Below are 221,470 nucleotides of genomic sequence, written 5' to 3'. Positions count from 1 at the left end.
ACTAACCTGGGTGGTGTTCTGAGCGTATTCAGCCTGTAAGACCAAGACCCAATTCGATTAAGCAATTAATCGAACCAGTCTGATAAAAGGCCCGGCATCGCAAGATGTCGGGTCTTTTTTTATGCAAAAAAAAGCCGGGCAAAAAACCCGGCTAAAAAGCTTTGGCATCGGGAATGCGAGTGCCAAACGAGAGAGATATAAGCTGATGTCTATATCAGTGTCATAGTGTATTGATCTGGTGGCAAAAAAACTTGAGTAAAACAGCCTGATAATCTGGGTGTTTTTTCCCTTTCAGGGCAGAGAAATTTTTCCCGGCAGTCACTGATGAGCGAAACAACGGGGGGCTGCTTTATTTCTGAAAACCCGCGTTGCAACTTGTTTTCCGGCTGAACGACAAATCAGGAAAATCCTGAACTGCAAGGCGGGGAATCCTGACGTCGCTAATCCAAGAGCTGTGTAGCATTTAATCGTCACCCGAATAGGTCGGGTGACCAACGTTTCTAAAAATTTTAGAGAGGATATAACTATGTGGACTAAACCTGAATACTCAGATATGCGTTTTGGTTTTGAAGTAACCATGTACATCTGCAACCGTTAATATCGGTTATTGATGTATGCTCGGGGTCCCAGTGGCCCCGGGCAACGTTAAACCCAATCCCATTCGTTCGAGTGGCATTCGGTTTAGCAGAAGGGTAGAGGATTTTATGTTCGTACATGTACTAGGGTCAGGCGCAGGTGGCGGTTTCCCACAGTGGAACTGTAATTGCGCCAACTGTAAAGGCGTCAGAGAGGGCACCATCAAGGCCAGCCCCCGCACCCAGTCATCGATTGCTGTGAGCGCCAATGGCACTGACTGGATACTGTTCAACACCTCGCCCGATATTAAAAAGCAGCTGGATGATTTCCCAGCACTGCAACCGGCCCGTGAAGTCCGTGATACCGCGATAACAGCGATTGTCATTACCGATGCCCAGATTGATCACAGTACCGGTATGCTGACACTGCGTGAGCACAACAAGCCCTGGGAAGTATATACCACCAAGGCAGTTTACGAAGATCTGACCACCGGATTCCCGGTTTTCAATATTCTGGGACACTTCCGTGGTATCAACCACCATGAAATCGCAACCGATCAGTCTTCATTCACCATTCCCAGCGCAGAAGGGCTGATTTTTACTGCTGTGCCATTGAAAAGTGAGGCGCCGCCGTATTCGCCCCACCGTCATAACACGGTACCCGGTGATAATATCGGGATGAAAATCGAAGATACCCGTACCGGCAAAAACCTGTTTTATGCCCCGGGACTGGGGGTTGCCGAGCCGCATGTACTTGAGTACATGAGCAATGCCGATGCCGTGCTGGTTGATGGCACTGTGTGGACCGATGATGAAATGTCTCACGAAGGTATCAGTGATAAACGTGCGCAGGAGATGGGCCATCTGGATCAGTCCAGCGAAGGCGGTATTATGAGCCTGCTTAATGCGATGCAGAAGCCGCGCAAGATCCTGATTCATATTAATAACACCAATCCGATTCTCAACGAAGAGTCGGAGCAACGGCAGATCCTGAATAAAGCCGGTATCGAAGTCGCTTATGACGGCATGGATATCGAACTATAAAACTTGCCATTAGATTTGAGAGGAAGAGAGCATGTCAGAAAAACCCGCCCTATGGTCCCGTGAAGAGTTCGAACAGAAACTGCGCGATAAAGAAGCGCTGTATCACATCAACCATCCTTTCCATAAGTTGATGCACACGGGCAAGCTGAACCAGAAACAGGTTCAGGGCTGGGTTGCCAATCGTTTCTACTACCAGACTGCGATTCCGATCAAGGATGCAGCGATCATGGCCAACTGTGAAGATGCCGAAGTGCGTAAACACTGGGTACAGCGGATTCTGGACCATGACGGCTATGAAGGTCAGGAAGGGGGGATCGAGGCCTGGCTGCAACTGGGCGAAGCTGTGGGGCTGAGCCGTGAAGAACTCTGGTCCTATGAGCATGTCTTACCAGGTGTAAGATTCGCGATTGATGCTTACGTCAATTTTGCCCGCCGGGCACCCTGGCAGGAAGCGGCCGGTTCATCATTAACCGAACTGTTCGCGCCGAAAATTCACCAGGCACGTCTAGACAACTGGCCGGATTTATATCCCTGGATCGATGAACGGGGCTACCGTTATTTCCGCAAGCGTCTGAGTGAAGCCAGACGTGATGTGGAACATGGCCTGCAGATTACGCTGGACTACTGTGATACACGTGAGAAACAGCAACGTGCCGTCGATCTGCTGCAATTCAAACTGGATATCCTCTGGACCATGCTGGATGCCATGTGGATGGCCTATATCGAAAACCGTCCGCCTTACTGTATGGACCTGGAAGTGGAGAAATGACAGAACCAAAGTTTAACGCTGACAGCGTGCCGGTACTGGCACTTGGCTACCGTTTCCAGTGGGAACCCGCCCAGGACTGTTATGTCCTGCTTTACCCGGAAGGCATGGTCAAACTGAACCCGGCCGCCGGTGAAATTTTGAAGCGTATCAGCGAGAAAAAACAAACCGTAGGCGAACTCATCGCTGAATTGAAAGCCGCCTTTAACGGCGCCGATTTAGACGATGACGTCTATCAGTTTTTGGAGGAAGCTCATGACAACGACTGGATCAGAGCAGAATAAAGCCCCCGGTAGCACCGGCGGTGAAATGGGGATGAATTCCCAAAACCATATCCGTCAGCCATTATGGCTGTTGGCTGAGCTCACCTATGCCTGTCCGTTGCAGTGCCCGTATTGCTCCAACCCGATGGATTTCGCCAATATCAAAAGCGAACTCACCACCGAAGAATGGATTAATGTGTTCAAGCAGGCACGGGCGATGGGGGCTACCCAGCTGGGTCTGTCAGGTGGTGAACCGCTGGCACGTCCTGATATCATCGAATTGATTCGGGAAGCCCGCAATCTGGGTTTCTACACCAACCTGATTACCTCCGGTATCGGGCTTGATGCCTCGAAAGCGCAGGCATTCAAGGATGCCGGACTGGATCATATTCAGGTCAGCTTCCAGGCGAGTTCAGAAGATTTGAATAATCTTATCGCCGGTACTGACGCTTTCCAGCACAAAATTGAGATGGCCAAAGCAGTGAAAGCGGCGGGATATCCGATGGTGCTGTGTTTTGTGACGCATCGCCAGAATATCGACCAGATTGAAGAGATTCTCGATCTGGCGATCAATCTTGATGCCGACTATGTTGAACTGGCGACAACCCAGTATTACGGGTGGGCCATGCACAACCGTGATCAACTGTTACCCCTGAAAGAACAGCTGGAGCGGGCAGAAGCCATCGCCCACCGTTATCAGGAAGAGCAGAAGGGCAACATGAAAATCTACTATGTTGTACCCGATTACTATGAAGAACGCCCCAAAGCCTGCATGAATGGCTGGGGTAATGTTTTCCTGACCGTAACACCGGATGGTACGGCGCTGCCCTGCCACGCGGCTCGGGATCTGCCGGGTATGGAGTTGCCTAATGTACGCGACTTGAGCATCCGGGAAATCTGGGAAGACTCCAACGACTTCAACCGCTTCCGTGGCTTTGACTGGATGAAGGAGCCGTGTCGCAGCTGTGATGAACGCTTCAAAGACTTCGGTGGTTGTCGCTGCCAGGCTTATATGCTGACGGGTGATCCGGCGATGGCCGATCCGGTCTGCGGCAAGTCCCCCGATCATCATCTGATCCTGGAAGCGATTGAGCGCGGCCGGGAAGAAGCAGCCAAACCGGCTCAGGAAGCCAAACCTTTAGTCTTCAGAAACCCGAAAAACTCAAAAGAAATCTGTGGCTCATAAATTTGCGATTCGCGCCAACGGCCTGACCAAACGTTATGGTCAGGCCGTTGCCGTTAATAACCTTGATTTAAATATCCAGTCAGGCCAGTTTTATGGCTTGCTCGGTCCAAACGGTGCTGGCAAAAGCACCACTATCCATATGCTCACCACAATGACTTCACCGACTAGCGGTGAGGCTTTTATCGCTGAGAAATCAGTCTTGAAAGAGCCGGTCGCTATCCGCGCCAGCGTGGGCCTGGTGTTTCAGGATTCTGCGCTGGATCGGATGATGACAGTGGATGAGAATCTGCAGTTTGCAGCAGCGCTGTACAATCTTAAACCGGCTCAGGCCAATGACCGTATCGAAGAATTACTGGCGATATTCGGCCTGCAGAAAAAGCGGCATATGAAACTGGCGGCTTTATCCGGCGGCCAGCGGCGTGCGGTCGATATTGCCCGTGGCGTATTACATAAACCCAAAGTTCTGTTTCTGGACGAACCGACTATCGGTCTGGATTTGCCCAACCGTCGGGCTATCTGGCGCTTTGTCGAACAGCTGCGTAAGGAAGAGGGTATGACCGTCTTTCTGACCACTCACTACCTGGAAGAAGCGGTCGCCTGTGATCGGGTGGACTTTATCCAAAATGGCAAGTTGCAGTATGGTGGCGCGCCGAATGCGCTGATCCGGGATTTGGCTGTTTATATCCTCGAGATTGATTGCGCCGATACGGAAGCCGTAAACCGGGCGTTGAGTCCGCAGTTCGGTCAGCCGATTTGGGAAGACGAGCATCTGAGCTATCGGGTCAAGGATAAAAATGTCGATTTCAGCCAATTACAGCAATCGTTGGGTGAAGCGGTGATTTCCCTGCAATGGCGCAAACCCAATCTGAATGATGTGTATTTATGGACCGTGTGTCCGCCGGAAACCGGAGTCGTAACATGAAGAACTGGCTGGCCGTGAAAGCCGTGGCCGGACGCGAGCTGAGTAAAGTTTTCCGTCAGCGCGGACGCCTGATAAGCAGCATGGTCAGACCGCTGATCTGGTTGCTTGTTATAGGCAGTGGTGTCGGCAGTATGTTGCAGGGGAGCCAGCAGGAAGGCTATCTGGGCTTTCTGGTGCCGGGTATTGTAGCGATGACACTGTTGTTCGCGGCTTTACTATCCGCATTAACCCTCGTCTATGACAAAGAATTCGGTGTGATGCGGATGATGATGATCGCCCCCATCGAACATTACTGGATCGTCATTGCCAAGCTGATCGCCGCGACCATTACCGCCATGGTACAGGCACTGATGCTGCTGGTGATCCTGGTCCTGATAGGGCTGATCGACTGGGATATTGCTTTGTTACTGTTAATCCCGTCTTTTGCTACCGCCATCTGCTGTGCTGCCATTGGCGGGCTGATCGCCGCCTGGTCCAGGACTTTAGACAATTTTGCCGTGATCATGAACTTTTTTATTTTTCCACTGTTTTTTCTCAGCGGCGCCTTATATCCGGTTTCACAACTGCCGGAACTGCTCAAATATGTGGTGTTGATAAATCCCTTTAGCTACGGTGTTGACCTGATGAAGCATGCGGTACCGGCAGCAGAAAGTGATTTTTCTGTTCTGACCGATATTTCGGTGCTGGCGGTTTTTTCGGTGCTGGCGATTGTGATTGCCTGCTGGCGCTTTTCACGTGAGTCAGTCCATGAGCCGTTGTTTCACCGGGCCACGGGTAAAAAGTCCTAGTACTTTTGAGGGATTTTCTTCAGGCCGGGGAATACTGAAAGAAAGGCACTGAACGGGTGTATTAAAGCTGTTTGAAAATAGGCTTATAATCCGGTTACGCCACGGCTTGCACCTATATAAGAAAGCCCTTATCCTAGCCACTCAAACCCGCTTTAGCGAAAGCAACAGGAGTAAGCAGTGGCCGAGCCAGACACCGCCCATGCCAATATGGTCAATCAACAGCTTCGCCCCAATCAAGTTGCCGATGCCAGGGTACTGGCTGCCATCTCGGATATTCCCCGGGAAAACTTTCTGGAGCCTGCGCTCAAAGGCTTGGCTTATGCCGATGTGCAACTGCCAATAGGCTGCGGCCAGACCATGCTGTCACCGATGGTTGAAGGACGCATGCTCCAGGCACTTGCCTTGCAGCCCGATGACACTGTGCTGGAAATCGGCACCGGTTCCGGCTACTTCACTGCGCTGCTGGCCAGACTGGCGGCAAAGGTTATCAGTGTTGAATATTTCGAAACCTTATCCCGTCAGGCACAGGACCGCCTGCTAGCCCTCGGCTTGCATAATATCGAGCTAGCGGTCGGAGATGCTGCCAAGTCCTGGCCCTTGCCGGAGAGAGTGGATGCGATTGTGATAACGGCCGCCTTTGTCACTTTACCTGAAGATTTTCTGAATCAGCTGAAAGTTGGCGGTCGACTGTTGGCCGTGGTCGGCAAGGCACCGGCGATGTCGGTACAATTAATACAACGAATCAGTGAACGGGAATGGCAGACACGTACCCTGTTTGAGACCGTTATCCCTGCCATGATCCATGCTGAACCCAAAGCTGAATTTGAATTCTGAAACACCGAGAATAGTCATGAAACAAATGAATGCAACTGAGCTGCAGGCATTACTGCAAAGTGGTGTTAAACCGCTGTTGATCGATGTGCGTGAACCCCATGAACTGGTCAACGGGGTCATTGAGGGGGCAGTGCCTATCCCGATGAATGATATTCCAGGACGCTTGGAAGAATTTGCGGCTTATCAGGATCAGACCGTGGTTTTGATTTGCCGTAGCGGCAAACGCAGTGCACAGGTCGGCCAGTTTATGGAACATGTGGGCTTCAAAGACGTCATTAACCTGGATGGCGGCATGAACGACTGGGCCAGTCAGGTCGACAGCAGCATGACGGTCTATTAGACAAAAGCTATGTGCTGCTGATACCAGCACCGTCATTGCCAGTAAAAATCTGTTTTTGGGTTTGGCTCTGACGCATTTTCACGCTAACATACCGACTGGTCGGTTTGTTGAAGTGCTGTGATTTGCAACGCTTTTTCTAAAACAGACGCGCTGAAAACATCGCAATGCCTAAGGAAGGAAGATGAAAAAACTCGCTTTAAGTGCCATGCTGGCCACAGCTATCATGTCACCCCAGGTCTGGGCGGAAGATCTGATGGATGTATTTACCCTGTCACTGAAAAGTGATCCGCAATTACTGGCAGAGGCGGCGTCCCGTCTCGCTGTCGGTGAGCTGGATGATCAGGCCGTAGCGAACTTTTTGCCCCAGGTAGATTTAAGCGCGGACACCAATAAAACCTGGGTTGATGCCTCGGCACAGAATTTTGGTGGCCAGACTGATTACAACAATCACGGTTACACGCTGAGTTTAGTTCAGCCGATTTACCGGCGTGAGAACTTTGTGCAGAAAACGCAGGCTGAAATTGCGATTGATGGCGCATCATACAGTTACGCCGTGGCTGAGCAATCACTGATCCTGAGAGTGGCCGAACGTTATTTCGCTGTGCTTGGTGCAGGGGATGATCTGACCTTTGCGCTGGCCGAAAAAGAGGCGATTGCCAAACAGCTGGAACAGATACAGCAACGCTTTGATGTCGGCATGGCCACGATTACGGATGTCACTGAAGCGCAGGCGGCTTTCGATCTGGCCAGTGCCGCCGTGATTGAAGCTGAAAACGCGCTGGCCAACGCCAATGAACAGCTGCGGGAGACCACTGGCAAATATGTGGATGATCTCGCCGAGCTGGAAGCGGAATCACCGCTGGTCAGTCCAGAACCCGCCAATATTAACGAGTGGAGCGAAACGGCGCTGACACAGAATCCCTCGATAATGGTGGCCAGAGCCAACGTCAACACTGCTGAGCAGAACATTGAATTGCAGAAAAGTGGTCATTACCCCAGCCTAGATCTGGTGGCCCAGAAAAATTACGACTCGCAGAGTGACGGTAACTTCAGTGGCAGCAGTAAAACCCACACCGATGTTATCGGTATCCAATTAAATGTCCCACTCTATGCAGGCGGGGCCGTGGTATCACGCACCCGCGAAGCCAGCTATCGTCTGGATGAAGCGATGCAGAATGAAGAACAGCAACGTCGTTTTGTGACCCGCCAGACACGGGAATCATATAACGGTGTGATCTCCGGTATCAGTCGGGTGCAGGCATTGAAACAAGCCGTGGTGTCTAATGAAAAAGCCCTGGAATCGACTCAGGCCGGTTATGAAGTGGGTACCCGGACCACGGTGGATGTGCTCAATGCCCGCCGTAATCTGTTCAGTGCCCGTCGCGATTATGCACGTTCGCGATACGACTACATTCTCGATACCTTGCGTCTGAAACAGGCGGCCGGTATCGTCACGGTGGAAGATTTGCAACAGATCAACACCTGGCTGGGAGCGTAGTAATGGAAATTAATATGTCGATGGCAGACAGCGGGAACAGCATGCTGATGGTGATCGATATACAGGAAAGACTATCCACCGCAATGCCTAAAGGGGTCCGTGACCGTGTTGTCGAACAGGTGGAAGTCCTGCTGACCGCGGCGGAAGCGCTGTCGGTGCCGGTGGTGGCGACTGAGCAATATCCGAAAGGCCTGGGGCCGCTGGAAGCACCGATCCTGGCAAAATTGCCGGCGGGTTCACCCGTGATTGAAAAGACCAACTTTTCTTCAGCCAAAGTCGAGGCGGTCAGGGCGGCACTGGAACAAAGCGGTCGCAAACAGATTTTTCTGGCCGGCATGGAAACCCATATCTGTGTCCTGCAAACCACGCTGGATTTGCTGAAACAGGGTTATGAAGTCTTTGTCATTGAGGATGCGGTCAGTTCACGCGCCAAAGGCAATCAGTTCAACGCACTGCAACGGATGCGACTGGCCGGTGCAGTGATCACGAATGTCGAGTCGGTATTGTTTGAATGGCTGGGGGATGCCACTCATCCCGAGTTCAAAAAGCTCGCCAAGCTGATTGTTTAAAGCTTAACGCCGCGCCCGTTTTTCACGGCGTTGCCGGCAGTTATCCAGCGTCTGCTGACGTTCATCGCTGTTCATCGACTCCCAGCCAATTATCTCATCAATCGAACGAAAGCAGCCGCGGCAGATTTCTCGTTCATCAAGACCGCATTTGCGAATGCAGGGGCTGGGGATAAAGCTTGGCTGATTCATGACCGCTATTTTACCTTCTTACAATGATAGAAATAATTCTTCATCGTTTGTCGGTTTGGCTGAGGCACGAAGTCTAACAATCCGGTTGGCAGATATGCACCTCATGCATGTTGCCTCTGTCGCTTATTGGCAACACCGGCTTTGGCTTTTTTAGTCAGGCTGGGCAGTTTCTCATAATCGGGGACGCCTTTGATCTTGGCCCGCGCATAATCCAGCTTCAACTGCGCTTTCACCCGATTCTCATCAAGCCCCAGTTGTTCGGTCATCACCACATAAACCATTTCAAACAGCCTTCTCAGCGCGATTTTGTAGCTCTGGCCTGCCAGATCATAGAGTTTGTCTGAAAGTTGCATAAACCGGGCAAATGGCTTGTCATCCAGAATCAGCGGCAAGCTGTTGATAAAGCGGCCGGAATTGGCAATCATGTCCCAGAAGCGGGCAAAGCGGTTGACCCGCTGCATGGTCATAAAATCGACGGAGTTGGTCGACAATATGTTATACGGCGGCAGTGGGTTGAAGCGCAGATCATAAGGGTCGTTATGCCGGTTCAGTGGTGCACCGCGCAAACGTTTGAGAATGCCTAGCTGGATTTCATGCGGCTTCAGTGCTACCAGTTGGTCAAAGCTGTCGGCGAAATTCTCCAGCGTATCGCCGGGCAGGCCGAAAATCAGATCGGTGTGCAGATGCGCGCCGGTATGTTCACGTAACCAGCGGATATTGTCGCGGGTCTTGTCGTTGTTCTGTTTACGGCTGATGCGGGTCTGAATGTCAGGATCAAAAGTCTGGATACCAATTTCAAATTGCAGGCTCTGTGGTGGAAACTGTTTCAGTACTGCTTTCAGTTTTTCAGGCAGGTTATCCGGTACCAGTTCGAAATGCAGGTAGAGATCATCGCTCATCCGCTCCAGAAAAAACGCCAGAATGCGGGTACTGGTGCTGACTTTGAGATTAAAAGTGCGGTCGATAAACTTGAAGTTACGCACACCGCGCTGCCAGAGCTGGTCAATTTCCTCTAAAAACGGTTCCAGCGGGAACGGGTTTGCGGTTTTATCCAGTGCTGACAGACAGAATTCGCATTTGAAAGGACAGCCTCTGGACGCTTCCACATAAATCAAACGGTTACGGATATCTTCATCGTCATAGAAGCGATAGGGCAAGGTCAGCTCATCCAGCCTGGCGGGCTGGCCCTCGATAAATTTGTCTGTCGGTAATGCCTGCTCAAACACCTGCTGGCACAGGCCGCGGAAGCTGATTTCACCCTGACCGCTAATTACATAATCAGCCAGTTCACACACTGCAGGCAGATCAGGATGGTGACTGACCTCGGGACCGCCGAGCACAATAGTGATCTCCGGGGCTATCTGTTTGATCAAAGCCACCGTGTCATGGATTTCCGCAACGTTCCAGATATAGACGCTGAACCCGATAATTTTGGGCCGGTAACTGAGTAATGTCTCCGCAATATTCAGTGGCCTTTCCTGAATCGTAAACTCAACAATCTCTGCTTTGGTCTGTAATTCGTCCAAATTGGCATAAAGATAGCGCAGGCCAAATGCACTGTGCATGTAGCGGGCGTTAAGGGTGGTCAGCAGAATATCGCGCTGTGATGACATAAATACCATTCAGGAAAGATGAAGCTTTGAAAACAAAGACTTAATTATACCCCGCTGACAGCGGCAGACCTATCACAAAGATAATTGCTGGCGCAGCGTGTCTGCATACTGTTGCAACTGGCTCAGAACCTCGGCCTGCTCCTGACTCAGTTCCTGCTGGCGACATTCCGCAAGGGCCGCTTCAAAGCGGGACAGGTTGAGGATGCTGTCCGGGGCATTGTCTCCCAGACGCTGCTGGCGGTAGTTGAGCCAGACCTCCTGTTCAGCCGGATCCAGGGTGTCAGGCCAGTTACGGGCACGATAGCGAAACAGCAGTTCATGCAGTCGACTGTCTTCAAACGGTATCGACAGTGTTTTCAACATCTCCGGCTCGGCGCTGCGGATCACTTCCATTTTGCGTTTGTCGTTATCGCTGAAAAAACCACCGCTGTAGAGGCTGGCATCCGGATCATCAACCGGCTCAAATTCGGGTCTGGTGAAAATCGCATTGATCTTGGCCGTCAAATCGCCGGCCGCGTTGAGCATAGCAAGATGTTTATCATGTTCGGCACGATCAATTTGCAGACGCGCTGCGGCATCCTCATCCAGCGTGCTGGCAGGCACCACCACCGGGCACTTGTTGATATGCAGCGTTTTCAGTGCCGGCCTGCTGGCACCATCCTCCAGGTCTGTCGTTGCAGTGAAAAGCCGCTCACGCAGGGTGTCGGCATCGAGCTCAACCAGATCACTGGGGTCATGACGCAAATCGTACACAATGATGCCGTTGTTGTTAGTCGGGTCCTTGGCCACTGGCACGACCAGCGCGGTACCGCAATACTCGCCCGGATACATCCGCGAGACGTGAATGACCGGCTTGCGTTCATTCAGATTCAGCAGTGGCGCGATATCATGCTTACGGCGATGGTTGAAAACAAATTCGTAGAGCTTGGGCTGGGCATTTTTAATCAGCTTTGCCATTTCAATAGTGGCGTAGACATCGGCCAGCGCATCATGGGCGCCGCTGTGTTCAATGCCATTGGCGGCGGTTAAATCCTCCAGCCGGAAGCTGGGCTTGCCATCTTCCCGATCCGGCCATTGGATTCCCTCGGGGCGTAAAGCCCGCGTCAGCCGCACCATATCGATAATATCCCAGCGGGAATTACCGTTTTGCCATTCGCGGGCGTAGGCATCATAAAAATTACGAAACAGGGTGTAACGGGTGAATTCATCATCAAAGCGCAGACTGTTATAGCCCACCCCGCACGTGCCCGGTTCGGCCAACTCAGCATGAATGCGGGCAATAAACTCAGCTTCGGGCAGGCCTTCTTTTTCCGCCTGCTGGGGTGTCAGACCGGTGACCAGTGCCGCCTGCGGATGGGGCAGAAAATCACCGCCGGGTTTGCAATAAATCATCAATGGCTCATCGATGAGATTCAGATCTTCGTCAGTGCGGACACCGGCGAACTGCATCGGCCGGTCAAAGCGGGGATCAGTGCCCGAAGTTTCGTAGTCATGCCAATAGAGCGTAGTCATAGGATTCAGTGAATGTAGGCCGGAAGGTGTAACTTAACTGAGCACCGCTAAGAGAACAAGCCGGCGTAAAAAAGCCATACACCGCAGGGCGATGTATGGCGCAGAAGTGTCGGGCTAATTACAGTGTTGCGAAAGCTTCCTTGGCGGCACTGATAGTAGCGGCGATTTCGCTGTCGCCGTGGGCCGCAGATAAAAAGCCTGCTTCGAAGGCGGAAGGTGCCAGATAAACACCCCGGTCCAGCATTGCATGGAAGAATTTCCTGAAACGCTCCTGATCGCTGGCCGCAACCTGCTCGTAATAGCTGACTTTTTTATCTTCGGTGAAGAACAGACCGAACATGCCACCGACATGGTTTGTGGTCATCGGCACACCGGCTTCATCGGCCGCCTGTTGCAGGCCGTGGACCAGTTTACTGGTTGCCGCACTGAGATCGTCATGGAAGCCCGGCTGCTTGATAAGATTCAGCGTGGCAAGACCTGCGGCCATCGCAATCGGATTACCGGACAATGTCCCTGCCTGATAAACCGGACCCAGGGGGGCAATATGCTCCATCACCTCACGTTTACCGCCGAAGGCGCCGACCGGCAAGCCGCCACCGATGACTTTACCAAAGGTAGTCAGGTCCGGAGTGACGCCATAGTGGGCCTGTGCACCACCTAATGCGACACGGAAACCGGTCATCACCTCATCAAAAATCAGCACAGTGCTGTACTGATCGCAGACTTCACGCAGGCCTTCCAGAAACCCGGGTTCCGGCGGGATACAGTTCATATTGCCAGCGACCGGTTCGACGATAATGCAGGCAATCTCGTCACCAATCTGCTCAAAACATTCCCGCACTGAATCCATATCATTAAAACGCAGTGTCAGAGTATGCTCAGCCAGCGCTGCTGGCACACCGGCAGAAGAGGGCACGCCCAGTGTCAGCGCACCGGAACCGGCCTTGACCAGCAGCGAGTCAGCATGACCGTGGTAACAACCTTCAAATTTGACGATCTTATCGCGGCCGGTAAAACCGCGCGCCAGACGAATCGCACTCATGGTGGCTTCCGTGCCGGAGCTGACCATGCGCACCAGATCCATCGAAGGCACCAGATCACAGACCAGATCGGCCATGGTGGTTTCAACCTCGGTCGGAGCACCGAAGCCCAGACCATGCTGTACGGCCTCAGTGACCGCATTCAACACTTCAGGATGCGCATGCCCGACAATCATCGGTCCCCAGGAGCCGATGTAATCCACGTATTGTTTGCCTTCGGCATCGGTGAGCCAGGCGCCTTTTCCTTCGCGGAAAAAAACCGGGTCGCCGCCGACACCTTTGAATGCCCGCACCGGTGAATTGACGCCGCCGGGAATATGCTTTTGTGCTTGTTGAAACAATTCGTGATTGGTTTGCATGCTGTTTCCTAAATCTCTCCGATAATCTGTAGAAGCAAGATATGCGATAATTCTAACTTATCTATGCAATAAGCAAATGATCATGAGTTTAAAATTACGATTGTTGATCATCGTGACCATCATTCTGTTGATTAACTTCGCTGCCGCGGGTTATCTGATGGTACAGAATGCCAGACAGGCGCTGGCGGAGGAAATGGCTTCCAGTACCCAGCTGGCCAAAGGGCTGCTGGTCAACGCGCTGCCGACGCTGCGTTTTTCCAATGATCTGAGTGAGCGATTGACACTGATTGTCGACAGCGTGCGCCATACCCGCCATATCCGTGCCTGGTTTGAAGACATGAACGGTCAACCTTTGATTGGTCAGGAAGATCAGGTTGGTTTTTTTAATAAACCCGATGCACCTGACTGGTTTATCCGGATGATGGAACCCGAGGCGGTGGCTTTCCGGCGACTTATCACCAAGGGCAGTAAGTCCTATGGTTACCTGGTGGTCGAGGCGGATCCCAGTGATGAGGTGACTGAAGTCTGGCAGGACATCAACACCCTGTTCTGGTTGGGATTGATTTTTCTGTTGCTGATTCTGGCGCTGATTTACCTGGCGCTCAGGCAGGGTCTCAAACCGCTGTCGCAATTATCGGACGCACTGGGGCACCTGGAACAGGGTGATTTTGCTGCACGAGTCGATACGACCGCGGTCAAAGAGCTGAACCCGATTCAGATTCGCTTTAACCACATGGCCAGTGTGCTGGAAAAAACCATGGCGGAAAACCATGCGCTGGCGGGAAACATGCTCAGCTTGCAGGAATCCGAGCGGCGGGATCTGGCGAGGGAGCTCCACGATGAACTGGCACCCTGCCTGTTTGGCATCCGTGTCGATCTGGGCGAAATCGAGCGACTCGCTGAAGAGAATCATATCCCGCAAATTGAGGAAAAGGTCGGCTCGGTCAAAACGATCACCAATCATATTCAGTCACTGGTACGCAAAATGCTCAGTCGCCTGCGGCCAATGACACTGGATGATCTGGGTCTGGCCGAGGCATTGCGCGATATGCTGCATAACTGGCGTGATCGACAGCCGGAGATCGACTGGGAGTGGGACTTTGTGGGGGATTTCCATGATCTGCCGGATACCTTGCAGGTCACGGTTTATCGGGTGGTGCAGGAATGTACCACCAACTGTGTACGTCACGCCAACGCCAGTCATGTGAAGGTGGAAGTGCGCCGGGATGGTGATGCGATGAAAGTCGCAGTCACCGATGACGGTAAAGGCCTAGACTCCAGTATGGTTCGCGGTTTCGGCCTGATTGGGATGCGTGAACGTGTCACCGCTCTGGGTGGCCGTATCGCATTTGATACAGAAGAAGGACACGGCCTGCAGGTGCGGGTATTAATTCCATTGAAAGGTGAAACAAACAATGAAACAGGCAGTAACGATATTGGTGGTGGACGATCATCCGATAGTTCGGGCCGGCTGTCGTCAGCTAATCCAGCAAATTCCCTCGGCTAAGGTTTTCGAAGCCGAAACCGGCGAGGAAGGCTACCGGCTGTTCCAGGAACAGTATCCGGATATGGTGTTACTGGATATCACCTTGCCGGGCATGGGCGGATTGGAAGTGTTGCGTCGTATCCGCGCCAACCGTGAAGATGCCAAGGTGCTGATGTTCAGCATGCACGAGGATCCGGTATTTGCCTCACGGGCGATGCAGGCCGGTGCCCGTGGGTATATCACCAAGAATAATGCGGCCGATCACCTGGTCGAAGCGGTGGAAAAAGTACTGGATGGCAAGATTTACCTGAGCCCGGATATGGCCCAGCAACTGGCGATGTTGAATATCGACGCCGGTACCAGCGCACTCAGCGATTTGTCACGGCGCGAGCTGGAAATTCTGCGTTTGCTGGGTGATGGCAAAAGCATGAATGAGATTTCCGACGTACTGTGCATCAGTTATAAAACGGTGGCCAACAATCTGACCCAGATTAAGAGCAAGCTCGATATCAACAAAACCGCTGAATTGATGCGCTTTGCCATCAGTCATGGCCTGTCTTCTTAAGCATTTAAGCAAGGCGAGAGAAACAAAGGAATAAATTCCCGTTTTATTGGGACAAGTCGCTCATCCCAGAAAGACTGGCGAACAGTAAAATTTGCAGCAAGTTATAGAAATTTTCAGCTTCTATAGTCTTATATTTCTCTCTCCTTCTATGAAGGTTTCGCCGGGTACCCTGTTACCCGGCTTTTTTTTGCCTGATATTCGCTTTTTGATAACGGTTCTTAATTGCGAATATATATTGTTTCCTATAAAATGCCTTCTCTTGTTACGATGTTGCTTTTACAATGCCGAACTACCGGTAAATATGGGATCTGATATCTATGCAATTGAAGCAGACGATAAGACGAGGCTGGCCTCTGGCGCTGATAATAGCGCTGCCGCTTACAGCGGGAGCCGGTGCTCTGGATGAGGCCATCGACACCCAGGTCGAGACGGATATCGCCGCACAGGAATCACAGGAAAAGATTGATAACCTGGCCGATGAAACTACGGATATGCTCGCCGAATACCGTGATATTTTGCGACAGACCCAGAGTCTCAAGGCCTATAATGACCAGCTGGAACAACTGGTCAGTTCTCAGCGTGATGAGCTGGATTCAATCAGTTCACAACTGGCGAACATAGAAACTACCCAACGCGACATCGTGCCGCTGATGACCAAGATGATTGAAGTCCTGGAGCAGTTCGTGGCACTGGATATTCCATTTCTGCAACAGGAACGTAATGACCGGATTGTCGCCCTCAAAACCATGATGGGCCGGGCTGATGTGTCAATATCAGAAAAATATCGCCGCATTATGGAAGCCTATCAGGTGGAAACCGAATACGGCCGCACTATCGAAGCCTACCAGGCCGATCTGGATAGCGAAACGGATAATCGTACCGTCGACTTTCTCAGAATCGGTCGTGTCAGTCTCTATTATCTGACTCTTGACGGTCGTGAGGCCGGTGTCTGGGATGCCGAGTCCGGTCAGTGGCAGACCTTACCTGATAATTATCTGCAACCGATTGCTGACGGTCTCAAAGTCGCCCGCAAACAATTACCGCCGGATCTGATGGTCCTGCCGCTGAAAGCCTCGGGAGGTGAACAGTGAAATCGTTAATCTCCCTGATTTTGATGCTGGGCCTGAGTCTGTCGCTGGCAGCACAGGACAAGCCGGCCAATCTTGATGAGCTGCTGGATCAGGTCAAACGCGACCGGGTGCTGGAACAACAGCAGAATAAGTTACGCGAAGCAGAGTTTGTTGAAGCCCATGACGAGCAGGCACGCCTGCTGGAGGAAGCCCGTCAGCAGCTGGCCGCTGAAGAACAGCGTACTCAGCGGCTGAATCAGGCTTTTAATGAACTTGAGCAGACCCTTGCCGAGCAACAGGCCCAACTGGATGAAAAATCCGGATCGCTGGGCGAACTGTTCGGCACCGTCCGCCAGATTGCCAGTGACAGTAACAGCGTGCTGCAAAGTTCAATGACCTCGGTGACCCGGAAAGACCGCCTGGCATTTCTGCAAAAACTCAGTGAAAGCAAGCAGCAACCGAGCATTGATGAATTGCGTCAGCTGTGGCTCACGCTGCAGGAAGAAATGACCGCCTCCGGCAAGGTCAAACAATTTGAAGCACCGGTCATCACGGTCTCGGGTGAGGTTGAGCAGCAGAATGTCACCCGTATCGGCGTTTTCACTGCCTTCAGTGATGGCAAGTTTCTGCGTTACCTGTCCGAAACCGGCAACCTGGTGGAACTGGCCAGACAACCGGTCGACCGCCTCAGAGAGCATATGATTGAGTTTGCCGATGCTGATGCCGGTGAGTTTATGCCGGCGGTGATCGACCCGACCCGTGGTGCAATCATGGCCCTGCTGGTTCAGACCCCAACGCTGAAAGAGCGCATTGAACAGGGCGGCTGGATTGGCTACATCATTCTGATTCTGGGGGCTGTCGGTCTGCTGGTGGCCTTGCTGCAGTTCCTGTCATTACAACGTGCTGGCAGTGGCGTCGCCAAGCAGCAGAAACAGAAAGAAATCAGCCAGAAAAACCCGCTGGGTCGAATTCTGTCGGTCTACAACCATAAACTCGCCCAGGATGTAGAAACCCTGCAGCTCAAGCTGGATGAAGCCATCCTGCGAGAAATGCCCAAGCTGGAAAGAGGCCTGATTACGCTGGCCATTCTGGCGGCGATTGCGCCCATGTTGGGCCTGCTGGGCACCGTCTCTGGCATGATCGAAACCTTCCAGTCGATCACGCTGTTCGGTACCGGTGATCCGAAACTGATGTCCGGCGGTATTTCGCAGGCATTGGTCACTACCGAACTGGGGCTGGCTGTCGCGATCCCCTTACTGTTGATTCACAGTGGTCTGTCGAGCAAATCCAATCGCCTGATCCAGATCCTGGATGAGGAAAGTGCCTCGATTGTGGCCCGCAACGCGGAAAGCCAGCATGGACAGTCTGACTAACGGCTTGTTTCAGATTCAGCTGCTGATGGAAAGCGGCGGCTTTGTGCTGTGGATTATTCTGCTGGCATCGATTTTGATGTGGTCGCTGATCATAGAGCGTTATATCTATGTCTTTTTTCAGCATCCGAAACAGGTCAAACAGCTGATTGACGAGTGGCACGCGCGCAACGACCGCACCAGCTGGTATGCGCATCAGATCCGCCAGGGCATGATCGCCGAAAGCCGGATTGAACTGTCACGTTATCTGATGTCGATCAAAACGCTGACGGTGGCGTTGCCCATGCTGGGGCTGCTGGGTACGGTCAACGGCATGATTCAGACTTTTGATGTCATGACTGTCTTCGGTACCGGTAATACGCGTGGTATGGCCGGCGGTATTTCGGTGGCCCTGATTACTACCATGGGCGGGTTGCTGACCGCTTTGTCCGGCCTGTATTTCAGTACACAGCTGAGTCAGCGGGTATCGCGTGAAGTCGATAACGTGGCCGATGCCTTGCGAAGAGATTAGGAACTAGAGATGAGAAACCGACACTCCCGCAGACAAAGCGGTGGCATTGCAGATATCAATATGACGCCATTGATTGATATGGTGTTTATTCTGCTGATTTTCTTCATCGTAACGACCTCCTTCGTCAAGGAGACCGGTGTCGATGTCAATCGGCCCACAGCCGAAACCGCGGTCAAGAAGGAACGCGCCAATATTCTGATTTCAATTAAATCGAATGGTGAAATCTGGATGGACAAACGTCAGATTGATCGCCGTGCAGTGCGGGCCAACGTCGAGCGTATGCATGCTGAGAATCCGGAAGGTTCGGTGATCATCCTTGCCGACGAGGAGGCCAAAACCGGCCTGCTCATCGAAGTCATGGATCAGGCGCGTCTGGCCGGTGTGGCCAACGTTTCCATTGCAGCCGAACGGGAATAAAAGCACGCGATGAGATTGGCGATAGGCATCATTCTGGCGCTGTTGGTGAACTTCGGCCTGTTTGTGCTGATGCAGAATATGATCAGCAACAAGGAAGTCGACAGACAGGTGACGGAAGACATTCGACTGCTGGATTTCGTGCGTCTGAAGCGCGAGGAAACGCCGCCGGAGACCAAACAACGCGAGTTGCCGAAAAAGCCGCCACCGCCGGAGGAACCTCCACCGCCACCGGAAACGCCAGCGCCGCAGACGGATAAACCGGAACCGCCCAAACCGCAGCTGGATGTGCCGCAAATCGATGTGCCGATGAACATCACCGGCGGCCCTTATCTGGGGGACTTTGCTAAAGCGCCCAAAGCCGCACCGGCACCGGCACCGCAACCGGTACAGGGGCCTATTATTGATAACGAAGTGGTACCACTGGTTCGGATTCCGCCGCAGTATCCGCGGGTGGCAGCAAGACGCGGTATAGAAGGCGTGGTGACAGTGCAGTTCATTATCACTAAAGACGGTACCGTCAGGGACGCCAAAGTGATCAAGGCGGAACCGTCCAATGTGTTCAATGACGAGGCGATTGAAGCCGTGCTGAAATGGAAGTTCAAGCCGAAACTGGTGGAGGGACAGCCGGTGGAAAGACAAGCCACCCAGGAAATCGAGTTTAAACTGTCACGATGAGAAGAAAGTTTATTATCTCACTGTTGCTGAGCCTGATGCTGTTGTCTCCTGTACAGGCACAGGAAGACGAATACCTGCTGAGCGAGAAAACCTACAAGCTGCTCAGCAAGGCTCAGGAGCAGATGGAAGCAGGGCAGTACGCCCAGGCAGGCAGACAGCTCAATGATCTGCTGACGCAGACGGAAGCCGGCAGTTATGACCGTGCTGTAGTCCAGCAGACTATTGGTTACCTGCATTCAGAGCAGGATCAGTATGACAAGGCCGCCGCAGCTTTCCAGCAAGCGCTGGATGCCGATGCGCTGCCTGAAGATGTTACCCACAACCTGCGCTACAACCTGGCCCAGCTGCTGATTGCCGATGGCCAGTACAGTAAGGGTATTTCGCTGATGGAAGACTGGCTGACCAGTGAGCGTCAGCCTGAAAATAGTGTCTATGTATTGCTGGCGACTGCCTATTATCGGGTAGAGAACTACAGCAAAGTTATTGAGCATATCAGCACCGCCATTAAAAACGATCGGGACCCGAAGGAAGACTGGTATCGCCTGCAATTGTCAGCGCATATGTCGCTGAAACAATACAAGTCGGCGATAAACGTACTGGAAACACTGATTACCCGCTATCCGCATCGTAAGATCTACTGGGATCAACTGGCTGCGCTGTATCAGCAGCAGGAAAAAGAGTTCAGCGCTCTGGCTGTTCGCATGCTGGCTGATCGCCTGGACCTGGGGGATGCCGAAACCCTGGTCAATCTGGCCGATATGTACCGTTATCTGCGGGTACCTTATAAATCCGGCAAGCTGCTGGAGCGGGCCATGAATGAGGGGGTAATTCCGTCTGATTTCAAACATCTGCAGAAACTGGCCGACAGCTGGCTGGCGGCACGGGAAGATGAACTGGCTGCGCAGACACTGAAGCGGATGCTGGCCAAAGACAACAGTGGTAAGACCCATCTTAAACTGGCCCAGGTTTATATCAGCACTGAAGACTGGCAGCAGGTGATTGATGTCCTGAGCCCGGTTATCGACAAACTGCAAGGCAATGAAAAAGGCCGCGCGCAGCTGCTGATCGGCACCAGTTACTTCCATCTGAATCAACTGGATCAGGCTAAATCAGCGTTCAGCCGGGCAATGGCGTTTGACAGTCAGTCTCGCCAGGCCGGCCAGTGGCTCCGCCACATCGATGATCTGCTGAAGAGAGAGAACGATGCCGAGACAAGCTGATCTGAACCAGCTCAAACAGGATCTGGTGCAGCATTACCGGTGGTTACGACATTACGGCTGTAATGACTCCCATAGCGGTAATGCTTCTTTTCGCTGGCATGACGAGGTCTGGGTGACCCCCACCGGCTGCTGTGCCGATACCCTAGCGCCGGAGGATCTTGTTCGCTGCCATATTGACGGCAGTTGCGAACAGGGTGCCTCGCTCGATGCGCCGCTGCATATTGAGGTTTATCGGAAAAATCCCTCTGCCCGTGCCTTGTTTCACAGCCATGGGCCCCATACCGTCGCTTTGACCCTGAGCGGGGAAGACTTTGTACCGGTCGATTTCGAGGGTCAGTACTATTTTCCGCTAGTGCCGGTGGTGCGAATTCCCTATCAGGATTATGTCGCCGAATCGCCGGCCATGGTAGCGAATAAGCTCAGCAATCATAAAATCACAGTGGTCCGCGGTCACGGCGTCTATGCCTGTGCAGAAACCATCAATCTCGCGTATAAATGGACTTGTTCGCTGGAGTTGTCGGCCAAAACAGCCTGGCTGGCGAAGCAGATTGACCACTGAGCTTTTGCTTAAGCCATCTTTTCGCAACAATTTCACGCTTCACTAGTCATAACGACTCATCAAGAAACACGCTGGAGTAAGATGATGACGGCTGAAAGCACGCTCAAAAAAAGTGCCATAACAGAGCAGCATTTTTTACGTACCCCCCTGTTGAACGGTGATGATCCGGCAGCCAAGCGCCGCGAAATCGCAAATTACTTCAACTTCACATTCGAGCGCTATGAATCCCTGTTCGACACATTGAGGTCCGATGAGGCTTTTTACCGCAAGTCGATTCCATTGCGCCATCCGTTGATTTTCTATTACGGTCACACCGCCACCTTTTTTGTTAACAAAATGTTGCTTGCCGGGCTGATTGATAAGCGCATCAATCCCAGGTTCGAATCGATGTTTGCTGTCGGTGTCGATGAAATGAGCTGGGATGATCTGAACGACGAGCACTATCAATGGCCTGCCGTGGAGGAAGTTACCGCCTACCGTCAGCAGGTAAAGGCGATGATCAACAGGGTGATTCTGAAAGCGCCATTGAAACTGCCGATTGACTGGGAAAATCCGTGGTGGGCAATTGTGATGGGTATCGAGCACGAGCAGATCCATCTGGAAACCTCTTCCGTGCTGATTCGCCAGCAGCAACTGGATCTGGTTCAGCCCCGATCCCAATGGCGTCCTTTCAAAGATAAAGGTAAAGCACCCAAAAACAGTCTGGTAGATATCCCAGCCGGTACGGTCCGCATCGGTAAAGATGACAGTGATAGCATTTATGGCTGGGATAATGAATATGGCCAGCATCAAGCTAAGATAGAGGCTTTTCAGGCCTCTCGTTTTCTGGTCAGTAACCAGGAGTTTCTGGAGTTTGTTGACGCGGGCGGTTATCAGGAATACGCCTGGTGGGAAGAAGAGGGCCTGGCTTGGCGCCAGTTTACGCAAGCCCAATATCCTACTTTCTGGATTCAGAACCAAAATGGCTGGCAGCTGCGTTTAATGACTGAAGTAGTCGACATGCCCTGGAACTGGCCGGTCGATGTCAATTACCATGAAGCCAAGGCATTTTGTAACTGGAAAGCTAAACAGACCGGTCAGCCGGTGCGTTTACCTACCGAGGATGAGTGGTACCGGATTTATGACCATTCTGGCCTGAGTGAACTGGATGACAAACCGGCTGTGGCTAACATTCACCTGGATTATGCAGCTTCCTCCTGTCCGGTGGATCAATTCGCCCATGGTGAGCTTTATGATGTGATCGGTAATGTCTGGCAATGGACCGAAACGCCGACTTATCCGTTTGATGGTTTCAAAGTCCACCCGATATACGATGATTTCACGACCCCGACTTTTGACGGGCAGCATAATCTGATCAAGGGCGGGTCCTGGATTTCCTGTGGTAATGAAAGCCGGCTGGCTTCGCGTTATGCTTTCCGCAGGCATTTCTTCCAGCATGCCGGTTTCCGCTACGTGGTTTCGGACAATGAAGTCGAACAGCACAGCTCGAATTATGAAACCGATCAGATGCTGTCGCAGTATGCTGAGTTTCATTACGGTGAAAGCTATTTCAATGTCCCTAATTTTCCCAAAACCCTGGCAGAAATTGCTGTCAGTGTGATGGGCGAACAGCCCAAAGGCCATGCGCTGGATATTGGTTGTGCGGTGGGCCGCGCCAGTTTTGAACTGGCAAGGCATTTCGATAAAGTGACCGGTATCGATTTTTCGGCGCGGCTGATTAATCTCGGTGTACAGATGGCGCAAAAGGGCGTTGTGCGTTACACCATCACCGATGAGGGTGATCTGGTTCATTATGAAGAGCGCCGTCTGGAGCAACTCGGTCTTGCCGATGTGGCAGATAAAGTCGAGTTTATGCAGGGCGATGCCTGCAACCTCAAATCGCTTTACCGCGGCTATGACCTGATTCTGGCAGCAAATCTGATTGACCGCCTGTATCGTCCTGCCCAGTTCCTGCGTAGTGTTCATGAGCGACTCAATGAGGGCGGTATTCTGATGCTCGCTTCCCCTTACACCTGGCTGGAAGCGCATACCGAGAAAGACGAATGGCTGGGCGGTTTCAAAAAAGATGGTGAGAGTTTTACTACGCTGGACGGTCTCAAAGCGATACTTGAACCGCATTTTGAATTGATTCGTGGCCCGGAATCAGTGCCGTTTGTTATCCGTGAGACCAGTCGTAAATTTCAGCACACCCTGTCTGAAGTGACGGTGTGGAAATTACGCCAGGACGCTCACAAGCCTGACACCAGTTAACAGAAAGTGTCTGAATTAATGGATTGCCCTTAAGCTGATGATGACGAGATACTGTCGTGTGACTCCAATCTTCCAGGGAAATGCGGATCCTAGACATGATGTTTGATTTTGATGCGCCGTTAGATCGCAGCGGCTCCAACAGCCTCAAATTCGATGCCCGCCAGGCTTATTTCGGCCGCGCCGATGTGATGCCGATGTGGGTGGCGGATATGGACTTTGCCGCGCCGCCAGCTGTAACTGAAGCACTGGTGTCACGGGCACAGCATCCGATTTATGGCTATACCTTATACCCGGACTCCCTGTATCAGTCTTTGATTGACTGGTGCCAGCGGCGTTACCAGTGGTCAATCAAGCGCAGCCATATTCTGATGTGTCCCGGCGTTGTGCCATCGCTGCATGCGGCGATTGAAGCACTGACTGAGCCCGGCGATAAAGTCATTGCGCAACCGCCGGTTTATTTTCCATTTTTTACAGCGGTCACTCAGACTGGTCGTGAACTGGTGACCAACCCGCTGAAACTTGAGCACGGCCATTACACAATGGATCTTGAGCATCTTGAGCAATGCGCCAGGCAGGGCGCAAGACTGCTGTTGTTATGCTCGCCGCATAATCCGGTCGGACGGGTCTGGCAGCGCCAGGAATTAATGGATTTGCTGGCTGTGGCGGCACGTTATGAGATGACCATCATTTCGGATGAAATTCATGCGGATTTAATCTTTCCGGGCCAGACCCACCTGCCGCTCGCTGATTTGTCCGACTCGGTGAATGTGCTGACAGCTATCGCACCGAGCAAAACCTTCAATATCCCCGGCCTCGGTCTATCGTCGCTGGTGGTGCCTCAAAAGGCTGACAGGAAAGCAATTAACCAGGTCTTTGACAGCTGGCATGTCAGTGCTGCTAATCCTTTCAGTATCACTGCCTATGAGGCGGCCTATCGGCACGGTGATGCTTGGCTCGATGCCTTGATGGCCTACCTGCAACAGTCACTGGATTCAGCCCGTCGTTTTATCGATGCAGAGTTGGATTTGATTGATTTAATCGTGCCGGAGGGCACCTATTTGCTATGGCTGGACTGCCGGCAAATGAACCTGGATAACCAGGCGCTGCGGGCATTTTTTATCGATAAAGCCGGCGTGGGCATGAATCCCGGCAATGTGTTCGGTGACGTCGGTAGTGGCTTTATGCGTCTCAATATGGGCTGCCCCCGAGCGCAGCTTGATATCGCGCTGGGCAAAATGGCTGACGCCCTCAATGACTTCACACGCTGATTTTCAGTGCATCTTTTCTTTTCCCTGCGCCGAAAAAGTGCATGAAAGTGTCATTTTGCTGAAAAAATGATGGGTTATCATAGCCTGCTGGTTGGCATAGAAGTTGCCATTTATTCAATGGTTTAGCTAAGTAAGCGACTTGTCGGAGGAGAAAATATGAGTGATGTTATCGGTTCGGCCGCGGGGGTGGTTTGGCAGTATCTGGCAGACAATGGCGTTGTCTCAGCCAGCAAACTGGCCAAAGACACCAAACTGGAAACCAAAATCCTGCAACGGGCACTGGGCTGGTTGGCCAAGGAAGATAAACTGTGTTTCGAACTTAAAGGCCGTAGCGAAATGATCAGCCTCAAGTAAACAGTTCTATTCGATAATCTCCCTTTTGACGCTAAACGCTCCGCGGATCTCGCCGAGTTTGAAGCCGGTAGCCATGTCATCAGGGTAATGCGTATCGATCCTTGCCTGGACCGGTTCGGCAATTTTGCTACCGTGGCAGGATAGACAGACTTTATCGGTCGGAATCGCTTTCATCATCCGCCACTGGGGCGTCGGGCCGGTCTCGACTTTTTCGCTGAAAGTCAGCTTCTGAATCGCTTCACCGCCTGCCAGACGGGTTTCGAATCGCTGCAGCACATCGGTTTCCCAGGCATCGGCCTCATTCGCCGGATTACGCACTTTAAGACTGGTGCGGTCGATCTCCAGGCCATATTTCTTGGAAATCTCAGCTGCGAGGCTCGGGGCAATGAGATTACAGACTGAAACCGCTTCGGCGGGACCGCCATCATTCATGGCAGCCAGCAGAGAGGATTTGAGACTGGTCGCCAGTTCCTTGATGGCCGCTTTGGCATCATCTTCAAAGGCCTGTTTACTGGTGTCCGCTTGAGCACCGACCATACCGGTAAGCAGCAGGGCCAGCATTAACGCAAAAGAACGCATGATAGGCATATCCTCACTCAGTCCGCAGAATCAATAATCCAACAAGCACCGGCGGACAGTCATCACAGGGGCGGAACATCCTCGCCACAACCAGGGCCTTGGTTAAAAAACAACCTGTGGATAAAGCCGGTGCAGACAGCTTTAACACTATCATCAGCGCAGCGTGCTGAGAAGTCCTGTCCTGACAAGCCGGTGTTTGTATGTCTAAAAATTATCCTTGGCTGTCTGCGAATAATGCTCATCTAGTCAAAGGCCGGCCCGGCTGAAACGCCGAATTTTTTTAACAAGCGGGCCATCGGACAGAAGCCACTGAAGGCGGCCTGCAGCATATTGGCGCCGACAAAAGCACTGAGCCAGAGCCAGTAAGTGTGGTGAAACTGTGATAGCAGCAGGCTCAATAAAATCATAGAACCGGCAAAGGCCATAACATAACGGTCAATATTCATCTGAAACCCCATGTTAGATAATAATTGAATACTAATATTGTATGCGCCGGCGATTCTGTCAAGCATCGATAATCAAATAAGCGCAAATGTTGTGTGTTAGGCTTTGATGCTGATAATCTTCGGTGGGAATAAATTCAACTTGATTTCTGAACGATGACAAATATCTACGATGCTTCGGCGATTGAAGTCCTGACAGGACTTGAGCCGGTCCGCAAGAGACCGGGCATGTACACCGATACAACCCGACCCAACCATCTTGCTCAGGAAGTCATCGATAACAGCGTGGATGAGGCTATAGCCGGTCATGCCCGCCAGGTTCAGGTTACCCTGCACAAGGATAATTCACTGGAGGTCAGCGATGACGGTCGCGGTATGCCGGTGGATATACATCCGGAAGAGGGGGTACCGGGTGTTGAGGTTATCCTCACCCGTCTTCATGCCGGTGGCAAATTCTCCAACAAGAACTACAAATATTCCGGTGGTCTGCATGGTGTGGGCGTATCTGTGGTCAATGCACTCTCCTCCAGGCTGGAAGTCAAAATCAAGCGAAACGGTATTGAGTACGCTACCGCCTTTGAAAGTGGTGTTTTAAAGGAGCCACTGGCAGAAATCGGCACGGTCGGTAAACGTAATACTGGCACCACACTGCGTTTCTGGGCAGATGAATCCTTCTTTGACAGCCCCAAATACTCTGTCGCCAGATTACGCCATGTGCTCAGAGCCAAGGCGGTATTGTGTCCGGGGCTGGTAGTCACATTCACCGATCTGAGCGGCAAGGAAAAAGTCGAAGATCGCTGGTGTTATGAAGACGGGCTTAAATCCTATCTGGCCTCGGCAATGACCGATGAACCCTGTGTGCCGGTCGCCCCTTTTGTTGGTCATATCAGCGAAGAAAACGAAGAAGTAGACTGGGCCATCATGTGGCAACTGGAACCCGGTGAGGTCTTGGCGGAAAGTTATGTCAACCTGATTCCGACTGCCCAGGGCGGCACCCATGTCAATGGTTTGCGTAGTGGTGTGCTGGATGCGTTGAGAGAATTCTGCGAGTTTCGCAACCTGCTGCCACGCGGCGTCAAGCTGACCCCGGAAGATGTCTGGGAGCGCTGCTGCTACGTGCTGTCGGTCAAGCTGGAAGATCCGCAGTTCTCTGGTCAGACCAAGGAGCGATTATCATCCAGACAATGTGCCGGCTTTGTTTCCGGTGCCGTCAAAGATGCTTTCAGTCTCTGGCTGAACCATCATGTTGAAGATGGTGAAAAGATTGCTGACCTGGCCATCAGCAATGCCCAATCCAGGCTTAAACAGGCCAAGAAAGTGGTGCGTAAACGGGTACAGTCGGGGCCGGCACTGCCGGGTAAACTCGCGGATTGTACTTCCCAGGACCCGGCCCGCACTGAACTGTTTCTGGTGGAAGGTGACTCTGCCGGGGGCTCAGCCAAACAGGGCCGTGACCGCGAGTTTCAGGCCATCATGCCGCTGCGCGGTAAGATTCTGAATACCTGGGAGGTTGAGCCCACCCAGGTATTGGCTTCGCAGGAAGTGCACGATATTGCGGTGGCAATTGGTGTCGACCCGGGTTCGGATGATCTGGCCGGGCTCCGCTATGGCAAAATCTGCATTCTTGCCGACGCTGATTCGGATGGCGCACATATCGCGACCTTGCTGTGCGCATTGTTTGTCCGCCATTTCCGGCCGCTGGTGGAAGCCGGCCATATCTGCGTGGCGATGCCGCCGCTGTATCGGATTGATGTCGGTAAACAGGTGTTTTACGCACTGGATAATGAAGAACGGCAGATTATTCTGGACCGTATCGAAAGAGAGAACATCAAGGGCAAGGTCAGCATTCAGCGTTTCAAAGGGCTGGGGGAAATGAACCCGCCGCAATTACGTGAAACCACCATGGCACCCGATACCCGTCGCCTGGTCAGGCTGACGATTGAGGCCGAAGACGACACCATGATGACGCTGGATAAACTGCTCGCTAAAAAACGTGCCTCGGATCGAAAAGCCTGGCTGGAACAGCACGGCGACCTCGCCGATCTGGCCGCCCTGTAAGCAACAAGAGAAAAGACCATGACTGCCATTGTCGATGATTTGGAACAGCTGTCACTGCGTGACTTCACGGAAAAAGCCTATCTGGATTATTCAATGTACGTCATTCTGGACCGGGCGCTGCCACATATAGGTGACGGCCTGAAACCGGTTCAGAGACGCATTATCTATGCGATGTCTGAACTGGGCCTGAGCGCCCTGTCCAAACACAAGAAATCGGCACGTACCGTCGGTGACGTGCTGGGTAAATACCATCCACATGGTGACTCGGCCTGTTATGAAGCCATGGTGTTGATGGCGCAGCCGTTTTCCTACCGCTATCCACTGATTGACGGACAGGGTAACTGGGGCTCTATTGATGATCCCAAATCCTTTGCCGCGATGCGTTACACCGAGGCCCGGCTGGCACCTTATGCCCAGGTGCTGCTGAGCGAACTGGGGCAGGGCACGGCGGACTGGGTGCCCAATTTCGACGGTACCATGGATGAACCGTCACTGTTACCGGCGCGCTTGCCCAATCTGCTGCTGAACGGCACCACCGGTATTGCTGTGGGCATGGCCACCGATGTGCCGCCGCACAATCTGCGGGAAGTGGTGGAAGCCTGTCTGAAACTGCTCAAGTCCTCCCGAACGACACTGGATGAGATTCTGGAAGATATCCAGGGTCCGGATTTCCCCACCGGGGCTGAAATTGTCTCCAGTCGTGAGGAAATCCGCCGCATTTATGAGACCGGCCATGGTTCGGTCAAGCAGCGCGCCTCCTACGAGAAAGAGGACGGTGAAATCATTATTGATGCTTTACCCTACCAGGTCTCCGGTGCCAGAATTCTGGAACAGATCGCGGCCCAGATGCAGGCCAAAAAACTGCCTATGGTCGCCGACCTGCGTGATGAATCGGATCACGAACACCTGGTCCGGTTGGTGATTGTGCCGCGTTCCAACCGGGTCGATGTCGACGGACTGATGTCTCATCTGTTTGCCACCACCGATCTGGAGCGCAGTCACCGCATTAATATGAACATGATCGGCATGGATGGCCGGCCGCAGGTCAAAAACCTGCGGGATATGCTGCTGGAATGGCTGGAGTATCGTGTCACCACAGTACGCCGGCGCTTGCAGTACCGGCTCGACAAAGTGCTGGATCGGATGCATGTGCTGGAAGGCTTGCTGATTGCCTATCTCAACATCGATGAAGTCATTGCCATCATCCGTCACAAGGATGAGCCCAAGCAGGTGATGATGGAACGCTTCGGCATCAGCGACCGCCAGGCGGAAGCCATTCTCGAGTTGCGTTTACGTCACTTGGCCAAACTGGAAGAAATGAAAATCCGCGGCGAGCAGGACGAATTGTCCAAGGAGCGCAAACAACTGGAACTGCTGCTGAGTTCTGATAATCGTCTGAAAACCCTGATTCGCAAGGAACTGACTGCGGATGCAGAAAAATACGGTGATGAACGCCGCTCACCCATTGTGGAACGCAAGGCTGCCAAGGCCCTGGATGCCACCGAACTGCTGCCGACCGAACCGCTGACCATCGTGCTGTCTGAAAGCGGCTGGGTGCGTGCAGCCAAGGGCCATGATGTTGATCCTGTATCGCTCAATTACCGTACGGGTGACCGCTATCTGACCTCAGTCAAAGCACGCAGTAACCAGCAGATTGTTTTTCTTGATGAGAGTGGCCGCAGCTATTCGCTGTCAGCACATTCGCTGCCTTCCGCGCGGGGGCAGGGCGAACCCTTGAGTGGTCGCCTGCAGTCGCCGCCGGAAGTCCGTTTTGCTGCGGTACTCGCCGTCGATGAAGGGGACAAACCGGTATTGCTCACTAACACCGCGGGTTATGGTTTTGTGACGACGCTGGATAATCTGCTGGCTAAGAACAAGGCGGGTAAAGCGGTATTTAATGTGCCGGATGGCGCCCAGATTCTACCCCCGCTGTTGCTGGATAACCCGGAACAGGATCAGATTGCTGTCGCTTCCGGTGATGGCCGTCTGCTGGTCTTCCCTGCCAGTGAAATTCCGACGCTCAACAAGGGTAAGGGGGTCAGGCTGATCAACATCCCGCAGGCACGCTTCAGTGCCGGTCAGGAATGGATGCAATCCGTGATTATCGTGCCACAGGAAAGCAGCCTGACACTGCATGCGGGGCGTCGACATCTGACCCTGAAACCGGGCGATCTGGCGCATTACGCCGGTGAGCGAGGTAAACGCGGACATAAACTGCCGCGCGGCTTACAGAAAGTGAGTGGGGTCGAAGTCGCTGATTAACGGCGCTAAACTTTAGATCGATTTATCAGTCATAGAGTTATGCAGGATTCAGCTTCCGCCCATTTTCCGGTCACTGCCGTATTGCTGAGAAAACCCAGTCAGCATCGCTGGTTGAAAGTGTCGTGGAAATTGCTGGGTTTTCTGCCCGGACTGGATGAAACCACCCTGCAGCAGGCAGCCAGCGAGGGCGAACTGGTTTATCTCACTGAATTGCAATTTCAACTCTATAAGCAACACTGCGATGCTTATTATCACAACCTGATGTCCGGTACACCCAAGGGCTATCTCATCTGCAGCGAAGAGGGCGATTCGCTGGCGCCGATGCTGGCCACCGTTGATTTTGATGAAGCGGCTTCTTTTATGGAAACCGATGAAGTCGTGCTTGATGCGCCACTGGCCGATGCCCTGTGTGTCTGGCTGGAGCATTTTGTGGTGGCACATTATCAACCGAGCGCGCCCAAAAAACGCCGTCGTCGCAAATGGCATGAGGCTGAAAAAGGGGAGTCACAATGAGCCGGGAACAGGAAGACAAGGGGTTTCTGAGCCGCTGGTCCAAACGCAAACTGGAAAAAGACACTGAAAATGCCCCGGACAGTTTGCCGGCAGAGACCACGACAAGCGCCAATGAAACAGACGGTAACAGCAGTGAGTCTGCTGTTGAGGCGCAGTCTGAAACGATACCGGTCTGGCAGCGCGAGGATGTCGACGCCGAGACCAAAAAAGCCGCGCTGCGTAGCTTGTTTCGTAAGCCTGAATTTAATGTCCGTGATGGTTTGAACGAATATGATGATGATTTCACCCGTTTTGCCGGGCTGGGTGATATCGTCACGCAGGACATGAAACGCATGCTGAAGCTGGCCGAGGAGAAAACCCGGCCGCCGCAAATGCCTGAAAACAAGGCTGCAGTGGAAACAGATCGCCAGCAAGATAACAACAAAGGCGATTACAGAGAGGATGAAGACTTTGCATAGAGCCGTGCTAGAAGCCGGGCAGATAACGATTGAGCCCCAGGAACAAGTCAGCTTCGAATCCAGCGGCCGTTGCCTGCTGATCGGCCCGGCCGACATCCTGAACCGGATCATGCCAAGGCTGTCTGCGCTCTCCCTGTATGGCTATGCCAGCGATGAGCGGGCGCTTGAGGCTGACGAATCTGTGACCGTTATTCGCCAGCCTTTGACAGAGTTGACTGGCTGGCTGGGTGCATTTCAGGCTCGTTTCGGTGAGCATGAGCTGACAGTCGATCTGGTGCTGGATCTGGGTGACACCCCGATGATTACGAGCAAAGTTCCGCCACTGGGCTATTTTGCTCCCGGTGAAGACCCGCAGGCGCTGGCTGAAGCCCTTCAGCAATTACCGGAACTGGTCGGTGAGTTCGATAAGCCGCGTTTTTTTGATTACAACCCGGATATCTGTGCCCACAGTCGTCGTGGTGTCAAAGGCTGTACCAATTGTATTGATGCCTGTCCTGCCGAGGCGGTCAGCAGCGGCGGAGATTTAATTAATGTCAATCCGAATCTGTGTCAGGGCTGCGGCAGCTGTACCGTGGTGTGTCCTTCCGGAGCTATCAGTTATGCCCTGCCGACGCTGGATATCAGTGTTAACCGGCTGCGGCAGATGATGCAGGAGTACGGCCATATTGAATCACAGCCGCCGCAGTTACTGATTCATGATGAAAATCTGGGGCTACAGCAGCTTGAGGCCTATGAGTATCCGTTAGCCGATGATGTGTTGCCGTTCTCAATAGAAGAAATCGGCGCACTGGGACAGCCTTTCTGGTTGACCGCCTTTGCTTATGGAGTGTCGCGGATACTCATCTGGGATGCGGGCAGCCATGAGGACCATGACTGGCAGGAATTGCAGCGCAGCATGCAGGAAAGCAATGCCATGCTGGCTGAGTTGGGTCTGTCAGATCGTCGTATTGATTATTTTCACAGCCGTGAGATAGAGGTCTTGCAGTCTTCCTTGGCTCAGTCCCCCCAGATTGTTGAGATTGAGCCCGCACGCTTTGCCGGTGTCAATGATAAACGGCGGATGACAACCATGGCACTGAGCCACTTGCATCACCAGGCACCGCAGCAGCCAGCATTGATGTCGCTGTCTGCAGACGCCGCTTTTGGTGAAATTACCGTCGACAAACAAGCCTGTACCTTGTGTATGTCCTGTGTGTCTGTGTGTCCGGTCGGTGCTGTCGTTGATGGGGTCGACCAACCGCAGCTGCACTTTATCGAAGACCTCTGCGTGCAATGCGGCCTGTGTGAGACGGCCTGCCCGGAAGACGCGATAGCGCTTGTGCCACGCTATGTTTTCGACAGAAACCAAGCCAGGCAGAAGCGCTTGTTACATGAAGAGCCGGTTTTCAACTGTATCCGATGTAACAAGGCGTTTGCGACCCAGAAAATGATCGACACCATGATAGGCAAACTCTCGGATCATCCGATGTTCCAGGGGCAGGCGCTGGACCGGCTGAAAATGTGTGAAGATTGCCGGGTCAAATCGATGTTTAATCAATAAATCAAGCATGACAAAAGAGAAGGTCTGAGACATGGAGCAGGATGCGTGGCGGGCACAACATTATGCACTGCTGGCAACATTACTGGCGGCGCCACCGGCACAGAGTCTGCTGGAAAATATAGCCGGAGTGGAGATAAGTGATCCGGATTCCGAAATGGGCCGGGCATGGCAGGGACTGAAACAGGCCGCCGGGGCTGCGCAGGCAGCGGAAACGGAACAGGAGTTTAATGATCTTTTCATCGGTCTGAGCCAGGGCGAGGTCATTCCCTATGGTTCTTTCTACCAGACAGGCTTTCTGCATGAAAAACCGCTCGCCAAATTGCGTCAGGACCTGGCTTTGCTGGGCCTGGAGCGGCAACAGGACAGGAAAGAGCCGGAAGATCATATTGCTGCGGAATGTGATGTGATGCGGATGATCCTCACTGCGCAGGGTACGCCGGTTATAGATGCCGCGACATTCTTCAGCAGACATATTTCTCCCTGGGCGAATCAATTTTTTGCGGATTTGGCTACCGCTGACAGCGCGGTTTTCTACCGCCATTTAGCCAATTTTGGCAGGATTTTCATGCAGGCTGAGGCGCAGGCGATGAAATAGGTAATGATTGACATATTTCATCAATAAACCCTTGATACGCCACATTAGCTGCGCGATACTCATAGTTAAAACTAATAAAGAGCAGGCATACCCTGTCTGCGTTGATTCACTGTTGAGGAACAACCTCGGCAATCGGTTTTCGGAGGCGTTATGAGCACGCAAGACAGTCGCTCACGCAGGGACTTTCTGTTCAAGCTGACATCAGCAGTCGGTGGTGGGGTCGCTTTGACGGCTTCATCAGGTGTCGTTCGGGCTACACCTACTGCCCGGCCATCAGATTCAGAAGCCAAACCGGCGCCCGCTCAAAAGGGCTATCAGCATACTGAGCATGTTGAAACATACTACCGCCTTGCCGATTTCTAAGCCTTGAGTGCCTGCTATGAAACTGACTAAACGAGAATCCGTTTCTTCCCCTCAATCGAACGGGGTTAATCGCCGTGCTTTTCTGAAGGGCTCGGGGATTGCTGCCGGCGGTGCGGCTTTTATGTCGATGTTGCCGCCAGCCATGATGCAAAAAGCCGAGGCGTCGGAAGAACAACGTATCAGCTACGCGGATGGTGAAATTTCCAAGAAACGCAGTGTCTGTACCCACTGCAGTGTCGGCTGTGGTGTTATTGCTGAAGTGCAGAACGGGGTCTGGACCGGGCAGGAGCCCAGCTTTGAACATCCTTTCAATCTGGGGGCTCACTGTGCCAAGGGCGCTTCGGTCCGTGAACATGGTCACGGTGACAAACGCCTCAAATATCCACTGAAAAAAGTGAATGGCAAATGGCAGCGGATAAGCTGGGAACAGGCGATTGAAGAAGTCGGTGACCGCATGCTGGCTATCCGCGAGCAGTCAGGCCCTGATTCAGTCTACTGGCTGGGCAGTGCCAAATACTCCAATGAACAGTCCTATCTGTTCCGTAAATTTGCCGCGCTGTGGGGTACCAATAATGTTGATCACCAGGCACGGATCTGTCATTCCACGACGGTAGCCGGCGTAGCCAACACCTGGGGCTACGGGGCAATGACCAACTCCTACAATGATATTCACAATGCCAAGGCCATTTTCATCATTGGTGCCAACCCGGCTGAAGCACATCCGGTCTCTCTGCAGCATATTTTCCGCGGTAAGGAACGCGGCGCGCCCCTGATTGTTGTGGATCCCCGGATGACGCGTACCGCAGCGCATGCGGACCAGTTTGTGCGCATTCGTCCCGGCACCGATGTGCCGTTTGTCTGGGGTATGCTCTGGCATATTTTCGGCAACGGCTGGGAAGACAAGGAATTTATCCGCCAGCGGGTTTACGGCATGGACGAGATCCGCAAAGAGGTGGCCAAATGGACACCGGCTGAAGTTGAGCGGGTCACCGGCGCCAAGGAAGCAGAAGTCTACAAGGCTGCCAAAACCATGGCCGACCATCGTCCGGGTACTTTTGTCTGGTGCATGGGCGGAACCCAGCACACAATTGGTAACAACAACACCCGTGCTTACTGTATCTTCCAGCTGGCGCTGGGAAATATGGGCGTCTCCGGGGGCGGCACCAACATCTTCCGCGGCCATGACAATGTGCAGGGCGCGACTGATTTCGGGGTGTTGTCACACAGTCTTCCCGGCTATTACGGGCTGACTGAGGGGGCCTGGAAACACTGGGCCCGGGTATGGGATATCGATTACGAATGGCTCAAAAACCGCTTTGACCAGCATGTTTATGAGCCGGAAGCCGGTATGGGTGAAGAGGGCCCTACCACCGCTGGTCAGTCGCCGATGTATACCAACGGTATTCCGGTCTCCCGCTGGATAGACGGGGTGCTGGAAGATAAGGAAAACATCGCCCAGAACGAAATCATCCGTGCCATGGTGCTTTGGGGTCATGCGCCCAATAGCCAGACTCGCGGTCCGGAAATGAAAGCGGCGATGGAAAAACTGGATATGCTGGTCATTATTGATCCCTATCCTACCGTCTCTGCTGTTATGAATGACCGTACTGATGGTGTTTACCTGCTGCCAGCCTGTACCCAGTTTGAAACCTATGGTTCGGTTACTTCTTCCAACCGGTCGGTACAGTGGCGACATCAGATCATCGACCCGTTATTTGAGTCATTGCCTGATCACACCATCATGTACAAGTTTGCCAAGAAGTTCGGTTTTGCCGATAAGCTTTGCAAACACATTCAGGTCAACGGTGAAGAACCGCTGATTGAAGACATTACCCGTGAATATAACCGTGGCATGTGGACAGTGGGTTATACCGGTCAGACACCGGAGCGCATGAAACTGCAGTCAGAGAATCTGCATACCTTTGACAAAACCACTCTGCGGGCACAGGGCGGTCCCTGTGATGGTGAATATTATGGTCTGCCGTGGCCTTGCTGGGGGACCGGTGAGATGAAACATCCAGGCAGCCCGATTCTTTATGACACCTCGGTACCGGTCAAAGACGGTGGTCTGCCGTTCCGCGCCCGTTTCGGGGTGGAACGGGATGGCGTCAACCTGCTGGCCGAGGATTCTTACACCGAAGGCTCGGAGATTAAAGACGGCTATCCCGAGTTCACTGCCGATATGCTTAAAGAATTGGGCTGGTGGAATGAGTTGACGCCGGAAGAACAAAAAGAAGCTGAGGGCAGGAACTGGAAAACCGACCTGTCAGGCGGGATACAGCGTGTCGTTATCAATCATGGTTGCGCACCCTATGGTAACGCCAAGGCCAGAGCCATTGTCTGGCAGTTTCCGGATCCGGTCCCGATTCACCGTGAACCGCTGTACACCAACCGTCGGGATCTGGTTGAGAAGTATCCGACCTATGAAGATCGACGCAGTTTTTATCGTCTGCCCACCCGCTATGGTTCAATACAGGCCAAGGACTTCAGCCAGGAATTTCCGCTGATTATGACCAGTGGACGACTGGTGGAATATGAAGGTGGCGGCGATGAAACCCGTTCCAACCCCTGGCTGGCTGAACTGCAGCAGGACATGTTTATCGAACTCCATCCGGCCGATGCCAATAATGCCGATGTCAAACACGGCGATATGGTCTGGGTCGATGGGCCTGAGGGCGGCTCGATTAAAGTGATGGCCTTCGTCACTGAACGGGTGGAACGCGGTACGGTGTTCATGCCGTTCCATTTCGGTGGCCACTACCAGGGTGAGGTGTTGCGGGACAAGTATCCGGAAGGCACCGATCCGCATATTCTGGGTGAATCCTGCAATGTCGTTTTCACCTATGGCTACGATTCCGTGACCATGATGCAGGAGACTAAGGTCTCGCTGTGTCGGGTCAGAGCAGCTTAAGTAAAGAGGTCAAATCATGGCTCGAATGAAGTTTCTCTGTGATGCCGAACGTTGTATCGAATGCAACGCCTGTGTCACTGCCTGTAAAAACGAGCATGAGGTGCCCTGGGGCATTAACCGTCGCCGGGTCGTGACCATTGATGATGGTCATCACGGCGATGAAAAATCGATATCGGTGGCCTGCATGCATTGCAGTGATGCGCCTTGTCAGGCGGTCTGTCCGGTAGATTGTTTCTACACCACACCTGAAGGGGTGGTGTTACATGACAAGGATATCTGCATTGGCTGTGGCTACTGTTTCTATGCCTGCCCGTTCGGCGCTCCGCAATATCCACAGGAAGGCGCCTTCGGTGCCCGCGGCAAGATGGATAAATGCACTTTCTGTGCCGGCGGTCCGGAAGAAGACAACTCGCAGGCCGAACTCGACAAATATGGTCGTAACCGCCTTGCCGAGGGAAAATTGCCACTCTGCGCCGAGATGTGCTCGACCAAAGCCTTGCTGGCCGGTGATGGCGATATTGTTGCCGACCTGTTCCGTAACCGGGTGGTGCGCCGCGGTGGTCGCCCGGATAACTGGGGCTGGGATACTGCTTACAAAGAACAGCTATGAAATATATCGTTCCATTTATCGTTTTGTTCGGACTCAGTGCCTGCTATGAAGATACTGATGTGACCATTCATGAGCCTGGTGTCTATAAGGGCAAGCCGGACAGTCATGTTGAATCCTATGAGGCGCGTGAGGATATTCTGGCAAAACGGTTCCAACAAGTTCAGACCGACCGCTAGCGGAGGCGATATGGCAGTGGCAGACTCGCTGAACAAACGCAAGAAAATGATGCTCTGGAGCGGTATTTTTATTTTGCTCGTCATCGTTTTGTTGCCAATGAGCGGCTATATCGTTACCGGATTGAATGAGTCTCAGCAACAATCAGCGGAACCGACCAATCCGCGCGCTGATACCTGGCGACAGGTGCGACAAGGCAACGAAGGTTACACCGCAGTCACCGGTCAGGAGGCCAATGAACTGATTCAGGGCTCGGGAGAAACCTGGCGGCAGGTTCGCAACGGCCCGATGGCCACTTATGGCAGTTGGTTTCTGGGCTTTGTGCTGCTGGTGATTATGGCGTTTTACATCATGCGTGGCCGGGTGGAACTGACCCATCCACGCACCGGCGAAACCGTCGAACGCTGGACGCTCAATGAACGCCGGCTGCACTGGACGACGGCGATTCTGTTTATCCTGCTGACCATAACTGGTCTCAGTATTCTCTATGGTCGTGCGGTTCTCATTCCGCTGCTCGGCTATCCCGGCTTTTCACTATATGCCGTAGGCGCCAAGTTTGTGCACAACACACTGGGCCCGGTTTTTATGATTGCGCTGTTTGCGATCCTGGTGAAATTTTTCAGGCATAACTTTTTCAATAAGGTCGACCTGGAGTGGTTTAAAGCCTATGGCGGCATGGTTGGGGATAAACATCCGTCTGCCGGCCGTATGAATGGTGGCGAAAAAGTCTGGTATTGGGCTTTGGCAACCGCCGGTTTAGCACTCTGTTTCTCCGGCCTGGTGCTGGATTTTCCCAATTTCGGCCAGGAGCGTCAGGTGATTCAACTGGCGCATGTGATTCACCTCACTACCGCATTGTTGCTGATTGCCTTCTCCTTTGGCCACATCTACATTGGTACTATCGGCACGGAAGGAGCGTTGGAAGGCATGACTACCGGCCAGGTTGATGTCGCCTGGGCTGAACAGCACCACGATCTCTGGTTGCAGGAGATGCGCGAAAAAAATACCGATTCCCCCCGTTCGTCAGAATAAATTTGCGCAAAAGTGCATAATTTTTGGTTGTCAACAACCATTTATGCACTTTTGAGCAAATTATTTCTCTAAAGAAATCAATTTTTTGTCCGCTTTCTGAGCGGACTACTACTTTTTAGTCATTTCAATGACTTATAAAAACCCCTAGGTTGAAGTTGGCGCATTGCGAAGCATTTAGCCGGAAAAATGTATGATTTTGGTACTTAAATCAGTGCCTGTCTGCACCAAAAAAAGACAAATGACTGTTTTACGGACAGTTATGCCGCCAATGCAGCTTCACAGCAAAACTTAGCCATGCTAATTTTTGTCTGTTTAACTACAACTAAAGCCAACGATGGCATAAAAGATTCAGAGAGAGGCCTTTTTACATGAGTGGGCAGCAAATCAGTGCTCAAAAGCTGGGCAAAGAGCTTAAATTGCCGCGGGCTGTCAATAAAGGCAGGCAAGTCGATCCCAAAGCCTTGGCTGAAGTCCAGGCATTACTGGGGGATGAACCCCGCCGCAAAGATCTGCTCATTGAGCATCTGCACAAAATTCAGGACAGCTATAAATACATTTCAGCCCCCCATCTGGTGGCGCTGGCTTATGAAATGAAACTGTCCCGGGCCGAAGTCTATGAAGTCGCTACCTTCTATCATCATTTCGATGTGATTAAAGAAGACCAGACACCGCCACCGGCTTTAACCGTTCGTGTCTGCGACTCAATGACCTGCGAAATGCTGGGCGCTAATGAATTGATTGATTCTCTGGAACAGGGCCTGGGCAGTGATGTTCGCGTCCAGCGTGTGCCTTGTATTGGCCGCTGCGATAAAGCGCCGGTTGCCGTGGTAGGTATGCATCCTGTTGAAAACGCCGATACGGCCCGTGTAACCGAACGGGTTGAACAGAACCAGACCCGTCCCGAAGCCATCGATCCGATTCGCTTTGAACAATATGTTGAACAGGGTGGTTACAATACCTACCGACTGTGCGTGGAAGGTCATTATGATGTCGAGAAAGTGCTCGATACCATGGATGATTCCGGCCTGCGTGGTCTTGGCGGTGCCGGTTTCCCGGTCGGCCGCAAATGGCGCATCGTGCGGGATCAGCCAGCGCCCAAGTTGATGGCAGTCAATATTGACGAAGGTGAACCCGGTACGTTCAAAGACAAATATTTCCTTGATCGTGATCCACACTGCTTCCTGGAAGGCAGCCTGATAGCCGCCTGGGCGGTGGGTATTGATGAAATCTACATCTATCTGCGCGATGAATATGCCGCCATCCGCGAGATGATGGAAGTCGAGATAGCCAAGCTGGTGGCCAATCCGCCGGTCGCCAATATGCCCAAGCTTTATCTGCGTCGCGGAGCGGGTGCCTATATCTGCGGTGAAGAATCGGCGATGATCGAATCGATTGAAGGCAAGCGCGGCATGCCGCGTCTGCGGCCGCCTTATGTAGCCCAGGTCGGACTGTTCGGCAGACCGACACTGGAACACAATATGGAATCGCTGTACTGGGTCCGTGATATTCTGGAAAAAGGCCCGCAGTGTCTGACTGACCATGGCCGCCATGGTCGTAAAGGCCTGCGTTCTTTCTCGGTCAGTGGCCGCGTCAACAAACCTGGTGTGCATCTGGCACCGGCTGGTATCACTATGCGTGAACTGATTGATGAATACTGCGGCGGCATGCAGGAAGGCCATGAATTTTATGGTTATTTCCCGGGTGGTGCTTCGGGCGGCATGCTGCCCGCCTCAATGGGCGATATTCCGCTCGATTTCGACACACTGAACGAATATGGCTGTTTCATCGGTTCTGCCGCGGTCGTGGTCTTCTCTGACCAGGATAAGGCGCGCGATCTGGCGGTGAATGCGATGAAGTTTTTTGAAGATGAATCCTGCGGTCAGTGCACACCTTGCCGCGTGGGTACAGCGAAAGCTGTGACCTTAATGAAAGAAAAACAGTGGGATCAGAACTTACTGGAAGAGTTATCACAAGTGATGGTGGATGCCTCCATTTGTGGTCTCGGCCAGGCAGCCCCCAATCCATTGCGCTGCGTGATTAAGTACTTCCCTGAGGAGTTGAAATAATGGCTATCAACCCGGAAATTGAAAGCGAACTGATTGCCTTCGATCTTAATGGCAAGAAGATCTTCGCCGAAGAGGGCGAAACTATTCTGCTGGCAGCGCAGCGCCATGGTGTTGAAATTCCACACCTATGCTATTCAGAAGGTCAGGGGCAGGACGGCAACTGTCGTGCCTGTATGGTCGAGATTGATGGCGAGCGTGTGCTGGCGCCGTCATGCTGCCGTTATCCGTCGGAAGGCATGAAGGTTGAGTCACAGAGCGAGCGGGCACTGAAATCACAGAAAATGGTGCTGGAACTACTCAAATCAGATGTCTCTGAGCAACCGCATACGTTGCATTCTGAACTCGATTACTGGGCCGGCAAGCTGGAAATCAGTACACCGCGCTTCAAACCACGGGAACAGCCAACATCCGATCTCTCGCATCCGGCGATTGCCGTCAATATGGATGCCTGTATTCAATGCACACGTTGTGTCCGCGCCTGCCGCGATGAACAGAATAATGATGTTATCGGTCTTGCAATGCGCGGTCATCATACCGAAATCGTATTTGATCTTGATGATCCGATGGGAGAAAGCTCCTGTGTTGCCTGTGGTGAGTGTGTACAGGCCTGCCCGACCGGGGCCCTGATGCCAGCGAATGATGTGGCGATGGTAGAGCCGGATCGGAAAGTAGATTCGGTCTGTCCCTATTGTGGTGTTGGTTGTCAGCTCACATACAACATCAAGAACAACAAGATCCTCCATGTCGAGGGCCGGGATGGCCCCGCCAACCATGGTCGTCTCTGTGTCAAAGGCCGATATGGTTTTGACTATGTGCACCATCCGCACCGGATCACCAAGCCGCTGATTCGCCGTGACGATGCGCCCAAGTCTCCCGATTTTGAAATGGACCCGAACGATATCAATAAGGTCTTCCGCGAAGCGACTTGGGAAGAAGCGCTGGAACGCGCGGCCCAGGGTCTGGTAGATATTCGCGAAAATGACGGCCCGCAGGCGCTGGCCGGTTTCGGCAGTGCCAAGGGTAGTAACGAAGAAGCCTACCTGTTCCAGAAACTGATCCGGGTCGGTTTCAAAACCAATAATGTCGATCACTGTACCCGTCTGTGTCATGCCTCTTCAGTTGTGGCGCTGTTGGAGACGCTCGGCTCCGGTGCGGTGTCGAATCCGGTCGCCGATGTTGAAAAAGCGGAATTGATTGTATTGATTGGCGCCAATCCAACCGTCAACCACCCGGTCGGTGCGACCTGGATGAAAAACGCCGTACGGGAGGGTACCAAGCTTGTGCTGTTGGATCCGCGGGGCACCGAGCTCAGCCGTGAGGCCGCCTATCACCTCCAGTTCAAGCCAGGCTCGGATGTGCCGATGCTGAATGCGATGATGCATACCATCGTTGAGGAAGGGCTGGTAGATGAGAAATTTATCGCTGAAAGAACCGATGGTTTTGAAGCGATGAAGAAACATCTGGAAAAATACACACCGGAACTGATGGAGTCGATCTGTGGTATTCCTGCAGAAACCCTTCGTGAAGTGGCAAGGCTTTACGCCAAATCCAGAGCCTCGATGATCCTGTGGGGTATGGGCGTTTCCCAGCACGTACATGGTACGGATAATGCCCGCTGCCTGATTTCCCTGGCGCTGATGACCGGTCAGATCGGTCGACCCGGTACAGGTCTGCATCCGCTGCGTGGTCAGAATAACGTGCAGGGGGCCTCGGATATGGGCCTGATCCCGATGTGCCTGCCGGATTATTTCCGTGTTGAAGACAAGGCTGCGCGTGAGAACATGCAGCAGCTCTGGAACGGTGAAATCAGCGACAAAGCCGGTTTGACTGTCGTGGAAATCATGGATGCGATTCATGCCGGTAAATTGCATGGTATGTATATCATGGGGGAAAACCCGGCGATGTCGGACCCTGATGTAAATCATGCCCGTCAGGCGCTGTCAGAGCTCAAACATCTTGTGGTTCAGGATCTGTTCCTGACTGAAACGGCTTACCTCGCCGACGTGGTTCTGCCGGCTTCCGCCTTCCCGGAAAAAACCGGTACCTTCACCAATACAGACCGTTGGGTACAGCTTGGCCGTCAAGCTATTGATCCGCCGGGTGATGCACGTCAGGATCTGTGGATTATCCAGGAAATTGCCAACCGTATGGGGCTTGACTGGCATTATAACGGGCCGGCAGATGTGTTCGCTGAAATTCGCAAAGCGGTACCGTCTATGGCGGGTATTACCTGGGAGCGTCTGGAACGTGACAGTGGTGTCGTTTACCCCTGCCTGGAAGAGGGCGACCCAGGCGATCCGGTGATTTTCACCCGCGCTTTCCCGACTCAGACAGGTCGTGGCAAATTCGTGCCGGCGGATATCATACCGCCGGATGAAAGACCGGATGACGAGTATCCTTTTGTGCTGATTACCGGCCGGATGCTGGAACACTGGCATACCGGTTCTATGACCCGTCGCTCCAATGTGCTGGATGCCCTGGAGCCTGAAGCTGTGGCGACAGTAAACCCGATTACACTGGACGAAATGGGGGTAAAACCGGGGGAACTGATTACCCTTTCCACTCGCCGTGGCAGTGTTTCGGTGATTGCACGTGCCGATATGGGCGTACCGACCGGGGCAGTGTTTATGGCTTTCTGCTATTACGAAGCCGCGGTTAATAAACTGTCTAATCCGGCATTGGATCCCGCTGCCAAGATCCCCGAATTCAAGTATTGCGCGGTCAAAATCACACCGGGTGGTGAACCGATGCAGTTCTACAGTTACGGTGGCGGCCAGTCAAAAAATGTACTGCTCTAGGCGGTATTTTCATCAAAAAAAGGCATCCTGAGATGCCTTTTTTTTAACTAGCAGTTCACATTCTTGCTAAGATATGGAGCGTATTTTTAAAGCTCCCAACAGGCTATAATGATAATGAAAATCCTGATCAGCAATGATGACGGTTACATGTCTCAGGGCATTCGCACTCTGGCCGATGCACTAGGCAGTTTTGGCGAGATTACCGTCGTGGCACCCGACAGAAATCGCAGCGGTGCCAGTAACTCTCTGACGCTGGAAAACCCGCTCCGACTTGAGAAGCAGGAAGACGGCGTCTACCGCGTTGAAGGCACACCGACCGATTGTGTCCATCTGGCGATTACCGGTTTACTGGAAGATGATCCCGACATGGTGGTTTCCGGCATCAATGCCGGCGCCAATCTCGGTGATGATGTGCTTTATTCCGGTACGGTTGCCGCTGCCATGGAAGGTCGATTTCTGGGATTGCCGGCCATCGCTATTTCGCTGACCTCACACACCGGCACGCATTATGAGACCGCGGCCTGGGTTGCGCAGAAGCTGGTTTCCCGGCTCAAAGAATCCTCGCTGCCCGCTGACACTATCCTCAATGTGAATGTCCCTGATTTACCGATTGATCAAATCACCGGTATTGAGAGCACCCGGCTGGGTCATCGTCATAAAGCAGAACCCGTGATCAAGGAGTTCGACCCGCGCGGACGCCCGATGTACTGGATTGGTCCTGCCGGCAGTGAGGAAGACGCCGGTCCCGGTACTGATTTTGATGCGATACGACGTGGGGCGGTTTCTGTGACGCCGCTGCAAATTGATCTGACTCGCTATGATGCCATTGACGGTGTTGCCCGGTGGCTCAAAGATTGCTGATATGAACACGGATTACCGCGGTATAGGCATGACATCACAACGTACCCGCGACCGGCTGGTAGCCCGGTTGCAGGAACGTGGCATTGCCAATCCGGAAGTACTGGCTGTGATCCGCGAAATGCCACGACATCTTTTCGTTGATGAAGCCCTTGCTAGTCGCGCTTATGAAGACACGGCACTGCCCATCGGTCATGGTCAGACAATTTCTCAGCCTTATATTGTCGCCAAAATGACGGAAATCCTGCTGTCGGGGGCCGGTCAACGCGAAAAAGTGCTGGAAGTTGGCACAGGTTCAGGTTATCAAACAGCCGTGCTGTCTAAACTAGTAGACCGTGTGTTCAGTGTTGAACGCATTTCGCCGCTGCAGAATCAGGCTCGAGAACGGTTCTACCAGCTTAAACTGAATAATATCAAGCTTAAACACAGTGATGGCAATTGGGGCTGGGAGTGGTATGCCCCTTATGACGGCATCATCGTCACCTGCGCCCCTGAGCAGGTACCACACGAACTGCTTAAGCAACTGGCACCGGGTGGCCGACTGGTGATCCCGGTTGGAGGCAGTATGGGACAATCACTGCGAGTCATCGATCGTGTCGGAGATCGTTATGAGGAAACCGAACTGGATCCGGTGAGCTTTGTGCCGCTGTTGAGCGGTCAGATCTGATGCGCCTTTTTTCCGGCCTTTATGCCCGGGTCATGGTCTGGGCCCGTCACAAATACGCGACCTACTGGCTGGCCCTGGTCAGTTTTAGCGAATCGTCCTTTTTTCTGATTCCGCCAGATGTCATGCTGGCGCCGATGAGCCTGGCCCGACCGGATCGCGCCTGGTTTTATGCTGGGCTGACCACGGCCGCTTCTGTGCTTGGTGGCCTGTTCGGTTACGCAATAGGCTTGTTTGCTTTTCAACTGGCTGAGCCCTGGCTGATTTCACTGGACTATATGCATGCTTACCAGCAAGCTTCGGCATGGTTTGATCAGTGGGGATTCTGGGCGATTTTTCTTGCCGGTTTTACCCCTATCCCCTATAAAATTTTTACTATCGCTGCCGGGGCTGCCAACATGTTGTTGTTGCCTTTTGTTATTGGTTCGCTGATAGGTCGTGGCATGCGGTTTTTTCTGGTCGCGGGTCTGATGCGCTGGGGCGGACCGGAATTGGAGGCCAGTCTGCATCTGTGGGTAGATAGACTGGGCTGGCTGACGGTATTGATTTTGGTGATCGCTTACCTGATATTTGCATAGAGATGAAATGGATTCTGCCGCTACTGCTGATGTTCATTGTGACCGCCTGTGGCGGCGGTGGTCGCGCTGTCGCCCCGGTGGGTTCCTACAGCGACGATCGCAGTCAGCGCAAAATCTCAACGCCTCCTGCTTATTACACGGTCCAGAAGGGCGATACCTTATATTCCATCAGCTGGCGCTACGGGATGGATTACAAGGATGTCGCCCGAATCAATAATATCGGTCCGCCTTATACTATTTATGTCGGCCAGAAAATCCGTTTCAAATCGACCAACCGCACAACGACGGCGCAACGCCCGGGTAACACGCAGCCGACCCAAACCCAGCCGGTCAAACCCAGTCCGCCGCCGCAGTCAAAACCGGTGCCTGCCCCTCCGCCGAAAACCACGACAGCCAGCAAGCCACAAGCTAAACCATCACAAGAACCCTTTGTCGGCAGCCAGAATCTGCAATGGCGCTGGCCCACGGAGGGCAGGGTAGTCTCGACTTATTCCAACAGCAGCCCGGGCCGCAAGGGTATCGATATTGCCGGCAAGTCGGGTCAGCCAGTGTATGCAGCGGCTTCAGGCAAGGTGGTCTATAGTGGCAACAGTCTGCCCCGCTATGGCAATTTGCTGATCATCAAACATAATGACGTATATCTCAGTGCCTATGCACACAGTGACCGCTTGCTGGTGAAAGAGGGGGAAGTCGTCAAAAGCGGTCAGAAAATCGCCATGATGGGCAGAACCGGCACCCAGCGCGATCAGTTGCATTTTGAAATTCGCCGTAATGGCAAGCCGGTCGACCCGATGCGTTTCCTGCCCAAGCGCTGAACCACAAAAAACGCGATTAATCCGTTACAATATAGCGTTTTGCCGGTTTTTATCCGGCGTTTCATTTTTTATTCAATATCAGAGGTTAACCTTGGAACTAGGCGCGCCATTACAACGTATTAAAGACCTTCGTGATCGCAGTGACGATCTTAGGGGGTATCTTTGACTTCGATGAAAAGTCTGAACGCTTAATCGAAGTCAGTCGCGAGCTGGAATCTCCCGGCGTCTGGGATGATCCCGAACGGGCTCAGAAACTGGGTCAGGAAAGGGCCAGCCTGGAAAAAATCGTCACCACGCTGTCAAAGCACCGCGATATTCTCAATGATGCCCAGGACTTGCTGGAGCTGGCCGCTGAGGAAAAGGATCAGGATACCTTTGATGCGGTGATTGCCGATCTGGATGAACTGGAAAAAGGCCTGGAAAAACTCGAGTTCCAGCGCATGTTCTCCGGTGAGTTGGATAAAAACAGTGCCTATCTGGATATCCAGTCCGGCTCTGGTGGTACCGAAGCACAGGACTGGGCCAATATCCTGCTGCGCATGTACCTGCGCTGGGGTGAGGACCATGACTACAAAGTCGAGTTGATGGAAGTCTCAGCCGGTGAGGTTGCCGGAATCAAAAGTGCCACCGTGCGGTTTGAGGGCGAATATGCTTTCGGTATGCTGCGTACCGAGACCGGTGTGCACCGTCTGGTGCGTAAATCTCCGTTCGATTCCGGTGCCCGTCGCCATACCTCATTTGCTTCCGTGTTTGTCTATCCCGAAGTCGATGACACCATTGAAATCGAGATCAACCCGGCGGATCTGCGTGTCGATACCTACCGCTCCAGCGGTGCCGGCGGTCAGCACGTTAACACCACCGACTCGGCAGTGCGTATCACCCACGTACCGACCAATACCGTGGTGCAGTGCCAGACCGAGCGCAGTCAGCATCAGAACCGTGACCGCGCCATGAATCAGCTGCGTGCCAAGCTCTACGAGCTGGAGTTGATGAAGCAGAATGAAGTCAAACAGGCCGCGGAAGAATCTAAGTCGGATATTGGCTGGGGTAATCAAATCCGATCCTATGTCCTCGATCAATCGCGGATTAAAGATCTGCGTACCCATGTTGAGACCGGCAACACCCAGGCCGTGCTCGATGGCGATTTGGACCAATTTATAGAAGCGTCGCTGAAATCAGGATTATAAGCATGAGCAACGAAACCGAAACCGGAACAGAACTGGACGAAAACCGCCTGATCGCGCAGCGTCGCGAAAAACTGGCCGAACTGCGGCAACAGGGCAATCCCTTCCCTAACGACTTCCGTCGTAATGTCATGAATGCTGAACTCAGCACAGAGTATGCTGACTGGAGCGCCGAACAACTGGCTGAAAACCCGCGTCGTGTCAGTATCGCCGGCCGCATGATGACCAAGCGTGTGATGGGTAAAGCCAGCTTTGCCAATATCCGTGATATGTCGGGCGATATGCAGCTTTACGTTAAACGTGACGACTTGCCTGAAGGCGTTTATGCACAGTTTAAACGCTGGGATCTGGGCGACATTATCGCGGCGGAAGGGGTGATGTTCCGTACCCAGAAAGGCGAACTGTCCGTACTGGTCGATAATATCCGCCTGCTGACCAAATCCCTGCGTCCGTTGCCGGAAAAATTCCACGGCCTGTCAGATCAGGAAACCCGTTACCGTCAGCGTTACGTTGATCTCATCATGAATGAAGCCAGCCGGGATGTATTCCGTCTGCGCACACGCATTATTGATGGCGTTCGCCGCTATCTGATGAGCAAGGATTATCTGGAAGTCGAAACGCCGATGATGCAGGCGATTCCGGGCGGCGCTACCGCGCGTCCTTTCACGACTTATCACAATGCGCTCGATATGGACCTGTTCCTGCGTATTGCGCCTGAACTCTATCTCAAACGTCTGATTGTCGGTGGCTTTGAACGGGTGTTTGAAATCAACCGTAATTTCCGTAATGAGGGGCTGTCTACCCGTCACAACCCGGAATTTACCATGGTCGAGTTCTACCAGGCCTATGCCAACCACAACGATCTGATGGATCTGACCGAGGACATGCTTCGCAGCGTCACCCAGGATGTACTGGGCACCTCGGAAGTGCACTACCAGGGTCTTGATATCGACTTTGGCAAGCCGTTTACGCGGATGACCGTCAAGGAATCGATCCTGCATTTCAATCCGGGCATCAAACCGGAACAGCTGGAAACGATTGAAGCGGCCCGTGAAATCGCCGCCGGTCTCGATATCCCGATCAAGGAAAACTACGGCCTCGGTAAAGTACAAATCGAGATCTTTGAGAAAACCGTAGAACATCGCCTGATGGACCCGACCTTCATCACCGCTTACCCGACCGAAGTCTCTCCGCTGGCACGCCGCAGCGATGACGACCCGTTTGTTACCGAGCGCTTTGAATTCTTTGTCGGTGGTCGAGAAATTGCCAACGGCTTCTCCGAGCTCAATGACGCCGAAGATCAGGCAGAGCGCTTCCAGGCCCAGGTCGCCGAGAAAGATGCCGGTGATGATGAGGCAATGCATTTTGATGCGGATTATATCCGCGCTCTGGAATATGGCATGCCGCCGACCGCGGGTGAGGGGATCGGGATTGATCGTCTGGTTATGCTGTTGACGGATTCGCCGTCAATTCGGGATGTTCTGCTTTTCCCGCATATGCGGCCGGAATAAAACTTTTATAGTTGGTGGGTGAGTAACTCACCCACCAAGCTTGCCGTTTTATGATGTTGCTAGATATTTTAATCCATGGCCTAAAATCTAACGGACGTACTCGGCATGCCAGGAAAAATAGATTCAAATTGCTTGACCATATTCGAATGGACGCCTATTGATATACAAGATTTACTTTTGTTATCAGCTGTCCTCGTTGCTTTGTTTGGCGGGCGTTTATGGAAATATTGGGACGATAAGGCAAAAAGGAAGCAAATAAAGAAAGCCCTGAAGCAGTTTTTAGAGAGTCTGAAAAGAGATTTGGTTCGTATTGCTGATGAGCGCAATGAAAATACTCTTAACCCTAAACAAAAGATAGTTTTTGAACAAACATCAATTGCTGAAGTAGGTCATTATTTCGAGTTAATGTGCGAGTTAGTATTTCCCAACCTAGTTTTATTAGCTCTGCCCAAGGCTGATAATTCAGCCGTTATTGAATTGCTCGACCACTACAAAAAGAACATTGATACCGCATCATCAAAAGGCCATTTAACTAGAGCCACCGTTACAGGTTTACTTGAAATGATAGATTCTGCTATTTCAGAGCTGTCGGTTTAACATGTCTACTGTTAAAGCTTGATACTTTCGGACTAAAGCCCGAGTTCATTTATTTTGCTTGCCCAAAATAAACGAACCAAACAAAAGGGCAGCCTCTTGCTTGCCCTGCGGGTTCCCTGCGCTTCTCGCCGTGACTGGGCACTCGCGAACTCGCTACGCTCAGACATGCGCTCGCGCTGATCCAGCCACGGCTGCGATGCTCGGCTACGCAAAAGGGCGGGACACCCTCACCCCAGCCCTCTCCCTTCGAGGGCGAGGGCGAGGGGGGCAAACATGCTTTGAGCTAATCCCTTTATTCCCCGTTTGTGCTGGCGAGGAATAGTATTTATTCAGGTCTGAGGGCGGCTAGTGTTTGAGCGTAGCGAGTTTTAGCCGACCGCCTGAATCAATGCTATGACGAGTGGAGCCGCAGGCCAGCACATTGGGGTGCCCTAGGGTTGTTAGGGAAATGGGCACGCATTTCCCTGACTCGCCCTCAAGGCGAAATCAATACTTTGAATTGAAACCGATCATTAGTCGTTTCTATAGAGTATTAAATTGGCATAAAAAAGGCCAACAATGACAACCCCCAACCCCAACCGCTAGGATAGAAAGCAAAACCCCAACCCAAACCGGAGTCACATGTTTGTCGACCTCAGTTTAGGAATCAACATTGCCCTCTTTCTCGTGGCCGGCGCAGTGGTCGGTGTATGCGGTGTCTGGCTGACAGAACGGGCTGAGCAGTTAGCGCATCTCACCGGCCTGGGACAGGCCATTTTAGGCGCTGTATTTCTCGGCATTATCACCTCGCTGGCAGGGACTATCACCTCGATCACCTCCGCCTGGGAAGGCGCGGCAGAACTGGCCTTTGGTAATGCGATTGGCGGTATCGCGGCACAGACCACATTTCTGGTGATTGCCGATATGCTCTACCGCAAAGCCAATCTGGAGCATGCGGCGGCATCGGAGGAAAACCTGATGCAGGGCGTGTTGCTGGTGGTCATGCTGTCGCTGCCAATGCTGGCGATGGCCGGGCCAGGGGTAACCATCTGGTCGGTTGATGTGTTGTCATTCGTCATTCTGGCTGCTTATCTGTTTGGTCTCCGTTTACTGCGTCAGTCTCACAAGATGCCGATGTGGTCGCCGCGTAAAACCAGTGATACCCGGGCAGAGAGACCGCCACCACCTTCAGCGGGGCTCAGATCGGCGGGGCTCTCTCTGTGGATACCGTTCTTATTACTGGCACTTGCTGTCGCGCTGAGCGGCTGGATGATTGCCGAAACCGGTATTGCCATCACGCGCCGGACAGGCTTGAGTCAGACATTGTTCGGGACTATCTTCACGGCAGTAGTGACTTCAATACCGGAACTGGTGATTGCTATTGCTGCAGTGCGACGTGGTGCGCTGGCGCTGGCTGTGGGAGATATTATTGGTGGTAATACCTTCGATGTGCTGTTTCTGGTCCTTTCTGATATGGCTTACCGGCCCGGCTCCATTTACCAGGCGGTGTCGGCAACGCTGGGTTTCTGGATGGCACTCACTATTCTGCTGACCGGTATTTTGCTGCTGGGACTGCTGCGTCGGGAACGGCATGGACTGGGTAATATCGGTTTTGAAGGGACGCTGGTACTGGTAAGTTACGCTGCCGGGGTGACCGTGATTTTCTTTCACTGAGTCACACTAAAAACCATTGTGGCCGTCAGTACTAACAATGATAATAACAGCGAGTCATTGTGCTGCCGCCAGGCGGCTTTTAGTTGAGGAATTTCAATGAAAACGATTGCTGTATCCGCCACTTTGCTGGCGATGTTGGCTGTCAGTGCCTGTGGTGTGAAAACCTCCGGTGTTCGCACGCTGGGTGGGGATACCTATACCATTACGGTCGATGATCTGGATGACACTACGGCCAAAGGTACGGCTCTGGGGCTTGCCGAGCATCATTGCAAAGAAATGAACAAATCTTTGCTGGTGACCAAAATTTTCAAACAACACCAGGTACGTTATCGCTATGACATTACATTCCAGTGCGTTGATGCCGGTGATCCGCGATTGGAAAATCCAGAGTATGAAACGATTTACAGGTCGGAGTAATGTACCGCCCACAGCTGATACAACTGCTGTTTTTGTGCGCTTTGCTTTCACCACTCCGGCTGCTGGCTCAGGAGCCGGACTACCATTTGTCGCTCAGCGTCATTGACGCTGAACTGAATCAGCCAGCCGAGGGCATGCAGGTGGTGTTGTTTCAGTTCAGTGAAACCCGATCGACCTGGCGCTTGGTGGATAGTCAGGTCACTGACAAACAGGGTGAGATAACCGGTTTCCTGCCAGGCAGGGAACATCGCGGGGTTTACCGGCTGGTGCTGAGAAATCAGAAGTTCTTCCGACAAAAGCATGAAACCACACTTTATCCGTTGATTCCTGTTGTGGTCACTATCGATACGCCTGAGCCTGTTGCTTTGTCATTGAGCGTATCGAAAACGACCTACAGCCTGTCCCAGGAACAGCCCTGAAACAACGTTTATTGGGGACGAACGCGAATTGAGCGCCAGTATTTCCGGGACCAGTAGATGTTATTCATACTGGAAATGGTGACACCGAGGCGGGTGGAGGCGTGCAGGAAACGGTCATCCTCCAGGTAGATGCCGACATGATTGCCATTACGGAAAAACACCAGATCACCAGGCTGCAAATCGGTTTTGTTGATTGCCTGCCCCGCCCGGATCTGCTGAGAGGTGGTTCTTGGCAGCCTGAGACCGAACAGGTCCTGATAAGTCTGTTGCACAAAGGCGGAGCAGTCGATGCCGTGACGACTCTGCCCGCCAAGACGGTAGGGCGTTCCGCGCCAGTCCGCATGCTGCTGATAAAGTCGTGACAGCGTAACGTCAGTGTCCGGCGAGGCCGGTAGCACTTCAGGCTCGAAAACCGGTGAGGTAATTTTGGGACTACTGCCACAGCCTGACAGCAAAGCCAGCAGCAACAGCAGTGGCAGAAAGCGACAAGGTGACATAAAAACGAAAAAACTCGGCATCTTAATCAGTGACAGCCCTGGTGGGTGAATCTTCAACATAAATTACAGGCTGCAGGCTGAAAAAACCAGCTGGCTTGCCACCGTGTCTGGCTCTGCCATTTAATCGGTCAGATGATAAAAGGTCGGAATGCTGATGTTATATTCATCACAGAGTTCGGATACCTCCTCACCGCAAGCTATCCGGTACTGCATTTCCGCAATCTGTTCTTTAGACAGTTGAACGCCGGTGTGGGTGTCCAGCGCCTTGCCTCGCTGGATAGGGGTGACTGTAGCTGTGTGCTGCTCTGTGTCTGACTGTTTGATATCAGCGATTGCTGCCATCACTTTCAGTGCCGCGTCGTTGCTGTCTTTACTGGTATCGATGTCCTGATCCCTCACCACTAAATCGATGCCTTGTCTACGCAGTCTTTCTGCTATCCGAGCCAGGCTGAGTGTGTTGTCGGCCAGACGATCGAGCCGGGTCACAACCAGAATGTCGCCGTGATGAAGGGCATCAAGGCAGGCGTCGAGTGTTTTCTGCTGATCGCCGTTGCCCGCTTTTTCCTTGAACACGGTGTCACAGTCTTTTAGTTTGTCGATTTGCACCTGTAGCGGCTGACCATGCCGGCTCTCTCTCGCATAGCCTATTCTCATTGATCACTCCTCGATTTTTCAGCTTTCACTGTCATAGGCAACAAAAACGGGCATTTTGTTCATGGCGGGTCTGTTTCACAGCATAGAAAAGCGCCGCCGGCATCTCCTTGCCCCGGGCGATATAAAAAACCCGGCAAGGCCGGGTTTCTCAGGTTGACGGTATGCTAGTTCGCGAATCAGGCCATATTAAACAGCGCCAGCGCCTCACGGTATTCCTCACTGTCCTCGTCGAGTTCTTCCACACTGAAACCGGTATCGGCACCGACCTGTTTGAATGAGATGACTTCATTCAGGGTCAGCGGGTCAATCGCTTTGTCAGTGCCGTTATAACTCTGCAGCAGCGCGACCTGCACCACATCGACCAGATCCGGACCGTTATCGCCGCTGTTGCGGTTGAGGTTCGTATGTTCGCGGGCCACGGCCACGAGGTTGTCCGGAAATTCCCATTTCTGCAGAATGGCAGCGCCCAGGCGCGGATAAATATTATCAATCAATTGATCCAGTTTTTTACTGTCTCTGATAAGATCGCCATCTTCATCGGCCTTCATCAGGATGGGCAGCACACCGATAGCGTGAATCAGTCCGGCCAGCATGGCTTCATCGGTTCTGATACCGGACAGCTTGCCAGCCATAACCTGTGAAGCCGCAGCGACTTTGGTACTTTGTTCCCACAGCGCTCGCAGACGTTTATCCAGACGGTTATTGGTGGCCTGGAACATTTGTTCCATCACCAGACTGGTCACCAGATTACGGACCATGGACAAGCCCAGGCGGGAAACCGCCATCTGTACACTGTCGATAGAGACCCGGCCACGGTATAGCGGGCTGTTGGCGACTTTCAGCAAGCGGGCTGACAATGCAGCATCAGTGGTGATGATATCGGCCAGTTGTTTGGCGGTTGCTTCGGGGTCATCGACCACTTCCCGAACTTGCAGGGCGACTTCGGGAAGGGTTGGCAGCACAAGCTTGCCGCTGTCCATTTCCTCCAGGATAGTGTTGTAAAATACGTCTTGTTCGCTCATAGGTTTCGCTTCTGATAAATGAATTTGAAGTGTTGATGAATTTCAGTTATTTTGCTTAGTTTGCCGACAGTTTTAGCTAATCGCAGGTATTCAGTTGAACGACGAGTTTCCTAGAATCAAACGCCTTCCGCCCTATGTTTTCAACATTGTAAATGATTTGAAAGCAAAAGCACGTGCGCGAGGTGAGGATATTATCGACTTTGGTATGGGTAACCCGGACAAACCGGCGCCGGCTCATATCGTTGAAAAGCTGGTTGAGGCGGCACAGCGACCGGATACCCACCGTTATTCGGTTTCCAGGGGAATTCCCCGTCTGCGTAAAGCCTGTTGCGATTGGTATAAACGCAAGTTCGACGTCGACCTCGACCCGGACAGTGAATGTATTGTCACTATCGGCTCCAAGGAAGGCCTGGCGCATCTGGCGCTGGCGACAATGGGGCCCGGCGATGCGGTGATGGTGCCCAACCCGGCTTACCCGATCCATCCTTATGGCTTTGTGATTGCCGGCGCGGATATCCGGCATGTGCCATTAACGCCGGATGTCGATTTCTTTGCCGAACTGGAAAAGTCGGTCAAGGATTCCTGGCCCAAACCCAAGATGCTGGTATTGAACTTCCCGGGCAATCCGACCACGCAATGCGTTGATCTGGAATTCTTCGAGCGTATCGTTGCTTTTGCCAAGGAGCATCAAATCTGGGTCGTGCATGATCTGGCCTATGGCGAAATCTGCTTTGACGGGTACAAGGCGCCGTCGATCCTGCAGGTGCCGGGCGCCAAGGAAGTGGCAGTGGAGTTTTATACCTTGTCGAAGACTTATAATATGCCCGGCTGGCGGGTGGGCTTTATGTCCGGTAACCCGACATTGGTAGCGGCGCTGGCCAGAATGAAGTCCTATCTCGATTACGGCATGTTTACACCGATACAGGTAGCTGCGATTACCGCGCTGGAAGGACCGCAGGACTGTGTAGATGAAATCGTGGCCACTTATAAGAGCCGCCGGGATGTGCTGTGTGAAGGGCTTAATGCCATTGGTTGGCAGGTAGAAAAACCCAAAGCCACCATGTTTGTCTGGGCCCGGATTCCGGAACGCTATCGCGAGATGGGCTCACTGGAATTCAGTAAAAAATTGCTCAAGGAAGCGAAAGTCGCTGTATCACCCGGTATCGGTTTCGGCGAATACGGCGATGAATATGTTCGCTTCGGCTTGATTGAAAATGAACATCGTACACGTCAGGCGATCCGTGGGATCCGTGACATGATGAGAAAAGCTTAAGGGGGCTGTGTGCAATCAGTAAAAATCGGAATCCTGGGGTTGGGCACCGTCGGTGGTGGTACCGTCAATGTGCTGACCCGCAACTCAAGAGAAATCAGCCGTCGCGCCGGCCGTGATATTGAAATTTATCGCGTTGCTGATCGTGACCTGGATAAACCCAAGAGTTGTGATACCTCAAACATCAACCTGACGGATGATGCCTTTGAGGTCATCAATGATCCCGATATTCAGATCGTTGTAGAACTTATCGGCGGTACCGGCATTGCCAAGGATCTGGTGGTCAAAGCCATTGAGAACGGCAAGCATGTTGTCACGGCCAATAAGGCACTGATCGCGATGCATGGTAACGAGCTGTTTGAACTGGCACAGAAAAAAGGCGTGACAATTGCCTTTGAAGCCGCCGTTGCCGGTGGAATTCCTATTATCAAGGCCATGCGTGAAGGCCTGGCGGGTAATCGTATCGAGTGGCTGGCCGGAATTATCAACGGCACCGGTAACTTCATACTCACCGAGATGCGCGAAAAAGGCCGCGACTTTGCCGACGTGCTGGCAGAAGCTCAGGCGCTGGGTTATGCCGAAGCCGATCCGACCTTTGATATTGAAGGTATCGATGCCGCCCACAAACTGACCATCATGGCTTCCATCGCATTCGGTATCCCGCTGCAGTATTACAAGTGCTATACCGAAGGCATCAGCAAGATTTCGCAGGAAGATGTGCAGTATGCTGCCGAACTCGGCTACCGCATCAAGCATCTGGGCATTGCCAAGAAAACTGCTTCGGGTGTTGAATTGCGTGTGCATCCCACCCTGATTCCGCAGCGTCGTCTGATCGCCAATGTGAACGGGGTAATGAATGCCGTTGTCGTAAAAGGTGACGCGGTCGGACCTACGCTGTATTACGGGGCCGGTGCCGGCGCTGATGCCACCGCATCTGCCGTGGTGGCAGATATTGTCGATATTGTCCGCGCCCTGACTACCGATCCGGAGAACCGGGTACCGCATCTGGCGTTCCAACCCGATGCACTGAAAGATACCCCGATTCTGCCGATGAGCGAAGTGGTCACATCTTACTATCTGCGAATCCACACCCTGGATAAACCGGGCGTGCTGGCCGATATCACCCGTATTCTGAGTGAAGAGGGTATTAATATCGAAGCCATTCTGCAGAAACAACCGGAAGAACATGAAGGCATGGTGCCCATCATCATGTTGACCCAGGCTGTGGTCGAGAAAAACATGGACCGCGCTATCAGTCAGATTGAAGCGCTGGATACCGTGCCTGATTCCATCATGCGCATCCGCATGGAATCTCTGGGCGGCTGATCAAGGCCTGCCCACCGAATTTAGTTTAGAGGAAAACACTATGTCATTTCGCCCCCGTTACACTGGACTGATTGAACGCTATCGCGATCGGCTGCCGGTCAATGACGACACTCGCCTGATTAGCCTGGGCGAAGGGAATACACCGCTTATCAAGCTCAACCATATTGCCAAGGAGCTGGGTAAGGATGTCGATATCTATGTCAAATACGAGGGCCTGAACCCGACCGGCTCATTCAAGGACCGTGGCATGACCATGGCGGTGACCAAAGCCGTCGAAGAAGGCAGCAAAGCAATCATCTGCGCTTCGACCGGTAATACCTCAGCAGCGGCAGCAGCCTACGCGGCGCGTGCCGGTATCGCGGCATTCGTCCTGATTCCTGACGGCAAAATCGCCCAGGGCAAACTGGCCCAGGCAATGATGCACGGCGCTACCGTGATTCAGATCAAAGGTAATTTTGACGAAGGCATGCGTCTGGTTAAGGAAGTCGCCAATCATGCACCTGTGACTATTGTTAATTCGATTAACCCTTACCGGCTGCAGGGGCAGAAAACGGCCGCATTTGAAATTGTTGAAGAACTGGGCCGTGCCCCTGATTACCACTGCCTGCCGGTGGGTAATGCCGGTAATATCACCGCACATTGGATTGGTTACTGTGAGTATTCCTGCGATTCCGGTGATCATGTGACTGATGCCTGCGCCTATTGCGATGGTAAGTGTAAATACGCGGGGGGTGCCATTGTCGGTAACCGTCCGAAGATGATTGGCTACCAGGCATCCGGTAGTGCGCCGTTTATGCGCGGTCATATGGTCGATGATCCGGAAACTGTCGCGACCGCGATCCGTATCGGTCATCCGCAGAGCTGGGATAAAGCCTGGCAGGTCAAAGAGGAATCCGGCGGCTGGTTCGACGAGTGCAGTGATGAGGAAATCCTGGCAGCGCAGAAACTGCTGGCAGAAAAAGAAGGTGTGTTCTGTGAACCGGCTTCAGCAACCTCACTGGCTGGTGCCTTACGCGATGTGAAATCCGGCAAGATTCCGGAGGGCAGTACCATCGTCTGTACCCTGACCGGTCATGGTCTGAAGGATCCAGACACTGCTATCAAGCAGAGCACCTCGGCGGTCGTGACCGTTGATGCAAATCTTGAATCAGTGCGTGACGCGATTATCCAGAATATGGCACAGTAAGCCTATGAGTAATTTGCCGGATCCAAATGAGAGAGAGAGACTGCTGGCCAAGCGGCCACATGATATTTTCCTGAGTAATCTGATCGGTAATCATATTCTGATCTTTACTGCGATCTCGACTTTCGGTCCGGCTTATATTAAATATCTGATTCTGGTGCCGCTCTTGTCCTTTGCGGCATTGGGTTATACCTATTACCGCTCCGGCCATATCCGTCGTGAAGACAGTGAGTTTGTCTGGGCGCACTGGCAAGTGGCGCGGCGCTGGAGCAAGATATTTTTCATGGTACTGCTGGTGGTTACCAGCGTAGCCGTACTGGGCTGGCTGGGTAAAACCTACCTGGGCATGATGAAGGAAGCCGTCTACGGCATGGTCGGTGGACTGAGTCTTCTGCCTACGCTGGTGTCGGTGCTGGTGCTTATTGTCATCGAATCCGACTCTTTGCATCATGCCCGTGTGGGCACATTGCCCCGATGGGCGTTACGACGCTTTCTTGGCATTGAGTCGGAACCGTCTCAGGACTGAGCCAGTCGTTTATCCAGTTTTTCACGCCATTCTGCTGAGAGCGCATCGATTTCCAACGCCTGTTCTAATACAGGCGTTTTTTCGTTGTCAGGCAGCGATTTGTCGAAATAAGCACGAAACAAACGCTGTACGCTGAGTTGAGCAGGATGAGGCTCAGCAACGCTGACCTTATCACCTGCAGCCACTGAACCTGTCTGAATAACCCGGAAATAAATGCCGGTCGCGGCATGGGCGACAAACAGCCTTGGCATGTCATCGCGCTTGAAAGTCATGCCCAGTTTAAAGCAGGGGACCCTGGGCTGAGAGATTTCCAGCACGCAGTCACCTACTTTCAGGCGATCACCAATACACAGACTTGCCTCGTCCAGTCCCTCGATCGTCAGGTTCTCGCCAAACTTGCCAAAGGGCAGTGCTGCCAGCCCCAGTTTTTGTTGCCAGAATGAATAGTGCTCGGCAGCAAAGCCGTATACAGCTTTGTGTTCACCGCCATGATTGATCCGGTCAACCTGCTGGTCCCCATCAAGATTAAACGGATTGACAGAAATACGTCCGGATACCGGTTGCTTGAAGATACCGGTCGCGACGGTTTTGTTTTTGTACTGAACCTGTTTCGGCTGGGAAACGTTAACCGATCGGACTAGCACAAGGGGTTAGGGTTGCTCTGAACGTCTGACGACCGAGTGAATTACTTTGTCGTATTCGAAAAAGACTTCAAATTCACCGTAAATCCAGCGGCTGATAGGTGGCTCACCGACCGCAGGCACTTTGGTTTCAGGCGCACCGAATGCCTGTTCAACCTGAGTCATATTCATACCCTGTGTCGGACGCGGGATACCGGTACTGCTGTTGGGCACATCATAGCGTGGGTCGGCTATGGAAATGACTTCTGCCTGCACCGCCGTCAGGCTCAGAATAAAAACTGCAAGCACTAGGCTGATGTTCCGCATCGATACGCTCCTTGAGTGAGTAACAACAGAATACTACGCACTCAGAAATTGCTCAATCAGCGTGTTCAGGTAACGCTGCCCTTTTTCGGTAGGCCGCAGGCGGTGAATATTATGTTCAATGAGCCCCAGCGACTCTACCTGTGACAAAGGTTTTTTGATTTGCGATATCGGCACGCCGGTATGCTGCTGAAATAAAGGGGTGGGGACACCATCGAGCAGACGCATCGCATTAAGCATAAACTCAAACCCCACCTCGTTTGCATCGACCAGCGTGCGTTCAAGCAGGCACTCATCTGTGCCGGCGGTATCGAGATAAGCCTGAGGCTGTTTCTGCTTGACCCGGCGTTCTATCTGCTGGGGCATCGCACTGCTGATTTTGCCGTGGGCACCTGCACCAATACCGATATAGTCACCGAACTGCCAGTAATTGAGATTATGCCGACACTGCCGCCCCTGACGCGCATAAGCCGAGGTTTCATACTGTTGGTAACCGGCCTCGGCCAGTCTTGCCTGGTTAGCCAGTTGCCAGTCGTAAATCGGATCATCCTCGGGCAGCGTCGGCGGCTGACTGTAAAACAGCGTGTTGGGTTCTATTGTCAGTTGATAATAAGAAATATGGGCGGGCGCCAGGGCGATGGCGGTGTCGATATCATGCCGGGCTTTGGCTTCATCCTGCCCGGGCAGGCCGAACATCAGATCCAGATTGAAATTATCAAAGCCTGCTTTGCAGGCAGTTTCCACCGCGCTGATGGCCTGCTGACTATCGTGAATCCGGCCCAGTGATTTCAGTGCCTCATCATCAAAGCTTTGAATACCGATAGAAAGACGATTAATACCAACGGCGCGAAAATCCTCAAAACGGCCGGCTTCCACCGTGCCCGGATTGGCCTCGAGTGTGATTTCTGCATTATGTTGCAGGGGCAGCAGGGCACGGATGGCTGAAAACAGCCGGTCATAGGCTGATGCTGACAGCAGGCTGGGCGTGCCGCCGCCGATAAAGATACTTTGCACCGAGCGACCCCAGATAAGCGGTATTTCCTGCTCCAGATCGCGGATCAGCGCATCGATATAGGCCTGTTCAGGCAGGTCCTGTGGGCTTTTGTGCGAGTTGAAGTCGCAGTAGGGACACTTGCGCACACACCAGGGCACATGAATATAGAGGCTCAGTGGCGGCAGGGCGGTAAAATTAAACATCACTTCTCAGCAGACTCCGGCTGCCAGCCTTGTTTCCAGCTTTGCAGCGGTACGATGGCGGGTAGCTCGCCATTATCAAAATACCAGGCATCGACAGCATAGCGGTTCCCGGTGTCCAGTTCGACGATCGTCGCCGTGTTATGCGGTGCACGACCAATAAAAATACCACGCGATGTGCGTGGGCCGACGCGATGCCAGCGCAGTAATGCTTGGTTTTCGAGCATGCGCAGATATACCGAGGTGTTGGTTGCTTCATCGATACAGTCAAGCTGACCGATGCGACTGCCACGCAGCTTATTCTGCGCCAGATCGTGACTGGTACCGACTTTAGCGCCGACAATCGATTCCAGCAGGGCAACAGCCTGCTGAATCTGCTTACGCTCAGTCAGCGCATCGTCGATGTTTTGATCAAATAAGGTGCTGACTTGATGCCATTCCCTGTCTGACAACTGAGTATCAGTCACACTGCGACAACTTAAATCATGACAGACGGAAAAAGCTGTGGGAACAGGAAATCCGATAAAATTCCGGTGCGACAGTTGCCAGCTTTCATGAACATTCTGTTGCAGCCAGATAGGTCGGATTGGCCGTTCACTGTATGGCTTCAGGGTGCAGGCTGAAAGTGCCAGACTGAAAATAATGAAAACAGCTAGTGAGCGCGAACAAAGCTTCAAATCCGGCTTGCCTCAGGGCTGGTGCCTCGTATACTGAAACTCCTCGATGAAACGGCGCATAGCCTGGCCTCGATGACTGATAGCATGTTTCTGCTGGGCACTCAGTTCGGCGGCACTGCAATCGGTTTCAGCAACAAAAAACACCGGGTCGTAACCGAATCCTCCATCGCCAGCCGGTGCTGTGAGGATCTGACCATGCCAGGTACCCTGGCAGATAAGCGGTGTCGGATCATCGGCATGCCGCATAAAGACCAACACACACTGGAACCTGGCCTGGCGCTCTGTGTCAGGGATATCCTGCATCGCCGTCAGTAGCGCCTCGATATTGTCAGCATCACTGGCATTTTCACCGGCATAGCGGGAAGAGTAGATGCCGGGAGCGCCCAGCAGTGCATCGACTTCCAGGCCGGAATCATCGGCAATGGCCGGCAGACCTGTCTGGGCGCAGGCATTGCGCGCCTTGAGAATCGCATTCTCGACAAAACTGAGGCCGGTTTCAGCCACCTCAGTCACGCCCAGGTCCGACTGGGTGACGACCTCAATGCTGAGCGGCGCCAGCAGCTGCGCAAATTCGCGCAGCTTACCCTGGTTTCCTGTGGCCAGTACGATTTGGCTCATGATGCCGCCAAAGCTGCCTGTTGTTTTTCCATCAGTTCCTCAATCCCTTTTTTGGCGAGTTCCAGCATGGATTGCAGTTCATCCGCACGGAAGGCATGGCCTTCAGCCGTCCCCTGCAGTTCAATATACGCCCCGGCTTCGTTCATGACCACATTCATGTCGGTTTCGGCGGAGGAGTCTTCAGCATAATCCAGATCAAGCACCGGGGTGCCCTGAAAAATACCCACCGAAATCGAGGCCACCTGACCGTAAAGCGGACTGGTTTTGATTTTGCGGGTTTTGAGCAGGTAATTAATGGCATCCTGCAGTGCCACATAAGCACCGGTGATAGAGGCGGTGCGGGTTCCACCATCAGCCTGGATGACGTCGCAGTCGATTGTAATGGTCCGTTCGCCCAGGGTTTTCAGATCAATCGCGGCACGCAGGGAGCGGCCGATAAGACGTTGGATTTCCATGGTGCGACCGCCCTGTTTACCCCGGGCCGCTTCACGTTGCATGCGTGAACCGGTGGAACGCGGCAGCATGCCGTATTCAGCAGTGACCCAGCCTTCGCCGGTACCGCGAAGGAAGGGGGGGATACGCTCTTCCACTGAGGCAGTACACAAAACCTTGGTATCACCGAACTCCACCAGGACCGAGCCTTCAGCATGTTTGGTGTAGTTGCGGGTGATGGTGATTTGTCTTAACTCATTCGCTTGACGACCACTTGGACGCATAACCGGTATTTCTCCCAATCAAATTTGACTCATTATACTGATCGTGACTGTCAGCCGCAGGGGGATTTGGGTAAGATCAGGGTTTTCTCTGACGCTGGAATTTATTTGTGACACGAAGCATGACCGCGTTTGCCCGCTATGAGGAGCAAACAGACCTGGGTACATTGAGCTGGGAACTGCGCTCGGTGAATCATCGCTATCTTGAGATCGGTTTTCGTCTGGATGAGAGTTTCAGGCCACTGGAAATGGCGATGCGCAAATTTATCAGCGATACGCTGGGCCGGGGGAAAATCGAAGTCGCGCTGCGTTACAAAGCGCCGGAACAACAACAGGAAAGCCTGGAAGTGAACCAGGCGCTGGCCGAGCGCGTTATCAGCCGTTATCAGCAACTGGCTACACTCAGTGATAATGCAGCGCCGCTGGATTTGATGGAAGTCATGCAATGGCCTGGCGTGATTGAAACACCGAGCCTGGATCAGGAAGCGCTCAGCGAGCAGGTCATGGCCTCGCTGCAAAAAGCCCTGATTGATCTGGTCGACACCCGCGAACGGGAAGGCGCTGCACTGCAGAAAATGATCGAACAGCGTTGCCAGCAGATTCATCAGATTGCCGAGCAGGTCCGCGAACGAATGCCGGAGATTTTGCAGAATCATCGGCAGAAACTGCAGGAAAGAGTGCAGGAACTGGCTGTGAATCTGGAGCCGGAAAGACTGGAACAGGAAATGGTCCTGCTGGCGCAAAAGAGCGATGTTGCCGAGGAGCTGGATCGACTGCAGAATCATGTGAGGGAAGTTGAACTGGTTTTACAGCGCGAGGAACCTATTGGCCGCCGGCTCGACTTTCTGATGCAGGAGTTGAACCGGGAAGCCAATACGCTGGGTTCCAAGTCGATAGATACCGAGACAACCCGGTTTTCGGTTGACTTAAAAGTGTTGATTGAGCAGATGCGGGAACAGATCCAGAATATCGAGTAAATCAGGATCGGTTTTGCTTGAGTGCCCGCTTGCGGGCATACATTTGACGGTCGGCTTTTTCCAACAGACTTTCCAGATCTCTGCCGTCATGGGGATACACTGCACCACCAATGCTGGCACTGAGAGGCAGCACGTCATTATTATGATGAAACTCCTGCTGTAGCTGGCGCTCCAGCCGTCTGGCCTTGAGGTCGATATCTTCTTTCAGGGTGATGGGGGTCAGAATCATGCCGAACTCATCGCCACCGAAGCGGGCAACGGTGTCACTGGCCCGGCTTTTCTGTCTGAGTCTTCTGGCAAACTCGCAAATCGCGGCATCACCACTGAGGTGGCCAAAATTATCATTGATTTGCTTAAGATCATTCATATCGATCATCAAGATGCCAGTCAGAGACTGATGTCGTCTCGCCTGAGCCAGTGCGCTGTGCATATGATCCAGAAACAGCGCCCGGTTGGCGAGGCCGGTCATCTGATCATGCGTCGCGCGGTAGAAGAGTTCTTCAAAATTGTACTCTGTCGCGTAGAACATCGCTGATGCGACCATATCCGAGAGCATGGTCAACATGACCTCGTCCGCCTCGCTGAAAGCTTTTTTTTGTTTAGACAACACTTTCAAAACACCGATGGTGTGATCGCCATGTCGCAACGGTACGACCAGCAGTGCGTTTAGACCAATGCGCTCGCAGGAAGCACGATCGACACGCGGGTCGGTACTGGCATCGTCGCAGCGCAGCGTATTGCCGGTTTCGCTACACAGTCCCGAGAGACTGCCCTGAACAGGGATTCTGAGGCCAAGCTGGCTCCTGGCGATACCGGCCGTGGCACGGTAAACCATATGCAGTTTGTCAGTCAGCTCGATGACACTGCCGTCCGCACCTGTCAGAGCCATACTGCGCTCTGTGACCAGATCCAGAATATTGCTGATATTCAGGCCCAGCCTGGCGATATCAGTTTGTAGCCTGAACATAGCGAGCAATTGATCACGGCTAAGCTGTGACGTATCAGGGGACATTGACTTCTCCACTGTCATGGAACGCTAAGTTAGCAAACAGTCAGGGATAAGTATTCCAAGTCAGTCAAGCTTTAGTGCAATCTGTGTCCATGCAGATCTTGTGACTAATTCGCCGCATAATGATTTCTCATCGGTATAATGTCGGTTTGGATTTTACCGGCATGCTGTCGGCTCTAAAGTTAAGACCAAGGTTTGCTCGCATGATAGGAAGTTTATTTATCGTCGCCGCCCCTTCAGGCGCAGGGAAAACCAGTCTGGTAAATGCACTGGTCGAACGCCATGACGATATCCGGCTGTCTGTTTCCCACACAACCAGGCCCCCCCGTGAGGGTGAGGTCGATGGCCGTGATTATCATTTTGTCAGCCAGCAAACCTTCGCTGACATGCGCGACAAGGGTGATTTTCTGGAATTCGCCACGGTATTTGATAACAGTTACGGCACCTCATCCGTTGCCGTACAGGAAATGCTGGCCCAGGGCCTGGATGTGATTCTGGAAATCGACTGGCAGGGAGCGCAGCAGGTTCGAAATAACCTGAGCGACGCCACCGGAATTTTTATTCTGCCCCCTTCCAAAAAGACGCTGGAACAACGTCTGCGCAACCGCGGTCAAGACAATGAAGAGATCATTGCCCGCCGTATGCGGGACGCGGAGAATGAAATTTCTCACTACGTTGAATTTGATTATCTCATCGTCAATGATGATTTTAGCGAGGCGCTGGACAGCCTGACTGCCATCATCCTGGCTAAACGACATACCCTGGCAATGCAGAAACAGAAGCAGGCCGGGCTTATCAGTGAACTGCTGGGTTGAGTCAGGATTTTTGCAAAACCCGCTGCGGGGCCACTTCACCTAGCTTAAAACGCTGATATTACGTAGAATTACTTCTTTTAACTCACGGGGAAAATCAGATGGCTCGCACCACTGTAGAAGATTGTTTAGAAAACGTTGAAAACCGGTTCCAGCTGGTGCTGGTGGCTGCCAAACGCGCCCGCGAAATCGCGCTCGGCGATGAACCAATGGTCGAATTGGATAATGACAAGCCGACTGTGCTGGCTTTACGTGAAATTGCAGAAGGTCTGGTTGGTCCGGAAATCCTGACCAAAACCACGGCCCGTGAACACGCAGAAGAAAGCATCGTGGCTGACGAAGAGCTGCAAAGCCAAGAATAAAGCTCGTGAGCGCCAAACCTTCAGTCGCCTCTGAACTGGATTTCATCCAGGAGTCTGAGCCGAAACTCACGATCGATGATCTGTGTTTTGCGACTTCCAATTACCTGGAACCCAGGCAAGTGGATGACATTCGCCGCGCCTATCATTTTGCGGATCAGGCTCATGAAGGGCAGACCCGCCGCAGTGGCGAACGCTACATTACCCACCCGCTGGCGGTAGCGCACGTGCTGGCGATGATGCATATGGACTATGAGTGCATCATGGCCGGACTGTTGCACGATGTGATTGAAGATACGGCGTTGAGTAGCGACGACCTCGCGGCTGAATTCGGTGAGGAAGTGGCTGATCTGGTGGAAGGGGTTACCAAGCTCGCCAAAGCCGCGTTTGAAACGACGAAACATGCGCAGGCAGAAAACCTGCGCAAAATGCTGCTAGCGATGTCCCGCGACATCCGCGTCATTATCGTCAAGCTGGCAGACCGTCTGCACAATATGCGCACACTGGGTCATCTGCGGCCGGAAAAACGCCGCCGCATTGCTCACGAAACGCTGGATATTTATGCGCCGATTGCCCAGCGTCTGGGTATGAACCTGATGCGCTGCGAGCTGGAAGACCTGGGTTTCCATGTGCTTTACCCGATCCGCTATCGCGTCCTGCAGGATGCGGTGCGCAAGGCCCGCGGCAACCGTAAGGAAATCGTCAGCCAGATCACGGCCTCGATTCTTAACCGGATGGAGCAGGAAGGTCTCAGCGCCGATATCCAGGGCCGGGAAAAGAATCTGTACAGCCTGTACAAGAAAATGGTCAGCAAACAGCTGTCTTTTTCCGAAGTCATGGACGTTTATGCTTTTCGCATCATTGTCGATGATGTGGATGCCTGTTACCGGATGCTTGGCGTTGTACACAACCTCTATAAACCGGTGCAGGGCAAGTTCAAGGACTATATCGCGATTCCCAAGGCCAATGGCTATCAGTCATTGCATACGGTCTTGTTCGGTCCCTATGGGGTACCGATAGAAGTACAGATTCGCTCCCGCGATATGGATCACATGGCCGAAGCCGGCGTCGCTGCGCATTGGTTATATAAAACGGGTGAGTCGTCGGGTGGCGATAACCTTGCTCACCGTAAAGCCCGCCAGTGGCTGCAGGGCATTCTGGAAATGCAGAAAGGCTCCGGTGACTCGATGGAGTTCCTGGAAAACCTGCGCATCGATCTGTTCCCTGACGAAATTTATGTCTCCACACCCAAAGGGGAAATCCTGACCCTGCCGCGGGGCGGCACCGCAGTCGATTTCGCTTATGCCGTACACACTGATGTCGGTAATAACTGTGTGGCTGCGCGTGTTGGCCGTCATCTGGTGCCGCTCAGCACACAGCTGGAAACCGGGGAATCGGTGGAAATCATCACCTCGCCCAATTCCCATCCGAACCCGGCCTGGCTCAACTTTGTCGTGACCGCCAAGGCCCGCACCAGCATTCGCCATTATCTGCGGCATCTGCAGACAGAAGAAGCGATTCTGCTGGGCCGTCGCTTGCTTAACAAACACCTGACCGCCTTCTCAACCCATCTTGATGATATTCCGGTCGAGCGTTTCAACGAACTGGTCAAAGAATTCGAACTCAAGCAGTTTGATGATTTATTGGAAGATATTGGTCTCGGAAATCAGTCCGCACTGTTGATTGCCCAGAAACTGGTCAACGAATCGACACCGAACAAAGAACCCCAGGCGCTGATGATCGCTGGTACAGAGGGCATGGTGGTGAGTTTTGCCCGTTGCTGCCATCCGATTCCGGGCGATCCGATTCACGGCTATGTCAGTACCGGACGTGGCATTATTATTCACCAGCGCAGCTGTAAAAACACTTCGCATCTGCGGGTGCAGAATGAGAAATGGCTGGACGTGACCTGGTCACCGGATGTCGATCGTGAATTCCCGGTGGATATTATGGTGCACGTCAAGAATCAGCGCGGCGTGCTGGCGACGGTGGCAGCCGTGGTGTCTGAGGCGGATTCCAATATCGACAATGTGGTTGTGGATGAACGTGACGGTGGATATTCCGATCTCAGACTCACCATCGAAGTGCAGAGCCGTCAGCACCTTGCGCGCGTGATTCGCCGCCTGCGCCTGCTCGATATGGTGGAAAGAATTTCCCGTATTAATCAATGACGCCACGCTGAGTGGCCTTCAATGGAGAACATAATGACACGCGAAATTATTCATACCGCCGATGCCCCTGAAGCCATCGGTCCGTACTCTCAGGCAGTCAAAGTCGGTGATATCGTCTATCTGTCCGGCCAGATCCCGCTGGTGCCGGAAACCATGACGGTACTGGACGGGGACTTTTCTGCCCAAGTGCGTCGCGTGTTCGATAATCTGTCCGCTGTCGCCAAAGCCGCCGGTGGCAGCCTGCAGGATGTGGTTAAACTCAATATCTTTCTGACGGATCTCAGCCATTTCGGTACCGTTAATGACATCATGACCGAATATTTCGAACAGCCGTATCCGGCGCGTGCCGCGATTGGTGTTGCCTCACTGCCCAAGGATGTGCCGGTTGAGATGGACGCGGTGCTGCACCTGGGCGCCTGAACCAAGCATTAAAGGAGTCAGCGGCTGTGGTGGCGGGTGAGTTGTTATCACAGCCGGTAACTTCGCTCAAAGGCGTCGGCGGCAAAGTCGCTGAAAGGCTGAGCAAAATTGGTATTGAGCAGGTTCAGGATCTGCTGTTTCATTTACCACTGCGTTATCAGGATCGTACCCGCCTGATGCCGCTGGGAGCACTCAGACCCGGGCAGGAAGTGCTCATCGAGGGCACGATCCAGCTTTCTCAGATCAAGTTCGGCCGGCGTCGTTCCCTGTTATGCCATATCTCTGATGGCACCGGTGCCATCGTGCTCCGCTTTTTTCATTTTTCCAAGGCCCAGCAGGAACAACTGGCCAAAGGCCGACGCATCCGTTGTTTTGCCGAGGTTCGCAACGGCCCCGCTTCGCTGGAAATGGTGCACCCCGAATATCAGCTGATTGCTGCTGAAGGTATCGTCCCGGTCGATAATGAGCTGACCCCGATTTACCCGACCACCGAAGGTTTGCATCAACTGTCTTTACGCAAGCTGATGCAGCAGGCGCTGGCGATTCTGGATCAGGACTCGATGCCGGAACTACTGACAGCCTCGTCCAGGTTACACCAGGCCGCAGAATATTCTCTGGTCGATGCGCTCAAGTATGTGCATCAGCCGCCGCCTGATGCCGCGGTTGAACAACTGCTGGAACGTAAACACCCGGCGCAGAAACGGCTGGCCTATGAGGAATTACTGGCACAGCAGTTAACCATGAAGAAACTACGTGCCCAGACCCGGCATCATACGGCGCCCATACTCAAAGGTGACAGCCATCACCGGAAACAGCTGCTGGCAGCCCTGCCGTTCCCATTAACCGGCGCCCAGCAACGGGTCATGGACGACATCCTGCGGGATATTGCCGAGCCGTGTCCTATGCAGCGGCTGGTTCAGGGCGATGTCGGTTCAGGTAAGACAGTGGTGGCTGCACTGGCTGCGGTCGAAGCAGTTTCCGCCGGCTGTCAGGCGGTGATGATGGCGCCGACTGAATTGCTGGCTGAGCAACATTACCGTACCTTTTGCAACTGGCTGACTCCGCTGGGGATTCAGGTTGGCTGGTGTGCCGGTAAACAAACTGCTTCACAGCGTAAACAGGTGCTGGCTGATTTACAGTCAGGCGAGATCAAGGTCGCGGTTGGCACCCATGCTTTGTTTCAGGACGAGGTTGTGTTCAATAATCTGGGCCTGGTCATTATCGATGAGCAGCACCGTTTCGGGGTGCATCAGCGGCTGGCGCTCAGAGACAAAGGCCGCGATGTCAACGCTATCCCGCATCAGCTGGTGATGACCGCGACGCCGATCCCCCGGACGCTGGCAATGACTGCCTATGCCGATCTGAATGTGTCAGTGATTGACGAAATGCCGCCTGGCCGCACCCCGGTCACCACCGTGGTGGTGTCTGATACACGACGTCAGGATGTCATTGACCGGGTGCATGCCGCCTGTCAGCAACAACGACAGGTTTACTGGGTCTGCACGCTGATCGAAGAATCGGAACACCTGCAGTGTCAGGCTGCCGAAGATACCGCCACCCTACTGCAGGACAGCCTGCCCGATCTGAAAATTGGCCTGGTTCACGGCCGTATGAAGACTGCTGACAAAGAGCTGGTAATGAGTGCTTTTAAGGCCGGTGATTTGGATATGCTGGTCGCCACCACGGTAATTGAAGTCGGCGTCGATGTGCCCAATGCTAGTCTGATGGTGATTGAAAATGCCGAGCGCCTCGGGCTGGCGCAGTTACATCAGTTGCGTGGCAGGGTGGGGCGAGGCCAGATCGAGAGTCATTGTGTATTGATGTATCATCCGCCTTTATCCGAAAATGGTCAGGCCAGACTCAAGTGTCTGCGTGAGACCAATGACGGCTTTGTGATTGCACAGCGCGATCTTGAAATTCGCGGACCCGGTGAAGTACTGGGTACCCGCCAGACCGGCCTGCCGCAATTCCGCGTCGCCGATCTGATTGAAGATCAGGACCTGCTGGCGGTAATGGACCGGGCTGCCAGCGCCATCCTCAGGGAAGCGCCACAACAGGCGGATTCCCTGGTTAACCGCTGGTTTGCCCACAAACTCGATTTCGGCAATGTTTGATGAATGGACCGTTGATGAATTTCCGAACCCACTGGCAGCCGCCGCTTGTTCAATCTCTGCCGCCCGCACTGCGGGGCTGGCTGACAGACAACGGCTCGCTGACCCGACAGTTAACCCGGGCCTGTGAACAGGGGTTTTCAGTCAAACTGCTGCAAAGCGGTTGGCAGCGGCCATTGGCAGATGAATCGTTGTTGCTGGGACAGCCGCTGGGACAACGGATGTTCTGCCGCGAAGTTTATCTGCTGGATGGCGACAAAGCCGAGGTTTATGCCCGTACCATGGTGCCAAAGCGTACCTATCAGGCAATGCAGGCCCGTTTTGAAACCCTGGGTAACCGCTCGCTGGGACAGATGCTGTTTAATGATCCGTCGCTACAGCGCGGAGAGATCGAAGTCGCTTGTCTGCAACCACAGGATAGTCTGTTTAAAATGGCGACCCGGCATTTGACGCAGTTGCCTGACGCATTGTGGGCACGCCGTTCCTGTTTTTATCTGGATGATAAGGGCATGCTAGTCAATGAAATCTTTCTGCCGTCAGCTAAGTGGAGTGATTGAGTGAACTCTGAATATAACGGTTTGCAGCCTTATCTGCGATTGATGCGCCTGGACCGGCCGATTGGCATTTTGCTGCTGATGTGGCCGACGCTGAGCGCCCTGTGGATTGCAGCCGAAGGCATGCCGGATTTATTGGTGCTGACGGTATTTATCCTGGGCGTGATTATCATGCGCAGTGCCGGCTGTGCGATTAATGATTTTGCTGATCGCAAGGTGGATGGCGAAGTCTGGCGGACTGAGGGCAGACCCCTGGCCACCGGCGAGTTACAGGCCCGTGATGCGGTGATAGTCTTCACTTTACTGGCACTCGCCGCGTTTGGGCTGGTGTTATTGCTCAATACCATGACTATTTTCATGTCGCTGGTCGCGGTGTTGCTGGCAGCGACTTATCCCTTTATGAAGCGTTATACCTACCTGCCGCAGATTTATCTGGGTATGGCTTTTGGCTGGGCGATACCGATGGCTTTTACCGCCCAGACCGGGACTGTGCCGGTGATTGCCTGGCTGCTGTTTATGGCCAATATTATCTGGACTACGGTCTATGACACGTTTTACGCGATGGCCGATCGTGAGGACGATCTGAAAGTCGGCATCAAGTCGACGGCGATTCTGTTCGGCGATGATGATTTGGTGATTCAGGGCATTCTGCAGTTTGCTTACTTGATAGTGATGGTTTTGATCGGGCAGCAGCTGCAGCTAAGCCTTATTTATTATCTTGGAATTGCAGTAGCCGCCGGCCTGTTTATCTACCAGCAGTATCTGAGCCACCATCGTGAACCCAAAGCCTGTCTGCGGGCTTTTCTCAATAATAACTGGGTGGGGATGGTGATTTTTCTGAGTCTGGTACTGCATTACCTGTTCTGGGCGGACTGATGACTGGTCAGCTTGATCAAAACCGGCTGATAAAACTCAAACCCGAGTTGGCGTCGCTGGAACAGCAATTGTCAGCGATGCAGCCCTTATTGCGGCAGATGCATTTATTGTCGTCCAATGCGGTCAGTGCCGCGGCCAGAGCCGGTAGTGAGGGCGATGCCTTTAGGGTGCTGACCCAGGGCATTCAGGAACTGGGCCAAAACATTAATCAGGATCTGCAACAGGCCCATCGTCTGCTGACAGTTATGCTGGAGGCAGAAAACTGGACTCAGGTACAGCGTCTGATAAAAAAACTGACAATGACTTTGTCAGAGATGCCGCAATCAGTGAAAAAAGGAGAATACCTGGCGATTTGCTGTGCAGTGGAAGCGGCCCATGCCAGCCAGCACAGTGACAGTTTTGATGCTGTCGCCACCATGCTTAAGCAGTTAGTCGCCGATTGTCGCAGGCAGGTTGCGTCGCAGCAGGAAATGCTCGACAGGCTGTTAACCGCCTGCGAATAAACTAATCAGGGAGAGAGGATGCACACAGGGAGTGCCATTGTCTTGTTGCTGCTTGCCGGCAGTTTACAGGCAGATATTTATCGCAGTGAAGATCGTTTCGGCAATACCCGCTTCAGCGACAAAACGTCGATCGGCGCAGAGCCTGTCGAGCTCAACACCGCCCCTTATCGCTATAAAGTCAGAATCAGGCATGTGATTGACGGCGATACGCTGGTATTGGAAAGCGGTGACAGAATCAGACTGATTGGGATCAATACGCCGGAAGTGGAGAGCCGCTATACACGGGCGGAAGCCGGTGGTGAGGCGGCGCGAGACTGGCTGCGGAAAACACTGCGAACCCCCGATGTCTGTCTGGAATATGATGCAGAGCAGCTGGATAAATATCAGCGACAGTTGGCCCATGTCTTTCTGGATTCCGGTGAATACCTGAATGCCAGGCTGCTCAGAGAAGGCCTGGCAATGCTCACTCTGACACCGCCTAATCTTCGATACAGCTCGAAGCTGATTCAGGCTCAGCAGCAGGCAGAAAAAGCCAATCGCGGAATCTGGCAAAGGCCGGCATTTCAGCCTAAGACGCTGGCTGATTTAGTGCCCGGTCGCAGTTATCATGGCTGGCAGCGCTGGCAGGTCACGCCGAAACATATTGGCGAAAGTCGCAAATATATCAATCTGATTGTCTCTGAACATTTTGTTATCAAGATCGCCAAGTCCCTGCAGGCCGGCTTTCCGCCGCTGTCAGCCTATCTGGATCAGCCGGTCGAAGTGCGGGGCTGGTTGCGCAGACAGGGCGATCAGCACTTCATGATTGTGCAGCATCCTTCAGCGATGGTTACGCGCTGAGTCCTTTATTCTCCTCTGGCGAGTTTATCCCGGTACTGCTGCAGTTGCCGATGATAATGCTCAGCATCGGCATATTCCATAAAATACTGATAGCGTTCATGAGTGCCAAGCACTTTGCGGGCATGTTTGATCGGACAGAAATACTGTTCAGTGCGGGCCAGAATTTCGCGGATATAGGCCACCACGCCGTTAGCATATGAACAGTACAGACAGTGCCAGCGCTCGAAGATATTCAGGTAACCGAGCTGATGGCGGTCAAACACAATATAGTCCCGGCGTTTAACCAGCCTGATGCGGTAAATGGGAAAGCAACTGTACTGGTAGCAACTTACCAGGAAATCTATCGCGATGAGAGGGATGATCATCGCGTAAATAATCGGCATCGTGACGAGATTAACGGGGCGAATACCCAGCCAGCGCCAGACGCTGAGCTTGAGGCGCTTATGGGCCTGCTTGATGGAGCGCTCGAACTCGACCCTGCGGCCACGGATAGTAAAGCCGATGACCTGACTACGCTGGTTCAGTTCGGCTTTCAGCTCTTCTTCCAGTTGGCGGATTTGCTGCAGGAGTTGGTCGATTCTGCCGTTCATGACAGTCACCTCTCGGAGTTAGGGCTTGTTTGACGCTTTTTCAGTCACAACAGATGCGGGGATGAAGGAGCAACAAGCCCTAGCGTTTCGGCCAGTACTTCTGCATCTCCAGGAAGACAAATGAGGCTGACCAGGTAATCATTACCAGCCCGGTCAGTGATTCCAGGCCGGTAAGAAAGCGCAGATAACCACTGGGCTCAATATCACCATACCCCAGTGTGGTGAACGTGGTGAAAGAAAAATAGCTGCAATCTAGCAGGCTTAAATCGATATTACCGCTGAGCGTGCCGAAGTCACCGGTATGAATCATGATGTAATAGCCGATAGCAAACAGCCAGATCTCCACCACATGGGCCAGCATGATGGCCATGACTGCCAGTAAAACCCGGTAGCGGTGAATGACTTTCACCGAGGGCAGCTTTTTAGCCAGCATATACAGGGTTTCATAATGGATCAGCACTGTCGCGACAACGATAACGGTGTTGATGATAAATGTGGCCAGTAGCATCAGCGGGCCTGCTTGACGCGGTTACGGCCAGACAATTTAGCGGCATAGACGGCCTGATCCGCCATCGCGATCAACTGTCTGCTGTCTTTAATTGAGCCCGGCACCTGCATCGTGGCGACGCCAATCGACAGGGTAACGCTGAGCGCCTTGCCCGAGGGAATCGCAAACTGAGCCTTGGCGACACGGTCGCGGATCTGCTCGGCGATCAGTGCAGCATCTTCCTGTGCGGTATCGGCCAGCAGAATAATAAACTCTTCACCACCATAACGTGCCAGCACGTCGGTCTGCCGTAACCGGTCAGACAATAGTTTTGAGACCTGCTTGAGCACCGCATCACCGGCCTGGTGTCCATGCTGATCATTGACCCGTTTGAAATGGTCCAGGTCAATAAACAGACAGGATAAGGGCGAACCGGAACGCTGCGCCCGGCTGACTTCCTCGCTGAGGCGCTGATCAAAAAAACGGCGGTTATTAATGCCGGTCAGGGCATCACGCAAACCGACCAGCTTGATATGCTCATGCAGACGTGCGTTTTCGATACAGGCTGAGACGACGGCAGCGAGATGTTCCAGAAACAGGGTACCGATCTGGCCCTGAAAGCGGGACGAATTACGGCTCCCCAGGTTAAGACAGCCGAACAGGTGATTCTGACGCACCAGGGGCAGCAGGGCGACTGAGCCCAAATCATCCTGCGCCGGAAACAGGTAGGCATGCTGATGCGGTGAATATTTGAGCAGGCGTGGCTTTCGCTGCGGACTGAAGTGTTGATTAACCAGATGCGCCGAGTCACTGAATATGAGTCGTCCGGTCCAGGCATTGGGCGAAATTTTGGACTCCACCAGCCGCTGGATTTCATATTCGGGGTCATACAGCATCAGTGTGACTTCAGTGAGCTGAAAGCGATCTTTGTGTTGATCCAGGATAATGCTCAACAGCTCATGCAGACTGGTGCTGTTGAGTAAAGCCAGTTCATATTGCTGGAAGTTCTCCTGTTTCCGCTCATTACTTTTGGCGATACGAAGCAATTCATCCAATCGAGCTTGTAAGGTGGCGATATCGTGCATCCAGACGCCTTATGAGCGGTATTTTGTCTAGCGTTAATAATGGCTTATTGCGCGTGCAATTGTCCACACTTCGATAGTGTCTGCGCCGTTTTTCTGTAGGACTTTGGCGGCTTCTGCAGTGGTATGACCTGAGGTCATGACATCATCAATAATAGCGATATGGGCCGGTATGGCTTTATCGGGACATTGAAAAGCCTGTCGAACATTATGGTGCCGCTGTTTGAAAGACAGCTGACTCTGGGAACGGGTGTATCTGATCCGTTGCAGCAACTCGGGCTGGCAGCTGAGATCCAGGCTGTTTGCCAGTCTGCGGGCGATCTCTTGCGCCTGATTAAAGCCACGCTGACGCAGACGCAAAGGATGTAAAGGGATCGGAATCAGGCAGTCTGGAAGTTGCTTGCGCGGCGCCAGCAGGTGAGACATCTGCGCTGCAAAAAAGTCAGCAAACTGCAGTTGCTGATGAAACTTGAAACTGGTAATGCAGCGTTTGATGCCGGCCTGGTAACGATAGAGACTGAGACAATGTTCAGCGACCGGCGGATGTTGCAGACAGCGACCGCAGATTTGCGCAGATTCCAGTGGCATGGCACAGCGCTGGCATGCCGGACCCAGCAGCGGCAATTCGGCTGTGCACGCCCGACAAAGCGGACCTTGCAGACCCGGCAGGCCACAGAGCAAACAAGGTATTGGAAACAGTTTCCTGTATAATTTCCCGGATTGATGTGTCAAAGCGCTGAATAAAGCCATGACCGTCACCCAATTTAATCCTTTAAATCAGTGAAGAGTCATCATGCCTGAGAATGTAGCAGAAACCCAAGCGACGATTCGTCAAGACTGGGAGCAGGAAGAGGTCGAAGCCCTGTTCGCTTTGCCTTTCAACGATCTGCTCTATCAAGCTCAAACCGTTCACCGTGAGCATTTTGATGCCAATGCGATACAAATCAGCACGCTGCTCAGCATCAAAACCGGTGGCTGTGCCGAAGACTGCGGCTACTGCCCGCAAAGTGCCCACCATCCTTCTGCGGTCAAGGCCGAGCCTTTGATGCCGCTGGAAGAAGTGATGAAATCGGCGAATGAAGCCAAAGACGCCGGTGCCAGCCGTTTCTGTATGGGCGCCGCCTGGCGTAACCTGAAAGACCGCGACCTGGAACGTGTTGCAGATATGGTTGAAGGGGTGAAAAGTCTGGGCCTGGAAACCTGTGTGACCCTGGGCATGCTGGAAGAGCACCAGGCCAAACGCCTGAAAGATGCCGGTCTCGATTACTACAACCACAACCTTGATACTTCGCCCGAGTTTTATGGCGAAATTATTTCCACCCGTACCTATGAAGACCGTCTCAACACCCTCAGCCATGTCCGCGATGCCGGCATTAATGTCTGTAGTGGTGGTATTGTCGGCATGGGCGAAACCCGCACCGATCGTGCCGGTCTGTTGATTAGCCTGGCGAATCTGCCGACCCAGCCGCAAAGTGTGCCGATTAATCTGCTGGTTCAGGTCGAAGGCACGCCGTTGAACGGCACGGATAATTTGGACGCGCTGGAATTCGTGCGCACGATTGCTGTGGCCCGTATCATGATGCCGAAATCTTTCGTCCGTCTGTCAGCCGGTCGTGAAAATATGAGCGATGAAATGCAGGCCATGTGCTTCCTGGCTGGTGCCAATTCGATTTTCTACGGCGAGAAACTGCTGACCACCGATAACCCGGATACCCACCACGATCAGCAACTGTTCAAACGTCTGGGCATTACTCCGTGGGTTGGTGACGATAAAGCCGAAAACAAACAGTGTTCGGCGGCCTGATAACCAAGAGTGTCGCAGCTCCCCTGGCATCATGAATTAACCGCCGCTTTAGCCGACCGCAAAGCGGCAGGTCGTTACCGCCAACCCCGACTGCGTCTGGGCGATCAAGGCGTCAATGTCCGTGTTGATGGCAAAGCCATGCTGTCTTTCTGCAGTAACGATTATCTTGGTCTCGCTGCCCATCCTGATCTGAAACTGGCCTTCAAACAGGCCGTGGATAAGGAAGGTGTCGGTAGCGGTGCTGCACACCTGCTGACCGGTCACAGCTATTATCATCAGGCCCTTGAAGAGGCACTGGCTGACTTTACCGGCCAGCCCCGTGTGCTGCTGTTCTCTACCGGTTACATGGCCAATCTCGGCGTGATTGATGGTTTGCTGGGGCGCGGTGATGCCGTGATTCAGGACAAACTCAACCATGCTTCTCTGCTTGATGGCGGCCGCCTGTCCGAGGCCGATCAACTGCGCTATCCCCATGCTGATATGGCATTGTTGCATAAGCGTCTGCACAACGCGGCCACGGCCAGACACCGGCTGATTGTGTCAGACGGTGTGTTCAGCATGGATGGCGATCTTGCACCATTGCCGGAGATTATGGCGCAGGCCAGTCAGCACCGCGCCGCCGTATTGATTGACGATGCGCACGGATTTGGCGTGATTGGGAAAGGCGGTCGCGGTACGGTCTCGCATTTTGATATTGCACCGGATGCCGCACCGATTCAGGTCGGCACCCTCGGCAAAGCTTTCGGTACCGGTGGGTCTTTTGTTGCGGCGGATGAAACCGTGATCGAGACATTGATCCAGGAGGCCCGCAGCTATGTCTATACCACTGCACAGCCGCCCGCGGTGGCTGCGGCGACGCTGGCCAGCCTGAAGCTGGTGGAGCAGGAAGACTGGCGCCGTTCGCATCTACAGGCATTGATTCAGCAATTCAGGCGCGGTGCCGAGCAGTTGGGACTCAATTTGATGCCTTCAGCGACCCCGATCCAGCCGGTCGTTATCGGTGATGATAAAAAAGCGCTGGCCGTGGGTAAAAATCTGGAACAGGCCGGCATTCTGGTCGGCGTGATTCGTCCGCCCACCGTGCCGAAAAAGACGGCCAGGCTGCGTATTACTTTTTCTGCCGCGCACAGCGAGCAGGATGTGAACCAGCTACTGAGCGCACTGGAGCAGAGCGGTGCATATTGAACAGTGCGGCGGTGGTCCGGATCTCGTTCTGCTGCACGGCTGGAGCATGCACAGCGGTGTCTGGCACGAACTTGCTGCCCGCCTGTCTGAGCGATTTACCCTGCATCTGGTCGATCTGCCGGGGCATGGCCAGAGCGACTGGCACAAACAGGCTTTTGAATTGGATAATCTGCTACCGGCATTGGCGGACAAGCTGCCGCAAAAAGCGGTCTGGCTGGGCTGGTCACTGGGTGGTTTACTGAGTCTCGCTTTTGCCCAGCATTATCCCGCCCGGGTCAGCAAACTGAGCCTGATGGCGGCAACGCCGCGCTTTGTTCGGGACAAAGACTGGCCCTGTGCAATGCAGAGCGAGGTGTTTGAGAATTTTGCAGTCAGTCTGGATGTCGATCAAAAGCAGACCCTGCAGCGTTTTCTGATGCTGCAGGCCAAGGGGGCGGACAAAAGCCGCGCCACGATTCGTGAGTTGAGCGAGCGTCTGGCATGGCAGCACTCGCCTGATTCAGAGGCACTGCATGCGGGCCTGGATTGTCTGCTTCAACTGGATATGCGTGAAGCACTGGCGGCATTGAATTGCCCGGTTCAAATGCTGCTGGGAACGCGCGATACCCTAATTCCGGCAGAGATGCCCGACTACGCCCGACAATTGAATCCGGCGCTGCAGGTTGTGCTGCTCGATGGCCTCGGTCACGCTCCGTTTATAGCCCAGGCTGCGCAATGTCAGCAACAGATAGAACAGTTTATTGATGGTTGAATATCGTCCCGACAAATCCAAAGTGGCCCGTTCCTTTGCGGCCGCCGCCACGAAATATGATGATGTGGCGATCCTGCAACGGCAGACCGCAGATGAATTACTGGATCGCCTCAGTCTGATGAAGATTCAGCCGCAGTCGATTCTGGATCTCGGCGTCGGCACCGGCCGGAATCTGTCCCTGCTGCAAAAGCGTTACCCGGAGGCCAGCTTGCTGGCAATGGATATTGCCACCGATATGCTGCAACAGGCCCGCAAACGCTATCGGCAGGATCTGGGCCTCAAGCGCTGGCTGCCAGGCAGCGGCCAGAAACTGCAACTGCTGGCCGGTGACGCCGAGTCGATCCCGCTTGCCGATAACAGCGTCGATCTGGTCTTCGCCAATCTGGCTCTGCAATGGTGTGAACCGTCGGTGAGTTTTCATGAAATTCAGCGGGTGCTGCGTCCCGACGGGCTACTGCTGTACAGCTCGCTGGGACCGGATACGCTGACCGAACTGAGGCAGGCCTGGGCGGCGGTGGATACTTACCCGCATGTGAACGTATTTTACGATATCCATGATGTCGGCGATGCGATGACGGCCAGCGGTTTGGCTGATTGCGTCCTGGATATCGAACCCTATGTGCTGACGTACCCAACACCGATGGCAATGATGCGTGATCTCAAAATTCTGGGGGCGCGTAATGTCAATCAAGGCCGTCGCCGTGGTCTGACCGGTAAAAACCTGATGCGACAGGTTATAGCCGAGTATGAAAACTTCCGCATTGAAGGACTGATCCCGGCCAGTTATGAAGTGGTCTATGGCCATGGCTGGAAGCTGCAGCAGGCGGGTCAGCGGCCCGCCGCTGATGGCAGTGTGCATATTCCCCTGAGTGAGATTCAACGTCGATGATTCCCAAGCATGTGTTTGTCACCGGCACTGATACCGAAGTCGGCAAAACCCGTATTTCCACCGGCCTGATGGGTTTATTGCGGCATCAGGGGGTCAGTGTTGCCGGCATGAAACCGGTCGCCAGTGGCTGTCACTGGATAGAGGGACAATGGCAGAATGAAGATGCGCTGGCAATGATTGCGCAGAGCAATGTGTCACTGCCTTATTCCCTTATCAACCCTTATGCCTTTGAACCTGCCATCGCGCCACATATCGCCGCCGGGCGGGTCAACACGGAAGTCTCGATTAGCGATATTAAACAACAGTTTGAACGTATTAAGGCGGTGAGTGATGCCGTGGTGGTGGAAGGCGCCGGCGGCTGGCTGGTGCCCCTCAACCAGACCGAAACCATGGCTGATCTGGCTGTGGCGCTGGATTTACCGGTGGTGCTGGTGGTCGCAATCAAGCTCGGCTGTATCAACCATGCCCTGCTCAGTGTTGAATCGATTCAGCAACGTGGTCTTAAAATAGCCGGCTGGGTGGCCAATCATCTTGACGAGCAGGGTGAATCAGCAGAAATTATAGAGACATTGAAACAGCATATTGCCGCTCCCTGCCTGGGAGTGGTGCCAAGACTTGCTGAGGGCCAATCCGCCGCTGAGTACCTCTGTCAGGAGGGTTGAACACAATGAAATGGCTGGTCGTTTTGATACTGGCTTTACTGGCCGGTTGCTCTTCATCTCCCAGGATAGACACTGGCATCAGCCCAGAGATTGAGGCCCGCGTCGCAAGCTGGAATCAGTTGATCGCCAATGGCCAGCACTGGTCCGATCAGCGTCGTCTGGAGGCGGCCAACGATTTCGTGAATCAGCTGGTGTTTGTTGATGATATCAAGCACTGGAAACAGCAGGACTACTGGGCCACGCCACTGCAGACAATCGTCAGTGGCGGCGGTGACTGTGAGGATTTTTCACTGGCCAAGTATTTCACTCTGACCGGTATGGGCATGGATGAAGACAAGTTGCGTCTGACCTATGTCAAAGCCCTGCAACTCAATCAGGCACATATGGTGGTGAGCTACTACGAATCACCGAAAGCCGTGCCACTGGTACTGGATAATCTCAATACCCATATCCAGCCGGCGAGCCAGCGTGATGATCTCTATCCCGTCTACAGCTTTAACGCTGCCGGTCTCTGGCTGAATAAACGCAATCACGACAGTCATTTTGTCGACAATGCCGAGCGCATCAGTCTTTGGCAGAGCCTGCTCAAAAGCATGGATGTGGAAGCCGCTGATACTGAGACCATGATCTGCCGTTACCAGTATTACGACCTGCCGGCATCAGAGGCCAGAACACGCTGCCCCTAGGGAAATAACACCGGCTCGTCACCTTCATGCCACTGTGGATATTTGGGCATCACCGTACGGAATAAATCACTCTCAAGAAAGTCTGCCAGCCAGGCTTGAACGCGGGGGTAAGCTGACGTATCAAACCAGGCTTTATCGACAAAAGCGAACTGGCGGATAAACGGCAACAGCGCGATATCAGCCAAAGTCCAGTATTCCCGCAATAAACAGCCATTTTCTGTCAGAAGCTGCTCCAGCCGGGTCAGGGTTTTCTCGCCCTGCTCGCGGTAATAACGTTGACTGTGTTCGGGATAGCGATCAGCGTATTTATAGCGGTCCAGAAAATATTTGAATTCGCCGTCGTTGTTTTCAATCAGGGCCAGCATCGTTTCATGCTGTTCGCTGCTGAGTGACTGATACCAGTTATCCGGATCGTGCTGTGTCAGCGCCCAGAAAGCGATGTCGATACTTTCATCAATCACCTGTCCCTCAGCTGTCACAAGAACCGGCACCGTCCCCTTGGGCGAGAGTGTAAGCAGTTGCTCAGGCTTATCCTTCAGCACCACTTCACGCAGCTCGCATTTCACGCCACTCTCGGCAAGCGCGAGTCGGGCACGCATGGCGTAAGGACAACGGCGGAAGCTGTATAGCGTGGGTAAGGCCTTATCTGTCATTTAACTCATTACTATTGCTTAAAGCTGGCCAGTATAGACAAAGCAGCGGAATAACTATAAATTAGTAAACACTAATATATGGTGTTAAACACAGGGACTGATAATGAAACTCAGCCAACACTCCAGGCTTATTGCGCTCTGCTTATTTTTGACAGCACAGCTAAGCATCGCTGAGCCTTTGCCTACGGCCAGAGTGGCTCAGAAAACGCTGCCCGCACAGTATGAGTTTGACGGTGTTGTGGAAGCGGTGAACCAGGCGACGGTCTCATCGCGTATTGCGGCAGAAGTGGTTGAACTCAATGTAGATGTTAATGACCGTGTAGCCAAAGATGAGGTCATTCTGCGTTTCCGGGATGATGAAATTAAAACCCGGCTGATGCGTGCCGAAGCCAACTTGCTGGCTGAAAAGGCACAGTATCAGGAAGCGCTTGCCAGGCAAAAGGAGGCCCTGTCTGAAGCCGGCAGGATTGCGGATTTATTCGCCCGCAAACAGGTGACACGCGCTGCACTGGATAAAGCCGAGGCCGATAAAGCGGCGGCTAATGCCCGTGTTAACGTACTGGCGGCACAAATCAAAGCAAGAGAGGCCGAGGTGGCCGAAGCGCAAGTCGCTTTATCCTACACCGTGGTACGCGCCCCTTATGCCGGAATAGTGACTCAGCGATGGATTGAAGTCGGGGAAATGGCCAGTCCCGGTCAGTTGTTAATGTCCGGCCTGTCGCTTGAGTCTCTTCGTGTCGTGATTCAGATTCCACAGCGTTTGCTGAATCGCTTGCTACCGGCCAGGATCAGTGAGATCAAAACAACAGACGGCAACAAGCTGACAGCGGGTGAAACCACACTGGTGCCGCAGGCGGATAGTGCCAGCCATAGTTTCACTTTACGCATCCAGCTGGATGAACAAGTCAATAATCTGTATCCGGGCAGTAGTGTCAAAGTGACGCTGCAGGGTGCGGACGAGACATTATTGCTGGTGCCTGCCAGCGCCGTTGTTCAGCGCGGCGAGACTGCAGGTGTTTATCTGTTGAAAGAGGCTACTGTTCACTTTCGTCAGGTCCGGCCAGGCCGAAGCCTGGCTTCAGGTGATATGGAGATTCTGGCTGGTCTCACAGCGGGAGAGAGGGTGATCACTGATCCTGTGCTGGCACTTAAGGTAATGAAACAGAGCGAAGGACAATAAAAGATGGGCCTGTCGGGACGGATCGCCGCTTTTTTTCAGGATAATGCACTCACACCTCTGATCGCACTGCTTGCGGTTTTGCTCGGCTTATTCGCCATTCTGGTGACGCCGCGTGAGGAAGAACCTCAGATTGACGTGACCTTTGCCAATATCTTCATCGCCTATCCGGGGGCCAGTGCTGAAGAAGTTGAGCGACTGATTGCCACGCCGGCGGAACAGGTTATCAGTGAAATTGCGGGCTTGGACCATGTCTATTCGGTATCCAGACCGGGCATGGCCGTGTTGACGGCACAGTTTGAAGTGGGTGAACCACGCACCGAAGCGATCGTCCGCCTGTATAACAAAATCTACTCCAACAGTGACTGGCTGCCGGCGCAGCTGGGCGTCTCGCAGCCGATTATCAAACCCAAGGGCATCGACGATGTGCCGATCCTGACTTTAACTTTATGGCGTGAAGACAAACAGGATGCCTATCAGCTCAAACAGGTCGCACATGCGCTGGAAGCAGAGCTGAAGCGAATCGCCGGAACACGGGACATTTATACAATCGGCGGACCGGACAGTGTGGTCCGTATTGAACTGGATCCGGTCAAGCTGGCAGCCTATCAGATTGATCCGGCCGGTCTTGCCGAAGCACTGGCAGCAAGCAACCAGTCTGCCGAGGCTGGCACAGTGGTTCAGCAGAACCAGGCTACTTCCGTCCAGGCTGGCCAGTTTATTTTCAGTGCGGCCAGTTTAAACGAATTGATCATCGGCCTGCATGGCGGTAAACCGGTTTATTTAAGTGATGTCGCGACCCTGATTCAGGGACCGGAACAACCGGAACGTTATGTCTGGCTGGGTGTCGGGCCCGCGGGCGTTGATAAAGGCATCGAGACAAGCGGGGAATATGACGCGGTGACGATCGCCATAGCCAAACAGCCTGGCCACAACGCTGCTGATATTGCACAGGATGTGCTGATGCAGGTCGAGGCGCTGCGCGGTGTCATCGTACCCGGTGCGCTGAATGTGACGGTGACCCGCAACTACGGTGAAACCGCCAATGACAAGGCAGACACGCTGATTCACAAACTCATCTTTGTCACCATTGCCGTGGTGGCACTGGTTTTGATGGCGCTGGGTTGGCGTGAAGCAATCATTGTCGGTGTCGCCGTGATTATCACGCTGCTGTTAATGCTGTTTGCTTCCTGGGCCTGGGGTTTTACCCTGAACCGCGTGTCATTGTTTGCCCTGATTTTCTCGATTGGCATTCTGGTCGATGATGCGATTGTCGTGGTCGAGAATATCCACCGTCACCTACAACAGGGCGCGCAGTCTTTGCGTGAAGCCATCCCGCTGGCCGTCGATGAGGTAGGGCAGCCGACGATACTGGCGACTTTTGCCGTCATCGCAGCTTTGCTGCCGATGGCCTTTGTTTCGGGACTGATGGGGCCCTATATGAGCCCGATACCGATTAATGCCAGTATCGGTATGCTGTTGTCACTGCTGGTGGCCTATATCATCACCCCGTGGATGGTGCTCAGGTTGCTTGCTCACAGTCGCCAGCAGCCGGAGGTACACCAGCGCGGCGACAATGGATTTTTTCATCGGTTGCTATCACCCTTCGTGACCTCACCACGTGCTAAGACATACCGGCGTCTGCTCTGGCTGGGCCTGGTCGTGTTGATTGTGCTTTCAGTAGGGCTGGCGGCTGCTAGGCTGGTTGTGCTGAAAATGCTGCCATTTGACAACAAATCAGAACTGCAACTGGTGGTGGATATGCCCGAGGGGACGCCGCTGGAAACCACGGCAGCTGCGGTCAGGGAACTGACTGCCTATCTGCAGCAAGTGCCGGAAGTGACCGACTATCAGGCTTATATCGGCAGTGCTTCACCGATTAATTTCAATGGGTTGGTTCGTCAGTACTATCTGCGGAAAGACTGGCATATGGCGGATGTGCAGGTGAATTTCCGTCATAAATCCCTGCGCGAACGCAGCAGCCATGAGATTGCCCTGAGCCTGCGAGCGCCGTTGCAGGCGATCGCCGCAACATGGCAGGCCAATCTGAAGCTGGTTGAAGTGCCACCGGGGCCCCCTGTGCAGTCGCCTATTGTGGCCGAAATCTATGGACTTGATTATCAGTCTCAGTTAAAGCGGGCCAAAACCATTGAACAGGAATTCAGCGCAGTGGAGGGCGTGGTTGATATCGATACCAGTGTTGAAGCGGCAGCGCCACGCAAGCTGATTGATATCGATAGAAATAAGGCTGCGCATTATGGCCTGTCACAGCAACAAATCGTGCAGGCTATCAAACTGGCGCTGGAGGGTGAGGATGTCGGCTATCTGCATAACTCGGCAGTGAAATACGCGGTACCTTTACGACTGACGCTGCCGGTCGCAGAAAAACGCAACCTGGAGGCCTTGCTGAATTTTAAGCTCAGCAACCGTGATGGTGAGCTGATTAGCCTGGGCGAGGTGGTTAAGGTCATCGACACAGACCATCAGCAGACGATTTATCATAAAGATCTGCAACCCGTGGTATTTGTAACTGCCGATATGGCAGGCAGCGTGGATAGTCCCCTGTACGGCATGTTCGGAATTTATCAACGTCTGCAGCCGCAGGGCATTGAACAACATTTATTGTCAGCGCCGTCGCTGGCCATCAATGACAGCATCAAGTGGGATGGTGAATGGCAGATTACCTATGAAACCTTCCGTGATATGGGGCTGGCCTATGGTGTCGGCATCATTCTGATCTATATTCTGATTGTGGCCCAGTTCCGGTCCTATTTACTGCCATTAATCATTATGGTGCCGATTCCGCTCACCCTTATCGGTGTGATGCCGGGGCATGCCATGATGGGAGCGGAATTCACGGCGACATCGATGATTGGCATGATCGCGATGGCGGGCATTATTGTGCGTAATTCAATTCTGCTGGTGGATTTTATTCGTGAAGCGATGGCTGCGGGGATGCCGGCAGAAAAGGCCGTAATTCAGGCGGCATCAGTGCGGGCTAAACCCATCGCCCTGACGGCACTGGCTGCCATGCTGGGCGCTTTGTTTATTCTGGATGATCCGATATTTAACGGTCTGGCTGTGGCGCTGCTATTCGGTATTCTGGTGTCTACAGCTTTAACACTAGTCGTGATTCCACTGCTGTATTACAGCTATATCAAAGGCCAGAGCATAAAGAACTGATAACCCGCTGCAAAGCCGGATTAAAACTCGCGCAGGCTCATCCCTTCACTGGGTAAACCGCCGCGCAGCATTTCGGCCTGGCGGTTCAGGGTATGTTTGACCAGTTGGTTGCGGTCCTGCTCATCCATATGAGTGAAAGCCATACGCAGATGATAGGGCTTTTCAGGTGGTGCCGATAAAATCTTCTCACAGGAAACGACAGTGGCCAGAGCATGCACGGTATTGGCGGTCGGTAATAACTGAAGATGCAGCTCAACATGGCCGCGAATTTCGACCGGCTCCGCCACCATAAAGGCAATGCCCCCACCACTGAGGTTAGCTTCGGTCAAGTCGTCCGGGCTCACAGGGTTGTGGTAGCGCTGGATACTCTGGGAAACCAGATTGATTTTATCGTCGAGCATGCGCAAAGCCCGGGCGATTTCACGGTCATGATGATTGATTTGATCAACCAGATGACTGAAAGCGTTTTGAATTGCGCGTAACTGTGCTTTTTCATTGCCTTCGTCATCGTCTGTAGACTGCGCGATACGACGAGCCACATTGGCAACATTCTCTCTTTGTATGACTTTGTAATCAACAACGACCGTGTCATTGATGCGGAAGAATTCCCGTCTATCGGAACCAGCGTATTGCATCATATTCATCCAAATCCAACCCGTCTTGCACGGTTTTATAATAATTATCTTTTTTTAACTCATAATGGAGTCAATATACCCTTTATATCATTTTCAGCCGGCTTTGCCAGCTTTGTTACAATAAGGCCGGACATGGAAGGGGGTTGACATATTCCCTGAATAATCTGGTGCTTAACAGACTCTTCCCGCGTTTAAAGATGTTCCGAAGCAAAGTCTGCCAGCCGAGAGCGCTCGCCGCGCATCAGTGTGATATGACCACTGTGCTCCCAGTATTTGAAGTGATCGACAACATAAGTCAGACCGGACGTGGTTTCACTCAAGTAGGGCGTATCGATCTGCGCGATATTACCGAGACAGACAATTTTGGTGCCGGGGCCGGCACGGGTGATCAGGGTTTTCATCTGTTTCGAGGTCAGATTCTGCGCTTCATCAATAATGATGAAACGATTGAGGAAGGTCCTGCCGCGCATAAAGTTGAGTGAGCGGATTTTGATCCAGCGCTGCAATAAGTCATTGGTCGCCTGACGACCCCATTCACCGCCTTCGGTTTTATTGAGCACTTCCAGATTGTCCATCAGGGCGCCCATCCAGGGCGTCATTTTTTCTTCCTCGGTACCCGGTAAAAAGCCGATATCCTCGCCGACCGGCACCGTGACCCGCGTCATGATGATTTCGCTGTAGCGTTTATGCTCAATAGTCTGGGTCAGTGCTGCAGCCAGGGTCAGCAGCGTTTTACCGGTACCTGCCTGACCCAGCAGGGTGACAAAATCAATATCGGTATCCATCAACAGGTTGAGGGCAAAATTCTGTTCCCGGTTGCGGGCAGTAATGCCCCACACGGCATGATTTTCCTTACGGTAGTCATGAACCAGTTGAATATCGGCATTGTTTTCACTCACCGAGCGAACCACGGCTTCGATACTATTGGAATCACCGGGTGAAAAAATCAGCTGGTTGGGATGCCAGTCTTTGACGATCTCGCCTTCGACCTGATAAAAAGTCTGGCCCTCGGCGGTCCAGGATTCCAGCCGGTTTAAATCGTCCCAGAAATCGGCAGGTAATTCTGCGGCGCCGCGATAGAGCAGATCCACATCATCGAGTACTTTATCGTTGTAATAATCCTCGGCGCAGATGCCAAGTACGGTGGCTTTAATCCGAAGGTTAATATCCTTGGAAACCAGGATCACCGTGGCATCGGTCACGGTTTGCTGCAAAGCGACGGCGACACTGAGGATGGCATTATCACCCTGATGGCTGGGCAGTTCTTTGGGGATCTCGCGCTGCATCTGGGTGGTCTGGAAAAACAGCCGGCCGCTGGCCTGATGGTTATCACTGTTATCTACGCTGGGCAGAGGAATGCCCTGGCTTATCGCATCACTGTCTTCCGCCTGCAACAGGAGTTCATCAAGAAAGCGGCTGACCTGACGGACGTTACGCGAAACTTCGGATAAGCCCTTCTTGCCACGGTCCAGCTCTTCCAGCACAACCATCGGCAGGTAAATATCATGTTCGTCAAAGCGGTAGATGGCAGTCGGATCGTGCATCAGCACATTGGTGTCCAGAATGAACAGGCGTCTGCCGGCGGCGGGTCTTTTAATCATCTGCAAGAAGTCCTCTTGTTGATCAGGTGGAGCCTGTCTTGATTATGATCAAAGAAATGAGGCTTGCAAAGGGCAATTATCGTTGCCTGGTTAATGGTGTGTTGTGAGTGGCTGGAACTCAGTTCACAAGTCTGTAAATAGTGTTAATATAAAAAATCCCTCCCGCCGCTTTGTAAAAGCGGCATACTTGATGTGGCAGCAAAGCCCATGATCCAGGCCGTTACATCCAACTATCAATCCTCAAAAGTTTTTTCTGACAGGGTGGTCTGAGTGCGGCTTCAGTCCAGCGTGTTCTGAAATCAAAATACCTGACCGCTGAATACTGATATGACGCGAGTTGAAGACTGGTTTGACGGCCCTCTGAAAAATTTCTGTTGTCTTTTCTCATCAGCCCCTGGCAGATATAGACTGCGGAAAATCAAGGAGCCGGGAAGCTTTCCTGACTATCACTGTGAACGCTTGTGAGCCCCTGTAAATCCTCATAGTCTGAGCTGCACAGTTTTATATTCAAGCTGAAACACGTGATGACATCTGACCCTGAGACTGCAACTCGAAAAAATGAGGTAATCCATGATCCTGTCCCGAACTTTGCTGCCGGCATTGCTTGCTGTCCTCTCTTTTTCTTTTACTGTTCAGGCTGAACCGGCCAGTGATGTCTTGATCGGTACCTGGTACAGCGAGAAGCAGCAGGAGGGAGAAACCATAAAATGGCTTACCAGGAGAATGCAGGATCAGCGCTACGCAGCACTGTTTCTGGTCTGCGATGGAGAAAATTTCTCCTGGGTGCAGAAGGAAACCGGTGTCTGGCGAGTCGAAGACGGCAAGCTGGTGCAAACCGCCAGTACCATTGAAAATATGCATGGTAAAAAGCCCGCCGAGAAAATCACTACTTACACAAATCTGTCGCTGAAAGAGGGGACCCTCACTTATCACAAAATGAACAGTGACAAATCATCCAGTTTCCAGCATGTCGCTGACGGCTTCCAGATTAGCTGCGAAAACCACTAAAATATGACGAACAGTTAGTGATTATCTGCAATAACGACTTTATTCCGGCAGCATCGCTTTACCAACAGTGTTGGCATCGGTGGCAAACCAGATCGCGTTGGAATTTTCATCAAATACCATATGGCGAATTGTTATGCCGCCGGACGGCACTTCATCAATCGAAATAAATTTTTCAGCTTTGGTATCGAAACCGACAAAGCGATTAGGCTGCAGAGCGGTTTCAACATACCAGACCCGCTCCTTGTTATCGACGGCCAACGCATAAATACCGGCAGCTTCCCCGCCGGGTGTGGCCCACTGCTGCATCGATTGGGTTTCAGGATCATAGACACCAATATGGCCCATGGCATTATCACCCCACCAGATCCGGCCATCCGAGGTCATAGCAATGCGGCGGATCAAACTGTCTCCTGACGGGGTTTTGATAACGTCAAGCGCCATGGTGCTGGGATTGATGGTGCCAATCGCGTTCTCGCCCATAAATGCAATCCAGGGCCGGTTATCAGGAGTCACGGTCAGGCCATAGGGGCGCATATTGTCACGGGGTAAGGCTATTTTCTCGACCTTGCCGGTTTGGGTATCCAGTTTGCCGATGTAATTTGCCCACTGGGCGGTAAACCAGAGATTGCCATGGGAAGTCCAGCCCATGGTATGCGGGTCTTTAATGCCATCCGGCATCGGGAATAAGGTCACTTCTCCGGTTTTCGGGTTCATTTTACCGATATGTTTGTCCTTGTTGCCGGCATACCAGGGAGTCCCATCATCACTGACGACCACGGTATGCGGACCGGCGCCGGGGATATCAAACTTTTTCATCTCACCGGTTTGCGGATTCAGTTTGGCGACGTAGTCACCTACCTGGCCTACGAACCAGACCGTGCCATCAGGGGCAACATAGGGATCCCGGGGACGTGATTTTTCCCAGGGCACAGTCCATTCCTTGAATTCCAGCAGGCCGGGCAGGTTTTCAACTTGCTTTTCTGCCTGCACAGTCGTTGCCTGAAGCAGCAGTGATGATGCAAGAGTAATAAAAATCAAAGCTAATTTGCGGGCAAAAGGCTGAATCAACATAATCTGGCTCCATGACGTATTGATATAAAAAAGACAGGAATCAGGCCGGACTTACTGCAAAGAAATAAAAGTGTGATGTATGACTGAACCAGATCGGCTTTAAACGGGCAGGTTCTGATACAGCAGGGTGAGCAGTAAACCCAGTGACACACATTGCCAGAACAGCACCGGCTTACGTTCTATTAACGGTGGCCGGGCTTTATTCAAAAACGCTTTATTAGGGTAGTTGAGGTCATAAACAAACTCCGCCACTTCCTGATAACGTTTATGCGGCTGGATATGGACCGCTTTTCGAATAGTGTCATCGATCCAGAATGGAATGCTGCGCTCCCCCTGGATCAGTGACTGGTAGCTGAGTTTTCTCTGCGCGGCGGTACTGAAGGCTTTAGAGACACCGGTGCCGTATGGCAAGTCTGCCGACAACAGGTGGTAGGTCAGCACGCCCAGAGAAAAAATATCGGACTGCGGTGTGCCGGTCTGACCCAGAAAATATTCCGGTGCCGTGAACTGGGCCGTCCCCAGTATCAGCTCTGATTCAGCTCCCAGTTCCGCCAGCCCGGCAATGCGGGTAGCCCCAAAATCGATGATTTTCACTGTGCCGGACTTATCGATAAGAATGTTATCTGGCCTTATGTCCTGATGAATCATTTCCCTGCGGTGCATGGCCTGTAAGCCTTTGCCGATCTGTTCGACAATCCGCCGCACCTCATCCAGTGCCGGCGCCGGGTTGTCATGCATCCATTGAGTCAGCGTCTGTCCCTCAATATATTCGGTGACGCTGTAGAGTGACTGCCGTGGCCGCTGACTGTCGAAGGCTTTCAGACAATGCACATTATTCAGCCGCCGTGCGACCCAGTCCTCCATCAGGAAACGTTCGATGGCGTCCGCATCCTCTTCCAGATCGGTCGACAGGGCTTTCAGGGCGACCGGGGCGCCCGAGGCGGTATCTTTGGCTAAAAACACATGGCTGCGGCTGCTGACGTACAATTCGCGTAGCAGATCGTAGCCCTCAAAGTGCATACCCGACGACAGTGTGGGTGGCAGTGGCAGTTGAGTCGCTTCAGTTTGCAATCTGTGGTCAGATTCGGTCGGGACCTGATCAAGACGGATAATCTGAATGCTCAGGTTGTCGTGGCTGCCGGTTATCAGTGCCTGATCGACCAGGCTTTCCGCAGCCTGCTGTAAATCATCCTGAGACTCTCTGACGGTCTCTGAGATTTGCTGTTCAGTGACAAAATCATAGACGCCATCGGTTGCCAGAATAAAAATATCACCTGATTTGACAGGCAAAGCGCGCTGTTCACATTGCAGTTGGTGTTCCAGCCCCATGGCACGGCTCAGAAACGGGCCGGTTTCAGCATCAGCTTGCAGATGATCGGTGGTCAGTTGTTGTAAAGCCGTGCTGACCAGCTTATAGATACGGCAGTCGCCGACATGGAAGAGATGCGCTTTCCTGCCTTTGAAGATAATCGCACTGAGGGTGCAGATATAACCGCTATCATTGTCATATCGATATTCACTGTTGCGACTGCAGCCATAGAGCCAGGCATTTATCGACTGTAAGACCCGCTCACCGGCGGTGCTTACCGACCAGGATTCGGGGGTTGCATAATAGTCTTCAATGAAACTCGCAATCACCGTGCTACTGGCTACCTGGCTGACTTCACTGGTGCTGATACCATCAGCAACCGCAGCAATGATGCCACGGGTCATCTGTTCATCGCCTTCAGGCACAGATACGCCGCAGCGATCCTGGTTGATGGCCTTAATTCCGGCTGAACTATGCTGACCGACAGAGATGGATAGGACGTTTGTCATCGAATTACTGGCTGAGACGGTTGACTATTATCATGCAACATATATCGGGCTTTGAACATGCAGAGGCATTGTTAACAGGATGGCATTAGAGACCGTAGTGAGCTTTTTTACTGCCTCGCTGCTGCTGGCACTGGCACCGGGACCGGATAATATTTTTGTGCTGACTCACTCAGTCATGCGTGGCCGTGAAGCCGGTCTGGCTGTTGTCATGGGGCTATGCACCGGGCTGCTGGTTCATACCACACTGGTGGCGTTGGGGATTGCCGTGATATTCCAATCCTCGAGCTGGGCTTTTATGACGCTCAAAGTAGCCGGGGCAATTTATTTGCTCTATCTTGCCTGGCAGGTATTAGCTGCAGAGCCCCTTTCGTTGGCCGATAACGCTGCACATCGCCCGGATATCGCTTGGTCCTACCGGCGCGGGATTATAATGAATATTACCAATCCTAAGGTGTCCCTGTTTTTTCTGGCTTTCCTGCCCCAGTTTGTAACGCCTGAAGCAAATGCTGTGGCACTCCAGATTTTTGCGCTGGGCGGTTTGTTTATTCTGGCGACTATCTTCGTTTTCGGCACGATCGCCATCATGGCCGCTGTTATCTCGGCAAGTTTAATCAGCTCAGCGCGCTGGCAGAAAAACCTTAACCGTCTGGCTGCACTCGTGTTTGTTCTGCTGGCGACGCATCTCATTTTTACTGCCTGAGTTGCGACCTATCAAAAAAATGAAATAGTTCGCACCATCAGCAGACTTCACGGAATGAAGTGTCTACAAGCCTCATGGACGCAATCCCTGATCTCTCAGTGTCAATTCATCATTCCTGAAAACCGCCTGCCCGGATGTCCGTCGGCTGGCTGCTGATTGATATTAATTATTTTCAGGAGAAAAAAGTGAAAATTGTCAGACTGCTTTTACTGATCGGATTGTCAGGACTGCTATTCGGCTGTGCTTCAGGTGCCAAAGTCGAGAACATGGCTTACACGGAAGTCAGACATCAATTTGATACCGCACTTGAGGCGAATATTGGTGTTAAGGATGTGTCCGGTCGCACAGAAACCAATCCCTTATGGACCTCAGAAATCAGCAACGATGCTTTCCGGCAGGCGGTTAGGGATAGTCTGTCTTCACAAGGGTTGCTGGCGGAGCAGGGTAACTACGATCTGATGATTCAGCTGATTGAGGTCAATCAACCCATCATGGGCTTTGATCTGACAGTGACGACCCACATCCGTTATGTGTTGACAGATAAAACCAGGAATACAGTGGTCATGGATGAAATGATTATCACGCCGCATACTGCGACGATGGAAGATGCCTTTGCCGCAATCAAGCGTCTCAGACTGGCGAATGAGGGCGCCGCCAGAAAAAATATCGAATCGCTACTGGATAAGCTGTCTCAGCTGCAAATCGCCCCCAGTACTGTTTCACTGGTCGAGTGACTGGATAAAAATAAACGGACTGGGCATGATGAGTTCAGTCCGTGTTGTTTGACTTGGAATCATGATGGAACAACAGTTCAGAGAAACAGTTTGGCAAACCATCGCTGCGATTCCACCTGGAAAAGTCGCCACCTATGGCCAGATTGCCAGTCTTTGCGGTTATCCGGGCCATGCCCGGGGTGTCGGCCATATTCTGAAAAACCTGCCGCCAGAGACTTTATTACCCTGGCATCGGGTGATTAATGCCAAAGGGGAGATTGCCTTGCCCACAGGCAGTGAAAGTCAGCAACTGCAACGACAAAGACTGGAACACGAAGGTATTCATTTTCAGGGCAACAAAATCCGGCTGCGGCTTTACCAATGGGATGGGAGTGTCAGCGATCACACGCCGGAAACTTGATAACATATGCCTTTAAATCTCTGGGCATCGTATGCAAGGTCTTGTGCTGGCCGTTATGGCCTATTCCATCTGGGGTATTTTCCCGCTATTTTTCAGCTATCTGAATCATGTTTCACCGGTGGAAGTGCTGTCGCACCGCATCATCTGGTCACTGGTGGCGACCTTGACACTGGGTCTGATATTGCAACGTGGACGCTTGCTGGTCAGAGCGCTGCAGGATAGAAAGACCCTGGTCTGGCTGGGTGTTTCGTCATTGTTAATCGCTGTTAACTGGCTGGTGTATATCTGGGCGGTCGGTCAGCACCGGGTTCTGGAAGCGAGCCTGGGCTATTTCATTATGCCGGTGGTCAGTTTGCTGATGGGACGATTGATTCTGAAAGAGTCTTTGCATCCTTTGCAGGGCTGGGCCGGTGTGCTGGCAGCGATGGCAGTGTTATGGGAATTATGGAGCTTTGGCGCTCTGCCCTGGGTTGGCGTGGTGCTGGCCTTTGCTTTTGCCTTTTATGGCCTGGTCAGAAAAGTCCATCCGATTGATGGGCTCAATGGTCTCACGATTGAAACCCTCTGGTTGTTGCCGTTTGCTTTGGGCTTTGTTGCCTGGCAGACGCTCACAGCGGATAGTCAGATGGGTTTTGGCCTGAATAACTCGACCACCTTGTTACTGGTTTTCTCAGGCTTTCTGACCGCCTTGCCCCTGGTATTGTTTGCGATGGCCACCAGCCGCATCAATCTGTCGATTGTCGGTTTTATTATGTATATCAACCCGACCATCCAGTTTCTGATCGGCGTTTTTGTCCTCAATGAACATTTCCCGCCTGAGCGGATGTTGACCTTTATCCTGGTATGGATAGCCCTGTTTTTGTTTGTGGCCGGGCTGTGGCAGCAAATCAGACGCAGTCAGCCACAAAACCCATCCTGAGTCCCTAACTCACCGGTAAAGCGGTTGAGTTGATCGGTGATTTCATCACAAATGAGGTATGTACGCCGCTGACGCCCTCAATACGGGTCAGTTTGTTAAGCAGAAACTGCTGATAGGCATCCATATCACGGACAATGACTTTCAGCAGGTAATCAGCATCCTGGCCGGTGATCAGATGGCATTCCAGTACTTCCGGATACCCGGCCAGGGTCGATTCCAGTTTTTCAAAACGCTCGGGTGTGTGCCGGTCCATACTGATGCCGATAAAGGCCATCAGGCTGAGTCCCAGCTTTTTGGCATTGAGCAGGGCTACATAGCCGTCAATCAGTCCGTCCTCCTCCAACTGACGGACTCGGCGCAGACAGGGGGAGGGGGAGAGCTTGATCGCTTCCGCCAGTTCCTGATTGGAGATGCGCCCGTGCTTTTGCAGAATATCGAGGATCATCTGATCATAACGATCCAGCTTTTCTGACATCTTATATCCTTGGTTTTATTTTTAAAGGTTAATTATTTCATAAAAGTTTATTTTTAAGCAATAAAGTGCTTATAAAAACGGATTTAATGAAATATTGGCAATTTAATTCTACTGCAATCTCTCTATACTATTCTCCATAGCTGAAACCGGTAGCGAATGGGCCACAAGCTCTCGCTGGCACGAGTGCTCCCACATCATCACAAGTGATGGTCGACGCTCGCAAGCTTCCAGTTAACCCGACTGGCAAGGTCAGACGAACGCGAAGGTTTTTCAGCTAATCGAATTAAATTGTTTTCAGGAGTCAGAGATGATTACCCAACCAGCTCAGAAGTATCGCCGCTTTGAGCCTATCAAATTGACAGATCGCCAGTGGCCCGATGTGGTGCTGGAGAAACCGCCTGTGTGGATGAGCACTGATCTGCGCGATGGTAATCAGGCCCTGATTGATCCGATGTCGGTTGAAACCAAGCTGCGCTATTTTGATGAGCTGGTCCGGATTGGCTTTAAGGAAATCGAGGTGGGGTTTCCCTCAGCTTCTGAAACTGACTTCAATGTCGTTCGCCGGTTGATCGAGGAAAACCGTATCCCCGATGACGTCACCATTGAAGTCCTGACCCAGGCAAGGGAAGACTTGATTGCCCGCACCGTTGAATCGCTCAAAGACGCGAAGCGGGCGATTCTGCATATGTATAACCCGATTTCACCGACTTTCCGTGAGGTTGTCTACCGCACCGATAAAGCCGGGGTCAAAGCCATTGCCGAGCAGGGTACCCGCTGGGTCAAGGAAATGACTGCCAGACAACCGGAAACCGAGTGGGTCTATCAGTACTCGCCGGAGGTGTTTTCCAGCACCGAAATTGAATTTGCCAAAGAAGTCTGTGATGCCGTCTCTGCGATCTGGCAGCCGACTCCGGAGCAGAAAATGATCCTGAATCTGCCGGCCACGGTAGAGATGTCGACACCCAATACCTATGCTGATCAGATTGAGTGGATGCACCGTCATCTTAATCAACGCGACAGCATTATTTTAAGCGTACACCCTCATAATGACCGCGGCACCGCGGTGGCAGCGGCGGAGCTGGCAGTCATGGCTGGGGCAGACCGGGTTGAAGGCTGTTTGTTCGGTAACGGTGAACGCACCGGTAATGTCGATCTGGTCACCCTGGCTTTGAATCTCTATTCGCAGGGCATTGATCCGGGTTTGGATTTCAGTGGCATCGATCAGATTCGCCAGATGTATGAGGAAACTACCCAGTTGCCGGTTCATCCGCGCCATCCCTATGCCGGTGAACTGGTGTTTACTGCGTTTTCCGGATCCCATCAGGATGCGATTAAGAAAGGTTTTGCTGCCCAGATTGAGGACAATTACTGGCAGGTCCCTTATCTGCCGATTGATCCCGCCGATTTGAACCGTAGTTATGATGCCGTGGTGCGGGTCAACAGTCAGTCCGGTAAGGGGGGCGTCAGCTTTCTGTTACAGAACGCGGCCGGCTTTGAATTACCGCGACGTTTGCAGATTGAGTTCAGTCGCATTGTGCAGAAAGTCAGCGATGAAACCAGCAAGGAAGTGGATACCGCCAGTATTGTCAGTCTGTTTGAGGCTTCCTATTTACAGGTAGTATCTCCCTATCGCTATATGAGCAGCCATGTCATCGACGAAGAAACCAGTGACGTGGTCACCCGAATCGTGCTCAATCATAAAGAGGAACGCATTGAGCTCGGGGGGCATGGGAATGGCCCGCTGGATGCGGCTGCCAAAGCGATCAGTGCACATCTGGGACAGACAGTGACAGTGGCGGATTACCATGAACATGGTATGAGTGCCGGCTCTGATGCTGCGGCAGTGAGTTATGTCGAAGTCAAAGTTGGCGACAGACCTACGATTTTTGGGGTGGGTCAGGATAAAAACATTACCACGGCGGCAATAAAAGCCTTGATCAACGGGGTAAACCGGGCAGTGGCAGATGAAGAGCAGCATGGTGCGGTGCTTAGAAAGGCCCTGCAATAAGACCTGGTGTCAGCTGAGGGAAGATCCTCGTGATAGGGTTAAGGATAATGCTGAATAATGACTAAGAATTGGTTTAAGATGCTGAATAATAAGGATTTATTTTATTTTTCCGTGGTTTGATCTGCTGCCCTTTATTGGTTAAGGTGTAAACACAGCTGGTTAAAAAGACGTTTAATCAGTTTCTTACTCAGTGTTTGAGTAATCAAACAAAGGAGGTCATTATGTTTAAGCAAGGTTTGCTTACAACACTCGTAACATTACTCTTCGCCATTTCACCTGCTATGGCCGATCATCACAAAAAAGATACTGATGACCATAAGGGCGTAGAGCACCCCGCCCATGAGATGGGTGAAGAGGTGACATCCAAAGACTATAAGAAAGATAAAGATGTCAGTGAAGAATATAAAGAAAACGTCGAGGAAGCCAAAGAGTCTAAAGGTACCAAGCACCCCGCTCATGATATGGGCGAAGGCGAAGAAATGCTCGACAAACGCGGTGTAGAATAAAGCCGCTTGCTGATAGCTTTTATCTAAGCTAGGCACAGCGCCGTACTCTCATCCGAGGGTGCGGCGTTTTTTTATGTCAGAGTGTGAGACAGTATTGAAGCCGGAAGCCGATCAATGAATCGTCGGTCTAATTCACTATGATAGTCAAACTGATATGACAAACAGGAGAGGAAGAATGATATCTGTGTTGAAGTCTGCAGCAGCACTGCTTTTGCTTGTCTTGCTGGGTGCTTGTGCCAGTTGGTTTCCTTCCTATGAAAAACCGCAGGTCAATATCACTTCCTTTGCGCTTGCACCTGAGTCAACCGGTGGGGCGCCGACCTTTATTATCGGTCTGCAAGTGGTCAACCCCAACCGCAGCGCACTACCGCTCAAGGGCATGAGCTACTCCGTGGAAGTTGAAGACCAGCGGATTCTAACCGGCGCCGAGCCGAATCTGCCGGAGGTGCCGGGCTACGGTACAGCCGAGTTCACCATTAAAGCCGCTCCTGACTTGCTGGGCAGTGCCCGCCTGATAAACCAGTTATTGTCGGGACAACGTGACAAGCTGCATTATCTGTTCCGCGCCCGTTTTGATGTGGGGCGTTTGCTGCCCTATATCACACTGGAAGAAGAGGGCGAGTTTGGCTTTGGCGCCGCAGCCAGTAAAAACGGCAACTGAACGCCGGAGCCCCGGCTGGCCCTGTGCTAATCTGAGCCCAAACGGCATAGAAAAGAAATATGGATTCCATCAACAGTTTATTCCTGCTCAGTGGCTTACTGATTGCGCTCAGTATTCTGGCAAGCCGTCTCTCTTCGTTATTCGGGTTGCCCTTACTGATTATCTTTCTGGCGCTGGGCATGCTGGCCGGTGAAGATGGTTTGCTGGGTATTCGTTTTGATGATTACTCCCAGGCTTTTGTGATCGGCCATCTTGCGCTGGCCATGATCCTGCTGGATGGCGGTTTACGCACCCGCTTGAAAACCTTCCGGGTCGGTTTTAAACCGGCGCTGACCATGGCAACCCTTGGGGTGTTTGTCACCAGTGGCGTTGTTGGTTTGATCGCGACCTGGGTGTTTGAGTTATCGCTGCTGGAAGGCTTGCTGATCGGCGCTATCGTCGGTTCCACCGACGCGGCAGCGGTGTTTTCGATGCTGCGTGGTCAGGGCATTAATATCAACGAGAGGGTGGCGGCGACACTGGAAATCGAATCCGGCACCAATGATCCGATGGCGATTTTCCTGACGCTGCTGCTGATTGAGATGCTGGTGGGGGATTTTCAGACGCCGCTTGATTCGGTGATTTTTTTCCTTCAGCAATTCGGACTGGGGATCGCCGTCGGGCTGGCCGGAGGCTGGCTGACCAGTCGAATGCTGAAACGAGTGGAGCTGGCACCGGCTTTGTATTCCCTGCTGGCCCTGGCGATGGGCTTTTCTACCTTTGGTCTTGCCAGCATTATCGGTGGCAGCGGCTTCCTGGCAATTTATCTTTGCGGGCTGCTGATAGGTAACCAGCCCGGGCGTCATCTGCAGCACATCCTGCCGGTCCATGACGGCCTCGCCTGGCTTAGCCAGATTGGACTGTTCCTGGTGTTGGGTCTGCTGGTGACGCCCTCAGACATGATCCAGTTTGCCTTGCCTTCACTGTTAATCGCTTTGGCCCTGATTTTTGTCGCAAGACCTCTGGCAGTACTGCTCACCGTAACGCCGTTTTTTAAATTCCGTAAACGCGAACTGGGTTTTATCTCCTGGGTAGGCTTAAGGGGCGCGGTGCCGATTGTTCTGGCCATTTTCCCGGTCATTGGCGGTGTCGACAATGCCGGTCTTTATTTTAATGTGGCCTTTGCCGTAGTTTTGCTGTCGCTATTGATTCAGGGGGGAACCTTGTCGCCGATGGCCCGGCTGATGCAGATACAGGTACCCAAAGGTGTAGCGCCCAAACAGCGCGGTGCACTGGGGATCTTGCCCGAGCAGGATTATGAAATATTTGTCTACACAGTAGAAAATCCCAACCTGGATGATCAGCCGATTCAACTGCTGCAATTTCCTTCCGGAGCCTTGATTTCCGGCCTGTTCCGCGGCAGGGTGATGCTGCATCCCAAAGGTAATACCCGGCTTAAGATCGGCGATGTGCTGTGTGTGATCAGCCGCGAGGAGGATCTGGAACAGCTCAATCAAATCTTCAGTGGTGAAACCAAGCTGGCAAGAGCACAACAGGCCTTTTTCGGTGCCTTTGTGCTCAATGGTGATGCGCCATTAATTGAAGTGGCCAGGGCATATGGACTCACCGTGAGCGGTCGTCAGCAACATCTGACACTCGGAGAATTTATTGCCCGCCGGGTTGGCGGCCATCCGGTGGTGGGGGACGATGTCGACTGGCATGGTATTCACTGGGTAGTGAAGGAAGTCGAGGGAGACGAAATCAAAAAAGTCGGTATGCGACTTTATTAAACCTGGTGGCTTTCCCGGTCATCATTATTTTGCCGCTGATTTCATGCGGATTGCTATCTAATAAAAATTGTGGCAGATTTGCGTTTGTCGCAAGTTTCGCGGCATCCACGCGGTTTATGCTCATAATCGGACACGCCGGTTTATTTCTCGCATTCACCTGTGGACAAGGGGTACAGCCAAAGAGAAATTAAACTCAGTTTTTGGGGAAACTGGGTCACGTTCTATTTGGCATCTGGTCTTCACCTGCCCGGTCATCTAGACCGGAGTCGGTGAGTGAGATTTATCCCTTGGGAGAACAGGATGCACTTATCCATTCAACAACGTTTCAGCCTCTGGGCAGGTTTAAGTCTGCTCAGTGTCGTACTGGTCACGGCGCTAATCGGCGTTTGGCAGTTTGGCAATATCAAGCAGTCTCTATCCAGCCACAGTTATGATTTGACGCGCGATCAGGTAGAGGATTATCTGGCAGTCATTGCACACGATACATCGTCACAGTTGTCGATTCCGCTTGAGCGCGCTCTGCAGACGGCTCAAGCGACAGCCTCGGCGATGTCTGCCGTCATTGCGATGCCAAATGGTTCAGATAAACGCAAACTGGCGCTGAGTATCCTCCAGCAAACACTGACGGATAACCCGGATTTTCTGGGTACCTATGTCGCTTTCGAACCGAATGCCTTCGATGGCAGTGATTATCTTGCCATCCAGTCACAAGGCAGCGACGCCACAGGACGTTTTTTGCCCTATGTGGTAAGAACGGAGAGTGGCTTTGTTGTGGAACCGCTGGCGGGCCTCGAAGACAGTACGATGGATAAAAACGGGATACGGGCCGGCGAGTATTATCTGTGCTCCAAAGATACCCTGAAGAGTTGTGTCATTGACCCCTACCTCTATCCCATTGATGGCGAGGAGGTCCTTCTCAGCAGTCTGGTGGCACCGGTAGTGCGGCATGGTCAGTTTGCAGGTATCAGCGGTGTCGATATCACTGCCAGTTTTCTGCAGTCGAAAATTAAATCTGTGGCAGAAGGCCTTTATGAGGGGCAGGGGAAAACATTGTTGGTCAGCCCCAGAGGCGTCATTGCCGGGCACAGTCATCAGGCGGATCTGATCGGTCAGAACCTGTCTGCCCTGAATGACGAACTGCAGGAAAATATCAAAAAGACCTCAATCAGTGGTGAAAGTCGGATTATTTATGCCAATGGCCAGTTTATTACGCTTGAGCCGTTCATCCTTCCCGGCAGTCAGCGTCATTGGGTGACTTACATTGAGGTCCCTGAACAGGTGGTGCTAGCCACAGTGGCTGAACAGGAACAGTTTCTGAGTACAGCTCAAACTCACTTTATCACCACCACTACCATGCTGGGACTTTTGCTGGCGATATTAGGTGTCGTCACGGTCTGGTTTGTTGCCAGAAACAGCACCCGACCTCTGTCAGCAATGACAGAGCTTGTCGCTTCAATCGCAGAAGGTGAAGGCGATTTGACACGTCAGCTAACAGTGTCCAGTCGTGATGAAACCGGCAAGCTATCCGGTCTGCTCAATACCTTTATCGACAAACTACGGTCGCTGGTTCAACAGTTGCTTCCCGTCGGCAGCCATGTCAGTTCCCTGTCTGCAGAAGGACGAAGAATCAGTGAAGAGACCAGCGCGCAGATGCTGGAACAGCAGAAGCTGATTGAGGAAATGGTGTCTGCTGTCACTGAGATGGCGGCCTCTGCACAGCAAATTGCCGGTAATGCCGAGAGAACATCACAATTTGTTCAACAGGCGAATGACTCTGCCGAGGCGGGTACCCGGCTGGTTAAGCAGACGGCCACTTCAATTAATCTTGTGAGCGATTCTGTCAGGCAATCCGAATCGGCGATGCTGGAACTGGGAAAAAATAGTGATGGTATTGCCGAGATACTGACGGTGATTCAGGGGATAGCCGAACAGACTAATCTTCTTGCTTTGAATGCGGCGATCGAAGCCGCACGGGCCGGAGACAAGGGCCGTGGCTTTGCGGTTGTTGCTGATGAAGTCAGAGCGCTGGCCAGTCGTACCCAGGATGCGACCATTGATATTCATGACAAGCTCAAAACGCTGCATCAGGGGAATCAGGAAGTCACCGAGGCGATGCAGGCAAGTGGCCAACAGGTTGCCGAGACAGTGAGGCTCGCCGAGGCCGCCGAAAAGGCGCTGCTTGAGATCAGCAAGGCAATTGAAGAAGTCACAGAGATGTCCCTGCAGACGGCTTCAGCGACTGAGGAACAGAGCGCTGTTTGCGAGGAAGTGAGTAACAACCTGTCGCAGGTTTCGCACCTGGTTCAGAAAACGACAGAAGGTGCTCAACAGTTAAGTCGTGTTGGTAATGATCTGGACGAGGCTGCCAGCGGACTGCAAAACAGACTGTCGCTTTTCAAGGTCTGAAGCGACGCTGAAAAACAGGGTGCACCGGCACTGCACCCTGTTTTCTCCTGGGTGAAACCGGCTATTGAAGGCGGTGGATTTCAGTTTATCTGCTATAATTTGACGTTTTTCCATAGTGTAACTATCTGACAGGAAAACCGTTTTAAATGAGCGCTTATCACCAACTTCGCACCCTGCTTGAAGAAAAAATCCTGATCCTCGACGGCGGAATGGGCACGCTGATTCAAAGCTACAAGCTGGAAGAAAAGGATTTCCGTGGTGAGCGTTTTGAAAATCATCCCTGCGATGTCAAAGGCAATAACGACCTGTTATCGCTGACACAGCCGGATATTATCCGTGATATTCATCGGGCCTATTTCGAGGCCGGTGCTGATATTGTTGAGACCAACACCTTCAATGGCACTTCCATCGCGATGGCTGACTACCAGATGGAAGACCTGGTCTATGAACTCAATAAGGTATCTGCGGAACTCGCCAGAGAGGTGGCCGATGAGTTCACAGCGGCTAACCCGGATAAACCGCGTTTTGTTACCGGTGTACTGGGCCCGACCAACCGTACCGCCAGTATTTCGCCGGATGTAAACAATCCCGGTTACCGGAATGTCGATTTTGATGAACTGGTTGAGGCTTACACCGAGGCGATCCGTGGCCTGGTGGATGGCGGAGTCGATCTGCTGCTGGTAGAAACGGTCTTTGATACCCTCAATGCCAAGGCGGCCTTGTTCGCCATTGACCAGTTCTGTGTCGACCATGATATGCACTTGCCGGTGATGATTTCCGGCACTATCACGGATGCCAGTGGACGCACGCTGTCAGGCCAGACTGCCGAAGCTTTCTGGAACTCTCTGTCGCATATTCAGCCCCTGAGTATCGGTCTTAACTGTGCTTTGGGTGCTGAGCAACTGCGGCAGTATGTGGAAGAGCTGTCCAATGTGGTCACCACTTATGTCAGTGCTCATCCCAATGCCGGTCTGCCTAACGAGTTCGGTGAGTACGATGAATCACCTGAAACCATGGCCGCGCACATTAAGGAATGGGCCGAGTCCGGCTTTTTGAATATTGTCGGGGGGTGCTGTGGTACCGCACCGGCCCATATCAAGGCGATTGCCGAGGCGGTAGAGGGTATCAGGCCGCGGAAGCCGAAAGCCAATCTGCATCATTGCCGACTGAGCGGGCTGGAGCCGCTCAATATCACCAAAGACAGCCTGTTTGTGAATGTGGGGGAACGCACCAATGTGACCGGTTCCGCCCGTTTTGCCCGGCTGATTAAGGAAGGGGATTACGACACGGCGCTGGAAGTGGCCCGGCATCAGGTGGAAAACGGTGCCCAGATCATCGATATCAATATGGACGAAGGCATGCTCGACTCGAAAGAGGCGATGGTGACTTTCCTTAATCTGGTTGCCTCCGAGCCGGATATCAGCCGCGTGCCGATCATGATTGATTCATCCAAGTGGGAAGTGATTGAGGCCGGCCTGAAATGTATTCAGGGTAAGGGCATCGTCAACTCGATCAGTCTCAAGGAAGGCGAAGAGAAGTTTATCGAGCAGGCCAGACTGGTGCGCCGTTATGGGGCCGCCGTGATCGTGATGGCATTTGATGAGGATGGCCAGGCTGACACCCGTGAGCGCAAGCGTGAGATCTGTACACGTTCTTACGAGATCCTGACAGAAAAAGTGCATTTCCCGCCGGAAGACATCATTTTCGACCCCAATATTTTCGCTGTCGCCACCGGCATCGAAGAACATAACAACTATGCGATGGACTTTATCCAGGCGACGCGCGACATAAAGCAAAGCCTGCCGCATGCGATGATCAGTGGCGGTGTTTCTAACGTGTCGTTCTCCTTCCGTGGCAATAACCCGGTGCGTGAAGCGATACATGCAGTGTTCCTCTATCACGCGATCAAGGCCGGCATGGATATGGGCATCGTTAATGCCGGACAGCTGGCGATTTATGACGATTTGCCGGAGGAATTGCGAGAACACGTTGAAGACGTGATTCAGAACCGCCGTGATGATGCGACTGATCGACTGCTGGAGATCGCCGAAAAATATAAAGGCGACGGTAGCACTGCCACCAAACAGGAAGATCTGAGCTGGCGTGAACTGCCGGTGGCCAAGCGGCTGGAGCATGCGCTGGTCAAAGGCATTGCGGATTATGTCGAAGATGACACTGAAGAAGCGCGTCAGGCCTTTGCCAAACCTCTGGAAGTGATTGAAGGGCCGTTAATGGACGGCATGAATGTGGTCGGTGATCTGTTCGGTGAAGGCAAGATGTTCCTGCCGCAGGTGGTGAAATCGGCCCGGGTGATGAAAAAAGCCGTGGCTTACCTGATGCCCTTTATCGAAGCTGCCAAGGAAGAAGGCGATACCAGTAAAAACAATGGCAAAATCCTGATGGCCACCGTCAAGGGGGATGTGCATGACATCGGCAAGAATATCGTCGGTGTGGTGCTGCAATGTAATAACTTTGAAGTCATCGACCTTGGCGTCATGGTCCCGGCACAGACCATTCTGGACACGGCGCGCAAAGAAAATGTCGACATCATTGGCCTGTCGGGTCTGATTACCCCGTCACTGGATGAAATGGTCCATGTCGCCAAGGAAATGGAACGGTTGGGCTTTGAACTGCCACTGATGATCGGCGGTGCGACTACTTCACTGATTCACACGGCGGTTAAAATTGAACCCAATTATCACGGTTGCAGTATTTATGTGAAAGATGCTTCGCGTGCGGTGGGGGTTGCCCAGAAACTGGTGAGTAAAGACGCCCGTGACGGTTTTATAGCCGAAGTTAAAAAAGACTACGAAGAAAAGCGGGCCCGCCATACCGGCCGCAAGAGCACGCGTCGTCAATTACCGATAGCCGAGGCCAGGGCTAATAAAACTAAAATTGACTGGCAGGCCTATCAGCCCACCAAGCCGGCCAAGCTGGGACTGGAAGTATTTTCAGATTATCCACTGGATGAACTGGTCGAGCGTATCGACTGGACACCGTTTTTCCAGTCCTGGGAACTGGCTGGTAAATACCCGCGTATTCTCAAGGATGAGGTCGTTGGTGAACATGCGACGCATCTTTTTAATGATGCCCGGAAAATGCTCAAACAGATCGTTGATGAAAAATGGCTGACTGCCAAGGCCGTCATTGGCCTGTTCCCTGCCAACAGTGTCAACGATGATGATATCGAAGTTTACACTGACGATGATCGCGGCGAGGTGTTGATGACTTTGCACAGTCTGCGTCAGCAGACCGAGCGGCCGCCGGGCCGCCCCAATGCGGCGCTGGCTGACTTTGTTGCGCCCAAGGACAGCGGGGTGAAAGACTATATCGGTGCCTTTGCGGTGACTGCCGGCATCGGTATCGATGAGCATGTCGAGCGTTTTGAAGCCGATCATGATGACTATCACAGCATCATGCTGAAGGCGCTGGCTGATCGCCTGGCCGAGGCTTTTGCCGAGCGTATGCATGAACGTGTGCGTAAGGAGTTCTGGGGCTATGCCAAGGACGAGGCGCTGGATAACGATGCGCTGATTGATGAAAAATACCGCGGTATCCGGCCGGCACCCGGCTATCCGGCCTGTCCTGATCACACCGAAAAGGGCCTGCTATGGCAACTGATTGATCCCGAGACGCATGCCGATATGACCATTACCGAGTCGTTTGCCATGTTGCCGACTGCGGCGGTCAGTGGTTTCTATTTTGCGCATCCCGATTCACGTTATTTCGGCCTGGGTAAAATCGACCAGGACCAGGTTGAAGACTATGCCAAACGCAAAGGCTGGGATATGCCAACGGCTGAACGCTGGTTAGGCCCGGCCCTGTCCTATGACGGAGATATCTGATGAACGACGATATCGTCGATTTGCAGACTCGACTGGCATTTCAGGACGGTCTGCTGGAGCAACTGAATGAGGTGGTAACCAGCCAGCAAAAGCAGATCGATCGACTGGAAACCATGATTGCCGGACTCAAGTCGCAAATCGAGAGCATGCATCAAACGCAAATGATGCAGCAGAGTGACGAACCTCCACCGCCTCATTACTGATTTAAATATGCCACTGCCTCAACGCCATTGTCTTATCCTGCAGGGTGACAGCGACTGGCTTGATCAGCAGGCAGAGCATGTGTTTGCACAAGCCCGGGCGGATAAGCGTTGCTGGTTGTCTGACGATCCGCAACGCTCCGATCAGACACTCAGCAGCAAGCAGGTGCTGCAGCAATTGGGCCGCAGTAATCAAGTCATCATTTTTGATGCCCGGCACAGATTCTCGGCCGATGCGTTCGGGGCCCTTATCGGTACCTTGTGTGCCGGTGGCTGGCTGCTGGTGCTACTTCCAACTGAATTACCGGACTCACTCTGGTTGCAGCGCTTTCTGACAGTGAGTGAACGCTATTCAGGCGTAAAGCGAATCGGTCAGGGCGAGCCGCTACCGGACATTCAGATAAGCAAACCGCCCCTACCTGCAGTTATCACCCCGACACCAGAGCAGGTAACGGCCATTGAAGCAGTGATGCATGTGGTCAGCGGTCATCGCCGGCGGCCCCTGCTGATTACTTCTGATCGTGGCCGCGGCAAAACCGCATTACTGGGAATGGCGGCAGCGGAACTTATCAAACAGGGTAAAAGCCGGATTCTGGTCACTGCACCGTCCGTGACGAATATTGAGCCGCTACTGGAACAGGCCGCTCTGGCGCTTTGCGACGCCAGCCGTCACCAAAGCCGTCTGCAATGGCAACATGGCGAGATTCAGTTTATCGCTCCGGATGCATTGCTTGCAGACCGGCCGCCAGCGGATTTACTGATAGTCGATGAGGCCGCTGCGATCCCGGTGCAGATGCTGGAAACCATGCTTCAGCAGTACTCCCGGCTGGTATTTGCCACCACTGAACACGGCTATGAAGGCACCGGCCGTGGTTTTGCTGTGCGCTTTAGGCAAATACTCGACCGACTGACACCGAACTGGCGCAAACTGACTTTAAGCCAACCGGTACGCTGGGCAACGGATGATAAGCTGGAAGCCTTCAGTTTTGATGCACTGCTGCTGGATGCAGAGCCTGTGGCTGAAGAAAAACTGGCAGCCTTATCCGCAGATAAAGCCGAGTTTGCCATGCTCGATAAACAGCAACTGGCAGCAAACGAGCGTTTGCTGCGCGAAGTTTATGGTCTGATGGTGCTGGCACATTACCGTACCCGACCTGCTGATCTGCAAATGCTGCTGGATCAGGAGGCTGTTTCGGTGCTGGTGCTGCAATTCGGTGGCCATATTATTGCCAGCGCCTGGCTGGTGTCAGAAGCCCCGCTGGACGAGGCCATGGCCCAGCAGGTTTTTGATGGGCTACGGCGGCTTAAAGGACAACTTTTACCGCAGACCTTACTGGCTCATAGCGGGGTGATGTCTGCAGCTGATTGTCGCTACCAGCGGATCATCCGCATTGCGGTTCATCCACAACGACAGGGGCAGGGGCTGGGCAGTACCCTGCTGGAGGCGGCTCGCAGGCATTATACCCAACACGCGGATGTGCTGGGGACCAGCTTTGCCCTGGAGCCACAACTGCTGCGTTTCTGGCTCAATAATGGATTTCTGCCGGTCAGAGTCGGCCAGCAGGCAGATGAGGTCAGTGGTCAGCGGGCAGGGATTCTATTACAGGCCCTATCTGAAGCCGGTGAAAAAGTCATTTCAAAAGCCCGGCAGAATCTGCAGCGCTCATGGCCGTTCCAGCTGTTACAGGCTCAGTCTCAGCTCGATGTCAGCCTGGTCTTGCTGATATCACAAAGTTTGCCCGATGAAGTCACAGGCATTGACGCAGACGAGCAGCGCGCACTGAGAGGTTTTGCCTGCCAGCAACGCCCCTACGAGTCAACCGAAGTACTGCTGTGGAAGTGGCTTCATCATAAACTGATAAGCGGTGAACTGTTGGCACTGTCAGCGGACGCTCAGACTGTACTGGTCAAGAAAGTTGTGCAGGGACAGGCTTTCAGCGAAGTCGCCAAAACTTTAGCACTTCCCGGGCGCAAAGCGATTATTGAACAGTGCCGCCGGGCGGTAGCCGAGTTGCTTAAATCAGACTCAGCATAACGCCCACGGTTAACCAGATAACGGCCAGCATACAGAGACTGTTCATAATCGGCTGACCACCGCCATGATGATGGTGGCCATGGTGTTGATGGCCCTGATGCTGACGTTTCCAGCCGACGACCATCCACAGTGAAGCCAGGCCGAACAGCAGGTTAAGCCAGAACTGGTAGTTAAGCTGGAAATGATCCTGTTCGGCAGGTGAGGACCATTGACTGCGGTCCGGCAACCAGTCAAACAGTTGCAGACCATAATGCAGCAGGAGCGAGGTTGCAATCAGGCAGGTGAAAAGGAGTAGCAGGATATACAGGGCCATTTTCCAGCCGTAGTATTGCGCATTGATCCGCAGCACCGGTAAGACGACAAGATCAGAAAAAATAAAAGCCATCACCCCGGCAAAGGCGACACCTTCTCCAAACAGGACGGCGGCCAGTGGAATATTGCCCATCGAGCCGATAAAAGTAAAAAATGCGGCCACCGGCCCGATCAGGGTTTGCTGGAGTAAAGCCCAGAACCCCGGATCGTTGTCACCGGCACCGATAAACATCCATTCAAAAAATGCCGTGGGCACAAAAGCAGAGATGACACCGGCAACGGTGAAGCCTATCAGCACATCTTTCCACACCATTTGCCATTCCATCACATATTTCTGACTGATCGCTGTCCAGATTTCCTTGTCTAACAGACGTGACCAGGCATGGCCATCCTCATCCTCACTATCACCTTCATCCAGGTTGCGATCACGGGCCTTTTTAATCAGCTGTTTCGGGTTGCTGAGCCTGATAAACAGCCAGGCAAACAGAATCAGGATAATGCCGCCGACATATTCGCCCACCACAAACTGCCAGCCCAGAAAGAGGGCGATCACAAAGCCCAGTTCGATAACGAGGTTAGTGGACGACAGCAGGAATGCGACAGAAGGAGAAAAATTGGCGCCTTTCTGGAACAGAGCGCGGGTGGTTGCCAGCGCAGCAAAGCTACAGGAGCTGGATATAAAGCCGAAGACAGTGCCTACCGTCATCGATTTAGCTCCGTCATCCCCCATTAATTTTCGCATTTCATGGCGTGACACCATGACCTGGATGATGCTGCTGATGAGATAGCCGAGCACAAAGGCCCAAAGTGCCATCCAGAAAAAGCCGAGGCTGGTGATAGCGGCTTCTGACCATTTATCGAGCAAATCAGTCATAAAGAACCCTTGTTGCTTGATGTGATATAAAGCCTATCAGGTGGTGGAAACGAGGTAAATTTCCTGCTGTTCGGTGATTTCCAGATTAAGCGGTGTCAGACTCTCACCTCGACAGGGGCCGGAAAAACAGTAACCGTCTTCCAGCTGAAACAGGGCACCATGCGTTGTGCATTGAATATGAGTGCCTTCCAGAGATAGAAACTCATCCGGCTGCCAGTTAAGCGGAATACCGAGATGCGGGCAGAAATTCAGATAAGCGCGGATTTCACCGTCCTGCCTGAGCAGGAAAAAGTCGAGTGAATCTTCCCCGACTTCGATGGTGAAGCCGCGGGTCTGATATTCATCGAGTTCATTGGTCTGGCAAACGTAAATCTTTTTCATAGCAACTCATTGAGATTGGCAAAACCGGCCTGGCCGCATTTATGACCGGCGAGGCGGCAGGCCTGTTCTAGGGCAGCCCGTGCGGGCTGGCCGTTGACCAGCGCTGAAATCAGTCCGGCATTAAAGGTATCACCGGCGCCCAATGTATCGACCACCCGCGGTGGTGGAAAGGAAGGGCTATGGGAGACTATCCCATCCTGTTTCAGCCAGGCCCCGTGATTACCCCAGGTGCAGGTCATCAGAGCCTGGTAGCTGAGACTGTGAAGAAAGTCATCTGCTCGCTGAAAACCGCGACTTTCAGCATAAGGCCTGGAAAACATCAAGACATCGGCCAAATCAAACAGCGTTTCAATGCCTTCTCGCGGTTTTTCCACTTCCAGCGAGCAACGCAGTGCCGGGTAGTTCAACTTGACCCACTGCAGCATTTGCGACAGCTCATCGATATTACGGCCTTCGAAATGCAGCCAGTCAAAACCGGATAAATCCAGTTGACTGAAATGGGCAAACGGCAGTTCCGGACAGTCCCGGTAATGCACAATGCTGCGGCTGCCGGTGGCTTCGCTGAGCGTGATATAGGAAGTTGGCATTTTGCCCTGATTGAAGCGCTGACAGTGCTGGTATTTGATGTGATAGCGTTGAAGGTCCTGTTCGACAATCGCGCTATCAGCCTCATTTATCAGCACGCCACACCAGTGGCAGTCGTGTTGCAGCTGGCTTAACACGACCAGCGTGTTGGTGGCGTTTCCTCCTCGCACCTGCTGCTGGGACAACGCACGCATTTCCTCATCTTCAGCCGGGTAGTGGCTGACATGATTGATGATATCGATAGTGGCAATGCCGATGCCGAGAATACGGGCCATAGGAAAAAGAACCGGCTCACTGTGGAGCCGGTTTTTACTGTTTAGATTTCGTCGAAAACGGCACCGACTTTATTGGTGATATTGTCAATATCACCGGTGCCGGGGATCGTATGCAACTTGTTTTGTTGCTGGTAATAACCGATCAGCGGTGCGGTCTGTTCTTCGTAGACTTTAAGACGATTGGCAATGGTTTCTTCATTATCGTCTTCACGCTGGAATAGTTCACCGCCGCAGCGATCACAGTGACCTTCAGTCTTAGGTGGTGACAGGTGAATATTATAAATGGCACCACAGTCTTTACAGGTACGGCGGCCGGTCAGACGTTGCATCAGTTCATCAAAAGGCACTTCCAGCAACACGACGCCCTGCAGGGGCTGGCCCAATTGTTCCAGCATCTCATCCAATGCTTCAGCCTGGGGGATATTACGTGGGAAACCATCCAGAATATAGCCGCTTTGGGCATCGGCTTCGGACAGGCGCTCACGGATCAGGCCGATAACGATATCGTCAGAAACCAGTGCACCGGCGTCCATCGCGCTTTTGGCTTTTTTACCCAGTTCGCTGCCGGCTTTAACCGCAGCACGCAGCAAATCACCGGTCGAGATTTGCGGGATGTTGAATTTTTTGGAAAGGACGACACCTTGGGTGCCTTTACCGGAGCCGGGGGCACCGAGAAGAACCGTTCTCATTGTTAGCCTCTTATTTTATTTCATTATTAACAGAATCAGGATTCATCCTGTGTCAGCATCACAGAACTCAGGCGGTCGATTTGTTCACCCACCTGTTGTAACAGCAGCGGCATCTGCAGCTCGTTGAGTGCCAGCAGATCCCAGGCAGCCGGGTCCAGCGGCGGTACGTGATTATCACCACTGTGTCCGAAGGGCACGGCCGATACCAGGATATCGGCGACATGGACGATAGCCACATCAATCGGGAAATCCTCGGCCTCTGACGGGCGGTGATGGTAACGCGCTACTTCCTGCAGCGAATGGGGCAGATGCCACTGACGGGCCAGCGCATAACCGACTTCAGTATGGTCGAAGCCGATAATACGTTGTTCAGCCTGAAATTGTACTTCATGGCCGAATTCTGCAGTGCGGATGGCTTCACCGGCCAGTTCCGGCAGCGACTGGTAAAGCACCAGACTGCCGATGTTATGCAGCAAGCCGGCGATGAAAAAGCGTTCAGTTGCTTTCTGCCCGCACTCTTCTGCCAGCAGTTTGGCCGTAATCGCGGTGGCAAAACTGTGTCGCCAGAAGTCATCCATGTCGATTAAAGATGCCGGAATGCCACGGAAGGCATTGATGACCGACGTCGCCAGCACCAGATGCGTTAATTCTCGGGTACCGATAATCGTGATGGCCCGGGAAATTGTGTTGATTTGAGATGGAAAGCCGTAAAAAGGACTGTTGACGATCTTCAGCAAACGGGTGGCCAGAGCCGGATCCGTGTTGATGACCGCACTGATATCGTCGAAAGCGCTGTCAGGATCCTGGATCAGTTTATTAAGCTGGAGATAGGTACTGGGGGGAGAAACCAGTTCCAGTGATTTATTGACCAGCGATTCAGGTGTCAGACTCATCAATGCTGCTCCGGCTGTTTTTTTGCGGGCAATTGCATTTGGAACAGCACCTGCATCAGCGGATGGTTCAAATCCACATAGCGAAACCGTTCCTCACGTTTTTTCCGTTCTTCTTCTGACAATGGTGACTGACTCATTGCAGGCTCCAGTTGGCTTTCTCAGTCATCAGATTAGCAATCGATGCGCCGAGTTTACCAGCGAACTGATCCAGATAGTTGGGTCGAGGGGTGTAATCAATCACTTCTTCGGCACCAATTAACTCGCGGGCGACTTTACCGGTACCGGCAAAACCGTCAATCAGGCCCAGGTCAATCGCCTGTTCACCGGACCAGAACAGACCGGAGAACAAGTCATCATTGTTCGCTAGCTTGTCTCCGCGGCCTGCTTTAACGACATTAATGAACTGCTGGTGGATAGTATCGAGCATCTGCTGGGCATGTTCGATGTCTTCCTGTTCCATCGGCAGGAATGGGTCGAGGAAGGCTTTGTGTTCGCCGGCGGTCAGTGAACGTCGTTCGACGCCGATTTTATCAATAAGGCCAGTCAGGCCGAAACTGTCCATTCGGACACCGATAGAGCCGACAATACTGGCTTTATCGGCATAAATTTCATCGGCAGCGACAGCGATATAGTAACCCCCGGAGGCACAGACATCCTGAACCACGGCGTAGACCGGGAAGTCCGGTCTTCCTGCCCGCAGGCGCTGAATTTCGTCATTGATAAGGCCCGCCTGGACAGGACTGCCACCGGGTGTATTCAGGCGCAGAATTAAGCCTTTAGCGGTTTCACTTTCAAAGGCTTCGCGGATGCCGGTGATCATGGCGTCAGCATTGGCCTCTGCATCCGAAGCAATAATCCCCTGGATGTCGACCATGGCGGTATGAGGATCGGCAACGGTAGCCAGTTTGCCGGGGGAGTAGGCCAGTACCATGAAGCCGACCAGATAAAGCAGAATCAGAAACTTGAAGACATAGCCCCAGCGGCGTTTTGCTCGCTGTTCCTTGATAGCGGCGAATGCCAGGTCTCTCAGGACAGTACGTTCCCATTGGGTGTCATCGGCTGTATTCCGGGGCTTGTTATCGCCATTGTCGGGCGGGAAATCTCCAAATGTCGCCATTTTTTCTGCCTTGAATCAAAAATTGACATGATATCAGAACTGTTTTGCTGTGCGACGCAACCATTTCTCAACTTGATACAGATCATGCACGATGGCCTGCGGAGAACAGGCTGACAGCTTGGCTTCATCATGGGCGCCATGCGTGATGCCAAGACCATGAGCACCGGCATTGCGGGCCATCATCAAATCGAACTCGGTGTCACCGATCATAATCGCCTTATCGGCAGTGATACCGGTGTAGTCCATTAACTCCATCAGCATCTGCGGATGGGGTTTGGAGTGACATTCATCGGCGCAGCGGGTCGCTATAAAATGATCGCCGAGCCCGGTGGCCTTGAGCACCTTGTCGAGACCGCGGCGACTTTTGCCAGTGGCAACGCCGAGGAAGATATCCTGTTCAGCCAGTGTGGTCAGTAATTCACGGGCATTTTCAAACAGTGGGGTCTCTTCCGGGCTGCTGAGCCAGGTCTGCCGGTAACAGTCGGCGAGACTGGTCCAGAGCGCATCATTACCGCTCGGATACAGTGTCTGCACTGCTTCGTGAAGTCCCAGACCAATGATATGACTGATCTCATGATCGGCCAGCGGTGCCAGTTCCAGCCTGGTGATGGCCTGACGCATACAGTTGACGATATGACCGGTGGAGTCCATGAGGGTCCCGTCCCAGTCGAAAATAATCAGTTGATATTGACTCATGTGGCTTGCAGATTTTCTATGACGATTTTGAGATTGTCTGGCAGCGGTGCCTCCAGTTGCAGCGGCTCACCGCTCAGCGGGTGTTTGATGCCCAGTCGCCAGGCATGCAGGAACAGGCGTTTGAGACCGTAATTCTTCAGCGTTTTGTTGAATTCGCGGTCGCCATATTTGTCATCGCCGGCCACGGGATGTCCAAGCCAGGCGGCATGGACACGAATCTGATGAGTACGGCCAGTAAACAATTTGACTTCAGTCAGTTGTGCCATCGGTAGCCGCTGCCGCTGCAGAAACAGGGTTTTAGCCTTTTTGCCAACCGGATCGACCACGACCATACGCTCACCGGATGACAGGGTATTTTTCTGTAGTGGTTGTTCTACCAGTTGTTCATCGTTGCTCAATGTGCCCTTGAGCAGGGTGAGGTAGCGCTTATCGATATTATCAGACAGCATCTGTTGTTGCAGGTTCAGCAGGCTCTCGCGGGTTTTTGCCAGCATCAGGCAGCCGGAGGTATCACGATCCAGCCTGTGCACCAACTCCAGAAAAGCCTGTGCCGGTTTGATAACCCGCAAGGCTTCAATCAGACCCAGCTGAATCTGGCTGCCAGCATGTACAGCCAGCCCGGAAGGTTTATTGATAACCAGCATGCTGTCATCTTCAAACAGAATACTGGCGAGCAGCGCCTGTTTCAGCGACTCACTGATAGTATCCGGTGCGCTTTTTTCAGTGACCCGCAGCGGGGGGACCCGAACCACATCCCCGGGCTGCAGCTTGTATGTCTGCTTGATGCGGCCTTTGTTGACACGTACTTCGCCCTTGCGCAGCGCACGGTATATCCGGCTCTTGGGTACACCTTTCTCGAGGCTGAGCAGGAAATTATCAATGCGCTGCCCGGCCTGATTGGCATCGATTTCGATAAACTGAACTTTTTGCGACTGCGGTTTATGGGCGGTCATGGTGGGGTTTCTGTCAAAGTTGTCGCTGTCCTCAGCCACGACATTTTGCCAGCGACGAGGGGAAAATTTATGATGTGTGTATTCTACAGAATGACGGCCAATAAAACCGGCCAAAACAGCCTGAGCAGCATGCGGATGAGGTCTGCATCCTCAGCCGGCCGTGGCCCGTCAAATTAGCAGTTGCTGTGTGGGCAAGAGGCTGCTATATTCGACCGTTGGTCCGTGTGTAAAATGAGCTCAGTATACTGACTTCGGCCACGAAGACCTAATATTGCGTCGCTCCCTCCATCAAGGTCGATGCGGCGCCCGGAAAAGAAATACGATTCAGCTGAACAGGGGTTCAGCAGGTGGACTCATCGGGAGTCCGTGAAGAACATCAGGTTCCCATGTCTTGATTGCCATCAGAAAGAAATAGAAAGGCGCAACAGACAAGACGACATAAGTAATTAATTTACGACTCGACGGTTTTGGATTTAACCGCGAACGACAGTGATATCGCAGAACCCTATTGCGATCGACAAAGAATTGAACCGGGAAATCATGGCCTGACGGAGGGCACATGAATGAAAAATAACACCAATAATTAATTACTGACACAGACAACGTCGCTCTGTCGGCCCAACTGGCCCAGCGTCCACATCTAGTGGTGTGCGGCAGGACATGCCGGAACCTCAAATTTGAGGTTAATGCATGAAACGAATTTTAATTAACGCAACCCATTCAGAAGAGTTGCGTGTGGCAATGGTCGATGGCCAGCGCCTGTTTGACTTGGATATCGATACCCCTTCAAGGGAACAGAAAAAAGGCAATATCTATAAAGGAAAAATAACCCGCGTAAAACCCAGTCTTGAAGCCGTATTCGTTGATTACGGTTCAGAACGTCAGGGTTTTTTGCCGCTGAAGGAAATCGCCAAAACTTATTTCAAGAAGCGTGATGGCGGTGACGACAGCGGCCGCATCAATGTTCAGGATGTGCTTTCTGTCGGCCAGGAACTGGTCGTCCAAATCGAGAAAGAAGAACGCGGTAACAAAGGCGCTGCGCTGACCACCTTTATCAGCCTGGCCGGCCGTTATCTGGTTCTGATGCCCAACAGCCCGCGTGCGGGGGGTATTTCCCGCCGCATCGAAGGCGATGATCGTGCCGAGTTGCAGGAAACACTGCGTCATCTGGAAGTGCCTGATGATATGGGCATGATTGTCCGTACTGCCGGGGTCGGTAAACAGCCGGAAGAACTGCAGTGGGATCTGGAGTACCTGCTGCAATTGTGGACCGCGATTGATGTTGCCACCAAGGACCGCAGTGCGCCGTTTCTGGTCTATCAGGAAAGCAACATCATTATCCGTGCGCTGCGCGACTATCTGCGTAAAGACATCGGTGAAATCCTGGTGGATTCTCCCGAGGTTTACCAGACCGGTTACGACTTTATGCGCATGGTGATGCCGCATGAACTGAATAAATTCAAGCTCTATCAGGACAAGGTGCCACTATTCACCCGCTATCAGGTGGAAAGTCAGATTGAAAGCGCCTTCCGCCATGAAGTCAGACTGCCCTCCGGTGGCGCACTCGTTATTGACCCTACCGAAGCCCTGATTTCGATTGATGTGAACTCGGCCCGCGCCAACAAGGGTGGTGATATCGAAGAAACTGCGCTGAACACCAACCTGGAAGCGGCCGAAGAAATCGCCCGTCAGCTGCGTTTACGTGATCTGGGCGGCCTGGTGGTTATCGACTTTATCGATATGGGCCCGAGCCGCAATCAGCGTGAAGTAGAGAACCGGCTGCGCGAACATCTCAAAGCTGACCGTGCCCGGGTACAGGTGGGCCGCATCTCACGTTTCGGTCTGTTGGAAATGTCGCGTCAACGCCTGCGCCCCGCGCTGGGTGAAGCGCATCAGGAAATCTGCCCGCGTTGCGCCGGTCTCGGTCATGTCCGTGGTGTTGAGTCTCTGGGCCTTGCGGTCCTGCGACTGGTTGAGGAAGAAGCGACTAAAGACAAAATTACCCAACTGGTGGTGCAACTGCCGGTACCGGTCGCGACATTTATCCTTAACGATAAACGGATGCAGATCGAGGCGATTGAACAACGTCACAACGTGAAGATCGTGCTGATCCCGAACCCGCACCTGGAAACACCGCATTACGATATCGAGCGCATCAAGGACGGTAATGTCCGTCAGCAGGTGAGCCATGAAATGATCACCACGCCGGAGCTGGAAACGCCCGTCGTGCTGCGTGACAAACCGACCATGGAGCAACCGGCCGTCACCGGTATTTCACCGGCAGCGCCGGCACCCGTGATCACGCGTGAAAAGGAAGAGCAGCAGAAACCGAGCTTGCTTAAACGATTGCTGAATGTACTGACCGGTAAACCAGAAGTGGAAGAAGACGACAAAACCAAAGACAAGAAGCCGGAACAGAAAAAGCCCGGTCGACCTCAGAATCGTAATGCCACTCGCGGCAGCCGTGGCGGCAGTGACCGTCGCAAGCCACGTCGTCGTCCTGATAGTCAGGATGGTGCTGATGAGGTCAAGAAGTCTGAGGAGAAGAAAACCGCGACGGAAAGCAACAAACCACAGCCAGACACTGAGGATAATGGCAAGCCACGCGGCACTAACGGACGCCGTTCACGTCGTGGCGGTCGTCGCCGTCGTTCTCGTCCGGAAACCGCCGATCAGGCTATCAGGCAGGAGCAGGAGAAAGGCAACGTGCCGCCGGAGCCTAAACCCGAGATCAACGGTAATGCGATCCCTGAGCCTGAACCGGAGATAAACGGTAACCTGGTCAAGCAGGATAAGGAACCTGAGATTGATGGCAATAAGGTCCCTGCAAGCAAACCGAAGCGCACGCGCTCATCTTCGGCTGGCAGCAGTAATCGCCGTCGCCGCACCGGTGAGAACAAGGACAACAGCGCCGGTTCTGATGACAGCAAAACCAAGTCGGCTTCAACCGACAGCAAGCCGGTAGCAGAGGGCAAACAAGACAACCCGCCGTCTGCCAGCAAGCAGGACAAGGCTTCGTCATCCGATGACGATAAGAGGACACCGCCTGCAAAAGAAAAAGCTGAGCGTAAACCGCGGGATACAGGTGTAGAAAAAAACACCGCATCGGATGATAATGGCAAGGAAGAGAAATCCAAGGCCAAATCCGAAGCGAGTGCGGTATCTCATGACCAGGAAAAGTGATATTCCCTGTGAAAATCTGCTGGCCTTAATCGGCCAGCAGGTCACTTATCATCAGCATCGCTGTGAAATCATAGAGTTGCTGGATGGTTGCCAACTGGTACTACAGGTACTGGAAAACAACCATGATATCCAGCCAACCCAGTATGGGGAGGGGCATCGTACGGTGCCGGTAACTTATACCCTGCCGGTGTTCGACGGTGAAGGCAATCTGCACGCCGAACTGGTGGCAGCAGGGCTGGATGAGCTACTCAGCCAGTATCTTCCTGACCGCGACTAGGTCGGCTTCGGTATCGACACCATGGCCGGCACTGATCAGTGCTTCGGTCATATGAATCTTCTTACCATGGAACAGGGCTCTCAGTTGCTCCAGTGATTCCTCGGTTTCCAGCAGGCAGGGCGTCAGCGCGGCATAATGTTTAAGAAATGAAGCTCGATAGCCATACAGGCCGATATGCCGATAATGTGGCAACTCCGGCGGTAAGGCCGAATCGCTATTGAAGTGATCACGCATCCAGGGAATAGGCGCCCGGCTGAAATACAGCGCATAGCCACTACCATCCATCACCACTTTCACCACATTCGGGTCAAAAACCTGTTTTTCCTGTTCGATACGACTGAACAGCGAGGCCATATCGGCATCTCTATGCTGTGCCAGATCGGCGGCCACCTGGTTAATTAACAGTGCGGGCAGACAGGGTTCATCACCCTGTACGTTGATGACAATATCTTCATCGGCAAAGTCGCGGTTGTGGGCAACTTCAGCCAGACGGTCAGTGCCGGAGCGATGTTGATCCGAGGTCCAGCAGACATCGGCACCGAAACCAGTGGCAGCGTCAGCAATCCGCTGGTCATCGGTCGCGATAATGACCGCCGCGGCGTCACTTTCACAGGCGCGGTCATACACATGCTGAATCATTGGCTTGCCGGCAATATCCAGCAAAGGCTTACCCGGCAGTCGGCTCGATGCATAGCGGGCCGGAATCACGATTTTAAAACTCATTCAGGCTTAAATCTCTTCGTCTGCGGCCAGTTCGCGGGCTTCTTCGGTCAGCATGACCGGAATATCATCACGGATAGGATAAGCAAGTCTGCAACCACGACAGACCAGTTCCTGACGGGCTTTGTTGTAATGGAGGCTGCTTTTGCAGGCGGGACAGGCCAGAATTTCCAGTAAGGCATTATCCATCAGTAGGGTCCTTTAGTTTGTTCACAATGGCTTGCGCCAGGCTGTCATCAATGCGGGCCGTCACCGGCAGATACCAGTGATGCGGATGGGCGAATGCCTGACATTTTACCGCATCCTTCTCGGTCATCAGTACCGGCAATTCATCGCCAAAGTCCAGGTCACCGGCGCTGAAATCATGGTGATCATCAAAAGCATGCGGATGCACAATGATCTCATGCTCACACAATAAGTCGAAGAAGCGTTGCGGATGCCCAATGCCGGCCACGGCATGCACTTCCTGCGCCTGAAAAGCTGAGAGTGGCAGTTGCTGCTCAGGATCGGTCAGTTTGATCCAGTGGCTGGCTTCCAGCTGCATCTGGTAACGCTGACTGGCCGCTTCACCGTTGTAGACCACAAAATTAACCGACTGCAGCCGTGATACCGGTTCCCGTAACGGGCCCGCCGGCAGGCACAGTTTATTGCCGAAACGGCGCTGGCTATCGACCAGACAGATTTCAATATCACGTTCGAGCGCGTAATGCTGCAGACCGTCATCTGAGATGATGACATCACATGCCTGTTGACTGAGCAGATGCACGGCAGCGCGGCTGCGATCGGGATCAACCACGACCGGGCAGCCACTGCGTCTGGCAATCAGTACCGGTTCGTCACCGGCTTCGGCGGTGGTCGTCTGCGCGGTGACATCCAGTGGATAATGCCTGGCCTTGCCACCATAGCCGCGGCTGATAATCCCGGGTTTGAAACCGGCCTGCTTGAGCTGGTCACATAGCCATAAAACAAAAGGGGTTTTACCGGTACCGCCGACACTGATATTGCCCACCACAATGACGGGCACCCGCATTTTGTGTCGGGTCAGCCAGCCACGCTGATAGGCTGTTCTGCGTGCTGCGACAATCAGCCGGTAAAGCAGGCTCAGTGGCAGTAGCAGCCAGCGCACCGGATGCAATCGGTACCAGCTGTTACTCAGCCATTGCATCGCGCTTACGCCTGCTCCTGAAATTGCAGACGGTGCAGTTCGGCGTAATGACTGCCTTTGGCCAGTAATTCGCTGTGGGTGCCGGTTTCCATAATTTCACCGTTATGCATCACCACAATCAGATCCGCTTTTTCAATCGTTGATAAGCGGTGGGCAATCACCAGCGTGGTTCGCTGCTGCATCAGGTGTTCCAGCGCCGCCTGAATATGTCTTTCTGCCTCGGTGTCCAGCGCTGACGTGGCTTCGTCCAGAATCAGAATCGGTGAATCGCGCAGCAGGGCGCGGGCAATCGCCAGTCGCTGACGCTGGCCACCGGAGAGTAACACGCCGTTTTCCCCAACCTGGGTCTGCAATCCTTCTGGCAGTCGCTGGATAAAGTCCCAGGCATGGGCGGATTTGGCGGCATCGATAATCGTCTGCTCACTGATTTCGCCCGGCAAACCATAGCGGATATTGTTGGCAATGCTGTCGTTGAACAGGACGACCTGCTGGTTGACCAGTGAAATCTGACGCCTTAAATCGGCGAGCTTAAGTTCATTGATGTCGATATCATCAATCAGAATCTGGCCGTCACGGACATTGTAAAAACGCGCCAGCAGGCTCACCAGCGTTGTTTTACCGCTGCCTGAATGACCCACAAAGGCAATAGTCTGGCCCGGTTTGGCAATGAAATTAATATGACTCAGCACGCGGCCTTTGTTTTCGTTGTAGCTGAAACTGACATCGCGGTATTCAATACGGCCCTCGGCGCGTTCCAGCCGACGCTGGCCGTCATCCACTTCCGGCCGTTCATCCAGCAGTTTAAAAATACTTTCGGCGGCGGCGATACCGGCCTGTAATTTGGCGTTGACCTTGGTCAGCCGTTTCATCGGCGTCAGCAGCATCATCATCGCGGTGATAAAGGAAATAAAGTCACCAACCGTGATCTTGTCCAGCATTTGCGGCAGGGTCGCGATATAGATAACCAGCGCCATGCCGACGGCGGCTATCAGTGCAGTCAGTGGCTGGCTGACCGCATCGGTGGCGATTTTCTTCATCTGCTGGCGGCGGTTGCCCTGATTGACCCTGTCAAAGCGTTTTGATTCATAGGCCTGGCCGCCGAAGGTTTTGACTTCACGGTGACCTTCGATGATTTCACCGGACACATGGCTGACATCGCCCATCGAATTCTGGATGTGCTTACTGATGCGGCGAAAGCGAATGCTGACGTAATAAACCAGCAGCGCGATAAACGGGACGGTGAAGAAAATCAACAGTGATAAAAAGCCGCTGAGATAGAACATCCAGATCAGCAGACCGATAATCGTCAGGCTGTCACGGATAATGGTCAGTACAGCATCGGTTGCGGCCGAGGCGACCTGTTCAACGTCATAAACCAGCTTCGACATCAGCTGGCCCGAGGTGCTGTGATCATAAAATGGAGCTGGTAATACCAGCAGCTTGTTGAACATCTGCTCGCGCAGCGTCTTGATCACATTGCGGGCAATCCAGCCCAGACCATAAGTGGTGAAGAAATCTGCCAGACCGCGCACCAGAAACAGGCCAATAATGGCCAGAGGAATTAACTGGATGATATCCGGGTCGCGTTCAACAAAGCCCTGATCCATCAGCGGCTTCATGACCATGGCGACACCGGTTTCGGTGCCGGCGTAAACGATCATGGCCAGCACCACCGCCACAAAGGCGCGCCAGTAGGGCTTGGCATAGCTCAGCAGACGCTTGTACAACTGTACAGCGCTGATTTCGACGTCGTTATCTGTCATTCGTTTTCAGTTCGGGTTTGTCGGGTTGCCAGGGTCAGTTTACTGAAGCCCATCTGCTGGGCAGTATCCATGGCGGTCACAATATGCTGGTACTGGGCATCGGCGTCGGCGCTGATAATGATATGTGGATCCTGATTATCGCCGGCCACGCTGCGTAAGACGGTTCGCAGGCTATCACGGCTGACCACAGTGAGCGCTTCACCATTAACCAGAAACTGTCCATCAGCCTGGATGACAATATCTATCGGCTGTTCCTGCTCTACCATTGCTTCGCCGGTCGCTTCGGGCAGGTCGACTTTCAGCGAACTCTCGCGGATAAAGCTGGTGGAGACCATAAAAAACAGCAACAGCAGAAAAACGACGTCGATCATCGGCGTCAGATTGACATCGGGCTCTTCAGATCGTTGTGGTGACAGATTCACGTCGGGTTTCCTCATCCACATCAAATTGACGTTCGCCATGCAGGATTTCAATCAGCTTCATCGCCTGTTCTTCCATACCGACGACCAGCTTGTTGATTTTGCCGCGATAATAGCGATAGAAAATCAGGCTGGGAATGGCAACAACCAGGCCCGCGGCGGTGGTGATCAGGGCCTCAGAAATCCCGCCGGCCAGCGTTTCCGGGTTGCCGACACCTTCAGCAGTAATCACCGCAAAGACTTTAATCATGCCGACGACGGTGCCAAGCAGACCGATTAGCGGTGAGATAGCGGCGATTGTGCCCAGCGTGTTGAGATTGCGTTCCATCGCGACGGTGACATGACGGCCGACATCCTGAATGCTCTCCTTGGTGATTTCGCGCGAGCTGTAGCGGTTAGTCAGGCCCGCTGCCAAAATTTGTCCCAACGGCGAGTTATTCTGTAAGGTTTTAATCCGTTGCTCGTCGACCTGATTGTATTGCAGCCATTGCCAGATTTGTGTGACCAGTTCGGCAGGTGCAATCCTCTTTGTCTGTAAACTCCAGAAGCGTTCGGCAATGATGGCAATCGAGATAACCGAACAGATAAACAGCGGTATCATCAACCAACCGCCTGCTTTAAACAGTTCCAGCATGATATTTCGTCTCTGTTGATCCAATGATGACAGCGCTCATCATACGTGAAAATGACAAGACTCAGTAGTTTGCTGTCCAGAGGCCTGCCGCGTTTTGTCGCCAGGTCGTGACGACTTGCTCATCGCGAAACAGTATGGCGCCGTGCTGATCGCTACGCAGAATAATGCTAGCCTCATTGAGATAGCGATCAACTACTTTTTGTTTGGGAAAGCCATAGCGGTTGCGATAACCGACCGGGAACAGGGCATAGCCTGGCTTGACGGTCTGAACAAAGCGGATGCCTGAAGAGGTGAGGCTACCATGATGCGGTACCACCAGTATGTCAGCCTTAAGCTGCCCACCGTATCGCGCCAGTAGCTGCCGTTCACTTTCGCGCTCGATATCACCGGGTAACAGCAATGTCATATTGTCCGCTGTCACTTTTAGCACACAGGAGCGGTTATTATCACTACCAGGCTGATCCGCCAGTGGCAGCAATACTTCAAACAACACCTCATCCCAACGCCATTGCTGGCCGGCTTCACAGGGACGGGCGCCGGGCAGCGTTGCTACATCACTGCTGATTAACTTTGTTACCGGCAGATGCTGCTTGAGTCCGTTCACTCCGCCGATATGATCATTATCGCCGTGACTGATCAGAAGCCGATCTATCTTCTCAATGCCGCGACTCTGTAGATAGGGGACAACGACCGCGCTACCGGTGTCAAAACGTTCGCTGTATCGCGGTCCGGTATCAAATACCAGCGTGTGGGAATGGGTCTCGACAACTGCGGCGAGGCCCTGACCGACATCCAGCAGCGTGAAATAGATCTGGCCTGCCGGCGGCCGGGCAGGGGAATAGCTTATCAGCGCCAGGATGGCCAGCAAGCCCAGCCACCGGGCAGGCATGGCGCGTGGTAATAACAGCAAGACAGTCAGTAATCCGATAAGCGCGGTTAGCCACCAGGGCATTGCCGGTAACTGCCAGTCAGCAAGCGGCAGGGAAGCCAGCCAGTTCAACATCCGCCAGAGCCAGCCGAGCAAATAATCTGCCACGGACAGGGCCAGATGACTGATGGGATCACTGATCACTAACAGCAACATACCGGCGAGAATCAGCGGTACTACCAGTAAGCTGACCAGTGGCACGGCAATGAGATTGGCGAGAGGTGAAATTAACGATATCTGGCCGAAGAAAATAATCAGCAGCGGCATCAGTCCCAATGCCAGCCAGAGATGAATCCAGACCCAGTTGCCGCGTTTCGCCGGAAAGCGGGCACTACAGGTCAGCAGGATCAACGCCACGGCCGAGAAGGACAGCCAGAATCCGGCGCTGAGTACTGAAAACGGATCGAACAGCAGGACCAGTAACAGGCTGAGCGCGAGGATGTGGCCGGGATAGAGCGGCCTTTTCAGCAGCAGCGCCAGCATCACCGTGCTGACCATAATCAGAGCACGCTGGGTGGGGATGGCCATCCCTGCCAGTAGTGCATAGAACAGGGCGAAGCTGAAGCCGCCCAATGCGCCTGCCTGGCGTGCCGGTAACAGGCTGAGGGCAGTTAGTGAGAGGCTCCAGCTCCAGCGGAACAGAAAAAAGCCCAGCGCCGCGGCAAGACCGATATGCAGTCCGGAAATAGCCACTAAATGGCTGGTGCCGGTTTCGCGTAATACCCGCCAGTGTTCGGTATTAAGCAGGTCACGCTGTCCGACCGAAAGCCCCAGAATAGAAGGCAGCTGCTGGCTGTCTTTGAGTAAAGCGGTCAGCTTATGCTGGATTTGCAGCCGAAGTTTATCCAGCTGCCAGTCTGACGCCGGTGCCAGTCGCCGGTTATCCGGATGTTTACGGACATAGCCAGTGGCACCGATGCCTTCGGTGAATAACAATTTTTCATAATCGAAGCCACCCGGATTTTTCATGCCTGCCGGTGGTTTTAGCCGGACCCGAAGTTGCCAGTGTTCGCCCGGTGCCGGCAGTTTTGATTCAGGGTAATACCAGCTCAGGCGCAATAAGGGAGGGAAATCCGGGTGTTGAGACCGGAAGTTGAAGCGTAAAACCTGGTCATGCTGTTCAGGAATAGAAGCAATAACACCACTGAGCAGGCTATCCTGGCTGGCCTTATGTTCCGGCAGACGCTGATCGATTCTGAGCTGCGCTTGAAATCCGGCCCATAACAAGCCGACAATGAAAGCACTGAGCACGGTTTGTCTGAACCGGAAGGTGAAGGGCAAAGCCACTGCCAGCAGCCATCCATAGCGGGGCAGTTCACTGAGGTTCAGACACAGTGCGCAGCCCAGCAAAAACGCGATGGCGGTTTTAACCATATATCCCTATAATGACGCCGACTTTGCACGACTGAGACACGATGCCTCGTAAATTCCTAAAACGCATCATGCCAGATCACGAAACGATGCGCGAACATCCCCACCTGCGCAAGTTTGGTCAACGGCTGACTGAGCCTAGGCTCTGGCACCTGAACCGACGTTCGGTGGCGGGGGGCATGGCGCTGGGTTTGTTTGTGGGTTTTATGCCGGTGCTGGGTCAGATGTTTATAGCGGCCGCGCTCGCTATCTGGCTGCGGGTCAACCTGCCGATTGCCTCAATGGCGGTGTGGGTTACGAATCCATTCACCTTCGCCCCTATTTTCTTTTATGCCTACAAATTGGGCGCCTGGATTCTGGAGGTGCCTGTGGGGCAGTATGCCTTCACCCCCAGCTGGGAATGGTTCAGCTACGAATTTCTGAAGATATGGCAGCCCTTGCTGCTGGGCTGCACAATCATGGGCCTGCTGGCCGCTCTTGCCGGTGTGCTGTTTGTCCGCATTGGATGGCGGCTGGTAGTGATTCGCAGCTGGAGCAAACGCCCCCACAAACATAATTCCCGCTCAGGCGTCTGACTGCAGCACGCCGTCCATTAAGGTCATGGTGCGGTCCATTTTGCCGGCCAGTTCGGTATCGTGAGTTACAATCACCAGCGCCGTCCCCAAATCACGATTCAGTGTCAGCAATAAATCAAAAATGGATTGCGCGGTGCGATGATCGAGATTACCGGTCGGCTCATCAGCCAGCAGACAGGCGGGTTCGGTAATCAGCGCCCGGGCCAGTGCGGCGCGTTGTCTTTCCCCCCCTGACAATTCACCCGGTTTATGTGCCAGACGATGGCCCAGGCCGACCGTTTCCAGCAACTCGCGGGCTTGGCGCTGCGCCGGTTTCGGTGCCAGACCGCCGATGACCAGTGGCATTGCCACATTTTCTACCGCAGTGAACTCGGGCAACAGGTGATGAAACTGGTAAACAAAGCCCAGTTGCTGATTACGCAGACGGCTGGCTGCTTTATTACTCAGTGCGTGAATATCCTGGCCGCTGACCAGTACCTGTCCCTGGGTCGGGCTCTCAAGTCCACCCAGAATATGCAGCAGAGTGCTTTTGCCGGAGCCGGAGCTGCCGACAATCGCCAGTCGATCACCTTTGTTGACCTCAATATTGATATTTTCCAGCACATGGGTCTCAAGGCCGCCATCGGTAAAGGATTTAGCCAGCTTGCTGGCCGATAAAACGGAATCAGTCATAACGAAGCGCCTCGGCCGGTTTTACCTGGGCAGCGCGCCAGGAAGGGTAAAGCGTGGAGAGAATGGATAATACAAAGGCGGTGATCGCGATCACGCTGACATCGTTGTATTGCAGATCAGACGGCAGGCTGCTGATGTAATAAACATCGGCCGGCAGGAACTGGTAGCCAATCAGATTTTCCAGTTTGGCGATCAGCGTCTCGATATTCAGCGCCAGCAAAATGCCGCCGATAACCCCCAAGGCAGTTCCGATAAGTCCGATAAGTGTGCCCTGAACCATAAAGATGCCCATGACCTTGCCCGGTGTCATGCCCAGTGTTCTCAGGATGGCGATATCAGCGTGTTTATCGGTGACCATCATCACCAGGGTGGAGACGATATTAAAGGCCGCCACTGCGACAATCAGCATCAGGATCACAAACATCACCGTTTTTTCCGTCTTCAGTGCACGAAAGAAGTTGGCATGCTGGTAAGTCCAGTCGGCACCGCGGTAATGGGTGGGCACATCCTGCATGACTTCACGCAGCAGTTGCGGTGCCCGGAATACATCGTCAAATTCGAGACGCAGACCGGTCACGCCCTGATTGGGAATCTTGAACAGCTTGGCGGCATCGCGGATATTCATCACCGCCAGCGAGCTGTCGTATTCATACATGCCAATCTCAAAAATACCGACCACGGTCAGCCGTTTGAGACGGGGTATGACGCCAGCCGGGGTCGGGCTGACATGCGGGGTGATCATGGTGATCTTGTCGCCGGTGACGACGCCCATCGCCATGGCCAGATCCTTGCCCAGCAAAATCCCGAAGCTGCCATCTTCCAGTGCTTCCAGCTTGCCCTGAACGACCTTTTCACCGATGCTGGAAACGGTTTGTTCCAGCTCGACATCAATGCCGCGCACTAGTGTGCCGCGGACCCGGTTGCCCTGACTGAGCATGGCCTGGCCTTCAACAAACGGCGCTGAATCGACCAGTTCAGGGTGGTCTTTGATGCGATCCTGAAGACTCTGCCAGTCATCGAGGGTGCCATCAGCACCGGTAATGAAGGCATGCGAGGTCATGCCCAGAATGCGTTCCTTCAGTTCCTTCTCGAAGCCGTTCATAACCGACAATACGGTGATCAATGCCGCGACCCCCAGTGCCACCCCGAGCATTGAGGTCAAAGAGATAAAGGAAATGAAATGATTGCGGCGTTTAGCGCGGGTGTAGCGCATGCCGATATAGAGGCTGAGCGGTCTGAACATAGAGGCGCCAACTTGTAGAGGAAACGGGGCCGGCCGCAGCTATGCGGGCCGGCCTCAGGTTATCAGGATTTTGCGTGAACGGTTTTGGTGCCGTCTTCGGTGCCGACCAGCAATACATCTGCCGGGCGCATCGCAAACAGACCGTTAGTCACCACACCAACGATATCGTTCAGGGTTTTTTCCAGTTTAATCGGCTCCATGATGTCGAGGCCGTGTACGTCGAGAATGACATTGCCGTTATCGGTGATAAAACCTTCACGGTAAACCGGCTGGCCGCCCAGTTTGACGATTTCGCGGGCGACGTAGCTGCGCGCCATCGGAATCACTTCCACCGGCAGCGGGAACTTACCCAGCACATCAACCTGTTTGCTGGCATCAACGATGCAGACGAACTGCTGGCTGGCCGCGGCAATGATTTTTTCACGGGTCAGTGCGCCGCCGCCACCTTTGACCAGTTCCAGGTAGGCATTGGCTTCGTCGGCACCATCGACATAGACTTCAACCTCATTGCATTCATTCAGATCATAGACCTTGATACCGTTGGCTTTGAGTTTCTGAGTGGAAGCTTCTGAGCTGGACACCGCGCCTTCAATACGACCTTTGATAGTGGCGAGGGCATCAATAAAGTGATTGACGGTAGAGCCGGTACCGACACCGACGATGCCGTCGCCCTTGATGTATTCCAGGGCTGCCCAGGCAGCCTGCTTTTTCATTTCATCAGCATTCATATGTGCTTCCTCTTGAATTCAGATTGCTTAAAAAATTATCCCGGCAATTATAGAGATAAATCAGTGTCAATGGTAACGTAAGCGGTCACGAGCCGTCTTTGTCGGCTTCACGGATTTTCTTAACTGACTGAATTTGGATGGCAATGCTCACTGCATATGTAGAAAAGATCCTCAAAGCCCGGGTTTACGATGTGGCCCAGGAGACACCACTGGACATCATGCCCAGGCTGTCACAACGGCTGCAGAACACCATTCTGCTCAAGCGCGAGGATTTGCAGCCTGTTTTTTCATTCAAACTGCGCGGTGCCTATAACCGTATGAGTCAGTTGAGCGATGAGGAAAAAGCCCGCGGTGTGGTTTGCGCTTCTGCTGGTAATCATGCCCAGGGCGTTGCGCTGGCGGCACAGAAAATGGGTATTTCAGCCGTGATCGTTATGCCCAAAACCACGCCGCCGATCAAGGTCGAGGCGGTGCGCACGCTGGGGGCGGAGATTACGCTGCATGGTAACAGCTACGATGATGCCGGCGCCTATGCGCATGATGTCGCTGATAAGCAGGGCCGTACTTATATTCATCCTTATGACGATCCGGAAGTCATTGCCGGTCAGGGCACTATCGCGATGGAAATCATTCGTCAGCATCCCGATCCATTGCACGCGATTTTTGTTCCGGTCGGTGGCGGTGGTCTGATCTCGGGTATCGCCGCCTATATCAAAGCTTTCTGGCCTGAAATTAAAATCATCGCCGTGGAACCGGCGGATGCGGCCAGTCTGAAAGCTGCACTGGAGGCGGATGAACGGGTCAAGCTGGATCAGGTCGGATTGTTTGCCGACGGCACTGCGGTCCGGCAAATCGGTGTCGAACCTTTCCGTATCTGCCGTGAGACGGTTGATGAAGTGATCACGGTCGACAGCGATGAACTGTGCGCCGCCATCATGGATATCTTTGAAGATACCCGTTCGATCGCCGAGCCTTCCGGCGCGCTGGCTGTGGCGGGGGTGAAAAAATACCTGGCGCAGAATCCGATGCAAAACCAGCATATGGTCGTGATCGATAGCGGCGCCAATATCAACTTTGACCGTTTGCGCCATGTTGCCGAACGGGCCGAAATTGGTGAACGCCGGGAAGTGCTGTTTGCAACCAAGATTGATGAGCAGCCGGGCAGCTTCCAGAAATTCTGTAAAACGCTGGGGGATCGGGGTATTACCGAGTTCAATTACCGCTATGCCGATGACCGTCAGGCACAGGTGTTTGTGGGCGTGCGCATTAACGGTAAGGATGAAGAGCGCCAGCAGCTGTTCGATTTGCTGGATAAAGGCGGTTATGAATGGGTCGACTTTACCGATAACGAAATGGCCAAGCTGCACATCCGCTACATGGTGGGCGGTCACGCTCCACAGGTCACCGATGAGCGACTTATCCGCTTTGAGTTTCCGGAGCGTCCCGGTGCCTTGCTAAGGTTCCTGACCCGTATCGGCAAACGCTGGAATATCAGTTTGTTCCATTACCGCAATCATGGCGCAGCTTATGGCCGCGTGCTGGCCGGAATTCAGGTGCCAGCCGATTATCAGAAAGACTTTCAGACTTTCCTGGATACGCTGGGTTACAGCTATTGGGAAGAAACTGATAACCCCGCCTATCCGCTGTTTCTTAAATAAGAAAAAGGCCTGCTTGAGCAGGCCTTTTTATTGATTGCTGATCGTTATTACTGCAGATTCAGCTGCACGCTGCCTCTGACGGTCAGTGTGATATCGTTCTTGCCACCGGCCAAGGCTGCCGGGGCGCTTTTGCTCATACTGTCAGAGGCCATCATCGTGGCCCGTTCCATCATTGGCCGTGGCGTGAAGTCATTACCATCAATCGACAGGTTAACCAGTTCGTAACCGGAGCGATCGAATTCGCCGGCAACCAGTTTGGCCTTGGCTCTGAATTTGGCGATGGCTTCTTTCAGTAATGTCTGCTTGATAGTCTCAGCTTTACTGTCGGAGACCTGGAAATGCATTGACTGAATATTAGCCATGGAGCTGATATCAGCAATCAACCGGCTCATCTGGTCAAAATTGCCGGTTTCCAGCGTCAACTGCTGAGACACCTGCCAGGAAGTAATTTTACCGTCGTCATAGACGGGCCGGGTGTTGTAGCTTGAGGTCTCGGCCTCAATCGCTTTGAAATTTTTTACCGCATCCAGTACCAGTGCGGTTTTCTGGTTGACCAGATCAGTCAGCTTGGCCGGATCCCGGCCGTTTTCGATCACCTCAAGCCGCGTCACCAGTTCGTCGTTTTCCACTGCTCGGCTGGCGCTGGCATCCAGGTTAATAATACCCAGCTGAACGGCATCATCGGCCAGAGCAAGCGGAGACAGCAGCATCAGGGGGATCAGGGCAAAAATGGGTTTCATAAGCTATCCTTGTGAATTGGCTTCCGGGACTCAAGAGTATCTCAACTTCGCGGTATTTTCATATATCATGCTAGCAGTGAAGCTGTTTCAGGACTGTGACTTTGACAGCAGTTCAGCGGTCCGGCAGCCAGACCCGTTTCATTCTTAAAATAAGCAGTAACAGAGGAAATTCATGAAAGCAGAACAAAAGATCCTGCCGGATTCGGCCAGTCTGATTAACGCCGCCGCAGAACATTTTGTCGCCACCGCGCGGGCGGCTATCGCCAAGCGCGGTGTTTTTTATGTCGCTTTGGCCGGCGGTTCAACGCCGAAAGGCCTCTACCAGAAGCTGGCCACATCGCCGTTTATTGAGCAGATTGACTGGTCACGGGTGCATTTGTTTTTTGGAGATGAACGCTGCGTGCCGCCAACGCATGATGACAGCAACTTCAAAATGGCTCGTCAGGCGATGATTGATCTGGTGCCGATCCCGGCTGAGAACGTGCATCGTATGCCCACGGAAAGTAATGAACCCGCCGATGTCGCCGTGCGCTACGCAGAGACGATGCGGGAAGTGATGAATGGTGCGCCGTTTGATCTGCTGCTGCTGGGACTGGGGCCGGATGGACATATCGCCTCACTGTTCCCGGAAACGCCGGCGCTGGATGTCACTGAAACCCTGACCACCAGCCTCTATGTCGAGAAATTTGATTCCTGGCGGGTGACCATGACCTATCCGGTGATTAATGCTGCCCGTCAGGTGATTGTGTTTATCGCCGGTGAAGCCAAAGCCGAGATCGTCAGAGACATCACTACCGATGCGGTCAAAGGCTTGCCGGTGCAGCGTCTCGCTCCGCAAAATGACTATTACTGGTTTATGGATAAAGCCGCCGCCGGGCAATAAGAATGGCCTATCTGCTCGCAGCCGATATTGGTGGTACCAAGACACTGTTGCAGCTCAGCACGGCTGCGGGCGAGGTGATTCTGGCCGAACGTTATCACAGCCCTGATTATCCTGACTTTGAACAGATGCTGTCGGCGTTTTTAAGGCCAATTAACGATCGTCATGAGATTACCGCCTGTTTTGCTGTAGCAGGGCCGGTGCAGGGGACGTCGGCGCGGGTCACCAATCTGCCCTGGCAGCTTAACAGTCTGGAGATCAAGGCCCGCTTTGATTTGAAGCAGGTGATTCTCTGTAATGACTTTGAAGCAGTAGGTCAGGGTATTGAAAGTCTGACTGAAGTTGAGCTGATGGTGTTACAGGCAGGTCAAGAACGAAGCGGTCCGCGAGCCGTCATCGGAGCCGGTACGGGCCTGGGTCAGGCCTATCTGATTGCCGGTCAAAATGGCTGGCAGGTTTATCCTACTGAGGGCGGCCATGTTGATTTTGCACCGGTCGACCGGACACAGCTGAGGCTGTTTGAACATTTACTGGAACGTTTCGGTCATGTGTCCTACGAGCGTGTTTTATCAGGCCAAGGGCTTGTCACCATCTATAATTTCCTGCGTGATTACCGCCAGTTGGATGAAAACCCGGAATGCCGACTCGCCATGGTCAATGATGACGGCGCCAATGCCATCAGTGTGTTTGCCCGCCAGGGTGATCCGCTGGCCAGAGAGGCAATGATGATGTTCTTCGATATTTACGGCGCACAGGCCGGTAATCTGGCGCTGACAGTGATGCCCGGCGGCGGTTTGTATATCGCCGGCGGTATTGCAGCCAAGAACCTCGAGTTGCTGGAACAGTCTAACTTTATTAATGCCTTCAACAGTAAAGGACGCATGCAGGATTTGATGCAGGCCATCCCGGTAAAACTTATTATGCAACCGGAAGTCGGGCTGAACGGGGCCCGCTTACTGGCCGCCAAAGCCATGTATAATTAACCCATGAGCGACGACAATAATCATATTCAGGTTAATGTAGAGACGACCTATCTGGATCAGGAATCCGACCCCGATAAAGCGCGCTACCTGTTTGCCTACACCATTACCATAAAAAACCACAGTCAGGCCGCAGCGCGGCTGTTATCACGTTACTGGAAAATCACCGGTGGTGATGGTCATGAACAGGAAGTGGAGGGCGACGGCGTAGTCGGTTTGCATCCTTATCTGGCTCCGGAGCAGGAATTCACATATACCAGTGCTGCCATGCTGGATACCCCGGTGGGTATGATGCAGGGCCATTATAAAATGGTGGGTGATAATGGCGAGCAATTTGAAGTGGCGATACCAGCCTTTACGCTGGCTGTGCCCAGAACCCTCCACTAATTCAGTTCCTGCTGCGGTCCTGTCAGCCGGGCACTGCGATGACCGCTAATCAGGAACAGCTGGCGTGGCTGATTGTTGTCACAGTCAGTTTGCTGTATTCCGCCATCGACCCGGTCGCCGATCGGCTGACCTGGTTCATGGAAGTGCTGCCGGTCATGATTGCCATTCCGCTACTGCTCGCCAGCCACCGGTCTTTCCCGCTGACAGCGGTCACTATCCGCGTTATCGCTTTGTTTGCACTTATCCTGATTGTCGGCGGTCACTACACCTATGCCGACAACCCGCTGTTTGACTGGATTCAGCAGGAGTGGGATCTGGCCAGAAATCACTACGATCGCCTCGGTCATTTTGTGCAGGGTGTGGTGCCGGCCATGCTGGGACGGGAACTGTTGCTGAGAACCTCCCCGCTACAGCGCGGCAAATGGCTGTTCTTTCTACTTTGCTGTGTCAGCCTGGCAGTCAGTGCCTGCTACGAGTTTATCGAATGGTGGGTAGCTGAAATCAATCAGCAGGCGGCTGAGTCTTTTCTTGGTACCCAGGGCGATAACTGGGATACTCAGTGGGATATGTTTCTGGCCTTATCAGGCAGTATTCTGTCGCAACTGTTTCTGGCAAAAAGCCAGGATCGACAGTTGCGGTCGCTACTCAGCCGATGACAAACACTCGCCGACAGAACCTTCCGCACATTCACGACCGTCAATCCAGATAGCTTTATCCAGTCGTGCTCCCTCAAGTTCAGCACCACCCAGTTTGGCATTGCTGAGATCGGCATAGGCAAGATCGGCATTACGCAGATCGGCATAGGACAGGTCTGCTTCAGTCAGGTTACTGCCGAACAGGCTGGTATGACTCAGGTTGCTGTAGCTCAGGTTGGCCTGGTACAGATTGGCATAGGCCATATCGGTTTCAGTCAGTATGGCATTCATCAGATCCGCATGACTCAACTGACTGTTGCGGAAGCTGGCGCCACTCAGGTCTGCACCGCGCAGGGACAAATCCGGTTTAAGACAGTTATTCCAGTTAACACCGGGGGCCGGCGGAGCCGAGCAGTTGGGAAGCGGGACCGGGATTGTGGTGGGAAAAAGCGTCGCCAGAATGATCAGTGCCAGCAACAACACGAAGGTCGTTAGCAGGGGCCAGAACATTTTTTCACGGCGATGCCGGAATTGCTCCATCAGATAACGACGCAGGGCGCGTCTCGACATGGTCTCTTCCGGCTCCGGTGAACGGCGGTCACCGCGTCTTTTACGTGCTTCCCTGGGAGGTGATTTTTGCTGATGGCGTCTATCAAGCCCGGTTCTCTCATCCAGATAACGGCGGACTTTGTCCACATCCTCTCTGGCGGGGTGTAATGCCGTTTGTTTTGCCAGCGGCAGCCAGTGTTGAGCGTCTGCAGAGACTTCATCGTCCATTGACAGCCTGCCCAGCTGCAGGTGCTTGCTAATCACCGAGGCGTTGAAAGGCCCGGAAATTTCTCCCTGCCTGCGGATATAGCATTGTCCATGTGTGTCATTCATTGCCCGTTGCTCTGCGCAATCCTCTGATTGCTATACTAGCATTATGTTGAAATCTATTTTGTCTCCATGCAGATAAATCCGTCAGTCAGCCCGCAGCCGGAAGTGGTCAGAGAGGTACCAGCGCGTCTGCTTGCCGCTGTGGCAGAAGGGCAGCGGGTGGATGCTACTGTGATCGCGCGTCCGTCGGCCGACACGATCCGAGTGCAGATCGGGGACAGTCAGTTTCAGCTCCAGAGCCGTCAACCCCTGTTGCCCGGGCAAACAGTGCAACTTGAACGCGGTGTAGAGAACGGTAAACCGATTATCCGAATCATGGCGGCTACGGCAGAGCCTGTTCAGCCGACTGCCTTGCTGAGGCAGGGGCAGCAACTGGCAGTCGAAGTGATCAAATTACTGGCACAGAACCGCTTGCTGGTGTCGCCGACATTAAGCAATCAAAATCCGGCCCAGTCAGCGGATCCGGTGACGCTGCCGAGACTGCCGTCTCAGATTGAAGTGGATATCAGCCAGATCCGGCAAACGTTCCGTCCCGGCCAGCGACTGACCCTCGAAGTACTGCGTGAACAACCGCTGGCGATACAGCTTAAAGCGGGTGTGCCGACACGAGCCGAAGCGATCCAGCAGTACCAGCGTGATCTGCTGCCGCAGTTTAATCGTTCAGGACCGACGCTCAACGCGCTGAACCAACTGCCAGCCGAACTGACTATGCCGGCGCCGGTCAGGCAGAGCCTGACACAGTTGCTGCAGGGACTCAGTGAACGGCAAAACCTGCTGCAGCCGGAAGGACTGCGGCAGGCTTTGAGCAACAGCGGCCTGTTTCTGGAAAATCGGCTTAAGCACACGCTGACGCAACCGCCATTGACACAGGATCTGAAAGCCAACCTGTTACAGCTGGCACAACAACTCAGGACAGTATTGGCACAGCCGGGTCAGTCCCGAATCCTGGATGATCCGGTGCTGATGCAGAAGCTGCCCACTGAAGTGCAGACTGCGCTGCGACAGTTAACCATGACACCGCAGGAACTTAGAAATCTACCGGCACAGGTGCCACCGGCACTGGCCAGTCGAGGGCAGACGCCAATGCAGTTATTACTGAGCTTGTTGTCGGGACTGACCGGTCATAGTGTTCAGACACCACCACTAGCGTCAGGCACTACGCCACAAAATTCAAACATGACGGGTGTCCAGGCTTTTCTCCAGGCACGGGAAATGGCCGCCGCGCCGGCTCAGCAGTCGGCACTCAGAGGGGCTGAGTGGCAGGTTTTAAGAGAATTACTGCGGGAAGTCGAGTCCGCTTCGGCCCGAATACAGTTCAATCAGCTGTCGATGCTGCGCGATCCGGATACCCCCGGCAGCAGTAATGTCTGGCTGTTTGATCTGCCGATCAAGGACAAACAGCAGCTGGAAATGTTGCAAATGCGGCTGGAACAGCACGGAGCCGGACATAACAGGGAAGATGAGACTATCTGGCAGGTACAGCTGAATCTGGAAACGCAGAACCTGGGTCCGATGCAGGCCCGAATCAGCCTGCACCAGCTGGATGTACAGGTCGTTTTACTGGCGGAAAGGCAGGACAGCAGCGAACTGTTATCCCGTCATATTGATGAACTCAATCAGCGGCTGGATAAACTCGGGGTTACAGTCAGCCATCTCAGTTGCCGGCAGGCACCTATTAAGCCCCTGACTATCGAGCCGGAAGCGGTGCTGCCAAAACATTTGCTGGATATTTCAGTATGAGTGAAAGCAATGACATCATGCGGGCGATAGCCCTGCAATACGACGGTGAGAACGCGCCCATCGTGACCGCGAGTGGTGAAGGGGCGATTGCCGAGGAAATTTTGCGTATTGCCAGAGAGCATAATATTCCGCTCAGGGAGGATGCGCTGCTGGCCGAGTTATTGAGTGAACTCAATCTGGGAGAAGAAATCCCGCCCATGCTTTACCGGGTTATCGCTGAAGTTATTGCTTACGCCTACCTGGTATCCGGCAAAGTGCCTGTAAATCAAAAAGAAAATCCCGGCCACTGAGGGGTAAAGCAGCAGCAAACAACGCTTAATCTCAGGAAGAGCGTATATCAAACTTTATAAAAAGCATTATAAAAATCATATTAAGTGTTGATTTTTATATATAAAAACGATATCGTCGAAGCCATATTCATTTTGGTCTACCTGATGTAGCGACGATATTTAAATGAACACAGAAATCAAGGATCGTCTGCCACTGCGGCCAGAGGCAGACCTGACCGACAGCGAACCGGCATCTATTGCCGCTGTCGCTGATCTCCTTGATGCCAAAATCATCCTCGGCGGCAGTCGTGCTGCCGATACAGCCTTTACTCAGACCCTGCTGCAGGTCAGCGGCTTTAGCCACATTCTCACTGCTGTTGATGGCGATGCCGTGCTGCAGTGCTTAAGAGAAGGGATTTACAACGACAGCTGTGATATTGACCTGCTGATTGTTGATGATGACCTGCCCGGTTTTGATGCCGAGGCCACCCGACTGATGATGGATCAATTTGATGAGTGGCGTCTGATACCGATTATCCGTCTTTGCCGCGAATCCCAATGGGATCATGCCCAGGTGCTGACCGACCTGGGCCATGGTGTGACCTCCATGCTCTACCACCCGATGACGGCAGAATCGCTGCCGCCGGCAATCATGACGGCACTGGCAGTCAAGCGCGAGCGTGATGTCAGTTTCCAGCATCAGCTGCAGCTGGAAGATGAGCTGGCCAACCTCAAGGTCATGGAAGCACGCCTGCAATTCTCGGTGAGTCATGATGATTTGACCGGGCTGGCCAACCGGCGGCGGCTGGAGCAGTCTCTGGATCTGACCCTGACCCAGGTACGCAACTTCATGAGCACGAGCGCACTGTTCTATATCGACCTGGATAGCTTCAAAGTGCTTAACGATGCCGAAGGCCATGAAGCAGGCGATAACCTGCTGGTGCAGGTCGCCAATACTTTACGGCGTTATTTCCGGGTCAATGACACACTGGTCCGGATTGGTTCCGATGAATTCGCCGTGCTGGTGGATAACACCGATGATGTGGCGATACATAAACAGGCCGAAGGACTGAAAAACCTGTTTGATGGTTACAGTTTTGAACATCACGGTCATCACTATCATCTGTCAGCCAGTGTCGGTGTCAAAATCATTAGTCATGGTGAAATCACTACCGTCGGTGAAATCCTCTCCCATGCCAACCAGGCTTGTTACACCGCCAAAAAACGCGGTCGCAACCGCGTGCATTTCTATAACCCGGAAGATCGGGAAATGCATACCCTGCGTCACAGTGTCGAGTGGGCCCCGCGGATTCGGGCGGCACTCAAAGAAGGCCATTTTCTGCTTGAATTTCAGCCGATATTTGCGCTCGAAAGTGCCGTTGTCACTCATTATGAATGCTTGCTGAGAATGCGGGGTGAAGGCGGCGTGCTCTATTACCCCAAAGAATTTATTCCTGTCGCTGAGGCGATGGGACTGATTCACCAAATCGATTTCTGGGTGGTTGACCACGCGCTGGATCTGCTGCGGGGTATGCCTGAGGATATTGCCTTTGCTATTAACCTGTCAGGCAACGTGTTTCTCGATGAGAAGCTTTACCCGCTGGTGCAAAACAAGCTCAGGCAGACCGGTATCAATCCGGAGCGGGTGGTATTTGAAATCACCGAAACCTCCGCCATATCCAATTTCGAGTTGACCAAGCGTATGGTCACCAGCCTGCGCTCACTGGGCTGTCGTTTTGCGCTGGATGATTTTGGCGCCGGCTTTAATTCCTACAGCTATCTGAAGCATTTCCCGGTTGATATTCTGAAAATCGATGGCGGCTTTATTACCGATTTGGATAATGACCCGGTCGATCAGTTACTGGTCAAATCAATGATTGATATCGCTCACAGTCTGGGCAAAAAAACTGTGGCGGAGTTTGTAGAACGTGAGAGCACACTTGAGCTGCTAAGAGGTTATGGCGTTGATTTTGTTCAGGGCTACCTGGTCGGCAAACCCCAGCCGGGGGTTAATACCAATAGAAAATATATCTAGTGGATGCCGGCCTGGCTGGTCTTCTGGGGACCATGCAGACGGCTAATCAGGTGCGCTTCCTCATCACTCAGATTACAGTTATCAATCAACTGTTCAATAGCAGCACCTTTACGCGCCAGGCGGATGGCATGATCATAAGCCGGCTGGCTGTTGGCAGTCAGATCGATAGCATGCTGATGATCCCGGATCTTGGCCAAAGTCTGTTCGAACTTCAGGATACGGTCATCGGTGCCGGCGGCACCTTCGCACAACGCTGACAGCTGATTCTGCAAGGTGTGAATACGTTCAGATTGCAGCTTATACAGTTTCAGCAGGTGCAGAGTGGCGAGGCCAATCGCCAGAAATACAGCACTCATTACAGTTATCACAATGACTAAGGTCATTTGCGGCTCCTTACGCCGTGATGGCGTAGTTAAACATACTCATCGATATGGCCCCCTTTGTCATCATCGGGGTCTTTCTGTTTCGGTTTATCATCGGACTCTTTGTCATCATCAGACGGTTTTTTCCGTTCACGCCGCTTGTCCTCCGGCGGGGGAGCCACCGGAGGACTCGGGGGGATCGGCATGGTGGGTCTGATTTCGTCCGCCATCGGATGGCATCAGCCCACTAGAAACCGGCAATGTCCGTAATTTCTTCCTGATCCAGTAATTTGTTCACATCAACCAGGATTAGCAGATATTTGTCACGGTTACAGACGCCCTGAATAAAACGGGAACTGTCATCACTGACGTTAGGAGCAGTGTCGATGTCTGACTGGTGCAGATAGACCACTTCTGTAACACAGTCGACCAGCATGCCAATGACGTGACCGGAGACTTCGACAATAATAATGCGCGAATTTTCAGTCGGCTCCTGCGGCGCTAAACCGAAACGGGCACGGGTATCGATGACAGTGACCACATTGCCGCGCAGGTTAATAATGCCCAGCACATAAGCTGGTGCGCCGGGCACCGGTGCAATTTCGGACAGGCGTAATACTTCCTGCACCTGCATCACATTGATGCCATAGGTTTCATTTTCCAGCTGATAGGTGACCCATTGCAGTACCGGATCTTCCGCCGTATTGTCTTTTTCGCTCATTGTCCTAACCTTCTGCCTGAACTGTCAGTTTGTTGACAGTCTGTGCGTTGACTCAATCTTGTTGAATATAAAGCAGACTTCATGCCATCTCACCCTGTTCCAGCGCGGTGAGGAGGGCAGGAAGATCGATAATACTGTGCATCGAGTCGGCAATCACACCGCTGAACCAGGGACGCTGACTCGTTTCAGAACGCCAGTTAATGTGGTTATCATCAATATTGATGATCTGGCTGATGCCATCACAGGCAATGCCCATGCGGCGCCCGTTGACCAGTAGAATATAGCCGGGCTGTTCGCCATTTCGCTTTTCAGCCTGCAGCAGGTGGCGGATATCGACAACCTCGATATGCTGTTCACGATCACGGAACAGGCCCAGTTGCCAGTCACGGTGTCCCGGCAGTTGATTGAGCCCCGATGATGGCCAGTGCACGATATTGTTCAGGGCCGATACATCTAGGGCGAGTTTCATACCGCCGATCTGACAAAGCAATAGTTTATATATAGTCGTGACCGGGGCCGGGTCAGTCTGCGGGGTTGCTTTGACTTCCCTTTGTACTGACCGGGTGCCTGCCTGTGTACTTTGCGGCTCAGGTTCAGGCGCGGGTGATTCGGCTTCGGGGGCTGGTTTGTCTGCCACGGGTCTGGGGTCAGCCAGCATGTCGCGGAAATAAACCGACAAGGCTTCTTCCTGCTGGTAGATTTGCGTTTTAGCCATGAGAGCGCTGAGCCTCCGTCTGTATCAACTGATCGAGCAAACGCTGATACGCCAGGCTGCCCTCAGCCTGCGGATTCATTTCCGGTAGCGGCAGTCCCAGCTTGCTGGCTTCACGAAAAGCCGGATCCACCGGCACCACATCATCCCAGACCTGCCCCGGATACTGTTCATGCAACTGCTGCAGAATATCAGTGGCCGTCTTCGAGCGGCTGTCGTGCATGGTGGGGACAATAAAATAAGGCAAGGAACTACGCCGCGAGTGATTAATCATTGAGACGGTGTGCAGCATATGTTCAAGCCCTTTCATCGACAGAAACTCGGTCTGTACCGGAATCAGCAGCCGGTCACAGGCAGCGAGGGCATTGATCATCAATACCCCCAGCATCGGTGGGCAGTCGATAAAGACATGCTGGAAACGGTCTTTGAAAAAACTCAGGGTCTTGCGGATAACCAGTCCCTTACCCTGCTGTGCGCCCAGTTGGCGGTCCAGTGTCGCCATGGCGGTAGAGGCCGGCAGTAGAAAGATATTATCATGACGGGTCTTTTTCAGGCTTTGAAAAATGGCCCCCTTCGGGGTTTCATCCAGCTTCTGGAAAAGGGTGTAGATACTGGTTTCAATCGAATCCGGATCATAGCCCAGGTAAGTCGTCATTGAACCGTGTGGATCGAGATCGAGGATCAGGGTCGATTCACCACGCTGTGCCAGCAGGCTGGCCAGTGAAATCACCGTGGTGGTTTTAGCGACACCGCCTTTCTGATTACAGACAGCCCAGACGCTCATGGTGTGGCCTCGTCAGTATTCACACTGTTATTGCCGGTGCGTTCAGCCGGTGCAGATTGGGTTGCCGGATCATTGCTGCTGTCGGTGGCGGTGTCAGCCGGGCCGGCGGCATTAAACAGCTCGAGACTGCGGCGACTGACATCACGGCCCAGCACAACCAGCACGACGCGACGGTTTTTCTGACGACCTTCCTCAGTGCTGTTATCGGCGACCGGGCGGTGCTCACCGAAGCCGGCAGCAGACATTCTCTCGGGTTGAACACCATAGCGATCCAAAAGGTGTACCACACTGGCAGCGCGGGCAGCAGACAGTTCCCAGTTGGATGGAAACCGAGGGGTGTTAATGGGATTGTTATCAGTAAAGCCTTCCACCTGAATCGGATTGGCCGAGGTCTGCAGAATATCAGCGATTTCGCCGATGATCGGCACAGCGGCACGCTCGAGGCGGGCTTCACCGCTCTCAAACAATACCCGCGATTTGATTTCCAGTTCCAGCCAGTCGTCTCCCTGCTTGATGATCACATCTTCAGAGGCAATCAGATCCGACAGCGCGGTAGTGAACTGCTGGGACAAGTCGTTAATGGTTTTGATGTCTTCGATGCTGGCCGGCGGCGGTCGGTCGGGCACTTCCGGCAGTTCAATCTGATATTCAGGTTCCAGCGGATCACCGGGCGAAGGGGATTCCTGTCCCTCGCCGCGGCTGATTTCCCCTATCTGAATCGGATTTTCGCTGCGTACCGGTTCAGAGAACACGGCTCTCAGGGTCTCTGACAAGACCCGGTATTTACCCTCATTGACGGCGGAAATCGAGTACATGACGACAAAAAACGCAAACAGCAGCGTGATGAAGTCGGCGTAAGAAACCAACCAGCGTTCATGGTTTTCATGTTCTTCGTGTTTTTTCCGGCGCGCCATTGCTACCTCAATTCAGGTAAGCCTGCAGTCGACTTTCGATATTACGCGGATTTTCTCCATCCGCGACGCCAATCAGTCCCTCAATCAACATCATACGAAGCCTCGTGCGCTGGGCCACCACCGACTTTAATTTATTGCCGATAGGCAAAAACAACAGGTTGGCGAGGCCCACACCATAGATAGTGGCAACAAAAGCGACTGCAATCCCCGAGCCCAGTGAAGATGGATCCGCCAGGTTGCCCATCACATGAATCAGTCCCATTACTGCGCCGATAATACCAATGGTCGGTGAATAACCGCCCATGGCTTCATAGACCTTGGCGGCCTGGATATCGTCTTCTTCTTCCAGATCCAGATCGTTTTCCAGCACTTCACGGATCATTTCCGGTTCGGCACCATCAGCAATCAACTGCAGTCCTTTCTGGGTGAACAGGTCGGTTTCCTCCATCGCCATGGATTCCAGCCGCACCAGTCCTTCGCGGCGTGCAATCTGGTTCCATTCCAGAATTTTTTCCAGCAGCGTGCTTGCCGACAATTTGGGCGGTATGAATACCCAGACCGTTCGGCGCAGCGCACGCAGGAAAGTATTCATTGGTGTCTGCAGCATGACTGCGCCCAGGGTACCGCCGAATACAATCAGCATCGCTACGGCATTCAGAATCGTATCAAGATGACCGCCTTCCAGATGCTGGCCAACCAGAATGGCACCAAAGCCGATGATAAGACCGAGGATGCTGAGGATATCCATCAGTGCAGCTCCGCCAGTTGCCGGCCGATATCATTGAGGTCGAGAATTTTATCGGCAAGCCCGGCTTTGGCCACCGCCATCGGCATACCGTAAATCGTGCTGCTCAGTTGATCCTGGGCCCAGATTGTGCCCCCCAGTTTTTTGATGGCCTGGCAACCGTCACGACCATCACTGCCCATGCCAGTCAGGATAATCGCCAGTGTCTCCTGGGCACAGACTTGGGCTATCGAGCTGAAAGTCAAATCGACACAGGGTTTGTAGGTCTGGCCCGGGTCGCCATCTTCTACATGCAGATACAATCTGCCGGGGCGGCCCTTTATCAGCATCTGCTGACCACCGGGAGCCAGATAGGCTGTGCCTGGATGCAGTGCTTCGCCATGTTCAGCCTGTTTGACATGAATCTGGCATTGATTGTCGAGGCGTTCAGCAAAAGACGGGGTAAAGCTCGCCGGCATATGCTGCACCATGACAATCGGGCTGGGAAAGGAAGCCGGTAATTGCGTCAGCACTTTCTGCAGGGCCACGGGGCCACCGGTTGATGTGCCTATGGCCACCAGTCCCGGTAACTCGATCTGTTTCGCCTCGCGGCTGCGGGGGGTCGTCGGCGTGGCTGCGGGCTGCAGGGTCTTTTCCAGACTGGCATGAAAGCCACTGGCCAGATGGTAAATACGCTGACACAGTTTTTTCTGTGCTTCACTGTGATCCGACGACAGATCCTCGAAGCGCTTGGGCAGAAAATCAGTGGCACCGGCCTCAAGCGCATCCAACGTTGATTTAGCGCCTTCGGTGGTCCAGGTCGACAGCATCAGTATCGGTGTCTGGCGCAGTGCCTTGATTTTACGTACGGCGCTGATGCCGTCCATGATCGGCATTTCCAGGTCCATGGTAACGACATCAGGTCGCAGGTTCTGTACCTGGTCGATCGCTTCCTGACCATTACTGGCGGTGCCCACAACCTGTAATCGGGGATCGGCATCAATAATTTCGGTCAGACGCTTTCGGAAGAAACTGGAATCGTCGACAATCAGGACCTTAACCGTCACAGCTGCTCCTAATATCCGCGGTTGGCGTAGGCTTTCATCAACTCGGGGAAGTCGAGGATCAGCGCAATGCGGCCGTCACCGGTAATGGTGGCGCCGGCCAAGCCCTTGGTGCCGTGAAGCAGGGCGCCGAGCGGTTTGATCACGACTTCTTCCTGTCCCAGTAGTTGATCCACAACAAAACCAACACGCTGGGTGCCGACATTGACGATGACAACGTGTTCGATATCAGAATCAGATTCTTCAGTCGGGTTGTAATGTTTGACCAGCCACTTACGCAGATAGAACAGGGGCAGTGCCTTGTTTCTGACCATAATGGTTTCCTGGCCGTCGACAACATTGGTTTTCGACAGGTCCAGATGGAAAATCTCGTTGACGCTGACCAGCGGGAAGGCAAAAATCTGGTCACCCAGCATGACCATCAGGGTCGGCATGATGGCCAGGGTCAGCGGCACTTTAATCGACAGTGTGGTGCCGACACCGATTTCCGATTTGATATCGATGACGCCATTCAGTTTGGATATGCTGGTTTTGACAACATCCATCCCTACACCACGACCGGAAATATCGGAGATTTCCTGTTTCATCGAAAAACCGGGCGAAAAAATCAGCGAGAAGCACTCGGATTCCGTCAGCCTGGCGGCGGTATCTTCATCCATCATGCCTTTTTCCACGGCCTTGCGACGCAGCACTTCCGGATTCATACCGGCACCGTCGTCAGCAATGGTCAGCAGAATATGGTCGCCTTCCTGAGCTGCAGCGAGGACAATATTACCCTGGCGGGGTTTACCCGCAGCTTCACGCTCATCCGGCATTTCGATACCGTGATCGACGGCATTTCTGACCAGATGCACCAAGGGATCGGCCAGCGCTTCAACCAGATTTTTATCCAGATCGGTTTCTTCACCGCGCAGTTCCAGGTTAATGTCTTTTTTCAGGCTGCGGGCCAGATCTCGTACCACACGCGGGAAACGGCCGAAGACTTTCTTGATTGGCTGCATCCGGGTTTTCATGACCGCGGTCTGCAGGTCGCCGGTCACCACGGTCAGATTGTTGACCGCCTTGGCCATTTCCTCGTTTTCAAACGCGGCTTCCAGGGTACTGATGCGGTTACGCACCAGCACCAGTTCGCCGACCATATTCATAATATCGTCGAGGCGGCTGGTATCAACACGGACACTGGTATCGGCCTGCTTCGCCGGTGCTGCGGTCTTAGCAGCAGGCTCCGGTTTTGGCTCTGCTTTAGCTTCGGGCTTGGTGGTATCCGCCTGGCTTGCCTGACTGTTGGGGACAGCAGCGGGCTGCTGCGGCGCAGGATCAGCTTTGGCTGGTTCCGGCCGGGGGGCTGAAGCCGCTTGTTGTGCTGCCGCTTTGTTTGCGGCCGGCTTCTGGCTTTTGCCCTGCAGTTGATCCAGCAGTGCTTCAAATTCTTCTTCAGTGATATCGTCGCTGTCACTGCTGCCGGATTCAGGTGCCGCAGGCACGGGTTGCTCGGGCTGTTCCGGCTCTGTTTTGCTGCCAGGCGGGGCGTTACCGTGCAGCTGATCGAGCAGGGCCTCGAACTCATCATCGGTGATTTCATCATCGGCGGCTGCATTGGAGGCAGTCGCATCAGCAGCAGGCGCTGCTTCAGGCTCAGGTTCCGGTGCTGGCTCCGGTGTAGCCTGCTGCGGTGGCGTGTAGGCCTCACTGCTGTTGTCGAGATAGGCCGCCAGTTGCGACAGGATTGCCGGGTCGGCAGCGGTCGGATACTGACCGGATTTCAACTCGTCGAACATGGTGTTGAGAATGTCGAGCACCTTCAGGAAGGTGTCCATCATATCAGCGTCGACATAACGTTCGCCCTGACGCAGCAGGTTAAACACATCCTCGCCTTTGTGACACAGGTTGACCATGGCTTCCAGGCTGAGGAAGCCGGCGCCACCCTTGATGGTATGGAAGCCGCGGAAAATCGAATTGAGCAGATCTTTGTCCTGCGGACTGTTTTCCAGCTCGACCAGTTGCTCGTTCAGGCCTTCCAGTATTTCTTCGGCTTCGACCAGGAAGTCCTGCAGAATTTCATCATCGGTATCCAGCGTCATGCATCAGTTCCTCAGAAGCCGAGGCTAGATAACAAGTCATCCACATCGTCCTGGTCATTGACCACGTTGGGGTTGTCCTGCGCGTTTATCTGCGGGCCTTCGGCTTTAATAGGGTCAGTCTCTTTTTTCGGTTTTTTTTCCTGCTGGTGCTTGCCGGCCACTTTGACCAGTTGCACCAGATTGTCTTCCACTTCTTCAACCAGATTGATGACCTGGCGGATCACCTGTCCGGTCAAATCCTGGAAGCCCTGAGCCAGCATCATTTCCGACAGGTTGGCGTGAACCTGGTCGGCATGGCCTTTGACAGTGGGCAGATAGGCTTCAATTTCCTTCACCAGTTGCCGGAATTCTTCTGCCGTCATTTCCTTTTTACGGAAACGTTGCCAGCTTTCATCTATCTTTTCGGCAGTTTGGCGGAGTTCTTGAGCCAAAGGCAGTGTTTCATCAATGTAACCCAGCGTCTTATGGGCGGCTTCTTCGGTGGTTGTGATGACATAATTAAGCCGGTCGCGGGTATTGGGGATATCATTTTCGGTTAAGTCGATAAGCCGCGAGTCGACATTGAAATTGCTCAATGCTTCGTGCAGTTCGCGGGTTAGCTTGCCTACTTCCTGAAACAGCTGACTTTCATGTGACTGGGTAAGGAGGGCCAGTTGTTTATTGACGCCGGATTCATCGTTGTTTTCCAGCGCCGTAACCAGGGCGCGGGCAGCATCGAGCTGAGTATCTTGGTTGGGGGAAGCCATGAGCGGGAAAGCTCCTTATTGTGCGTTGATCCGTTCGAAAATCTTTTCGATTTTCTCCTTCAGGGTGGCAGCAGTGAATGGTTTAACGATGTAACCATTAACACCGGCCTGGGCGGCTTCGATGATTTGTTCGCGTTTGGTTTCGGCGGTCACCATCAGTACCGGCAGAGTGGACAGTTTTTCATCGGCACGAACGGCCTTGAGCAGGTCGATACCCTGCATGCCCGGCATATTCCAGTCAGTGATCAGGAAATCAATGCCGCCTGCCTGCAGGATGGGGAGGGCTGTCGTACCATCGTCGGCTTCCTGCGTGTTGTTAAAGCCGAGATCACGCAGCAGGTTTTTTATAATCCGTCGCATTGTGGAAAAGTCATCCACAATCAGGATTTTCATATTTTTATCCAAAACTAACCTCCAAAAATTACATAATCCAGTCACGAAGTTTGGATCGGAGCCGGAGCACAGTCTGACTGTGGATCTGACTCACCCGGGATTCACTGACCCCCAGGACTTCTCCGATCTCCTTCAAATTCAGCTCGTCATTATAATACAGGCTCATCAGCAGTCGTTCCCGTTCAGGCAAGCCGTCGATAGCCCGGACCAGAGCGTCCTGAAAATCATCATCCTGCACTTCGGCATCGGGAGAGGCCGGTGCTGCCGTTAATGGATGCGCCTGGGTCTCATCGTTATCAGTGAACTCGTCAAGACTGAACAACTGGTGTCCAGTGGAATCCTGGAGGTGCTGATGATAATCGTTGAGACTCAGTCCCAATGCAGAAGCGACTTCTGCATCAGTGGCATTGCGGCCTTTGTGCTGTTCAATCTGGCGCATTTTTTCGGAAATTTCGCGGGCTTTTTTATGAACTGAGCGGGGGGCCCAGTCATTACGACGAATTTCATCGAGCATCGCGCCGCGGATACGAATACCGGCATAGGTCTCGAAGCTGGCTCCCTGCGAAGCGTCAAACTGATGCGAGGCGTCAAGCAGACCGATCATGCCAGCCTGGATCAGGTCTTCGACATCGACTGAAGGCGGCAGACGGGCGATCAGATGGTAGGCGATACGCTTGACCAGTGCCGCATGGTGTTCGACCAGTTCTGATTTTGATTGTCCTGATGCGTACATGGCAGCTCCGCTGTTCATGCCATTTCCATACTTGCCTGAATGAGTCGCTCTACGAAAAACTCCATGTGACCGCGTGGTTGTTTCTGCACCGGCCAGTATTCAATTTTCTTGGCCAGATGCGTGAACGCCGTGGCTGATTTGCTGCGCGGATAGGCATCGACCACGCTACGCTGTTTTTTGACGGCGCTGCGCAGATCGTCATCAAAGGGGACAATACCCATGAAGTCCAGCGTCACATCAAGAAAACGCTCACAAACCAGCGCAATCTTATCGAACAGTTCACGGCCTTCCTGCACATTGCGGCTCATATTGGCAATGATATGGAAGCGTTCGACACCATGCTCGCGGCTCAGGAGCTTGATCAGCGCATAAGCATCAGTGATTGAGGCAGGCTCATCACAGACCACCACGATGACTTCCTGTGCCGCCTTGCTGAAACTGACGACGCTATCGGCAATCCCCGCGGCACTGTCAATCAGCAGCACATCGATATGCTGATCCATTTCGCTGAAGGCCTGGATCATGCCGGCATGTTCAGCCGTGCTGAGTTCAGCCATTTTCTGGACACCGGAGGCAGCCGGAATGATTTTCAGGCCGGCAGGGCCTTCCACGATAATGTCTCTGAGACTTTTACTGCCGTCGAGCACATGCAGGAGGTTGTACTGCGGATGCAGTCCCAGCATGACGTCAATATTGGCCAGACCCAGATCGGCGTCAAGCAGGACCACTTCCTTGCCCTGAGACGCCATCGCAACACCGAGATTAACGGTCACGTTGGTCTTACCGACACCGCCTTTACCGCTGGCAATGGCAATGACCTTGACCGGACGCGGCGGATTAAGCTGGCGACGCAGGCCGGCGGCCTGATCCTGGGAATTTTCAGCCATAGGCGGCAAAACCTCCGTAACTGGACAGGGTCTGCGGGTCCAGTTGTTGTTCATCATTCATCAGTTCACTGGCTTGGTTGACCAGGGTGTTGGGTCGAGCCAGACTCAAGTCTTCCGGCACCTGCTGACCGTTGGCAACAAAAGCCAGCGGCATCTGATGGCGAATCATCGCCGAGATAGCGCCGCCCAGGCTGCTGGCTTCATCGGTTTTGGTCAATATACAGCCACTCAGGTCCAGGTGCGAAAAGGCCTTAATAATATCATCCATGCCGCTGCTCTGGGTGTTGGCAGACAGCGTCAGCAGGGTTTTTACTCTGGGTGACTGCTGTTTGAGCAGGGCGAATTTCTCGGTGAGTTGCATATCCCGCTGATTCATTCCCGCAGTATCTATCAGGATAAAGCGTCGATCAAGCAGGTCGGCCAGTGTTTCCGAGAGCTCAGCATGGCTGCGGGCAACGCGGATAGGCACACCCAGAATGCGGGCGTAACTGCGCAGCTGTTCCTGGCCGCCAATGCGGTAGCAGTCTGTAGTGACCAGCGCTACCTGGCGGGCACCGTGTTTAAGCGCACAACGTGCGGCCAGCTTGGCAATCGTCGTGGTTTTACCGACGCCGGTGGGCCCAACCAGCGCATAGATGCCGCCTTGTGACAGAAAGTCGTCATCCGATAGCCGGAGTTGGCTGGCCAGTCGTCCCATTGAGTGACGCCAGGCTGTTTCCAGATCATCAAGGCCGGCCATCTGTGCGGTAATGGTTTTGGCGATTTCAACATCGACGCCCATCCGCAGAAAGCGTTTCAGCAGCTGCATCTGGGTCGGGCTCTGCCGTTCCATATCTTTCCAGGTCAGATCCGACAGCTGGTTCTGCAACATGTCACGCAGGCTGGCGATTTCCCGGCGCATCTGTACCAGGGTCGGCTCCTGCGACCAGATATTTTCTTTCGGTGCGGGCCGGGGCGTGTCGTAGCGTGGTTCACTGGACGGGTTGATTTCTACTTTGGGTTGTTGACGAGGTTCATCAACGACCGCTTGCGTCTGACGTCGAAACTGATTTTCGTCGTAGTCGGTCGCGGCAACGATTTCAATACCGCCGTCGACCCGGGTATTAGACAGGATCACGGCGTCAGGTCCCAATACTTCACGTACCTCGCGGATTGCCTGACGTACGTCAGCAGCCTGGAAACGTTTGATTTTCATAAATCACAACCTCAATCTGTCAGATTCAGCGGCCGATATTGGCCACAATCCTGATTTGTTTGTCGTCCGGTATTTCGTTGTAGGACAACACGTTCAGGCCCGGAATCGAATGGCGGATGAAGCGTGAAATCCAGCTTCTCAGCCCTGCCTGTACTACCAGGATGGCTGCATCGCCGGTCATTTCCTGCCTTTGCGTCACTTCCTGCAGATTCTTATGCATGTTCTCCGCCAGACCAGGTTCCAGACTTGCGCCACCCTCACCGGATGCCTGCAGAGTCTTCAGCAAAATCTGTTCCAGTTCTGGATCAAGGGTGATGATGGGCAGCTCATTGGCCGTGCCATTGATATGCTGAATGATTGAATGACTAAGTGCCATCCGGGTTGCCGCGGTGATGGCTTCCGGATCCGGATTACGCGCCGCCTGTTCCGAAATCGCTTCAGTGATGGTACGGATATCACGTACCGGAATATTCTCTTCCAGCAGATTTTGCAGGACTTTCTGTACGGTGCCCAGCGGCACGGTATCCGGTACCAGGCCTTCGACCAGCTTGGGCGCGGTTTTGGCGAGGTTATCCAGCAGGTGCTGTACTTCCTCACGACCCATCAGGTCATGGGCATGATTATTCAGAATCTTGCTCAGGTGTGTGGCGATGACCGTGTCGACATCCACCACGGTATAACCCTGTGCCTGGGCATGTTCACGTTGGCTGGTTTCGATCCAGACTGCGTCCAGGCCAAAGGCTGGATCCTGTGTTTTGATGCCGTCAAGGGCGCCAAAAACCTGACCTGGATTAATCGCCAGCATTCGCTCCGGATAGACTTCGGCTTCACCGAAAGTGACGCCGAACAGAGTGATTTGATAGGCGGTCGGGGCCAGATCCAGGTTATCGCGGATATGCACCGGCGGAATTAAAAAGCCCATTTCCTGGGAGATTTTTTTACGTATCCCTTTGATACGGTTCATTAACTGACCACCCTGGTTTTTATCGACCAGTGGAATCAGGCGGTAGCCGACTTCCAGCCCAATTGGATCCACCGGACTCAAGTCATCCCAGCTCAGTTCACGTTGTTCGCGCGGCGTATCCTGCTGCGGCTGCTGGGCAACCAGCTCCGCTGCGGTGGCAGCTTTTTGACGTTGGTGAATATACCAGGCGGTGGCACCGCCAATCGCTGCCAGAATCAGGAATGGAATGTTGGGCATGCCGGGTATAAGCCCCATGCCACCGATAATCGCCGAAGTAATCGCCAGGGTTTTAGGATTGCTGGTGAGCTGACCGATAATCTGTTCGCCCATATCCTGTTCCTTGGTGGAACGGGTGATCAGAAGGCCGGCGGCAGAGGCCAGCAGCAATGACGGAATCTGAGCGACCAGACCGTCACCGATAGTCAGCAGGGTGTAATACTGCGCTGCCTGAGCGAAAGTCAGATCATGCTGGGCGACACCGATAATAAACCCGCCGATGATGTTGATAAACAGAATCAGAATACCGGCGATGGCGTCACCGCGGACAAATTTACTGGCACCGTCCATCGAACCGTAAAAGTCCGATTCCTGCATGATTTCTTCACGACGGCGGCGGGCTTCGTCCTGATCAATCAGACCGGCATTCAGATCGGCATCAATCGCCATCTGTTTACCGGGCATCGAGTCCAGAGTGAAGCGGGCACTGACTTCGGCGATTCGGGTTGCGCCCTTGGTGACCACCACAAAGTTGATAATCACCAGGATGGCAAACACGACGAAACCGACAGCATAGTTACCACCGATAACAAATTCGCCGAAGGCCTCAATCACATTACCGGCCGCGGCGGTGCCGGTATGACCTTCCAGCAGAATGATGCGTGTTGAAGCCACATTCAGGGCCAGCCTGAGCAGGGTGGCAATCAGCAGAATACTGGGGAATGCGGCAAAATGCAGCGGTTTGAGCATGTAGATGCTGGCCAGCACAATCACCAGTGACAGGGCGATATTGAAAGTGAACAGCATATCCAGCATAAAAGCCGGCAACGGCAGAATCACCATGGCCAGCAGGGCCACTAATATCATCGGCGTAGCTAAATGTCCGTTCACCACTGAGCGAAAACGGGCAGCCAGTACGTTGTTTTCCATCCAAATTCCTTTAGTGCAGTCGCTCGGGATGCATCATTGGCGCCGGCCATAACCGGCGTCATTTTAGTTATGCATCACGTCTTAAATCATCTGGTATCGGCAGGTCTTCTGTGTTGAGATGCGGTTTGTTGCCACCTTGTTTACGGTAGCGACGCAACTGGAAGACAAACGCCAATACCTGGGCTACTGCAATATATAGACCAGATGGAATTTCATCGCCGATTTCAGTGGAATAATAGACGGCCCGGGTCAGAGGCGGCGCAGACAGAATCGGTACTTCGTTATGCTCGGCAACCATTCGGATTTGCTGGGAAATCAGGTCAGCGCCTTTAGCGACCACGACCGGTGCCCCGGTTTTGGTCTGGTCATATTTGAGGGCAACGGCATAGTGCGTCGGGTTAGTAATAACGACATCCGCAGACGGGATATCCTGCATCATACGCTGTTGTGACATTTGCACCTGCAGTCGGCGGATGCGGCCCTTAACCTCTGGATTACCTTCGGAGTCCTTCATTTCGTCTTTGACTTCCTGCTTGGTCATCCGCAGTTGACGGTTGTGATTCCATAGCTGGAAAGGCACATCAATCAGTGCAATCAGAATCAGGCTGGCGGTGATAGCCAGGAACACCCACAGCGTCAGATAACCCAGATCAGCCATCGCCACCTCGACTTCCTGGCGGCCGAGTGTCAATAATTGGTCACGGATACCCCATAAAATTGCCGTAGATATGACACCTACCAGAATAAACTTACCCAATGCTTTGGCGAGTTCAATCAGACCCTGTGGTCCGAAAATCCGCTTCAGCCCTTTGATTGGGCTCATGCGCTCACCCTTGGGCGCCATAGCCTGACCAGAGAAGTTCCAACCGCCAATCAATGCTGGCGCGGCCAGGGCCGCAACCAGGGTGACCGCCAGGAAAATACCGACATCAAAAGCCATAATTTCGATGCTCTGAATAAAGGTGTTAACCATGGCATCGGTGTCGAACAGCTGCTTGCGGGTCAGACTGAAAGACAGCGCCATTACTTCACCCAGATCGGCGACGATATTCTCACCAACAAAAAACAGGGTTACGGCACTGAGGATCATGACCAGAACGGTGGTCAGTTCTCGTGATCGGGGAACCTGGCCTTTTTCACGCGCCTCTTCCAGGCGCTTGCCCGTGGGCTCTTCTGTTTTTTCCTGTCCGCTCTCTTCTGCCATCTCATTCAACCAGCAAACGCGCGGTTTGCAGCATCGTATCGCTCATATCAATAATGTGCTCGCCGACCAGTGGCAGCGTCACCATAATGATTACAAAACCCAGAATGATGGTCATCGGAAAACCAATGGAGAACGGACTGATTTGGGGCGCTGCCCGTGACAAAATACCGAACGCCAGATTGACCATCATCAGGGAACCTATCGCCGGTAATGCAATTATGACACCAGCTGCATACATCCAGCTGGCCTGGGCGGCGACATCACGAAAGTCGGTGGCGCTGAGACCGTCCGGACCAACCGGCATGGTGCTGAAGCTTTCATACATCACATGAATCAGCACCAGGTGGCCGTCAATAGTGACGAAGATCAGGGTCACCATGACCAGATAAAGCTGACTGATCACCGGTACCATGACACCGTTCTGTGGGTCGACCATCGACGCAAAACCCAGACCCATTTGCATTGCAATGATCTGACCGGCGACGATAAAGGCATTGAACAGCAACTGCAGAATAAAACCCATACAGGCGCCAATCAGGATTTGCTGGGCAATGATCAAGAGGCCGGTAGCACTGAGCGGATCAACCTGTGGCATCTCGGTGGAAATGCCGGGAATAATGACCATGCTCACCGCCAGAGCTAAAAGCAGACGGGCTCGGGCACTGACAAAATTACTGCTGAAAATAGGTGCCACCATGACCATGGCGGCGATACGGAAAAAAGGCCACAGATAACTGCCCAGCGCGCCGGTGATTTCAGCAATGCTGAATTCCATCTGCGTCTGCCTAGCCGATCAGGTACGGAATATCTTCAAACAAACGCCGGGTGAAGCTTATCAGCATGCTCAGCATCCAGGGACCGGCCATCATCAATACCAGTAAAGTAATGAACAGCTTGGGGATGAAGGTCAGTGTCTGCTCGTTAATCGACGTTGCGGCCTGAAACATGCTGACCAGCAGACCGATAAACAGGGCGGGCAACAAAATCGCTGCTATCAGCACACTGATCAGCTGCAGGGTTTGTTGCATGACGGTCAGTACAGTTTCCGGTGTCATAGATAAAAACTCGATGCCAGGGTACCCATCAGCAGCGCCCAGCCGTCAATCAATACAAACAGCATCAACTTGAATGGCAGCGAAATCAGCATCGGCGACAGCATCATCATCCCCATCGCCATTAACACACTGGCCACGACCAGGTCGATGATAAGAAAAGGAATAAAGATCAGGAAGCCGATCTGGAAGGCGGTTTTCAGCTCACTGGTGACAAAGGAGGGCAGCAGCAGGCTGTAGGGAATATCTTCCGGTGTCTGCATCTCTTCATAGCCGCCGATAGATGCGAACAGTTCAATATCGGTTTCGCGGGTTTGCGCCAGCATGAACTCTTTAAAGGGCGCGCCGGCCCGCTCAAAGGCGGTATTAAACTCAATCTCACCATCCATATACGGCACCACGGCTTCGTCGTAGGCCTGGCCGAAAACCGGATGCATGATAAAAATGGTCAGGAATAAGGCAAGACCAATCAAAATCTGGTTAGAGGGAGTCGACTGTACCCCCATCGCCTGACGCAGAATGGCCAGCACGATGATGATGCGGGTGAACGAGGTCATCATCATTAACCCTGCCGGCAGCAGGGTCAGCACGGTCATCAGTGCCAGAATTTGCAGGGTAAGACTGTAGCTTTCGCCACCTTCTGTATCGGTTACTGTCAACGCCGGTATGCCCTGTTCGGCACCCATGGCCAGCATGGGAGATAAAAGCAGTGTCAGTAAAACCAGCAGGCGCATCAGCGTTCTCCCCGCTGTTGCATAATCTGGCGTAATTTACCGGCAAAATCCGGACGCTCTCCGCTGTCAGCGGGTAAAGGTTTGTCCAGTTTATGCAGCAGGCTGACCTGTTGCGGGGTGACGCCGAGCAACAGCTGCTCATCACCGATTTGAACCAGCACCGCCCGTTCGCGGGTACCGAGAGGCAGACCGGCGATAACTTTCATTTTGCCGTTGGCTGCGGTATGAAAGCTGGTGGTGCGTTTGAGCAACCAGGCGACCAGTACAATACAGCCCAGTACCAGCACCAGGCCCATCACCGTCTGCAACAGACTCATCGCTGATAAGGGCGATTCGCTTAACGTTCTTGCGCCTTCCTGCTTTTCAGCGGCATAGAGTGGAAATGACAGCAGCCAGACACTGCTGCATAGCAGCCATTGTTTCATTATCAGCGCAGCTTTTTAATGCGTTCCGCCGCACTGATTACATCAGTCAGGCGAATACCAAACTTGTCATTAACGACAACGACTTCACCGTGAGCGATCAAGGTGTCATTGACCAATACATCCATGGGTTCACCCGCCAGACGATCCAATTCCACCACCGAGCCCTGACTCAGCTGCAGCAGGTTACGGATACTGATACGGGTACGACCGATTTCCATTGAGATAGTAACGGGAATATCCATAACCATGTCGAGATCGACATCTCTGCGGGGTTTGGCATCGTCATCCAACTGCGCGACCGGAGCCGGGTTAGCCTGCTGTTGCTTGGCTTCAGTTTCAGCCTGTTCCTGCAGTGCCTCAGCCCAGGGATCATTATCGTCACCGCCGCCGGCTTCATCGCTCTGTTCTTCCAGTGCTGCGGCCCATTCGTCGGCCAGTGCCTGATCATTTTGTTTGGTATCTTCACTCATTTTTTCTTACCTTTGTTCAGCTGGTAGCTCGGTGTCTGATCTTTCGGGTGTTCGATAATTTCCTGAATTTTCAACGCCGCTTTTTCGTCGTGTTCGCCATAGCTGGCACGGAACATCGGCACATCTTCCACCATGGTGACAACATGCTTTGGCATATCAATCGGTATGATATCGCCGGCTTTGAGCTTGACGATTTGCTCCAGGCTCAAAGTGCATTGTGCGAGGTTGGCCCAGAGCTCCACCTCGGCAATTTTGATTTCTTCCCGCAGTGCTTTGGCCCAGCGACCGTCGTCCATCGAGCGATCACTCTGCAGACCGGTATCCAGCAATTCACGAATCGGTTCCAGCATCGAGTAGGGGAAGGTCACATGGACATCACCACCGCCACCGTCCAGTTCTACATGGAAGGTCGAAATCACGACGACCTCACTGGGGCTGACGATATTGGCAAACTGTGGATTGACTTCATGGCTGACAAATTCGAAGTCGACTTCCATCACCGGTGACCAGGCTTCGGTTAAATCACGGAAGCACAGGTTCAGCACCATGTTAATCACGCGCAGCTCGGTCGCTGTAAATTCACGCCCTTCGATGCGGGCCTGGAAACGGCCTTCACCACCAAAATAATTATCGAGAATGGTGAACACCAGTTTGGGTTCGAGCACGATCAGTCCCGTACCACGCAGTGGATGCAGATGAATCAGGTTCAGACTGGTCGGTACGAACAGGGTATGCACGTATTCGGAGAACTTCATCACCTGCACACCGCCCACCGAGATTTCCGCAGAGCGTCGCAGCATGTTAAACAGACTTATCCGCAGGTAACGGCCGAAACGTTCATTGATCATTTCCAGTGTCGGCATCCGGCCGCGGATGATCCGTTCTTCGTTACCGAAGTCGTATGGACGCGGCATGCCGGTATCCGGATCGATATTCGAGCCCGTTTCGAGTTCGCCGTCACCCAGGCCGTTCAGCAGGGCATCGACTTCATCTTGTGAGAGTATGTCGTGGACAGCCATCGTTATTGCATGAGGAAGCTAGTGAAATACACTGCTTCCAACTCATTCTCCAGAGATGTTTCGGATTGCAGAATCCGGTTAATTGTTTCCAGGCAGGCCTGTTGCAGTGCCTGGGTACCCTCGCTGGTCAGCAAGCCGTCATAATTTTGACTGTAGAGCAGCATCAGCAATTCGTGCTGGATGGCTGGCAGGTGGGTCTTAACCGCATCAATGACCGCCTGGCTTCGCGCCATCACTTTCATTTTGACCTGCATATATCGTACCTGGCCGTTACTCTGCTCTGAAAAATTAACGATAAACGGCTCTTCAATCGTGTAGTAAACAGGCGCCTGCTTTACAGGTTCGCTCTGTTGCTCGGCAATCTCTTCTCCATCATTACCTGTCAGCATAAAAACGCCAAGACCGATCACGGCCAGCAGCAGGACGGCAATAATGATCACCAGAATTTTGGTGGTTTTACTGTTTTTTTCTTCAGCGACTTCAATATCGTCTTGTTTTTCAGCCATGAACGCTTTCCATTAAAGGTTTGTTTTGAATTAGCAAGGAGCGTGCCGTTATTGCAGAATGAAACGGGTGAAGAAAATCTGTTCCAGTCCGTCGTTGCCGGTTTCCTCTGCCAGCAGGTTGCGAATCCGTTCCAGTGCCTGTTGCTGTAACAGCTCTCTGCCGGCCACAGAAGTGATAGTGGCGTAACTCTGATCAGTAAACAGCAAGCGCAGTGAATCCTGAATCATTGGCAGATGCAATTGTGCACTTTGAATAATTTCAGGGTCATCGGATTTTAAAGCGACCTTGATTTGCAGGTAGCGCATTTTTTCATCGCTTTGTTTGAGAAAGTTAATGGTAAAGGGATCTTCAATCGCGAAGTAGGGTGATGCCGTAGCTTCTCCGGATTCGGCTGCCTGCAGCGGCAGGCACAGCATCAGACACAGGGCGAGACAGATGGAGATGAGAGGCTGAATCATTGCTTGCTATACTCCCGCTTTTACAATTGATGAAAATAATGTTGTTGATTATGACAAGCTTGCACTACAGGTTAAAGGGGACAGGACGTGGCGGATAGACCTAATAAGGCCCAGCGTGGCTGCAACTGGCTGGATCGTGTACTGACTTTCCCTCAGTACTTATTGCCTCAGCATACGCTCTCGGTCATGATGCACCGCCTGACCCAGAGTCAGGTAGGCTGGTTCAAAAATGCCTTTATCCGCTTTATTTGCTGGCGGTTCAAAGTGGATCTCACTGAAGCCGCCTCACCGCATATGCGGGATTATCCCAGTTTTAATGCCTTTTTTACCCGTCCGTTGCGGACCGGGATTCGTCCCATTGCCGGGGGCAATGATGTGGTGGTATCGCCGGTAGATGGGGCCATCAGTCAACTGGGGCCGGTTGCTGACGGCCGGATAATCCAGGCCAAGGGGCGTGAGTATACGGTAGAAGAGTTACTGGCCGGCGATAGGGCACTGGCCCGCCAATTCAATCACGGACAATTTGCGACGATTTATCTATCGCCGAGGGATTACCACCGCATTCATATGCCCCTGACCGGCAGACTGACCCTGATGCGCTATGTGCCAGGCAAGCTGTTCTCGGTCAATCCACGCACTGCGAGAGCCGTGCCGCGGCTTTTTGCCCGCAATGAGCGGGTGGTCACTGTGTTTGAAACTGACTTTGGGCCGGTGGTGCAGGTGCTGGTAGGTGCGATTTTTGTCGGCAGTATGGAAACGGTCTGGGCTGGGCAGATCACGCCGGCTTATGGTGACGCTGTGCGTGAATGGCGTTATGCTGGCGAACAGGCTGTTCGACTGACCAAAGGTGCGGAAATGGGGCGTTTCAATATGGGCTCAACAGTCATTCTGTTGTTGCCGCCTGGTATGAACACATTCCTCCCGGACTGGCAGGCGGGTGATGTGATCAAACTCGGACAAGCCATGAATTAATATGTCCACTTCTCAGTCAACTCATTCCGATGCCATCTCACCCAGACAGATAGCCTGGCACGCAACGGACGTGGCTGAGGTGATCGATCGCCTCAACACCCGCGAACAAGGGCTGTCAACTGATGAGGCCAATGAGAGACTGTCAGAATACGGTCCCAATCGACTTCCAGAAGGTATCCGGCGCGGGCTTTGGCAGCGTTTTCTGGCGCAATGCAATAATGTGCTTATTTATGTTCTTATTGCTGCCGCTGTCATTGTCTTTCTGCTGGGACACTGGGTCGATGGCAGCGTTATCACTGCCGTTATCCTGATTAACGCGATTATCGGTGTGGTGCAGGAAGGCAAGGCGGAGGATGCCATTGCCGCTCTGGGCCGCATGCTGACCGCGAATGCCGTGGTCCTGCGCGACGGCAGTAAAATCACGTTGTCTGCTGACAAACTGGTACCCGGCGATGTGGTGTATTTACAGGCCGGTGACAAAGTACCGGCTGATTGTCGCTTGCTGAAGGCAAAAAATCTGCAGTTACAGGAAGCGGTGCTGACCGGTGAATCCATGCCGGTTAATAAAAGTCCAGAAAGCATCGACGCATCCGCCCAGCTTGCCGATCGCCAATGCATGCTGTATTCAGGCACACTGGTGACTTTCGGGCAAGCGAGCGGCGTGGTGGTGGCGACCGGTGCGGCAACCGAGCTGGGCCGGATCAGCAGCCTGCTGTCAGAAGTGCAGGAAATCACCACACCGTTACTCAGGCAAATCGCCTTATTCAGCCGTCAGCTCAGTATGATGATTGTGCTGATCGCCTTGCTGACTATGGTGGTCGGCATTCTTGCCCATCAGTTTTCCCTCAGCAGTATGTTCATGGCCGCCGTTAGTGTTGCGGTGGCGGCGATCCCGGAAGGCCTGCCGGCGATTATGACCATTACACTTGCTATCGGCGTGCAGAAAATGGCGCGCAGGAAAGCCATCATACGCAGTCTGCCGGCGGTAGAAACGCTGGGCTCGGTCACCGTTATCTGCACTGACAAAACCGGCACGCTGACCCGCAATGAAATGACAGTTACCGAAATGCTGACAGCCGATGGGCGGGATTATCAGGTTACCGGCAGCGGCTACGATCCACACGGAGATATCAGGCAGGGCGAGTCGACAGTCGATGTCGAGTCGGTCCCACTGCTGCAGCAACTGATTCAGGCGGGACTGCTGTGTAACGACGCGCGTCTGCTGCATAAGGAAAATCAGTGGCAATGCGAGGGTGACCCGACCGAAGGGGCGCTGCTGAGTCTCGCTGCCAAAGCCGGTTTTGAAAGTGAATATGAAGAAGAATCCCGGCCCAGACTGGATGTTATTCCCTTCGAGTCAGTACATCAGTTTATGGCCACGCTGCATCATGACCATCAGGGGCGGCATTTCTGTTATCTAAAGGGTGCGCCTGAGCGGGTGCTGGACATGTGCCGCTATCAGCACGATGGCCGAGAGCTGGATCGGGCATATTGGCAGCAGCAGGTTAGAAGTCTGGCCTCCAAAGGGCAGCGGGTACTTGCTGTGGCAAGCCGGGACTTTGACGGTAAGAAGAATGAGCTCGATTTTGAAGATGTCGAGCAGGGTCTGACCCTGTTGGGACTGGTAGCGATGATGGACCCACCGCGGGAAGATGCGGTGGAGGCCGTCAAGCTCTGTCAGGATGCTGGCATTAAGATCAAAATGATTACTGGTGATCACAGTGATACCGCAGCAGCCATAGCTGAAAGAATGGGAATGAGCTCAGCGGTTATCAGCGGCAAAGAAATCGAACAACTGGACGCGGCCGCTTTGTGCCGGGTTGTCACTGAAAAATCGGTGTTTGCCAGAGCCACCCCCGAGCATAAACTGAAACTGGTTAAAGCCCTGCAGGAGAATGATGAAGTGGTGGCGATGACAGGCGACGGGGTCAATGATGCGCCTGCATTGAAACGCGCTGATATTGGCACTGCGATGGGACTCAATGGCACTGAGGTTGCGCGGGATGCGTCGGATATGGTGCTGGCCGATGATAATTTTGCCTCCATCGTTGATGCGGTGGAGGAAGGTCGCACGGTGTATGACAACCTGACCAAGGCGATCCTGTTTCTGCTGCCGACCAGTGCCGGCGAAGCACTGATTATCATAGCCGCGATTGTAATGGGGGTGATGCTGCCGATTACACCGGTGCAGATCCTCTGGGTCAATATGATTACCGCGGTTACGCTGGGTCTGGCACTGGCTTTTGAACCGCCTGAGCCGGATTTGATGTCACGCCGACCTCGACCCCGGCAGACACCGCTGCTGACGATGGAACTGATCCGCCGTATCGCCTTTGTCTCGGTAGTGATGATGCTGGGCAGTTTTGCGCTGTTTATGACGCATATCGAGGCCGGTCACAGCCTGGAAGCGGCGCGGACGGTGGCAGTGAATACGCTGGTGATGTTTGAAGTGTTCTACCTGTTTAACACACGCTTTCTGACGGCGCCGGTGCTGAACAGACAGGGGCTGCTGGGCAACCGTGTTGCCTTGCTCGCAGTTGGGGTTTTATTGATTTTCCAGTTCGGCTTCACCTATCTGCCGCCGATGCATTTCCTGTTCGGCAGCGCCGCCATCAGTGTCCAAAGCTGGTTGCAGATCATACTGGTGGCTTCGGTGATATTGTGGCTGGTAGAACTGGAAAAAATGCTGATAAGACAAAAACAACACGCATAAAAAAGCCGGCTTCAAGCCGGCTTTTTTGATGGATTCGGGGCTCAGACATTATTGCGCCAGAGGTGACAGGAGTCGTCCTGAATACGGCTGACTTCTTCCGGTCCCCAGGTACCAGCAGGGTAGGTATGGATAAAGTCTTTGTCCTTGGCCCATTTGTTGAGAACGGGATCAACCACTTTCCAGGCCAGATTCACTTCATCCGAGCGCAGGAACAGCGAACGATCGCCCTGAATGGCATCCAGAATCAGTGCTTCATAGGCATCCAGACGATGCTTGTTTTTATCCGACTCGACGGTTTCCAGCGCCACAGTGTGACTCTTAAGTTCCAGCCCCGGTTGTTTGGCCTGCAGTTCAATACGCAGGGTGTTATCCGGTTGCAGGCCCATTACAATCCAGTTGGCATGGCTGTCACCAATCTTGGTGTCTTTGAACAGCTCCTGTGGTGGCTTTTTGAAGCGAATCGCGATCATCGCTTTGGATTCCGGCATACATTTACCGGTGCGCAGATAGAACGGCACACCGCGCCAGCGCCAGTTGTCGATGTAAATCTTCATCGCCGCATAGGTTTCAGTGACACTGTCATTCGGTACTTCTTCATCTTCCAGGTAGCCCGGTTCCGGTTTGCCGTTGACTTCACCGGCGGCGTACTGACCACGGAAAGCATGCTGATCGACGATGTCTTCAGTAATGGGACGAATCGCTTTCAGCACTTTGACTTTTTCATCGCGCAGGGATTCATCATCAAGATCGGCGGGCGGTTCCATGGCTACCAGTGCCATCACCTGCATCAGGTGGCTCTGGATCATGTCACGCAAAGCACCGGAGTCATTGTAGTAGCCGGCCCGGCCACCAACGCCCTGTTCTTCAGCATGGGTGATTTGAACGTGATCGATGTAGTTGCGGTTCCACAGCGGTTCCAGCAGCAGGTTGGCAAAGCGGAAAACAAAAATATTCTGTACTGTGCCTTTACCCAGGTAATGGTCGATGCGGTAAGTCTGTTCTTCTGTGAAGTTCTTGCGCAGTACCGTTTCCAGCTCTTCAGCACTTTTCTGGTCGAAACCGAAAGGTTTTTCGACCACCAGGTGACGCCAGCCATGATCTTCTTTGTTCATGCCGACAGCGGCCAGTTGATCGCCGACGACGCCGAACAGCGCCGGGCTGATTGAAAGATAGAAGACGATGTTTTGTGGAAAACCGTTTTCTTTGGTGACCAGTTTTTTCAGTTCGTGGTAGCTGAAAGCATCATTGATGTCACATTTGAAATAATGAACGCGGTCCAGAAACTTATTGAGGATTTCATCATCGACACCGCCGCGGGCTTTGGGAGATACAAACTCTACAACCTGCTGTTTCCACTCATCCTGGGCTGCTTCACGACGACCCATGCAGATAATGCGGGTATCATCGGTGAGCCTGTTTTCTGCATCGAGGTGATACAGAGCCGGTAACAATTTTTTCTTCGATAAGTCGCCGGTGGCGCCAAAAATAACAATTGTACAAGATTGCATGATTTCTCCCGTTGCAGGCTATAACTCAGCCTTTGACCGTATATAATTTGCAGAATTGTACAATTTTTGGGAGATTTGCGTGCGAAAAATTCTATTTGCCAGCAGTGAAGTGCACCCGCTGATGAAGACAGGCGGGCTGGCTGACGTCTCTGCCAGCCTACCGATCGCACTGCGTGAACATGGTCAGGATGTGCGGATTATCATGCCCGCCTACCGCCAGTGTTTGAAGCAGCTGGAGCAAATGGAAAAGGTCGCTTCCGTCAAACTGGATGGTTACCATCTGCCGGTTGATATTCTGCAGACGATGCTGCCTGATAGCGATGTCATTTTGTGGCTGCTGCACTCGCCGTTTCATTTTGATCGTGAGGGCGGACCGTACAGTGACCCCGATGGCGGCGACTGGCATGATAATGCAGCCCGTTTTGCGCTCTTGTCACGGGCCGCAGCAGCGATAGCGATGAATGAAGCCGGTCTCAACTGGCAGCCGGATATCCTGCATTGCAACGACTGGCAGACCGGGCTGGCACCGGCCCTGCTCGCAGGCAGAGAAAACCGCCCTGAAACCGTCTTCACCATACACAACCTGGCCTACCAGGGGCTGTTTCCTGCGGAAGTATTTCAGGCATTGGATTTACCTGACACGCTCTGGCAAATGGAAGGACTGGAATTCCACGGCCTGATGTCGTTTATGAAAGGCGGGCTGATTTTTGCCGATCAGATCACGACCGTGAGTCCGACCTATGCCGATGAAATCTGCACTTATGAATTCGGTTACGGGCTTGAAGGCCTGCTCGCATATCGCCGGCAGCAGGGCAGATTGAGCGGGATTCTCAACGGTATTGATTACCATATCTGGAACCCCGAAACCGATCCGTTTATCAGCAAACACTATTCGTTGAGCAAAATCCGTAATAAAGCCGTCAACAAGGCCGCGTTGCAGCAGCAATCCTTTTTGCCGGACAACAAGGACAGTCTGCTCATTGGCATTATCAGCCGGCTGGTCTCGCAGAAAGGCATTGATCTGGCCATTGAGGCCATGGCGCGCGTACTCGAAGCCGGTCATGATGTGCAACTGGTTTGTCTGGGTAGTGGTGAATCCCGGTTTGAGCGGGATTTGCGCGTCTTGCGGGCTAAATACCCGGATCGGGTGGCGGTGACAATTGGTTATGACGAGGCCCTGTCGCATCAGATTGAGGCCGGTGCCGATGTGTTTATGATGCCATCCCGTTTTGAACCCTGCGGACTCAATCAGATGTATAGTCTGCGCTACGGTACGCTACCGATAGTTCGCAATACCGGCGGTCTTGCCGATACTGTGGTTGACGCCAGCGAAGAAAACCGCAAAGCTGGTATAGCCAATGGCTTTTGTTTTGATGAAGCTACGGTCAAGGCGCTGGAGCAAGCCCTGCTGCGTGCTGTCGCATTGTTCGCCAGGCCGCGGATCTGGCGCAGCATGATGCTCGTTGCAATGCAGCACGACTTCAGCTGGGAAAACAGCGCCAATGCCTACATTGATCTCTATCACCATATTGTTAACCGGTAATCTATGACTGACTATCAGCCTGTACTCAGTACAGTCGACAATTTGTCTTTGCTCAGCGACAAAGAGCTGCGCCAGCATGTGCGTTTCCTCGGCCATATTCTGGGCGAGGTGCTGGAGGAACGTGCCGGCCGGGAAGTATACGAAACCGTCGAACGGCTGCGTAAAGGCTTTATTAACCTGCGCAAGGACGACAACGCGGGCCTGCGAACCGAACTGCTGAGCTTTCTGAATACACTTGACGAGACCACACTGCGTGAGGTTATCCGTGCTTTCAGCATGTATTTCAGTCTGGTTAATACGGCGGAGGAAGCCTTCCATTACCACAACAGGATGATTCAGTTACGTAATGGAGGTGATCTGTGGGAAGGCTCCTATCTCGATACACTGCGCCAGTTCAAACAGGCCGGTGTGTCGCTTGCACAGCTGCAGCCCCTGCTTGATTCGCTGGTTTATATGCCGGTGTTTACAGCGCACCCGACTGAATCCAAACGCCGTACCGTAATGGAAATCCTGCGTCGTATTTTCCTGCTTGATGAGCAGCTTACCAACGAGCCGTTGACAGCATTCGACGAAGAGCGCACCCGCAAGGAAATAAAAAAGCAAATTCAGCTACTGTGGTCGACGGATGAAGTGCGGGCGGTCAAACCCACCGTGCGCGATGAAATCAAAAACGGCCTGTATTACTTCAATGTCAGCCTGTTCGATGCTGTGCCGCGTACCTACCGCAATCTGGAAAATGCGATCCGCAGGGTTTACCACGACGAGATTGAAGCAGGGCAGGCGTTTAAAGTCCCCGGCTTTGTGAAGTTCGGTTCCTGGATTGGCGGTGACCGTGACGGCAACCCGTTTGTAACTGCTGAAACTACCGAGATGGCGATTCAGTTGCAGAAGCGCACCGTGATCCGCCGTTATCTGGAAGATGTGACCAAGCTGAGTTACATCCTGACCCATTCGCAGCCGCTATGCTGGATCAGTGATGCGCTGGCGGAAGATATCGCCGAGTCGGAAAAACGTTATGCCGGCGCTTTCCGTGCCAAGCCTGATCGTTTTCTGAATGAGCCGTACCGCCGCAAGCTCTATATGATGCGTCACCGGCTGGAAGATAATCTGCGACTGTTGCAGCAGTATTTCCGCCCCGATCTCGAGCCTACGGCGTTGGGACTTGCCTACGCCAATGAAGATGAGCTGCTGGCCGATCTGAATCTTATCTATGATTCGCTGGTGGAAAACGGTGATAAGGCACTGGCCGGTGCCGAGCTCAATGATTTGATTCGACTGGTCGAAACCTTCGGTTTTTATCTCTACCACCTTGATATCCGGCAGGAATCGACGCGTCACAGTGAAACGCTGGCTGAGGTATTGAAGGCCACCGGCTTGCAGCAGGATTATCTGCAGCTGGATGAAACAGGGCGCCAGCAGCTGCTCACCGAACTGCTGTCTGAGCCGAGTCTGCCGGCGCTGCCGACACTGGCATCTGATAATCAGGAAGTGCTGAATGTCTTCACGCTGATGACCCGTCTGCACAGTGAAGTCAGCAGCAAGGCTTTTGGCAGCTATGTGATTTCGATGACCCACCAGGCCAGTCATATCCTGGAGGTGCTGACGCTGGCACGGTTTGCCGGTCTCTGCGGTTTCGATGACCACGGTAATAGCTTCTGTCATTTGCGGGTCGCGCCTTTGTTTGAAACTATCGAAGACTTGAGCCATATCGAGCCGGTAATGTCCTCACTGCTGGAAAACCCGGTTTACCGGCGTCTGCTGTCAGACTCGGGCAATCTGCAGGAAGTCATGCTGGGCTATTCGGACTCCTGCAAGGATGGCGGTATTCTCGCTTCTGGCTGGAACCTGTTCCAGGCACAGAAGAAAATCACCCGCCTGACCCAGCAGCATGAAGTCGAATGTCGTATGTTCCATGGCCGTGGCGGCACCATCGGCCGCGGCGGCGGCCCGACCCACGATGCGATTCTGTCGCAGCCGATGGGCACCGTACACGGCCAGATTAAATTCACCGAACAGGGTGAAGTGCTGTCATTCAAATACGGGAATGTCGAGACCGCTGCCTACGAGCTGGGTATGGGCGTATCCGGTCTGATGAAAGCCTCACGCAGCCTGGTGACAGAAATCGGCGAAGTGGAACCGGCTTATCTCGATATCATGCATAATCTGACCAAAACCGGTGAAGCCAGTTATCGTAAGCTGACTGAAGACACACCGGGTTTTCTGGATTATTTCTACGAGGTCTGCCCGGTCACCGAGATCGGCATGATGAATATCGGCTCACGACCATCACACCGTAAGCCGGGCGACCGATCCAAATCCTCTGTCCGTGCCATCGGCTGGGTCTTCTCCTGGGCCCAGTCACGGCATACACTGCCAGCCTGGTACGGTATCGGCAGCGCGCTGGAAGCCTGGCATCAGGGGAATGAAGACAAGATTGCCATTTTGCGGCAAATGGTCAGACAGTGGCCGTTCTTCCGCGCCCTGCTCAGTAATACCCAGATGTCGCTGGCCAAGGCGGATATGAATATTGCCCGTCGTTACGCCGCCCTGTGCGAGGATGCTTTCCAGGGACAGCAGGTATTTGAACTGATTGCGGCCGAATATCACAGGACCGTCAAACAGGTCCTGCTGGTGGTGGAAGCGGATCATCTGCTGGCAGAGCTGCCCTCACTGAAGAGTTCCCTGCGGAGGCGTGAACCTTATCTGGATCCGATTAACTACATTCAGATTCTGCTGTTGCAGCGTTACCGGGATACGTCTAAGCCGGAACAGGAACGGCAGCGCTGGTTGGATCCCTTATTGCGGACTATCAGTGCCATTTCGGCAGGGATGCGCAATACCGGGTAGGCTTTTTATCTGCTTGGATTATGGAACTGCTTATTGCGAGGCCGAAAGGCCGTGGCAATCTTCCGGAACTGGTTTTTGAGTTAAAAGTGGGACGCTGCCGCGGGGCGATCATCTATTTTGCTCGCCCAAAATAAACCACCAAACAAAAAGGCGAAAAGAGCAACCTTAACAAGCAGCAATGCTGATGAAATAAAAACTGAGCGCACTAGATACGATCAGATTGACTTTGCTGACTTTCCAAAAGCCTGACCGTCGACTGCGTGGTCAACATAATCAACAATATCGCCGCCCCAAACACATACAGTCCCGGATGGATCTGAATACTGGCAATGGCACCCATCTTGACGGTCACAATCAGCATCGCCACCACCATCACATCCAGCATCGCCCAGCGGCCGTAATCATGCATCAGTCGCAACAGTTTCATTTTGATCGGGTGCGGCTTGTCATCGGACTGCAGCAGCTTGAACAGCAGGCTGATTTTGGCGAGCGGTATCAGCACACTGAAGCAGCCGATCACAACAAACAGAATGTACTGGCCTGCTTTCCAGAGTTCGATGATGCCGGAGATAACAGAAAACTCGTTACTGATAACCATAAGCTGGGTAATCGTCAGCATGGGCAGAAACAGTCCGGCCAGCAGCAGGCCGCTGCTGATTAGCAGCAGCCAGCGCAGTAACAATAATTTGCGATGCGTTGTCAGGCGCTCAGGCACGATCTTTTTTGGCGATGTAGCGGGGCTTATCTTTATCTTTGCTTTTTTTCTTGTTGCTCTTGGCCTGCGGGGCCAGCCCTTTCATTTTGCGTACCGGCATCGATTGGCCGATATGATGTTCGACGCGTTGCAGGTTTTTCTGGTCATTAGGTTCGACCAGATTGACCGCGTTGCCGGTGTGACCGGCACGACCGGTGCGACCGACACGGTGAATATAGATATCACCGCGGAATGGCACATCATAGTTAATGACATGACTGACCTGCGGCAGATCCAGCCCGCGTGAGGCCACATCGGTTGCCACCAGAACCTTGATTGTTCCCTGGCGAAACTTGCGGGTGCGTTCACGGCGATCGGCCTGAGAGTAGTCACCGTGTATGACTTGAGCCGAGATATTCTGTGACTGCAGATAGTCGGCGACTTCCATCGCGCGTTCTTTTTTATTACAGAACACCAGCGCACTTTGACAGTCAGGCAACTGAATCGTGGCCTTGAGCAGAGCGAGCTTGTGCTCTCTGTTGTCAGCCAGGTAGACAGTCTGGCTGACCTGCTGCGCATACTGGTTTGCTGCATCAATTTCAATGCGGCGGGCTTCGGGAAGCAGGGCTTTGGCAAACAGTTCAACGCCGGCACCAGCCAGCGTTGCGGAGAATAACGACGTCTGGAAGGTGGTCTGAATGGCGGCCAATACATTAGCGACATCCGGGCCCTGGCCCATATCCAGCATGCGATCAGCTTCATCAATAACGACATATTCAACCGCAGACAGATCGGCCTGTTCCTGTTCAAGCAGCTGCAGCATGCGGCCTGGTGTGGCAATGATGATATCGCAGCCCTGTTGCAGGTATTCCACCTGCGCTGCCGGCGACTGGCCGCCGGTGACCATCGCCACACGGGGTGCAATGGCGCTGCCCAGACGCTGAATCACATACTGGGTCTGGAAGGCCAGCTCGCGGGTAGGTGCCAGAATCAGGGCAGTAGCAATGCGGCCGTCCGCCGGTTCATCCAGCAGTTTCTGCAGCAATGGGAGAACAAAAGCCAAAGTCTTGCCGGTGCCGGTCGCAGCGCAGGCCAGCACATCCTCACCAGCCAGCAAGGGCGGAATCGCCTCCTGCTGAACCGGGGTAGGGGTTGTGAAACCTTCAACAGCCAGTGCCTCAAGCAATGGCTGGTCAAGCATCAAATCATCAAAGCTCATTGATGGGAAATCCTGAAAGCCTGTAGCTGGTTTTGCATCATCATCGGTACGATAACCAGGTTTTTCTCCGGCATCACGGTGTGGTCGGCGCTGCCCTGTTCGAACTCAATCAGAGTTTCACTGCGGCCAATCGGGCTAATCAACAGCAAGCGGCCATTCATCCAGTCGGTGACCAGGTAATTGCCTTTGCCATCCGCTTCAACCCCATCAAGATTGCCGACCGGGCTGCCATCCCCCAGACTCTTGATTTCCCGGGTTTCAAGGTCAATGATCTTGAGATGACCGGGAACGTCGGTGCTAAAACCATCCGTCATATGTCCCCAGCTGCCGACAATGAGTTTGTTGTTCTCGACCAGCAGACCATTGGGTGCTTCCAGTTCTGAGTCATCCATCCATAACGAAAATTCACCGTCAGCCAGACGATAAATCTGGTTGGTCATCATATCGCTGACATACACGCGGCCCTGCTGATCGATGGCGACATCATTGAGGAACTTGGCCTGGTCTGCCGGATAGCGCGCAGCAATGCTTTTGTTGTTGATATCAATCACGACCAGTTCATCAATATCGGCCACATAGAGCAGATCGTCCTTGATGGCGAGGCCCTTGGGCGCATCAAGGCCATCCACCCAGTAAAGATCTTCAATCTCACCTTCATCGGAAAGCTGGCTGATATAGCCATTGCCATCAACGGCATCCGGTGCGCCGTTGACGTTCGAGACATACAGCGCATCACTGCCCGGGTGGTAAATCACTGATTCCGGAGCCTGCAGTTCAGTGGTAGTTTTCCAGGCCGGTGTCAGTGTGGTGGATGCACTGGCGATTGAAGTACTTAGCACGGACGCCAGCAGCACGGATAAAAGTTTCATTTTCACCTCCTAATTCAGATAAAGGCATAATAACAGGCACCTGCCATCAATGCTCAGGCGCTCAATACCATCAGGCTGCCGCCGACCATGACCAGGCAGGCAGCGAGACGTCTTAATACATGTTTTTCATTAAAAATCCGGTAGCCCAGGAATACCTGTAAGACCATACTCAGTTGAAACAGTGCCAGTGAATAAGCCACCAGTAACTGCGAAAACACCAGCATGGTCATAAACTGCATCAGAAAGATCAGGCAGCCGAGATAGATAAAGGGATAAACCTGATCGCGTGCTCTGGCCATCTCGGCTTTGAAGTTGTCATGCACAAACATCAGCTGGGCAAGGCCCGCCAGTGGCAGACCCAGCAGGCACCAGAATACGGTGGTCGGCAGGGCGCCACCATCGACCACTGCATTTTTGAGCGGCAGGGTGCCAATCGAGAACAACACAATGGACAGAAAACGAAACTGTACGCCTTTCTGCAAAAACAGTTGCCAAAGCCCTCCCTGATGGGTTTTGGGTGGAAACAGGAAAACACTGCCGGCGACAATGATAAAAACGCCGGCAAAACCCTGCATGCTGGGTACTTCACCCAGAAATACCAGGGCCAGTAGCATGGATATCACGACCTTGTAGGCGTTGAGCGGACCGAATACCGACAGATCGGTTTTCGATAGCGACATCACCAGAAAGAGGGTGCCTGCCATATCCAGCAGCGCAGCAAAAAAGATATTGACCCAGAAATGGGTCGATAATTGAAACAGATTAAAGCTAAATAGCAGCGGCAGGCAGATGACTGCCAGCACCACATAGGAAGCAAAGACGATGAAAAACGGGTGCAGGCCCCGGTGTGTCAGCTGTTTCTGAAAAACATTAGCAAACGCCGAGAACAGCAGGCGCCCCAGCACCACAAGGACTTCCAACGATGATTACTCCCCGGTGGAAACGCTGTGATATTGCTGATCGGGACCGACTTCGTAACGGTTAAAAATACGGAACTGATTATCTTTATCAAAGGTGACGACGGTGAAATCATCCTTCTTGGCCCCCATCTCCATGCCGGGTGTACCGACCGGCATTTGTGGTACCGATAGACCGGTGACAGGTGGCTTTTCGACCAGCAGCCGTTTAATATCCTGCGCTGGCACATGGCCCTCAATCAAGTAGCCGTTGATGACGGCAGTATGGCAGGAGCGCATCACGATCGGCACCTGTTGTCGGGGGGCGACGGCTTCCAGGTTGTGGGTGACTTCGTCGACCACGGTGAAGTTATGCTTTTGCAGATGTTCAATCCACTTATGACAGCACTGGCAGTTCGGGCTGCGATAAACCTTGATCTGGGTAGACTCGGTTAAGGCATTTTCGACTTGGTCCCATTCACTGTCTGCAGCCAGCGGCAGGCTGAACAGCATCAGCAAGCTAATTAATAGTTTCATCATAGGTATTCAACCAATATGTCTTTATCGTGGCTCTGCGCTTCCACATGCGACAGGGCAGTCATCACCGCTTTTTCATTACTGGCGTCAATCTCTTCAGGCAGTGTATGAAGCGTGATACCGAGCTGCTCGAACACAGATAAATCAGACTGTTTTTTCAGGCTTGGGTTCAGCCAGAGTTCGGCTTTATTGTTCAGCACTTGTTCTTGCGCTTGTGTGAGGCCTTCAGCCGTAAAAATAATAAACAGCATTAATTGTTCTCAATGGCGAGATAGGATTTCTCTGAAATCGCTGTCCAGGCATCATCTTTCTCGCGAAAAGCCTGGTAAGCCTCATAAATGCGCTTGAAGGCCGGGTCGGCTGCGGCTTCCTCGGCCAGCGTTTCGTCGGTCATTGTTTGCAGCTTTGCCAGCACATCATCCGGGAAACGCTGAATTTCGACATCATCACGTGTCTGCAGCTCTTTCAGTGCAGTCAGGTTTTTCTGTTCCATTTCCGACAGCATCAATACATTTTCGGATTCGGCAGCATGAGTAATGATCGCCTGTAAATCCGGTGTCAGGCTATCCCAGGCACGTTTGTTGACGGTCAGCTCCAGCACGGTGCCCGGTTCATGCCAGCCCGGATAGTAATAATGTTTGGCTGCGCGATACAGGCCCATGCGCTGATCGTGGTAGGGCCCAATCCATTCAGTGGCATCAATCGTGTTGCGCTCCAGCGCTGTATAAACCTCGCTGCCTGCCAGTAAAACCGGGTTGCCGCCGGCTTTGGCAAAGACCTTGCCGCCAAGACCCGGGATCCGCATTTTCAGACCTTCCAGATCCTCAACCGAGTTGATTTCCTTGTTAAACCAGCCGCCCATCTGTACGCCGGTGTTACCCAGCGGAAAGGGCACAACATGGAAGGGTTCATAGACTTCACGCCACAGTTCAAGTCCACCACCATGATAGAGCCAGGCGTTCATGCCGCGGGGTGTCATACCAAACGGCACGGTAGAGAAAAACTGGGCTTCGGGCACTTTTCCGGCCCAGTAATAAGCGCTGCCGTGGCCCATCTCGACCGTGCCCTGAGAGACCGCATCAAAAGTCTGTAATGCCGGAATCAGCTCGCCACCGGCATAGACCTTGATGTTAATACGACCGTTGGACATGGCCCGCACATGTTCTGCAAAGCGTTCTGCGCCTTCCTGTAAAACAGGAAAACCCGGGGGCCAGGTGGTGACCATTTTCCAGTTATAGGTTTTGCCGCTGTCGGCTGCGGTGCCGGGGCCTGCCTCATCCTCGGGACCACAAGCGCTCAGCATCAGTGCCAGCAGGCCTGGCAGCAAATAACGCAGAAAAGCAGGCTTTAACATGGTGGTTTCCTTATAAAACGTCTAACTTAGCATAGGCCAGCACCAGCCATTTGCTGCCAGCATGCTTGAAATTGACCTGTACCCTAGCATTTTTTCCGGCACCTTCGGTATCAATGACAATGCCGGGACCAAATTTCTGATGCATGACCTGCTGGCCGGTTCTGAGGCCGGCCTCATTGAGTTCGGCACCGGCGGCATTGCTGACTGTTTTCAGGCCGGGAGTAATGCGGTTGCTGCGGGCCCTGACTTCCTCGATGCATTCCATCGGCAATTCCGCGAGAAAACGTGACGGACGCTGAATCAGCTCCTGACCATAGAGAAAGCGCTGCTCGGTATAAAGCAGATAAAGGGTCTGACGGGCGCGGGTCATGCCCACATAACAAAGCCGTCGTTCTTCAGCGAGCCGCAAAGGGTCATCACTTGATTTCTGGCCCGGAAACAGGCCCTCTTCCATGCCCACCATAAAAACCACGGGGAACTCCAGCCCCTTGGCTGAATGCAGAGTCATCAGCTGTACGCAGTCTTCCCAGCGGTCACCCTGGTTTTCACCGGCTTCCAACGCGGCATGGGCAAGGAAGGCATCCAGTTCAGTGAGGTTTTCTTCTTCCTCTTCCTGCGGGCGCACAAACTGACGGGTAGCACTGATCAGCTCATCCAGGTTCTCAATTCGGCCCTGGCCTTTTTCGCTTTTGTCTTTGGCAAAGTGGTCGCGCAGGCCGGATTCGTCGATAACCAGCTGGGTTAGTTCATGCAGCGGCATATCCGGCTGTTCCGGTGTCAGCGAATCAATCAGTGTGATAAAGCCGGCCAGTGCGTTACCGGCGCGGGCACTGAAGGCTTTGGCTTCCAGCATCTCCAGCCCGCTCTGCCACATCGACAGGTCGCGTTCACGGGCAACCTGGCGTAGTTGGGTTAGTGTCGCAGCGCCGATACCGCGGGTGGGGGTATTCACGATACGTTCGAACGCGGCATCATCACGACGGTTGGCAATCAAACGCAGGTAAGACAATACATCCTTGATTTCGGCACGTTCGAAGAAGCGTAAACCGCCATAAACCCGGTAGGGCATCGCGGCTTGCAGCAGGGCTTCCTCAATCACCCGTGACTGGGCATTGGAACGGTAAAGCACGGCGCAGTCACTGCGGCGGCCACCGTCATCGACCCATTTCTGAACCTGACCGACCAGATATGAGGCTTCGTCCCGTTCATTGAAAGCGTTATAGACCTGGATCGGACTACCGTCGTCATCTTCGGTCCAGAGTTCCTTGCCCAGGCGTTCGCTGTTATTGGCAATGACCGCATTAGCGGCTTTCAGAATATTGCCGGTGGAGCGGTAGTTTTGCTCCAGCCGGATGGTGGCGGCACCCTGATAATCCTTGTCAAACTGCTGAATATTCTCAATACGGGCACCGCGCCAGCCGTAAATCGACTGATCGTCATCACCGACGATAAACAGTTTGCCGCTGTCGCCCGCCAGAAGTCGCAACCAGGCGTATTGCAGGGTGTTGGTATCCTGAAACTCGTCGACCAGAATCTGACCGAAGCGTTGTTGATACTGCGCCAGAATATCGGGACGTTTCAGCCACAGCTCATGGCAGCGCAGCAGAATTTCACCGAAATCAATCACGCCAGCACGTTGGCAGGCTTCTTCATAGGCCTTGTAGATGGCCGGCATTTTCTGCGAGTAGGGATCATTGCCGGCCTGGATATCCTTGGCGCGCAGACCTTCATCTTTCTGGGCGTTGATGTACCACTGCGCCTGTTTCGGCGGCCACTGGGCTTCATCCAGCTCCAGGCCGCGGATAATACGCTTGAGCATGCGCAGTTGATCGTCACTGTCTAAGATCTGAAAGCTCTGCGGCAGCTCGGCGTCCTTCCAGTGAGCGCGCAGCAGACGATGGGCGAGACCATGGAAAGTGCCGACCCACATACCGCCGGGCGGATAGCCGAGCATTTCTTCAATCCGGCCGCGCATTTCCGCCGCGGCTTTATTGGTAAAGGTGACCGCGAGGATATTGGCGGGTGAAAAACCTTCGGCCTGAATCAGCCAGGCAATCCGGTGCACCAGCACGCGGGTCTTGCCGCTGCCGGCTCCGGCCAGAATACGGGCGTGGCCCAATGGCGCAGCAACCGCTTCACGTTGCGGTTTATTCAGATCGTTGAGTATTTCAGAAACATCCATTCTTAGATTTGCGTTGGCTTTTATTCAGGCCGTTGCCGAATCGGCGGACGGGTACGGCGGAAGATAGACTGGCGCAGACAAGCGGGGGTTCCGCGCACGATGTTCATCAGCTGCAAGGCAGCCCCACACCCGGGGGTGTGGGGAAGGAGCAACATTACAGATTGCTATCCAGGAAGGCTGCCAGCTGGGATTTGGTCAAAGCGCCTACCTTAGTCGCTTCCACTTCACCGTCCTTGAACAACATCAGGGTCGGGATACCACGGATACCATAACGCGGCGGTGTGTCCTGATTTTCATCGATGTTGAGTTTGCACACTTTCAGCTTGCCGGCATATTCGCCGCCGATTTCTTCCAGCACAGGCGCAATCATTTTGCATGGACCACACCATTCTGCCCAGTAGTCAACCAAGACAGGAATGTCGGACTGTAATACTTGGCTGTCAAAGTCGCCATCGGTCACGTTGGTGACGTTTTCGCTCATGTTTTATCTCCAGTGGTATATAAAGTATCGTTGGATTATACCGGTGCCTGGCGAGGCTGTATCTTCAAACCTGCATTTCAGGCTGACTTAGGTATATACTCCCATGCGATAGAGCCTAACATTTTTTCCTATCATCAACGCTAATGCAAGTATTTATATGAGTGCACATCTAACTGACCAGGCCTTCAAAACCCTGCCCCTTAACTCCGCTTTGCAGGCTGGCCTGGACCAGGCAGGTTTTGAGTTCTGTACCCCCATCCAAGCCCAGTCCCTGCCATTATTACTACAGGGCAAAGACGTAGCAGGCCAGGCCCAGACCGGGACCGGTAAAACCATCGCCTTTCTGCTGGCTACCTTTCAGCGTCTGCTGGAAACACCTCCCCCTGAAAACTGGGATGGCAAACAGCCACGTGCGCTGATTCTGGCGCCAACCCGCGAACTGGCGATTCAGATCATGAAAGACGCTGAGTTGTTGAACGCGGAGGCAGGTCTGCGCATTGCCATCGCGCATGGCGGCAAGGACTATCAGAAACAGCGCGATGCGCTCAATGAAGGCTGTGATGTTTTAGTCGGCACCCCCGGGCGATTGCTCGATTATCACAAACAGCGCGTGTTCAGCCTGAAGTTTATCGAAGCGATGGTGCTGGATGAAGCTGACCGCATGTTTGACCTGGGCTTTATTAAAGATGTGCGCTATTTCCTGCGCCGTATTCCGGGCCCGGACCAGCGTCTGGGTATGCTGTTCTCGGCCACGCTCAGCTATAAAGTCAGTGAGCTGGCATACGAGCATATGAATAACCCGGAAAAAGTGCAGGTCGAGCCGGAAAAAATGATGGGCGATCGCATCGATGAGTGGGTCTACTATCCGGCCAATGATGAAAAAATCCCGTTGCTGCTGGCACTGATTGAGCGCCTGCAGCCAGAGCGCAGCATTATTTTCGTCAACACCAAGCATGTTGCCGACAGAGTCTGGGCTTATCTCGAAGGTAATGGACACAAGGCTTCTTTGCTGTCCGGCGATGTGCCCCAGAAAAAACGTGAGCGCTTATTACAACATTTTCAGGATGGCGAATTCCCGTTTCTGGTTGCCACTGATGTCGCGGCGCGGGGTCTGCATATTCCCGCTGTGAGCCATGTGTTCAACTTTGACCTGCCTCAGGATGTCGAAGATTATGTGCACCGTATCGGCCGAACTGCCCGGGCCGGTGCCAGCGGTGTGGCTATCAGTTTTGCCTGCGAGGAGTTTGTGTTCTCGCTGCCGGATATTGAAACTTATATCAAACATAAACTGCCGATAGCCTCCACCGCCGATGAAACCCTGATTGAGCCCAAGCCGCCGGTTAAACGTGAGAAAAATCCCGCTCATCAGCGCGGCAAGAAAGAGGAAGGCAGGCGCCGTCGTCCGCGCCGGTCCGACAGCCGGCAAGGCAAGGCCGCGGCCTCAATGAACAAACATGCAGATAAACAGTAACCGCCCAGCTGACTTTTATCCGCTGGTTCCGGTCGATAACCGGAACAGTGCACGGGCGCCGGTTATTTTTGATGTTGAGCAAATCAACACCAACCTGAGTCCTGATCGTGCCGATAATACTTCCGTTGTTGTTGCGCCCAACAGCAGTGAAGACGGTCAGCAGGCCCGTTTTGTCAGAAACTTTATCAGCAGCGATCGCCGCTTTGACGGTGATAACGAACAAACCACATTTCTGCCACGCGCTGTTCAACAATATCTGTACATCAATGAATTACCCAGACAGTCATCGGTCGATAGAGGTCAGTTTCTGGATGAAATGGTTTAGCCTGCTGCTCGGCTTTATGTTGCTGGCCGGTTGTGTGACAACATCAGGAAATAATAATAACGGTATCGAGCGACTGGCTAAGAGTGATATTGATGAGGTTATCGAGCTCCACCAGCAGGTCGTGCTGCGGGATCTGAAAAAGCTGATGTTCAAGCTGTATAAACGTAACCCGGGCTTGCGTTATGACCGTGAACTGCGTGACATCAAAGCCAGTGTCGAACTGACATTTTCCCGGCCTTTTAATTACAACTATGCCGAGTTTAGCCACATCAGGCGACCAACAGATATTGTCCGTCTGGCACTGGATGAGCAATATCAGGGAGACCGGATACTGGCTTTTATTGTCGGGCTGCGCCGAATGTTGATGGCTTCCTATGACAACAACACCGAGTTCTTTTACCTGACCACGATTGACCAGCAAAAACTCTACAACAGTGCCCGCAATATCGAGATCGCCGCCTGGCTGTTAGCAAAAAGCCGGGACAGGCAAGGTCAGTTGCTTATTCTCAGTGACAGCCTGAATGATGAGAAGCGTAATCTGAGCTACCAGCGATTGATCGGCCGCATGATCGCGACCCAGGATAATCTGGCCGAGATTATTTCGCGTAAAACCGGCCGTATTATCAAGACCTTTGTCGTGCGGGCTGCGACAGTCGTGTTTCTGCCGATTTAGTCTTTTTTACCAGTATGACCGGCAACGCCGGCGGTCAATACGAAGCGCATGGCCTGTTCCATCGTCATATTCACCGGCCGCAGGCGTTTTTTCGACATCATTACCGGATAGCCGCCAATGTTGTAGCTCATGGGCAGAAACACCAGCACCCGCTCCTCTCCGTCTTCATCTTCAATCGGCAGGGAGTCCGAAGAATCGAGGGTGATAAAACCAATTAATTCCATGCCATTATCCAGTTTGACTGCCACGACCTGCTCGAACTCGCTCTGGCGAGCGGGTGAAAAATACTGAAAAAAGTCACGAATTGCGCCATAGACGGATTTAATCAGTGGCATGTGATATAGCAGTTCCTCAATATAACGGAACAGAGCCTTCACCACATACAGATGCATTAACAGGCCAATCATAAAAATCAGCAAGAGGGCCGCAACAAAGCCCATACCGGGCCAGTAGAGATAATCCGGCAGCACAAACTTGATAACCCCGCTGAGCGCCTTTTCGGTAGAGACAATAAACCAGTAAATCAGGTAGGCAGTCAGCGTCAGTGGCAAAATGGTGATCAGACCGGTCAGGAACTGGCGGGAAATAAAGCCAATCATCATAGTTCTCCGTTTGAGGTTGCCAGCCAGTATTGGCCGCTTAAGCGCCGGCGGTCAAATACAGGGTGAGAGTTATTTCACAGTTAGGCTACAGTCAGTGGCGGTGGTTTGAGCGACTCAGTGCCGGGGTTGCAAAAGGGCGACTGGCTGCCTGATGCATGAACAGATTTTTCAGCCAGCGACTATGATTTACACCACGCAGACCATACTGCCGCAGCCATCTGATCGGTGCCAGCTGGCTGCTGAAGACCCGTTTGAACATATCCATGCTGAACTGCATCAGTAAATTATCGGCATGACGCTGGCGCTGGTATTTCTGCAGGGTATGCAGGCTGCCGATATGACGTCCGTGCTGATGCGCCTGCAGTATCACTTCAGTTAATGTGGCTGCATCGAGCAGGCCGATATTCACGCCCTGACCGGCCAGCGGGTGAATGATATGTGCCGCATCGCCGACCAGTGCCAGCCCGGGTTGGATATAGCTGTCAGCGTGACGCAACTGTAGCGGAAACGCCGCTCGCTCACTGATGGCAGTCACCCTGGCCGGCTTTTGCTGACAGGCTTCATTGAGTTCCTTGATAAAATCGGCATCCGGCAGCGCCAGCAAACGATCGGCACTGGCGCTGTTCAGTGACCAGACGATGGAGCATTGATTGGTATCAGGCAAGGGCAGCAAAGCCAGCGGACCTTCTGGCAGGAAGCGTTGCCAGGCAGTGTGCTGGTGACTTTTTTCGGTGGTCACGGTCGCGACCAGTCCTTTTTGATCATAGGACCAGCCTTTAGATTTGATCCCGGCCCATTCGCGTAGAGGAGACTGCGCACCATCAGCCGCCACAATCAGCTTTGCCTGAAGGATATCGCCGTTATCCAGCGTGAGCTGATGCGCTTCATAAGCTGTGGGTGAGGCTGGGCTGATCAGCTTGACGTTGGGCAGCCGCTGGCACTGTGCCAGGCTGGTGCTTTGCAGAACCCGGTTTTCCAGTAGGTGGCCCAGCCAGGGCTCACCCAAATCGGCGCTGTTGAAATGCAGTTCACTCTGATCGTTTTCCCAAACCCGCATATCGGTGAAGGCACTGATTCGCTCAGCCGGTAACTGTGACCATAGACCGAGCTTGTTCAGCAGCACCTCACTGCTGCGGGTTAAGGCACTGACTCTTAAGTCATAGGCTGAACCGGTGGCCGGCGCGTCCGGCACTTGCGCCTCGATAAGGGCTATATTGAGTGCGGGTTCGGTCGCCAAGGCGACAGCCAATGTGGCACCGACCATACCGCCACCGACGATGACAACATCAAATTGTTGAATCATAGGCTGATTCCTCTGCCCAGTCGTGGTTGCCTGTCTCCCAGTCCCATACTGCGCTCGGCCAGCAGACGTTTAGCCGGGGGGAGTGTATCCAGCAATGCCAGGCCGGCACCGCGTAGTTGGCCCAGCAGCCCAATGTCATTACTGAATAGTCTAACCAGCTTATCGGTTGCATGCACCACCTGATCCTGATCCTTCTGCCGCCAGTTTTGGTAGCGTTGTAACACGTCCATGCGGCCACAGTCTGCTCCGGCATCGGCCAGACAATCTGCCAGTACTGCAACATCGCGCAGACCGAGATTAAAACCCTGACCGGCAATCGGGTGCAGGCTGTGTGCGGCATTTCCGATAAACACGACGCGCTGCTGCACCGGCATATCGGACTGCATCAAGACCAGAGGATGGCTGTGCCGCTGACCAACCCGGGTGAAGCGACCGGCACGGTAACCAAAACGTTGCTGAAGAAGGTCGAGAAAATCTTTATCAGTTAACGCCAGCAGGTCTTGTTCGTCACCGGAGCGGACCGTCCAGACCAAGCTGCTGCGGTTATCCGACATCGGTAGCAGTGCCATCGGGCCGGTGTCAGTAAAGCGTTCATAGGCCCAGCCCTGATGAGGCTTATCCGTGGTGATATTGGCGGTTACCGCGGTCTGCTGATATTCCTGTTGCCAGGCACCCAGGTCTAGCAACTGGCGTATGGTGGAGTCTCGGCCGTCAGCGGCGACCAGCAAGCGACTGCGGATGCTGTCGCCGTTATCCAGCCTGACCTCGACATGATCTGTGTGTGCTTGCAGTGCAGTGACTTTTGCAGGGCAAAACAGGGATAAGCGGGACAGCGTCTGCAACCGCTGGTTCAGGGTCCGGCCCAGTTCCCTGGCAGTCATGACCTGGCCCAGGGCAGGGACGCGTTCTTTATCAGCGGATAGCCGGGTCACACCGAATCGGCCACGGTCGGAAATATGAATGTGCTTGATAGCCGTAGCGTAGGGGGCAATCTCCGGCCATAGTCCCATGCTCTGGAAAATACGCTGCGACCCGAAACTGAGGGCAATACCGCGATCATCAAAACTGGGCTGACTGTTGCTATGCAGGGATTGCGCTTCCACCAGGCCGATCCTGAGTGTGCTGTTCTGCAGCGCGACAGCCAGACTGGCACCGACCATACCGCCGCCGACAATCAGCAGGTCGAAGTCAATACTTGTGGCGTTTGCCGGGCTATCAGCCTTGTTCATGGGTCTCTCGTTAGTTATGCCGGGACGGACATCGCCTCAGCCATGATTGTTTCAATATCTTCGATTTCCTTTGGTGCACCCTCGGTCAGGACCTCACAGCCCTCTTTGGTGACCAGTACATCGTCTTCGATGCGGATACCGGTAAAATGCCATTTTTTATCGATATGTTGCGGGTCACGAATATACAGGCCCGGCTCCACCGTCAGCACCATGCCCGGTTCCAGTAAACGCCATTCTTCATCGATTTTATAGTCACCGACATCATGCACATCCATGCCCAGCCAGTGGCCGGTGCGGTGCATGAAGAATTCACGGTAGGCATTGTCTGCAATCAGCTGCTGCCGCTCGCCTTTAAGCAGGCCAAGATCAATCAGGCCCTGAGTCAATACTTCAACTGCCGCTTCGTGCGGCTGATTCCAGTGGTTACCGGGTTTGACCGCGGCAATCGCCGCTTTCTGCGCATCCAGCACCACCTGATAGAGCTGACGCTGTGCTTCGGTGAATTTGCCATTGACAGGAAAAGTGCGGGTGATATCGGCGGCGTAGCACTCATATTCCGCGCCGGCATCGATCAGCAGCAGATCGTTGTTTTTGAGCTTACTGCTGTTTTCGATGTAATGCAGTATGCAGCCGTTTTCGCCGCCGCCGACAATCGACGGATAGGCCGGCGAGCGGCAACCGTGTTTCATAAATTCGTGGATCAGTTCAGCTTCTACCTCGTACTCCCATTTACCGGGGCGGGTGAACTGCATGGCACGGATGTGGGCTTTGACTGATGCCTCGGCAGCATGGCGCATGGCTTTGATTTCTGCGCTGGATTTGAACAGTCTCAGCTCGTTAAGGCTGTATTCAAGATCAACAATTTCATGTGGTGAATGCTTGCCAGCCCGGGCCGCCTGCCGCAGATGATTCAGCCAGGACACCATATGCTGGTCGAAGGCCGGCTGATTACCCATGGTGTAAAAGACTTTTTCCTTGCCTTCCAGAAGGCCGGGCAGAATATCGTCCAAGTCGCTGATGGGATAGGAGTCGTCAGCACCATACTGTTCCACGGCACCTTCCTGGCCGGCACGGTAACCATCCCAGATTTCCTTATCCAGGTCCCGCTCGCGGCAGAACAGAATATATTCACCATGCTCCCGCCCCGGAATCAGCACCATGACTGAATCCGGTTCATAAAAACCGGTCAGATAATGAAAATGACTGTCACTGCGATAGGGAAAATCGACATCGCGATTACGGGGCGCCACCGGGGCATTGGGCAGCACAGCAATGCTGTCTTCGCCCATGATTTCCATCAGGCGCTGGCGGCGTTTGGCAAATTCTTTTTTCAACATAGGGCCTGTTTATTTCTCAGCCTCAACCCAGCGTGGTTTATACCCGATGTGAAGAAGCTTTATTCATTAGTGCTCGGTATTGTTTTCTTCGGTCGGATCGATGGGTTGCAGTTCCCCATAGAGCAGGAATAAACCCATTCGCAGATATTCGACCAGCTCTTCGAAGTTGGCTTGCTCTTCTTCGCTGTCCTTGATTTCTTCAAAGCTGACCTGACTGATTTTAATGACATCGGTCACAAATTCACGACAATCATCAGATAAATCGGTTTCATTGGTCATGCCACTGGTGCCCAGTCCGTAAACCAGGCCCTGACACCATTCCGCCATGGCTGACAATCTCGACGCCAGCGGCGCATCATCGCTGGGCAGTTCCATTTCAAAATCAAAATCGAGGCTGTTGAGCGTCTGCATCGTGTCATCGAACAGGCGGGTCAAATCCTGCTTCTCTTCCTCGCTGGGGTGAAAATCTTCAAACAGCTGGTTGTACCAGTTGGTGCGATCAGCCATTGAGTCCATGCATAGCAAACCACACAATGCGCCTTGCAGTTCTGCCAGTGTTGCCGGGCCATCACCCGTCTGTTTCTCCGGTGACAGGGAAGGGAAATAAAGTTGTGACATAAAGCGAAAAGTCCTGAATTTGAGTCAGCGTTCGTTGGCTTTTGTAACCACGCTGAGGCCGTTAATCAGCCACTATTATGACAGTTGTTGACCCGATTGGCAGGGCGCGTCTATAGTTATATCCGAGTTACCCCCAATCTGCAGGCCTGTGATATCAGTAAGGCAGCTTTCAGTTGGGGGTAAATTGATTAGCTCTAATTCTCGCATAGCCAAGAACTCATACTAAATGGATAAACACGCGATTCAACAATTGGAACAGCAAGTCGATGAACTGCTTCGTACCAGTCGCCGTTTGCGGGAAGAAAATATGCTGCTCAAATCCCAGCAGGCAGCCTGGCTAAGCGAACGGGCTCAATTGATGGAAAAAACCGATGTGGCACGCAACCGTATTGAAAAAATGGTCAGTCGTCTGAAAGAATTGGATAACGAATTATGAGTTCACCGGTGACTGTCACTATCCTGGGTAAGGAATATCAGATTGCCTGCCCGGAAGAAGAAAAAGAGGCTTTGATTGCCTCCGCGCGCATGGTTCACGAGAACATGGAAAAGATCCGCCACAGCGGTAAGGTGGTCGGTGTTGACCGTATTGCCGTCATGGCCGCGCTCAATATTGCGCACGAGCTGATTCAAATCCAGCATGATGAGAATCATGACCTGGATAAAGTGAACAACAAAATTTTGCAGCTCAAAGAGCGGGTTAGTGCATTTCTGGACGAAGATCGCCAGCTCGAACTGTAAAAAAATTTGGGCTTCGCGGTTTAATATTGCGTATCATTCAGTTATGTCCCTGCGGTGCTCGACAGCGACACTGTGTGTCTTGAGCCGATAAGCAAATGCTTAGGAAACCAAAATCTCGAAGTCGAAAAACAGGCCCGCTTCGACGGGAAGTTTGCCGGCTTCATGCGGTTTCCCTCTTGGACCCGATGGTTCAAGAACCCCCGTCGCATCGACACTGTGGGGCTTAATTTTTCCCCTTATCCTCATCAACTGTGAAAGCATTCATAATCAACAAGCAAGAATAGCTGAACACTGATGAGGATATTTTTATTTAGGCTGTTTCAGCCTCCTTCAGAGGTTCTATCCCGAAGCCGTTTTATCACGCTGACACTGTCGGGTCTGATCCCGCGCCAGATCCGGAAAGCTTCCGCGGCCTGTTCGACCAGCATACCCAGACCATCAATCGATTGCGCGGCACCATGTTGTCGAGCCCAACTGATAAAAGCAGTGTCAGTATCGCTATACATCATGTCATAGCAGGCTGCGCCATCAGCCAGCAGATTATCCGGCAGCGGCGGGACTTCACCCTGCAGACTGGCCGCTGTGGCATTAATCACGATATCGAATTCAGGGCGAATCTGCTCAAAACCACCCCCCTTAATGTTGCCCAGATCATGAAACAGATCGGCGAGGGCTTTCGCCTTGCTGGCTGTACGATTGGCGACAAATAATTCGGCAGGCTGGTAACTCAGCAAAGGTTCGATGACACCCCTGGCGGCCCCACCGGCACCCAGAAGTAGAATGCGCTTGCCACTCAGTGCAATGCCATGGTTATGGGTCAGATCACGGCACAGGCCGATACCGTCAGTATTGTCACCGTAGATTGAGCCGTCATCATCAAAAACGAGTGTATTGATGGCGCCGGCACGCTGAGCCCGTTCTGATTTATTTTTCACCAGTTGCCAGGCCTGTTCCTTGAACGGCACAGTGATGTTAACCCCTTTTAATTTAAGTATGTCACGGAGCTGCGCCAGGCTGCTTTCCAGATCGTCAACCGGCACTTCAATAGCTGTGTACTCAAGTTCCTGTCCGGTCTGTTTGGCAAACTCGCTGTGAATCAGGGGGGATTTGCTGTGGCTGATAGGATTGCCGATGACGGCATATTTGTCTGTCATAAAGGTTCAGTTATTCTGCTTGAGTTGCTGGGCAATATCTTTGGCGAAGTAGGTCAGGATGCCATCTGCCCCGGCGCGTTTGAAGGCCAGCAGACTTTCCATAATGCTGTCTTCAGTGAGCCAGCCGTTCAACACGGCTGATTTGAGCATCGCGTATTCGCCGCTGACCTGATAGACGAATGTCGGCTTCTGAAAGGCCTGTTTGACCCGGTACAGTACATCCAGATAAGGCATCCCCGGTTTGACCATCACCATATCGGCGCCTTCCTCGATATCCAGGGCGACTTCATGCAAGGCTTCATCGCTATTGGCCGGATCCATCTGGTAACTGAATTTGTTACCACCACCCAGATTGCCTGAACTGCCCACGGCATCGCGGAAAGGGCCATAAAAACTGGAAGCATATTTGGCCGAGTAGGCCATAATCCGTGTGTGGATCTGGCCTGCATTTTCCAGTGCTTCACGAATAGCCCCAATGCGGCCATCCATCATATCCGAGGGGGCCACAATCTGGGCGCCGGCTTCGGCATGGGACAGGGCCTGCTTAATCAGCACCTCGACGGTTTCATCATTGATAATGTAGCCGGACTCATCAATAAGGCCGTCCTGACCGTGCGTTGTAAACGGGTCCAAAGCGACATCGGTCATAATACCAAGCTCGGGAAACTCTCGTCTTAAAGCCCTTACTGCACGCTGAGCCAGACCTTCCGGGTTATAAGCTTCACGCGCATCCTCCGTTTTTTTCTCGACCGGGGTGACCGGGAACAATGCCATCACCGGCACACCTAAGTGGTGAATGGTTTCGGCTTCCCTGAGCAACAGATCAATACTGAGGCGTTCGACGCCGGGCATGGAGCTGACGGCTTGCCGCTGATTGTTGCCTTCAAGCACAAAACAGGGGTAAATCAGGTCATCGACCTGCAGCGTATTTTCGCGCATCAAACGCCGGGAAAAATCATCTTTGCGCATCCGGCGCGGTCTGTGCATGGGAAAACCGGATTTGGAAAAATTAGGGTGAGACATTCGTAAGCCTTGACTGCCAATAAATGATGGCTCAATGGTACCGGCAGCAGCGTGGCTTGTCATCGTTTTAGCGTGGACGCGATAGTCGGTTATGAGATAAAATTGCAAAGATTTTGTCTGGGGAGAACGTCATGTTTGCCCCTTTGTTATATCTGGTGGAGGTCTCCCTTGCGAACGAGTGCATTACTTGCTCTTGAAGACGGCACGGTTTATCACGGCGAATCGATTGGAGCCATTGGCCAGTCAGTCGGTGAAGTGGTGTTTAACACGGCTATGACTGGCTATCAGGAAATCCTGACTGATCCTTCCTATACCCGTCAAATTGTGACTTTGACCTATCCGCATATCGGCAATACCGGCGTCAATGCGGAAGATGAAGAGTCCGACCATGTTTTTGCGAGTGGTTTGATCATCCGCGATTTGGCACCGGTGGTCAGCAGCTGGCGAAGTGAAGAATCGCTGGATGCTTATCTGACCCGTCACAATGTTGTTGGTCTGGCCGGTATTGATACCCGTGCCCTGACCCGTCGGCTGCGTGAGAAAGGGGCGATGAACGCCTGTATCGTGGCCGGTGACGATATTGATGTCAACGCAGCTATCGAAGCAGCAAAATCCTTTGAAGGCCTTAAAGGTATGGACCTGGCGAAAGTGGTCAGTACCAAGGAAAGTTACAGCTGGAACCAGGGTATCTGGCATCTGGACGGTGAATCGAAAGCTGCTGAACCGCGCTTCCATGTCGTGGCATATGATTACGGTGCCAAGAAAAACATTCTTCGTATGCTGGTGGAACGCGGCTGTAAACTGACCGTGGTGCCGGCGCAGACCTCTGCCGAAGAAGTGCTGGCGCTGAACCCGGATGGTGTTTTCCTGTCCAACGGTCCCGGCGACCCGGAACCCTGCGATTACGCGATCAAAGCGATTCAGACTCTGCTGGAAAAAGACCTGCCGATTTTCGGTATCTGTCTTGGTCACCAGTTATTAGGTCTGGCCTGCGGCGCCAAGTCGGTGAAAATGAAATTCGGTCACCATGGTGCTAACCATCCGGTACAGGAACTACTGGCAGGCCTGGTGATGATCACCAGTCAGAACCACAGTTTTGCCATTGACGAAGACACGTTGCCGGACACTCTGACGGCCACCCATCGCTCGCTGTTTGACGGCACCTTGCAGGGGATTCATCACAGCACGAAACCGGCCTTCAGTTTCCAGGGTCACCCTGAAGCCAGCCCCGGCCCGCAAGACGCGGCCCCACTTTTTGATCACTTTATCGATTTACTCGAACAAGCGACAGGTAAATAATTCACGATGGCGAAACGTACTGATATTCAAAGTATTCTGATTCTGGGCGCAGGTCCGATTGTTATCGGCCAGGCCTGTGAATTCGATTATTCCGGTGCTCAGGCATGTAAAGCCCTCAAAGAGGAAGGCTATCGTGTCATCCTGGTGAACTCGAACCCCGCCACTATCATGACTGACCCCAATATGGCCGATGCGACGTATATCGAGCCCATCAACTGGCAGGCGGTTAAAAAGGTTATTGAAGCAGAGCGTCCTGATGCCATTCTGCCCACCATGGGCGGCCAGACCGCACTGAACTGCGCACTGGACCTGGAGAAAAACGGCGTACTGGCTGAGTTCGGTGTCGAAATGATCGGGGCTGACAGCGAAGCCATCAATAAAGCGGAAGACCGTGACCTGTTCCGCGAGGCGATGCGTAAAATCGGCCTGGATATGCCGCAGTCCGATATCGCTCACAGCCTGGAAGAGGCACTTGAGGTTCAGGAAAAATTCGGCTTTCCGGTGATTATCCGTCCGTCCTTTACCATGGGCGGCAGCGGCGGCGGTATTGCCTACAACAAGCAGGATTTCGTTGAAATCTGTCAGCGTGGACTCTACCTGAGCCCGACCCATGAGTTGCTGATCGAAGAATCGATCATCGGCTGGAAAGAATACGAAATGGAAGTGGTGCGTGATCGTAAGGACAACGCCATCATTATCTGTTCGATTGAAAACCTGGATCCGATGGGTGTGCACACCGGTGACTCGATTACCGTGGCACCGGCGCAGACCCTGACTGACAAGGAATATCAAATCATGCGTAACGCCTCGCTGGCGGTACTGCGTGAGATTGGTGTTGATACCGGTGGTTCCAATGTACAGTTTGCGGTCAACCCGGAGACCGGTCGTCTGATCATTATCGAAATGAACCCGCGGGTATCGCGTTCATCCGCTTTGGCGTCGAAAGCCACCGGCTTTCCGATCGCCAAGGTTGCCGCCAAGCTGGCAGTCGGTTATACCCTGGATGAATTGCAGAACGAAATTACCGGCAATGCGACTCCGGCTTCGTTTGAGCCTTCCATCGACTACGTGGTCACCAAGGTGCCACGCTTTACCTTTGAAAAATTCCCCCAGGCCGATAATCGTCTGAGTACACAGATGAAGTCAGTCGGCGAAGTCATGGCTATCGGGCGCAGCTTCCAGGAGTCATTGCAGAAAGCCCTGCGCGGTCTGGAAATTGACCGTGACGGTCTTAATGAAATTCTGGACCTGACCGAAGAAGGCACCGAGGAAACCCTGCGCCGTGAACTGAGCCTGCCGGGTTCCGATCGTCTCTGGTATGTTGCTGATGCCTTCCGTTATGGCTTCAGCTTCGAAGAAGTACAGCGTCTGACCCATATCGATCCTTGGTTCCTGATTCAGATCCAGGAGATTGTTGAGATTGAAAACAGTTTGAAAGAACGCTCGCTCAATGATCTGGACCAGAACGAGATGTTCCGTCTCAAACGCAAAGGCTTCGCCGACTCGCGTCTGGCCAAGCTGCTGCAGAAAACCGAGAAGCAGGTGCGTGAATACCGTCAGGAAATGCAGGTGCGTCCGGTCTACAAACGCGTCGATACCTGTGCTGCCGAGTTTGCCACGACGACCGCCTATATGTACTCAAGCTACGATATCGAGTGCGAGGCCAACCCGAGCGATCGTGACAAGATCATGATTCTGGGTGGTGGTCCCAACCGTATCGGCCAGGGTATTGAGTTCGACTATTGCTGCGTCCATGCGGCACTGGCGCTGCGTGAAGACGGTTTTGAAACCATCATGGTTAACTGTAACCCGGAAACGGTTTCCACCGACTACGACACCTCTGACCGTCTCTACTTTGAATCATTGACACTGGAAGACGTACTGGAAATCGTTGATCTGGAAAAACCCAAAGGTGTCATCGTGCAGTTTGGTGGTCAGACACCGCTGAAACTGGCGCGTGCGCTGGAAGCTGCTGGCGTGCCGATTATCGGTACTTCGCCGGATGCCATCGATCACGCGGAAGATCGCGAACGTTTCCAGCAGATGGTTAACAAATTGGGTCTGCTGCAGCCGCCTAATCGTCTTGCCCACTCGGTCGATAATGCTGTTAATCTGGCAGCTGAAATCGGTTACCCGCTGGTGGTGCGTCCGTCATATGTGCTGGGCGGCCGTGCGATGGAAATCGTTTATAATGAGGACGAACTGCAGCGTTACATGCTCAACGCAGTGAAAGTCTCCAACGAATCGCCGGTATTGCTGGATCGCTTCCTGGACGATGCCATTGAGGTCGATGTCGATGCTATCTGTGATGGTAAAGAAGTCCTCATCGGCGGCATCATGGAACATATCGAACAGGCCGGTGTGCATTCGGGTGACTCTGCCTGTGCAATTCCGCCATACAGTCTGAGCAATGCGGTTCAGGATCAGATGCGTGAACAGGTGCGTCAGATGGCGCTGGAACTTGGCGTCAAAGGGCTGATGAATACCCAGTTCGCGATCAAGGGTGAACAGATCTTTATCCTCGAAGTGAATCCGCGTGCTTCACGCACCGTGCCTTATGTCTCCAAGTCTATCGGTGTGCCGCTGGCGAAAGTTGCCGCCCGCGCCATGGCCGGCCGTAGTCTGGTTGATCAGGGTGTGACCAAGGAAGTCATTCCGAGTTATTACTCGGTCAAGGAAGCGGTGTTCCCGTTCATCAAGTTCCAGAATGTGGATCCGATTCTGGGCCCGGAAATGAAATCCACCGGTGAAGTCATGGGTGTGGGCCGTACCTTCGGCGAAGCTTTTGCAAAATCGCAGTTGGCTGCCTCAGTGGTCCTGCCGACAGGCGGTACGGCTTTTATTAGCGTGCGTGAGGCTGATAAGGTAGCCGTTGTGCAAATTGCTAAAGACTTGGCAGCACTGGGCTTCTCGTTGCTCGCGACCCGCGGTACACAGAAAGTGCTGGCAGATGCTGGTGTTGAATGTGAGCCGGTCAACAAAGTGGCTGAAGGTCAGCCGCATATTGTTGATATGATCAAAAACGATGAAATCGATCTTATCGTCAATACTACCGAAGGACGTCAATCTGTTGCCGATTCGCGGGAGATTCGTCGTGCCGCATTACACCATCAGGTCAATTACACCACCACGCTGGCGGCGGCGCGTGCGACAGTACAAGCCCTCAATAGTGAAGACATTGTTTCTGTGAACAGACTGCAATCTTTGCATGGAGAGTTACATTAATGGCAGTACCTATTACCTCGCGCGGTGCAGAAGCACTGAAAGAAGAACTGAAGCAACTGAAAACCGTGGCACGGCCCCAGGTCGTGGCCGCAATCGCGGAAGCACGTGAGCACGGTGACCTGAAAGAAAATGCCGAATATCACGCTGCCCGTGAGCAACAGAGCTTTATCGAAGGCCGGATTCAGGAGCTGGAAGGCACCCTGGCGCAATCACAGATCATTGATCCGGCTTCACTGCCACAAGATGGTCGAGTGGTTTTTGGTGTCACCGTGACATTGCTCAATATTGATACCGATGCGGAGGTGAAATATCAGATAGTAGGCGATTATGAATCTGATATTAAGTTAAACCGAATTTCCGTCTCTTCACCTATAGCCCGGGCGTTGATCGGCAAGGAAATCGATGATGTGGTAACGGTGCAGGCACCGGGCGGGAATATCGATTATGAAATTGTCGATATCAGCTATGAGAGCTGAGCGTTAAATGTTGTCAGGCTACACCGGCGAACGCTTACTGCTCACCCTCTGGGTGGGCAGTCTCTGGGCTATCGGTTATCTGGCCGTGCCCATGGCGTTCGCGAATCTGGAATTGCATACTGCCGGCGACTATGCCGGCAAACTGTTTTATGCGGTTAACATCATCGGTGTGGTGTCAGCCTCCATTCTCTTGGTCAGCCGACTGTTTATCTTCGGTGTCCGGGCATTTCCCCGTTACTGGCGCAGCTGGCTGATTTTGTTGATGCTAATGGTGAGCCTCGCTTTTGTTGGTTTTATTCAGCCTGAAATGCAGGCGCTCAAGCAATTGGGGCTGGAACAGGGTAATCACATCGAACAATTCAACCATCTGCATAAACTGAGTGAAAATCTCTATTTGCTGTTGAGCCTGTTTGGGTTAATGTTGGTATTAACTACTGACAAACGTGCTGAAGCAGCTAACGAGGCCTGAGTTATGGCCAGAAGTAAATCCAGTCAGGGCTGGCTCAAAGAACATTTTGATGACCCGTATGTCAAAAAGGCCCAACAGGCAGGGCATCGCTCGCGCGCGACTTTCAAGCTGGAAGAAATCGACAACAAGGACAAACTGGTCAAGCCGGGAATGAGTGTTGTGGATCTGGGTGCGGCGCCGGGAGGCTGGTCAGATTACGCGCTGGGCAAAGTCGGTGATAAAGGCACGGTAGTGGCACTGGACATTCTGGAAATGACACCGCTGACCGGTGTCCACTTCATTCAGGGGGATTTCCGTGAAGATGCCGTGCTGGATGAACTCAACCAGGTACTCGATGGTCGACAGATAGACCTTGTTTTATCGGATATGGCCCCCAATATGACAGGTGTAGGATCAATTGATCAGCCGGCGAGCATGCATCTGGTGGAACTGGCACTGGATTTTGCCGTCACCAATCTGAGCAAACAGGGCTGTTTTCTGGTCAAAGTGTTTCAAGGTGAGGGCTTTGATGAATTTCTTAAGGCCATGCGGGACAGTTTCAATAAAGTCGTGACCCGCAAGCCCGGTGCGTCCCGAGCCAGGAGTCGTGAAGTCTACCTGCTCGGCCGCGGCCTTAAATAGCGTTTAATGGTAACCAGAGGTACCAAACATTGAATGACATGATGAAAAATATTGTTTTGTGGGTCGTCATCGCCATTGTGCTGATGTCAGTATTTAACAATTTCGGCCCGCAGAACAGCTCGTCCAATGAAATGGATTATTCGACCTTTATCAGCAACGTCAAAAACGGGGCTGTATCCAATGTAGAGATCCAGGGTCGGGAAATTCAGGGTAAGCTCACCGACGGCAGCCAGTTCACCACTTACAGTCCGGATTATGACCCCGGACTTATCGGTGATTTGCTGGATAACGGTGTCACCATTCAGGCCGAACCGGTCGAGAAAACCAGTCTGCTGATGCAGATCTTTATCTCCTGGTTCCCGATGTTGCTGTTGATTGCCGTATGGATTTTCTTCATGCGCCAGATGCAGGGCGGTGGCGGAAAGAACCCGATGTCATTCGGCAAAAGCAAGGCCCGCATGCTCAGCGACGATCAGGTCAAAATTACCTTTAAAGATGTTGCCGGCGTCGAGGAAGCCAAGGAAGAAGTGGCTGAACTGGTCGATTTTCTGCGTGACCCGAGCAAATTTCAGAAACTGGGTGGTCGTATCCCGCGCGGTATTCTGATGGTGGGGTCTCCGGGTACCGGTAAAACCCTGCTGGCCAAAGCGATCGCCGGTGAAGCCAAGGTGCCTTTCTTTACCATTTCAGGTTCTGATTTCGTGGAAATGTTCGTCGGTGTTGGTGCTTCCCGTGTGCGCGACATGTTTGAGCAGGCCAAAAAACACGCCCCCTGCATTATCTTTATCGATGAGATCGATGCGGTAGGTCGTCATCGTGGTGCCGGTCTCGGCGGTGGTAACGATGAGCGTGAACAAACGCTGAACCAGCTGCTGGTCGAAATGGATGGTTTTGAAGGCAATGAAGGCGTGATTGTCATTGCCGCGACTAACCGTCCTGACGTACTGGATCCGGCGCTGTTGCGTCCGGGCCGTTTCGACCGTCAGGTTGTGGTTCCGCTGCCGGATATCCGTGGCCGTGAACAGATTCTGAATGTTCACCTGCGTAAAGTGCCGGCTGCCGAAGATGTCGAGGCCCGGGTCATTGCCCGTGGTACGCCCGGCTTTTCCGGTGCCGATCTGGCTAACCTGGTCAACGAGGCGGCATTGTTTGCTGCCCGTGCCAATAAACGTCTGGTCAGCATGGAAGAACTGGAGCTGGCGAAAGATAAAATCATGATGGGGGCCGAGCGCCGCTCCATGGTGATGAGCGACAGGGAAAAAGAGCTGACTGCCTATCACGAAGCGGGCCACGCCATTGTTGGTCGACTGGTGCCAGGCCATGATCCGGTCTATAAAGTCAGTATTATTCCGCGCGGTCGGGCATTGGGTGTGACCATGTTCCTGCCGACTGAAGACAAGTACAGCTTCACCAAGCAGCAGCTGGAAAGTCAGATTTCCAGTCTCTACGGTGGTCGTCTGGCTGAAGAGATGATCTTCGGTGCGGAAGCGGTTACAACAGGTGCCTCCAATGATATCCAGCGTGCGACCGAGCTCGCGCATAACATGGTTACCAAGTGGGGCCTGTCTGACAATATGGGACCGATGTCCTATGGTGAAGATGAAGGTGAAGTATTCCTGGGCCGCAGTGTGACCCAGCACAAGGCGATGTCAGATCTGACTGCCAAACAGATTGATGAAGATGTTCGTGCGGTGATCAATCGCAATTATGAACGAGCCAAGAGACTGCTTGATGAGAACGTGGACAAGCTGCATAAAATGGCGCAGCTTCTGATTAAATACGAAACTATCGACAGTGATCAGATCGACGCCATCATGGAAGGGCGTGAACCCGGTGAGCCGAAAGACTGGAATGACCGTTCCAGTACCCCGCCATCTGCCAGTGCTGAGTCTGATGATGCTCAGGCACCGTCGGGAAAACCGGCTGATCAACTGCACTAAAAGGACTGGCATTTATGCTGTTTGACTGTGCGGGCAAGTCTTTGGACTTGTCCGCTCCCCGCATTATGGGCATCGTTAACATCACCCCCGATTCGTTCTCGGACGGGGGTAAATTTTTTTCACGCGATGCTGCGCTGAGACAAGCCGTTAAACTGGTTGAAGATGGTGCTGATATTCTTGATATGGGCGGCGAGTCGACTCGACCTGGATCGACACCGGTTGAAGAGCAGGAAGAGATCGATCGCGTTGCACCGGTGATCGAAGCTATCAGCGCTGAACTGGATGTACCCATTTCCATTGATACCATGAAAGCTGGGGTCATGCGTGCTGCCGTCGCCGTGGGCGCCGGACTGATTAATGATGTGAATGCGCTGCGGGGAGAAGGTGCGCTTGAAGCGGTGGCTGAGCTCAATGTGCCAGTCTGCCTGATGCATATGCAGGGAACACCGCAAACCATGCAGAAAGAACCGCACTACCAGGATGTGGTCAGCGAGGTTGAAGCCTTTCTGCTAGAGCGTGTGGCTGTTTGTGAACGGGCCGGTATTCAGGCTGATAAGATCATTCTCGATCCCGGGTTTGGTTTTGGCAAACGGGCACGGCATAATTTACGATTGATGAAACGGTTGTCCAGACTGACGGCATTGCCGTATCCCGTGCTGGTCGGTGTTTCACGCAAATCGATTATCGGTGATATGCTGAAAGTCGACGTGAATGAACGTCTGGCAGGTAGTCTGGCATTGGCATCCATTGCCGTGTGGCAAGGGGCAAAATTAATAAGAACACATGATGTGCGCGAGACCGCGCAGGCAGTAAAACTGACACAACATGTGCAGCAGGTAGAAGATTTTGACTAAGCAAAGACGTTATTTCGGCACCGACGGTATTCGCGGCCGTGTCGGTGATGGCGTGGTGACACCGGATTTTGTGCTTAAGTTAGGCTGGGCTGTGGGCCGGGTGCTAGCAAACGGTAAAAACAGCCGTGTCATTATCGGCAAGGACACGCGTATATCCGGTTATATGTTCGAGTCTGCATTGCAGGCCGGTTTGTCTGCAGCGGGTGTGGATATTTACCTGCTGGGACCAATGCCGACACCGGCGGTTGCATATCTGACCCGCACTTTCCATGCCCAGGCCGGTATTGTGATCAGTGCCTCACACAATCCTTACCACGATAACGGCATCAAGTTTTTTTCTGCCCAGGGCACCAAACTGCCGGATGATATCGAACTGGAAATTGAAGCGATGCTGGAGCAGCCGCTGAAAACCGTCGAGTCTATTCGTCTGGGTAAAGCGCACCGGATTGGCGATGCGGCCGGACGATATATTGAATTCTGTAAAAGCACGATTCCCAGTGGTGTCGATCTGGCCAAGCTGAAAATTGTTGTTGACTGCGCCAATGGGGCGACCTATCACGTGGCGCCGGATGTGTTCCGAGAACTGGGCGCCGAGGTAGTGGTAATGGGCGCTGAGCCCGATGGCCTGAATATCAATCAGAACTGCGGTTCGACGGAACCACGTCTGTTACAGCAGGCTGTGCTTAAAAATAATGCCGATCTCGGTATCGCTCTGGATGGTGATGGGGACCGCATCATCATGGTCGATCATCGCGGTGAAATCGTCGACGGTGATGAACTGTTGTTTATCATTGCCCGCGCTCGTCAGCGCAGTGGCGACACCCAGACCAATATTGTTGGCACCCAGATGAGTAACCTGGGACTTGAACATGCGCTGGCCGAGTATGATATGTCGCTGCACCGTGCCAAAGTCGGTGACCGCTACGTGATGGAAATGCTGCAGCAAGTCGGTGGCCAGATTGGAGGGGAAGCGTCGGGTCATATCATTTGTCTCGATAAAACCTCAACCGGTGACGGCATTGTCGCTGCGTTACAGGTCCTGGCAGAAATTCAGCAGACCGGTAACAGTCTTCATGCCTTACGCTCGGTGGTGACCAAATACCCGCAGCATCTGATTAATGTGCGCGTTGAAAAGATGGTCGATATCGATGGCAATCCCGACATTGCCGATGCTGTGGCCGATGTCGAAAAACAACTGGGCAGTGATGGCAGGGTCTTGCTCCGGCCTTCCGGTACCGAGCCGGTTATCCGGGTCATGGTGGAAGGGCGTGATGCACCGCTGACCAAACAACTGGCGCATCAACTGGCCGATGTCATCGAAAAGGTACTCAAGGCCTGAGCCTGGTAGCTACAGGTTTTGGCTACATTGTTATTTGTTATACAATGGACGGCGTCATTGAAGAGCCCAACCTGTCATGCATTAACAGCAGTCCGCGGGCAAAGATAATTTCTGTTTTACTTTCGAGAGACCGTATTCGTGCGTAAGCCGCTTATTGCTGGTAATTGGAAAATGAACGGCTCTAGCGAGAGTAATAAGGTCTTACTGGCGGGTATTCTTGCCCATGCCGAGAGCTTTGCTTCGGTCGACGTGGCCTTATTTCCGCCTGCCGTCTATCTGCAACAGGTTCAGCAGACGCTGAGCGGCACTGGTCTGTTCTGGGGCACACAAAATCTGTCCCAGTTCAAACAGGGCGCCTACACCGGTGAGATTTCAGCGGCAATGCTGGCCGATTTCGGCTGTCATTATGTGTTGATTGGCCACTCTGAGCGGCGTTGTCTTTATGCCGAGCTGGATCTGGACCAGCGGGTGCTGGATCGCATTGTGGCCGAAAAATATGAAATGGCTGTGCGTGAGGGTATCACACCGATTATATGTATCGGTGAGAGTCCGGACGAGCATGCTGTGGGTCGAACCGAAGAAGTCGTGGCCCGCCTCCTCGATACCGTGATTGCCTATCAGGGGGTAAAAGGACTCGCGCATACTGTGCTGGCTTATGAGCCGGTATGGGCAATTGGTACCGGTCGTTCAGCCACACCGGAATGGGCCCAGGATGTACATAGTTTCATGCGTCAGCGGGTGGCGAAGCACGACCCGAATATCGCGCAGAACTTGAGAATACTTTACGGCGGCAGCATAAACAGTAATAATGCTGCGCCATTGTTTTTACAACCTGATGTAGATGGTGGACTGGTCGGCGGCGGATCGCTGCATGCCGAGGAGTTTGTCAAAATCTGTCAGGCCGCGGTTTTAAAATTAGGTTAACTACATGCACGCTTTAATTTTGACGATACATATTATTGTCTGTCTGATGCTGGTCGGTCTGGTATTGATCCAGCATGGTAAAGGCGCTGATGCCGGTGCCGCATTTGGTGGCGGCGGCGGTGGTGGCGCTTCCGGCAGCCTGTTCGGCAGTCGTGGCTCGGCTTCGTTCCTGAGTCGCAGCAGCGCAGTACTGGCGGCGATTTTCTTCGCGACCAGCCTGACCCTGGCTTATTTTTCGGTAGATAGACCGGAAAAAGCCAAAAGCGTAACTGAGTCGGTTCCTGTAGAACAAACACAAGAACAAACTCCTGCAGATTTGCCTGAATTGCCGTAAAATACCCGCTTTTAAAGCCGACGTGGTGAAATTGGTAGACACGCCATCTTGAGGGGGTGGTGGGCATAGCCCGTGGCGGTTCGACTCCGCCCGTCGGTACCAAATCATGAAAAGCCCGAATTACTCGGGCTTTTTTTATGTCTGAAGCTATGCAGGGCATTTGCAGTGCAGACCCTGTAGAATCCAGTTTTAAAGATAACGCTTCATTGTTCGTTATCGTCAAAGTGCAAGGTCAAGGTCAAGGATTCAGACATGGCAAAATACCCACTAGTCCAGAAACCGGATACTCTCAAGCCACCACGGCCCTGGGTACCGGCGCTGAAAATAACGCTGATTTACGCCATTTTTGCCGTAATATGGATTATTTTTTCAGACCGGGCCATCGATCTGATTTCGCTAAGCAAAAGCATGCTGTCTGCGATGCAGACATGGAAAGGGCTTTTCTTCGTATTCATCACCTCGATACTGGTATTTATACTGGGTCAGTATTATTTCCGGCGCCAGGTGCAGTTAATCAGCGAACTGCGAAGTAACCAACAGCGTCTCAACCTGATTCTCGACACGATCCCTGACGGCATCCAGGAAAACGATCTGGAAGGCCGTATCACCTACAGTAATCCGGGCCATCACAAGATCCTCGGTTATCCCAATGGGGCTTTGGTCGGTCATCACATCTGGGATTTCCAGGCCAATGAGGCAGATCGGCAGCAGTTGCAGGACTATTTCTTTTATCTGGTCAGGCAGCAGCCCGCGCCGGAGATGATTGTCAGTCGAAATAAAACACGCAATGGTCAGGAGCGGATTTTGGAAATCAGCTGGGATTATCAGCGAGATAATGCAGGTGAGCTGACCGGCTTTATCTCAGTGATTTCCGATATTACGCAGTCGCGTGAGCAAGAGCAGGAAATTCTGCATCTGGCTTATTATGATCCGCTCACCGATTTGCCGAACCGGTTCCGGGCTCTGGAAAATCTGGGCTCTATGATTAAGGTGGCGAGAAAAGCCCAAGAGCATGTAGCGGTACTGATGCTGGACTTGGATCATTTCAAGAAAATCAACGATACACTCGGGCATGAAGCCGGCGACAGGCTATTACAGCAACTGGTGGTCAGGCTCAGAGAGGTATTGAATCATGAGCAGGTTCTCGGCCGTCTGGGCGGCGATGAGTTTATCATTCTGCAACAGCAGTCCAGTCAGCGTGATGCCCTGCCTGCCTTAATCGAAGACATCAAAGCGCTGTTTGGCAGGCCATTCATGATAGAACAGCGTGAGATGATGCTGACTGCCAGTATCGGTGTGGCAATTTATCCTAATGACGGGACGACGGCGACAGAGTTGCTGCGAAATGCCGATTCTGCCATGTTCCATGCAAAAGAGAGTGGCCGCAATACCTGCAGTTATTTCACCCGGGCAATGAACCTGGATGTGACCCGCCGCTTCACGATTGAGGAGCAACTGCACTCGGCACTGGAAAATAATGAATTGAGCCTGCTTTATCAACCACAGGTGGAATTACAGAGCCATGGTATGAATGGCGCCGAAGCACTGCTTCGCTGGCATAACCCGGTATTGGGGCAGGTTTCGCCGGAAGAGTTTATTTCAGTTGCAGAACAGAGCAGTCTGATTCTGCCGATTGGTCGTTTTGTACTGGAACAGGCATTGAAAGTGTTGTCACAGATTCAGTTGACCCACCCCGACTTCCGTATGGCGATTAATTTGTCACCGGTACAGTTTCGTGATTTTGGTCTTGTCGAGACACTCAGCCAGTTAATCCGCGACTATCAAATCCGGCCATCGAATATTGAGCTGGAAATTACTGAAGGTGTTTTATTAAGTGGTTCTCCACTGGTTAAGGAAACGCTTGATGCATTGCATCAGATGGGTATCAAACTGGCGATGGATGATTTCGGTACCGGTTATTCATCACTGAGCTATCTGCGTAGCTATCCCTTCGATGTTCTGAAAATTGACCGCAGTTTTGTCAATGAAATCCTTAATAAGCCGGCAGACAGAGAACTGATTAATGCCATTGTCGCCATGTCTGACGGCCTTGGTCTGAAAGTGGTGGCAGAAGGGGTGGAAACCAGTGCGCAATGCGAGTTTCTGCAAACGGTGGGCTGTGATTTCGGCCAGGGTTATTTCTTCAGTGAGCCCATCAGTGAATCCGCCTTGTTTGCAGAACTGCAGCTGGTTTAATCAAGCAGGCTGTCTATAGTCTGTTCGAGTTCATCAAAATGAATGGGCTTGGTGAGATAATGATCAAAACCGGCTGCAAGTCCTTTTTCAATATCATCGGTCATCGCGTTGGCGGACAGGGCAATGACCTTGATATAGCGGGTCACGGCAGATTGTTTCAGTTGCTTGAGTGCTTCAAAACCATCCTTACCCGGCAGGTTGATATCCATCAGGATGATCTCCGGTTCCATCTCAAAGGCGATATCAAGTCCGGTCTCGGCATCTACTGCTGTTGTCAGCTTGATATCCTGCCGCCGGTTAAAGAACTGCTTGATTAAATCAAGGTTGGTCGGATTATCTTCAATGCAAAGTACCTGGCTGAGCCTGGTCCGGGGCGAGGCTGACTTCGACTCATCGTCAGCTTGCCGGGATGCCGCAACCGGGCTCTGCTCAACAGCTGCTTTCCTGAACTCGACCCAGAAGGTAGAACCGACATCCAGCGTACTGTCAAAACCAAAGCGACCCTGCATCAGCTTCACCAGTTCGTGACTGATAGCCAGGCCAATCCCAGTGCCGGGGATTTTGGAACGTTCCTTGTCGAGCCGGTTGAAAGGTTCAAACAGCCGTGACTGCATTTCATTATCAATCCCGTAGCCGGTATCCTCGACGGCAATGCGCACTTGATAGTCTTTTTCACTGACACGCAGTCGGATTTTGCCATGGGGGCGATTGTACTTGGCGGCGTTGGACAGCAGATTAATCAAGACCTGTTTGAGTTTGATGTAGTCAGCGCGGATGAACAGGCTGTCGATGTCTGCTGGATAATCGGTCTCCAGCGTCAGCGACAGAGGAGCCAGTTGGACCTCCATCAGAGGTAAAACATGATCAATTAAGGATTTGACGGCGACATTTTCCACCGAAATCGCCATATGTCCGCTTTCAATGCGTGATAAATCCAGCACATCATTGATCAAACTCAGAAGATGACTGCCTGAGCTTTCTATCATACTGACCGATTCACGTTGACTGTCATCCAGGTCTTCCAGCTTCAATAGCTGGGAAAAGCCGATAATCGCATTGAGCGGGGTGCGGAGTTCATGGCTCATTTTGGCGAGGAATTCACTTTTGGCACGATTAGCCTGTTCCGCCTGGCGCATGGCACTGATCAGTTCCTGCTGATACTGATGCCGCTCAGAAATGTCACGAATGACGCCGATATAGAATTTACGATGGCCAAACTGCATCGGCGAGACATTGAGTTCAATCGGGAACAGGCTGCCGTCCTTGCGTCGCCCCTGCAAAGCACGGGTGCGGTGAATGACTTTGGGCGCGTGCAGTGCCGAATTGGCGAGATAATGGTCGTGCTGGCTGCGTTCATCTTCGGGCAGCAATATCGATACCGGCTGCCCCAGCAGTTCATTTTCTCTGTAGCCGAAAAGACCGCATACGGCCGGATTGACCATGCTGATCATGCCTTCGTCATCAATAGTCACAAAACCATCGTCCGTCTGGTTGATGATGGCATCACGCTGCTGCAGCGTTGCTATGCGTTGCAGGGTTGAGCGCCGATACAAGAGCGTGCCGATGGCTGTCATGGCAATCACTACGACAATACTGACAATGACGCTGTAGAGCAGGGATCGGTAGAGCTTATAGACTTCAGCCACCTCGGTCTCGGAGACGATACCCATATCCAGCTGGTCATCCCAGCGCCAGGCACCGATAACTTCAACACCCCGATAATCACGATAGCCATCAATATCAATACCGGAAGCCTGTCTGGTCAAAGACTGCGCCATTTGAGTAAGTGGGAACTGCTTGTATTGACGGGCCGTGATCACATTGTCGGCTTCAAGCAGGTTGCTATCCGGTCGCCGCACGGTGAGGTTGAGATCGGCATGGGGATGCCTGGCACTGAGCAGACCCGTGCTGACGAGTTGCTCGCTGAACTTGCTCTCAGTCAGTAACAACCCCTCTCTGTTGATGGCGTAGGTATGGCCGGTATTCCCCACCTGATTCTGATGAAAGGCCGGAATAAACAAATGATCGGGATTCATTTCAAATGCAAAAAAGCCGACGGTTTCGCCAAACCAGTCGATAACCGGTGCTACAAACAGCATCGTTGCCAGCCCTTCACGGATATGGTCGTCGAGATCCTGCCAGCGCTGCTGGCTTTTGAATGGTTGACTGACCGCCACCTCACCGGTCAGCGCTTCACGTAATACGGACGGCGGCAGGTTAAAACTTTTAGGTGTGTTTTCGATGCCGCCTCTGCCGGATAATAATAGTTCACCGTTCAGGTTGAACAGCTTGTAATCGCGGTAGTGTTCAGACTCGGTAATAGCGGTCAAGGTGGTGTCCAGCCGCTGGAATAAATCCTCATCGACAGCGTCTGAGCCACCGGCCTGGATAAGCTGGGTAATCTGACGCAGCGACAGATTTTCCGACCAGTAGCGCGCATTGAGCATATGAGTCTGAATATCGTTTTTGGCACGATTGATTGACGCTTCCAGTGTATCGCTCAGCCGGTTTTTGACATCGGCCTGAATCAGCGAAAACAGATAGGCTGCCGCGATACTGGCAGAGCCGACAGCAATCAGGATAAGTAAGGCGGCGACGGCGACTGGTCTGGAAAATAATTTATATTTATTCACGTAAGTGGTGACGCCCCGGGTATTGATAAAAAATGCCAATCAGCTTGAACACTGGCAAGTCTGAACTGTCACTCATTAAGTAAGGTAGTCGATTTAGTAGCGGAAAGCATACGGATTGCAGCCGTAAATAATTCCATCACAAGAGGATTTTGGCTGCCCGGTTAGAATAAGTAAACAAAAAGCCGATATTTATGCCGCGATTCGGCTTCTCATCAGCCGCGAGAGTGTGTAGTATCGGATTCGATATTTGCCCATCGCAGGGTGTGTTGAGGCGCATGTTTGATAAGCATCAATCATGCTCAAACGAATCGACCGTAAGGAAGGCAGTATGCTGGAGAATTATCTCCCGATATTGTTGTTTGTCATTATCGGCATTGGCTTCGGTGTCATGCCGTTGCTGGCGGGTTTTATTCTGGGCCCGCGCCATCCTGATGACGAAAAACGCTCTGCCTATGAGTGCGGCTTTGAACCCTTCGAAGATACTCACGGTAAATTTGATGTGCGCTACTACCTGGTCGCCATTCTGTTCATTATTTTTGATCTGGAGATTGCTTTCCTGTTCCCCTGGGCCATCGTGCTGGACGAGATTGGGGTATTCGGTTTGCTGTCGATGTTTCTGTTTCTTGCCATCCTGGTCGTTGGCTTCATATACGAGTGGAAGAAGGGGGCACTTGAGTGGGAATAGAAGGTGTGCTGGAAAAAGGGGTCGTCACCACCTCTGCCGATAAGCTGATTAACTGGGCCAGAACCGGCTCTTTGTGGCCGATGACCTTCGGCCTGGCCTGTTGTGCGGTAGAAATGATGCATGCCGGTGCCGCCCGTTATGATCTGGACCGCTTCGGTATCGTGTTTCGCCCCAGCCCGCGTCAGTCTGATGTGATGATTGTTGCCGGCACTTTGGTTAACAAAATGGCCCCGGCTTTGCGTAAAGTTTATGACCAGATGTCAGAACCACGCTGGGTCATCTCAATGGGATCCTGTGCCAACGGCGGCGGCTACTATCATTATTCCTATTCGGTAGTGCGCGGCTGTGATCGGATTGTGCCGGTCGATATCTATGTACCGGGCTGTCCCCCGACAGCCGAATCGCTGCTGTACGGCATCCTGCAACTGCAGAAAAAAATTCAAAGAACCAATACCATCGCCAAACCGGCAGCAAGTTGAGCAGGAGCCGGATGATGCAAGCCTTGAAAGCCAGACTGGAACAGGATTTTGCGGACGCATTACTGGATGCCGAGCTCAATCGTGATGAAGTCACGCTGATTGTCGCTGCCGAACAACTTACCCAGGTCTGTCGCCGTCTGCGAGATGAGCATGGTTTCGAACAACTGATGGACCTGTGCGGTGTCGATTACGCGGACTATGGCGGCAGTAGCTGGGAAACCAAGCAATCCACCGAGTTTGGTTTCAGCCGTGCTGTAGATGGTCTGGGGCACAGTGAACCGGTGGCGGAAGGTTATCGGTTTGCGGTGGTCTATCACTTACTGTCTATTCAGCACAACCAGCGGATTCGCCTGAAAGTCAGGCTGGACGCGGAAACCCCGATCATCGACACCGTCACCGACATCTGGAACAGTGCCGACTGGTACGAGCGCGAGGCCTTCGATATGTTCGGTATCCTGTTTGACGGTCACAGGGATTTGCGTCGTATCCTCACTGATTATGGTTTTGTCGGTCATCCTTTCCGAAAGGACTTCCCGCTTATCGGTAATGTTGAAATGCGCTATGACCCTGACAAAAAACGGGTGGTGTATGAACCGGTCAGCATAGAACCCCGTACGCTGGTACCCAAGGTGATCAGGGACGACAACCGCTATTGGCAGGAGGAGGAAGACTGACATGGCGGAGATTAAAAATTACACCTTGAACTTTGGCCCTCAGCATCCTGCTGCCCATGGCGTATTACGGCTGATCCTGGAAATGGACGGCGAGGTCATTGAACGTGCCGACCCGCATATCGGCCTCCTGCATCGCGGTACTGAAAAACTGGCTGAATCCAAACCCTTCAACCAGAGCATCGGCTACATGGATCGGCTCGATTATGTGTCGATGATGTGTAATGAGCATGCTTATGTGATGGCGATTGAGAAGCTGCTGGGGCTGGAAATTCCGGTCCGGGCTCAGTACATCCGAGTCATGTTCGATGAGATTACTCGTATCCTGAATCACCTGATGTGGCTCGGGGCGCACGGGCTGGATATCGGTGCCATGACGGTGTTCCTTTACTGTTTCCGTGAACGTGAAGATTTGATGGATGTGTACGAAGCGGTATCCGGTGCCCGTATGCACGCAACCTATTATCGTCCCGGCGGCGTTTATCGTGATTTGCCCGACAGCATGCCGCAATATCAGGCGTCCAAATGGCATAACGAGAAAGAAGTTAAGCACAAGAACCGTAACCGGGAAGGCAGCCTGCTCGATTTTATCGAGGATTTCACTCAGCGTTTTCCAAAATGTGTCGACGAATATGAAACCTTGCTGACTGATAACCGGATCTGGAAACAACGCACCGTCGGCATCGGTGTGGTCAGTCCCGAGCGCGCCCTGCAACTCGGCTTTAGTGGCCCGATGTTGCGCGGCAGTGGTATAGAGTGGGACCTGCGTCGCAAGCAGCCTTATTCAGTGTATGACCAGCTTGATTTTGATATTCCGGTTGGCACAGAAGGCGATTGCTATGACCGCTACCTGGTTCGCGTCGAGGAGATGCGCCAGTCCAACCGGATTATCAAACAGTGCATCGACTGGCTGCGTGCGAATCCAGGGCCTGTGCAGGCCGCCAACAGCAAGGTGGTGCCGCCCAAACGCGATGTGATGAAAAACGATATGGAAGCAATGATTCATCACTTTAAATTATTTACCGAAGGCTACTGTGTGCCGGAAGGAGAGGTTTACGCAACGGTGGAGCATCCCAAAGGGGAATTTGGTATTTATCTGGTGTCCGATGGCGCTAATAAACCCTACCGGGTCAAGATTCGCGCGCCCGGTTTCCCGCATCTGGCAGCGATGGATGAAATGGCCAAAGGCCATATGCTGGCGGATGTGGTGGCGATTATCGGCACGATGGACATCGTATTTGGTGAGATTGATCGATGACTCAAATGTTACTGACCGGTCCCAAAGAGGAATTATTCAGCGACGCGCTGCGTGAGCAGATGGATACCTGGATCGCCAAGTATCCTGAAGGCCAGGCCCAGTCGGCGGTAATTCCCTGTCTGCATATTCTGCAGGATGCCAACGGCGGCTGGCTGAGCCGCGGCATTATGGATGCACTGGCCGATTATCTCGATATCCCGGCGATCAGTGTTTATGAAGTGGCGACGTTTTACACCATGTTCGAACTGGAACCGGTCGGTAAACATAAAATCAGTGTCTGCACTAATATCTCCTGCATGCTGTGTGGGTCTGAAAAAATCATGAACCACCTGCAGCAGAAGCTGAATATCAAACCGGGGGAAACCACACAAGACGGCCAGTTTACGCTCAAGGAAGTTGAATGCCTCGGAGCCTGTGTCGGAGCACCGATGATGCTGCTGGATCGCGATTATCACGAGTATCTGACACCGGAAAAAATCGACAACATTCTGGATGGGCTGGCCTCATGAAACTGGATCAAGTTTGCTTTCGTACTTCGCATCTGACGCCCTCCTGGACTATGGAGTCCTATCGTTCGGTGGGTGGCTACCAGGTGCTGGAAAGCGTGCTCAAAAACAAAATGCGGCCGGAAGAGATTATTGAGCAGGTGAAAAACTCGGCCCTGCGTGGCCGCGGTGGTGCCGGTTTCCCGACCGGGCTCAAATGGAGCTTTATGCCACGCCGCCTGCCCGGCGATAAATACATCGTCTGCAACTCGGATGAGGGCGAACCGGGCACCTGCAAAGACCGCGATATTCTGCGATACAACCCGCATCAACTGATCGAAGGCATGATCATTTCCGGTTACGCGATTGGTGCGCAGACTGGCTATAACTACATCCGCGGCGAGTTTTACGAACCTATCGAACGCTTTGAAGCAGCACTGGAAGAGGCAAGGGAAGCCGGGTATCTGGGACGGGATATTCTGGGCAGCGGATTTCATTTTGAACTGCATACCCACATCGGTGCCGGCGCTTATATCTGCGGTGAAGAAACGGCGCTGCTGGAATCCCTTGAAGGTAAAAAAGGGCAACCGCGCTACAAGCCTCCGTTCCCGGCAGGTTACGGACTGTATGGTAAACCGACCACCATCAACAACACAGAGAGCCTGGCGTCGATTCCGGTCATCCTGCAATACGGCGCAGACTGGTTCCATGAACTGGGCACGCCCAATAACGGCGGCAGCAAGATTTTCTGTATGACCGGCCACGTCAACAAACCCGGGAATTATGAAGTGCCACTGGGCACCCCGTTTGCTGAGCTGCTGGAGCTGGCCGGGGGTATGCGTAATGGCAATAAGATTAAAGCGGTTATTCCCGGTGGCAGCTCTACGCCGGTGGTACCGGGCGCGCGCATGATGGAGCTTGAGATGAGCTATGATGGCATCGGCAAAGGTGGCTCGATGCTCGGCGCGGGCTCCGTTATCGTCATGGATGAAACCACCTGCATGGTCAAGGCGCTGCAGCGTATCGCTTATTTCTATTACGAAGAGTCCTGCGGTCAGTGCACGCCCTGTCGTGAGGGGACTGGCTGGCTGTATCGTGTGATTAAACGGATCGAGGAAGGCCAGGGCCGCCAGGATGATATGGATAAACTGGTGCATATGGCCGAAAACATTAACGGCAATACCATTTGTGCGCTGGGCGATGCCGCGGCAGCACCAGTGATAAGCTTTATCAAACACTTCCGTGATGAATTTCAGTATCACATCGACCATGGACGTTGCATGGACAACACGGCGTAAAGACTGACAGTTATGGTTAATATCGAAATCGACGGCATTCCACTCAAAGTGGATCCCACAAAAATGATTATCCAGGCCGCGGATGAGGCCGGGATCGATATTCCCCGTTTTTGTTATCACAAGAAACTGTCGATTGCCGCCAACTGCCGCATGTGTCTGGTTGAGGTCGACAAAGCCCGTAAACCGCTGCCTGCCTGCTCGACGCCGGTATCAGACGGTATGAAAGTCTTTACCGACTCGAAAGTTGCGGTCAATGCCCAGCGAAGCGTGATGGAGTTTTTGCTGATCAATCACCCTCTGGATTGTCCCATCTGCGATCAGGGTGGCGAATGTGAGTTGCAGGATCTGTCGATGGGCTACGGCGAAGGTATCAGCCGTTTCACTGAGCGCAAGCGGGCGGTCAAAGATAAAGACATCGGACCGCTGATTCAGACCGATATGACCCGCTGTATTCACTGCACCCGCTGTGTGCGTTTCGGGCAGGAAATTGCCGGTATCAAGGAACTCGGTGCCACCGGCCGTGGTGAGCATATGGAAATCAGCACTTATGTGGAACACAGCCTGGTGTCGGAGTTGTCCGGTAATATCATCGATTTGTGTCCGGTCGGGGCATTGACCTCGAAACCATTCCGTTACAAAGCCCGTGCCTGGGAAATGCAGGCTCGGCCTTCTATTGCACCGCATGATGCGGTGGGTTCCAACATCGAGCTGCATATCCGCAAGAATGAAGTCATGCGGGTGGTACCGCGGGATAATGAAGACCTAAATGAGTCGTGGTTGTCGGACCGTGATCGTTTCAGCTATCTGGGGCTGAGCAGCGAAGACCGGCTCAGTGAGCCGATGATCAAGCTCGATAACCAGTGGCAGGTGGTGGACTGGCAGACCGCACTGGACAAAACGGTAGAGGGATTGAAGGGCGTTATCAGCAAGTTTGGTGCTGAAGAAGTGGCGGGCCTGATTTCGCCTACTGCCACCCTGGAAGAAGCTTATCTGTTCCAGAAATGGCTGCGCGGACTTGGCACTGACAACATAGATCACCGTCTGCGCCAGCAGGATTTCACTGATACCGACGTCGATGACAGCCTGTCAGACTGGCAACTTGCCGATATCGATGACAGTGATGCCTTTGTCCTGCTGGGCACCAATATCCGTGCAGAGCAACCGATTATCGCTCATCGCATCCGCCAGGCGGCGCTGGCCGGAGCAACCGTCAGTAGTATTAACCTGTTCACACGTGACTTGCTGATGCCGGTCGACAGGCAAATGGCCGTGAACAGTCCGCAACTGGTGCAGACGCTGGCCGGTATTGCCAAAGCCTTGCTGGCCGCGGCTAAACAGGAACCGGAGGACTGGCTGGATTTGTTACCGGAGCGCGCGCCGTCTGCCTTTGAACATAATGTGGCACTACAGCTGTCCAATGCCATGAATGCGACGCTGTTTGTCGGTGATTTGATTAATCATCAGCCGCAGGCCAGCACCCTGCGTTCCCTGGCGAGGCTGGTAGCGGAGCTGAGTGACAGCAGACTGGTGGTCTTGCCGTCGTCCAATAGCAATGCCCATCGACTTGCCGGCAGCATGCCTGCGGATAAAGGGCTTAACGCCAGACATTGCTGGGAACGTGCTCTGCGAGGCTATGTCATGATGGGCTTTGATCCCTTGCTGGATACGGCGCAGCCGACTATCGTGCATGACGCCCTTCGGCGGGCCAGTTTCGTAGTTTCCATCAGCAGTTTTGAAAGTGACTGGGTCCGTCAGTATGCCAATGTGATATTACCGATGGCCTGTTTTGCCGAGACATCAGGCACCTTTGTCGGCATTGACCAGCGTAAGCAGCAGTTTGCCGGCGCGGTCGCACCTCGAGGTGACAGCCGGCCCGGCTGGAAGATCCTGCGGGTGCTGGGTAATATCAGCAAGCTCAAAGGTTTTGACTATATTTCATCACAGGATGTGGTCGATGAAATAGAAAGTCCGCTGCGGGAGCTTAAAAGGGGAAGTAAAACCGGCTTTATTCCGGATTCGCTCAACCTGGAATCGGATTTGATGCTGATTTCTGAAGTGCCGATGTATCGCAGTGACAGTCTGGTTCGGCACAGTAAAGCGCTACAGCAAACCCCTGAGAGTCGTGCCGATGGTTTTGCCCGTATCAATCAGAAGGAAGCGGATAAGCGCGGCCTCGATCCTCAGCATGAAGTTGTCATCAGTCAGGATGATCGCAAGGTCAGCGTACCGCTGGAAATTGATAACAATATAGCCGACGGCTGCATTTATCTTGCTGCCGCGACCTCGGTCAGTGCACAGCTGGGCAGTCTGTTCAGCCAGGTACAGGTGATGAAGGCGGGTAGAGAGTGATGGATATCCTGCTCGAGCACATCTTGCCAACGCTGTTTAAAATCATGCTGATTGTCGGGCCATTGATGCTGGCGGTGGCTTATCTGACTTATGCCGAGCGCAAAGTCATTGGCTATATCCAGACCCGTATCGGCCCCAACCGGGTCGGACCCTGGGGCTTGTTGCAACCGATTGCTGACGGCCTCAAGCTGTTAATGAAAGAAGTTATTTTCCCGGCCCGCTCAAACCTGTATCTGTTTCTTATTGCACCGGTGCTGGCTATCGGTCCGGCGCTGGCAGCCTGGGCAGTCATTCCTTTCGGTGCTGAACTGGTGCTGGCTGATATTAATGCCGGTCTGCTGTATGTGCTGGCGATTACCTCAATGAGTGTTTACGGTGTAGTGATTGCCGGCTGGGCCTCCAATTCCCGATACGCTTTTCTGGGTGGTCTGCGCAGTGCAGCCCAGGTCGTGTCTTACGAGATCGCAATGGGCTTTGCGCTGGTGGGCGTGCTGGTGGCGGCAGGCAGCCTTAACCTCAGTGAGATTGTGCTGGCACAGAGCGGCGGTTTCTGGCACTGGTACTGGCTGCCATTGTTACCACTTTTTGTGGTTTATTTCGTTTCCGGCGTGGCTGAAACCAACCGGGCGCCATTTGATATTGCTGAAGGCGAATCGGAGATCGTCGCCGGTTTCCATGTTGAATATTCGGGCATGGCCTTTGCCGTGTTTTTCCTGGCCGAGTATGCCGACATGATCCTGATTTCAATTCTGGCCGCGACCCTGTTTATGGGCGGCTGGCTGTCGCCGTTTGAAGGTATACCGGTACTGGAAGGCCTTTTTGCCTGGGTGCCGGGTCTGATCTGGCTGCTCGCCAAAACGGCTTTTTTCCTGTTTATTTACCTGTGGATACGGGCCACCTTCCCGCGTTATCGTTATGACCAGATCATGCGCCTGGGCTGGAAAGTCTTTATTCCGGTCACCCTGGTGTGGCTGGTGGTGATTTCGATCGCGCAGGTGATGGATATTGGTCCTTGGTTCACAGAAACAGCAGCGATTGCTGCGGGGGGGGCGTGATGCGTCAACTACGCCATTTCTTCAGAAGTTTTTTCCTGTGGGAACTGGTGCAGGGACTGCGACTGACCGGTCGTTATCTGTTTGCCCGTAAGGTCACCGTGCAGTATCCGGAAGAAAAAACACCCCAGTCGCCGCGTTTCCGCGGCTTGCATGCGTTGCGTCGTTACCCCAACGGCGAAGAGCGCTGCATCGGTTGCAAATTGTGCGAAGCGGTTTGTCCGGCGCTGGCAATTACGATTGATACCGAGCCGCGCGATGATGGTACCCGCCGCACCACCCGTTATGATATCGACTTGTTCAAGTGTATTTATTGCGGTTTTTGTGAGGAGTCCTGTCCGGTCGACTCGATTGTTGAAACCCGTCAGTTCGAGTTTCATTTTGAGGAGCGCGGCGACCATATCATCAGCAAGGACAAGTTACTGGCGATTGGGGACAAGTATGAAGCACAAATCGCTGCAGACAGGGAGGCGGATGCACCGTATCGCTAAATGAATTCGCTGATTTTCTATAGTTTTGCTGCCATTTTACTGTTCGCCGCGGTGATGGTGATTACCGTGCGTAATCCGGTGAAAGCGGCCTTGTTTCTGGTGCTGGCTTTTTTCACCAGTGCGGCCATCTGGCTGATGCTGCATGCCGAGTTTCTGGCTATCAGTCTGGTACTGGTCTATGTCGGCGCGGTGCTGGTGCTGTTTCTGTTTGTGGTGATGATGCTGGATATTGACGTTGCTCCACTCAAAGAGGGTTTTGCCCGTTATCTGCCGTTAGGCATTCTGGTGGCGGCGCTGATTGTGGTCGAGATGATCACCGTGCTGAATGCGCCGGCCTTCAATATCTCCGCGCCGGAAGTGCTGGAAGAGAGCAATACCAAACAACTGGGCCGCTTGCTCTATACCGTTTATGTCTATCCGTTTGAAATTGCCTCCGTCATTCTGACTGTGGCGATTGTTGCTGCGATTACGCTGACCCTGCGTCAGCACAGCCGCAAATTGCAGGATATCGGCAAACAGGTCGCCGTGCGTCGGGAAGACCGCGTGCGTCTGGTGAATCTGCGCAACAAACCGGACGAAGGGGAGAATGCACCTTGATTGTCTTATCGGATTATCTCATTCTCGCCGCGCTGCTGTTCAGCCTGGCAGTGGCCGGCATCTTTCTGAACCGAAAGAACATTATCATCCTGCTGATGTGTATCGAACTGATGTTACTGGCGGTGAACCTGAATTTTATTGCCTTTTCCCATTTTTCGGGTGATCCGGCAGGCCAGGTGTTTGTGTTCTTTATCCTGACCGTCGCTGCCGCCGAGGCAGCGATTGGTCTGGCCATTCTGGTGCTGTTGTTCCGTAACCTGAGCACGATCAATGTGTCTGAAATCAACAGTCTGAAGGGATAGCTGATGAAGAGCCTGCTGCTAGCTATCGTTCTCGCCCCCTTGATCGGCAGTATCATTGCCGGCTTTTTCGGTAAGCAAATCGGCCGCAGCTGGTCGCATCGTGTGACTATTGCCGGAGTCGCTGTTTCCTTTCTGCTGTCACTCTGGGTATTCAAATTGGTGGTCGTCGACGGCGCCTACTTCAATCAGAGCATTTACCAGTGGCTGCAGGCTGGCTCTTTGACGCTGGAAGTCGGTTTTATGGTCGATTCGCTGACTGCGGTGATGATGGCAGTGGTGACTTTTGTCTCGCTGATGGTGCACATCTACACCATCGGTTATATGCATGATGATGACGGCTACTGCCGTTTTTTCAGTTATATCTCACTGTTTACCTTTGCCATGCTGATGCTGGTCATGGCGAATAACTTCATGCAGCTGTTTTTCGGCTGGGAAGCGGTGGGGCTCGTGTCTTATCTGCTGATCGGTTTCTGGTACAAAAAACCGACCGCCATCTATGCCAATCTCAAGGCGTTTCTGGTCAACCGCGTGGGTGATTTCGGTTTCCTGCTAGGCATCGCGGCGGTGTTGATGTATGCCGGCAGCCTGGATTATGTGCAGGTCTTCACCCAGGCACCGACCATGGCGGAAAAAAACATTGCGCTGTTCGGTGACGCCCAGTGGTCGGTGATTACCGTGACCTGCATTCTGCTGTTTATCGGTGCCATGGGTAAATCGGCGCAGGTGCCGCTGCATGTCTGGCTGCCTGATTCAATGGAAGGTCCGACTCCGATTTCTGCGCTGATCCATGCGGCCACCATGGTGACCGCCGGTATCTTTATGGTGGCGCGGATGTCGCCGTTGTTCGAACTGTCGGAGACAGCCTTGTCATTTATCCTGATTATCGGTGCAGTCACGGCGCTGTTTATGGGCCTGCTTGGTCTGGTGCAGCATGACATCAAGCGGGTCATCGCCTATTCCACCTTGTCACAACTGGGCTATATGACGGTGGCCCTCGGGGCTTCGGCCTATGCAGCCGGGATTTTCCACCTGCTGACACATGCCTTTTTCAAAGCTTTGCTGTTTCTGGCCGCGGGCTCGGTGATTATTGCCCTGCATCATCAGCAGGATATGCGGCATATGGGCGGACTTAAAAAATATATGCCGGTTACCTACTGGACCAGCCTAGTTGGATCGCTGGCCTTGATTGGTTTTCCGGGACTGGCCGGTTTCTTTTCCAAGGACGCCATTATTGAAGCGGTACATGCCTCCGAGATTGCCGGCAGTGATTTTGCCTACTTCGCCGTGCTGGTCGGCGTGTTTGTGACCGCGCTATACAGTTTCCGGTTGTTCTTCCTGGTATTTCATGGCGAGGAACGCTTTGACAGTCACGGCGACCACAGACCGCATGAATCACCGCGGGTCGTGACGGTACCCCTCATTCTGCTGGCGATACCCTCCGTGCTGGCCGGTTATTTTATCGGGGATGTGGTGTTCGGCCGTTTCTTTGGCGATGCCATTTTTGTCGCCGGTCCGCATGATGTGCTGGGACAGCTGAGCAGCCATTATCATGGCATCGGGGCCTTTATGCTACATGGCCTGCAGGCGCTGCCGTTCTGGCTGGCGATAGCCGGGGTGGCCATGGCCTGGTATCTGTATCTGCACCGGCCGGAGATTCCAGGCATGCTCAAAAACAAGCTGCATGGGTTGCATCGCCTGCTGGAAAACAAATACGGCTTTGATGATTTTAACGACAAAGTGTTTGCCGGTGGTTCGCGTGGTCTGGGCGGTCTGCTCTGGCGGGTGGGGGACCGGTTCTTTATCGACGGGGCGGTGGTCAACGGTAGCGCCAGGTCGGTGTACTGGCTGGCTCGTTTTGTTCGCCATGCTCAGTCGGGTTATTTGTATCACTACGCATTTGCGATGATTGTGGGGGTATGGCTGCTGCTGACCCTGTTTGTGGGTTAAGGGACTGACATGTTTGCAGAGTTACCTTTACTGAGTTTGCTTATCTGGCTGCCGATATTCGGCGGGATGCTGGCGATTATGCTGGGTGACCAGCGCGCTATTATGAAACCGTTCGCGCTGGTTGTTGCCGCGCTGACCATGTTGTTGTCATTTGGCCTCTACGCCGGTTTCGACAGCAGCACGCATCAGATGCAGTTTGTTGAGAAGCTGCCCTGGATTGAGACTTTCAATATCTTCTACCACCTTGGCGTTGACGGTTTCTCAATGCCGCTCATTATCCTGACCACCATATCAACGCTGCTGGTGGTGGTTGCCGCCTGGGAAGTGATCCAGCACCGGCCCAGTCAGTACCTTGCCGCTTTCCTGATCATGGAAGGGCTGATGATCGCGGTGTTCTCCGCACTGGATGCGGTGCTGTTTTATGTGTTTTTCGAGGCTATGCTGATCCCATTATTTCTGGTTATCGGCATCTGGGGTGGCCCCAACCGTGTTTATGCGACGCTGAAGTTCTTTCTTTATACCTTTTTCGGCTCGGTGTTCCTGCTGGTCGCTCTGCTGTATCTGCGCCATGTCAGCGACAGTTTTGCCATTCTTGATTTTCATCAGGCCGGTCTTAGCCTGAATGAACAAACCTGGCTGCTGCTGGCTTTTCTGATCGCCTTTGCTGTCAAGGTGCCGATGTGGCCGGTACATACCTGGTTGCCTGATGCACACGTGGAGGCGCCCACCGGTGGTTCGGTGATTCTGGCAGCGATCACGCTCAAAATCGGTGGTTACGGCTTTCTGCGTTTTGCCCTGCCGATTGCACCGGATGCCAGTCTGGCCCTGGACTGGCTCATCATTAGTTTGTCGCTGATTGCGGTGGTGTATATCGGCTTCGTAGCGCTGGCGCAAACGGATCTGAAAAAACTGATTGCCTATTCCAGTATTGCCCATATGGGCTTTGTCACTTTGGGGCTGTTTATTGTATTCGACATTTTTGCCAATGCATCGACCGGCAGCGGGGCGGTGCTGGCGATTGAAGGCGCCATGGTGCAGATGATTTCGCACGGCTTTATTTCTGCCGCCATGTTCCTTGCCGTCGGCGTGCTCTATGACCGCATGCATACCCGGGAAATCAGCGCCTATGGCGGGGTGGTGAATACCATGCCCAAGTTTGCCGGTTTTGCTGTGTTTTTTGCGATGGCTAACGCCGGACTCCCTGGAACATCCGGTTTTGTCGGCGAATTTATGGTCATTCTGGCGGCATTTCAGGCCAACTTCTGGTTTGCGTTTCTTGCCGCAACGACCCTGATTCTGGGGGCGGCCTATACTTTGTGGATGGTAAAGCGGGTGTTTTTCGGTGAAGTCGCCAATAAAGAAGTACAGTCTTTGTCGGACATTAATCGCCGTGAATTCTGGATGCTCGCTGCATTGGCAGTGATTGTACTGCTGATCGGGCTCTGGCCGGCTCCTTTGCTGGACGTGATGCATGCATCGGTCGAGCATTTACTGACCCAAGTGTCGCAATCCAAGCTTTAGAGAGGATCAAGCTTCATGTTTCAGGTTCCCAATATGCTGTTTGCGCTGCCGGAGATGCTGATGCTGGGCATGGCCTGTGTCATTCTTTTGGTGGTGGCATTTGCCGGTGAGCGAGGCACAGATTGGGTCTATGGCCTCAGTCAGCTGACCTTGTTGTCGACTGCCGTGGTGGTCGTCTGGTTTATCGGTGACGGCGGCCTGACCTTTTCCGATACCTATATCAAGGACAGCCTCAGCGATTTGCTCAAGCTCTTCATCTGCATCGTCAACATGCTGGTGCTGCTGTATTCTATGGCCTACCTCAAAGCCCGCAAGCTGATGCAGGGTGAGTTTTTTGTACTGGCCGTTTTTTCGACCCTGGGCATGCTGATCATGGTCTCCGCCTATCATATGCTGACCCTGTATCTCGGGCTGGAACTGATGTCGCTGTGCCTGTATGCGATGGTGGCGATGCATCGTGATTCAGCTGTGGCGACAGAAGCGGCGATGAAGTATTTCATCCTGGGCAGTATCGCTTCGGGCATGCTGCTCTATGGGATGTCGATTATTTATGGTGTGACCGGCAGTCTTGCGATTAACGAGATTGCTCAGGCAGTGGCGACCGGTAGTGGCGATGAGACCATTCTGAGTTTCGGTATTGTTTTTCTGGTCATTGGCGTCGGATTCAAATTCGGTGCAGTGCCGTTTCATATGTGGTTGCCGGATGTCTACCACGGCGCGCCGACGGCAATGACGCTGTTTATTGCGGCGGCACCCAAGATTGCGGCCTTTGCCATGATCATTCGATTATTGGCTGAAGGGCTGATAGACTTACAGCATCACTGGCAGGATATGCTGGTGATGCTGGCTGTATTATCGATGATTATTGGTAATGTGGTTGCCATTGCTCAGAGCAATCTGAAACGCATGCTGGCTTATTCCACCATTTCCCATGTCGGTTTTTTACTGATGGGGGTGTTATCAGGCACGCAGGAAGGCTTCTCAGCCGCGCTGTTTTACACTCTGATTTATGCATTGATGACGCTGGGTGCGTTCGGCATGATTCTGCTGTTGAGCCGACAGGGATTCGAAGCCGAGAATATCGATGATTTCAAAGGACTCAGCGAGCGCCAGCCCTGGTTTGCGCTGATGATGCTGATTCTGATGTTTTCAATGGCAGGGATTCCTCCACTGGCGGGTTTTTATGCCAAGCTGACAGTGATTAAGGCGGTCATTGATGTCGACCTGCTGTGGGTGGCATTGGTGGCCGTGGTGACTTCCGTGATTGGTGCCTTTTATTACCTGAGGGTGATTAAGGTGATGTATTTCGACAAGCCGGTCGTCGAGCACAAGCTGGAAGCCGGCAGCGCGATGCAGATAATGCTGAGCGCGAATGCGCTGATGGTGCTGGGTTTGGGGATTTTGCCCGGTACCTTAATGAAAATATGTACGATTGTTTTTGCCTAGAGGGTTAACAACTTAAATCATGTCTGTCTGGCTAATGATAGGGCTGTATCTGCTGATCGCAAATCTGCCGTGGGTAGGTAACCGAGTATTCTTTCTCTGGCCGATGCAACCCAAGCCGGTCTGGGTCAGGCTGATCGAATTGCTGGTGTACTACTTCGCCTGTCTGCTGATTGGTATAGCTTTTGAGATTCGTTTTTCCGGTGATGTTTACACCCAGCAATGGGAGTTTTTTGTCACTACCCTGAGCCTGTTCCTGGTATTGGCTGTGCCCGGTGTCGTTTACCGCTACCAATGGCTGCCGATGCAGAAAAAGTTCAGATAGGTCCATACTGGCAGCGCAAAAACACAACGCTAAACATCAGTCAGTCAAAGAAAAATCCCTTCAAATGGCGGCAGACAACATTCTGTCACCTGTTTCAGCAATAATGGATGCATGTCCCGCCGAACTAGTTTAGAATTGGCGGGTTTAACTACCGTGTAATTGCACGACACTGTTCAATTAATATCAATTTAGAGACATAGGATTATGGCTTCCGATTTAACCAAGTACAGAAACATAGGTATCTTCGCGCACGTTGACGCGGGTAAAACCACCACAACCGAGCGTATCCTGAAACTGACCGGTAAAATCCACAAAACAGGTGAAGTTCACGAAGGTGAATCCACCATGGACTTTATGGATCAGGAAGCCGAACGCGGTATTACCATCCAGTCTGCTGCAACGACCTGTGCCTGGAAAGGTCATCGTCTGAACGTCATCGATACACCGGGACACGTTGACTTCACTATCGAAGTGTATCGTTCACTGAAAGTACTGGACGGTGGCGTCGGTGTCTTCTGCGGTAGTGGTGGTGTTGAACCGCAATCAGAAACCAACTGGCGTTATGCAAATGATTCGGAAGTATCGCGTCTGATCTTCGTTAACAAACTGGATCGTATCGGCGCTGATTTTTACCGTGTCGTCAAACAGGTTGAAGATGTACTGGCTGCAACGCCGCTGGTGATGGTACTGCCTATCGGCATTGAAGATGAATTCACCGGCGTGGTTGATCTGCTGACCCGTAAAGCCTGGATCTGGAAAGACGATAAAAATGCTGAGGATTACAGCATTGAAGAGCCACCGGCAGAGATGGCGGATCAAATCGAAGAATGGCGTGAAAAGCTGGTCGAAACAGCGGTCGAACAAGACGACGATCTGATGGAAGCTTATCTGGAAGGTGAAGAGCCTTCTATTGAAGACCTGAAACGTTGTATCCGTAAAGGCACATTGAAACTGAACTTCTTCCCGACTTACTGTGGTTCTGCTTTCAAAAACAAAGGCATGCAGCTGTTGCTCGATGCTATCGTTGACTACCTGCCTGATCCGACTGAAGTTGATCCACAACCGGAAGTCGATCTGGAAGGTAACGAAACCGGTAAAGTGGCTACCGTTGATATCAACGGTCCGCTGCGCGCGCTGGCATTCAAAATCATGGACGACCGTTTCGGTGCCCTGACTTTCGTCCGTGTTTATTCCGGTGAGCTGAGAAAAGGTGACACCATTCTCAACACCTTTACCGGCAAAACTGAACGTGTCGGTCGTATGGTGGAAATGCACGCCAATGATCGCAACGAACTGGACTATGCCCACGCCGGCGACATTATCGCCATCGTCGGTATGAAAGATACCCAGACCGGCCACACTCTGTGTGATCCGAAAAATCCGGCCACTCTGGAACCAATGGTATTCCCGGATCCCGTTATTTCTATCGCGATTGCACCTAAAGACAAAGGGGCCGCTGAAAAACTCGGCGTCGCGCTGGGTAAAATGATCAAAGAAGATCCTTCATTCCGTGTTGAAACTGATGAAGACAGCGGCGAAACCATCATGAAAGGCATGGGTGAGCTGCATCTGGATATCAAAGTCGATATCCTCAAGCGTACTCATAACGTTGACGTCGTGGTTGGTGAGCCTCAGGTTGCTTACCGTGAAACCATCACACAACGTGTTGAAGACAGCTACACTCACAAAAAACAATCAGGTGGTTCCGGTCAGTTTGGTCGTATCGACTACATTATCGAACCAGGCGAGCCTGGCAGTGGTTTTTCTTTTGAATCAACCGTGACTGGCGGTAACGTTCCCCGTGAATTCTGGCCGGCAGTAGAAGGCGGATTCAAGAAGATGATGGGTAAAGGCGTTCTGGCCGGCTTCCCGCTGCTTGACGTGAAAGTGAACCTGTTTGACGGTTCATTCCATGCGGTTGACTCGTCAGCTATCGCGTTTGAGCTGGCTGCGATGGGCGGTTTCCGTCAATCAATTCCAAAAGCCGGCCCACAACTGCTGGAACCGATCATGAAAGTGGACGTCTTCACGCCGGAAGATCATGTCGGTGACGTTATCGGTGACCTTAACCGTCGTCGTGGCATGATCAAATCACAAGATGCCGGTGCCACCGGTGTTCGTATCAAAGCGGAAGTGCCGCTGAGTGAAATGTTCGGCTATATCGGTTCACTGCGTACTATGACCTCTGGTCGTGGCCAGTTCTCGATGGAGTTCCTGCACTACCTGCCATGCCCGAGAAATGTGGCTGAGGAAGTCATCAAGGAAACCAAAGAGCGCGAAGCCGCCAAGAAATAATCAGATTATTTCTGCACGACTTAAAAGGGCTGATTTTTATCAGCCCTTTTTTTTTGTCTTGTCCCGTCCTGAAATACGTTGTCATCTGGAGTAAAGAAGATGAACAACGTCATTTCTACCCGCAGGAAACGCAGTCAGCGTGATTACAACCTTGGCTTTAAATTGGCTGTTGTCGAGCAAGTCGAA

Annotated in this window: 217 protein-coding genes, 1 tRNA gene and 1 other RNA gene; 130 read left to right on the top strand and 89 right to left on the bottom strand. The window is 53.0% G+C overall.

All coding sequences use genetic code 11. From position 1 onward, the window contains the following. Nucleotides 1-526 precede the first annotated feature (526 nt). The 11 genes from pqqA to FH755_RS05295 all read left to right on the top strand — a co-directional run bounded on the left by pqqA (nt 527) and on the right by FH755_RS05295 (nt 8,785). Entirely contained in the window at nt 527-598 is a 72-nt protein-coding gene (gene pqqA / locus FH755_RS05345) for a pyrroloquinoline quinone precursor peptide PqqA (RefSeq protein WP_081443609.1), read from the top strand. 106 nt (nt 599-704) lie between these two features. Then, nucleotides 705-1,619 carry a pyrroloquinoline quinone biosynthesis protein PqqB gene (pqqB, locus tag FH755_RS05340; protein WP_292439360.1) on the top strand — a complete coding sequence of 305 codons (915 nt, stop codon included), beginning with the start codon at nt 705-707 and terminating at the stop codon, nt 1,617-1,619. 31 nt (nt 1,620-1,650) lie between these two features. Next, complete coding sequence (pqqC, locus tag FH755_RS05335; RefSeq protein WP_292439358.1) at nt 1,651-2,388, top strand: pyrroloquinoline-quinone synthase PqqC; 738 nt, start codon at nt 1,651-1,653, stop codon at nt 2,386-2,388. After that, nucleotides 2,385-2,669, top strand: coding sequence for a pyrroloquinoline quinone biosynthesis peptide chaperone PqqD (gene pqqD / locus FH755_RS05330; RefSeq protein WP_292439356.1), 285 nt, complete (start codon nt 2,385-2,387; stop codon nt 2,667-2,669). The genes pqqC and pqqD overlap by 4 nt, the downstream gene beginning before the upstream one ends. Continuing rightward, entirely contained in the window at nt 2,641-3,834 is a 1,194-nt protein-coding gene (pqqE, locus tag FH755_RS05325; protein ID WP_292439355.1) for a pyrroloquinoline quinone biosynthesis protein PqqE, read from the top strand. Before pqqD ends, pqqE begins: the two co-directional genes overlap by 29 nt. Beyond that, complete coding sequence (locus FH755_RS05320) at nt 3,824-4,756, top strand: ATP-binding cassette domain-containing protein (protein WP_292439353.1); 933 nt, start codon at nt 3,824-3,826, stop codon at nt 4,754-4,756. The genes pqqE and FH755_RS05320 overlap by 11 nt, the downstream gene beginning before the upstream one ends. Then, nucleotides 4,753-5,544 carry an ABC transporter permease gene (locus tag FH755_RS05315; RefSeq protein WP_292439351.1) on the top strand — a complete coding sequence of 264 codons (792 nt, stop codon included), beginning with the start codon at nt 4,753-4,755 and terminating at the stop codon, nt 5,542-5,544. The genes FH755_RS05320 and FH755_RS05315 overlap by 4 nt, the downstream gene beginning before the upstream one ends. 177 nt (nt 5,545-5,721) lie before the next feature. Then, nucleotides 5,722-6,378, top strand: a complete 657-nt coding sequence (locus tag FH755_RS05310) for a protein-L-isoaspartate O-methyltransferase (RefSeq protein WP_292439348.1) — start codon at nt 5,722-5,724, stop codon at nt 6,376-6,378. Between the two features lie 16 nt (nt 6,379-6,394). Then, entirely contained in the window at nt 6,395-6,718 is a 324-nt protein-coding gene (locus FH755_RS05305) for a rhodanese-like domain-containing protein (RefSeq protein WP_292439346.1), read from the top strand. A 181-nt stretch (nt 6,719-6,899) separates the two neighbouring features. Continuing rightward, nucleotides 6,900-8,216 carry a TolC family outer membrane protein gene (locus tag FH755_RS05300; protein WP_292439344.1) on the top strand — a complete coding sequence of 439 codons (1,317 nt, stop codon included), beginning with the start codon at nt 6,900-6,902 and terminating at the stop codon, nt 8,214-8,216. A gap of 2 nt (nt 8,217-8,218) precedes the next feature. Then, a complete protein-coding gene (locus FH755_RS05295) occupies nt 8,219-8,785 on the top strand; it encodes a hydrolase (RefSeq protein WP_292439342.1) in 567 nt (188 codons plus the stop codon). 3 nt (nt 8,786-8,788) lie between these two features. Here the strand turns inward: FH755_RS05295 and FH755_RS05290 are convergent, their stop codons facing one another. The 4 genes from FH755_RS05290 to hemL all read right to left on the bottom strand — a co-directional run bounded on the left by FH755_RS05290 (nt 8,789) and on the right by hemL (nt 13,498). Next, entirely contained in the window at nt 8,789-8,974 is a 186-nt protein-coding gene (locus FH755_RS05290) for a DUF1289 domain-containing protein (protein WP_292439340.1), read from the bottom strand. A 101-nt stretch (nt 8,975-9,075) separates the two neighbouring features. Next, on the bottom strand, nt 9,076-10,587 hold the full coding sequence (locus FH755_RS05285) for a DUF4080 domain-containing protein (protein ID WP_292439338.1): 1,512 nt from the start codon (nt 10,585-10,587) through the stop codon (nt 9,076-9,078). 72 nt (nt 10,588-10,659) lie between these two features. Then, entirely contained in the window at nt 10,660-12,099 is a 1,440-nt protein-coding gene (sbcB, locus tag FH755_RS05280; protein ID WP_292439336.1) for an exodeoxyribonuclease I, read from the bottom strand. 118 nt (nt 12,100-12,217) lie between these two features. Continuing rightward, nucleotides 12,218-13,498, bottom strand: coding sequence for a glutamate-1-semialdehyde 2,1-aminomutase (gene hemL, locus FH755_RS05275; protein ID WP_292439334.1), 1,281 nt, complete (start codon nt 13,496-13,498; stop codon nt 12,218-12,220). A gap of 82 nt (nt 13,499-13,580) precedes the next feature. On the opposite strand from hemL, the gene FH755_RS05270 reads away from it, so the two are divergent. From FH755_RS05270 to FH755_RS05215, 12 genes are all read left to right on the top strand, one after another. Continuing rightward, nucleotides 13,581-15,005: a LapD/MoxY N-terminal periplasmic domain-containing protein gene (locus FH755_RS05270; RefSeq protein ID WP_292439332.1), complete on the top strand. Its 1,425-nt coding sequence runs from the start codon at nt 13,581-13,583 to the stop codon at nt 15,003-15,005. Beyond that, a complete protein-coding gene (locus tag FH755_RS05265) occupies nt 14,914-15,549 on the top strand; it encodes a response regulator transcription factor (protein ID WP_292439330.1) in 636 nt (211 codons plus the stop codon). Before FH755_RS05270 ends, FH755_RS05265 begins: the two co-directional genes overlap by 92 nt. A gap of 317 nt (nt 15,550-15,866) precedes the next feature. Next, entirely contained in the window at nt 15,867-16,640 is a 774-nt protein-coding gene (locus FH755_RS05260; RefSeq protein WP_292439328.1) for a DUF3450 domain-containing protein, read from the top strand. Further along, nucleotides 16,637-17,992 (top strand): MotA/TolQ/ExbB proton channel family protein, encoded by a 1,356-nt coding sequence (locus FH755_RS05255; protein WP_292439327.1) that lies wholly within the window; start codon nt 16,637-16,639, stop codon nt 17,990-17,992. The genes FH755_RS05260 and FH755_RS05255 overlap by 4 nt, the downstream gene beginning before the upstream one ends. Continuing rightward, nucleotides 17,976-18,500, top strand: a complete 525-nt coding sequence (locus FH755_RS05250; RefSeq protein ID WP_292439326.1) for a MotA/TolQ/ExbB proton channel family protein — start codon at nt 17,976-17,978, stop codon at nt 18,498-18,500. Before FH755_RS05255 ends, FH755_RS05250 begins: the two co-directional genes overlap by 17 nt. Nucleotides 18,501-18,509: 9 nt before the next feature. Further along, entirely contained in the window at nt 18,510-18,917 is a 408-nt protein-coding gene (locus tag FH755_RS05245; RefSeq protein WP_292439324.1) for a biopolymer transporter ExbD, read from the top strand. Between the two features lie 9 nt (nt 18,918-18,926). Beyond that, nucleotides 18,927-19,592 carry an energy transducer TonB gene (locus tag FH755_RS05240; RefSeq protein ID WP_292439322.1) on the top strand — a complete coding sequence of 222 codons (666 nt, stop codon included), beginning with the start codon at nt 18,927-18,929 and terminating at the stop codon, nt 19,590-19,592. Next, the gene (locus FH755_RS05235) at nt 19,589-20,812 is read left to right on the top strand and encodes a tetratricopeptide repeat protein (RefSeq protein ID WP_292439321.1); all 1,224 of its coding nucleotides are present in this window, start codon (nt 19,589-19,591) and stop codon (nt 20,810-20,812) included. Before FH755_RS05240 ends, FH755_RS05235 begins: the two co-directional genes overlap by 4 nt. Continuing rightward, entirely contained in the window at nt 20,796-21,371 is a 576-nt protein-coding gene (locus tag FH755_RS05230; protein WP_292439319.1) for a class II aldolase/adducin family protein, read from the top strand. The genes FH755_RS05235 and FH755_RS05230 overlap by 17 nt, the downstream gene beginning before the upstream one ends. Nucleotides 21,372-21,455: 84 nt before the next feature. After that, nucleotides 21,456-23,621, top strand: a complete 2,166-nt coding sequence (gene ovoA, locus FH755_RS05225; RefSeq protein WP_292439368.1) for a 5-histidylcysteine sulfoxide synthase — start codon at nt 21,456-21,458, stop codon at nt 23,619-23,621. 95 nt (nt 23,622-23,716) lie between these two features. After that, nucleotides 23,717-24,889 carry a MalY/PatB family protein gene (locus FH755_RS05220; RefSeq protein WP_292439318.1) on the top strand — a complete coding sequence of 391 codons (1,173 nt, stop codon included), beginning with the start codon at nt 23,717-23,719 and terminating at the stop codon, nt 24,887-24,889. Nucleotides 24,890-25,045: 156 nt separating this feature from the next. Continuing rightward, nucleotides 25,046-25,243 (top strand): winged helix-turn-helix domain-containing protein, encoded by a 198-nt coding sequence (locus FH755_RS05215; protein ID WP_292439316.1) that lies wholly within the window; start codon nt 25,046-25,048, stop codon nt 25,241-25,243. A 6-nt stretch (nt 25,244-25,249) separates the two neighbouring features. On the opposite strand, the gene FH755_RS05210 is transcribed toward FH755_RS05215, so the two are convergent. Next, nucleotides 25,250-25,822: a DUF3365 domain-containing protein gene (locus FH755_RS05210; protein ID WP_292439315.1), complete on the bottom strand. Its 573-nt coding sequence runs from the start codon at nt 25,820-25,822 to the stop codon at nt 25,250-25,252. A gap of 242 nt (nt 25,823-26,064) precedes the next feature. Then, nucleotides 26,065-26,268, bottom strand: coding sequence for a DUF2892 domain-containing protein (locus tag FH755_RS05205; protein WP_292439314.1), 204 nt, complete (start codon nt 26,266-26,268; stop codon nt 26,065-26,067). A gap of 153 nt (nt 26,269-26,421) precedes the next feature. On the opposite strand from FH755_RS05205, the gene parE reads away from it, so the two are divergent. From parE to FH755_RS05090, 23 genes are all read left to right on the top strand, one after another. Continuing rightward, nucleotides 26,422-28,323 (top strand): DNA topoisomerase IV subunit B, encoded by a 1,902-nt coding sequence (parE, locus tag FH755_RS05200; protein ID WP_292439313.1) that lies wholly within the window; start codon nt 26,422-26,424, stop codon nt 28,321-28,323. 18 nt (nt 28,324-28,341) lie between these two features. Then, nucleotides 28,342-30,585, top strand: a complete 2,244-nt coding sequence (parC, locus tag FH755_RS05195) for a DNA topoisomerase IV subunit A (RefSeq protein ID WP_292439311.1) — start codon at nt 28,342-28,344, stop codon at nt 30,583-30,585. A gap of 39 nt (nt 30,586-30,624) precedes the next feature. Further along, nucleotides 30,625-31,098, top strand: coding sequence for a DUF3305 domain-containing protein (locus tag FH755_RS05190; protein ID WP_292439310.1), 474 nt, complete (start codon nt 30,625-30,627; stop codon nt 31,096-31,098). Continuing rightward, nucleotides 31,095-31,556 carry a DUF3306 domain-containing protein gene (locus FH755_RS05185; protein WP_292439308.1) on the top strand — a complete coding sequence of 154 codons (462 nt, stop codon included), beginning with the start codon at nt 31,095-31,097 and terminating at the stop codon, nt 31,554-31,556. The genes FH755_RS05190 and FH755_RS05185 overlap by 4 nt, the downstream gene beginning before the upstream one ends. Further along, nucleotides 31,540-33,096, top strand: coding sequence for a 4Fe-4S binding protein (locus FH755_RS05180; RefSeq protein ID WP_292439307.1), 1,557 nt, complete (start codon nt 31,540-31,542; stop codon nt 33,094-33,096). Before FH755_RS05185 ends, FH755_RS05180 begins: the two co-directional genes overlap by 17 nt. A 31-nt stretch (nt 33,097-33,127) precedes the next feature. Next, the gene (locus FH755_RS05175) at nt 33,128-33,691 is read left to right on the top strand and encodes a molecular chaperone (protein ID WP_292439305.1); all 564 of its coding nucleotides are present in this window, start codon (nt 33,128-33,130) and stop codon (nt 33,689-33,691) included. Between the two features lie 150 nt (nt 33,692-33,841). Next, nucleotides 33,842-34,054 (top strand): Tat pathway signal protein, encoded by a 213-nt coding sequence (locus FH755_RS05170; protein ID WP_292439303.1) that lies wholly within the window; start codon nt 33,842-33,844, stop codon nt 34,052-34,054. 16 nt (nt 34,055-34,070) lie between these two features. Next, nucleotides 34,071-36,965 (top strand): formate dehydrogenase subunit alpha, encoded by a 2,895-nt coding sequence (locus FH755_RS05165; protein ID WP_292439301.1) that lies wholly within the window; start codon nt 34,071-34,073, stop codon nt 36,963-36,965. A 16-nt stretch (nt 36,966-36,981) separates the two neighbouring features. Further along, nucleotides 36,982-37,575 carry a formate dehydrogenase FDH3 subunit beta gene (gene fdh3B / locus FH755_RS05160; RefSeq protein WP_266236982.1) on the top strand — a complete coding sequence of 198 codons (594 nt, stop codon included), beginning with the start codon at nt 36,982-36,984 and terminating at the stop codon, nt 37,573-37,575. Continuing rightward, nucleotides 37,572-37,751 carry a hypothetical protein gene (locus FH755_RS05155; RefSeq protein WP_292439298.1) on the top strand — a complete coding sequence of 60 codons (180 nt, stop codon included), beginning with the start codon at nt 37,572-37,574 and terminating at the stop codon, nt 37,749-37,751. Before fdh3B ends, FH755_RS05155 begins: the two co-directional genes overlap by 4 nt. A gap of 10 nt (nt 37,752-37,761) precedes the next feature. Further along, nucleotides 37,762-38,781: a formate dehydrogenase subunit gamma gene (locus tag FH755_RS05150; protein ID WP_292439296.1), complete on the top strand. Its 1,020-nt coding sequence runs from the start codon at nt 37,762-37,764 to the stop codon at nt 38,779-38,781. Between the two features lie 368 nt (nt 38,782-39,149). Beyond that, on the top strand, nt 39,150-40,847 hold the full coding sequence (locus tag FH755_RS05145; protein WP_292439294.1) for an NAD(P)H-dependent oxidoreductase subunit E: 1,698 nt from the start codon (nt 39,150-39,152) through the stop codon (nt 40,845-40,847). Continuing rightward, nucleotides 40,847-43,645, top strand: a complete 2,799-nt coding sequence (gene fdhF / locus FH755_RS05140; protein WP_292439292.1) for a formate dehydrogenase subunit alpha — start codon at nt 40,847-40,849, stop codon at nt 43,643-43,645. The genes FH755_RS05145 and fdhF overlap by 1 nt, the downstream gene beginning before the upstream one ends. A 114-nt stretch (nt 43,646-43,759) precedes the next feature. Further along, on the top strand, nt 43,760-44,506 hold the full coding sequence (gene surE, locus FH755_RS05135) for a 5'/3'-nucleotidase SurE (protein WP_292439290.1): 747 nt from the start codon (nt 43,760-43,762) through the stop codon (nt 44,504-44,506). 1 nt (nt 44,507) lies between these two features. Further along, nucleotides 44,508-45,170 (top strand): protein-L-isoaspartate(D-aspartate) O-methyltransferase, encoded by a 663-nt coding sequence (locus tag FH755_RS05130; protein ID WP_292439288.1) that lies wholly within the window; start codon nt 44,508-44,510, stop codon nt 45,168-45,170. Beyond that, a complete protein-coding gene (locus tag FH755_RS05125) occupies nt 45,170-45,745 on the top strand; it encodes a YqaA family protein (protein WP_292439286.1) in 576 nt (191 codons plus the stop codon). The genes FH755_RS05130 and FH755_RS05125 overlap by 1 nt, the downstream gene beginning before the upstream one ends. Nucleotides 45,746-45,747: 2 nt before the next feature. Continuing rightward, entirely contained in the window at nt 45,748-46,560 is an 813-nt protein-coding gene (locus FH755_RS05120; RefSeq protein ID WP_292439284.1) for a peptidoglycan DD-metalloendopeptidase family protein, read from the top strand. A gap of 91 nt (nt 46,561-46,651) precedes the next feature. Next, a protein-coding gene (gene prfB / locus FH755_RS05115; RefSeq protein WP_292439282.1) for a peptide chain release factor 2 occupies nt 46,652-47,747 on the top strand; the annotation gives its coding sequence in 2 pieces (ribosomal slippage) (nt 46,652-46,723 and nt 46,725-47,747; 1,095 coding nt in all). Nucleotides 47,748-47,749: 2 nt separating this feature from the next. Beyond that, a complete protein-coding gene (gene lysS, locus FH755_RS05110; RefSeq protein ID WP_292439281.1) occupies nt 47,750-49,255 on the top strand; it encodes a lysine--tRNA ligase in 1,506 nt (501 codons plus the stop codon). 105 nt (nt 49,256-49,360) lie between these two features. Continuing rightward, nucleotides 49,361-49,852: a hypothetical protein gene (locus FH755_RS05105; protein WP_292439278.1), complete on the top strand. Its 492-nt coding sequence runs from the start codon at nt 49,361-49,363 to the stop codon at nt 49,850-49,852. Nucleotides 49,853-50,473: 621 nt separating this feature from the next. After that, nucleotides 50,474-51,505 (top strand): sodium:calcium antiporter, encoded by a 1,032-nt coding sequence (locus FH755_RS05100; protein ID WP_292439276.1) that lies wholly within the window; start codon nt 50,474-50,476, stop codon nt 51,503-51,505. A 96-nt stretch (nt 51,506-51,601) separates the two neighbouring features. Continuing rightward, a complete protein-coding gene (locus FH755_RS05095) occupies nt 51,602-51,922 on the top strand; it encodes a hypothetical protein (RefSeq protein WP_292439274.1) in 321 nt (106 codons plus the stop codon). Beyond that, nucleotides 51,922-52,341 (top strand): hydroxyisourate hydrolase, encoded by a 420-nt coding sequence (locus FH755_RS05090; protein ID WP_292439272.1) that lies wholly within the window; start codon nt 51,922-51,924, stop codon nt 52,339-52,341. The genes FH755_RS05095 and FH755_RS05090 overlap by 1 nt, the downstream gene beginning before the upstream one ends. A gap of 8 nt (nt 52,342-52,349) precedes the next feature. On the opposite strand, the gene FH755_RS05085 is transcribed toward FH755_RS05090, so the two are convergent. From FH755_RS05085 to FH755_RS05075, 3 genes are all read right to left on the bottom strand, one after another. Next, nucleotides 52,350-52,898, bottom strand: a complete 549-nt coding sequence (locus tag FH755_RS05085; RefSeq protein ID WP_292439270.1) for an NlpC/P60 family protein — start codon at nt 52,896-52,898, stop codon at nt 52,350-52,352. Between the two features lie 60 nt (nt 52,899-52,958). Next, entirely contained in the window at nt 52,959-53,492 is a 534-nt protein-coding gene (locus FH755_RS05080; protein ID WP_292439268.1) for a recombinase family protein, read from the bottom strand. Between the two features lie 176 nt (nt 53,493-53,668). Further along, nucleotides 53,669-54,514 carry an HDOD domain-containing protein gene (locus FH755_RS05075; protein WP_292439266.1) on the bottom strand — a complete coding sequence of 282 codons (846 nt, stop codon included), beginning with the start codon at nt 54,512-54,514 and terminating at the stop codon, nt 53,669-53,671. 94 nt (nt 54,515-54,608) lie between these two features. On the opposite strand from FH755_RS05075, the gene alaC reads away from it, so the two are divergent. Genes alaC through FH755_RS05055 form a run of 4 tightly spaced genes read left to right on the top strand, consistent with a single transcriptional unit; the run spans nt 54,609 to nt 58,819 of the window. Further along, nucleotides 54,609-55,787, top strand: a complete 1,179-nt coding sequence (gene alaC, locus FH755_RS05070) for an alanine transaminase (RefSeq protein ID WP_292439264.1) — start codon at nt 54,609-54,611, stop codon at nt 55,785-55,787. A 9-nt stretch (nt 55,788-55,796) separates the two neighbouring features. Next, nucleotides 55,797-57,110 (top strand): homoserine dehydrogenase, encoded by a 1,314-nt coding sequence (locus FH755_RS05065; RefSeq protein WP_292439263.1) that lies wholly within the window; start codon nt 55,797-55,799, stop codon nt 57,108-57,110. A gap of 40 nt (nt 57,111-57,150) precedes the next feature. Beyond that, nucleotides 57,151-58,296 (top strand): threonine synthase, encoded by a 1,146-nt coding sequence (thrC, locus tag FH755_RS05060; protein ID WP_292439261.1) that lies wholly within the window; start codon nt 57,151-57,153, stop codon nt 58,294-58,296. 4 nt (nt 58,297-58,300) lie between these two features. Further along, nucleotides 58,301-58,819 (top strand): hypothetical protein, encoded by a 519-nt coding sequence (locus FH755_RS05055; RefSeq protein ID WP_292439259.1) that lies wholly within the window; start codon nt 58,301-58,303, stop codon nt 58,817-58,819. On the opposite strand, the gene FH755_RS05050 is transcribed toward FH755_RS05055, so the two are convergent. The 6 genes from FH755_RS05050 to rph form a co-directional block, all read right to left on the bottom strand. Continuing rightward, nucleotides 58,810-59,463, bottom strand: coding sequence for an MOSC domain-containing protein (locus tag FH755_RS05050; protein WP_292439257.1), 654 nt, complete (start codon nt 59,461-59,463; stop codon nt 58,810-58,812). The genes FH755_RS05055 and FH755_RS05050 overlap by 10 nt on opposite strands. 6 nt (nt 59,464-59,469) lie before the next feature. After that, entirely contained in the window at nt 59,470-59,766 is a 297-nt protein-coding gene (locus FH755_RS05045; RefSeq protein WP_292439255.1) for a hypothetical protein, read from the bottom strand. A 33-nt stretch (nt 59,767-59,799) separates the two neighbouring features. Beyond that, nucleotides 59,800-60,960 carry a radical SAM family heme chaperone HemW gene (gene hemW / locus FH755_RS05040; protein WP_292439253.1) on the bottom strand — a complete coding sequence of 387 codons (1,161 nt, stop codon included), beginning with the start codon at nt 60,958-60,960 and terminating at the stop codon, nt 59,800-59,802. Beyond that, nucleotides 60,960-61,424 carry a hypothetical protein gene (locus FH755_RS05035; protein WP_292439251.1) on the bottom strand — a complete coding sequence of 155 codons (465 nt, stop codon included), beginning with the start codon at nt 61,422-61,424 and terminating at the stop codon, nt 60,960-60,962. The genes hemW and FH755_RS05035 overlap by 1 nt, the downstream gene beginning before the upstream one ends. A gap of 222 nt (nt 61,425-61,646) precedes the next feature. Beyond that, complete coding sequence (locus FH755_RS05030; RefSeq protein WP_292439249.1) at nt 61,647-62,252, bottom strand: XTP/dITP diphosphatase; 606 nt, start codon at nt 62,250-62,252, stop codon at nt 61,647-61,649. Next, nucleotides 62,249-62,968 (bottom strand): ribonuclease PH, encoded by a 720-nt coding sequence (rph, locus tag FH755_RS05025; protein ID WP_292439247.1) that lies wholly within the window; start codon nt 62,966-62,968, stop codon nt 62,249-62,251. Before rph ends, FH755_RS05030 begins: the two co-directional genes overlap by 4 nt. Nucleotides 62,969-63,075: 107 nt before the next feature. Between rph and FH755_RS05020 the strand changes: the two genes are divergently transcribed. After that, the gene (locus FH755_RS05020; RefSeq protein ID WP_366658689.1) at nt 63,076-63,942 is read left to right on the top strand and encodes a YicC/YloC family endoribonuclease; all 867 of its coding nucleotides are present in this window, start codon (nt 63,076-63,078) and stop codon (nt 63,940-63,942) included. Between the two features lies 1 nt (nt 63,943). On the opposite strand, the gene FH755_RS05015 is transcribed toward FH755_RS05020, so the two are convergent. Then, nucleotides 63,944-64,954 carry a sensor domain-containing diguanylate cyclase gene (locus FH755_RS05015; RefSeq protein ID WP_292439245.1) on the bottom strand — a complete coding sequence of 337 codons (1,011 nt, stop codon included), beginning with the start codon at nt 64,952-64,954 and terminating at the stop codon, nt 63,944-63,946. A gap of 200 nt (nt 64,955-65,154) precedes the next feature. Between FH755_RS05015 and gmk the strand changes: the two genes are divergently transcribed. The 9 genes from gmk (at nt 65,155) to FH755_RS04970 (ending at nt 73,597) form a co-directional block, all read left to right on the top strand. After that, entirely contained in the window at nt 65,155-65,766 is a 612-nt protein-coding gene (gene gmk / locus FH755_RS05010; RefSeq protein WP_292439243.1) for a guanylate kinase, read from the top strand. A 98-nt stretch (nt 65,767-65,864) separates the two neighbouring features. Then, nucleotides 65,865-66,125 carry a DNA-directed RNA polymerase subunit omega gene (gene rpoZ / locus FH755_RS05005; protein WP_292439241.1) on the top strand — a complete coding sequence of 87 codons (261 nt, stop codon included), beginning with the start codon at nt 65,865-65,867 and terminating at the stop codon, nt 66,123-66,125. 71 nt (nt 66,126-66,196) lie between these two features. Further along, a complete protein-coding gene (locus tag FH755_RS05000; protein WP_366658697.1) occupies nt 66,197-68,293 on the top strand; it encodes a RelA/SpoT family protein in 2,097 nt (698 codons plus the stop codon). A gap of 33 nt (nt 68,294-68,326) precedes the next feature. Then, nucleotides 68,327-68,713, top strand: coding sequence for a RidA family protein (locus FH755_RS04995; RefSeq protein WP_292439238.1), 387 nt, complete (start codon nt 68,327-68,329; stop codon nt 68,711-68,713). A 26-nt stretch (nt 68,714-68,739) separates the two neighbouring features. Then, nucleotides 68,740-70,827, top strand: a complete 2,088-nt coding sequence (recG, locus tag FH755_RS04990) for an ATP-dependent DNA helicase RecG (protein ID WP_292439237.1) — start codon at nt 68,740-68,742, stop codon at nt 70,825-70,827. Between the two features lie 14 nt (nt 70,828-70,841). Continuing rightward, nucleotides 70,842-71,381, top strand: a complete 540-nt coding sequence (locus FH755_RS04985) for a chorismate lyase (RefSeq protein ID WP_292439236.1) — start codon at nt 70,842-70,844, stop codon at nt 71,379-71,381. Continuing rightward, the gene (ubiA, locus tag FH755_RS04980; RefSeq protein WP_292439235.1) at nt 71,382-72,254 is read left to right on the top strand and encodes a 4-hydroxybenzoate octaprenyltransferase; all 873 of its coding nucleotides are present in this window, start codon (nt 71,382-71,384) and stop codon (nt 72,252-72,254) included. Further along, a complete protein-coding gene (locus FH755_RS04975; protein ID WP_292439234.1) occupies nt 72,254-72,757 on the top strand; it encodes a hypothetical protein in 504 nt (167 codons plus the stop codon). Before ubiA ends, FH755_RS04975 begins: the two co-directional genes overlap by 1 nt. 18 nt (nt 72,758-72,775) lie before the next feature. Further along, nucleotides 72,776-73,597, top strand: a complete 822-nt coding sequence (locus tag FH755_RS04970; RefSeq protein WP_292439233.1) for a thermonuclease family protein — start codon at nt 72,776-72,778, stop codon at nt 73,595-73,597. A 5-nt stretch (nt 73,598-73,602) separates the two neighbouring features. Here FH755_RS04970 and FH755_RS04965 read toward each other — a convergent pair whose 3' ends face one another. From FH755_RS04965 to FH755_RS04950, 4 genes are all read right to left on the bottom strand, one after another. Then, nucleotides 73,603-74,187, bottom strand: a complete 585-nt coding sequence (locus FH755_RS04965) for a hypothetical protein (protein ID WP_292439231.1) — start codon at nt 74,185-74,187, stop codon at nt 73,603-73,605. Between the two features lie 79 nt (nt 74,188-74,266). Next, a complete protein-coding gene (locus tag FH755_RS04960; RefSeq protein WP_292439230.1) occupies nt 74,267-74,695 on the bottom strand; it encodes a potassium channel family protein in 429 nt (142 codons plus the stop codon). After that, the gene (locus FH755_RS04955) at nt 74,695-75,759 is read right to left on the bottom strand and encodes a DUF484 family protein (RefSeq protein ID WP_292439229.1); all 1,065 of its coding nucleotides are present in this window, start codon (nt 75,757-75,759) and stop codon (nt 74,695-74,697) included. Before FH755_RS04955 ends, FH755_RS04960 begins: the two co-directional genes overlap by 1 nt. Nucleotides 75,760-75,792: 33 nt before the next feature. Next, nucleotides 75,793-76,506, bottom strand: coding sequence for a ComF family protein (locus FH755_RS04950; protein WP_292439227.1), 714 nt, complete (start codon nt 76,504-76,506; stop codon nt 75,793-75,795). A gap of 43 nt (nt 76,507-76,549) precedes the next feature. Between FH755_RS04950 and bioB the strand changes: the two genes are divergently transcribed. Genes bioB through FH755_RS04920 form a run of 6 tightly spaced genes read left to right on the top strand, consistent with a single transcriptional unit; the run spans nt 76,550 to nt 81,733 of the window. Next, nucleotides 76,550-77,560 carry a biotin synthase BioB gene (gene bioB, locus FH755_RS04945; protein WP_292439226.1) on the top strand — a complete coding sequence of 337 codons (1,011 nt, stop codon included), beginning with the start codon at nt 76,550-76,552 and terminating at the stop codon, nt 77,558-77,560. Between the two features lie 9 nt (nt 77,561-77,569). Beyond that, complete coding sequence (bioF, locus tag FH755_RS04940) at nt 77,570-78,745, top strand: 8-amino-7-oxononanoate synthase (protein ID WP_292439224.1); 1,176 nt, start codon at nt 77,570-77,572, stop codon at nt 78,743-78,745. After that, nucleotides 78,735-79,496 (top strand): pimeloyl-ACP methyl ester esterase BioH, encoded by a 762-nt coding sequence (bioH, locus tag FH755_RS04935; RefSeq protein ID WP_292439223.1) that lies wholly within the window; start codon nt 78,735-78,737, stop codon nt 79,494-79,496. The genes bioF and bioH overlap by 11 nt, the downstream gene beginning before the upstream one ends. Next, the gene (gene bioC / locus FH755_RS04930) at nt 79,489-80,385 is read left to right on the top strand and encodes a malonyl-ACP O-methyltransferase BioC (protein ID WP_292439221.1); all 897 of its coding nucleotides are present in this window, start codon (nt 79,489-79,491) and stop codon (nt 80,383-80,385) included. Before bioH ends, bioC begins: the two co-directional genes overlap by 8 nt. Further along, nucleotides 80,382-81,047 (top strand): dethiobiotin synthase, encoded by a 666-nt coding sequence (gene bioD, locus FH755_RS04925; protein WP_292439220.1) that lies wholly within the window; start codon nt 80,382-80,384, stop codon nt 81,045-81,047. The genes bioC and bioD overlap by 4 nt, the downstream gene beginning before the upstream one ends. A gap of 5 nt (nt 81,048-81,052) precedes the next feature. Continuing rightward, nucleotides 81,053-81,733, top strand: coding sequence for a transglutaminase-like cysteine peptidase (locus FH755_RS04920; protein ID WP_292439218.1), 681 nt, complete (start codon nt 81,053-81,055; stop codon nt 81,731-81,733). Here the strand turns inward: FH755_RS04920 and FH755_RS04915 are convergent. After that, the gene (locus FH755_RS04915) at nt 81,730-82,386 is read right to left on the bottom strand and encodes a glutathione S-transferase (RefSeq protein ID WP_292439216.1); all 657 of its coding nucleotides are present in this window, start codon (nt 82,384-82,386) and stop codon (nt 81,730-81,732) included. The genes FH755_RS04920 and FH755_RS04915 overlap by 4 nt on opposite strands. 103 nt (nt 82,387-82,489) lie before the next feature. On the opposite strand from FH755_RS04915, the gene FH755_RS04910 reads away from it, so the two are divergent. Together FH755_RS04910 and FH755_RS04905 are read left to right on the top strand one after the other, a co-directional pair. Next, nucleotides 82,490-83,566, top strand: coding sequence for an efflux RND transporter periplasmic adaptor subunit (locus FH755_RS04910; RefSeq protein WP_292439214.1), 1,077 nt, complete (start codon nt 82,490-82,492; stop codon nt 83,564-83,566). A gap of 3 nt (nt 83,567-83,569) precedes the next feature. Next, a complete protein-coding gene (locus FH755_RS04905) occupies nt 83,570-86,746 on the top strand; it encodes an efflux RND transporter permease subunit (RefSeq protein WP_292439213.1) in 3,177 nt (1,058 codons plus the stop codon). Between the two features lie 20 nt (nt 86,747-86,766). Here the strand turns inward: FH755_RS04905 and FH755_RS04900 are convergent, their stop codons facing one another. Together FH755_RS04900 and FH755_RS04895 are read right to left on the bottom strand one after the other, a co-directional pair. After that, entirely contained in the window at nt 86,767-87,384 is a 618-nt protein-coding gene (locus FH755_RS04900; protein WP_292439212.1) for a PilZ domain-containing protein, read from the bottom strand. Nucleotides 87,385-87,572: 188 nt separating this feature from the next. Continuing rightward, complete coding sequence (locus FH755_RS04895; RefSeq protein WP_292439210.1) at nt 87,573-88,982, bottom strand: PhoH family protein; 1,410 nt, start codon at nt 88,980-88,982, stop codon at nt 87,573-87,575. Between the two features lie 570 nt (nt 88,983-89,552). Here FH755_RS04895 and FH755_RS04890 point away from each other — a divergent pair. Beyond that, nucleotides 89,553-89,990, top strand: coding sequence for a hypothetical protein (locus FH755_RS04890; protein ID WP_292439208.1), 438 nt, complete (start codon nt 89,553-89,555; stop codon nt 89,988-89,990). A 39-nt stretch (nt 89,991-90,029) separates the two neighbouring features. Here FH755_RS04890 and FH755_RS04885 read toward each other — a convergent pair whose 3' ends face one another. Further along, nucleotides 90,030-91,061, bottom strand: coding sequence for a lyase (locus tag FH755_RS04885; RefSeq protein WP_292439206.1), 1,032 nt, complete (start codon nt 91,059-91,061; stop codon nt 90,030-90,032). A 99-nt stretch (nt 91,062-91,160) separates the two neighbouring features. Further along, entirely contained in the window at nt 91,161-92,879 is a 1,719-nt protein-coding gene (locus tag FH755_RS04880) for a bifunctional protein-serine/threonine kinase/phosphatase (RefSeq protein WP_292439204.1), read from the bottom strand. A gap of 79 nt (nt 92,880-92,958) precedes the next feature. On the opposite strand from FH755_RS04880, the gene FH755_RS04875 reads away from it, so the two are divergent. The 4 genes from FH755_RS04875 to rarD all read left to right on the top strand — a co-directional run bounded on the left by FH755_RS04875 (nt 92,959) and on the right by rarD (nt 95,632). Further along, nucleotides 92,959-93,579: a LysE family translocator gene (locus FH755_RS04875; RefSeq protein WP_292439202.1), complete on the top strand. Its 621-nt coding sequence runs from the start codon at nt 92,959-92,961 to the stop codon at nt 93,577-93,579. A 185-nt stretch (nt 93,580-93,764) separates the two neighbouring features. Continuing rightward, on the top strand, nt 93,765-94,313 hold the full coding sequence (locus FH755_RS04870) for a hypothetical protein (protein ID WP_292439201.1): 549 nt from the start codon (nt 93,765-93,767) through the stop codon (nt 94,311-94,313). A gap of 61 nt (nt 94,314-94,374) precedes the next feature. After that, complete coding sequence (locus FH755_RS04865; RefSeq protein ID WP_292439199.1) at nt 94,375-94,713, top strand: MGMT family protein; 339 nt, start codon at nt 94,375-94,377, stop codon at nt 94,711-94,713. A 31-nt stretch (nt 94,714-94,744) separates the two neighbouring features. Beyond that, the gene (gene rarD / locus FH755_RS04860) at nt 94,745-95,632 is read left to right on the top strand and encodes an EamA family transporter RarD (RefSeq protein WP_292439197.1); all 888 of its coding nucleotides are present in this window, start codon (nt 94,745-94,747) and stop codon (nt 95,630-95,632) included. Between the two features lie 4 nt (nt 95,633-95,636). Here the strand turns inward: rarD and FH755_RS04855 are convergent, their stop codons facing one another. Continuing rightward, entirely contained in the window at nt 95,637-96,107 is a 471-nt protein-coding gene (locus FH755_RS04855; RefSeq protein WP_292439195.1) for an Lrp/AsnC family transcriptional regulator, read from the bottom strand. Between the two features lie 307 nt (nt 96,108-96,414). Between FH755_RS04855 and leuA the strand changes: the two genes are divergently transcribed. The 8 genes from leuA (at nt 96,415) to FH755_RS04815 (ending at nt 109,537) form a co-directional block, all read left to right on the top strand. After that, a complete protein-coding gene (leuA, locus tag FH755_RS04850) occupies nt 96,415-98,115 on the top strand; it encodes a 2-isopropylmalate synthase (RefSeq protein WP_292439193.1) in 1,701 nt (566 codons plus the stop codon). A gap of 221 nt (nt 98,116-98,336) precedes the next feature. Beyond that, the gene (locus tag FH755_RS04845; RefSeq protein WP_292439191.1) at nt 98,337-98,621 is read left to right on the top strand and encodes a hypothetical protein; all 285 of its coding nucleotides are present in this window, start codon (nt 98,337-98,339) and stop codon (nt 98,619-98,621) included. 175 nt (nt 98,622-98,796) lie between these two features. Continuing rightward, the gene (locus FH755_RS04840) at nt 98,797-99,282 is read left to right on the top strand and encodes an LEA type 2 family protein (protein WP_292439189.1); all 486 of its coding nucleotides are present in this window, start codon (nt 98,797-98,799) and stop codon (nt 99,280-99,282) included. 59 nt (nt 99,283-99,341) lie between these two features. Beyond that, the gene (locus tag FH755_RS04835) at nt 99,342-101,051 is read left to right on the top strand and encodes a potassium/proton antiporter (RefSeq protein ID WP_292439188.1); all 1,710 of its coding nucleotides are present in this window, start codon (nt 99,342-99,344) and stop codon (nt 101,049-101,051) included. Nucleotides 101,052-101,351: 300 nt separating this feature from the next. Then, on the top strand, nt 101,352-103,457 hold the full coding sequence (locus tag FH755_RS04830; RefSeq protein ID WP_292439186.1) for a methyl-accepting chemotaxis protein: 2,106 nt from the start codon (nt 101,352-101,354) through the stop codon (nt 103,455-103,457). A 146-nt stretch (nt 103,458-103,603) separates the two neighbouring features. Continuing rightward, nucleotides 103,604-107,302, top strand: a complete 3,699-nt coding sequence (gene metH / locus FH755_RS04825; RefSeq protein WP_292439184.1) for a methionine synthase — start codon at nt 103,604-103,606, stop codon at nt 107,300-107,302. After that, nucleotides 107,302-107,505, top strand: a complete 204-nt coding sequence (locus FH755_RS04820) for a SlyX family protein (protein WP_292439182.1) — start codon at nt 107,302-107,304, stop codon at nt 107,503-107,505. Before metH ends, FH755_RS04820 begins: the two co-directional genes overlap by 1 nt. A gap of 7 nt (nt 107,506-107,512) precedes the next feature. Then, nucleotides 107,513-109,537, top strand: a complete 2,025-nt coding sequence (locus FH755_RS04815; RefSeq protein ID WP_292439180.1) for a GNAT family N-acetyltransferase — start codon at nt 107,513-107,515, stop codon at nt 109,535-109,537. On the opposite strand, the gene FH755_RS04810 is transcribed toward FH755_RS04815, so the two are convergent. The 9 genes from FH755_RS04810 to FH755_RS04770 are packed head-to-tail and all read right to left on the bottom strand — an operon-like array spanning nt 109,518 to nt 116,312. Then, nucleotides 109,518-110,723 carry a permease gene (locus tag FH755_RS04810; RefSeq protein ID WP_292439179.1) on the bottom strand — a complete coding sequence of 402 codons (1,206 nt, stop codon included), beginning with the start codon at nt 110,721-110,723 and terminating at the stop codon, nt 109,518-109,520. The two genes, FH755_RS04815 and FH755_RS04810, sit on opposite strands and share 20 nt — an antisense overlap. Before the next feature lie 36 nt (nt 110,724-110,759). Beyond that, nucleotides 110,760-111,104 (bottom strand): Rieske (2Fe-2S) protein, encoded by a 345-nt coding sequence (locus FH755_RS04805; RefSeq protein WP_292439177.1) that lies wholly within the window; start codon nt 111,102-111,104, stop codon nt 110,760-110,762. Then, nucleotides 111,101-111,964, bottom strand: coding sequence for a PfkB family carbohydrate kinase (locus FH755_RS04800; RefSeq protein WP_292439175.1), 864 nt, complete (start codon nt 111,962-111,964; stop codon nt 111,101-111,103). The genes FH755_RS04805 and FH755_RS04800 overlap by 4 nt, the downstream gene beginning before the upstream one ends. Before the next feature lie 41 nt (nt 111,965-112,005). Further along, on the bottom strand, nt 112,006-112,653 hold the full coding sequence (locus FH755_RS04795; protein WP_292439173.1) for an adenylate kinase: 648 nt from the start codon (nt 112,651-112,653) through the stop codon (nt 112,006-112,008). A gap of 35 nt (nt 112,654-112,688) precedes the next feature. Then, entirely contained in the window at nt 112,689-113,546 is an 858-nt protein-coding gene (locus FH755_RS04790) for an HDOD domain-containing protein (RefSeq protein ID WP_292439171.1), read from the bottom strand. Beyond that, on the bottom strand, nt 113,546-113,683 hold the full coding sequence (locus FH755_RS04785) for a hypothetical protein (protein ID WP_292439170.1): 138 nt from the start codon (nt 113,681-113,683) through the stop codon (nt 113,546-113,548). The genes FH755_RS04790 and FH755_RS04785 overlap by 1 nt, the downstream gene beginning before the upstream one ends. After that, nucleotides 113,680-114,663 carry a S49 family peptidase gene (locus FH755_RS04780; protein ID WP_292439168.1) on the bottom strand — a complete coding sequence of 328 codons (984 nt, stop codon included), beginning with the start codon at nt 114,661-114,663 and terminating at the stop codon, nt 113,680-113,682. Before FH755_RS04780 ends, FH755_RS04785 begins: the two co-directional genes overlap by 4 nt. Nucleotides 114,664-114,696: 33 nt before the next feature. Beyond that, nucleotides 114,697-115,359, bottom strand: coding sequence for an HAD-IA family hydrolase (locus FH755_RS04775; protein WP_292439165.1), 663 nt, complete (start codon nt 115,357-115,359; stop codon nt 114,697-114,699). Further along, the gene (locus FH755_RS04770) at nt 115,356-116,312 is read right to left on the bottom strand and encodes an RluA family pseudouridine synthase (protein ID WP_292439164.1); all 957 of its coding nucleotides are present in this window, start codon (nt 116,310-116,312) and stop codon (nt 115,356-115,358) included. Before FH755_RS04770 ends, FH755_RS04775 begins: the two co-directional genes overlap by 4 nt. Nucleotides 116,313-117,002: 690 nt before the next feature. On the opposite strand from FH755_RS04770, the gene FH755_RS04765 reads away from it, so the two are divergent. Continuing rightward, nucleotides 117,003-119,495 (top strand): Rne/Rng family ribonuclease, encoded by a 2,493-nt coding sequence (locus FH755_RS04765; protein ID WP_292439162.1) that lies wholly within the window; start codon nt 117,003-117,005, stop codon nt 119,493-119,495. Then, entirely contained in the window at nt 119,479-119,772 is a 294-nt protein-coding gene (locus FH755_RS04760) for a hypothetical protein (protein ID WP_292439160.1), read from the top strand. Before FH755_RS04765 ends, FH755_RS04760 begins: the two co-directional genes overlap by 17 nt. Here the strand turns inward: FH755_RS04760 and kdsB are convergent. The 7 genes from kdsB to FH755_RS04725 all read right to left on the bottom strand — a co-directional run bounded on the left by kdsB (nt 119,740) and on the right by FH755_RS04725 (nt 126,775). Further along, complete coding sequence (kdsB, locus tag FH755_RS04755; RefSeq protein ID WP_292439157.1) at nt 119,740-120,495, bottom strand: 3-deoxy-manno-octulosonate cytidylyltransferase; 756 nt, start codon at nt 120,493-120,495, stop codon at nt 119,740-119,742. The genes FH755_RS04760 and kdsB overlap by 33 nt on opposite strands. 6 nt (nt 120,496-120,501) lie before the next feature. Further along, the gene (locus tag FH755_RS04750; protein ID WP_292439156.1) at nt 120,502-120,681 is read right to left on the bottom strand and encodes a Trm112 family protein; all 180 of its coding nucleotides are present in this window, start codon (nt 120,679-120,681) and stop codon (nt 120,502-120,504) included. Further along, a complete protein-coding gene (gene lpxK, locus FH755_RS04745) occupies nt 120,674-121,657 on the bottom strand; it encodes a tetraacyldisaccharide 4'-kinase (protein WP_292439154.1) in 984 nt (327 codons plus the stop codon). The genes FH755_RS04750 and lpxK overlap by 8 nt, the downstream gene beginning before the upstream one ends. Before the next feature lie 5 nt (nt 121,658-121,662). After that, a complete protein-coding gene (gene msbA, locus FH755_RS04740) occupies nt 121,663-123,420 on the bottom strand; it encodes a lipid A export permease/ATP-binding protein MsbA (protein ID WP_292439152.1) in 1,758 nt (585 codons plus the stop codon). Continuing rightward, nucleotides 123,417-123,842: a biopolymer transporter ExbD gene (locus FH755_RS04735; protein ID WP_292439150.1), complete on the bottom strand. Its 426-nt coding sequence runs from the start codon at nt 123,840-123,842 to the stop codon at nt 123,417-123,419. The genes msbA and FH755_RS04735 overlap by 4 nt, the downstream gene beginning before the upstream one ends. Continuing rightward, the gene (locus FH755_RS04730) at nt 123,817-124,473 is read right to left on the bottom strand and encodes a MotA/TolQ/ExbB proton channel family protein (protein ID WP_292439148.1); all 657 of its coding nucleotides are present in this window, start codon (nt 124,471-124,473) and stop codon (nt 123,817-123,819) included. The genes FH755_RS04735 and FH755_RS04730 overlap by 26 nt, the downstream gene beginning before the upstream one ends. A gap of 61 nt (nt 124,474-124,534) precedes the next feature. Then, nucleotides 124,535-126,775 (bottom strand): DNA internalization-related competence protein ComEC/Rec2, encoded by a 2,241-nt coding sequence (locus FH755_RS04725; RefSeq protein ID WP_292439146.1) that lies wholly within the window; start codon nt 126,773-126,775, stop codon nt 124,535-124,537. A 41-nt stretch (nt 126,776-126,816) separates the two neighbouring features. Here FH755_RS04725 and FH755_RS04720 point away from each other — a divergent pair, with 41 nt between their 5' ends. Then, the gene (locus FH755_RS04720) at nt 126,817-127,347 is read left to right on the top strand and encodes a DUF2062 domain-containing protein (protein ID WP_292439144.1); all 531 of its coding nucleotides are present in this window, start codon (nt 126,817-126,819) and stop codon (nt 127,345-127,347) included. Here FH755_RS04720 and lolD read toward each other — a convergent pair. From lolD to rpiA, 3 genes are all read right to left on the bottom strand, one after another. Next, nucleotides 127,336-128,019, bottom strand: coding sequence for a lipoprotein-releasing ABC transporter ATP-binding protein LolD (gene lolD / locus FH755_RS04715; protein ID WP_292439142.1), 684 nt, complete (start codon nt 128,017-128,019; stop codon nt 127,336-127,338). The two genes, FH755_RS04720 and lolD, sit on opposite strands and share 12 nt — an antisense overlap. After that, nucleotides 128,012-129,262 carry a lipoprotein-releasing ABC transporter permease subunit gene (locus FH755_RS04710; RefSeq protein WP_292439140.1) on the bottom strand — a complete coding sequence of 417 codons (1,251 nt, stop codon included), beginning with the start codon at nt 129,260-129,262 and terminating at the stop codon, nt 128,012-128,014. Before FH755_RS04710 ends, lolD begins: the two co-directional genes overlap by 8 nt. A gap of 62 nt (nt 129,263-129,324) precedes the next feature. Beyond that, a complete protein-coding gene (gene rpiA / locus FH755_RS04705; protein ID WP_292439138.1) occupies nt 129,325-129,990 on the bottom strand; it encodes a ribose-5-phosphate isomerase RpiA in 666 nt (221 codons plus the stop codon). A 143-nt stretch (nt 129,991-130,133) separates the two neighbouring features. Between rpiA and ilvA the strand changes: the two genes are divergently transcribed. Then, nucleotides 130,134-131,648, top strand: a complete 1,515-nt coding sequence (ilvA, locus tag FH755_RS04700; protein ID WP_292439135.1) for a threonine ammonia-lyase, biosynthetic — start codon at nt 130,134-130,136, stop codon at nt 131,646-131,648. Between the two features lie 47 nt (nt 131,649-131,695). Here ilvA and FH755_RS04695 read toward each other — a convergent pair whose 3' ends face one another. Continuing rightward, nucleotides 131,696-132,388: an SIMPL domain-containing protein gene (locus FH755_RS04695; RefSeq protein WP_292439133.1), complete on the bottom strand. Its 693-nt coding sequence runs from the start codon at nt 132,386-132,388 to the stop codon at nt 131,696-131,698. 172 nt (nt 132,389-132,560) lie between these two features. Between FH755_RS04695 and pgl the strand changes: the two genes are divergently transcribed. Genes pgl through FH755_RS04675 form a run of 4 tightly spaced genes read left to right on the top strand, consistent with a single transcriptional unit; the run spans nt 132,561 to nt 135,291 of the window. Next, a complete protein-coding gene (gene pgl / locus FH755_RS04690; RefSeq protein ID WP_292439131.1) occupies nt 132,561-133,271 on the top strand; it encodes a 6-phosphogluconolactonase in 711 nt (236 codons plus the stop codon). A gap of 2 nt (nt 133,272-133,273) precedes the next feature. Next, complete coding sequence (locus FH755_RS04685; RefSeq protein ID WP_292439129.1) at nt 133,274-134,251, top strand: glucokinase; 978 nt, start codon at nt 133,274-133,276, stop codon at nt 134,249-134,251. 3 nt (nt 134,252-134,254) lie between these two features. Beyond that, the gene (apaG, locus tag FH755_RS04680; protein WP_292439127.1) at nt 134,255-134,635 is read left to right on the top strand and encodes a Co2+/Mg2+ efflux protein ApaG; all 381 of its coding nucleotides are present in this window, start codon (nt 134,255-134,257) and stop codon (nt 134,633-134,635) included. A 38-nt stretch (nt 134,636-134,673) separates the two neighbouring features. After that, nucleotides 134,674-135,291 carry a DUF2238 domain-containing protein gene (locus FH755_RS04675; RefSeq protein ID WP_292439125.1) on the top strand — a complete coding sequence of 206 codons (618 nt, stop codon included), beginning with the start codon at nt 134,674-134,676 and terminating at the stop codon, nt 135,289-135,291. Here the strand turns inward: FH755_RS04675 and FH755_RS04670 are convergent. Continuing rightward, on the bottom strand, nt 135,277-136,152 hold the full coding sequence (locus FH755_RS04670) for a pentapeptide repeat-containing protein (protein ID WP_292439123.1): 876 nt from the start codon (nt 136,150-136,152) through the stop codon (nt 135,277-135,279). The two genes, FH755_RS04675 and FH755_RS04670, sit on opposite strands and share 15 nt — an antisense overlap. A 66-nt stretch (nt 136,153-136,218) precedes the next feature. On the opposite strand from FH755_RS04670, the gene FH755_RS04665 reads away from it, so the two are divergent. The 3 genes from FH755_RS04665 to FH755_RS04655 all read left to right on the top strand — a co-directional run bounded on the left by FH755_RS04665 (nt 136,219) and on the right by FH755_RS04655 (nt 140,193). After that, entirely contained in the window at nt 136,219-137,889 is a 1,671-nt protein-coding gene (locus tag FH755_RS04665; RefSeq protein ID WP_292439121.1) for a flagellar hook-length control protein FliK, read from the top strand. Next, nucleotides 137,886-138,179: an EscU/YscU/HrcU family type III secretion system export apparatus switch protein gene (locus tag FH755_RS04660; protein ID WP_292439120.1), complete on the top strand. Its 294-nt coding sequence runs from the start codon at nt 137,886-137,888 to the stop codon at nt 138,177-138,179. The genes FH755_RS04665 and FH755_RS04660 overlap by 4 nt, the downstream gene beginning before the upstream one ends. A 163-nt stretch (nt 138,180-138,342) precedes the next feature. Further along, entirely contained in the window at nt 138,343-140,193 is a 1,851-nt protein-coding gene (locus FH755_RS04655) for an EAL domain-containing protein (RefSeq protein WP_292439119.1), read from the top strand. Here the strand turns inward: FH755_RS04655 and FH755_RS04650 are convergent. The 24 genes from FH755_RS04650 to FH755_RS04535 form a co-directional block, all read right to left on the bottom strand. Continuing rightward, nucleotides 140,190-140,576 (bottom strand): DUF2802 domain-containing protein, encoded by a 387-nt coding sequence (locus FH755_RS04650; protein WP_292439117.1) that lies wholly within the window; start codon nt 140,574-140,576, stop codon nt 140,190-140,192. The two genes, FH755_RS04655 and FH755_RS04650, sit on opposite strands and share 4 nt — an antisense overlap. A 29-nt stretch (nt 140,577-140,605) precedes the next feature. Next, on the bottom strand, nt 140,606-140,785 hold the full coding sequence (locus FH755_RS04645) for a hypothetical protein (RefSeq protein WP_292439116.1): 180 nt from the start codon (nt 140,783-140,785) through the stop codon (nt 140,606-140,608). A gap of 17 nt (nt 140,786-140,802) precedes the next feature. Then, nucleotides 140,803-141,276, bottom strand: coding sequence for a chemotaxis protein CheW (locus tag FH755_RS04640; protein ID WP_292439115.1), 474 nt, complete (start codon nt 141,274-141,276; stop codon nt 140,803-140,805). A gap of 79 nt (nt 141,277-141,355) precedes the next feature. Next, nucleotides 141,356-141,991: a chemotaxis protein CheW gene (locus tag FH755_RS04635; RefSeq protein WP_292439114.1), complete on the bottom strand. Its 636-nt coding sequence runs from the start codon at nt 141,989-141,991 to the stop codon at nt 141,356-141,358. Next, the gene (locus tag FH755_RS04630; protein WP_292439112.1) at nt 141,984-142,772 is read right to left on the bottom strand and encodes a ParA family protein; all 789 of its coding nucleotides are present in this window, start codon (nt 142,770-142,772) and stop codon (nt 141,984-141,986) included. Before FH755_RS04630 ends, FH755_RS04635 begins: the two co-directional genes overlap by 8 nt. Then, entirely contained in the window at nt 142,769-143,686 is a 918-nt protein-coding gene (gene motD / locus FH755_RS04625; protein WP_292439111.1) for a flagellar motor protein MotD, read from the bottom strand. Before motD ends, FH755_RS04630 begins: the two co-directional genes overlap by 4 nt. Before the next feature lie 7 nt (nt 143,687-143,693). Further along, a complete protein-coding gene (locus FH755_RS04620) occupies nt 143,694-144,434 on the bottom strand; it encodes a flagellar motor protein (RefSeq protein WP_292439109.1) in 741 nt (246 codons plus the stop codon). Beyond that, on the bottom strand, nt 144,434-145,477 hold the full coding sequence (locus FH755_RS04615) for a chemotaxis response regulator protein-glutamate methylesterase (RefSeq protein WP_292439107.1): 1,044 nt from the start codon (nt 145,475-145,477) through the stop codon (nt 144,434-144,436). The genes FH755_RS04620 and FH755_RS04615 overlap by 1 nt, the downstream gene beginning before the upstream one ends. An 8-nt stretch (nt 145,478-145,485) precedes the next feature. After that, nucleotides 145,486-147,555, bottom strand: coding sequence for a chemotaxis protein CheA (locus FH755_RS04610; RefSeq protein ID WP_292439105.1), 2,070 nt, complete (start codon nt 147,553-147,555; stop codon nt 145,486-145,488). A gap of 11 nt (nt 147,556-147,566) precedes the next feature. Then, nucleotides 147,567-148,301 carry a protein phosphatase CheZ gene (locus FH755_RS04605; RefSeq protein WP_292439103.1) on the bottom strand — a complete coding sequence of 245 codons (735 nt, stop codon included), beginning with the start codon at nt 148,299-148,301 and terminating at the stop codon, nt 147,567-147,569. 15 nt (nt 148,302-148,316) lie between these two features. Beyond that, nucleotides 148,317-148,706 (bottom strand): chemotaxis response regulator CheY, encoded by a 390-nt coding sequence (cheY, locus tag FH755_RS04600; protein WP_266236841.1) that lies wholly within the window; start codon nt 148,704-148,706, stop codon nt 148,317-148,319. A 16-nt stretch (nt 148,707-148,722) separates the two neighbouring features. Next, complete coding sequence (locus FH755_RS04595; protein ID WP_292439099.1) at nt 148,723-149,445, bottom strand: RNA polymerase sigma factor FliA; 723 nt, start codon at nt 149,443-149,445, stop codon at nt 148,723-148,725. Continuing rightward, nucleotides 149,442-150,314, bottom strand: coding sequence for a MinD/ParA family protein (locus tag FH755_RS04590; RefSeq protein ID WP_292439097.1), 873 nt, complete (start codon nt 150,312-150,314; stop codon nt 149,442-149,444). The genes FH755_RS04595 and FH755_RS04590 overlap by 4 nt, the downstream gene beginning before the upstream one ends. Further along, on the bottom strand, nt 150,307-151,509 hold the full coding sequence (gene flhF, locus FH755_RS04585) for a flagellar biosynthesis protein FlhF (RefSeq protein ID WP_292439096.1): 1,203 nt from the start codon (nt 151,507-151,509) through the stop codon (nt 150,307-150,309). Before flhF ends, FH755_RS04590 begins: the two co-directional genes overlap by 8 nt. 25 nt (nt 151,510-151,534) lie before the next feature. Continuing rightward, the gene (flhA, locus tag FH755_RS04580) at nt 151,535-153,619 is read right to left on the bottom strand and encodes a flagellar biosynthesis protein FlhA (protein ID WP_292439094.1); all 2,085 of its coding nucleotides are present in this window, start codon (nt 153,617-153,619) and stop codon (nt 151,535-151,537) included. A 67-nt stretch (nt 153,620-153,686) separates the two neighbouring features. After that, nucleotides 153,687-154,823: a flagellar biosynthesis protein FlhB gene (flhB, locus tag FH755_RS04575; RefSeq protein WP_292439091.1), complete on the bottom strand. Its 1,137-nt coding sequence runs from the start codon at nt 154,821-154,823 to the stop codon at nt 153,687-153,689. 1 nt (nt 154,824) lies between these two features. Next, nucleotides 154,825-155,598 carry a flagellar biosynthetic protein FliR gene (gene fliR, locus FH755_RS04570; RefSeq protein WP_292439089.1) on the bottom strand — a complete coding sequence of 258 codons (774 nt, stop codon included), beginning with the start codon at nt 155,596-155,598 and terminating at the stop codon, nt 154,825-154,827. A 10-nt stretch (nt 155,599-155,608) separates the two neighbouring features. After that, nucleotides 155,609-155,878: a flagellar biosynthesis protein FliQ gene (gene fliQ, locus FH755_RS04565; RefSeq protein WP_292439087.1), complete on the bottom strand. Its 270-nt coding sequence runs from the start codon at nt 155,876-155,878 to the stop codon at nt 155,609-155,611. Further along, nucleotides 155,875-156,609 carry a flagellar type III secretion system pore protein FliP gene (gene fliP / locus FH755_RS04560; RefSeq protein ID WP_292439086.1) on the bottom strand — a complete coding sequence of 245 codons (735 nt, stop codon included), beginning with the start codon at nt 156,607-156,609 and terminating at the stop codon, nt 155,875-155,877. The genes fliQ and fliP overlap by 4 nt, the downstream gene beginning before the upstream one ends. Then, nucleotides 156,609-157,034, bottom strand: coding sequence for a flagellar biosynthetic protein FliO (gene fliO, locus FH755_RS04555; RefSeq protein ID WP_292439084.1), 426 nt, complete (start codon nt 157,032-157,034; stop codon nt 156,609-156,611). The genes fliP and fliO overlap by 1 nt, the downstream gene beginning before the upstream one ends. Before the next feature lie 2 nt (nt 157,035-157,036). Then, nucleotides 157,037-157,504, bottom strand: a complete 468-nt coding sequence (gene fliN, locus FH755_RS04550; protein ID WP_292439082.1) for a flagellar motor switch protein FliN — start codon at nt 157,502-157,504, stop codon at nt 157,037-157,039. Further along, entirely contained in the window at nt 157,501-158,523 is a 1,023-nt protein-coding gene (gene fliM / locus FH755_RS04545; protein ID WP_292439080.1) for a flagellar motor switch protein FliM, read from the bottom strand. The genes fliN and fliM overlap by 4 nt, the downstream gene beginning before the upstream one ends. A gap of 2 nt (nt 158,524-158,525) precedes the next feature. After that, entirely contained in the window at nt 158,526-159,029 is a 504-nt protein-coding gene (locus tag FH755_RS04540; protein WP_292439079.1) for a flagellar basal body-associated FliL family protein, read from the bottom strand. 48 nt (nt 159,030-159,077) lie between these two features. Further along, the gene (locus tag FH755_RS04535) at nt 159,078-159,488 is read right to left on the bottom strand and encodes a flagellar basal body-associated protein FliL (protein WP_292439077.1); all 411 of its coding nucleotides are present in this window, start codon (nt 159,486-159,488) and stop codon (nt 159,078-159,080) included. Nucleotides 159,489-159,575: 87 nt separating this feature from the next. Between FH755_RS04535 and asd the strand changes: the two genes are divergently transcribed. Together asd and FH755_RS04525 are read left to right on the top strand one after the other, a co-directional pair. Further along, nucleotides 159,576-160,460, top strand: coding sequence for an archaetidylserine decarboxylase (asd, locus tag FH755_RS04530; protein WP_292439075.1), 885 nt, complete (start codon nt 159,576-159,578; stop codon nt 160,458-160,460). 1 nt (nt 160,461) lies between these two features. Beyond that, nucleotides 160,462-163,173, top strand: coding sequence for a cation-transporting P-type ATPase (locus FH755_RS04525; RefSeq protein ID WP_292439073.1), 2,712 nt, complete (start codon nt 160,462-160,464; stop codon nt 163,171-163,173). 41 nt (nt 163,174-163,214) lie between these two features. On the opposite strand, the gene zwf is transcribed toward FH755_RS04525, so the two are convergent. After that, nucleotides 163,215-164,681: a glucose-6-phosphate dehydrogenase gene (zwf, locus tag FH755_RS04520; protein WP_292439071.1), complete on the bottom strand. Its 1,467-nt coding sequence runs from the start codon at nt 164,679-164,681 to the stop codon at nt 163,215-163,217. A gap of 79 nt (nt 164,682-164,760) precedes the next feature. On the opposite strand from zwf, the gene glgA reads away from it, so the two are divergent. Both glgA and ppc read left to right on the top strand, forming a co-directional pair. Beyond that, nucleotides 164,761-166,224 (top strand): glycogen synthase GlgA, encoded by a 1,464-nt coding sequence (gene glgA, locus FH755_RS04515; RefSeq protein ID WP_292439069.1) that lies wholly within the window; start codon nt 164,761-164,763, stop codon nt 166,222-166,224. 3 nt (nt 166,225-166,227) lie between these two features. Beyond that, on the top strand, nt 166,228-169,071 hold the full coding sequence (ppc, locus tag FH755_RS04510; protein WP_292439067.1) for a phosphoenolpyruvate carboxylase: 2,844 nt from the start codon (nt 166,228-166,230) through the stop codon (nt 169,069-169,071). Between the two features lie 205 nt (nt 169,072-169,276). Here ppc and FH755_RS04505 read toward each other — a convergent pair whose 3' ends face one another. The 9 genes from FH755_RS04505 to trxA form a co-directional block, all read right to left on the bottom strand. Beyond that, on the bottom strand, nt 169,277-169,786 hold the full coding sequence (locus FH755_RS04505) for a paraquat-inducible protein A (protein WP_292439065.1): 510 nt from the start codon (nt 169,784-169,786) through the stop codon (nt 169,277-169,279). Beyond that, nucleotides 169,779-170,984 carry a DEAD/DEAH box helicase gene (locus FH755_RS04500; RefSeq protein WP_292439063.1) on the bottom strand — a complete coding sequence of 402 codons (1,206 nt, stop codon included), beginning with the start codon at nt 170,982-170,984 and terminating at the stop codon, nt 169,779-169,781. The genes FH755_RS04505 and FH755_RS04500 overlap by 8 nt, the downstream gene beginning before the upstream one ends. Beyond that, nucleotides 170,981-171,853, bottom strand: coding sequence for an SMP-30/gluconolactonase/LRE family protein (locus tag FH755_RS04495; RefSeq protein WP_292439061.1), 873 nt, complete (start codon nt 171,851-171,853; stop codon nt 170,981-170,983). The genes FH755_RS04500 and FH755_RS04495 overlap by 4 nt, the downstream gene beginning before the upstream one ends. Nucleotides 171,854-171,906: 53 nt before the next feature. Continuing rightward, nucleotides 171,907-172,773, bottom strand: a complete 867-nt coding sequence (locus tag FH755_RS04490) for an EamA family transporter (RefSeq protein ID WP_292439059.1) — start codon at nt 172,771-172,773, stop codon at nt 171,907-171,909. A gap of 6 nt (nt 172,774-172,779) precedes the next feature. Further along, nucleotides 172,780-173,289 carry a DUF411 domain-containing protein gene (locus tag FH755_RS04485; RefSeq protein WP_292439057.1) on the bottom strand — a complete coding sequence of 170 codons (510 nt, stop codon included), beginning with the start codon at nt 173,287-173,289 and terminating at the stop codon, nt 172,780-172,782. Then, a complete protein-coding gene (locus tag FH755_RS04480; protein ID WP_292439055.1) occupies nt 173,286-173,537 on the bottom strand; it encodes a hypothetical protein in 252 nt (83 codons plus the stop codon). The genes FH755_RS04485 and FH755_RS04480 overlap by 4 nt, the downstream gene beginning before the upstream one ends. Further along, nucleotides 173,537-174,640 (bottom strand): TRAP transporter substrate-binding protein, encoded by a 1,104-nt coding sequence (locus FH755_RS04475; RefSeq protein WP_292439053.1) that lies wholly within the window; start codon nt 174,638-174,640, stop codon nt 173,537-173,539. Before FH755_RS04475 ends, FH755_RS04480 begins: the two co-directional genes overlap by 1 nt. Before the next feature lie 10 nt (nt 174,641-174,650). Continuing rightward, on the bottom strand, nt 174,651-176,822 hold the full coding sequence (gene uvrD, locus FH755_RS04470; protein ID WP_292439051.1) for a DNA helicase II: 2,172 nt from the start codon (nt 176,820-176,822) through the stop codon (nt 174,651-174,653). A gap of 154 nt (nt 176,823-176,976) precedes the next feature. Continuing rightward, a complete protein-coding gene (gene trxA, locus FH755_RS04465; RefSeq protein WP_292439049.1) occupies nt 176,977-177,303 on the bottom strand; it encodes a thioredoxin TrxA in 327 nt (108 codons plus the stop codon). Nucleotides 177,304-177,460: 157 nt separating this feature from the next. Between trxA and rhlB the strand changes: the two genes are divergently transcribed. Genes rhlB through FH755_RS04450 form a run of 3 tightly spaced genes read left to right on the top strand, consistent with a single transcriptional unit; the run spans nt 177,461 to nt 179,772 of the window. Then, a complete protein-coding gene (rhlB, locus tag FH755_RS04460; protein ID WP_292439047.1) occupies nt 177,461-178,774 on the top strand; it encodes an ATP-dependent RNA helicase RhlB in 1,314 nt (437 codons plus the stop codon). Next, complete coding sequence (locus FH755_RS04455; protein ID WP_292439045.1) at nt 178,758-179,099, top strand: hypothetical protein; 342 nt, start codon at nt 178,758-178,760, stop codon at nt 179,097-179,099. The genes rhlB and FH755_RS04455 overlap by 17 nt, the downstream gene beginning before the upstream one ends. Beyond that, the gene (locus FH755_RS04450) at nt 179,086-179,772 is read left to right on the top strand and encodes a hypothetical protein (protein WP_292439043.1); all 687 of its coding nucleotides are present in this window, start codon (nt 179,086-179,088) and stop codon (nt 179,770-179,772) included. The genes FH755_RS04455 and FH755_RS04450 overlap by 14 nt, the downstream gene beginning before the upstream one ends. Here the strand turns inward: FH755_RS04450 and FH755_RS04445 are convergent. The 5 genes from FH755_RS04445 to FH755_RS04425 form a co-directional block, all read right to left on the bottom strand. Next, entirely contained in the window at nt 179,769-180,374 is a 606-nt protein-coding gene (locus FH755_RS04445) for a DUF502 domain-containing protein (RefSeq protein ID WP_292439041.1), read from the bottom strand. The genes FH755_RS04450 and FH755_RS04445 overlap by 4 nt on opposite strands. Before the next feature lie 91 nt (nt 180,375-180,465). Continuing rightward, a complete protein-coding gene (locus FH755_RS04440; protein ID WP_292439039.1) occupies nt 180,466-181,677 on the bottom strand; it encodes a UbiH/UbiF/VisC/COQ6 family ubiquinone biosynthesis hydroxylase in 1,212 nt (403 codons plus the stop codon). Next, nucleotides 181,674-182,906 (bottom strand): 2-octaprenyl-6-methoxyphenyl hydroxylase, encoded by a 1,233-nt coding sequence (gene ubiH / locus FH755_RS04435; RefSeq protein WP_292439037.1) that lies wholly within the window; start codon nt 182,904-182,906, stop codon nt 181,674-181,676. Before ubiH ends, FH755_RS04440 begins: the two co-directional genes overlap by 4 nt. Before the next feature lie 14 nt (nt 182,907-182,920). Next, nucleotides 182,921-184,243: a Xaa-Pro aminopeptidase gene (pepP, locus tag FH755_RS04430; protein ID WP_292439035.1), complete on the bottom strand. Its 1,323-nt coding sequence runs from the start codon at nt 184,241-184,243 to the stop codon at nt 182,921-182,923. A 66-nt stretch (nt 184,244-184,309) separates the two neighbouring features. Beyond that, nucleotides 184,310-184,861 carry a UPF0149 family protein gene (locus tag FH755_RS04425; RefSeq protein WP_292439033.1) on the bottom strand — a complete coding sequence of 184 codons (552 nt, stop codon included), beginning with the start codon at nt 184,859-184,861 and terminating at the stop codon, nt 184,310-184,312. A gap of 226 nt (nt 184,862-185,087) precedes the next feature. Here FH755_RS04425 and FH755_RS04420 point away from each other — a divergent pair, with 226 nt between their 5' ends. The 3 genes from FH755_RS04420 to ssrS all read left to right on the top strand — a co-directional run bounded on the left by FH755_RS04420 (nt 185,088) and on the right by ssrS (nt 185,826). Then, nucleotides 185,088-185,297 (top strand): TIGR02449 family protein, encoded by a 210-nt coding sequence (locus FH755_RS04420; RefSeq protein ID WP_292439031.1) that lies wholly within the window; start codon nt 185,088-185,090, stop codon nt 185,295-185,297. Continuing rightward, nucleotides 185,294-185,599 carry a cell division protein ZapA gene (locus FH755_RS04415; protein WP_292439029.1) on the top strand — a complete coding sequence of 102 codons (306 nt, stop codon included), beginning with the start codon at nt 185,294-185,296 and terminating at the stop codon, nt 185,597-185,599. Before FH755_RS04420 ends, FH755_RS04415 begins: the two co-directional genes overlap by 4 nt. 43 nt (nt 185,600-185,642) lie before the next feature. Beyond that, nucleotides 185,643-185,826, top strand: a non-coding RNA gene (ssrS, locus tag FH755_RS04410) — 6S RNA. 93 nt (nt 185,827-185,919) lie between these two features. On the opposite strand, the gene aroE is transcribed toward ssrS, so the two are convergent. Together aroE and hemB are read right to left on the bottom strand one after the other, a co-directional pair. Then, nucleotides 185,920-186,753: a shikimate dehydrogenase gene (gene aroE, locus FH755_RS04405; protein ID WP_292439027.1), complete on the bottom strand. Its 834-nt coding sequence runs from the start codon at nt 186,751-186,753 to the stop codon at nt 185,920-185,922. Between the two features lie 6 nt (nt 186,754-186,759). Then, the gene (gene hemB, locus FH755_RS04400; protein WP_292439364.1) at nt 186,760-187,776 is read right to left on the bottom strand and encodes a porphobilinogen synthase; all 1,017 of its coding nucleotides are present in this window, start codon (nt 187,774-187,776) and stop codon (nt 186,760-186,762) included. A gap of 168 nt (nt 187,777-187,944) precedes the next feature. Here hemB and carA point away from each other — a divergent pair, with 168 nt between their 5' ends. The 12 genes from carA (at nt 187,945) to FH755_RS04340 (ending at nt 201,453) form a co-directional block, all read left to right on the top strand. Further along, nucleotides 187,945-189,075, top strand: a complete 1,131-nt coding sequence (gene carA / locus FH755_RS04395) for a glutamine-hydrolyzing carbamoyl-phosphate synthase small subunit (protein ID WP_292439026.1) — start codon at nt 187,945-187,947, stop codon at nt 189,073-189,075. Between the two features lie 6 nt (nt 189,076-189,081). Beyond that, nucleotides 189,082-192,300, top strand: coding sequence for a carbamoyl-phosphate synthase large subunit (gene carB, locus FH755_RS04390; protein WP_292439024.1), 3,219 nt, complete (start codon nt 189,082-189,084; stop codon nt 192,298-192,300). After that, nucleotides 192,300-192,776 (top strand): transcription elongation factor GreA, encoded by a 477-nt coding sequence (gene greA, locus FH755_RS04385; protein ID WP_292439023.1) that lies wholly within the window; start codon nt 192,300-192,302, stop codon nt 192,774-192,776. The genes carB and greA overlap by 1 nt, the downstream gene beginning before the upstream one ends. Nucleotides 192,777-192,783: 7 nt before the next feature. Then, nucleotides 192,784-193,245 (top strand): DUF4149 domain-containing protein, encoded by a 462-nt coding sequence (locus FH755_RS04380; RefSeq protein ID WP_292439022.1) that lies wholly within the window; start codon nt 192,784-192,786, stop codon nt 193,243-193,245. A 3-nt stretch (nt 193,246-193,248) separates the two neighbouring features. After that, on the top strand, nt 193,249-193,866 hold the full coding sequence (gene rlmE / locus FH755_RS04375) for a 23S rRNA (uridine(2552)-2'-O)-methyltransferase RlmE (protein WP_292439021.1): 618 nt from the start codon (nt 193,249-193,251) through the stop codon (nt 193,864-193,866). A gap of 38 nt (nt 193,867-193,904) precedes the next feature. After that, complete coding sequence (gene ftsH / locus FH755_RS04370) at nt 193,905-195,806, top strand: ATP-dependent zinc metalloprotease FtsH (RefSeq protein ID WP_292439019.1); 1,902 nt, start codon at nt 193,905-193,907, stop codon at nt 195,804-195,806. Between the two features lie 14 nt (nt 195,807-195,820). After that, complete coding sequence (folP, locus tag FH755_RS04365; protein WP_292439018.1) at nt 195,821-196,660, top strand: dihydropteroate synthase; 840 nt, start codon at nt 195,821-195,823, stop codon at nt 196,658-196,660. Continuing rightward, nucleotides 196,653-197,999, top strand: a complete 1,347-nt coding sequence (gene glmM / locus FH755_RS04360; RefSeq protein WP_292439017.1) for a phosphoglucosamine mutase — start codon at nt 196,653-196,655, stop codon at nt 197,997-197,999. The genes folP and glmM overlap by 8 nt, the downstream gene beginning before the upstream one ends. Before the next feature lie 138 nt (nt 198,000-198,137). Continuing rightward, on the top strand, nt 198,138-198,923 hold the full coding sequence (tpiA, locus tag FH755_RS04355) for a triose-phosphate isomerase (RefSeq protein ID WP_292439016.1): 786 nt from the start codon (nt 198,138-198,140) through the stop codon (nt 198,921-198,923). 4 nt (nt 198,924-198,927) lie between these two features. After that, nucleotides 198,928-199,257 (top strand): preprotein translocase subunit SecG, encoded by a 330-nt coding sequence (gene secG / locus FH755_RS04350; protein WP_292439015.1) that lies wholly within the window; start codon nt 198,928-198,930, stop codon nt 199,255-199,257. Nucleotides 199,258-199,273: 16 nt separating this feature from the next. Continuing rightward, nucleotides 199,274-199,359 (top strand) — tRNA-Leu (locus FH755_RS04345). Between the two features lie 150 nt (nt 199,360-199,509). Beyond that, nucleotides 199,510-201,453, top strand: coding sequence for a bifunctional diguanylate cyclase/phosphodiesterase (locus tag FH755_RS04340; protein ID WP_292439013.1), 1,944 nt, complete (start codon nt 199,510-199,512; stop codon nt 201,451-201,453). On the opposite strand, the gene FH755_RS04335 is transcribed toward FH755_RS04340, so the two are convergent. Further along, nucleotides 201,450-204,086 carry a PAS domain S-box protein gene (locus FH755_RS04335; protein ID WP_292439011.1) on the bottom strand — a complete coding sequence of 879 codons (2,637 nt, stop codon included), beginning with the start codon at nt 204,084-204,086 and terminating at the stop codon, nt 201,450-201,452. The two genes, FH755_RS04340 and FH755_RS04335, sit on opposite strands and share 4 nt — an antisense overlap. A 328-nt stretch (nt 204,087-204,414) precedes the next feature. On the opposite strand from FH755_RS04335, the gene FH755_RS04330 reads away from it, so the two are divergent. From FH755_RS04330 to fusA, 16 genes are all read left to right on the top strand, one after another. After that, complete coding sequence (locus FH755_RS04330) at nt 204,415-204,771, top strand: NADH-quinone oxidoreductase subunit A (RefSeq protein WP_292439362.1); 357 nt, start codon at nt 204,415-204,417, stop codon at nt 204,769-204,771. Further along, a complete protein-coding gene (locus FH755_RS04325) occupies nt 204,762-205,250 on the top strand; it encodes an NADH-quinone oxidoreductase subunit B family protein (protein ID WP_292439009.1) in 489 nt (162 codons plus the stop codon). Before FH755_RS04330 ends, FH755_RS04325 begins: the two co-directional genes overlap by 10 nt. Nucleotides 205,251-205,261: 11 nt before the next feature. Continuing rightward, the gene (locus FH755_RS04320) at nt 205,262-205,924 is read left to right on the top strand and encodes an NADH-quinone oxidoreductase subunit C (protein ID WP_292439007.1); all 663 of its coding nucleotides are present in this window, start codon (nt 205,262-205,264) and stop codon (nt 205,922-205,924) included. A 1-nt stretch (nt 205,925) separates the two neighbouring features. Next, on the top strand, nt 205,926-207,179 hold the full coding sequence (locus tag FH755_RS04315; protein ID WP_292439005.1) for an NADH-quinone oxidoreductase subunit D: 1,254 nt from the start codon (nt 205,926-205,928) through the stop codon (nt 207,177-207,179). After that, entirely contained in the window at nt 207,176-207,688 is a 513-nt protein-coding gene (gene nuoE / locus FH755_RS04310) for an NADH-quinone oxidoreductase subunit NuoE (protein WP_292439003.1), read from the top strand. The genes FH755_RS04315 and nuoE overlap by 4 nt, the downstream gene beginning before the upstream one ends. Further along, the gene (gene nuoF, locus FH755_RS04305; RefSeq protein WP_292439002.1) at nt 207,685-208,962 is read left to right on the top strand and encodes an NADH-quinone oxidoreductase subunit NuoF; all 1,278 of its coding nucleotides are present in this window, start codon (nt 207,685-207,687) and stop codon (nt 208,960-208,962) included. The genes nuoE and nuoF overlap by 4 nt, the downstream gene beginning before the upstream one ends. A gap of 12 nt (nt 208,963-208,974) precedes the next feature. Beyond that, nucleotides 208,975-211,311, top strand: coding sequence for an NADH-quinone oxidoreductase subunit NuoG (gene nuoG / locus FH755_RS04300; RefSeq protein ID WP_292439000.1), 2,337 nt, complete (start codon nt 208,975-208,977; stop codon nt 211,309-211,311). Then, on the top strand, nt 211,311-212,366 hold the full coding sequence (gene nuoH / locus FH755_RS04295) for an NADH-quinone oxidoreductase subunit NuoH (protein ID WP_292438998.1): 1,056 nt from the start codon (nt 211,311-211,313) through the stop codon (nt 212,364-212,366). The genes nuoG and nuoH overlap by 1 nt, the downstream gene beginning before the upstream one ends. After that, nucleotides 212,366-212,854, top strand: a complete 489-nt coding sequence (nuoI, locus tag FH755_RS04290; protein ID WP_292438996.1) for an NADH-quinone oxidoreductase subunit NuoI — start codon at nt 212,366-212,368, stop codon at nt 212,852-212,854. The genes nuoH and nuoI overlap by 1 nt, the downstream gene beginning before the upstream one ends. After that, nucleotides 212,855-213,451, top strand: a complete 597-nt coding sequence (locus FH755_RS04285; protein ID WP_292438994.1) for an NADH-quinone oxidoreductase subunit J — start codon at nt 212,855-212,857, stop codon at nt 213,449-213,451. It abuts the gene before it with no gap. Then, nucleotides 213,448-213,753: an NADH-quinone oxidoreductase subunit NuoK gene (nuoK, locus tag FH755_RS04280; protein WP_292438992.1), complete on the top strand. Its 306-nt coding sequence runs from the start codon at nt 213,448-213,450 to the stop codon at nt 213,751-213,753. The genes FH755_RS04285 and nuoK overlap by 4 nt, the downstream gene beginning before the upstream one ends. Nucleotides 213,754-213,756: 3 nt before the next feature. Then, entirely contained in the window at nt 213,757-215,700 is a 1,944-nt protein-coding gene (nuoL, locus tag FH755_RS04275; protein WP_292438990.1) for an NADH-quinone oxidoreductase subunit L, read from the top strand. 9 nt (nt 215,701-215,709) lie between these two features. Next, entirely contained in the window at nt 215,710-217,221 is a 1,512-nt protein-coding gene (locus FH755_RS04270; protein ID WP_292438988.1) for an NADH-quinone oxidoreductase subunit M, read from the top strand. 15 nt (nt 217,222-217,236) lie between these two features. Further along, entirely contained in the window at nt 217,237-218,667 is a 1,431-nt protein-coding gene (gene nuoN, locus FH755_RS04265; RefSeq protein WP_292438986.1) for an NADH-quinone oxidoreductase subunit NuoN, read from the top strand. Between the two features lie 19 nt (nt 218,668-218,686). Next, complete coding sequence (locus tag FH755_RS04260; protein WP_292438984.1) at nt 218,687-218,989, top strand: DUF2818 family protein; 303 nt, start codon at nt 218,687-218,689, stop codon at nt 218,987-218,989. 204 nt (nt 218,990-219,193) lie between these two features. Beyond that, entirely contained in the window at nt 219,194-221,284 is a 2,091-nt protein-coding gene (gene fusA, locus FH755_RS04255) for an elongation factor G (protein ID WP_292438982.1), read from the top strand. Nucleotides 221,285-221,470: the final 186 nt, after the last annotated feature.

Source organism: Methylophaga sp., assembly GCF_009711715.1.
Lineage (GTDB): Bacteria > Pseudomonadota > Gammaproteobacteria > Nitrosococcales > Methylophagaceae > Methylophaga.
This window is presented reverse-complemented; position numbering and strand designations above follow the sequence as displayed.

What these genes read in the sequence shown, in the direction of transcription:
- FH755_RS04685 (WP_292439129.1), top strand. Translation starts at nt 133,274, where the DNA reads ATGGCCTATCTGCTCGCAGCCGATATTGGTGGTACCAAGACACTGTTG.
- bioB (WP_292439226.1), top strand. Translation starts at nt 76,550, where the DNA reads ATGCCTGAGAATGTAGCAGAAACCCAAGCGACGATTCGTCAAGACTGG.
- FH755_RS04875 (WP_292439202.1), top strand. Translation starts at nt 92,959, where the DNA reads ATGGCATTAGAGACCGTAGTGAGCTTTTTTACTGCCTCGCTGCTGCTG.
- FH755_RS05185 (WP_292439308.1), top strand. Translation starts at nt 31,095, where the DNA reads ATGAGCCGGGAACAGGAAGACAAGGGGTTTCTGAGCCGCTGGTCCAAA.
- rph (WP_292439247.1), bottom strand. Translation starts at nt 62,968, where the DNA reads ATGCGTCCAAGTGGTCGTCAAGCGAATGAGTTAAGACAAATCACCATC.
- FH755_RS05315 (WP_292439351.1), top strand. Translation starts at nt 4,753, where the DNA reads ATGAAGAACTGGCTGGCCGTGAAAGCCGTGGCCGGACGCGAGCTGAGT.
- rlmE (WP_292439021.1), top strand. Translation starts at nt 193,249, where the DNA reads ATGGCCAGAAGTAAATCCAGTCAGGGCTGGCTCAAAGAACATTTTGAT.
- FH755_RS05305 (WP_292439346.1), top strand. Translation starts at nt 6,395, where the DNA reads ATGAAACAAATGAATGCAACTGAGCTGCAGGCATTACTGCAAAGTGGT.
- FH755_RS05295 (WP_292439342.1), top strand. Translation starts at nt 8,219, where the DNA reads ATGGAAATTAATATGTCGATGGCAGACAGCGGGAACAGCATGCTGATG.
- carB (WP_292439024.1), top strand. Translation starts at nt 189,082, where the DNA reads ATGGCGAAACGTACTGATATTCAAAGTATTCTGATTCTGGGCGCAGGT.
- FH755_RS05220 (WP_292439318.1), top strand. Translation starts at nt 23,717, where the DNA reads ATGATGTTTGATTTTGATGCGCCGTTAGATCGCAGCGGCTCCAACAGC.
- FH755_RS04955 (WP_292439229.1), bottom strand. Translation starts at nt 75,759, where the DNA reads ATGCACGATATCGCCACCTTACAAGCTCGATTGGATGAATTGCTTCGT.
- nuoG (WP_292439000.1), top strand. Translation starts at nt 208,975, where the DNA reads ATGGTTAATATCGAAATCGACGGCATTCCACTCAAAGTGGATCCCACA.
- FH755_RS05240 (WP_292439322.1), top strand. Translation starts at nt 18,927, where the DNA reads ATGAGATTGGCGATAGGCATCATTCTGGCGCTGTTGGTGAACTTCGGC.
- FH755_RS04475 (WP_292439053.1), bottom strand. Translation starts at nt 174,640, where the DNA reads ATGTTAAAGCCTGCTTTTCTGCGTTATTTGCTGCCAGGCCTGCTGGCA.
- FH755_RS04645 (WP_292439116.1), bottom strand. Translation starts at nt 140,785, where the DNA reads ATGGCGGACGAAATCAGACCCACCATGCCGATCCCCCCGAGTCCTCCG.
- pqqC (WP_292439358.1), top strand. Translation starts at nt 1,651, where the DNA reads ATGTCAGAAAAACCCGCCCTATGGTCCCGTGAAGAGTTCGAACAGAAA.
- FH755_RS04780 (WP_292439168.1), bottom strand. Translation starts at nt 114,663, where the DNA reads ATGGCGACATTTGGAGATTTCCCGCCCGACAATGGCGATAACAAGCCC.
- FH755_RS04440 (WP_292439039.1), bottom strand. Translation starts at nt 181,677, where the DNA reads ATGATTCAACAATTTGATGTTGTCATCGTCGGTGGCGGTATGGTCGGT.
- FH755_RS04695 (WP_292439133.1), bottom strand. Translation starts at nt 132,388, where the DNA reads ATGAAACCCATTTTTGCCCTGATCCCCCTGATGCTGCTGTCTCCGCTT.
- ilvA (WP_292439135.1), top strand. Translation starts at nt 130,134, where the DNA reads ATGCTCACTGCATATGTAGAAAAGATCCTCAAAGCCCGGGTTTACGAT.
- FH755_RS04760 (WP_292439160.1), top strand. Translation starts at nt 119,479, where the DNA reads ATGACCAGGAAAAGTGATATTCCCTGTGAAAATCTGCTGGCCTTAATC.
- FH755_RS04765 (WP_292439162.1), top strand. Translation starts at nt 117,003, where the DNA reads ATGAAACGAATTTTAATTAACGCAACCCATTCAGAAGAGTTGCGTGTG.
- nuoF (WP_292439002.1), top strand. Translation starts at nt 207,685, where the DNA reads ATGAAACTGGATCAAGTTTGCTTTCGTACTTCGCATCTGACGCCCTCC.
- FH755_RS04660 (WP_292439120.1), top strand. Translation starts at nt 137,886, where the DNA reads ATGAGTGAAAGCAATGACATCATGCGGGCGATAGCCCTGCAATACGAC.
- FH755_RS04320 (WP_292439007.1), top strand. Translation starts at nt 205,262, where the DNA reads ATGATGCAAGCCTTGAAAGCCAGACTGGAACAGGATTTTGCGGACGCA.
- flhB (WP_292439091.1), bottom strand. Translation starts at nt 154,823, where the DNA reads ATGGCAGAAGAGAGCGGACAGGAAAAAACAGAAGAGCCCACGGGCAAG.
- rhlB (WP_292439047.1), top strand. Translation starts at nt 177,461, where the DNA reads ATGAGTGCACATCTAACTGACCAGGCCTTCAAAACCCTGCCCCTTAAC.
- FH755_RS05300 (WP_292439344.1), top strand. Translation starts at nt 6,900, where the DNA reads ATGAAAAAACTCGCTTTAAGTGCCATGCTGGCCACAGCTATCATGTCA.
- FH755_RS05075 (WP_292439266.1), bottom strand. Translation starts at nt 54,514, where the DNA reads ATGAGCGAACAAGACGTATTTTACAACACTATCCTGGAGGAAATGGAC.
- FH755_RS05215 (WP_292439316.1), top strand. Translation starts at nt 25,046, where the DNA reads ATGAGTGATGTTATCGGTTCGGCCGCGGGGGTGGTTTGGCAGTATCTG.
- FH755_RS04910 (WP_292439214.1), top strand. Translation starts at nt 82,490, where the DNA reads ATGAAACTCAGCCAACACTCCAGGCTTATTGCGCTCTGCTTATTTTTG.
- FH755_RS04535 (WP_292439077.1), bottom strand. Translation starts at nt 159,488, where the DNA reads ATGATTCAGCCTCTCATCTCCATCTGTCTCGCCCTGTGTCTGATGCTG.
- FH755_RS04605 (WP_292439103.1), bottom strand. Translation starts at nt 148,301, where the DNA reads ATGGCTTCCCCCAACCAAGATACTCAGCTCGATGCTGCCCGCGCCCTG.
- FH755_RS04985 (WP_292439236.1), top strand. Translation starts at nt 70,842, where the DNA reads ATGAATTTCCGAACCCACTGGCAGCCGCCGCTTGTTCAATCTCTGCCG.
- FH755_RS04840 (WP_292439189.1), top strand. Translation starts at nt 98,797, where the DNA reads ATGATATCTGTGTTGAAGTCTGCAGCAGCACTGCTTTTGCTTGTCTTG.
- fliP (WP_292439086.1), bottom strand. Translation starts at nt 156,609, where the DNA reads ATGCGCCTGCTGGTTTTACTGACACTGCTTTTATCTCCCATGCTGGCC.
- FH755_RS04315 (WP_292439005.1), top strand. Translation starts at nt 205,926, where the DNA reads ATGGCGGAGATTAAAAATTACACCTTGAACTTTGGCCCTCAGCATCCT.
- uvrD (WP_292439051.1), bottom strand. Translation starts at nt 176,822, where the DNA reads ATGGATGTTTCTGAAATACTCAACGATCTGAATAAACCGCAACGTGAA.
- fdh3B (WP_266236982.1), top strand. Translation starts at nt 36,982, where the DNA reads ATGGCTCGAATGAAGTTTCTCTGTGATGCCGAACGTTGTATCGAATGC.
- fliN (WP_292439082.1), bottom strand. Translation starts at nt 157,504, where the DNA reads ATGAGTGAAGATACCAAACAAAATGATCAGGCACTGGCCGACGAATGG.
- FH755_RS04260 (WP_292438984.1), top strand. Translation starts at nt 218,687, where the DNA reads ATGTCTGTCTGGCTAATGATAGGGCTGTATCTGCTGATCGCAAATCTG.
- FH755_RS04720 (WP_292439144.1), top strand. Translation starts at nt 126,817, where the DNA reads ATGCCTCGTAAATTCCTAAAACGCATCATGCCAGATCACGAAACGATG.
- fusA (WP_292438982.1), top strand. Translation starts at nt 219,194, where the DNA reads ATGGCTTCCGATTTAACCAAGTACAGAAACATAGGTATCTTCGCGCAC.
- ftsH (WP_292439019.1), top strand. Translation starts at nt 193,905, where the DNA reads ATGATGAAAAATATTGTTTTGTGGGTCGTCATCGCCATTGTGCTGATG.
- FH755_RS05230 (WP_292439319.1), top strand. Translation starts at nt 20,796, where the DNA reads ATGCCGAGACAAGCTGATCTGAACCAGCTCAAACAGGATCTGGTGCAG.
- FH755_RS04650 (WP_292439117.1), bottom strand. Translation starts at nt 140,576, where the DNA reads ATGACCTTAGTCATTGTGATAACTGTAATGAGTGCTGTATTTCTGGCG.
- ubiH (WP_292439037.1), bottom strand. Translation starts at nt 182,906, where the DNA reads ATGAACAAGGCTGATAGCCCGGCAAACGCCACAAGTATTGACTTCGAC.
- thrC (WP_292439261.1), top strand. Translation starts at nt 57,151, where the DNA reads ATGTCATTTCGCCCCCGTTACACTGGACTGATTGAACGCTATCGCGAT.
- FH755_RS04830 (WP_292439186.1), top strand. Translation starts at nt 101,352, where the DNA reads ATGCACTTATCCATTCAACAACGTTTCAGCCTCTGGGCAGGTTTAAGT.
- FH755_RS05270 (WP_292439332.1), top strand. Translation starts at nt 13,581, where the DNA reads ATGAGTTTAAAATTACGATTGTTGATCATCGTGACCATCATTCTGTTG.
- FH755_RS04330 (WP_292439362.1), top strand. Translation starts at nt 204,415, where the DNA reads ATGCTGGAGAATTATCTCCCGATATTGTTGTTTGTCATTATCGGCATT.
- FH755_RS05235 (WP_292439321.1), top strand. Translation starts at nt 19,589, where the DNA reads ATGAGAAGAAAGTTTATTATCTCACTGTTGCTGAGCCTGATGCTGTTG.
- parC (WP_292439311.1), top strand. Translation starts at nt 28,342, where the DNA reads ATGACTGCCATTGTCGATGATTTGGAACAGCTGTCACTGCGTGACTTC.
- FH755_RS05090 (WP_292439272.1), top strand. Translation starts at nt 51,922, where the DNA reads ATGTACCGCCCACAGCTGATACAACTGCTGTTTTTGTGCGCTTTGCTT.
- FH755_RS05130 (WP_292439288.1), top strand. Translation starts at nt 44,508, where the DNA reads ATGAACACGGATTACCGCGGTATAGGCATGACATCACAACGTACCCGC.
- FH755_RS04485 (WP_292439057.1), bottom strand. Translation starts at nt 173,289, where the DNA reads ATGATGAAACTATTAATTAGCTTGCTGATGCTGTTCAGCCTGCCGCTG.
- leuA (WP_292439193.1), top strand. Translation starts at nt 96,415, where the DNA reads ATGATTACCCAACCAGCTCAGAAGTATCGCCGCTTTGAGCCTATCAAA.
- FH755_RS04655 (WP_292439119.1), top strand. Translation starts at nt 138,343, where the DNA reads ATGAACACAGAAATCAAGGATCGTCTGCCACTGCGGCCAGAGGCAGAC.
- FH755_RS04380 (WP_292439022.1), top strand. Translation starts at nt 192,784, where the DNA reads ATGTTGTCAGGCTACACCGGCGAACGCTTACTGCTCACCCTCTGGGTG.
- FH755_RS04900 (WP_292439212.1), bottom strand. Translation starts at nt 87,384, where the DNA reads ATGATGCAATACGCTGGTTCCGATAGACGGGAATTCTTCCGCATCAAT.
- FH755_RS05165 (WP_292439301.1), top strand. Translation starts at nt 34,071, where the DNA reads ATGAAACTGACTAAACGAGAATCCGTTTCTTCCCCTCAATCGAACGGG.
- FH755_RS05120 (WP_292439284.1), top strand. Translation starts at nt 45,748, where the DNA reads ATGAAATGGATTCTGCCGCTACTGCTGATGTTCATTGTGACCGCCTGT.
- FH755_RS04610 (WP_292439105.1), bottom strand. Translation starts at nt 147,555, where the DNA reads ATGACGCTGGATACCGATGATGAAATTCTGCAGGACTTCCTGGTCGAA.
- sbcB (WP_292439336.1), bottom strand. Translation starts at nt 12,099, where the DNA reads ATGACTACGCTCTATTGGCATGACTACGAAACTTCGGGCACTGATCCC.
- FH755_RS04815 (WP_292439180.1), top strand. Translation starts at nt 107,513, where the DNA reads ATGCCACTGCCTCAACGCCATTGTCTTATCCTGCAGGGTGACAGCGAC.
- fliO (WP_292439084.1), bottom strand. Translation starts at nt 157,034, where the DNA reads ATGAAACAATGGCTGCTATGCAGCAGTGTCTGGCTGCTGTCATTTCCA.
- FH755_RS04730 (WP_292439148.1), bottom strand. Translation starts at nt 124,473, where the DNA reads ATGCTGGAACTGTTTAAAGCAGGCGGTTGGTTGATGATACCGCTGTTT.
- FH755_RS05045 (WP_292439255.1), bottom strand. Translation starts at nt 59,766, where the DNA reads ATGCGGAACATCAGCCTAGTGCTTGCAGTTTTTATTCTGAGCCTGACG.
- pqqE (WP_292439355.1), top strand. Translation starts at nt 2,641, where the DNA reads ATGACAACGACTGGATCAGAGCAGAATAAAGCCCCCGGTAGCACCGGC.
- hemW (WP_292439253.1), bottom strand. Translation starts at nt 60,960, where the DNA reads ATGTTTAATTTTACCGCCCTGCCGCCACTGAGCCTCTATATTCATGTG.
- FH755_RS04665 (WP_292439121.1), top strand. Translation starts at nt 136,219, where the DNA reads ATGCAGATAAATCCGTCAGTCAGCCCGCAGCCGGAAGTGGTCAGAGAG.
- FH755_RS04675 (WP_292439125.1), top strand. Translation starts at nt 134,674, where the DNA reads ATGACCGCTAATCAGGAACAGCTGGCGTGGCTGATTGTTGTCACAGTC.
- FH755_RS04670 (WP_292439123.1), bottom strand. Translation starts at nt 136,152, where the DNA reads ATGAATGACACACATGGACAATGCTATATCCGCAGGCAGGGAGAAATT.
- FH755_RS04340 (WP_292439013.1), top strand. Translation starts at nt 199,510, where the DNA reads ATGGCAAAATACCCACTAGTCCAGAAACCGGATACTCTCAAGCCACCA.
- zwf (WP_292439071.1), bottom strand. Translation starts at nt 164,681, where the DNA reads ATGCAATCTTGTACAATTGTTATTTTTGGCGCCACCGGCGACTTATCG.
- FH755_RS04805 (WP_292439177.1), bottom strand. Translation starts at nt 111,104, where the DNA reads ATGAAAAAGATTTACGTTTGCCAGACCAATGAACTCGATGAATATCAG.
- FH755_RS05175 (WP_292439305.1), top strand. Translation starts at nt 33,128, where the DNA reads ATGGAGCAGGATGCGTGGCGGGCACAACATTATGCACTGCTGGCAACA.
- FH755_RS05125 (WP_292439286.1), top strand. Translation starts at nt 45,170, where the DNA reads ATGCGCCTTTTTTCCGGCCTTTATGCCCGGGTCATGGTCTGGGCCCGT.
- FH755_RS04425 (WP_292439033.1), bottom strand. Translation starts at nt 184,861, where the DNA reads ATGTCACAACTTTATTTCCCTTCCCTGTCACCGGAGAAACAGACGGGT.
- ppc (WP_292439067.1), top strand. Translation starts at nt 166,228, where the DNA reads ATGACTGACTATCAGCCTGTACTCAGTACAGTCGACAATTTGTCTTTG.
- FH755_RS05095 (WP_292439274.1), top strand. Translation starts at nt 51,602, where the DNA reads ATGAAAACGATTGCTGTATCCGCCACTTTGCTGGCGATGTTGGCTGTC.
- bioD (WP_292439220.1), top strand. Translation starts at nt 80,382, where the DNA reads ATGATTCCCAAGCATGTGTTTGTCACCGGCACTGATACCGAAGTCGGC.
- FH755_RS05180 (WP_292439307.1), top strand. Translation starts at nt 31,540, where the DNA reads ATGAAGACTTTGCATAGAGCCGTGCTAGAAGCCGGGCAGATAACGATT.
- FH755_RS05205 (WP_292439314.1), bottom strand. Translation starts at nt 26,268, where the DNA reads ATGAATATTGACCGTTATGTTATGGCCTTTGCCGGTTCTATGATTTTA.
- bioC (WP_292439221.1), top strand. Translation starts at nt 79,489, where the DNA reads ATGGTTGAATATCGTCCCGACAAATCCAAAGTGGCCCGTTCCTTTGCG.
- FH755_RS04710 (WP_292439140.1), bottom strand. Translation starts at nt 129,262, where the DNA reads ATGTTCAGACCGCTCAGCCTCTATATCGGCATGCGCTACACCCGCGCT.
- rpiA (WP_292439138.1), bottom strand. Translation starts at nt 129,990, where the DNA reads ATGAATGCTGATGAAATGAAAAAGCAGGCTGCCTGGGCAGCCCTGGAA.
- flhA (WP_292439094.1), bottom strand. Translation starts at nt 153,619, where the DNA reads ATGGAAAACAACGTACTGGCTGCCCGTTTTCGCTCAGTGGTGAACGGA.
- FH755_RS04540 (WP_292439079.1), bottom strand. Translation starts at nt 159,029, where the DNA reads ATGGCTGAAAAACAAGACGATATTGAAGTCGCTGAAGAAAAAAACAGT.
- FH755_RS04725 (WP_292439146.1), bottom strand. Translation starts at nt 126,775, where the DNA reads ATGGTTAAAACCGCCATCGCGTTTTTGCTGGGCTGCGCACTGTGTCTG.
- FH755_RS04450 (WP_292439043.1), top strand. Translation starts at nt 179,086, where the DNA reads ATGAAATGGTTTAGCCTGCTGCTCGGCTTTATGTTGCTGGCCGGTTGT.
- FH755_RS04970 (WP_292439233.1), top strand. Translation starts at nt 72,776, where the DNA reads ATGCACACAGGGAGTGCCATTGTCTTGTTGCTGCTTGCCGGCAGTTTA.
- surE (WP_292439290.1), top strand. Translation starts at nt 43,760, where the DNA reads ATGAAAATCCTGATCAGCAATGATGACGGTTACATGTCTCAGGGCATT.
- rarD (WP_292439197.1), top strand. Translation starts at nt 94,745, where the DNA reads ATGCAAGGTCTTGTGCTGGCCGTTATGGCCTATTCCATCTGGGGTATT.
- ovoA (WP_292439368.1), top strand. Translation starts at nt 21,456, where the DNA reads ATGACGGCTGAAAGCACGCTCAAAAAAAGTGCCATAACAGAGCAGCAT.
- FH755_RS05210 (WP_292439315.1), bottom strand. Translation starts at nt 25,822, where the DNA reads ATGCGTTCTTTTGCGTTAATGCTGGCCCTGCTGCTTACCGGTATGGTC.
- lysS (WP_292439281.1), top strand. Translation starts at nt 47,750, where the DNA reads ATGAGCAACGAAACCGAAACCGGAACAGAACTGGACGAAAACCGCCTG.
- fliQ (WP_292439087.1), bottom strand. Translation starts at nt 155,878, where the DNA reads ATGACACCGGAAACTGTACTGACCGTCATGCAACAAACCCTGCAGCTG.
- FH755_RS04285 (WP_292438994.1), top strand. Translation starts at nt 212,855, where the DNA reads ATGAATTCGCTGATTTTCTATAGTTTTGCTGCCATTTTACTGTTCGCC.
- FH755_RS04525 (WP_292439073.1), top strand. Translation starts at nt 160,462, where the DNA reads ATGTCCACTTCTCAGTCAACTCATTCCGATGCCATCTCACCCAGACAG.
- FH755_RS05170 (WP_292439303.1), top strand. Translation starts at nt 33,842, where the DNA reads ATGAGCACGCAAGACAGTCGCTCACGCAGGGACTTTCTGTTCAAGCTG.
- FH755_RS05080 (WP_292439268.1), bottom strand. Translation starts at nt 53,492, where the DNA reads ATGAGAATAGGCTATGCGAGAGAGAGCCGGCATGGTCAGCCGCTACAG.
- FH755_RS05285 (WP_292439338.1), bottom strand. Translation starts at nt 10,587, where the DNA reads ATGTCATCACAGCGCGATATTCTGCTGACCACCCTTAACGCCCGCTAC.
- FH755_RS05250 (WP_292439326.1), top strand. Translation starts at nt 17,976, where the DNA reads ATGGACAGTCTGACTAACGGCTTGTTTCAGATTCAGCTGCTGATGGAA.
- pqqB (WP_292439360.1), top strand. Translation starts at nt 705, where the DNA reads ATGTTCGTACATGTACTAGGGTCAGGCGCAGGTGGCGGTTTCCCACAG.
- FH755_RS05245 (WP_292439324.1), top strand. Translation starts at nt 18,510, where the DNA reads ATGAGAAACCGACACTCCCGCAGACAAAGCGGTGGCATTGCAGATATC.
- FH755_RS04595 (WP_292439099.1), bottom strand. Translation starts at nt 149,445, where the DNA reads ATGAACAGCGGAGCTGCCATGTACGCATCAGGACAATCAAAATCAGAA.
- hemB (WP_292439364.1), bottom strand. Translation starts at nt 187,776, where the DNA reads ATGTCTCACCCTAATTTTTCCAAATCCGGTTTTCCCATGCACAGACCG.
- FH755_RS05100 (WP_292439276.1), top strand. Translation starts at nt 50,474, where the DNA reads ATGTTTGTCGACCTCAGTTTAGGAATCAACATTGCCCTCTTTCTCGTG.
- FH755_RS05015 (WP_292439245.1), bottom strand. Translation starts at nt 64,954, where the DNA reads ATGTCCCCTGATACGTCACAGCTTAGCCGTGATCAATTGCTCGCTATG.
- FH755_RS04415 (WP_292439029.1), top strand. Translation starts at nt 185,294, where the DNA reads ATGAGTTCACCGGTGACTGTCACTATCCTGGGTAAGGAATATCAGATT.
- metH (WP_292439184.1), top strand. Translation starts at nt 103,604, where the DNA reads ATGAGCGCTTATCACCAACTTCGCACCCTGCTTGAAGAAAAAATCCTG.
- motD (WP_292439111.1), bottom strand. Translation starts at nt 143,686, where the DNA reads ATGGCGCGCCGGAAAAAACACGAAGAACATGAAAACCATGAACGCTGG.
- fdhF (WP_292439292.1), top strand. Translation starts at nt 40,847, where the DNA reads ATGGCTATCAACCCGGAAATTGAAAGCGAACTGATTGCCTTCGATCTT.
- FH755_RS04800 (WP_292439175.1), bottom strand. Translation starts at nt 111,964, where the DNA reads ATGGCCCGTATTCTCGGCATCGGCATTGCCACTATCGATATCATCAAT.
- FH755_RS04865 (WP_292439199.1), top strand. Translation starts at nt 94,375, where the DNA reads ATGATGGAACAACAGTTCAGAGAAACAGTTTGGCAAACCATCGCTGCG.
- FH755_RS04880 (WP_292439204.1), bottom strand. Translation starts at nt 92,879, where the DNA reads ATGACAAACGTCCTATCCATCTCTGTCGGTCAGCATAGTTCAGCCGGA.
- FH755_RS04495 (WP_292439061.1), bottom strand. Translation starts at nt 171,853, where the DNA reads ATGAAACTTTTATCCGTGCTGCTGGCGTCCGTGCTAAGTACTTCAATC.
- rpoZ (WP_292439241.1), top strand. Translation starts at nt 65,865, where the DNA reads ATGGCTCGCACCACTGTAGAAGATTGTTTAGAAAACGTTGAAAACCGG.
- FH755_RS04620 (WP_292439109.1), bottom strand. Translation starts at nt 144,434, where the DNA reads ATGGATATCCTCAGCATCCTCGGTCTTATCATCGGCTTTGGTGCCATT.
- FH755_RS04590 (WP_292439097.1), bottom strand. Translation starts at nt 150,314, where the DNA reads ATGGCTGAAAATTCCCAGGATCAGGCCGCCGGCCTGCGTCGCCAGCTT.
- FH755_RS04270 (WP_292438988.1), top strand. Translation starts at nt 215,710, where the DNA reads ATGTTTGCAGAGTTACCTTTACTGAGTTTGCTTATCTGGCTGCCGATA.
- nuoI (WP_292438996.1), top strand. Translation starts at nt 212,366, where the DNA reads ATGCGTCAACTACGCCATTTCTTCAGAAGTTTTTTCCTGTGGGAACTG.
- FH755_RS05260 (WP_292439328.1), top strand. Translation starts at nt 15,867, where the DNA reads ATGCAATTGAAGCAGACGATAAGACGAGGCTGGCCTCTGGCGCTGATA.
- msbA (WP_292439152.1), bottom strand. Translation starts at nt 123,420, where the DNA reads ATGACAGATAACGACGTCGAAATCAGCGCTGTACAGTTGTACAAGCGT.
- lpxK (WP_292439154.1), bottom strand. Translation starts at nt 121,657, where the DNA reads ATGCAATGGCTGAGTAACAGCTGGTACCGATTGCATCCGGTGCGCTGG.
- secG (WP_292439015.1), top strand. Translation starts at nt 198,928, where the DNA reads ATGCACGCTTTAATTTTGACGATACATATTATTGTCTGTCTGATGCTG.
- FH755_RS04890 (WP_292439208.1), top strand. Translation starts at nt 89,553, where the DNA reads ATGATCCTGTCCCGAACTTTGCTGCCGGCATTGCTTGCTGTCCTCTCT.
- FH755_RS04975 (WP_292439234.1), top strand. Translation starts at nt 72,254, where the DNA reads ATGACTGGTCAGCTTGATCAAAACCGGCTGATAAAACTCAAACCCGAG.
- nuoL (WP_292438990.1), top strand. Translation starts at nt 213,757, where the DNA reads ATGAAGAGCCTGCTGCTAGCTATCGTTCTCGCCCCCTTGATCGGCAGT.
- FH755_RS05085 (WP_292439270.1), bottom strand. Translation starts at nt 52,898, where the DNA reads ATGTTGAAGATTCACCCACCAGGGCTGTCACTGATTAAGATGCCGAGT.
- greA (WP_292439023.1), top strand. Translation starts at nt 192,300, where the DNA reads ATGGCAGTACCTATTACCTCGCGCGGTGCAGAAGCACTGAAAGAAGAA.
- FH755_RS05055 (WP_292439259.1), top strand. Translation starts at nt 58,301, where the DNA reads ATGAGTAATTTGCCGGATCCAAATGAGAGAGAGAGACTGCTGGCCAAG.
- FH755_RS04420 (WP_292439031.1), top strand. Translation starts at nt 185,088, where the DNA reads ATGGATAAACACGCGATTCAACAATTGGAACAGCAAGTCGATGAACTG.
- FH755_RS05105 (WP_292439278.1), top strand. Translation starts at nt 49,361, where the DNA reads ATGCCAGGAAAAATAGATTCAAATTGCTTGACCATATTCGAATGGACG.
- FH755_RS04480 (WP_292439055.1), bottom strand. Translation starts at nt 173,537, where the DNA reads ATGCTGTTTATTATTTTTACGGCTGAAGGCCTCACACAAGCGCAAGAA.
- FH755_RS05145 (WP_292439294.1), top strand. Translation starts at nt 39,150, where the DNA reads ATGAGTGGGCAGCAAATCAGTGCTCAAAAGCTGGGCAAAGAGCTTAAA.
- FH755_RS05290 (WP_292439340.1), bottom strand. Translation starts at nt 8,974, where the DNA reads ATGAATCAGCCAAGCTTTATCCCCAGCCCCTGCATTCGCAAATGCGGT.
- FH755_RS05190 (WP_292439310.1), top strand. Translation starts at nt 30,625, where the DNA reads ATGCAGGATTCAGCTTCCGCCCATTTTCCGGTCACTGCCGTATTGCTG.
- FH755_RS04445 (WP_292439041.1), bottom strand. Translation starts at nt 180,374, where the DNA reads ATGATGATTGGCTTTATTTCCCGCCAGTTCCTGACCGGTCTGATCACC.
- apaG (WP_292439127.1), top strand. Translation starts at nt 134,255, where the DNA reads ATGAGCGACGACAATAATCATATTCAGGTTAATGTAGAGACGACCTAT.
- FH755_RS05265 (WP_292439330.1), top strand. Translation starts at nt 14,914, where the DNA reads ATGAAACAGGCAGTAACGATATTGGTGGTGGACGATCATCCGATAGTT.
- FH755_RS04455 (WP_292439045.1), top strand. Translation starts at nt 178,758, where the DNA reads ATGCAGATAAACAGTAACCGCCCAGCTGACTTTTATCCGCTGGTTCCG.
- FH755_RS04885 (WP_292439206.1), bottom strand. Translation starts at nt 91,061, where the DNA reads ATGTTGATTCAGCCTTTTGCCCGCAAATTAGCTTTGATTTTTATTACT.
- FH755_RS04500 (WP_292439063.1), bottom strand. Translation starts at nt 170,984, where the DNA reads ATGAGCTTTGATGATTTGATGCTTGACCAGCCATTGCTTGAGGCACTG.
- FH755_RS04895 (WP_292439210.1), bottom strand. Translation starts at nt 88,982, where the DNA reads ATGATTAAAAGACCCGCCGCCGGCAGACGCCTGTTCATTCTGGACACC.
- nuoH (WP_292438998.1), top strand. Translation starts at nt 211,311, where the DNA reads ATGGATATCCTGCTCGAGCACATCTTGCCAACGCTGTTTAAAATCATG.
- FH755_RS04855 (WP_292439195.1), bottom strand. Translation starts at nt 96,107, where the DNA reads ATGTCAGAAAAGCTGGATCGTTATGATCAGATGATCCTCGATATTCTG.
- FH755_RS04750 (WP_292439156.1), bottom strand. Translation starts at nt 120,681, where the DNA reads ATGGATAATGCCTTACTGGAAATTCTGGCCTGTCCCGCCTGCAAAAGC.
- FH755_RS04790 (WP_292439171.1), bottom strand. Translation starts at nt 113,546, where the DNA reads ATGAGTCTGACACCTGAATCGCTGGTCAATAAATCACTGGAACTGGTT.
- FH755_RS04810 (WP_292439179.1), bottom strand. Translation starts at nt 110,723, where the DNA reads ATGACTGATTTGCTCGATAAATGGTCAGAAGCCGCTATCACCAGCCTC.
- FH755_RS04920 (WP_292439218.1), top strand. Translation starts at nt 81,053, where the DNA reads ATGAAATGGCTGGTCGTTTTGATACTGGCTTTACTGGCCGGTTGCTCT.
- FH755_RS04635 (WP_292439114.1), bottom strand. Translation starts at nt 141,991, where the DNA reads ATGGCTAAAACGCAAATCTACCAGCAGGAAGAAGCCTTGTCGGTTTAT.
- FH755_RS04820 (WP_292439182.1), top strand. Translation starts at nt 107,302, where the DNA reads ATGAACGACGATATCGTCGATTTGCAGACTCGACTGGCATTTCAGGAC.
- nuoN (WP_292438986.1), top strand. Translation starts at nt 217,237, where the DNA reads ATGTTTCAGGTTCCCAATATGCTGTTTGCGCTGCCGGAGATGCTGATG.
- nuoE (WP_292439003.1), top strand. Translation starts at nt 207,176, where the DNA reads ATGACTCAAATGTTACTGACCGGTCCCAAAGAGGAATTATTCAGCGAC.
- FH755_RS04640 (WP_292439115.1), bottom strand. Translation starts at nt 141,276, where the DNA reads ATGAGCGAAAAAGACAATACGGCGGAAGATCCGGTACTGCAATGGGTC.
- FH755_RS04950 (WP_292439227.1), bottom strand. Translation starts at nt 76,506, where the DNA reads ATGGCTTTATTCAGCGCTTTGACACATCAATCCGGGAAATTATACAGG.
- fliM (WP_292439080.1), bottom strand. Translation starts at nt 158,523, where the DNA reads ATGGCTGTCCACGACATACTCTCACAAGATGAAGTCGATGCCCTGCTG.
- trxA (WP_292439049.1), bottom strand. Translation starts at nt 177,303, where the DNA reads ATGAGCGAAAACGTCACCAACGTGACCGATGGCGACTTTGACAGCCAA.
- pepP (WP_292439035.1), bottom strand. Translation starts at nt 184,243, where the DNA reads ATGTTGAAAAAAGAATTTGCCAAACGCCGCCAGCGCCTGATGGAAATC.
- FH755_RS04770 (WP_292439164.1), bottom strand. Translation starts at nt 116,312, where the DNA reads ATGACCGCCCATAAACCGCAGTCGCAAAAAGTTCAGTTTATCGAAATC.
- gmk (WP_292439243.1), top strand. Translation starts at nt 65,155, where the DNA reads ATGATAGGAAGTTTATTTATCGTCGCCGCCCCTTCAGGCGCAGGGAAA.
- FH755_RS04960 (WP_292439230.1), bottom strand. Translation starts at nt 74,695, where the DNA reads ATGCTACTGGCCACATTTATCATCAACACCGTTATCGTTGTCGCGACA.
- FH755_RS04845 (WP_292439191.1), top strand. Translation starts at nt 98,337, where the DNA reads ATGTTTAAGCAAGGTTTGCTTACAACACTCGTAACATTACTCTTCGCC.
- FH755_RS04785 (WP_292439170.1), bottom strand. Translation starts at nt 113,683, where the DNA reads ATGAGTCAGTCACCATTGTCAGAAGAAGAACGGAAAAAACGTGAGGAA.
- folP (WP_292439018.1), top strand. Translation starts at nt 195,821, where the DNA reads ATGCTGTTTGACTGTGCGGGCAAGTCTTTGGACTTGTCCGCTCCCCGC.
- pqqD (WP_292439356.1), top strand. Translation starts at nt 2,385, where the DNA reads ATGACAGAACCAAAGTTTAACGCTGACAGCGTGCCGGTACTGGCACTT.
- lolD (WP_292439142.1), bottom strand. Translation starts at nt 128,019, where the DNA reads ATGACTGATTCCGTTTTATCGGCCAGCAAGCTGGCTAAATCCTTTACC.
- FH755_RS05155 (WP_292439298.1), top strand. Translation starts at nt 37,572, where the DNA reads ATGAAATATATCGTTCCATTTATCGTTTTGTTCGGACTCAGTGCCTGC.
- FH755_RS05030 (WP_292439249.1), bottom strand. Translation starts at nt 62,252, where the DNA reads ATGAGCCAAATCGTACTGGCCACAGGAAACCAGGGTAAGCTGCGCGAA.
- FH755_RS04995 (WP_292439238.1), top strand. Translation starts at nt 68,327, where the DNA reads ATGACACGCGAAATTATTCATACCGCCGATGCCCCTGAAGCCATCGGT.
- aroE (WP_292439027.1), bottom strand. Translation starts at nt 186,753, where the DNA reads ATGACAGACAAATATGCCGTCATCGGCAATCCTATCAGCCACAGCAAA.
- FH755_RS04775 (WP_292439165.1), bottom strand. Translation starts at nt 115,359, where the DNA reads ATGAGTCAATATCAACTGATTATTTTCGACTGGGACGGGACCCTCATG.
- FH755_RS04905 (WP_292439213.1), top strand. Translation starts at nt 83,570, where the DNA reads ATGGGCCTGTCGGGACGGATCGCCGCTTTTTTTCAGGATAATGCACTC.
- pgl (WP_292439131.1), top strand. Translation starts at nt 132,561, where the DNA reads ATGAAAGCAGAACAAAAGATCCTGCCGGATTCGGCCAGTCTGATTAAC.
- FH755_RS04795 (WP_292439173.1), bottom strand. Translation starts at nt 112,653, where the DNA reads ATGAGAACGGTTCTTCTCGGTGCCCCCGGCTCCGGTAAAGGCACCCAA.
- flhF (WP_292439096.1), bottom strand. Translation starts at nt 151,509, where the DNA reads ATGAAAATCAAACGTTTCCAGGCTGCTGACGTACGTCAGGCAATCCGC.
- FH755_RS04630 (WP_292439112.1), bottom strand. Translation starts at nt 142,772, where the DNA reads ATGAGCGTCTGGGCTGTCTGTAATCAGAAAGGCGGTGTCGCTAAAACC.
- fliR (WP_292439089.1), bottom strand. Translation starts at nt 155,598, where the DNA reads ATGGAATTCAGCATTGCTGAAATCACCGGCGCGCTGGGCAGTTATCTG.
- kdsB (WP_292439157.1), bottom strand. Translation starts at nt 120,495, where the DNA reads ATGAGTTTTAAAATCGTGATTCCGGCCCGCTATGCATCGAGCCGACTG.
- hemL (WP_292439334.1), bottom strand. Translation starts at nt 13,498, where the DNA reads ATGCAAACCAATCACGAATTGTTTCAACAAGCACAAAAGCATATTCCC.
- FH755_RS04835 (WP_292439188.1), top strand. Translation starts at nt 99,342, where the DNA reads ATGGATTCCATCAACAGTTTATTCCTGCTCAGTGGCTTACTGATTGCG.
- FH755_RS04965 (WP_292439231.1), bottom strand. Translation starts at nt 74,187, where the DNA reads ATGAACGGCAGAATCGACCAACTCCTGCAGCAAATCCGCCAACTGGAA.
- FH755_RS04915 (WP_292439216.1), bottom strand. Translation starts at nt 82,386, where the DNA reads ATGACAGATAAGGCCTTACCCACGCTATACAGCTTCCGCCGTTGTCCT.
- FH755_RS05150 (WP_292439296.1), top strand. Translation starts at nt 37,762, where the DNA reads ATGGCAGTGGCAGACTCGCTGAACAAACGCAAGAAAATGATGCTCTGG.
- parE (WP_292439313.1), top strand. Translation starts at nt 26,422, where the DNA reads ATGACAAATATCTACGATGCTTCGGCGATTGAAGTCCTGACAGGACTT.